Genomic DNA, 226,214 nt, shown 5'->3' with positions numbered 1-226,214 from the left:
CGACGCGAGCCTTAAAGTCTGGGCCGCCGGGATTCGCGCGCCGGAGTTCCTCAAGGACATCGACGGCCTGGAGACCAACCGGATCAATCAGTTGCAGGTGCTGCCTACACTCCAGACCACCCGCGACGAGAATATCTTCGCCTTTGGCGACTGCGCCGCCTGCCCGCAACCGGACAGCGACCGCAACGTTCCGCCCCGCGCCCAGGCCGCGCACCAGCAGGCCTCGCTGTTGGCGAAATCGCTGAAGCTGCGGATCGAAGGCAAGGCCCTGCCTGACTACAAATACACTGACTACGGCTCGCTGATCTCACTGTCGCGCTTCTCGGCGGTCGGCAACCTGATGGGCAACCTCACCGGCAGCGTGATGCTTGAGGGCTGGTTGGCGCGGATGTTCTACGTGTCGCTGTACCGCATGCACCAGATGGCGCTCTACGGCATGTTCCGCACGGCGATGCTGATGCTGGGCAGCAAGATCGGGCGCGGGACCGAGCCTCGGTTGAAGTTGCATTGAGCCCGCGGAACCGAGGTTGAATGATCCACCGCTATCGCGAGCAGGCTCGCTCCCACAGTTGATCATGGTCATCCTGTGGGAGCGAGCCTGCTCGCGAAGATGGCAGTGCAGCCAAACCCGATCCAAGCGGCGACCGATCAAACCTGAAACCGCTGCACCATCGTGCGCAGCGAGTTCGCCAACTGCGACAGTTCATGGCTGGACGCGCTGGTCTGGTCGGCCCCAGTGGCCGAGCGCACGGACAAATCACGGATATTGACCAGGTTGCGATCCACCTCGCGGGCCACTTGTGCCTGCTCTTCGGCGGCGCTGGCGATCACCAAGTTGCGCTCGTGGATCTGATGCACCGACGCAGTAATGGTTTGCAGCGCCTCCCCCGCGCGCTCGGCCATTGCCAGGGTACTGGCCGCACGGCTGGAGCTGGCCTGCATGGAATCCAGGGCCTGGGTGGCACCGCTGCGCATGCCTTGGACCATCTGCTCGATTTCCTGGGTCGATTGCTGCGTGCGATAGGCCAATGCCCGGACTTCGTCGGCGACCACGGCAAAACCACGGCCGCTCTCTCCCGCCCGCGCCGCTTCGATGGCCGCGTTGAGCGCCAACAGGTTGGTCTGCTCGGCAATGGCCCGGATCACATCCAGCACCTTGCCGATGTCCTGGGACTGGCTGGCCAGGGATTGCACCAGGCCGCCGGTGATTTGCACATCGCTGGCGAGGGCGCTGATCGCATTGACGGTATCGCTGACCCGCTCCTGGCCCAACATCGCCGACTCGCTGGATTGGCGTGTCGCATCGGAGGTGGACACCGCGTTGCGCGCGACCTCTTCCACGGCGGTGGTCATTTCGGTGACCGCAGTGGCGGCCTGCTCGATTTCGTTGTTCTGCTGTTGCAGGCTTTGAGTGCTGTCGAGCGTGACGGCGTTCAATTCATCGGCAGCGGTCGCCAGTTGCGTCGCCGAGCCGCTGATGCCCTGCAGGGTTTGCCGAAGGTTCTGCTGCATGGTGGCCAACGCCTTGAGCAGGCGACTCACTTCATCATTGCCATGGGTCTCGATCGGCCGGGTCAGGTCACCGCGGGCCACACTCTCCGCGGCAGTCAGCGCCTCACCCAGCGGCTTGACGATACTGCGGGTCAGCAACATTGCCAGGACCACCGTGGCCAGAGCCGCCAGCACCACGAACAGACTGACGATCATCCGCGAGTTGACGTAGTGCTCCTGGGATTTCTGGCTCTCGATGGACACCTGCCTGGAGAACAGTTGCGCAAGGTCGTTGAGCTGCTTGCCCGAGCCATCCACCACGGTTTTCATGTCCACCAGCAACAACTTGATCAATTCATCCCGCCGCCCCTGCTCCGCCAGGGTGAATGACTGGGCGATCCCCGCGCGGTAGGCGGTGAAGGTCTGCTTGAACTGCTCGTAGAGCGCCTTGCCTTCCGGTGTCACCACAAGCTTGTCGTAACTGGCGATTTTCTCGCTGAGTTCCTTGTCGCGGGTATCCATCTGCCCGCGATACACCGGGATGTTCTTCGGGTCTTCATCCAGGGCCATGCGCAGGGAAATGGTGCGAATGCGCAACATCAATTCGCGGATCTCGTCGCCGCCCCGGATACTCGGCAGCCATTGGGTTTCCACCGCGACCTCGCTGTCGCGAATACTCGACATCTGCCCCAGCGCAAATACGCCGAGCAGCGCCACCAGCACGGCGATCAAGGCGAAACCCAGCGCGGCGCGGGGGGCGATATTCAACTGACGAAGAAACATAACGGGCGCCTTTTCTTGTTATCGGCCTGAAGAGAGGGCGATCGTTCATGCCCCTGTCGGCGGGTTATCGGCAAGTTGTATGATGACTTGAAGGGTAGAGGCTTTCCGGCGGGCAAAAAAAAATCCCCGTATCTTTCGATACGAGGATTTTTAATATGGTCGGGGTAAGGGGATTCGAACTCCTGACATCCTGCTCCCAAAGCAGGCGCGCTACCGGACTGCGCTATACCCCGGTAAAAAAAAGGCGACCTTCGCAAGTCGCCTTCCTCGATCAGCGCTTTTGGCCTCTGATCTTAAGATTCGATTCCAGCGAACTGGTTTCAAAAATGGTGGGTCGTGTGGGATTCGAACCTACGACCAATTGGTTAAAAGCCAACTGCTCTACCAACTGAGCTAACGACCCAAATATGGTCGGGGTAAGGGGATTCGAACTCCTGACATCCTGCTCCCAAAGCAGGCGCGCTACCGGACTGCGCTATACCCCGATTGAAATGGCTCCGTGACCAGGACTCGAACCTGGGACCCAATGATTAACAGTCATTTGCTCTACCGACTGAGCTATCACGGAACTGATATTTCAAGTTACTGCTATTTACCGCTACAGCGTTGAAGCTTGCTGCAACCTCTTCGACCCGTTTGCATCGCTGCGTTCGTGTGTCTGAGGCGCGCTATTCTACAATCTTCAAAACCTCTGTCAACCCCTTAAATTGCTTTCAAGACAATGATTTGCAACTTATTTTGGATTCCTTCTCAGTGAGAAGTCGCCCTCGGGGTGACGTACTGCGGGGCGCACTTTACAAGCCTTTTCCTTTGAGTTCAACGGCCTGATGAAAAAAATGGCCTCGCCAGGCGAGGCCATTTCAATCACCGGCTGTTGCGGCTTTCAGTTGAAGACGATCTCGTCGTTTTCCACGGTGCCGGTCACGGTTTCGCCGGGCATGAAGCGGCCGGACAGAATCAACTGCGCCAACGGGTTTTCGATCCAGCGCTGGATGGCCCGTTTCAGCGGCCGTGCGCCATAGACCGGGTCGTAACCCACCGCGATCAGCTTGTCCAACGCCTCGTCGCTCAGTTGCAGCTTCAGCTCACGCTCGGTGAGACGGCTGCGCAGGCGACCCAGCTGGATCTCGGTAATACCGGCGATCTGATCACGGGCCAGCGGCTCGAAGATCACCACTTCGTCCACACGGTTGATGAACTCGGGACGGAAGTGCGTGGAAATCGCGTCCATCACCGCAGCGCGTTGCGCCTCGCGATCGCCGACCAGTTCCTGGATCTGCGTCGAGCCCAGGTTGGAGGTCATCACGATCACCGTGTTGCGAAAATCCACCGTACGGCCGTGGCTGTCAGTCAGGCGACCGTCCTCAAGCACCTGCAAGAGAATATTGAACACGTCCGGGTGGGCCTTCTCGACCTCATCGAGCAGGATCACCGAGTAGGGTTTACGCCGCACGGCCTCGGTCAGGTAACCGCCCTCTTCGTAGCCGACATAGCCTGGCGGCGCACCGATCAAGCGGGCCACGGAATGTTTCTCCATGAACTCGGACATGTCGATGCGCACCATGGCCTCTTCGGTGTCGAAGAGGAATTCGGCCAGCGCCTTGCACAGCTCGGTCTTGCCCACGCCGGTCGGGCCGAGGAACATGAACGAGCCGCTCGGACGGTTAGGGTCCGACAACCCGGCACGGGACCGACGCACGGCGTTGGAGACCGCCACCACGGCTTCTTCCTGGCCGATCACGCGCTGGTGCAACAGGCTTTCCATCTTCAGCAGCTTGTCGCGCTCGCCTTCAAGCATTTTCGACACGGGAATGCCGGTCCACTTGGAAACCACCTCGGCGATTTCCTCTTCGGTGACCTTGCTACGTAGCAGCTGGTTTTCGCTCTTGCCGTGCTGGTCGACCATCTGCAGGCTGCGCTCAAGGTCCGGAATCACCCCGTATTGCAGCTCGGCCATGCGGTTGAGATCGCCCTTGCGGCGGGCCGCTTCCAGTTCCTGGCGAGACTGCTCGATCTTCTGCTGGATCTGCGCCGAGCCCTGGACTTCGGCTTTCTCCGAATTCCAGATTTCTTCGAGATCGGAATACTCGCGCTCGTGCCGGACAATTTCTTCCTGCAATCTTTCCAGGCGTTTCTTCGCGGCCTCGTCGCTCTCTTTTTTCAGGGCCTGGGACTCGACCTTGAGCTGAATCAAGCGCCGCTCCAGACGATCCAGTACCTCAGGCTTGGAATCGATTTCCATGCGGATGCGGCTGGCGGCCTCGTCAATCAGGTCGATGGCCTTGTCCGGCAATTGCCGGTCAGTGATATAGCGGTGGCTGAGCTTCGCTGCCGCGATGATCGCGCCGTCGGTGATCGCCACCTTGTGGTGAACCTCGTAGCGCTCCTTCAGGCCGCGCAAGATCGCGATGGTGTCTTCTTCGCTCGGCTCCTCCACCAGCACCTTCTGGAAGCGCCGTTCCAGGGCCGCATCCTTCTCGATGTACTGGCGGTATTCGTTGAGCGTGGTCGCGCCAACGCAATGCAACTCGCCACGGGCCAGCGCAGGCTTGAGCATGTTGCCGGCGTCCATCGAGCCCTCGCCCTTGCCGGCCCCGACCATGGTGTGCAATTCGTCGATGAACAGGATGATCTGCCCTTCCTGCTTCGACAGTTCATTGAGCAAGGCCTTGAGCCGCTCCTCGAATTCGCCGCGGTACTTGGCGCCAGCGATCAGCGCCCCCATGTCGAGGGACAGCAAGCGCTTGCCCCGCAGGCCGTCGGGCACTTCGCCATTGATGATGCGCTGGGCCAGGCCCTCGGCGATGGCGGTCTTGCCCACGCCAGGTTCACCGATCAGCACCGGGTTGTTCTTGGTGCGACGCTGCAGGACCTGGATGGTGCGGCGAATCTCATCGTCACGGCCGATCACCGGGTCAAGTTTGCCTTCCTCTGCGCGCTTGGTCAGGTCGACGGTGTACTTGTCCAGCGCCTGGCGCGCTTCCTCGTGGTTAGGGTCGTTGACCGCATCGCCACCACGCAGGTTGTTGATGGCATTTTCCAGGGCTTTCTTGCTCACGCCCTGGCCGAGCAGCAACTTGCCCAGCTTGCTGTTCTCGTCCATCGCGGCGAGCAGCACCAGTTCGCTGGAAATGAACTGGTCGCCCTTCTGTTGGGCCAGGCGATCGGCCTGGTTGAGCAGCCGCGCCAGGTCCTGGGACATGTTCACGTCACCGGTCGGATTCTGGATCTTGGGCAGTTGGTCGAGTTCTTTGGCCAACTCTTTGCGCAGGCTGTTGACGTCAAAGCCCACCTGCATCAGTAGTGGCTTGATGGAGCCGCCTTGCTGTTCGAGCATGGCCTGCATCAAGTGCGCCGGTTCGATACCGGGATGGTCCAGGCCGACGGCCAGGGATTGGGCATCGGACAAGGCCAATTGCAGTTTGCTGGTTAAACGATCAATACGCATGGGTCACCTTCCTAATGAGCAGGCCGGACCTGGAAAAACATCCTGAATGAAGAAACCTGCCAGATACCGCTATAGATGTGGCCGATTCTGGAAGATTCAAGCAGTGCGCGGTTGATACAGATCAGCAGAGTCTAGCGTTCAAGCCAGATCAGGGAAGCGAAGCGACCGGTGCGGGCGCTGCGACGGTAGGAAAAGAAGCGCGGATCGGTCACGGTGCACAGGCCGCCACCGTACACGGCGGTGACGCCGCGAGCCGCGAGACGCAGCCGCGCCAGCGCATAGATATCCGCCAGGAACTTCCCGGCATTGTGGCTGGGCATGAAGGCTTGTTGCGACTCGGGCAGTTGCGCAACAAAAACCTCACGCACCTCCGGCCCCACTTCGAACGCTTGCGGGCCGATGGCCGGGCCGAGCCAGGCGAGGATTTCTTCGGCCGGTACTTGCAGACGATCGAGGGTGGCTTCCAGGACTCCGTTGGCCAACCCGCGCCAACCGGCATGGGCTGCCGCGACGCGGGTGCCGGCGCGGTTACAGAACAATACAGGCAGGCAATCGGCCGTCATTGCCGCGCAGGCGATGCCCGGCGTGGCGGTCCAGCTGGCATCGGCGACAGCCACCTCGGCCGGGTCAGCTTCGACCACCTCAATACCGTGGACCTGCTGCAACCAGGCCGGACGCATGGCGAAACGATCGGTGAGGCGACGACGGTTTTCGGCGACGGCCGTAGGCTCATCGCCCACATGGTCGCCGAGGTTGAGGCTGTCGAACGGCACCAGGCTGACGCCGCCCTCGCGGGTGGTGACACAGGCCTTGACCCGGACCGGCGCGGGCCAGTCGGGTATCAGCCAGTCACTCATCCGATGAACGCCTCGCGATCCTGCTTGAGCAGCGTCAGCAGCCAGACGAAGTCATCCGGCAACGGCGATTCCCAGCTCATGCGCTTACCGGTCGTCGGGTGGTCCAGCTCCAGGAAACGCGCGTGCAGCGCCTGGCGCGGGAAGTTTTTCAACGATTCGACCATGGTCTGGCTCGCGGCCGGCGGAATGCGGAAGCGACCGCCATAGGCCGGGTCGCCCACCAGCGGGAAGTTGATATGGGACATATGCACGCGAATCTGGTGGGTCCGGCCGGTTTCCAGCTTGACCCGCACATGCGTGTGCGAACGAAAACGCTCCAGCACGCGGTAATGACTGACCGCCTGCTTGCCACCTTCCATCACCGCCATGCGCTGGCGCTGCTGGCCGTGACGGCCGATCGGTGCGTTGATCTTGCCACCGGCGGTGACCACGCCGATCACGATGCATTCATAGATGCGGCTGACGCTGCGGCTTTGCAGCTGTGTGACCAGCTGTGTCTGCGCCTGGATGGTCTTGGCGACCACCATCAGGCCGGTGGTGTCCTTGTCCAGGCGGTGCACGATCCCGGCGCGGGGCACATTGATGATGTCCGGCACATGGTGCAGCAAGGCGTTGAGCAGGGTGCCATCGGCGTGACCGGCCGCCGGGTGGACCACCAGGCCCGCGGGCTTGTTGATCACCAGGATGTCGTCGTCTTCGTAGACGATGTCCAGGGCAATGTCCTGGGCGACCCATTCTCCCTGGGCCTCCTGCTCGGCGGTCAGTTCGAGGATGGCGCCGCCATGGACGATGTCGCGCGGACGGATCACCGCCCCGTCCACTGTCAGGCGACCGTCCTTGATCCAGGCGGAAAGGCGCGAGCGCGAGTGCTCGGCGAAGAGTTGGGCGGCGACTTGATCGAGGCGTTGGCCGCCCAATTCGGACGGCACCTCTGCGCGAAGTTCTATTTTATCGGACATGCTCGGACTGGGCGTCGGCACAGCCTTTGGTTTCGGCTGCGCGCTTGTGGTTAAATACGGCGTCTTTTGCCCCGAGGCTTTCAACGGGGCGCTCATCATAACAGGACGGCCCCGCCCAAGACAGCGGCCGTCATAGGGACGCAAGCCGCCATGCAAGTGAAACACCTGCTGCTGATCGCCATCCTCGCATTGACTGCTGCTTGCTCGTCGAAGGAAGTCGTAGACGAAAACCTGAGCGAAGTCGAACTGTACCAACAGGCGCAGAACGACCTGGATAACAACAGCTATACCAGCGCCACCGCCAAGCTCAAGGCGTTGGAGTCGCGGTATCCGTTCGGTCGCTACGCCGACCAGGCGCAGCTGGAGCTGATCTACGCCAACTACAAGAACGCCGAGCCGGAAGCTGCCAAGTCCGCCGCCGAGCGTTTCATTCGTCTGCACCCGCAGCACCCGAACGTCGATTACGCTTACTACCTCAAGGGCCTGACCTCCTTCGACCAGGACGTCGGCCTGCTGGCGCGCTTCCTGCCGCTGGACATGACCAAGCGTGACCCGGGCGCCGCGCGCGACTCCTACAACGAGTTCGCCCAGCTGACCAGCCGCTTTCCCAACAGCCGCTATTCGCCTGATGCCAAGCAGCGCATGATCTACCTGCGCAACCTGCTGGCGTCCTACGAAATCCACGTGGCTGACTACTACCTGACCCGCCAGGCCTACGTCGCCGCCGCCAACCGTGGCCGCTACGTGGTGGAAAACTTCCAGGAAACCCCATCGGTTGGCGACGGCCTGGCTGTCATGACCGAAGCCTACCAGCGCCTGCACCTGGATGACCTCGCGGCCACCAGCCTGGAAACGCTGAAGCTGAACTACCCCGATCACCCATCGCTGGTCGATGGCCAGTTCACCCCGCGGGTCGATGAAGCCGACAACCGTTCGTGGCTGAGCAAGGCGACCCTCGGCCTGATCGAATCCCGTCCGCCGCTGCCGCCGGGCGAAACCCGCGCCAACCAGGACGTCCAGCGCCAGTTCCAGGATGCCAAGGAAGCCATTCCGAACGAGCTCAAGCCCAAGGACGAAAATGGCGACGTGATCGAAGAAGAAGAGCCGGAAAGCGAATCCAGCGATCGCTCCTGGTTCAGCTACATGACCTTCGGCATGTTCGACTGAAAGCCAAGGCACCATAAAAAGGGAGACCCTGGGTCTCCCTTTTTCATGCCTGCATTTTATTGCGCTGTGCGCCGTTCCTGTCCTTGGCTAAACTGCCTGATCTCTAGCCAAAAAGCCGCCCATCATGCTTCGTTTACTGTTCTGGATCGCCCTGATTGCCGCCGCGATATGGTTGTGGCGCAAGTTCAAGGCAACCTCCGCCACATCGAACGCCCCGCGCGACCATGACGCGCGGCCCATGGTGCGTTGCGCCCAGTGCGGGGTGCACCTGCCGCGCGACCGGGCGCTGGCCCTCGACCAACAATGGTATTGCAGCCAGGCTCACCTCGAGCAAGGCCCGGGTACTCGTGATCGCTGAGGCCTCGCGTCCCCGCGTCAAACAGGCGCAGCGTCTGCTGCGCCTCTATCACCTGTACCGCCTGAGCATCGGCATCACGCTGGTGCTGCTGATCACCAGCAACATGGACAACCGGCTGCTGGAGTTCGCCAACGACGACCTGCTGCGCAGCGGCAGCTGGTTGTATCTGGTGCTGAACATCCTGCTGGTGGTGTTCCTTGAAAATACGCGTCGCCCAGCCCGGCTGTTCGGGCTGGCGCTCACCGACGTATTGCTGCTGTCGTGGCTGTTCTTCGTCGCGGGTGGCGCCCCCAGCGCCATCGGCAACCTGATCATTGTCTCGGTAGCCATCGGCAACACCTTGCTGAAAGGGCGCATCGGCCTGCTGATCGCTGCCGTCGCCACCCTTGGCATCGTCGGCTCGACATTTGTCCTCGGCCTCAGCGACGCAAGCCGCCCCAGCAGCTATCTACAGGCAGGCACCCTGGGCGCCTTGTGTTTTGCCGCCGCTTTGCTGGTGCAAGGCCTGACCCGACGCCTGGAAGCCAGCGAAACCCTGGCCGAGCAACGGGCCAGCGAAGTGCTCAGCCTCGAAGCCCTCAACGCCTTGATCCTGCAACGCATGCGCACCGGCATCCTGGTGCTTGATCACCAGCACCGGGTGCGACTGGCCAACGAAAGCGCCTTGAACCTGCTGGGCATGCACGACCTGATCGGCCAGCAGATAAACGATTATTCCAGCGCCCTGGTCGAACGGTTGCAATCGTGGCAGAACAACCCCAGCCTGCGCGCGCAAAGCCTGACCATCAGCGGCACCGGCCTGACGCTGCAACCCAGCTTCATCGCCCTCGGCCCTCTGGATCAGCAGCAAACCCTGGTATTTCTCGAAGACCTGGCCCAAGTGGCACAACATGCCCAGCAGCTGAAACTCGCCTCCCTCGGGCGCCTCACCGCGGGTATTTCACATGAAATCCGCAACCCTCTGGGCGCCATCAGCCACGCCGCGCAATTGCTCGGTGAATCCGAGGAACTGAACAACGCCGACAGACGTCTGACGCAGATTATTCAAGACCACTCCCTACGAATGAATCGCGTCATCGAAAACGTCCTGCAGCTGTCCCGCCGTCAGCAAACCGCGCCGCAACGCCTGGATTTACGCACATGGCTGGAGCAATTCGTCCGCCAGACCCGGGAAACCGCGGCCGAACCCCAGCGATTGCACCTGAGCATCGACCCGGGCGACTACATCACACTCATGGACCCCGACCAACTGGCCCAGGTGCTCGACAATCTGCTGCGCAACGCCTGGCGTCATAGCGCAATGGCCCATGAACAGGCCGAGGCCTGGTTGAAGCTGTTCGTCGACCCGCACAGTCAACTGGCCACGCTGGACATCATCGACAACGGCCCTGGCGTAACGCCGGAGCAGCAGGCGCATTTGTTCGAACCTTTCTTCACCACCAGCAGCCAGGGCACCGGCCTCGGGCTCTATCTGTCCCGTGAGCTGTGCGAAAGCAACCAGGCCCGCCTAGACTTCAAATCACGCCAAGGCGGCGGTTGCTTTCGCATCACCTTTGCTCACGGACGGAAACAGATTTGAATACACGCTCACGGCAACGAATCCTGATCGTCGATGACGAACCGGACATCCGCGAACTCCTGGAAATCACCCTGGGAAGGATGAAACTCGACACCCGCAGCGCCAAGAACCTCGCCGAGGCCCAAGCCCTGCTGGCAGGTGAAACCTTCGACCTGTGCCTGACCGACATGCGCCTGCCCGATGGCACCGGCCTGGAACTGGTGCAACACATCCAGCAACGCGTTCCTCAACTGCCGGTGGCGATGATTACCGCCTATGGCAGTCTGGAAGTCGCTATCGACGCGCTCAAGGCCGGCGCCTTCGACTTCCTGACCAAACCGGTCGACCTGGGGCGGCTGCGGGAGCTGATCGGCAGCGCCTTGCGCCTGTCGCCGGGTGCTGCGCCGAGTACGACCGTCGAGCGCTGCCTGTTGGGCGACTCGCCACCCATGCGCAGCGTGCGCCGACAGATTGAAAAACTCGCCCGCAGCCAGGCGCCGGTCTACATCAGCGGCGAATCAGGCTGCGGCAAGGAACTGGTGGCGCGCCTGATTCATGAACAAGGCCCTCGCTACAGCCAGGGGTTTGTGCCGGTCAATTGTGGGGCCATTCCAACGGAGTTGATGGAAAGCGAGTTTTTCGGCCATCGAAAAGGCAGCTTCACCGGCGCCATCGAAGACAAGCCCGGCCTGTTCCAGGCGGCTCACGGCGGAACTCTGTTCCTCGATGAAGTCGCCGACCTGCCACTGGCGATGCAGGTCAAGCTGTTGCGTGCCATCCAGGAAAAAGCCGTGCGCGCGGTGGGCGGGCAACAGGAAGAAGTGGTGGACGTGCGAATCCTCTGCGCCACCCACAAGGACCTCGGCGCAGAAGTCGCCGCCGGTCGCTTTCGCCAGGACTTGTATTACCGGCTGAATGTCATCGAATTGCGCGTCCCACCCTTGCGTGAACGCCGGGAAGACATCGAGCTGCTGGCCAACCACATGCTCCAGCGCCTGGCCACCTATGCCGGCAGCCCAGTGGCGACGCTCCATCCGCAAGCCCTCAAAGCGCTGCAGAACTACCGCTTCCCGGGCAACGTGCGAGAACTGGAGAACATGCTCGAACGGGCCTACACCCTGTGCGAACACCAGCAGATCGAGGCCGATGACTTGCGTCTCGCCGAACACAGCGGGGCTGGCGAGGCGGGCAATCCTGATCTGATGCAGGTCGACAATCTGGAGGACTACCTGGAAGACGTCGAACGCAAGGTAATCCTCCAGGCCCTGGAGGAAACCCGCTGGAACCGCACCGCAGCGGCGCAGAGATTGAAGTTGTCGTTTCGATCGATGCGGTATCGGTTGAAGAAGTTGGGGTTGGATTGAAGCCAGCGCTCATGAATACCAGCGAGCCATTGTGGGAGCGAGCCTGCTCGCGAAGAGGCCAGCGCTTTCAACATCTTCATCGACTGTTATAGCGCTTTCGCGAGCAGGCTCGCTCCCACAGGAAAAGCCAAACCTATAGCCGCCCTGCCGGGGCATACGGCGCAGGATCAATCACCGGCTCACGCCCCAGCATCACATCGACGAACAACCGGCACGAAGCCGGCGCCAGCACCAGGCCATTGCGGTAATGCCCGCAGTTCAGCCACAGTCCCGCAAACCCCGGCACTTCGCCAATGTAGGGAATGCCCTCCGGCGATCCTGGGCGCAACCCGGCCCAATGCCCCACCAACTCGGCGTCGGCCAACGCCGGGATCAACTCCAGAGCCGAAGCCTTGAGGCTTTCAAGCGCCGCATCGGTCGGCGTCTTGTCGAAGCCTTCATGCTCCAGCGTACTGCCGATCAAGATGTGCCCGTCACGACGCGGAATCGCATAACGGCCCTTGGCCAGGACCATGCTCGGCAAGAAATCGGACGCGCACTTGTACAGGATCATCTGGCCCTTCACCGGCTCGACCGGCAACTCCAGCCCCAGCGTTCCAAGCAACTCGCCGCTCCAGGCCCCCGCAGCGAGAACCACTTGATCACCGCGTATCTCCCCCGCTGAGCTCTTCACGCCACTGACACGCTCACCGTCGCGAATGAACCCGCTGACTTCGCAATGCTCATGAAGCGTGACATTCGGCATCGTCTGCAACGCTGCCTTGAGCGACTTCACCAGCCGCGGATTACGCACGTTCGCCACATCGGCCATATGGATCGCCCGGGAAAAGCCCGAGCCCAATACCGGAACCGCATCATGGACCGCGGAGATATCCACAGCCCGCAGCGGGCGCCCTTCCCGCTCGGCCCAGGCCAGTGCTTCGGCCTGATCGTCGAGGTCCAGCCAATACAGGCCGGTGATATGCACTTGCGGATCGATCCCGGTCGCGGCAAACAAGGACTCGCCCAGCTGTGGATAAAAATCCTGCGACCAGTGGGCCAGCGCGGTGACCGCCGGGCTATAGCGCCATGGGTACAGCGGCGAAACAATACCGCCGCCGGCCCAGGATGATTCCTGGCCAAGCCCGGAGCGGTCCAGCAGCACCACCCGCTGGCCTTCGGAGGCGAGATTGAATGCCGTCAGCAGGCCGATGACTCCGCCGCCGACTATCACCACTTGCTGTTGCCTGGTCATGTTCTGTTTCGACTCACAAGACAGAGGGCGCTCGTGTGCACCCGGATAAAAAACTCAACGACCCCAGCAATCCTTGGTGGTCACGCCGGCAGAGGAGTTGATATTGGCCCGCTTGCCCGTGTTGTCGATCGTAAAATCACCGCACTTGTCTGTCGCCATGGACGAGCCACTTCTGCGTAGTGCGGTCAGGGTAAAGCTCTGCTCCGTCGGCGTCAGGTTAATAGTGTAGAAATCGTTGCCACTGCTCAGGCCAGTCGCGTTGGTATAGACGTTGGTCTTCGAATAGTGACGCTCAAGGATTTGTGCCTGCTCCGACAGCAGCCCGGCGACTTCGGCCCGCCGCCCCTTTTTCATGTATTCGGTCAGGCTCGGATAGCCGATGGTGATCACGATACCGATGATCGCGATGACGATCATGATTTCGATCAAGGTGAAACCCCGGTTGGATTTGCGCATGCCTTACCTCACTGTATTTGCCGCCACATGATACGACGGCTGCCACCGACGGACTTGGTCAGCAGGTCGGTGATTCCACCACCGGAGTCATTCACCACCATATTGGTTGCTCCATTGGCGCTGACGACGGCACTCAAGGTCGGGATCCCCCCCGTGAACACCACGCCAGCGGAAATCGTGTCGAGGGTATTGATCGAACCATCGTTGTTGGTATCGAGCACCGCATAGTTGAGCATCTTACCGTTGAACGCATCCACTTCGATCAGCTTGCCGGTACCGAAGCTCGCGCATGGGTCAGTGGTATCAACGGCGGCGGTGGTAAAGACCACACGCCCAAGTACCAGGCTGGCCGGGTTGATCACCCGTTCACCGGTCAGCGCGTTGTTGTATATCAGCGGCAGATACCAGCCTTTTTGCGTGGGATAGGCCACGTTGTTCTGGCTGGTGGTCACGAATTGCCCGGTAGTACCGGAAAAAATGCTGGTGATCGACTGGGCCTGCAGGTTCGCCACGGTAATCTGCCCGGCGCCACCGCTAGCGTCCCAGATCGAATAGAACCCTTGCAGGTCCTTGTTGAGCTTGTCCGCCGACTCATTGAACTTGCCCGTGCCGAAAAATACCTGGATGCCGCCCTGGGGGTTCTCCGCCAGCAGCGGTTGCGCGGTGATCGGCTGTGTCGCGCCACCTGGAGCGGTGAACAACGGCTGGCCGGCAAACGCCAGGCCCCAGGTGTTCGGCGAAGTTGCGCTGAGGTCGAACTTCCACATCCGTCCTTTCAGATCCCCACCATAGGCCGCCTGCACAACGTTCTGGGCGTTGACCCGCAGCTTGACCGACGAAAGGCCGTTATTGGTGTCGGGGCTGTTGACGACTATCTTGCGAATCAGCGAGCCGTCGCGAACGTCCACCACGTACAGCGCCGCCACACCGGTATTACTGCCATAACCATTGGCGATGAACGCCGCCCAGCGACCGTCCGCGAGGCGCGCGACTTCAGGGCGCGCGTAGGCGTAGCCCAGGTCATTGAAGACATTGGCTGCGTTGGCGAGGGTCGGCGCGCTGATCTCCCACAGTGCCCGGATCGCGTTGCCTGCCGCTGCGTCGAACAGTTGCACCGCGTAAAACGCCCGGCCGCCCGCGCCGGTGCCACCCAGGGCCAGCGTTTTCCAGACGCTGCCCAGTTGCGCATCGAATACGGCAACCTGTCCGTCCACCAGGAATTTATGACTCACGCCATTGATGTAGCCGGGATCAGCGATGAGCTGCAATGAGGGAAGCACGGTCGACGGCATATACGCGTAACGGCGGGTTCCGTTGGCGCTGTTGATGACACTGAAGAAACCATCATTGCCATTCACCACCAGGCTGCTGCTCATGTTTGCCGCCTTGGTCGTCAGGTAATTGCTGTAACTGGTGTCGTTCAGCAGGTCCGAGGCGGTCTGGTCAGTGGGCGAGGCCAGGACCAGCGGCGAATTGATGATGTCCCCCAGCAGGACGCTGCGCACCTTGAGCCCGGTCCTGTTGACGCCCTTGCTCCATTCCACCAGATCGCTGCCGGTGATCCCCGTGGGCAGGCCCTGGCTCAGGCTGGTTTGCTGGGCCGGCGAAAAGTTGCCATAGGCCAGGGTCACCGGCACGTTGGTCGCGGTGTTCCAGGACTGGTAGATCGGCGGTGTGGCACCGGGAACGATAGCGGTGTCAGTGGTCCACTGCGCTGCTGCGGTGTTCACCGTTCCAGTGGAATTGAAGCCGAATGCCTTGATGGTGCCGCGCCAGTCCCTGGGGTCGTAGGTGGTCTGGTAAAAACTAGAAGTGCTGGAGAGCGTCGCGCCATTGCTGGTGCCGCCGCCTCCGGAACCGGCCTTGGAGGTGATGTCGCTCAGGGCCGATGACAGCGCCGAGTTCAGGCCTTCACTGTCGGTGGCCGGATAATATTTGCCCGCACCGTAGCGAGCGGCGTCGGAAAGCATCTGGTTGGTGACAGCAAAACCCACAGTATAAGTATTGAGGTACTGCCGGCGGAATTCGGCTCCATCCCAACTTTTCCCGGTGACGTCAGTGCCGGTGGAACGCATGTCGATGTCGAAGGCAAACTTGGCGATATCGTCCAGGTACAGCGTGTCGCCCTCTGTATCCCCAGTCGGATTGGCGCCATCGTTGGCGCTGATGCCATCCCAGTTGGGGAGACGGCTACCGCCCAGCGGATCATTGGTGGGAAACGTTCGATCGTAGGTTGGCAGGCCATCGGTAATCACCACGCCGAAATTCTTCTGGCAGCGATACTGGATCGGGCTGGTATAGGTGCTGGGCGTGCCGTTGTAATACGGTGCCATGCCGCGGAAATAGCGGGTAACCTCGTAATAACTTTCGGCCAACGGAGTGTTGGCGACGGCGCCCAAGGCGTTGATGGCATTGATCAGGGCGCTGTAGTTGGTGTTGGCCTGGGTCTGGGTGACGCTGCCGCTGACCGGCGACAAGTCGCTGATGGCTCGGGCGATATAACCACCGGGGCCGGAGTTGGTGCTGCTGGGCGGGTTGAAAGTGGCCAGGCCAATGCGCAGGGCGCGGTTATTGGCGACCAGGTCTGTGGAGACATCCCGAGCCACGTTGATTCGATAGTCGTTGGGGATTGAGCCAGTGGTAAAGTCGCGGCTCGAACCATTGGCCAAGGTCACGAGATAGGATAAATATCTAGCTGTGTAGCGGGTATTCTCGCCTCCGACAGGATCGGGTAACCGTAGGCAAACCTGACCAAAGCCAGGCCGGAAGAAGCCGTACCAGCCATTTAAGCAGCCGCCACGGAACAGACTCGCAAGCAAAACGTTTCCATCATTTGCCGCAAGCGGCGTCCTGTTGCTGCTACTGCAGCTTCTGTCGTCCGTGCATACATCGATCACCGGCCGCGCCACATTCGGATCAAACCCCGCCGCCCAGATAATGTTGTTCATGCTCCCCGAATCATCGATCAGCAGCATCACATTGGGCGTCACCGCCGCCGCACTCAACAGCGGTGATTCCGACGGTGTGAAGCCATAGGCCGGGGCCGTCAGGTAAAGGCTGAGCAACATCCCCCACAACGCCTGGCGCCAGCCCCGAAGCACTCTAATATTTCGCATAGATGCTCTCCACCACGCTGCGCTGGTTGTTGCCCACCACCGCCACCGCCGTGATCCGGTACAGCGTCGCCGAGGTATTGAGCGGCACGTTGACTGCCGTAAGGGTTGTGCCGATATTCTGCACGCCGTAAAACCCACCGGCGGCGGCCACCCACAGCACCCCGGACGAGGAATAGCGCCCCGCCACCGTCACTGTTGCCGACTCAGGCGGTGGCGCGCATTGGGCCGCGGTACAGACCGGCAGCGAATAACTTTCTGCCTGCACCGCGCTTTCCCCGATCCTCAGCGCCGCCTCGGCCATCTGGAACGACTGGTTGCGCTGCATGACGCTGCTGGTCATCTTTTCCTGGAGCGTGGCGCTCTGCATCGATGACAAACCAATCAGTGTCAGCAGCAGCAAAAAGACCAGGCTGACCAGCAAGGCCATGCCACGCTGGCGATACCCGAAACCTGTCGACCTCATCAGTCGCCCCCTCATAGCAGCCGGTTGCGCAAGGCAGCAACCACGTTGAAGGTCTGCTCGCGCACGGTATTTTTCGGGTCGTACAGCGTCAGCGTCAGGCGCACGCTGCGGATCAGCGCCGGGTCGCTCGGGTTGCCGCTGTAGCTGGTGGCTGCGATGTCCGTCGCGCTGCCGGCCACGCCGAAGGTCACGTCGAATGCCCGCACGTTATCCACCAGCACCGCCATGGTCGGGTTGCCAGCGCCGCTCCCCAGCAATAACTGATTGTTGTTGAAACCATAGATCAGCCGCCGGATCGGAAAGGCCATCTGCCCGCTCGCGGGTGCTCGCGCTCCGGTGTAGGCGGTGGCCGTATTGCGGCAATCGGAAATGATGGTCCAGGTCGGCGCACTGCCGCTATTGCCGATATCCGCCGTGACCAGGGTCAACCTGCGGGTGGCGTTGTCCCAGCGAATCGGGGTGATCTGGCTGGCGGCGAAATCATTGTTCGAAGACGCATCGGTGACCGTCGCCAGGCAGCCGAACATGCCCACCATGCGAATTTCCTGAACCATTTTGCTCAAGGCAAACCGTGCATCCTCCTGCATTACCGCGGCGGCACTCTGGCTTACGTAAGTATTTTTCGCTGCGATGAAAATCTGCACGACGCCCAGCACGACGATCAGGCTGATGACCAGCGCGATCATCAGTTCGATCAGCCCGAAACCCCGGCTATGCCGGTTCATGGCGTCGTCGCCAATGGATCGACAGCGACCCGGCTGGTCAGCACAAAGCTGCGTCGCGCCTCGGCCGCGTTGGTCGTGTTGGCAGCCCGGGCGTCGTCCCAGGAAATGGTGATGGTGTAGACCCGCTGGTTCAGCGCAACCGTACCGGTGGCCGTGGCGCCGCCGAAAGCGACGATGTTGGTCTTGAAGTCATAAAGATCCTGGTCCCGGGCCACGTTGAGGTTCGGCGAGCTCGGCGGCGTGATGGTGTAGTCGGCACCGGAATTGGCCCGGATGCGGTCCAACAGGTCGTAGGCGATGAAGCTGGCCTGGCTGGTCATGCGCGAGCTGTCGGTATATTTGAGGGCATTGAGCTGGACCATCGCCGCGCCCAGCAAACCCACGCCGAGAATCAGCATCGCCACCAGCACCTCGATGAGCGTCATGCCCTCCTGCGCCGTTTTACTGCAATCCTTCATCCGCAATTTCCACCCAATACGATTCGTCCATTGAGGCAGACATTGAGCGTCCTGCTCTGCGCCCCTCTCACGTAATTGAAGCCCACCGGCGTGGTCGGTGCCGATAACCCGCCCAGGTTGTTGAAATCAATGTTGGTCACTTCAGAGGTTAGCGTCAGAGTCACGCCGCCGCCCATTGCTGGAACAACCCGCAATACATTGGTCGGATTGGCCGGGTTGCCCGTGTTGTCATACACCATCAATTCACCGCTCCAGGCACCGCCCTGCGTGGTGGGACGAATGCGCGTGGTGATGCCACGGTTGATCGCTTCCATTCGCGCGAAATTCAAGGCTCGGCGCAGGTCGTCGATCTCGGTATCGGCCTTGGTACTTTGCAGCGAGCCGGTGAATGACGGCACCGCCATGGTGATCAGGATCAGCAGCACGCCGAGGGCCACCAACACCTCGATCAGCGTGAAACCTTTTGTACGAAGATCCATCGATGCCCTCCGTTGCCGTCGGCTATACCTGCTTCTACACGCTAGAACAAACCGTCGCCGTATGCGAAGTGCCACAACGATTCATAAGCCTTAAATCCGCTTCACGCTCTCCAGGGAGGAGACGTCATGCATCAACAGGGCTTCAGCCTGATCGAACTGCTCATGGGACTGGCGATTGCCGCAATTGTTCTGCCGTGGGCCGGTGCAAGCTACAAAGAGCTGATCGAGTCCATCGAACGCGAGGATACCGCCCGGTTGCTGATCAGCGGGTTGCGTTTTGCCCGCAGCGAAGCCATCACGCGCAACCGCCGCATCTTGATCCAGGGAATCGACAATGATTGGGGCAAGGGCTGGCGGATCACGCTGGACAACAAGGAGCAAACCTTGCTCAGGGAGCGCAGCGGTCATGCTCGGGTGGTTGGCAACTCGCCAGTGAAACGCCGCGTGAGGTTCGGCGGCCAGGGAGAAGCCCTGCACCCCGACGGCGCGTTCCAGGCAGGCACGCTGCATGTCTGCGCCAGACGCGGGCCGGTCAGCCATCACCAGGTGATCCTGGCGCCCTCCGGCCGCGTCCGCCTGGAAAGTGTCAAAGCCGAGCAGGCCCTCTGTGAAAAAGGACTCAAAGCAGGGAGCGGACCCGCAGCTCTTTCGGCATCGAGAATGTAATGTTTTCCTCGCGACCCGCCAGCTCGTCGGCGCCCGTTGCGCCCCAAGCCTGCAACTGTTCGATCACCCCGCGTACGAGGACTTCCGGTGCGGAGGCGCCGGCAGTGATGCCGATCCGCTCGACACCATCGAACCAGCTGCGCTGCATGTCCTCGGCGCCGTCGATCAGGTAGGCCGGGGTCGACATGCGTTCGGCCAGCTCGCGCAAGCGGTTGGAGTTGGAGCTGTTCGGGCTGCCGACCACCAGGACCACATCGCACTCGTTGGCCAGTTGCTTGACCGCGTCCTGACGGTTCTGGGTCGCGTAGCAGATGTCGTCCTTGCGCGGCCCGCCGATGGCCGGGAAGCGCGCGCGCAGGGCGTCGATCACCCGGCTGGTGTCGTCCATGGACAAGGTAGTCTGCGTAACGAAAGCCAGCTTTTCCGGGTTGCGAACCTGCAAGGCCGCGACGTCTTCTTCGTCTTCAACCAGGTAGATCGCCCCGCCATTGCTGGCGTCGTACTGACCCATGGTGCCTTCAACTTCCGGGTGGCCTTCATGGCCGATCAGGATGCATTCGCGACCGTCACGGCTGTAGCGAGCCACCTCGATGTGGACCTTGGTAACCAGTGGGCATGTGGCATCGAACACTTTCAGGCCACGGCCAGCCGCTTCGGTACGCACCGCCTGGGAAACGCCGTGGGCGCTGAAGATCACGATCACGTCGTCCGGTACCTGGTCCAGTTCTTCGACGAAGATGGCCCCACGGCTGCGCAGGTCCTCGACGACGAACTTGTTGTGGACCACTTCATGGCGCACATAGATCGGCGGTCCGAAGACTTCCAGGGCGCGGTTGACGATTTCGATCGCCCGGTCCACGCCAGCGCAGAAGCCACGGGGGTTGGCGAGTTTGATTTGCATGCTGTGCCTCGTGTCTGTGGGTGCGAGCCTGCTCGCGATGCGGTGGTTCAGTCAACTCGGTGGCGACTGTGACGCAGCCTTCGCGAGCAGGCTCGCTCCCACAGGTATTGTGGGTGCGGTAATTGCTGTTAAACGTTAAACCGCCTTCACTTCAAGGATTTCCACCTCGAAGCTCAAGGTCTTGCCCGCCAGTGGGTGGTTGAAGTCCACGGTCACCTCGGCATCGTCAAAAGCTTTCACCACACCCGGCAGCTCGGCGTTGGCCGCGTCGTTGAAGATCACCAGCAGCCCCTCGGACAGCTCCATGTCCTGGAACTGCGAGCGTGGCATGGTCTGCACGTTTTGCGGGTTGGGCTGACCAAAGGCATTTTCCGGAGGAACCACCACGGTGCGCTTGTCGCCGGCCTTGAAACCGAAGATCGCCGCTTCAAAACCCGGCAGCAGGTTGCCGTCGCCGACCTTGAACACCGCCGGCGCCTTGTCGAACGTGCTGTCGACGGTGTCGCCGTTTTCCAGGTGCAGGGCGAAGTGAAGCTTCACTTCGGTGTTTTGAGCGATACGCTGCTCAGTCATGGACGGCTTCTCCGGTTTTCTTGCTCTTGAACATATCCAGGGCGAGCATCACGGCGCCCACGCTGATGGCACTGTCGGCAATGTTGAATGCCGGGAAGTACCAGCGGTTCTGCCAATGCACCAGGATGAAATCGATCACATGGCCCAAGGCAATCCGGTCGTACAGGTTGCCCAGCGCGCCACCCAGGACCAGCGCCAGCGCCACGGCCAGCCAGGTCTCGTCACGCCCCAGGCGTTTGAGCCAGACCACCAGCACGGCACTGACCACGACGGCGATCAGGGCGAACAGCCAACGCTGCCAGCCCGAACTGTCGGCCAGGAAGCTGAACGCCGCGCCGGTGTTGTAGGCCAGCGTCCAGCTGAAGTAGTCGGGAATGACCACAATCTGCTGGTACATGGTCAAAGAGCTCTCGAAGTAGTACTTGCTGGCCTGGTCGATGACCAGTACCAGCACACTCAACCAGAGCCAGCCCAGCCGTCCGAAACGGCCCGCTGCGTTAGCCGCCACATCAGGCATAGTGGCGAACCTCGCCCGTACCGCTGATGTTGTCGACGCAACGCCCGCAGATTTCCGGATGCTCCGGGTTCACGCCGACGTCTTCGCGGCAGTGCCAGCAACGGGCGCACTTGACGAAGCCCGACTTGACCACCTTGAGCTTCAGGCCGCTTACCTCGGTGACCACCGCATCGGCCGGCGCCTGCACCAGCGGCGCGACGCTGGCGGTCGAGGTGATCAGCACGAAGCGCAGCTCGTTGCCCAGCTTGGCCAGATCGGCACCCAGCGCCTCTTCGGCGTAAAGGGTCACTTCAGCCTGCAGGTTGCCGCCGACAGCCTTGGCCGCCCGCTGGATTTCCATTTCCTTGTTGACCGCCGCCTTGACCGCCATGATCCGGTCCCAATACGCACGGTCCAGCTCGAAGCCCTGCGGCAGTTCGGTCAGGCCTTCGTACCAGGTGTTGAGCATCACCGATTCGTTGCGCTCGCCCGGCAGGTATTCCCACAATTCGTCGGCGGTGAACGCCAGGATCGGCGCGATCCAGCGCACCAGCGCCTCGCTGATGTGGAACAGCGCGGTCTGGCACGAACGGCGCGCCTTGCTGTTGGCGCCGGTGGTGTACTGGCGGTCCTTGATGATGTCGAGGTAGAAACCGCCAAGCTCCTGCACGCAGAAGTTGTGGATCTTCGAGTAGACGTTCCAGAAACGGTATTCACCATAGTGTTCCTGCAATTCGCGTTGCAGCAACAGGGTGCGGTCCACGGCCCAGCGGTCCAGCGCAAGCATGTCTTCGGCCGGCAGCAGGTCGGTGGCCGGGTTGAAACCGGTCAGGTTCGAGAGCAGGAAACGCGCGGTGTTGCGGATCCGCCGGTAGGCGTCCGCGCTGCGCTGCAGGATCTGCTCGGAAACGGCCATCTCGCCGGAATAATCGGTGGACGCGACCCACAGGCGCATGATGTCGGCGCCAAGGGTGTCGTTGACTTTCTGCGGCGCGATCACGTTGCCCAGGGACTTGGACATCTTGCGGCCGGCCTCATCAACGGTGAAACCGTGGGTCAGCAGCTCGCGGTACGGCGCGTGGTTGTCAATGGCGCAACCGGTCAGCAAGGACGAGTGGAACCAGCCACGGTGCTGGTCCGAACCTTCCAGGTACAGGTCGGCGCGCGGGCCGTTCTCGTGGCCCATCGGATGCGAGCCGCGCAACACGTGCCAATGAGTGGTGCCGGAATCGAACCAGACGTCGAGGGTGTCGCTGATCTTGTCGTACAGCGGCGCTTCGTCGCCGAGCAGCTCGGCGGCATCGAGCTTGAACCAGGCTTCGATGCCTTCGGCTTCAACGCGCTTGGCCACTTCTTCCATCAGTTCGACGGTGCGCGGGTGCAGCTCGCCGCTTTCCTTGTTCAGGAAGAACGGGATCGGCACGCCCCAGTTGCGCTGGCGGGAGATGCACCAGTCCGGACGGTTGGCGATCATCGAGTGCAGGCGCGCCTGGCCCCAGGCCGGAACGAATTGGGTCTCTTCGATGGCCTTGAGCGAACGCTGGCGCAGGGTGTCGCCGCTGGTTGGCTGCTTGTCCATGCCGATGAACCACTGCGCGGTCGCGCGGTAGATCAGCGGGGTCTTGTGGCGCCAGCAATGCATGTAGCTGTGTTCGATGACGGTGGTGTGCAGCAGCGCGCCGACTTCGGTCAGTTTGTCGACGATGGCCGGGTTGGCTTTCCAGATGAACTGGCCGCCAAAGAATTCCAGCGACGGCACGTAGACGCCATTGCTCTGCACCGGATTGAGGATGTCATCGTTGACCATGCCGTATTTCTTGCAGGTCACGAAGTCGTCGACGCCATAGGCCGGCGCGGAGTGAACCACGCCAGTGCCGGCGCCCAGCTCCACGTAGTCGGCCAGATACACCGGCGACAGGCGGTCATAAAACGGATGACGGAAGTTGATCAGCTCCAACGCCGAACCTGGCGCGGTGGCAATCACCGAACCTTCCAGGCTGTAGCGGGCCTGGCAGGATTCGACCAGCTCTTCGGCCAGCACCAGCAGTCTGTCGCCGACGTCGACCAGGGCGTAGTTGAATTCCGGATGGACGTTCAGCGCCTGGTTGGCCGGGATGGTCCACGGGGTGGTGGTCCAGATCACGATCGCGGCCGGCTTGGCCAGCTTGCCCAGGCCGAAAGCGGCGGCAAGCTTGTCTTCATCGGCGATCGGGAACGCGACATCGATGGTCGAGGACTTCTTGTTCTCGTACTCGACTTCCGCCTCGGCCAAGGCCGAACCACAGTCGAAGCACCAGTTGACCGGTTTCAGGCCCTTGAACACGAAGCCGCCCTCGACGATTTTCGCCAGGGCACGGATCTCGCCGGCTTCGTTCGCAAAGTCCATGGTCTTGTACGGGTTGGCGAAGTCGCCCAGCACGCCGAGACGGATGAATTCGGACTTCTGCCCTTCGATCTGCTCGGTGGCGTAGGCACGGCACAGCTCGCGGGTCTTGTCGGCGCCCAGGTTCTTGCCGTGGGTGACTTCAACCTTGTGCTCGATCGGCAGGCCGTGGCAGTCCCAGCCCGGGACATACGGCGCGTCAAAACCCGACAGGGTCTTGGAGCGGATGATCATGTCCTTGAGAATCTTGTTCAGCGCGTGACCGATGTGGATGGTGCCGTTGGCGTACGGAGGGCCGTCGTGCAGGACGAACTTCGGACGATCCTTGCCAATTTCGCGCAACTTTCCGTACAGGCCAATGCTGTCCCAACGCTGCAGAATCTGTGGTTCGCGCTGAGGCAGGCCGGCCTTCATTGGGAAGGCGGTGTCCGGAAGGTTTAGCGTGGCTTTATAGTCGGTCATTTAAGGCTCTTCATTAGCGATTGGCGCTGGTTGCGACAAGGGCACGGGCGGCGGCGATATCTGCATGGATCGCCGTCTTGAGCGCCTCCAGAGAGGCAAAACGCTGCTCTTCACGCAGCTTCTGGTGGAAAACCACCGTCAAACGCCGGTCATACAGATCGCCGGCAAAATCCAGAATGTGTACTTCGAGATGGGCCTTGCCATCCCCCTGCACCGTGGGACGTACGCCGATATTGGCGACGCCGGGCCAGGTCTTGCCGTCGATGTCGACACTCACCAGGAACACCCCGGTCAACGGCACACGACGGCGCTTGAGTTGCACGTTGGCCGTCGGTGTGCCCAATTGGCGCGCCAGTTTCTGCCCGTGCAGGATCCGCCCGGCAATCCGGTACGGCCGGCCGAGCAAGCGCTCGGCCAATTCGAAATCCGCCGCCGCCAGGGCATTGCGGACCTGGGTGCTGCTGACGCGCAGACCGTCCATTTCGACGGTCTGTGCCGCTTCGACGGTGAATCCCTGGGCGATGCCGGCCTGTTGCAGGTAATCGAAATCCCCTGCCCGGTCGCAGCCGAAACGGAAATCGTCGCCGACTTCCAGATGCTTTACGTCGAGACCGTCCACCAGGATGGTATCGACGAACTCAGCGGCGCTGAGCTGGCTCAGGCGCTGGTTGAAAGCCAGGCAGAGGACCCGATCGACGCCTTCGGCGGCCAGCAGTTGCAGTTTGTCACGCAACCGGGCCAGACGCGCCGGAGCGGTGTCCGGAGCGAAGAACTCCCGGGGCTGCGGCTCGAAGATCACCACGCAGCTGGGCAGGCCCAACTCCAGCGCACGCTCGCGCAGCCGCGCCAGGATAGCCTGGTGGCCACGGTGAACACCGTCGAAGTTGCCAATAGTGGCGACACAGCCCCGATGCCGGGGACGCAGGTTGTGGAGGCCTCGAACCAGCTGCATAACGCGCTTCTTGCTCATAAAGTGGCCGATTATAACCACACCCGGCGGTCGGCGACAGGCAACACCGTAACCCAAAGTGATCGAACCGACAAAACCGCCGTCCGGCGCGGGATTATCGAAGGTAACCGTTCAGCTCAAGGCCTTGCGATTGAAGTCGCGCAGACGGAATCCCATTAGCAGCAACATGCCGAAATAAGCCACCACGCCGGCCACGACCAGCACGCCCAGGCGCAGGAAACGCTCGAGCATCTGCCCTTCGCCCCAGGCCGGCATGAAATGCATCCCCGCCAGCAACACCGCCGACATCACCGCCACGGCGACCAGCAGCTTGAGGCCGAACCTGGCCCAGCCGGGCTGCGGCTGATACATCTCCTGTTTGCGCAGCTGGTAGAACAGCAGCCCGGCGTTGAGGCAGGCACCGGCGCTGATCGCCAGGGCCAGGCCGGCATGGGCCAGGGGTCCGATGAGCAGCAGGTTGAACAGCTGGGTCATCACCAAGGTGAAGATGGCGATCTTCACCGGCGTGCGGATGTTCTGCTGGGCGTAGAAACCCGGCGCCAAGACCTTGATTACAATGATTCCAAGCAAGCCCACCGAATAGGCGATCAGCGCGCGCTGGGTCATCAAGGCATCAAACGCATTGAACTGGCCATACTGGAACAGCGAAACCGTCAGCGGCTCGGCAAGGATCCCCAGCGCCAGCGCACAAGGCAGGACCAGCACGAAGCACAGGCGCAGGCCCCAATCGAGGATGCGCGAGTATTCATGACGGTCCTGGCTGGCGTAGGTCTTGGCCAGGGTAGGCAGCAGAATCGTGCCCAGCGCCACGCCCAGTACGCCGGAAGGCAGCTCCATCAAGCGGTCGGCGTAGTACATCCACGAGACCGAACCGGCCACCAGGAACGAGGCGAAAATAGTGTTGATGATCAGGGAAATCTGGCTCACCGATACCCCGAGAATGGCCGGCAGCATCTGCTTCATGACGCGCCACACGCCACTGTCGCGCAAGTTCAGGCGCGGCAGTACCAGCATGCCGATTTTTTTCAGGTGGGGCAGTTGATAGAGCAATTGCGCCAGGCCGCCGACCAGCACCGCCCAACCCAGGGCCATCACCGGCGGATCGAAATACGGCGTCAGGAACAGCGCGAACACGATCATGCTGACATTGAGCAGCGTCGGCACGAAGGCCGGCACCGAGAAGCGGTTCCAGGTATTGAGGATCGCCCCGGCCAGCGATGACAGGGAAATCAGCAATATATAAGGAAAGGTCACCCGCAACAGGTCGGAGGTGAGCTGGAATTTTTCCGGCGTGTCGGTGAAACCTGGCGCGGTGGCCCAGATCACCCAAGGCGCGGCGAGCATGCCGGCCGCGGTGACCAGCGCCAGCACCAGCGTGAGCAAACCGGTCACATAAGCGATGAAAGTGCGGGTCGCCTCGTCGCCCTTCTGGCTTTTGTATTCAGCCAGGATCGGCACGAAGGCCTGGGAAAAGGCCCCTTCGGCGAAGATCCGCCGCAGCAGGTTTGGCAGCTTGAAGGCGATGAAGAAGGCGTCGGTGGCCATTCCGGCACCGAATATCCGCGCGATCAGCGTATCGCGAACGAATCCCAGAATCCGGGAAAGCATCGTGATAGAGCTGACGGCAGCCAACGATTTGAGCAGATTCATGAAAAGAGTTTGTGCCTGTCGATAAACAGCAGGCGAACAACGCGCCCACTTGTGCGATACTTCGCGCCGCTAAACAGCACAGCGCCAAAGCCCGCGAGTTTACAGGTCGCACGCCGGAAAGAAATCATTCGGTGCGCCGCACCTGCCATTCAGCGGAACGTGTCACCCGCCCTTGACAACACGTCAACTCATCGGCATGATTCGCGGCCTATTTTGTTTGCTATTTCCTAAAAAGTCTTTCGAGGAGCTCGACGGTGGCCAACTCACCTTCCGCCAAAAAACGTGCAAAACAGGCTGAGAAGCGTCGCAGCCACAACGCCAGCCTGCGTTCCATGGTCCGTACCTACATCAAAAACGTAGTCAAGGCCATCGACGCAAAAGACGCTGAAAAAGCACAAGCTGCTTACGTTCTGGCTGTGCCAGTTATCGACCGCATGGCCGATAAAGGCATCATCCACAAGAACAAGGCTGCTCGCCATAAGAGCCGCCTGAATGGCCACGTAAAGGCCTTGAACGTTGCCGCTGCTGCCTAAGCGACGCGCTCGTTAAAAAACCGACCCCAGGGTCGGTTTTTTATTGCCTGGGATTTAATCAGGTGCACCACTCAATTCAGAACTGTGGGAGCGAGCCTGCTCGCGAATACGGTGTGCCAGACGGCATCAATGTCACTGGCAGACCGCATTCGCGAGCAGGCTCGCTCCCACAGTGGTTTTTGCGTGGTTATTGAGCCTTGGCCCACGGCAGGATCGGAATCGCCGTCACCGCATTCTGCGGGCTACCCTCGATCACACGGTCGCTATAGACCAGGTACACCAGCGTATTGCGCTTCTTGTCGAGAAAACGCACCACCTGCATGGTCTTGAACACCAGCGAGGTGCGCTCCCGAAAGACCTCCTCGCCATCCTTGAGCTCGCCCTTGAAGCTGATCGGCCCGACCTGGCGGCAGGCGATGGACGCCTCGGCGCGATCTTCGGCCAGCCCCAGGCCACCTTTTACGCCGCCGGTCTTGGCCCGCGACAGATAGCAGGTCACGCCATCGACCCTGGGATCATCGAACGCCTCGACCACGATCCGGTCGTTTGGCCCGACAAACTTGAACACCGTGGACACCTGCCCGATTTCCTCGGCAGAGGCCAACAGCGGCAGCGCCACCAGCAAGCCGATCAATCCTTTTGCCAAACCCATGATTTTTCCTTAGACGAGGATCAGGTTGTCACGGTGAACCAGCTCAGGCTCAGCCATGTAACCCAGCAGACCAACAATCGCATCAGACGATTGGCCGATGATTTTCTGTGCTTCCAGCGCACTGTAGTTGGCCAGGCCCCGGGCAATCTCTCGACCATCCGGCGCTACGCAAACGACCATTTCGCCGCGGCGGAAGCTGCCCTGGACCAGCTTCACGCCTACCGGCAGCAGGCTTTTGTTACCTTGAGACAGCGCCGACACGGCACCGGCGTCCAGCACCAGCGTGCCCCGGGTTTGCAGATGCCCGGCCAGCCACTGTTTGCGCGCCGCCAGCATGCCGCGCTCAGGCGACAGCAGCGTACCGATGCGCTCCCCGGCCTTGAGGCGATCCAGCACCCGCTCCAACCGACCACCGACGATGATGGTATGAGCACCGGAACGGGCCGCCAGACGCGCAGCGCGCAGCTTGGTCTGCATGCCGCCGCGCCCCAGGGCTCCGCCAGTGCCACCCGCCACCGCATCCAGCGCGGGATCGTCGGCTCGGGCTTCGTAGATCAGCTTGGCATCAGGGTTATTGCGCGGATCAGCGTCGAACATGCCGTCGCGATCCGTGAGAATCACCAGCAGGTCGGCTTCCACGAGGTTGGCTACCAGCGCCGCGAGCGTGTCGTTGTCGCCGAAACGGATCTCGTCGGTGACCACCGTGTCGTTCTCGTTGATCACCGGGATGACTTTCAGCTCCACCAACGCTCGCAGCGTGCTACGGGCATTGAGGTAACGCTTGCGGTCGGACAGGTCGTCGTGGGTCAGCAGGATCTGCGCCGTGTGGCGATCATGCTCGGCAAAGCTCGACTCCCACGCCTGCACCAGGCCCATCTGGCCAATGGCGGCAGCGGCCTGCAGTTCGTGCATCGCGCTGGGTCGCGACGTCCAGCCCAAACGGCTCATGCCGGCCGCCACGGCACCCGAGGAGACCAGTACCAGCTCGACGCCCGCCTCATGCAGGGCCACCATCTGCTCGACCCACACCGCCATCGCCTGGCGATCCAGGCCCTTGCCATCCGCCGTCAGCAGTGCGCTGCCGATCTTCACGACCCAGCGTTGCGCACCCGTCACCTTGCTCCGCATTTTCTTCAACCTTTGCCAGCGAACAGCGCGACCCAGCGCCACTCATGGGATTATTCGTATTTGCGTTTTTCAGATACCAAAACGCCGCTCGAATGAGCGGCGCCTTGAAAACCGGCCGACTGCGATGATAACACCGCGCCGAAACACTTGAACCTGCTCCCCATGCCAGCTACCCGAGAAACCTTGTGGGAGCGAGCCTGCTCGCGATGGCATAGGGTCAGCAGCATGAATGCAAACTGACACACCGCCTTCGCGAGCAGGCTCGCTCCCACAGGTTCTGATCTCAAGCGGCCTGCATCAGCACCAGATCAGTCGCGAACGTAGATGATTTCCGGACCGTCTTCGTCATCCACATCCTCTTCGTCCCAATCGTCGTCACCGATGTCATGGACCGACTTGACGCCGCTGCGGCGCAGGGCACGCTGGTCATCCAGCGCCTGCAACTGGGCGCGCGCCTCGTCTTCGATGCGCTGGTCGAGCTCGGCCAGTTCTTCCTTGTAGGCCGGATCATTGGCCAGGCGATCAGCACGATCTTCCAGGTAGCGCATGATGTCGTGGCAAAGGCGCTCGGTGCCTTCCTTGGCAATGGCCGAGATCACGTAGACCGGACCTTCCCACTCCAGGCGATCGACGATTTCCTTGACCCGCTCTTCGTGCTCTTCTTCGAGGATCTGGTCGCACTTGTTCAGCACCAGCCAACGGTCGCGCTCGGCCAGGGCCGGGCTGAATTTGGTCAGCTCGTTGACGATGACCTCGGCGGCATCGGCGGCATCGGTTTCATCCAGCGGCGCCATGTCGACGAGGTGCAGCAACAGACGGGTGCGGGACAAATGCTTGAGGAAACGAATCCCCAGGCCAGCACCTTCGGACGCACCTTCGATCAACCCCGGAATGTCGGCGATCACAAAACTTTTCCAGCGATCGACACTGACCACGCCCAGGTTCGGCACCAGGGTGGTGAACGGGTAATCGGCGACTTTCGGCTTGGCCGCCGACACCGAGCGAATGAACGTACTCTTACCTGCGTTCGGCAGGCCCAGCAGACCGACGTCGGCCAGCACTTTCATTTCCAGCTTCAGGTCACGCTGCTCGCCTGGCTTGCCCGGCGTAGTCTGGCGCGGCGCGCGGTTGGTACTGGATTTGAAGCGGGTGTTACCCAGACCGTGCCAGCCGCCATGAGCCACCAGCAGGCGCTGGCCGGCCTTGGTCAGGTCGCCGATGACTTCCTGGGTGGCGGAGTCGATCACTGTGGTACCGACCGGCACACGCAGGATCAGGTCTTCGCCCTTCTTGCCGGTGCAGTCGGTGCTGCCGCCGTTGGAACCACGCTCGGCATCGAAATGCCGGGTGTAACGGTAATCCACCAAGGTGTTGAGGTTTTCATCGGCGAGCATGTAGATCGAGCCGCCATCGCCCCCGTCACCACCGTTCGGACCACCGTTTTCAATGAATTTTTCCCGACGGAAACTCATGCAACCATTGCCGCCGTCGCCAGCCTTTACTCGAATCGATACTTCATCAACAAACTTCATGACACACGCCTCTCGCCGTACGGACGAGCCAAAAAAACAAGACATAAGACTCTTGCAAAAATGAGCGCAGCGACCTGAAAACACGCCCCAACCGCAGCGCCGACAGCCCATACAAACAGTTTTGCAAGAGACTCACCCCACAAACGAAAAAGCCCCGTCGCAAGACAGGGCTTTTCCAGCGGTCTCGCAATTAAGCTGCGATAACGCTTACGTAACGACGACCGAAGGCGCCTTTTACTTCGAACTTGATCACGCCTTCGACTTTAGCGAAGAGGGTGTGATCCTTGCCCATGCCAACGCCGTAGCCAGCGTGGAATTGGGTGCCGCGCTGACGCACGATGATGTTGCCCGCTTTGATAGCCTGGCCGCCATACATCTTCACGCCAAGGCGTTTGGCTTCTGAGTCGCGACCGTTACGGGTACTACCACCAGCTTTTTTGTGTGCCATGAGTTCAATTCTCCTAGTGAGGAATTAGGCTGGAATTAAGCCTGAATACCGGTGATTTTGATCTCGGTGTACCACTGGCGGTGGCCCATACGCTTCATGTGGTGCTTACGACGACGGAACTTGATGATGCGGACTTTATCGTGACGACCTTGGGAGATCACTTCAGCCACAACGGTAGCGCCAGCAACGACTGGAGCGCCGATATTCACGTCGTCGCCATTGGCGACCAACAGAACGCGATCAAAAGTCACGGATTCGCCGGTAGCGATTTCCAGTTTTTCGATCTTCAGGTATTCACCTGGGGCGACCTTGTATTGCTTGCCACCAGTAACAATTACTGCGTACGACATGGTATTTCTCCGATAATCCTGCTCACCCAGCGCTTTATAAGAAGAGGTATTGGCTGGCATGGCTGCATGGGCTGGAAGGCCCGGATGCAATTGCGTAAGGCAGGTGCTGCCCAGGAAGTTCAGGGTGCGCGATTGTACGCAAGCCGGCAGAGCCTTGCAAGTAGCCGTCCATCGCGCCTTGACAGGCCTGGGTGGGGGTCCTAGCATGCCGCGCAACCCTTCTGGAGCGCCTGTCGCTGATGCAACCCCAAGCTTTCTACCGCGCTGTGGCGGACGATTTTAGCGCCGTCGACGGTATCATCAAGAAGCAGCTGACTTCCCGAGTGCCGCTGGTATCTAAAATCGGCGACTACATCACTTCGGCCGGGGGCAAGCGCCTGCGTCCTTTGTTGGTGCTTTTGTGCGGCAAGGCCCTGGGTCGCGAAGGCGACGACATGCGCCTGCTGGCCGCCACCATCGAATTTTTGCACACCGCGACGCTGCTGCATGACGACGTGGTCGACATGTCCGGCATGCGCCGTGGCCGCTCGACCGCCAACGCGATGTGGGGCAACGCCCCAAGCGTACTGGTCGGCGATTTCCTGTATTCGCGCTCGTTCGAAATGATGGTCGAACTGGGCTCGATGCCGGTGATGAAGATTCTGTCCCAGGCCACGCGCATCATCGCCGAAGGCGAAGTGTTGCAGTTGTCCAAGGTCCGCGACGCCAGCACCACTGAAGAAACCTATATGGAAGTCATCCGCGGCAAGACCGCGATGCTCTTCGAAGCCTCGACTCACAGCGCCGCCGCCCTGGCCGGCGCCACCGCCGAGCAGAGCGAAGCCCTGCGCACCTTCGGCGATCACTTGGGCGTGGCGTTCCAACTGGTAGACGACCTGCTGGACTACAAGGGCGACGCCGACACCCTGGGCAAGAACGTCGGTGACGACCTGGCCGAAGGCAAGCCAACCCTGCCGCTGATCTACACCATGCGCGAAGGCACGCCGGAACAGGCCGCGCTGGTCCGCCAGGCGATCCAGAAAGGCGGGATCGAAGATCTGGAAAGCATTCGTGCGGCGGTTGAAGCCTCCGGCTCGCTGGACTACACCGCCACCCTGGCCCGGGACTACGTTGCCCGTGCGATCAAGTGCCTTGACGCCCTGCCGGCCAGCGAATACCGCGACGCGCTGGTGGAACTGAGCGAGTTTGCGGTTGCCCGCACCCATTGATTGCATGAAAACGGCGAGCTTTAGTGGCGAGGGAGCTTGCTCCCGCTCGGCGGCGCAGCCGTCGTAAAACCGGCTGACGCGATCCGCCTGAATGATCAATCGGGGCTGCTTCGCAACCCAGCGGGAGCAAGCTCCCTTGCCACAAAAGCCCCATATCACCCTCCTTGCGACAAAACCCTATACAATGTGCGCCCTTTTGACCTCCTGATACCCAAGGAACCTTAGTGAGCACGTTGCCTCCCTGCCCGAAATGCAATTCCGAATACACCTATGAAGACGGTACTCAACTGGTCTGCCCGGAGTGTGCCCACGAATGGTCCGCCAGCGGCGAAGCTGAAGCGCCGTCCGACGATACGGTGAAAAAAGATTCGGTCGGCAACGTCCTGCAGGACGGCGATACCATCACCGTGATCAAGGACCTCAAGGTCAAGGGCACTTCGCTGGTGGTCAAGGTCGGCACCAAGGTGAAGAATATCCGCCTGTGCGATGGCGACCACGACATCGACTGCAAGATCGACGGCATCGGCCCGATGAAGCTCAAATCCGAGTTCGTCCGGAAGGTCTGAACCTGTCACACGCCCATCCCGCGTCACGCGCGGGATGCTGCTTGGCCCCCTCCGTTTCGCCAGGCCCGCCAGTTGCGGATGACCTGAGCCATCCCAACCCATCGTCAGAAAAACCAGCGTTGCGCCAATAGAGACTTGCTATTTAGCGAATAAGAATTATTCTCATCGAACCCCATCAAGGAGATGAGAACCATGACTTATTTGATCGATGCCTGGCTGGACCGCCCACATCCCTACCTCAGGATCCTGCATCGGGAAACCGGCGAAGTCTGTGCGGTGCTTGAAGAAGAAGCCTTGAACGAGCTGCAGGACCAAGGCGACCTGGACCTCAACAGCCTCAATTCCAGTGAGCCGCTGGTGCTTAAGGAGCTGGTGCGTAACCTGTTCCTGTTCTGCTACGCCCGGGCGTTGCGCCCGACCGGTGATTTCAGTGGCAGGTTCCATGGATGAAGCAGCAAACCCTGTGGGAGCGAGCCGGCTCGCGAAGACGGTAGGTCAGTCGATATCAATGTTCGATGACACACCGCTTCGCGAGCAGGCTCGCTCCCACAAAAGGCAGTTGCCTTACAGAACGTCCAACAGCTCGACGTCAAACACCAGCACGCTGTGCGGTGGAATGCTGCCAACGCCCTGGGCGCCGTAGGCCAGTTCGCTCGGCACGTACAGGCGCCATTTGCTGCCGGCGTTCATCAGTTGCAGCGCTTCGGTCCAGCCCGGGATCACGCCACCTACCGGGAATTCGGCTGGCTGGCCACGATCGTAGGAGCTGTCGAACACAGTGCCGTCGATCAGGGTGCCATGGTAGTGAGTACGCACCTGGTCTTCGCGAGTCGGCTTGGCGCCTTCGCCCTGGGTCAGCACTTCGAACTGCAGGCCGGACGCCAGGGTGGTGATGCCTTCGCGCTTGGCGTTTTCGGCCAGGAATGCACGGCCTTCGCCAGCAGCGGCTTCAGCCTTGGCGGCAGCTTCGGCCTGCATGATTTCGCGGATCACCTTGAAGCTTGCGGACATCTCGTCCTGGCCCACGCGGCTCGGCTTGCCGGCGAAAGCGTCGGTCAGGCCAGCGAGGATCGCGTCCAGGCTGACGCCCGGCGGCGGGTTGTCGCGCAGTTGGTCGCCCAACTGACGGCCGATGCCGTAGCTGACGCGGGTTTCGTCGGTGAACAGGTTAACTTCGGACATGATGCTGCTCCGCTGTGCGGACGGCTCGGGAACGTGCCGTGCGTGACACAGCGCCTCCCGGAGCGCCCGGAACCAAAAGGGCGAGCAGACTAGCACAGATGCCGCCGCCCGTGACGAACCTCAATGCTTGGTCAGCTTGTCCAGATAGCCCATGGCGAATGCCGAGACCACGAACGTCATGTGGATGATCACGTACCACATCAGGTGCTCGGGATCGACGTTCTTGGCGTCCATGAAAATACGCAGCAGGTGGATGGACGAAATGGCAACGATCGACGCCGCGACTTTCATCTTCAGCGACGAGGAATCCATGGTGCCCAGCCAGTTGAGCTTTTCCTTGTCGGAGTCGATGTCCAGTTGCGAGACGAAGTTCTCGTAGCCGGAAATCATCACCATCACCAGCAGGCCGCCTACCAGCGCCATGTCGATCAGCGACAACAGCACCAGGATCAGCTCGGACTCGGCCATGGCAAATACGTTGGGAATGATATGAAAGACTTCCTGGAAGAATTTCAGTGCCAGGGCCAGCAAGCCCAGGGACAGCCCGAAGTAGATCGGCGCCAGTAGCCAACGGGAGGCATACATTGCATTTTCGATAAAGCGTTCCATTGAGTCTCACACCTGGGCTGAAAAATCGCGGCGAGTATATCAGCCACGACCCGCCCCACAAACGCCGCCCCCTTCCTGGGGCCCGACGCTTGTGTCAAGACTTTACCGCGCAGAAGGCTCAATGCAGCGGGCGATATTCGACGCCGCCGACGTTGCGACACCGGCCTCCGTTGATTTCCCGTAGCTGTGCCTGCATGTGCAGTGACCAGATCTGCGGATCATCAGCCAGCTCATAACCGTGCAATGTCAGGTTCTGGACGATGGTGTCAAGGAGGGTTTCAGCGGCAGTCGGGCCAGGGAACGGCCCCTGGGCCTTGATCGCGGTAGGTTGCTCGCCGGCCATTCCGGCGGCGAACAGTACAGTCCACATGCCGGTGTCGCCAGCGAGCGGACGAACGGCGCATTCGATACGGGTCACCAGACCCAGGCAGTGGCGAGTAAGACAAAGGTTGCGCGACATGGCGGCGCCCCTCGGTAGATCCGGTATTCAGCCCGGGAAGGCTGTTTCGATCCAATGATGGCTCTCGTTATCCTTGAACTGAGGATAGGAGAAAAGTTCCGGCCGCAAGGGATTTCGAGACCAGAATGCGCTGAGCGGTCATAGTGTGAATATTGACGCCAAACTGGTGACGCAACACCCAGATTCACCAAACAATGTGGGAGCGAGCCTGCTCGCGAAGACGGTGTGTCAGCCAACAACAATACTGGCCGACAGTCCGCTTTCGCGAGCAGGCTCGCTCCCACAAGGGTACCTGCGACAATCAGGAAAACATCAGGCCGGCTTCGCCTCCGCCAGGGCCTGCTGGGCCATTTCCTTTTCCGCTTCCTTGATGTCGTCTTCGCTGATCATTTCCGCGATCACCCGCAGCCGCTCCACCACGCGAGCGTTGACGCTGCCCTCCGGGAACTCGCCATTTTCATCCGGCTCACCGGCAGGCTCGCCCACCAGCAGGCTCAATGCCTCGTCGGCCTGGCGCACGGCATAGACGTGGAACTGCCCCGCTCGCACCGCGGCCAGCACCTTCTCGTCGAGCATCAGGGTCGCAACGTTGGCCTGGGGGATGATCGCACCCTGCTCTCCCGTCAGCCCGCGGGCTTCGCAGAGGCGGAAGAACCCTTCGATCTTCTCGTTGACCCCGCCGACCGCCTGCACTTCGCCGAACTGGTTGATCGAACCGGTGATGGCGAAGCACTGCTTCAACGGCGTCTTGGACAGGGCCGAGATCAACGTGCAAGCCTCGCCCAGGGAGGCGCTGTCACCGTCCACATAACCGTAGGATTGCTCCAGGGCGATGCTGGCCGAAATCGCCAGGGGGAACTCCTGGGCATAACGGCTGCCCAGGTACCCGGTAAGGATCATCACACCCTTGGAGTGGATCGGCTGGCCGAGGTTGACCTCACGCTCGATGTCGACGATACCGCTGCCGCCGGGGTACACCGTGGCGGAAATCCGCGCCGGCACGCCAAACGCCGAATCCCCCACTTCCAGCACGGTCAGCCCGTTGCACTTGCCCACGGCCGCGCCGTCGGTATCGATCAGGATGATCCCGGCCAGCATGTCGTCGAGGATCCGCGCCGAAACCCGTCCGGTGCGAGTCGCCTTGGCCTTGAGGGCGCGCTCGATGTGGCCGGCATCGGTCATGTCATCGCCGGCCAACTGCCGGATGAAGTCCGCTTCGCTGACCAATTGGAACAGATCACCGATCCGCGCCGACAGGCGCCCCTGGTGCTCCGCCAGGCGCGCGCTGTAAGTGGCCAGGCGCGCCACCGCATCGGCGGTCAGCGGGGCCATGCCCTCCTCCGAGGTTCGGGTCTTGAGCAACTGGGCAAACTGTTCCAGGCTCTCGTCGCCCATCGGGATGTCTTCGTCGAAGTCCACCAGCACGCGAAACATTTCCTGGAAGTCCGAATCCAGGTCCTGCAACGCGTAGTAAAGCTGGCGGGCGCCGATGATCACCACCTTGACCTGCAACGGAATATGTTGCGGCGTCAGGGTGACCGTCGCCAGCCGCCCCAGCTCACCCAACGGCGACTCCATCTTCAGCTTGCGCGATTGCAGGGCGCGCTTGAGCGCATCCCACACGAACGGCTCGCCGAGCATCTTTTCCGCCTCAAGAATCAGGAACCCGCCGTTGGCTCGGTGCAAGGCACCCGGGCGCAACTGCCGATACGTGGTGTAGAGCGCGCCCTGATCAGTGCTGTACTCGATGCGCCCGAACAGGTTGTCGTAGGTCGGGTGCGGTTCGAACACCACCGGCGCGCCACCGCTCGCCGGATGCCCGACCACCAGGCTCGGCGCGTATTGCTCCTCGAGCAATTTGCGGGCGACGGCGTCGGTCTTGCTGTCGTCGACCAATTGCTCGACCACGGTCTTGAGCAGGTAGACCTGCATGGCCTGCAGGTAGCCGCAGACGGCGGCATTCTCGGCGTATTTTTCCGAGAGCGGCGCGAGCAACGGCTGCAAGGCCAGGGTGATGGTTTCTTCGTTGAGCTGGCGCAGCTGGTTGTTGGATTCGCGTTTCCACTGCGGCAGGCTGGCGAGCTCTTCGTTCAGACGCTCCTCCAGACTGGAAATGTCCTCATGGAAGCGCTCGCGATCGGCCTCCGGCAACTGGGCGAACTCCGCTTCATCCAGGGCCTTGCCTTCGCTCATCGGCGTGAAGGCGATGTTGCTGCTGTCACGGTACAGCGCGACATCCTTTTCCAACGCCAGGCGCTCGATCACATCGAGGGCGCGGTCGTAGCGCTGATTGAAGGCGCGGTCGATCGCGCTTTTTTTCTGTTGGTAGGATGGATGCTCGAACACCGCCGGGAAAGTCGCCAGCAGGTTGTCGATCAGGCCATTGATGTCGGCGATGAAAGCCCCGGCCGTGCCCGACGGCAATTCCAGGGCACGCGGTTCGCGAGGCTCGTCGAAGTTATTGACGTAGACCCAGTCCGCCGGGGTCTGCATGCGCTTGCCCTCGGCCTTGAGGTAGCGTTTGACGAACGAGAACCGACCGGTGCCGGGCTCGCCCATGACAAAGACGTTGTAACCGGGGCGTGGCATCGCCACACCGAACTGCAAGGCTTCGACCGCGCGTTCCTGGCCAAGCACACCGCGAAAGGGCTCCAGATCATTGGTGGTAGAGAAGCTGAACTGTTCAGCGGAAAACGGACGGGTCAGCGCTTCGGGCGCTAGACGCAAGCTGGCAGCAACAGGATCAGGCATCGGGCTTCCTTACATCAGGCGGGGCAGATAGCGGCATTCTGGCGCTGCCCATGCCTGACTGGCAAGGAGCGCCTCAGGCCGAAGCATAGTCGACGGCCCCACCACGGGCAGAAGCCCGTAAACAGGTGATTTCAAATAATGTTTTTGCAAAATGTCACGGAACCCTCGGAACGTGCCTAAACTCCAAACTGCGCGGCTGGAACAATAACCGGCCCACTGGCTGCTGTAGGGGCCAGACCCTGTCCATTGGTATGCACATAAAGAGAACATAGCTATGAAACGGATTCTTCTCGGTACTCTCTTCACCGCTGTATCCATCAACGCCATGGCTCAGGCCCCGGGCGGCCCGGATTGCGGTTGGGGCAACATGCTGTTCGAAGGCCAGCGTGGCACCCCGGCGCACTTCCTCGCATCCACCACCAACGGCACCTCCGGCAACGCCACCTTCGGCATGACCTCCGGCACCAACGGCTGCTCGACCAACGCGGCACTGACCTACGGTGGCAAGTCCTGGCTGGCCATGAATGGCATGATGAACGAGCTGTCCGAAGACATGGCCAAGGGTCAGGGTGAAGCACTGACCACCTACGCCGTGGTACTGGGCGTGGCGCCGGAAGACCGCGCGCACTTCTCCGCTGTGACTCACGAGCACTTCCAGCAGATCTTCAGCAAGGCTGACGTGACCGCCGAAGACGTGCATACCAACACCCTGGCCGTGTTGAAAAACGACCCTCGCCTGGCCAAGTACGCTACTCAAGCTTAAGCTCGATATCACTCGCTCCTTTCGGGGAGCGGGTTTTTTCTTTTTGGGGCCCCTTCGGTCTTTATTTTTCGACTTTCCAAGTAGCCGACTATGCTCAAACGCCTTGCCTGGCTGGCGCTCTGTGTGTGCGCCCCGCTGTCCGCCGCGCCTCATGTCGATCCTCAACGTTTGCAGCAACTGGCCAATGACCGCTTCTGGATTTCCCTGGGTCACTACGAAACGGCCAAGCTCGGTGGCTGGCGCAGCTATGTCAGCGATCGCAAGTTTTTCCTCGCACCCGACGGCAATGAACATCCCGACCGTGAGCTGACCGCCACGTTGCAAGCCTTGTACGGCCCGGCCAGTGCCGGCCAGCAACACGCCCAGTGCGTGTACCCGGCGCGAACGCGCTGGCTCAAGGCGCAGCTCAACCTGACGGACCTGCCGGCGGTCAATTGCAGCGAATTCACTCAGTGGTTCAAGGACGTATCGCCCCACAGCGCGGTGATGATTTTCCCCGCCGCGTACCTGAACAGCCCTTCCTCGATGTTCGGCCATACCTTGCTGCGCATCGACCAGGCCGACGTGCAAAGCGACAAGACCGCCCTGCTCAGCTACGCAATCAACTTCGGCGCCTACATCGAGGGCTCCGACAACAGCCTGCTCTACGCCTGGAAGGGCTTGATGGGCGGCTATCCCGGTCTGTTCGCCCTGGTGCCGTACCAGGAAAAACTCTCCGAGTACCGTAGCCTGGAGAACCGCGACCTGTGGGAATACCGCCTCAACCTGAGCCAGGCGGAAACCGAACGCATGGTCGAGCATGTGTGGGAACTCAAGCAGATCCAGTTCGACTACTTCTTCTTTGATGAAAACTGCTCCTATCGCCTCCTCGAACTGCTGCAGGTGGCGCGTCCGAGCCTGCGCCTGACCGAGCAGTTCCCGCTGACGGCGATCCCCACCGACACTGTAAAGGCAGTGAAGGAAGCCGGACTGGTGGAAAGCATCCAGTACCGGCCGTCCCGCGAGCGAGAGCTGCTCAGCCGCGCCGAGCCGCTCAGCGACGACGAGCAGCAATGGGTACAGAAAGTCAGCGCCGACCAGCAGCAACTGCAAGCGCCGGCATTCAAGGCGCTGCCGCGTCAGCGCCAGGCCCTGATCATCGATGCGGCCTATCGCCTGGAGCGCTATCGCGCCAACGGCCAGGAACGTGACCCACAGCGGGCCCAGCGCAGCTTCGAACTGCTGCGGGCGATCAACCGCAATCCCGCGCCGGAACTGGACATCCCGCAACCCGGCCTGCCCGAGGATGGCCATGAATCGCGCACCTGGCAGGCTGGCCTGGGTACGCGAGGCGATCGTGCGTTCGGTGAATACGGCTTGCGCATGGCCTATCACGACCTCAACGACAATGCCGAGAGTTTCCCGCTCGGCGCACAGATCGAGATCCTGCAATTGAAGCTGCGCCAGTACGAAGGCAACGATTGGCAGCTACAACAACTGGACCTGGCGACCATTCGCTCACTGACCCCGCGCAATGAGTTGCTACAGCCGCTGTCCTGGCAGGTTACCGGTGGCCTGGAGCGGGTGCCTGGCAAACACGACGATGAAACCCTGGTCAGCCACGTCAACGGCGGCGCCGGTGGTACCTGGGCCTTGGGCGAGGATGTGCTGGGCTTTGCCCTGGGCACGGTGCGGGTCGAGCACAATAACGACTTCGCCCAGTTCATCGCCCCGGCCGCCGGCTTCAACAGCGGCGTACTGTGGAAAAACCCACTGGGCAACCTGAGCCTCGAAGCCAAGGGCGATTACTTCGTCAACGGCGAAGTGCGCCGTAGCCTGAGCCTGAATCAGCAGTGGGAATTGTCGCGCAACCTCGGTCTGCGCCTGAGCGCCCAGCGCGAATTCAGCCAATTGGCTTCGCCGGAAACCGAGGTGATGCTCGAAGTGAAGTGGTACCACTACTGAACGAACGGAATGATCACCGCGCTTTCACGCCTTTCTGACGAATCCGCTTCTAGACTTGCCTTACAAGTGGCTCCGGCAGGCAGGCAGAACATGAGGCGCGCGGCAGTGGTACTGGGTGTGTTGATGTTGCTCGGTGGCTGCGAAACCACCCACGAGGATCTGATCGCCCGAGGTTATCCACCGGCCTTCGCCGATGGCTTCGATGACGGTTGCAGCAGTGGCCGGCAAGCGGCCGGCGTAATTACTGGCCAATTCAGGAAAGACGTGCCGCGTTATCTCAAGGACGCCCACTACGCCGAAGGCTGGAGCGATGGCTTTCGGCAGTGCCAGGCCATGCGCGAGAGCGAAGAGCGTGACGCTTACCGCGAGCGCCATTGGGACGACCGCGAGCGGGCCTGGCAACAGGAGAAAGATCGGGACGCCGCCCGGGCTTATCGCTCGCCGTGAGTCGCGTACAGACATTCGTCGAAACCAAAACCCTGCGACCATGGCCCAAACTCCAATAGAGGAGAATGCCATGAGTCGCGCCTTCGTCAACGAAGACAACGCCGCCGCCCAGGCCGATCAACCGGTCGAGCGCCAGGTCAGCCCGCAACCCAATTACGTCACGCCCGCCGGGCTTGCCCAGCTACAGGCGCGAGTCGCCGAGTTGCAAGCACTGCACAGCCAACAGACAGCCCAAGGCGAGCAGGCGGACAAGCAGCGTATCGCCGACCTCGAACGGGACCTGCGCTATTTCAATCAGCGGCTGCAAAGCGCGCAGGTCGTCACCTTGAGCAAATGTGATCAGGTGCGAATCGGACATTGGGTGACATTCGCCGATGAGCACGACCAGGCGCAACGAGTGCGACTGGTCGGTGAAGACCAGGCCGATGCCGCCAACGGATTGATCAATTGGGGCTCGCCGCTGGGGCGGGCCTTGCTGGGGGCGAAGATCGGGGATGAGGTGGTGTGGAAGCGGCCGGTGGGGGATGTGGTGATCGAGGTGCTGGAGATAGAGCTTGGGTGATGTCGCTCCCACAGGATTCGATGTCGCCCAGATATCTTGCGGCAAACCCAAAACAATGTGGGAGCGAGCCTGCTCGCGAAAGCGGTGGGTCAGTCAATTATCTTTCAACTGATCTGACGCCTTCGCGAGCAAGCTCGCTCCCACAGGGTTCGATGTCAGCCAGGTATCTTGCGGCAAACCCAAAACCAATGTGGGAGCGAGCTTGCTCGCGAAAGCGGTGGGTCAGTCGATTATCTTTCAGCTGATCTGACGCCTTCGCGAGCAAGCTCGCTCCCACAGGGTTCGATGTCAGCCAGGTATCTTGCGGCAAACCCAAAACCAATGTGGGAGCGAGCCCGCTCGCGAAAGCGGTGGGTCAGTCAATTATCTTTCAACTGATCTGACGCCTTCGCGAGCAAGCTCGCTCCCACAGGGTTCGATGTCAGCCAGATATCTTGCGGCAAACCTAAAACCAATGTGGGAGCGAGCCTGCTCGCGAAAGCGGTGGGTCAGTCAATTATCTTTCAACTGATCTGACGCCTTCGCGAGCAAGCTCGCTCCCACAGGGTTCGATGTCAGCCAGATATCTTGCGGCAAACCCAAAACAATGTGGGAGCGAGCCCGCTCGCGATGGCGGTGGGTCAGTCAATTATCTTTCAACTGATCCGACGCCTTCGCGAGCAGGCTCGCTCCCACAGGGTTCGATGTCAGCCAGGTATCTTGCGGCAAAACCCAAAACCAATGTGGGAGCGAGCCTGCTCGCGAAAGCGGTGGGTCAGTCAATTATCTTTCAACTGATCCGACGCCTTCGCGAGCAGGCTCGCTCCCACAGGATTCGATGTCAGCCAGGTATCTTGCGGCAAACCCAAAACCAATGTGGGAGCGAGCCTGCTCGCGAAAGCGGTGGGTCAGTCGATTATCTTTCAACTGATCTGACGCCTTCGCGAGCGGGCTCGCTCCCACAGGATTCGATGTCAGCCAGATATCTTGCGGCAAACCTAAAACCAATGTGGGAGCGAGCTTGCTCGCGATGGCGGTGGGTCAGTCAATTATCTTTCAACTGATCTGACGCCTTCGCGAGCAGGCTCGCTCCCACAGGGCTACTGCTTAGCCGGGCGAATCAAGCCAGCTTCTTGTGCCGTACACGATGCGGCTGGGCAGCGGCTTCGCCGAGGCGCTTCTTGCGATCGGCTTCGTACTCGGTGTAGTTGCCTTCGAAGAACACCGCTTGCGAGTCGTCTTCGTACGCCAGGATGTGCGTCGCGACGCGGTCAAGGAACCACCGGTCGTGGGAGATCACAATGGCCGCGCCCGGGAAGTCCAGCAGGGCCTCTTCCAGGGAACGCAGGGTTTCGACGTCGAGGTCGTTGGACGGTTCGTCGAGCAGCAGGACGTTGCCACCCTCCTTCAAGGTCAACGCCAGGTGCAAGCGACCACGCTCACCACCGGACAGGTCCTTGACGAATTTCTGCTGATCGCCACCCTTGAAGTTGAAGCGCCCCACGTAGGTACGCGACGGAATTTCGTAGCTGCCGATGCGGATCTGGTCAGAGCCGTCGGAGATCTGCTGGAACACCGTCTTGCTGCCGTCCAGGTCCTCGCGGCTCTGGTCGACGCAGGCCAACTGCACGGTTTCACCGATTTCGATGGTGCCCGAATCCGGCGTTTCCTTGCCCATCAGCATGCGGAACAGCGTGGACTTACCTGCGCCGTTACCACCGATCACGCCGACGATGGCGCCCTTGGGCATGGAGAACGACAGGTTGTCGATCAACACGCGATCACCGTAGCCCTTGGTGACGTTCTTGAACTCGATGACCTTGTCACCCAGGCGTGGGCCGGCCGGGATGTAGATCTCGTTGGTTTCGCTGCGCTTCTGGAATTCCTGGGACTGCATTTCCTCGAAGCGTTGCAGACGCGCCTTGGATTTGGACTGACGAGCCTTGGCGCCTTTGCGCACCCACTCCAGTTCTTCCTTCATGGCTTTTTCATGCGCCGATTGCTGCTTCGACTCCTGGGCCAGACGATCGGATTTGGCCTCCAGCCAGCCCGAATAGTTGCCTTCGTATGGAATGCCTGCGCCACGGTCGAGCTCCAGGATCCAGCCGGCAACGTTGTCCAGGAAGTACCGGTCGTGCGTGATCGCAACCACGGTGCCGGGGAAATCGTGCAGGAAGTGTTCGAGCCAGGCGACGGAATCGGCGTCCAGGTGGTTGGTTGGTTCGTCGAGCAGCAGCATGTCCGGGGCGGACAGCAGCAGGCGGCACAGCGCCACGCGGCGCTTTTCACCGCCGGACAGGTGCTCGACCTTGGCGTCCCAGGCCGGCAGGCGCAGTGCATCGGCGGCGACTTCCAGCTGACGGTCCAGGTTGTGGCCATCACTGGCCTGCAGGATCGCTTCGAGCTTGGCCTGCTCGGCGGCCAGCTTGTCGAAATCGGCGTCCGGATCGGCGTAGGCGGCATAGACCTCGTCCAGGCGCGCCTGGGCGTCCTTGATCACGCTGACCGCTTCCTCGACCACTTCGCGGACGGTCTTGGTCGGATCCAGCTGAGGTTCCTGCGGCAGGTAGCCGATGTTCAGGTCAGGCATCGGACGGGCTTCGCCGTCGAATTCGTTGTCGACGCCAGCCATGATTTTCAGCAGCGTGGACTTACCCGAACCGTTGAGGCCCAGCACGCCGATCTTGGCGCCGGGGAAAAATGACAGCGAAATGTTTTTCAGGATTTCCCGCTTCGGCGGAACAACTTTGCTCAGCCGATGCATGGTGAAGACGTATTGAGCCATGGTGAACCTAGCGTCAGTGACAGGTGAAAAGAACGAGCCAGGCCATGCGCGGCGCGGGCACTTGATGTTGATCAATGCCTGCGGGCCGATTGAGCCTGGGAATCTGGAGCCGGAGCGCTCTTGTTTGACCGGCAAAGCTACCTCAACCGTCGGTCAAGGTCCAGCCGCCCAGGGCTGGCACTTTGCCACAAGTCAAGGCATGCTAGCCGCCCTTCGGGCGTCCGGCTTATAGTGCACGTCGCGCCAGTCCAGCAAACTGCAGGATTACAGCTTGTCCAACGTCACTCCGTCCCCGTCCCCGCGCGCCGCCCCTGCTGTGCCTGGCGTGCCCCTGCGCGGGACATTGAAGGGCGCGCTGGCCTCGCTGGTGCTGTTGCTGCTGGGCCTGCTTTTCTGGCAATTGCTCGACCAACTGCGCGAAACCCAGCAGCAACAGCGCCAATACACCATCGACTACACCGCGGACCTGGCCGCGCAAGTCAGCCTGAACATGGCGTTGAATGCGCAGATTGCACTCAATCTGCTACCGATCGTCGAACAACCGCAAAGCGCCGACGAACAACAGGCGCTGCTGCGCAAACTCCAGCAATCGTTGCCCGAATTACGCAGCCTGGCACTGCTGAGCCCTTCCGGCCGGGTGCTCAGCGACAGCGACGCTACCAGCGAGGATGCCGGCTACCTGGCCGAACTGGTACGGCGCAGTCATGCCCAGGCGCATTATTTCAGTAATGCCGAGGACGGTTCCGTGGTGCACCTGCTCTTGCATCAGGCCAGCGGCAGTACTCGCGGTTATTGGGCGTTGCGCCTGACCCCGAGTTTTTTTGCGACATTGACCAAACAGGCCGATACCGGGCTGCGCCCGCTGTGGCTGGTGGAGAACCGGCTCAACCAGCAAATCGTCAGCCGTGACGAGGCCCCGCCCGCGCTCAACCCGACCCGATTGACCGAGCAAGACCTGAGCAACACCGTGTTGACCGTGCCCCTGAGCAGCAGTGACTGGCAGCTGCGCGGGTTGTTCGATCGCAGCCAGGTGCTCGAACAGTTGCTGCCCGCGTTCATCGGCAAATGCCTGCTGGGCCTGGCGTTTTCGCTGCTGCCGGTGATCGCGCTGCTGAACATGCGTCGCCGCCAGCGTCAGTTGCATGAGGGGCGCCGCCGCTACCAGGACATTTTCGAGGGCACCGGCGTGGCCCTCTGTGTACTTGACCTGTCCGGGCTCAAGGGCTTTTTTGCCAGGGCCGGCCTGCATGATGGCGAGCAGTTGCGCGCCTGGCTGCAGGTCCCCCAGCAGCTCGAGCAGTTACAGCAGCAAGTGCACGTCACCGAAGTCAACCAGATGGCCTTGAAGCTGCTCAATGTCGACTCCTGCGAACAGGCCTGGCAACTGCTGGTGGGCAACGCGGCAAAAGACAACAACCCGGTTGGCTCGAAACTGCTCGAAGCGCTGCTTGACCAGCACAAACAACTGGAACTGGAAATCAGGCTCCAGGACGCCCATGGTCGTGACCAGCATTTGTGGCTGGTGTTGCGCCTGCCGGAAACACAGGAGGACTATAACGCTGTCATCCTGAGCATCAGCGATATCACCAGCCGCAAGCTGATCGAATTGTCGCTGCTTGAGCGCGAAGGCTTCTGGTCCGACGTGGTGCGCACCGTCCCGGATCATCTTTACGTACAGGACGTCATCAGCCAGCGGATGATCTTCAGCAACCACCACCTGGGCCAGACGCTCGGCTACGACCGTACCGAGTTGCACCAGATGGGCGAATATTTCTGGGAAATCCTGCTGCACAGTGACGATGCCGATCATTACCACCATCTGCGCCAGGAACAGCGCCGCGGCGGTTACACGCAACTGCTGCAATGCCAGTTACGCTTTCGCCATCGCAACGGCAAATGGCGACGTTTCGAGGTCCGTGAACAGGCTCTAGCCCGGGACCGCCACAATCAGGTCACGCGGATCATCGGCGTGGCCAAGGACATCACCGAGCAGATCGAGGCCAGCGAATCGTTGCGCGACAGCGAGCAGCGCTACCGGATGCTCGCCGAAAGCATCAGCGACGTGATTTTCTCCACCGACAGCAAGCTCTCGCTCAACTATGTCAGCCCGTCGGTCCAGGCAGTGCTGGGCTACACCGCCGACTGGATCTTCCAGCATGGCTGGCAGTCGACCATCGCCAATCCGCAACAACTGACCGGCATTTACAGCCTGATGGACCGGGTCAGCAAGGCCCTCGACAAGCCTGGCCAACTGGCCGAGCTGCGCAACCAGTTGCAGACCCAACTGTTCCTGTTCGACTGCCTGCGTGCCGACGGGCGCAAGATTCCCATCGAGCTGCGGCTGGTGCTGGTGTGGGACGACAACGGTGCGTTTGAAGGGGTATTGGGCGTGGGCCGCGACATCAGCCAGCAGCGCCGAGCGGAAAAAGACCTGCGCATGGCCGCGACGGTATTCGAGCATTCCACCTCGGCGATCCTGATCACCGACCCGGCCGGCTACATTGTCCAGGCCAACGAAGCCTTCAGCCGCGTCAGCGGGTATGCGGTGTCGCAGGTGCTGGACCAGTTGCCCAACATGCTGACCGTGGACGAGCAGCAGGAAGCCCACCTGCGCTACGTACTCAAGCAGCTGCAACAGCACAGCACCTGGGAAGGCGAAGTCTGGCTCAAGCGCCGCAACGGCGAGCACTACCCGGCCTGGGTCGGCATTACCGCGGTGCTCGACGACGAGGGCGACCTCGCCAGCTACGTGTGCTTCTTCAGCGACATCAGCGAGCGCAAGGCCAGCGAGCAGCGCATCCACCGCCTGGCTTACTACGACGCCCTGACCCACCTGCCCAACCGCACGCTGTTCCAGGACCGCCTGCATACCGCGCTGCAATCGGCGGAACGGCAGAAGAGCTGGGTGGTGCTGATGTTCCTCGACCTGGACCGCTTCAAGCCGATCAACGATTCCCTCGGCCACGCCGCCGGCGACCGGATGCTCAAGGAAATGGCCACGCGGCTGCTCGGCTGCGTGGCCGATGACGACACGGTGGCGCGCATGGGCGGCGACGAGTTCACCCTGTTGCTGCAACCGCGCGCAAGCCGCGAAATGGCGCTCAACCGGGCGATTACCGTGGCCGAGCAGATCCTTGCCAGCCTGGTCCGGCCGTTTGTGCTCGAAGGCCGGGAGTTCTTCGTCACCGCCAGTATCGGTATCGCCCTGAGTCCACAGGACGGCAACGAGCTGAGCCAACTGATGAAAAACGCCGACACCGCCATGTACCACGCCAAAGAGCGCGGCAAGAACAACTTCCAGTTCTACCAGGCCGACATGAACGCCAGCGCCCTGGAGCGCCTGGAGCTGGAAAGCGACCTGCGCCATGCGCTGGAACAGAACGAGTTCGTCCTGTATTACCAGCCACAGTTCAGCGGCGACGGCAAGCGCTTGACCGGGACCGAGGCCTTGCTGCGCTGGCGCCATCCGCGACGCGGGCTGGTGCCGCCAGGGGACTTCATCCCGGTGCTCGAAGAACTCGGGCTGGTGGTGGACGTCGGCGACTGGGTCATCAGCGAGGCCTGTCGCCAGCTCAAGACCTGGCACCAGGCCAAGGTCCGGGTGCCGAAGGTCTCGGTCAACATTTCCGCCCGGCAGTTCTCCGACGGCCAACTCGGCACGCGCATCGCCAATATCCTGCGCAGCACCGGCCTGCCGCCGGCTTGCCTGGAACTGGAGCTGACGGAGAGCATTCTGATGCGCGAAGTCAGCGAGGCGATGCAGATCCTGGCCGGCTTGAAGAATCTGGGCCTGAGCATCGCGGTCGATGACTTCGGCACCGGTTATTCATCCCTCAACTACCTCAAGCAATTCCCCATCGACGTGCTGAAGATCGACCGTACTTTCGTCGACGGCCTGCCGTCCGGCGAGCAGGATGCACAGATCGCCCGGGCAATCATCGCCATGGCCCATAGTCTCAACCTGGCGGTCATCGCCGAGGGTGTCGAGACGCACGAGCAACTGGATTTCCTCCGTGAACATGGCTGCGACGAGGTCCAGGGCTACCTGTTCGGCCGCCCGATGCCGGCCAACCGGTTTGAAGCGCAGTTCAGCAATGATGCGCTGTTCATGCTCGACTGAAATCTCTGTTGCCTGGACTGGCCCCATCGCGAGCAAGCTCGCTCCCACAGGGTTATGTGTACGCAGGTCCAGTGTGGGAGCGAGCTTGCTCGCGATGGGGCCAGCCAGGACGACACAGAGCCCCCATGAAACCCATTCGTCCAGGACATGACGTCCTTTCATATGCCTTCCAAAACCGGTTGGGTTAGAATGCCCCCCTTTTCTGCCCCCGATCCTTGAGGACCGCCATGTTCAGCCGTGATTTGACTATTGCCAAGTACGACGCCGATCTCTTTGCCGCCATGGAGCAAGAAGCTCAGCGCCAGGAAGAGCACATTGAGCTGATCGCTTCGGAAAACTACACCAGCCCCGCGGTGATGGAAGCTCAAGGCTCGGTACTGACCAACAAGTACGCCGAAGGCTACCCGGGCAAGCGCTACTACGGCGGTTGCGAGTACGTCGATGTGGTCGAACAACTGGCCATCGACCGCGCCAAGCAACTGTTTGGCGCCGATTACGCCAACGTCCAGCCGCACGCAGGCTCCCAAGCCAACGCCGCCGTCTACCTGGCATTGCTGTCGGCCGGCGACACCATCCTGGGCATGAGCCTGGCCCACGGCGGTCACCTGACCCACGGCGCCAGCGTTTCGTCCTCGGGCAAACTGTATAACGCCATCCAGTACGGCATCGATGGCAACGGCCTGATCGACTACGACGAAGTCGAGCGCCTGGCGGTCGAGCACAAGCCAAAAATGATCGTGGCCGGTTTCTCCGCCTACTCGCAGATCCTCGACTTCCCGCGCTTCCGCGAAATCGCCGACAAGGTCGGTGCCTACCTGTTCGTCGACATGGCTCACGTTGCAGGCCTGGTCGCCGCTGGCGTCTACCCGAACCCGGTGCCGTTCGCCGACGTGGTCACCACCACGACCCACAAGACCCTGCGTGGCCCACGTGGCGGCCTGATCCTGGCACGCGCCAACGCCGACATCGAGAAGAAGCTGAACTCGGCCGTATTCCCTGGCGCCCAGGGTGGCCCGCTTGAGCATGTGATCGCGGCCAAGGCGATCTGCTTCAAGGAAGCTCTGCAACCTGAGTTCAAGGCCTACCAGCAGCAAGTGGTGAAGAATGCCAAGGCCATGGCCGGCGTGTTCATCGAACGCGGCTTCGACGTGGTCTCCGGCGGTACTGAAAACCACCTGTTCCTGCTGTCGCTGATCAAGCAGGACATCTCCGGCAAAGACGCTGACGCCGCATTGGGCAAGGCGTTCATCACCGTGAACAAGAACTCGGTGCCGAACGACCCACGCTCCCCATTCGTCACCTCGGGCCTGCGCTTCGGCACCCCGGCCGTGACCACTCGCGGCTTCAAGGAAGCCGAGTGCAAGGAACTGGCCGGCTGGATCTGCGACATCCTGGCGGACCTGAACAACGAAGCGGTGATCGATGCCGTTCGCGAGAAGGTCAAGGCCATCTGCAAGAAGCTGCCGGTGTACGGCGCTTAACAGCAGTAGCAACAAAAAACCGGCCCCTGCGGCCGGTTTTTTTTTGGCGGTATGAAAATCCAGGCGCAGGCGCGGATGGTCAGAGGAGTGCGGCGTCGAAACCTTCGCGGATCTTCTCTTCAGGCAATTCATCGGCAATGAACACGATCACGCTTTCCCGAGCTTCACCCTCGGCCCATTCGGTGTCCCAATCAAAACCGTACAGCTTGAGTACGCCCTGGAATACCAGTCGGCGGGGTTCGCCGGCAATGTTCAGCACACCTTTGTAGCGCAGCAATTGCTTGCCGTGCTCTTCCAGCAGCTGATTCATGAACGCACTCAGCTTGTCGATATCCAGCGGCTTGTCGGTGCGCAGCACGAGGCTGCTGATGCGATCGGCCGTGGTGGCCTTGGCGACCGGGCGAAGGCTGAGCCCGCCGCCCAGGTCGGCGTTGAGATTGAAGCCGCGAATGTCGAGCAACTCGGCCAGATCAATCTTGCCGTGTTCGACCACTCGGATCGGCGCCCGTCGGTTAATCCGAGTCAGGCGCTCGGCAAGTGCCTCGACATGAGCGGCGTCCACCAGGTCGGTCTTGCTCATGAGCAGCCGATCGGCAAACCCGACCTGGGCCTGGGCAATGGCCTGGGTCAGGTGGATCTCGGCGTGAGCGGCGTCCACCAAGGTCAGGATACCGTCGAGGATGTAGCGTTCGCGCAGGTCTTCATCGATGAAGAAGGTTTGGGCCACTGGGGCTGGATCGGCCAGGCCGGTGCATTCGATCACCAGGCGGTCGAAGGCGATTTCACCGCTGTCCAGCCGCTCGAGCAACAGATACAGGGCCTTGGTCAGATCGGTGTGAATGGTGCAGCACACGCAACCGTTGGCCAGGGTCATGACTTGCACCGGATCGTCGCCCAGCAACTGGGTGTCGATGCCGGCATCGCTGAACTCGTTCTCGATCACGGCGATTTTCAGGCCGTGCTCGGCCTTGAGCAGATGACGCAACAACGTGGTCTTGCCAGCACCGAGAAAGCCGCTGAGGATCGTGACCGGGATGGGAGAGGACACACTGGATCTCCTGTTTCGAAATTAAAATAAGGCAAACAAACTCCTGTGGGAGCGAGCCTTTGTAGCGCATGCGAATCCTGAGTCTGCCCCAAAAACAACTGTGGGAGCGAGCCTGCTCGCGAAGGCGTCAGGTCAGTCGACATCGTCCTTGACTGACACTCCGCTTTCGCGAGCAGGCTCGCTCCCACAGGGGATTACTTCAGTTCAACAGCATTTGGGGCCACCCTTGCCACCGTAGCGGGCTTCCTGGCGTTCTCGGAAGAACGCCTCGTAGTCCATCAGCGGCTTGTCGGGGTGCTTGGTTTGCATGTGCTCGACGTAGTTGTCGTAGTCGGGCATGCCGACCATCAGGCGGGCGGCCTGACCGAGGTATTTACCGAGGCGACTCAAGTCATTGAACATCGTTGCAATCCCCTATCAAGCGTCCGGCAGGGCCTGGAATGGTGCTTCTTTGTCCGTGCGTTCTTTCGTGCCCCAGGCGGCGATGCCGACCTTGAGCGCATAGAACAGGATGCTGAAGACCACGAACAGGAACAACACCGTCAGCGTTGCGTTGGTGTACGCGTTGAACACCACGTGCTGCATCTGCTCGATGCTCTTGGCCGGGGCCAGGATCTGGCCGGCGGCCAGGGCATCGTTGTACTTGCGCGCCAAGGCCAGGAAGCCGATCGCCGGGTTGGCGTCGAACAGCTTGATCAGGCCCGCGGTGGTGGTGCAGATCAGCAGCCAGCTGGCCGGCAGCAACGTGACCCAGACGTAGCGCTGGCGCTTCATCTTGATCAGCACCACGGTGGCGAGCATCAGCGCGATACCGGCCAGCATCTGGTTGGAGATGCCGAACAGCGGCCACAAGGTGTTGATGCCGCCCAGCGGATCGATCACGCCCTGGTACAGCAGGTAGCCCCACAGCGCGACGCAGCCGGCGGTGGCGATCAGGTTGGCGGTCCACGATTCGGTGCGCTTGAGGGCCGGCACGAACGAGCCGAGCAGGTCCTGCAGCATGAACCGCCCGGCACGGGTGCCGGCGTCTACCGCGGTGAGGATGAACAGCGCTTCGAACAGGATCGCGAAGTGGTACCAGAACGCCATGGTGTTCTCACCCGGCAGCACCGAGTGAAGGATCTGCGCGATACCCACCGCCAGGGTCGGCGCACCGCCGGCACGGGCCAAAATGGTGGTCTCGCCGATGTCCTTGGCCACCGCTTGCAGCGCATCGGGGGTGATTGCAAAACCCCAGCTGCTGACAGTCTGGGCCACAGCCACCACGTCGGTGCCGACGATCGCCGCCGGGCTGTTCATGGCGAAGTACACGCCCGGCTCGATCACCGAGGCCGCGACCATCGCCATGATCGCCACGAACGACTCCATCAGCATGCCGCCGTAACCGATGTAGCGGGCGTTGGTTTCGTTATCCAGCAGCTTGGGCGTGGTGCCCGAGGAGATCAGCGCGTGGAAACCCGAGACCGCGCCGCAGGCGATGGTGATGAACAGGAACGGAAACAGACCGCCCTTCCACACCGGCCCGGTGCCGTCGGTGAACTGGGTCAGCGCCGGCATTTTCAGCTCGGGCATGGTCACCAGGATGCCGATCGCCAGGGCGATGATGGTGCCGATCTTGAGGAAGGTGGACAGGTAGTCCCGTGGCGCCAGGATCAGCCACACCGGCAGCACCGCGGCGACAAAACCGTAGCCGATCAGCATCCAGGTGATCTGGATCCCGGTGAAGGTGAAGGCCTTGGCCCAGACCGGGTCGGCGGCAATCTGCCCGCCCAGCCAGATCGAACCGAGCAGCAACAGCACGCCGATGAGCGAGATTTCACCGATGCGGCCCGGGCGGATGTAGCGCATGTAGATGCCCATGAACATCGCGATCGGGATGGTCGCCATCACCGTGAAGATGCCCCACGGGCTCTCGGCCAGGGCCTTGACCACGATCAGCGCCAGCACCGCGAGGATGATGATCATGATCAGGAAGCAGCCGAACAGCGCGATGGTGCCGGGGATGCGGCCCATTTCCTCGCGCACCATGTCGCCCAGCGAGCGACCGTTGCGGCGGGTCGACAGGAACAGGACCATGAAGTCCTGCACCGCACCGGCCAGCACCACGCCGGCGATCAGCCAGAGCGTGCCGGGCAGATAGCCCATCTGCGCCGCCAGCACCGGCCCGACCAGCGGCCCCGCGCCGGCAATGGCCGCGAAGTGGTGGCCGAAGAGGATGTGTTTGTTGGTCGGGACGTAGTCCAGGCCATCGTTGTTGAGCACGGCGGGCGTGGCCCGGCGCGCATCGAGTTGCATCACGTTGTTGGCGATGAAGAGGCTGTAGTAGCGGTAGGCGACCAGGTAGATGGCCACGGCTGCGACGACGATCCAGAGGGCGTTGATCGGCTCTCCGCGGCGCAGGGCCACGACGCCAAGGGCGCACGCGCCTACGACGGCCAGCAGTAGCCAGGGCAGATGGCGTAGCAGGCTATTATTGTTTTTCATTTTTTTATTCCAGCCAGGGTGGACAAGAAAGACAGCCACCCGAGTTTAGCGCTTACCGGCGTAAAGGCCATACCCGACATTCGTCTGCCAATGGCCAAACGGGCACGATGCTGCGCCAGCAGGGTCTATAGTCAGTGAATCTCCAGAGGGATTGCGTAATGAGCGAACGCCGCCGCTTCGTACGAATTGAGTTCCATGCCAAGACCGAACTGAGCCAAGGGCCGTTCATCTGGCCGGTAAAGCTGCTGGATCTATCTCTCAAGGGGCTGCTGATCGAAAAGCCCGAACCCTGGATTGGTGACCCCGAAAAGTCCTTCATGGCTGATATTCATTTGAGCCCCGAGGCTGAGGTCAAGATGGAAGTCCGGCTGACTCACGACGACCATGGTCACTTGGGCTTTGTCTGTGAACACATCGACCTGGATTCCATTGCGCATCTACGTCGGCTGGTAGAGCTGAATCTGGCCGACCATGACGAGCTGGAGCGGGAGCTGGCGGCGCTGATTCATATCTGACGGCACCGAGTTCCCCTGGCGAGGGAGCTTGCTCCCTGGCCACAGGAGGCCTGCACAAGCCGCTACTCGAACAAAGCATCCAACGCCTGTTCCAACCGCGTTACCGCAATGATCTGCAACCCCGCGGGCGCTTCCTTCGGCGCGTTCCCCTTGGGCACGATGGCGCGCTTGAAGCCATGCTTGGCAGCCTCCTTGAGCCGCTCCTGCCCGCTCGGCACTGGCCGCACTTCACCCGACAGCCCGACTTCACCGAACACCAGCAAATCATGCGGCAGCGGCCGATTGCGCAGGCTGGACATCACGGCCGCCATCAACGCCAGGTCGGAGGCGGTCTCCAATACCTTCACCCCGCCCACCACGTTGAGGAACACATCCTGATCGTGGGTAGGAATGCCGCCGTGTCGGTGCAAGACAGCCAACAGCATGGCGAGCCGGTTCTGATCCAGGCCCAGGGTGACCCGGCGCGGGTTCGCCAGGTGGCTGTCATCCACCAGCGCCTGGACTTCCACCAGCATCGGTCGAGTGCCTTCCCACGTCGCCATGACCACGCTACCCGGAACTTCTTCCTGGGCACGCGTGAGAAAAATCGCCGAAGGGTTGGAGACTTCCTTCAGGCCCCGGTCAGTCATGCCGAACACGCCCAATTCGTTGACGGCGCCAAAACGGTTCTTCACCGCTCGCAACAAACGCAGGCGACCGTCCGATTCGCCTTCGAAATACAATACCGTATCGACCATGTGTTCCAGCACCCGAGGGCCCGCCAGCGCGCCTTCCTTGGTGACGTGGCCGACCAGGAAGATCGCCGTGCCACTCTGCTTGGCATAACGCACCAGCAACGCCGCGCTTTCGCGTACCTGGGACACGCCGCCCGGTGCCGATTGCAGCTGTTCGGTGAAGATCGTCTGGATCGAGTCGATCACCATCACCTTGGGTTTTTCCAGGCGCGCCGTGGCGATGATGGTTTCGATGCAAGTCTCGGTCATGACGCGCAACTGATCCTGGGGCAACCCCAGCCGTCGTGCGCGCATCGCGACCTGTTGCTGGGACTCTTCGCCAGTGACATACAGCGCCGGCATGCGAGTGGCGAGATTGCACAGGGTCTGCAGCAGGATGGTGGATTTGCCGATGCCCGGATCTCCGCCGATCAGTACCACCGAACCATCCACCAGACCGCCGCCCAGCACGCGATCCAGTTCGCCGGACGCCGTGGAAAAGCGCGGGATTTCTTCGACGCTGACCTCGGCCAGGGTCTTGATCTGGGCTTGTTGCCCAGCCCAACCCGTGCGCCCGGTGGGTGCCGCCGCCCCGCCGCTTTCCACCATGGTTTCGGTCAGGGTATTCCAGGCCCCGCATTCACTGCATTGGCCAGCCCATTTGGGAAAGGTCGAGCCGCACTCGGTGCAGCCGTACATGCGCTTTGCCTTGGCCATCTGAACTCCGGGTAAAAACCGCGATGATAGCCTAGCCAGGCTTTACTGCGGGGCCGGCATTCTGATTTCGCCCTTCGCCAGATCCGCCGCGCTATTGCCCAGCGGATCCCTGGCCTCCAGGTCGGCGCCCCTGGCCTTCAAGGCATCGAGCAATTCGTCACGCTTGAACAGGCCCGCATACATCGCAGCAGTCTGTCCGGCGCCGTTGCGTTGGTCCGGACTGCACTCGGTGGACAATAACCGGCGGGCGATCTGGACTTCACCCTTGAAGATGGCACCCATCAACGCAGTATTGCCGCGTTTGTCCTGGGCGCAGGCATCGGCGCCAGCGGCCAACAGCCGCTCCACCGCGGGCGCGTGGCCGTGATAAGCCGCCAGGATCAGCGCCGTGTAGCCCTTTTCATCCCGGGTGTCGAGCGAGTAACCGGCCTCGATGAACGTATCGAGCATCGGCACATCACCCCGGCGTGCGGCGTCGAAATAATAGCCTTGCAGCTGTTCCCGCACCGCAGCCGGATCGACGGGTACAGCCTGCTCGGCCAATACGCCCACCGACCAGGTCATGAATACCAATAGAAGAAAATTACGCATCAGGCTTCTCCTTATGCAGCAGACCCGTGGGAGCGAGCCTGCTCGCGATCAGGCAACCCTGCCTGCCGGACACCGCATCGCGAGCAAACTTGCTCCCTACAGATCGATCAGTCGCTCAGCTTCTCGGCCAGCGCCTTGACCCGCGCCAGGTCGCCTTTGGCGACACGAGCCACGCCGGTGCCGTATTCGGGGTCAGCCTTGTAGAGATACGACAGGATGATGTGCTTGCTCTCATCGTCAGTCGTTGCCAATGACCCACCGAAGCTTTCGATCAAGTCGTTGCGCTCCTTCTGATTGAACGAGCGGTACAGATCACCCGCCTGCTTGAAGTTCTGCTCGCGCTGGATTTTCGCTTGCTGGGTGCTGCCGGTCAGCGCTGCCTGGCTATAGCGCGCCGCAGGTTGCTCTTCGCGCGGCATCAAGCGACTCGGCTGGTAGTTCACGCCAGTGCTGGTGCTGCCGAAATTCATCGCACCGTCCTGGTTGCCATTGTTTACCGCGACCTTGGGCGCGTTGATGGGCAACTGCAACGCGTTCGGCCCGACCCGGTACATTTGCGTATCGGCATAAGAGAAGACCCGACCCTGCAACAGGCGATCCTCGGAAGGCTCGATACCCGGGACCAGATTGGCCGGGGCCATCGCGACTTGTTCGGTTTCCTGGAAAACATTCGCCGGATTACGATTCAACACCATCTGTCCAACTTTTCGCTCAGGCACGTCCGGCCAGATCTTGGTGGCGTCCAGCGGATCGAAATCGAACTTCGACAAGTCTTGCGGCTTGAGCACCTGAACGTACAGATCCCACTTTGGAAAGTCACCCTTGTTGATATGACTGACCAAATCATTCGTCATATGGCTGTAATCCTGCCCTTGAACTTTCACTACTTCTTTTGGATCGAGGTTTTTCAACCCCTGCAAACTTTTCCAATGGAACTTCACGTAACTGATATCGCCCTTGGCGTTGATCAGTTTGTAAGCGTGCACGCCATTGCCGTCCATTTCGCGATAACTGGCCGGGGTGCCGGAGTTGGAATACAGCTCGGTCAGCGTGCGGGTGGCTTCCGGTACGTGGGAAAAGAAATCGAAACGACGCGAATCATCGTCCAGGTTGGTCCGAGGGTCGGGCTTGAACGCATGGACCATGTCGGGAAACTTGATCGCATCACGGATGAAGAACGTCGGGAAATTATTCCCGACCAGGTCCCAGTTACCATCGGCCGTGTAGAACTTGGTAGCGAAGCCTCGAGGATCACGCAGCGTCTCAGGCGAATGATTACCGTGCACCACGGCGGAAAAACGGACGAACACCGGCGTGACCTGTCCGGCGGCGAATACCTTGGCCTTGGTCAGGTCGCTCAGGTCATTGGATACCGTAAACTCGCCATGCGCACCGGTACCACGGGCATGCACCACACGCTCGGGGATCCGTTCACGGTCAAAACGCTGGAGCTTCTGGATCAGTTGCACATCCTGCAGCAGGGTCGGGCCGTTGGGGCCGGCGGTCTGGGAGTTCTGGTTGTCGCCCACTGCCGCGCCATTATCCCGGGTCAGGGTGGCGGCATTGACCGACAGGGAAAACAGGCTGGCGGTCAGCACAACGAGGGTATGGCGGTTGGAAAAAGCACCAAGGCCAAGGGAAGTGTTCATGTGAGTTTCCTCTGATTTTATAGAGCGCATCCATGTGCGCCTTTCAGAGGCTAGTGCTCGACAAACCGAAACCTAAATAGAAATGCCGTACCGACCTGATAGAAAAAACAATATGGGGAATCGGCCCTGAACCGCGTATCACGCGCGATTGGTGGCACTTTGTAAACTTTTTGCGAGGTGCTGGGTCGATAACTGGCAAGCTTGGTAAGCATGCATGTCAGGCAAGACCCGTTTAGCTGACTTACACTGCGGCTATAAATCTCATCTGTCACAAGGAACAACTCATGGGCGTGCTAAGCGAGTTCAAGGCCTTCGCGGTCAAAGGCAATGTCGTCGACATGGCCGTCGGGATCATCATTGGTGCTGCTTTTGGCAAAATCGTTTCGTCATTCGTTGGCGACGTGGTCATGCCACCGCTCGGGCTGCTGATCGGCGGAGTGGATTTCAGTGACTTGGCGATCACGCTCAAGGCGGCCGAGGGAAATACGCCAGCGGTGGTGCTCGCCTATGGCAAATTCATCCAGACGACAGTGGATTTCATCATCGTGGCTTTCGCCATTTTCATGGGCGTCAAAGCCATCAACCGCCTGAAGCGCGAAGAGGCCGTCGCTCCGAGCGCGCCGCCTGTTCCTACCAAGGAAGAACAATTGCTCAGCGAGATCCGCGACCTGCTCAAGGCTCAGAACGAGAGGCCTTGAGCATTCTCGCCGGCCCAAAAATGGCGTCCCACGGACGCCATTTTTTTCACCAGTAATTTTCCACCGCCACCTGGCCGGGCCGCCGCGTGAGGCTCAGTTGCAAGCCCCTGGCCTTGAGCAACTTGCGCGTGTCGTCAATCATCTGCGGGTTGCCGCACAACATGACCCGCGAATGCTCTGGCGTCAGCGCGACACCGGCGGCCTGTTCCAGCTCGCCATTTTCGATCAGTGTGGTGATGCGTCCGTTGAGGGCGCCAGGGTGTTGTTCACGGGTAACGGTCGCAATGAAGCGAAACTTATGGGCGTATTCCGTTAGATAGTCTCGCCGGGGCAACGCATCAATCAAGGCCTGATAGGCCAACTCCCGTGACTCGCGGACGCTGTAAACGAGGATGATTCGCTCGAATTTTTCCCAGACCTCGAAGTCCTGCAGGATAGAAAGAAACGGGGCGACCCCTGTCCCGGTGGACAAAAGCCACAAATCGCGACCGTCAACAAAACGGTCCAGCGTCAGGTAACCAAAGGCCTGGCGCTCGACCAACAAGCTGTCCCCCGGCCTCAACCGGCTGAGCTCGCTGGTGAATTCGCCGTCCGGGACGACGATGGAAAAAAACTCGAGAAACTCGTCGAACGGCGAAGACACCATGGAATAAGCCCGCCAGACGGCAGTGCCGTCCGCCTTCACCACCCCCAGTCGAGCAAACTGACCAGCCCGGAAACGAAAGCCGCGATCCCGGGTGGTACGCAGGGTAAACAGGTGAGGCGTCAGGGGCTGCGCATCGATCAGGGTTTGGCGGGTAAACTTTTCTGCGCTGTCGGTCATGAGCCTCTCCAATGGGACGAGGACCGTATTGTCCCGTAAACCAAGCACGTTAACCACTTACGATCAGTAATGGTATTGAACTGAACATTAAACATTGATGGAAGAATCTTTCATCAGCCTTATACAAAAACTAAACAGCGTATCGAAAAACATCGTAAAAACTCGACCCAGTCCATAAACAACTAACATCGACAAAAAAATACCTAACATTGAGGAAATCTCCTACACTAATTTTTCGCAGCTTCAATGGGATCCACGACACTCAGGAGAACGCCATGGATACATGGAAAGATTTGCAATTGCGAAAATTATCGTGCGAACAGGATTTGCAAAAAGCCTATCGCCTCGTACAAAACTTCTTTAATTATCAGGGATTTGAATACTGCGCCTTCGCTGCATACCCGACTTTTACGGACAGACACAGGCATCAGATCAATATCAACAACTACCCTTACGGATGGAACAAGCTGTACAAACAAAACGGTTATGCCGCGAACGATCCAATACTGGCACACTGCAATCATTCATCATTGCCAATTCTTTGGAGTGAAGATGTTTTTTGCGAGGCGCCCGAGTTATGGCAGGAACTGGAACACCAAGGACTCAGCCATGGCTGGACCCAAGCCGTCCATGAGGAACGGGGCACCTATTACAGTCTGTTCAGTCTCGCCAGGATGCAACGCCCCATCGACCCGGAGGAGCATTATGGCAACCTGGGCTATGCCATTTTCGCCAGCCAACGGTTGCATGCGCTGGCGGGCCGGCTAATGTCCGACGCCGGGCCTTCGTCACAGACAGTCCATTTGTCGCCAAGGGAAATTGAAGTATTGAGATGGTCCGCCGAAGGCAAGACGGCATCGGAAGTCGGCAGGATCCTCTGTCTTTCCGAGCGCACCGTGAATTTCCATGTCAATAGCTGCATGCGGAAACTGAACGTGACCAACAAAATCTCGGCGGTTGCCAAGGCGGCCCATATCCATGTGATCTGATCAGCAAGGCAGAACAGCCCGCTGAAAAACCCACGAGTATTACCCGGCAAAAAAACGTACCATTTACGGTTCCACTTGAATGATGACGTGCCAGGCACGCAACGCAGTTCATTCAGGCGGTCCCGTTGAGACACCTGCCCCCAGGCAGCGGGACATTCGTTGATTTGCCAGAGTCCCCGCCATGCCCTTGCTAGACAGTCCCTTCGCCCAACTCGACCTGATCCGCCAACCCGAACAGCAGAACGAGCCGCTGCAGGCATTCGACGCAGCCGATGAATATCTGCTTGCGTACCTGGCCGAACAGCAGCCGGGAGCGGATACCCGGGTTCTGGTACTCAATGACGGCTTCGGGGCCCTGGCGGCGAGCTTGGCCGGCAAGGTCAAGGTCACCAGCAGCGGCGACTCGTTCCTTGCCCTACAGGCATTGGAGAAAAACCTGGCGCGCAACGGTTTGCCCTTCGATGCGGTACCGATCGTGCCCGCCAGCGAACCGCTGACAGGGCTGTTCGACCGTGTCCTGATCAAAGTACCCAAGGCCCTGGCCCTGCTGGAAGAGCAATTGATCCGGCTGCAAGAGCAACTGGCTCCAGGCGCTCAGGTCATAGCTGCCGCGATGGTCAAGCATCTGCCACGGGCCGCTGGCGATCTGCTGGAGCGCTATATCGGCCCGGTACAGGCCTCGTTGGCGGTGAAGAAGGCTCGCCTGTTGATTGCCACGCCACAAACCAGGACCACCACCGCCTCTCCCTACCCCACTCGCTATTGGCTGGATGAGCCGAAAATCGAGTTAATCAATCACGCCAACGTATTCTGTCGCGAAGGGCTGGATATCGGCACGCGCGCCTTTTTGCCACACCTGCCAAAGAACCTCGGCGCGGCGCGGGTGGCGGACCTGGGGTGCGGCAATGGCGTGCTGGCTATCGCCAGCGCCCTGCACAACCCGCAGGCCCAGTACACGTTGGTGGATGAGTCGTACATGGCGGTCCAATCAGCCGCTGAAAACTGGCGAGCGGCCCTGGGCGAGCGTGAGGTGACCCTGCGGGCCGGCGATGGACTCGCCGGACAAGCGCCACAATCTTTGGATGTGGTGTTGTGCAACCCACCCTTCCATCAGCAGCAAGTGGTCGGCGACTTCCTCGCCTGGCGGATGTTCCAGCAAGCCCGCGAGGCGTTGGTGGTTGGCGGCGCGCTGTACATCGTCGGCAACCGGCACCTGGGCTACCACAGCAAGCTGGCTCGGCTGTTCCGGGGAGTCGAGCAGGTCGCCGCCACGCCAAAATTCGTGATTCTCAAGGCCCGCAAGTAGCCCTGGCATTCAGTGCGGTCCGCTCAATGAGTCGTCAGCCCGGCGGCGTTCATGAACATCCGCATCAGGCTGGCGACGATAAACAGCGCCAGCACACTCCCGGCCCAGATCATCACCAGCCAGCCGAGCCGCTGCCATAACGGTTTTTTCTCAGCGGCTTCGATGTCTTTCAAGTCAGGCTTGGCCATTCTCGGCACCTCGCAGGTCGGTCAATGGTAGCCATCGTCATGGGTGACCTTGCCGCGGAACACGTAGTAACTCCAGAAGGTGTACACCAGGATCAACGGAATGATGAACAGCGTGCCGACCAGCATGAAGCCCTGGCTCTGGGGCGGTGACGCGGCGTCCCAGATCGAAATGGATGGCGGCACGATGTTCGGCCACAAGCTGATGCCGAGGCCACTGTAGCCAAGAAAGATCAACACCAGCGTCAGGATGAACGGCGTGTAGTTGGCGTTGCGGGCCACGGCGCGGAACAAGCCGTACATGGTGACGAGCACCAGGATCGGCACCGGCAGGAACCAGAACAGGTTCGGCAGGGTGAACCAGCGTGCCGCGATGTCGGCGTGAGCCAGCGGCGTCCAGATGCTGACGATGCCGATCACGGCGAGCACCACGAATGCCAGTGGTCTGGCCAGGTCGTGCATCTGCTCTTGCAGCTTGCCTTCGGTCTTCATGATCAGCCAGGTACAGCCGAGCAAAGCGTAGGCGGCGATCAACGCCAGCCCGCAGAACACCGTAAACGGCGTGAACCAATCCAGGGAGCCGCCGGCAAACTGGCGATTGACCACCTCGAAACCGTCGATGAATGCCCCCAGCGCCACGCCCTGGAAAAAGGTCGCCGTCAGCGAACCACCGATGAACGCCTTGTCCCACAAATGCCGCTTCTCGGCCTTGGCCTTGAAGCGGAACTCGAATGCCACGCCCCGGAAGATCAGGCCGACGAGCATCAGGATCAACGGCAGGTACAGCGCCGAGAGCACCACCGAATAGGCCAGCGGAAACGCCCCGAACAGCCCGGCGCCGCCCAGCACCAGCCAGGTTTCGTTACCGTCCCAGACTGGCGCGACGGTATTCATCATCACATCACGGTCGCGCTCGCCCTTGACGAAGGGGAAAAGAATGCCGATCCCCAGGTCGAAGCCGTCCATGATCACGTACATCATGATGCCGAAGATGATGACCACGGCCCAGATCAGCGGAAGGTCAATACCCATCTCAATTCCCCTTGTGCGAGCTGTCGTTGTGGTCCACTTCGTCGTCGCCTTCGTTGGCGGCCGACAATGGACGGGCCGGGGTGCGTTTCTGGCCCGGACCGCCATCGCTCGGCTCGGCTTCGTGAGCCACCGGCCCCTTGCGCACCAGGCGCAGCATGTAGCTCAGGCCCGCACCGAACAGCGCGAAATACACCACCACGAACATGATCAGGGTAAAGCTCATTTGTGCAAAGCTGTGGCCAGAGGAGGCATCCGCCGTGCGCATCAGACCGTAGACCACCCAGGGTTGGCGGCCGATTTCAGTGGTGAACCAGCCCGCGAGAATCGCAATCAAGCCCGACGGTCCCATCCACAGCACCAGGTGCAAAAATGGCCGGGATTGGTAGAGCCGTTCACCACGCCGCAGCCAGAGGCTGCACAGGCCGGTGAAAATCATCAGCAGCCCCAGGCCCACCATGACCCGGAACGACCAGAACACGATGGTCGAATTCGGCCGGTCCTCCGGCGGAAACTCCTTCAGAGCCGGCACTTGATCGGTCAGCGAGTGCGTCAGGATCAGGCTGCCCAGGTAAGGGATCTCAACGGCAAACTTGGTTTCCTCGGCTTCCATGTCCGGCCAGCCGAACAGAATCAGGGGCGTGGGCTCGTCGCCGACGTTTTCCCAATGCCCCTCGATCGCGGCGATTTTTGCCGGCTGATGCTTGAGCGTGTTGAGCCCGTGGAAGTCGCCGATGACCGCTTGCACCGGTGCCACCAGCAGGGCCATCCACATCGCCATGGACAGCATCCGGCGAATGGCCGGATTGTCGCGACCACGGAGCAAATGCCAGGCTGCCGACGACCCGACGAAGAACGCCGTGGCAACAAATGCCGCAACCGACATGTGCAACAGTCGGTAAGGGAACGAGGGATTGAACACCACCGCCAGCCAGTCCACCGGAATGACCCGGCCATCGATGATTTCGTAGCCCTGCGGAGTCTGCATCCAGCTGTTGGAGGAAAGAATCCAGAAAGTCGAGATCAGGGTGCCGATCGCCACCATGACCGTGGAGAAAAAATGCAGTCCCCTGCCGACGCGGTTCCAGCCGAACAACATGACCCCGAGGAAACCCGCCTCCAGGAAGAATGCCGTGAGCACCTCATAGGTCAGCAATGGCCCGGTGACCGCACCGGCGAAGTCCGAAAAGCGGCTCCAGTTGGTGCCGAACTGATAGGCCATGACCAGCCCGGACACCACGCCCATGCCGAAGTTGACGGCAAATATCTTCGACCAGAAGTGGTACAGGTCGCGGTAGGTGTCGTCACGCGTCTTCAGCCACAGCCCTTCGAGCACCGCCAGGTAACTCGCCAGGCCAATGGTGATGGCCGGGAACAGGATGTGGAACGAGATGGTGAATGCGAACTGGATTCGGGCGAGATCGAGCGCCTCCAAACCGAACATAAGTCTTCCTCTGTCAGGTAAAACCGGCTGCGGGCGGGGCTTGCATCACAGCTCCCTGGGGATATGGAGTGTGATGTTTTTCAAATCGTTCTTTTTTTAGAACCGTCACAACGCAGGATTCTGGCCGGGTGGCCCCAGCGCAACGCCTTGGCAGGCATTGATCTGGATCAAGCAATGCTCAAAGAGTAGACCCATATTTGCCGATGGACGGCGTGGTCTTTTGTCGCGTGGCAGGTTGTCTCAGTGCTGTCATCCTGTTCCAAGTCTGGATTTCCCAAAACCTGCACGGCCCCCGTGGCGAGGGAGCTTGCTCCCGCTCGGTTGCGTAGCGACCGTCAAAATCGAGGGCCGCTGCGCAGCCCAGCGGGAGCAAGTTCCCTCGCCACAATAGCCCGCATCAATTTTGAATTGATGTCTGGCTAACTATTTTTCCAGCCGCCGCAACTTCCAGTTACAGCTCGGTGATAATCTCGCTCTTCACGTCACCGGACCCGTCATAGATGCCCAGCCAAGCGCCCTTGCTGCTCCGTCACCACCGACCTTTCATCGCCTTCTGGCTGGCCCGGATCTTTACGGCGAGCGGCTTCCAGATGCTCACCGTGGCCATTGGCTGGAACCTCTATCAACTGACCGGCAACGTCTTGGACCTGGGTCTCGTAGGGCTGGTCGAGTTCGCACCTCGGGTGCTGTTCATGCTGCACACCGGGCATGTCGCCGATCGGTATGACCGGCGCAAGGTCGCGGCCATCTGCCAATCCTTGCAGGCGGCGATTGCCGCGGCGCTGGTGATCGGCAGCGCCACCGATAATGTTACGCGCGAGATGATCTTCATCCTGGCGTTCCTGCTGGGCGCGGCCCGCTCCTTCGAAATGCCGACGACCCAGGCGCTGCTGCCGAGCATCGTGCCTTCCGCACTGTTTCCCCGCGCCGTGGCCGCTGCGCAGTCGGCACAGCAATCGGCGACCATCGTCGCACCCGCGCTGGGCGGTTTGCTGTACGCCTTCGGCAGCGTCTGGGTCTACGGGCCGACCGTGCTGCTCTACCTCATCGCCTGCGGCTTGATGCTCAACCTGCCCGCGCGGCAGACGCCGTTGAACAAAGGCAAGGCGACCCTGGATTCGCTGCTGGCGGGCATCCGCTTCATCCGCAGCCGGCAGGATATTCTCGGGGCGATTTCCCTGGACCTGTTCGCGGTATTGCTGGGGGGCGCGACGGCGTTGCTGCCGGTATTCGCCAAGGACATCCTGCTCACCGGCCCCTGGGGCCTGGGCCTGTTGCGCTCGGCACCGGCGGTGGGCGCCTTGCTGATGTCGTTGTGGCTGGCGCGATTTGCCGTCGAGCGCAAGGTCGGCCGGGTGATGTTCACGGCGGTGGGCGTGTTCGGCGTCGCCACGATTGCCTTCGGCCTCTCCACTTCGTTCTGGTTTTCCTTGGCGGTGCTGGTGGTGCTGGGTGCGGCGGACATGATCAGCATGGTCATCCGCGCCTCTTTCGTGCAATTGGAAACGCCGGATGAAATGCGTGGCCGGGTCAGCGCCGTGAACGGCCTGTTCATCGGCGCCTCGAACCAGTTGGGTGAATTCGAGTCCGGCCTGACCGCCCACTGGTTCGGCACGGTGCCGGCGGTGGTCATGGGCGGCGTCGGCACGCTGCTGGTGACCGGGGCCTGGATCAAACTGTTCCCGACCCTGGCCAACCGCGACCGCATGCACGAACCGGTGGACGAAGCAAAAGCCTAGAGCAACTTATCCACAGTGATCGGGAAATTCCGCACCCGTTTGCCCGTGGCATGGTAGATCGCATTCGCCACCGCCGCGGCCACGCCGACAATGCCGATTTCACCGACGCCCTTGGACCCGAGGGCGTTGACGATGTCGTCCTGTTCATCGACAAACACCACGTCGATGTCGCCAATGTCGGCGTTAACGGGCACGTGGTATTCGGCCAGATTGTGGTTCATGTGACGGCCCAGGGCGTGATCGGTCAGGGTTTCTTCGTGCAGGGCCATGCCGACGCCCCAGACCACGCCACCGAGAATCTGGCTGCGGGCGGTTTTCGGGTTGATCACCCGCCCGGCCGCGATGGCGCTGACCACGCGGTTGACCTTCACCGTGCCCAGGTCTTCGTCGACCAGCACCTCGACGAACACCGCCGAGTGCGTAGCAGTGGCATAGGCCTGGCGTTTCTCATCCGGCTGGGCCGTGACTTGTGCCTGCAACGGCGTCTCGCCGCTGTTCCGAGCGAGCTCCGCCAGGGTGACACTGGCCTCCCCCATGCGCAGTTCACCGTCGACAAACGTCACTTGCTCAAGGGTTGCGCCGCTGAAGGCCGGACAAGTTTGCCGAGCCACCGCGAGCAGTTTTTCCCGCAGCGCCTCACAGGCTTGCTGCACTGCGGTGCCGACTGACGAGACGGTAAACGAACCGCCCTGCAGCGGTGCGGTCGGCAGCGACGAATCGCCAAGCACAAAGGTGACATCCTCCAAGGAAACGCCTGACGTCTCGGCAGCAATCTGGGTCATGACGGTATAGGTGCCGGTGCCGATGTCAGTGGTCGCGCTGCTGACGGTCAGCTTGCCGTTGGGATCCAGCGACGCTCGGGCGCTGGCCTTCTGCTGCATGGCCTCCCAGACACCGCCGGCCATGCCCCAACCTACCAGTTGCCGCCCTGCGCGCATGCTGCGCGGCTCCGGATTGCGCTTGCTCCAACCGAAACGGTCGGCTCCCTGGGCGTAACATTCGCGCAACTCCTTGCTCGAATACGGCTTGCCTTCGTTCTCGTTACGTTCGGCATAGTTGATCAAGCGCAGCTGGACCGGGTCGATGGCCAGGGCGCAGGCCAACTCGTCCATGGCGCACTCCAGACCGATCAGTCCAAGGGCGGCGCCGGGGGCACGCATGTCCAGCGGCGTGTAGACGTCCAGGGGCACCAGCTTGTAGCTCAATTCGACGTTATCGCAGTGATAGAGCATGCCGCTCCACTCCACCACATGCTCGGTGAAGTCCTCGAAGCGCGACGTCTGGCCTACGGCGCTATGGGCCACCGCGAGCAAACGTCCGTTGGCCGCAGCTCCCAGTTGCACGCGCTGGAAGGTCCGGGGCCGGTAGCCGAAGGTAAACATTTGCTGACGGGTCAGGCTGACCCGCACCGAGCGCTTGAGCGTCAGCGCGGCCATTACCGCCAACGGCAACTGGTACTGCGGGCGCAGCCCGGAACCGAAAGCGCCGCCAACGTAGGCGGCAAACACCCGCACCTGTTCTTTTTCCAGCCCGAACACCTCTTGCACGTAGGCCTGGCAATTCTGAGTGCCCTGGGTTTTGTCGTGAATGTGCAAGCTGCCGTCGGGTTGGTACAGAACGGTCGAAGCGTGGGGCTCCATCGGGTTGTGATGTTCGATCGGCGTGCTGTAGGACACATCAACGCTGAGTGCCGAGCTGGCGTACTCCCCCTGAAAATTTCCGCGGGGCTTGGGCAATTCGGCCGGTGCCGGATGCGCTTCGTTTTGCAGGATCGTCAGATCGGTCTGATGGTCCTGAGTCTCGTAGTCGATATCAACGAGCGAGCCGGCATAACGCGCCAACTCGAGATTTTCCGCAACCACCAGGGCGAGCGGCTGGCCGCTGTAGAGGACCTGGTCGTTGAACAACGGCCGGAACGGCGAACCCTCCGCGGCATCGGCATCCTGGTAGGGCTCGTCGTAACTGGCGATCTTCGGGCGGTTGGTATGGTCGATCACCGCGACGACGCCCGGCAGCGCCAAGGCTCGGGAAGCATCGATGCGCACGACCCGGCCACGGGCGATACCGCTGGAGACGACGCTGCCATGCAGCAGGCCATCTTCGGGGTACTCCCCGGCGTATCGGGCCCGACCAGTGACCTTGAGCAGGCCATCGGTCCGGTCAAGCGGCTTGCCTATGGTTTTGCTCAATGCATTCATCGGGTGGTTCCCCCCACCAGCGCGGCATCGCTCAAGGCGCGGATAATTGCCCGGCGAGCCAGTTTGACTTTGAAGCCGTTGTGCTCCAGCGGCTCGGCGTTCTGCATTAACGCATCGGCAGCCGCCGTAAAGGTTTCGCGGCTGACGGCCTGGCCGACCAGCCAGTTCTCCACGGCCTTGTCGCGCCACGGTTTGTGGGCTACACCGCCGAGGGCCAGCCGAGCCTGGCGAATCACCGGCCCATCAAGCTCCAGCGCCGCCGCCACCGAAACCAGCGCAAAGGCGTAGGAGGCCCGGTCACGGATCTTCAGGTAGTGGCTATGTTCAGCAAATCCCGCTGGGGGCAACTCGATGTAGGTGATCAGCTCGTCATCGGCCAATTGGTTGTCCCGATCCGGTGCGTCACCGGGCAGACGGTGAAAATCAGCGAATTCGATGGTCCGCGCGCCGCCCCGTCCCAGCACATGAACAACCGCCTCAAGCGCCGCCAGGGCCACGCACATGTCCGACGGATGAGTCGCCACGCACTGATCACTGGCGCCGAAAATCGCATGGATCCGGTTCAGGCCGCTTCGGGCCGGGCAACCGCTGCCTGGGCGCCGCTTGTTGCAGGGCACGGAGGCGTCATAAAAGTAATAGCAGCGCGTGCGTTGCAACAGGTTGCCACCGGTGCTGGCCATATTGCGCAACTGCGGCGAGGCGCCCGCCAGGATGGCTTGGGCGAGCAGCGGATAGCGCCGTTGAATCCACGGATGCCAGGCCAGATCGGCATTACTCACCAATGCGCCAATCATCACCCCGCCCGACGGGGTCTCGCTGAGGTCCGTCAAAGGCAGACCGGTGATATCGATCAAGTGCTGGGGGCGGCTGAGGTTTTCCTTCATCAGGTCCAGCAGGTTGGTGCCGCCAGCGATGAAACGCGAGTTCGCACTGGACAACTCGACGGCCGCCTGCACGGTGTCGGGCTTGCTGTAGCTAAAGGGATTCATCGCTCGCCCTCCGTTGGCTGGCAGAGCGGAAGCGCTTCCTCGATGGCGTCGCGAATATTGTTGTAGGCGCCGCATCGGCAGAGGTTGCCGCTCATCAGTTCGCTGATTTCGGCGCTGGTCTGCGCCCGGCCCTCGTTGGCCAGCCCCACCGCCGAACAGATCTGCCCCGGCGTGCAGTAGCCGCACTGGAACGCGTCATGCTTGATGAACGCCCGCTGCATGGGGTGCAGCTCATCGCCATTGGCCAAGCCCTCGACGGTGGTCAGCTCAGCGCCGTCGCACATCACCGCCAGGGTCAGGCAGGCGTTGATGCGCTTGCCATCACGCAACACCGTGCAGGCACCACATTGGCCGTGATCGCAGCCTTTCTTGCTGCCTACCAGGTCCAGTTGCTCGCGCAGCAGGTCCAGCAGCGTGGTCCAGGGCAGCACCTGCAACTCACGCACGGCGCCATTGAGTGTCAGACGTATCGGATGACGGACGAAGGACGCCTGCGTCGCTTCGGACAAGGTCGCGCTCATGGAACACCTCACGGTTGGTCGTACTCGCGGCGTTTTGGGAAACCGCCGTCATAAGGGGTACGACTTCGAGGTGGGGTGAGCGTTCAAGGCAATTGGGCGACGAAACGCCAGCGGCCGCTGCGCAGCCGAGCGGGAGCAAGCTCCCTCGCCACAGGGCTACTCTCGATTAAAGGAAAGATCAGACCAGCAACTCCGCCGCCACCACGCCTCTCACGCCCTTGCCGGCGAGTTGCTCCACCAGCGTCAGGGCAAATATCAGGGCGGCGGCCGAGCCTTGGGCGGTGATGCAATTGCCATCCACCACCACCGGCTGGTCGACGAAGCTGCATCCGGACAGCTGCTGGCTCACGGCGGGCAGGCACGTCATGCGGCGCTGGCGTAGCACGCCGAACGCCTGGAGTACCAGCGCCGGCGCTTCGGCGATGGCGGCAAAAAATCGCCCGGCGGCGGCCTGGTCCCTGACCAACTGCTGCAACGGCTGGTGGGCGGCCAGATGCTGCGCGCCAATGATGCCGCCCGGCAGGACGATCAGGTCGAAATCCTGGACCAGCATGTCCACCAGCATGCCGTCGGCGGTCAGGCGCGTGCCGCGTGCACAGGTGAGCATGCGTCGGCCCTCGATACTCGCCACCACCACTTCGAGCTGCGCACGACGCAACACATCGATCAGCGTTACCGTCTGCAAATCATCGACGCCTTCAGCCACGGCAATCAGGGCTCGAGGGATCTTGGTTCCAGGAATCATGGGCGCTCTCCGCTGGGTGATTCCCTCAAGACTAGCCAGCTTTGCCGGGCCGTGTCAGGTGAAGGCAGTCCGTGACGTGGTCATTTGATGTAGAGCTCGGTCGCCATCCGGTTCCCCGGCGCGTTGATCGACACATTGCTGAAGCTGAAGTTGCCTTCCTGCTTGCCCTTCAGATCGAAGATGTACAGGTAACCGACCACCTTGGTGCTTGTCGAACAGTCGTTGAGATTGCCATTGCTGAACGCGCACACCGGCGAGCGGGTGCCGTCGACTTCGAAGCCGTCCAGCGTGACATGAGGCTGGCGGCCATAACCGACCTCCAGCACGTAGACCTTGATATTCGGCCCGCTATGATCGCAACGGGTCTGCGTCTGCCCTGCCGCGACATCCTCGAAACCACAGGTCGGCGATTCGACCTTGAGCACCTTGACCTCGCTCAGCGGCGGCGCGGAGGCGGCGTGCGCCGCCGGTCCGAGCAGCGCCAGGTTCAACGCGCAGGTCCATGCGAATTTTTTCATGCGATACATACCGACCTCCCCGGAATCGCGCGCAGTATGGCCCAACTTTTGCGTCTGCACACTTTGCGACGCACACCGAGGATCGCAGCCTCATCGCCGCGCTGCTATGATGCGCGGCTTTTTCCGACCCACAGAAAATCCCGGGCGCCCCTGGCGCAGTGTGCTTTGCTGTTGAGGTCGATACATTCACGGCGCCGCGCGCGCCACGGGGAGCAGACATGCTGGAAAGGCTGTTTCAACTCAAGGCACACAACACCAACGTGCGGACCGAGATCCTGGCGGGCGTCACGACCTTCCTGGCCATGGCCTACATTCTGTTCGTCAACCCGAGCATTCTCGGCGAAACCGGCATGGACAAGGGCGCCGTCTTCGTCGCCACCTGCCTGGCGGCGGCCATCGGTTCGACGGTCATGGGCCTGATCGCCAACTACCCGATCGCCCTCGCACCGGGCATGGGCCTGAACGCCTTCTTCACCTATACCGTGGTCTTGCACATGGGCCACACCTGGCAAGTGGCGCTGGGTGCGGTATTCGTTTCAGCCGTATTGTTTTTCCTGCTGTCGATCTTTCGTATTCGCGAATGGATCATCAACAGCATCCCGCTGCCACTGCGCTCGGCCATCGCCGCCGGTATCGGCCTGTTCCTGGCGCTGATCGCCTTGAATAACGCTGGCATCGTGGTGAAAAACCCGGCGACCATGGTCGGTCTGGGCGACCTGAAACAACCGGCGCCGATCCTGGCGACCCTGGGCTTCGTCCTGATCGTCGCCCTCGAAGCACTGAAAGTGCGCGGCGCCGTGCTGATCGGCATCCTGGCGGTCACCGTCGTCTCGATCGTGATGGGCTTCACGCCGTTTGGCGGGATCATTTCCGCGCCGCCCTCCCTGGCCCCGACGTTTTTACAACTGGACATCAAGGGCGCCCTGGACATCGGCCTGGTGAGCGTGATCTTCGCCTTCCTCTTCGTCGACCTGTTCGACAACTCCGGCACCCTGATCGGCGTCGCCAAGCGCGCCGGGCTGATGGGCAAGGACGGCCACATGCCGAAGATGGGCCGCGCGCTGATCGCCGACAGCACGGCCGCCATGGCTGGTTCGCTGCTGGGCACCTCGACGACCACCAGCTACATCGAGTCGGCGGCAGGCGTCAGCGCTGGCGGACGCACCGGCCTGACCGCCATCGTTGTGGCGATCCTGTTCCTGCTGGCGCTGTTCTTCTCGCCACTGGCCGCCAGCGTCCCGGCCTTCGCCACCGCGCCGGCCCTGTTGTTTGTAGCCGTGTTGATGACCTCTGGCCTGGCCGAGATCGACTGGGACGACATCACCGTCGCCGCCCCGGTGGTGATCACGGCGCTGGCAATGCCGTTCACCTACTCCATCGCCAATGGCATCGCCTTCGGCTTCATCGCCTGGACCGCCATCAAACTGGTGTCGGGCCGTGGCCGTGAGCTGAACCCGGCGCTGGTCATCCTGTCGATCCTGTTCGTTATCAAGTTGGGTTGGTTCAACGCATGACTTTTGATTCCCAGGCCTACGCCGCCCAGTTGCAGGACAAGGTCACGCGCTTGCGTGACTTGCTGGCTCCGTTCAATGCACCCGAGCCCGAGGTATTCGACTCGCCCTTGCAGAACTTCCGCCTGCGCGCCGAATTCCGCCTGTGGCGCGAAGCCGGCGAACGCCATTATGCGATGTTCTCCCAAGACGACAAGCGCACGCCGATTCTGATCGAAGAGTTCCCCATCGCCAGCCTGCGCATCAACCAATTGATGCCGCAGCTCAAGGCCGCCTGGCAGGCCAGTGCGCCCTTGAGCCACAAGCTGTTCCAGGTCGAATTTCTGACCACCCTGGCCGGCGACGCGATGATCACCCTGTGTTATCACCGCCCGCTGGATGAACACTGGCACGCCGCGGCGTCGCAACTCGCGACCGACCTTGGCGTCAGTATCATCGGGCGCTCCAAAGGCAAACGGGAAGTGATCGGCCACGATTACGTGGTGGAAAAACTTGAGGTGGGCGGCCGTGCCTTCAGCTATCGCCAGCCCGAAGGCGCCTTCACCCAGCCCAACGGCACGGTAAACCAGAAGATGCTCAGCTGGGCTTATGAAGCCTTGGGCGATCGCAGCGACGATCTGCTGGAGCTTTACTGCGGCAACGGCAACTTCACGTTGCCCCTGGCCACCCGCGTACGCAAAGTGCTCGCCACTGAAATCAGCAAGACATCGGTCAACGCCGCGCTGAGCAACCTCCGCGAAAACGCTGTGGATAACGTCACGTTGGTACGGCTCTCCGCCGAGGAACTGACCGAAGCCTTGAACGAAGTCCGCCCATTCCGCCGCTTGCAGGGTATCGATCTGAAAAGCTACGAATTCGGCAGCGTCTTCGTCGACCCACCTCGCGCCGGCATGGACCCGGACACCTGCGAACTGACCCGACGCTTCGACAATATCCTCTACATTTCCTGCAACCCGGAAACCCTCGCCGCGAACATCGCACAGTTGAGCGACACCCACCGCATCACGCGCTGCGCGTTGTTCGATCAGTTTCCGTGGACTCATCACATGGAATCCGGCGTGTTGTTGACTCGGCGCTGACCTACGCAAACCGTCGTGGCGAGGGAGCTTGCTCCCGCTCCGTTGCACAGCAACTGCAAAAACCTGGGGCTGCTGCGCAGCCCAGCGGGAGCAAGCTCCCTCGCCACAACTGCCCTCTCCTTATAACGGCAATGTTCGATCATCGAACAGTTATTGCCCGACGACCGCTGCTTTATTTGACCAAATTAACCATCTAGTACAATTTATCCCCACAGGCTGAACTACAGCCCACACCAACAATAAAAATGTGGAGAAATTGCGATGCCTCCGATCGTTCTGGTGCTCAACGGCCCGAACCTGAACCTGCTCGGCACACGCGAGCCGGCCACCTATGGCCACGAAACCCTGGCTGATATTTCCGCGCTGTGCGGCCGTGCCGCCGAGGAGTTCGGCCTGGCCGTGGAGTTCCGCCAGACCAACCAGGAAGGCGAATTGCTTGACTGGATCCACGGCGCCCGTGGCCGGTGTGCCGGGATCATCATCAACCCGGCGGCCTGGACCCACACTTCGGTTGCGATCCGCGACGCGCTGGTGGCCAGTGAAGTCCCGGTGATCGAAGTCCACCTGTCCAACGTCCACGCCCGCGAAACCTTTCGTCACCACTCCTTTGTCTCATCAGTCGCCATCGGCGTGATGTGCGGGTTCGGCAGCCATGGTTATCGCCTGGCCCTGGAGCATTTCAGTCAGCGGTTGAAGGGTTGATGAGTATGTCCAACGTCACTGTACTGGCCGGCCTGATCGGCGCGGGCATCCAGGCCTCTCGCACGCCGGCGCTCCACGAACATGAAGGCGATGCCCAAGGCATGCGTTACCTGTATCGGCTGATTGATCTCGATGCGCTAAAACTCGACAGCGGCGCCCTGGCCGATTTGCTGGTGGCTGCCGAGCGCATGAGTTTTACCGGGCTGAATATCACGTTTCCCTGTAAACAGGCGGTCATCCCGCTGCTGGACGAGTTGTCGCCCGAAGCGCGCGGCATCGGTGCGGTGAATACCGTGGTGCTCAAGAACGGCAAACGCATCGGCCACAACACCGACTGCCTCGGCTTCGCCGAGGGCTTTCGGCGTGGCCTGGGCGATGTTACCCGTCGCCATGTTGTCCAGATGGGCGCAGGGGGTGCCGGGGCCGCCGTTGCCCACGCGCTACTCGCCGAAGGCGTGGAGACGCTGAGCATCTTTGATGTCGAGACCAGCCGTGCCGAGGCGCTGGCGAATAACCTGAACCAACAGTTCGGCACCGGCCGTGCTCGCGCCGGGCATGACCTGCCCACCGCCATGGCCGAGGCCGACGGGCTGGTGAACACCACGCCCATGGGCATGGCGAAACTGCCGGGCATGCCGGTACCGGTGGAGCTGTTGCGAGGCGATCTGTGGGTCGCGGAAATCGTCTATTTCCCGTTGGAAACCGAACTGCTGCGCAACGCCCGCGCCCTCGGCTGCCGCACGCTGGATGGCGGCACCATGGCGGTGTTCCAGGCGGTGAAGGCGTTCGAACTGTTCAGCGGCGTGGCGCCCGATGCGGGGCGGATGCTGGCGCATTTTCAGCGCATGGATAATTAAAGCCGAGTGAAAATTCCTCTGTGGGAGCGAGCCTGCTCGCGAATGCGTTGTTTCAGCCGGCGAATTGTGACTGGCACAGCGCATTCGCGAGCAGGCTCGCTCCCACAAGGTATGCAGAGGTTCGGTGTCAGGCCTGCAAATACCGCAACACCGATTCACAGACCATCTGCCGATGGCGCTGCTTGACCGCTTCGTCCGACAGATCGATCTGAAAGATCTCACCGAACGTCTGGCGGTTGGACACCCGATAGAAGCAGAACGAGCTGATCAGCAGGTGCACATCCAGCGGCTCGAGGCCGGCGCGAAATACGCCCTCTTCGGCGCCTCGGCGCAATATCACGCCAAGGGAATCGAGAATGGTGTTGGTCATCGCCTTGATCGCGCCGGATTGCTTCACGTATTCGGCGTTATGGATGTTCTCGATGCAGACGATACGCACGAAGTCCACATTGCGGTCATGGTGGTCGAAGGTGAATTCCACCAGGCGCCGGATTGCGTCGACCGGCGCCAGCTCGGCCAGGTGCAGGCGGCTTTCGGTGGTGCGGATGTCGCCGTAGAGTTTTTCCAGCACCTCGACGTACAGCTGCTCCTTGCTGCCGAAGTAGTAATAGATCATCCGCTTGGAGGTGTGGATGCGCTCGGCGATAGCGTCGACCCGCGCGCCGGCCAGCCCCTGCTGGACGAACTCGACAATGGCTTCCTGAAGAATGTTTTCCCGGGTCTTTTCCGGGTTGTTCTTGCGACTCTTGCGCGGCGCGGCGACAGGTTCGTCGAGGGCTGCGGAAAGCTCTGGATTCATAGTCATTACGGGCTCACGGCCATCACTGCACAGGTTGGCGATTATGGGCCGCACCGCACAGTGAAGGAAGCCACGGCGTTGCCCTTTACCGCCGCGCTTACGATTTCCCTACAACTTGGCGTGCCGCAAGCCGCCGCTGCGGGACTTGGCCATGGCCGCCAGCCGCACCGCGACGTTGGCCGCGCCGTAGCCGGCATAACCGTTCTTGCGCTGAATGATTTCGAAGAAAAACCGCCCTTCGAACGGTTCGGTATAGACGTGAAACAACTCGCCGCCTTGGGCGTCACGGTCGTACAACACGTTGAAATAGGCCAGCTCGCTGAGAAACTCATCGTCGAAATCGAAACGTGCCGCCAGGTCATCGTAGTAGTTGAGCGGAATGTCCAGCAACGGCACCCCGGCCTCCTTCGCACGGCTGACCTGGGCGAAGATATCGTCGCAGTCAAAGGCGATATGGTGCACCCCGGAACCGCGATAACTCGACAGCGCGTGTGAGATCGCGGTGTTGCGGTTCTCGGAAATGTTCAGCGGCAAACGAATCGAACTGCAACGGCTGCGCAACGCACGGCTTTTCACCAGGCCATAGGGGTCGGGCAACACTACTTCATCGTCAGCTTCGAAATCCAGCAGGCTCTTGTAGAACAGCACCCAACTGTCGAGGCTGTCGGCCGGCAGCGCCATCGCCATGTGGTCGATGCGCTTGAGCCCGGCGCCGATGACCGCACCGGGCTGCAAGTTGAAATCGGTGCCATAGACATCGGCGTCCTGGTCCACCAGGTAGATCAGGCTGCCATCCGGCGCTCGCACCGCCGCCAGCTCCAGCTCGTTGGGCCCGACCAGGCCACGATAAGGCTGGCCCTTGTAGGCCACCGCCCGCTTGAGAGCGCTGGCGCTGTCCTTGACCCGCACGGCGATGGCGCACAACGATGGGCCATGGGCTTCAAAAAAGCTATGGGCGAAGGAATACGGCTCGCAATTGAGGATCAGGTTGATATCGCCCTGGCGCAACAGGCTGACGTTCTTGGAGCGATGCTGGCCGGCCTTGACGAACCCCAGCCGCTCCAGCCAGTGGGAGAGCTTGGCGCCGAGGTTGTCATCCACGGCGAACTCCAGGAATTCAACGCCGTTGTATTCGCTGGCCGGCGCTGTCGCGAAGAGGATATCGCTGTTCTGGGCAGGCGCTTGCGCGGCCAGGCGCTCACGGGTTTTCTCTTCCAGGTACAGCAGCGAACGCAAACCGTCGGCGGCGTTGGCCCTGGGCGGCGCGGCGCGAAACCCGTCGTTGAAGATCTCCAGCGACAGCGGCCCGGTGTAACCGCTCTGGATGATCGGCGCGAGGAAACCCGGCAGGTCGAATTCGCCCTGGCCCGGGAAACAGCGGAAATGCCGGCTCCACTCCAGGACGTCCATCGCCAGGATCGGTGCGTCGGCCATCTGCACGAAAAAAATCTTCTCCCCGGGAATCTCGGCGATGGCGCTCGGGTCGCCCTTGAGGGACAAGGTGTGGAAGCTGTCGAGCAGCACGCCCAGGCTGGGGTGATCGGCCTGGCGCACGATGTTCCAGACCTGTTGATAAGTATTCACGTGGCGGCCCCAGGCCAACGCTTCATAGCCGATGCGCAGGCCCCGCGCACCGGCACGCTCGGCCAGCAGCCTGAGGTCATCAATCAGGACCTGCTCGTCGCCGACACTGTCGGCCGAGGCATTGCTGCACACCAGCACCAGATCAGTGCCCAGCTCCTGCATCAGGTCGAATTTGCGCTCGGCGCGGTCAAGGTTGCGCGCCAGACGATCCCGGCGGCAGCCTTCGAAATCCCGAAATGGCTGGAACAAGGTGATGGCGATACCCAGGTCGGCGCACATCTGCCTGATTTCCCGAGGGCTGCCGTCGTAATACAGGAGGTCGTTCTCGAAAATTTCCACGCCGTCGAAACCAGCGGCGGCAATCGCTTCGAGTTTTTCCGGCAGGGTACCGCTCAAGGAAACAGTGGCAATGGAACGCTGCATGACTTCGGCTCCCGGGACAGGCATCGGCTACACAAGGTGCGCCGCTTTTGAAAGAGTCAGCCGATTATTGAGCGGTCGGTTTTTTTGGGCAATTTAATATGTACCATCCGGTTAGTTTTTTGGGCGATTATCGAACACAATGCCCGATCAGCGAATTGACGATTTTTTGTCCACTGCGCACCATCGATCCCACATTGACGCCGGGTTGCGGCGCGAGCCTCAATGCAGACCCAGACCACACCATAAGAATTTCAAGAACGGGTGCACCTTATGATTCCTTCCCAGAGTTCCCGCCTGGCCCCCGGCCTGCGTGCCGCCCAAGACGGCATCGGCGACAAGATCCGTGGCGCCATGGCCGTGGGCAAGACCCGTTGGGGCATGCTTGCCCTGGTGTTTTTCGCCACCACCCTGAACTACATCGACCGCGCCGCCCTTGGGGTCATGCAGCCGATCCTGGCCAAGGAGATGAGCTGGACGGCGATGGACTACGCCAATATCAACTTCTGGTTCCAGGTCGGTTATGCGGTCGGCTTCCTGCTGCAAGGTCGCCTGATCGACCGGATCGGCGTCAAGCGTGTGTTCTTCTGCGCCGTGCTGCTCTGGAGCCTGGCAACTGGCGCCCATGGCCTGGCCACTTCGGCGGTGGGCTTCATGGTCTGCCGCTTCATCCTCGGCCTGACCGAAGCCGCCAATTACCCGGCCTGCGTCAAGACCACGCGGCTGTGGTTCCCGGCCGGCGAACGGGCCGTGGCCACCGGCATCTTCAATGCCGGCACCAACGTTGGCGCGATGTTCACGCCGATGCTGCTGCCGCTGATCCTGCACGTGTGGGGCTGGCAGGCCGCGTTCCTGTGCATGGCTGCGCTGGGCGGGATCTGGTTGCTGTTCTGGGGCCTGAAATATTTCAACCCGGAAGATCACCCCTGCGTCAAACAGTCGGAACTGGACTACATCCAGGCCCAGGAAGAACCGGACCAGGTCCGCGTACCGTTCTCCCGTATCCTGCGCATGCGCGGCACCTGGGCCTTCGCCCTGGCCTACTCGATTACCGCGCCGGTGTTCTGGTTCTACCTCTACTGGCTGCCGCCGTTTCTCAACCAGCAATACAACCTGGGCATCAACGTGACCCAGATGGGCATCCCGCTGATCATCATCTACTTGACCGCCGACTTCGGCAGCGTCGGCGGCGGGATCCTGTCCTCGTTCCTGATCGGTCGCGGGGTCAACCCGATCAAGGCGCGACTGGTCTCCATGCTGCTGTTCGCCTGCTGCATCGTTGGGGTGATCATGGCCGCCGGCTCCAGCAGCCTGTGGGTGGCGGTGTTTGCCATCTCCCTGGCCATCGGCGCGCACCAGGCCTGGACGGCAAATATCTGGAGCCTGGTGATGGACTACACGCCCAAGCACATGATGAGCACCGTGTTCGGCTTCGGCGGCATGTGCGCGGCCATCGGCGGGATGTTCATGACCCAGTTGGTGGGGCACATCCTGACCGTCACCAATAACAACTACACGGTGCTGTTCACCCTGATTCCGGCGATGTATTTCATTGCGCTGATCTGGATGTACTTCATGGCGCCGCGCAAGGTTCCGACCCTGGAAAACTGACTGTCCACGGACTACGGACAGTGATTTACCCGTGGCGAGGGAGCTTGCTCCCGCTCGATTGCGCAGCAGTCGCAAAAAGCGAGGGCCGCTTCGCAGCCCAGCGGGAGCAAGCTCCCTCGCCACGAGAGGCCTGTGTAACCAGAGGAAGGGTTGTGCTGGCCACCAGGATTCAAGCCATCAGGGGTGTGTACAGCCCGTCACTTGCGCCGCTGCTGCCACGCCGCTGCCAATCCACTCAAGCAGATCAGGACGATACCCACCACCGTGGTCAGCGTCGGCGTATGGCTGAACAACAGCCAGCCGAGCAGCCCGGCAAAAATAATCTGGCAATACCCGAATGGCGCCAGCAACGCCGGCGCGGCGAAGCGGAAGGCCTGGGTCAGCATCAGGTGCGCGGTCATCCCGCAGGCACCCAATGCGAGCATCATCAAGCCGTGGGTCACGCTGGGCACTTGCCAGAAGAACGGCACCAGCGCGCTCATCACCAGGGTATTGCACAGTCCTGCAAAAAAGTTGCTGGTTGTCGGGCTGTCGATCTCACTGAGCTTGCGCGTGAGCAATTGGTAGAAGCAGAAAAACAGCGCCGAACAGAACGGCAACAGCACCGCCGGCGTGAACAGATCACCACCGGGGTGAACGATGATCAGCACCCCGATGAAACCGAAGATCACCGCGATCCACTGACCGCGCGTCACGTGTTCGCCCAGCAACGGCACTGACAGCGCGGTGACCAGCACGGGGGCGAGGAAGTTGACCGCGGTCGCCTCGGCCAAGGGGATGTACATCAGCGCCGTGGTGAAAAACAGACTGGTGCCCAACAGGCACAACGCCCGGGCCAGTTGCCACAACGGACGCTTGGTCCGCAGCACCCGCAGCCCCGAGCGCGGCAGGAAAATGCCCGCCATCAACAACGTGTGCACCACGTAACGGGCCCAGACCACCATGATGATCGGATAAAAACCCGAGAGATATTTGGACAATGCGTCGTGACTGGAGAACAGGAACGTTGCGACCAGAATAAGCACGATGCCCTTGAAAGCCTGGTTAACGCCGGAGAGCGGAGTGCTGACGGTCATGAGGGAAACCTGCGTTGCTTGATGAAAGGCCGTGATCCTTGATGCACTTGTTGGGCCAGCGAGGATTCCGATAGTTCTGATCCGAAGTGTAATGAAAATTCCACTCTCGGGCAGGACCGGCGCACCGATGAACCAAAATCCCTGTCAGTTGCCTGAAAGCTCAAGCATGCGCGCACCTTGCGCTCCTGAAAGCTAGACTCTTCGCCACAGCAGCCATTCTTCGCACGGTCATTCAGAGGATTCCCCCCATGTTATGGAAAAAAGGTCGCCGCAGTGACAACGTGGTGGACGCCCGCGGTGACGGTGGGGGCGGCGGCGGGATGCGTTTTGGTGGCGGCAAGGGCTTGAGCCTGACGGCCATTATCCTGATCGTCGGCATCGGCTGGATCACCGGCCAGGACCCCATGCAGATTCTCGGGCAACTGACCGGGCAGATGGACCAGGCTTCCGCGCCCGCTCCTTCGCAAACGCGCCAGGCGCCACCGGCCAACGACGAACAGGCTGAATTCGTGCGCTCCATCCTGGGCGATACCGAAGACACCTGGGGCCAGGTTTTCCAACAGGCCGGGCGCCAGTACCAGCAACCAAAGCTGGTGCTGTTCAGCGGTCGGGTCAACTCGGCGTGCGGCCTGGCTTCCTCGGCGACCGGCCCCTTCTACTGTCCGGCGGACCGGCAGGTTTACCTGGACATGAGTTTCTTCAAGGAAATGTCCCAGCGCTTTTCCGCCGCCGGAGACTTTGCCCAAGCCTACGTCATCGCCCATGAAGTGGGCCACCACGTGCAGACGCTGCTCGGCGTGTCCGCGAAAATCCAGGAAGCGCGCCAGCAAGGCCGGCAAATGGAAGGCGACGGTGGTTTGCTGGTGCGTCAGGAATTGCAGGCCGATTGCCTGGCGGGCGTCTGGGCCAACCATGCGCAAAAGCGCCTGAACTGGCTTGAACCGGGCGATATCGAAGAGGCCTTGACCGCCGCCAATGCCATTGGCGACGATCGCCTGCAGCAACAAGGCCAGGGCCGCGTGGTGCCGGACTCGTTTACTCACGGCACCTCGGCACAACGGGTGCGCTGGTTCAAGACCGGTTTTTCTCAAGGCCAGGTCAGCCAGTGCGACACCTTCGCGGCGAAAACCCTGTAGATGAAGTGGCGGGCATTGATCGGGCTGGTGCTGTGCTGCGCCGTAGCCCAGGCCGAGGAACACGGCGTCAAGGTGATCGCCGAGGGACGCTTGCAGATCAGGGGCGGCGCCATGGCCGTCGGTGTCAGCCCGCCACCGGCCTCGATCGAGCGGGTGCTGATCATCCTCCATGGTCGGCTACGCAATGCCGATACTTACTTGCACAGCGCTGAAAAAGCCGCGGCACAGGCCGGTCAGTCGGCGACGACGTTGATCATTGCCCCACAATTTCTCAACGAACATGACGTAGCGCGCCATCAGTTGCCTGCTGAAATCCTGCGCTGGCAGGGCAACGACTGGATGGCGGGCGGCCTGTCCACGGGGCCGAAACCGCTCAGTTCATTCCAGGTGCTGGACGACATCGTTGCGCGGGTCAGCGACCGCCAGCAGTTTCCCGCAGTGAAAGACATCGTCATCGCCGGCCACTCCGGCGGCGCCCAAGTGGTGCAGCGCTATGCCCTGCTTGCCCATGGCACTTATCGCATCAGCCCACGGTTCGTGATCGCCAACCCTTCGTCCTATGCCTACCTGGATGCACAGCGGCCCATGGCGTTCGACCCGGTCAGTTGCCCAGGCTTCAATCGTTGGAAATACGGGCTGGAAAACCTGCCCGCCTACGCCACCGGGCAAACGCCCGCCCAGCTCGAGGATCGCTACATCAAGCGCGACATCGTCTATCTGCTTGGGCAACAGGACATCGACCCGGAACATCCGGCGCTGGATAAAGGTTGTGAAGCGCAGACACAAGGGGCGTATCGGCTGCTACGGGGGCATTTCTTCTTTGACTACCTGACCCGGCGTCACCCGCAAGGGTTGAATCAGCGACTGATTGAAGTGCCCGGGGTTGGGCATGATGGGGATGGGATGTTCAATTCGCCGGAGGGGTTGAAGGTATTGTTTGGGCAGTGAGCGTTGTGTCGACTTTCAGGGCCTCATCGCGAGCAAGCTCGCTCCCACAGGGGTTTCAATGGGTCACAAAATCTACGTTCACCTTAGTCCACTGTGGGAGCGAGCTTGCTCGCGATGGCGGTCGCTCAGTTCATCAACCTCTCAAGCCGAAAGCATCCGCCGCAACTCGGCGCAATCACGCGCATGCCAGTCCGTCAGCTCCGGCCAGGGATTGTCCGGCAGATTCACCAGCACCGTCCGCGCCCCCGCCGCGCGACCGCAGTCGAGGTCAAAGCGGTAGTCGCCCACCATCACCATGGTCTCGGGCGCCACGTTCCAGGCCTCGGCCAGTTTCAACAGGCCACCGGGATGAGGTTTGGGCGGCGCTTCATCACGGCCGAGAACGTCCTCCACGGCAAAACAATCGGCCAGGCCGATCGCCTCAAGCGTCACGTGGGCGAGCTCGCGTGCGTTGCGCGTCAGGATGCCCAGGCGATAACCACGCCCGGCCAACTCGCGGACCAGCTCCACCGCCCCCGGCGCGGGCCTGGAGCCCAGCGCCAGGTCCCGCTCGTGTTCCAGCAACCAGGCATGTTTGGCCGCGGCTTCTTCAGCGGGCAATCCCGCCAGATGCGTGAGGATGTCGTCTTCAGGCGGAATCGCCAGGGCCACGCGGATCGCGGCGAAATCATGCACCGCGATGGTCAGCGTACCGTCCATGTCGAACACCCAGTGCCGCACATCGGCCAGGCTCATGCCCAGTCCTTGCGATGGCGGATCAGGCCTTCCTGGGTCACCGAGGCCACCAGCTGCCCGGCGCGATTGAACACACTGCCACGGGAGAAACCACGGGAATTGCCGGCCCAGGGGCTGTCCATGGCGTAGAGCAACCAGTCATCGGCGCGCAGGTCGGCGTGGAACCACAACGCGTGGTCGAGGCTGGCGACCTGCATGTCCTTGTGCCAGACCGATTTGCCATGAGGCAGCAACGAGGTGGTCAGCAGGCCGAAATCCGACGCATAGGCCAGCAGGTACTTATGCAGGGCCGGGGAATCCGCCAAGGCGCCATCGGCACGAAACCACACGTACTTGACCGGATCGGCCGGTTGCGGGTTGTACGGGTCCTTTTCGGTGACCGGGCGCACCTCGATCGGCTTGGGGCACAGCAGTTTTTCGCGCATGTGCTCAGGCAACAGGTGCGCGCGCTGCTGGGTCAGTTCCAGTTCCGAGGGCAGGTTTTCCGGCCCGACGACTTGCGGCATAGTGCTCTGGTGCTCGAAGCCCTGCTCGTCGTACTGGAACGACGCGCTGCAGGTGAAGATCGGGTTGCCCTTCTGGATCGCCGTGACCCGTCGGGTGCTGAAGCTGCCGCCATCACGCACGCGATCCACCTGGTAGACCACCGGCAACGCCGCATCGCCCGGACGCAGGAAGTAGCCATGCATCGAATGCACATGACGCGCCTCTTCCACGGTCTGGCTGGCCGCCGACAGCGACTGGCCCAGCACCTGGCCGCCGAACAGCTGGCGAAAGCCCAGGTCCTGGCTGCGACCGCGAAACAGGTTCTCTTCGATCGGTTCCAGGGTCAGCAGGTCGACCAGATCTTCCAACACGTGGCTCATTCAGATTTTCCTCACACAGCACAAAACCGCGCAGGCTGTGCTGCGGCGGCGGATCGATAATTGGCCCGGGCCATTTTGGCGGGCATTGTAAACGTCCGTGTCGGTTAACCGTGAAGGGTCTGCAACCATTGCTCACGATTGATGCGATAGAGCACATGGTGACGCAATGGATGACCGACCGCGAGCTTTGGGTGTTCGAAATCATCGTCCGGATCGTGCTGCATGCCGATGGCCTGCATGACCTTCTGCGAAGGCAAGTTATCCACAGCGGTAAAAGCCACCACTTCATCCAGGCCCAGGCGGTCGAAGGCGCAACGCAACGCGGTCCATGCGGCTTCGCTGGCATACCCCAGCCCCCAGTGTTCGCGCGCCAGGCGCCAGCCGATTTCCACCGCCGGGGTGAAATGCGCATCGAACCCGACCACGCCCAGCCCGGTAAAACCGATGAAGGCACCGGTGTCCTTGCGCTCCAATGCCCACAAACCAAAACCATGCTCGGCAAAATGCCCGCGCACCCGGCCGATCAACGCAGCGCTTTCCAGGCGACTCAGGGGGGCCGGAAAATAACGCATCACTTGCGGATCGGCAGACATCGCCGCAAACGCCGGCAGGTCTTCATCGCGCCACTGCCGCAGAATCAGCCGTGCGCTTTCCACTTCCAGTATCGGCTCCATCTTCACTCCCTTTCCATGCCCAGAGTCTACATCGCTGGTAGGATCCGTCACTCACCCGCCACTGAAAACACCATGCCGCTACCGCTGATCTACCACGAAGACTACAGCCCCGAATTCCCTGCGGAGCACCGTTTCCCCATGGACAAGTTCCGCCTGCTGCGCGATCACCTGGTGGACAGCGGCCTGGCCCGGGACGCGGACCTGCTGCGTCCGGCCCTATGCCCGCCGGACATCCTTGCCTTGGCCCACGATCGCGCCTATATCGAACGCTACATGGGCGGCGAGTTGTCCCGCGAAGACCAACGGCGCCTCGGCCTGCCCTGGAGCGAAGCCTTGGCTCGCCGAACGGTACGCGCCGTCGGCGGATCACTGCTGGCCGCCGAGCAGGCCCTCGAACACGGACTGGCCTGTCATCTGGCCGGCGGTACGCACCACGCCCACTACGACCACCCGGCCGGATTTTGCATCTTCAATGACCTGGCGGTGATCAGCCGCTATTTCCTCGCCAGCGGTCAGGTCTCGCGAGTGCTGATTTTCGACTGCGACGTGCACCAGGGCGACGGTACGGCTCGAATACTCCATGACACTCCCGACGCCGTGACAGTTTCCTTGCACTGCGAAAAGAATTTTCCTGCACGCAAGGCGCAAAGCGACTGGGATATTCCCCTGCCGATGGGCATGGAGGACGCCGCCTACCTGAAAGTCGTCGATGACGCGCTCAATTACCTGCTGCCGCTCTATCAGCCCGATCTGGTGCTCTATGACGCCGGCGTCGATGTACACAAGGACGATGCCCTCGGTTATCTGAAGCTGACCGACGAAGGCCTCGCCGCCCGGGACGAGAGCGTCATGCGCCATTGCCTGGGCCGGGACATTCCGGTGGTCGGGGTGATCGGCGGCGGCTACAGCAAGGACCGCAAGGCCCTGGCCCGCCGGCACGGAATCCTGCACCACAGCGCACAGAAGGTCTGGACGTCATCAGGTTGTCATTGAAGCCGGGGTGCGTTACCCACAATGCCTGTGGAGCGGCCTGTGGATAACCTGAGCGAAAGGGCCTGCAACCTATGCCGTCTATAGCTCGCAAGAGCTTGGCTGTTTTTTGATCACTCTTATTGAAAAACACCACCTTCCCTTGTGGGAGCGAGCTTGCTCGCGATGGCGGTGTTTCAGGGGCGTTGATGTAACTGGTTCACCGCAATCGCGAGCAAGCTCGCTCCCACAGGGATATCAGTGAAGCGTGCTGATAGAATGCCCCGCCTACTCCTGCCCCACAGCCCGATCATGACCTCGACCACCAAGCCTTCCACTCCAAACATCGCCATCATCGGCGGCGGCCCCGCCGGCCTCATGGCGGCCGAGGTGTTGAGCCAGGCCGGCCTCCAGGTCGACCTGTACGACGGCATGCCATCGGTGGGCAGGAAATTTCTGCTGGCCGGTGTCGGCGGCATGAATATCACTCACTCGGAAGCTTTCCCGGCGTTCCTCTCCCGCTACGGCGAACGCACGCCGAATATCGCCCCGCTGCTGCGGGCATTCGGCGCCGATGAGTTGTGCGAATGGATTCATGGCCTGGGCATCGACACCTTTGTCGGCAGCTCCGGGCGGGTATTTCCTACCGATATGAAGGCCGCCCCGCTGCTGCGCGCCTGGCTCAAGCGCCTGCGCGATGCCGGCGTGGTGATTCATACGCGCCACCGCTGGCTTGGCTGGAATGCCGACGGCAGCCTGCGTATTGCCAGCCCGGACGGGGAAAAGGCCCTGCTGCCCGACGCGACCTTATTGGCGCTGGGAGGCGGCAGTTGGTCACGCCTGGGCTCCGACGGTGCCTGGATGTTGCCGCTGGAACAGCGCGGCGTCCTCCTCGCGCCCTTGCAGCCAAGCAACTGCGGGTTCGATGTGCCGGGCTGGAGCGATCTGATGATCGCAAAATTTGCCGGCACCCCACTGAAGAACATTGCCATCGGCCTCGACGATGACGTGCCACGCCTCGGCGAATGCGTCATCACCGCCACCGGCATCGAGGGCAGCCTGATCTATGCGCTGTCGGCGCGGATTCGTGAGGCCATCAATCAACACGGCAGCGCGACCATTCACCTGGACCTGCTGCCGGGCCGGCCTGTGGACAAGATTCTCCTCGCATTAAGCAAGCCGCGCGGTTCTCGCTCGATGGCCAAGCATCTGCACAGCCAGTTGGGGCTCGACGGGGTCAAGGCAGCGTTGTTACGGGAACTGACCTCAGCCGATTGTTTTGCCGACATGGCGCGGCTGGCCCAGGCGATCAAGGCATTGCCGGTCACGCTGGTGAAAACCCGTCCGCTGGACGAAGCCATCAGCAGTGCTGGCGGCGTGACTTTCGAAGCACTCGATGAGCGACTGATGCTCAAGCAAGTGCCCGGCGTTTTCTGCGCGGGAGAGATGATCGATTGGGAAGCGCCGACCGGCGGGTACTTGCTTACGGCATGCTTTGCCAGCGGTCGTGCGGCGGGGTTGGGGATGGTGGAGTGGCTACAGCGCCAGGCTTGAAATCTTTGTTGCCGCCTTCGCGAGCGGGCTCGCTCCCACAGGGATCGGGCGCTGGACACCAGAGCGGTGAACACCACAGAGCCCTTGTGGGAGCGAGCCTGCTCGCGAAAGCAATCTATCCGACGCAGCAAATCATCAAGGCTTACGCTTGCGCGGCCCGGTATTGAACACTGGCACTTTTCGCACAGGTTTCACCGAAGGCTCCACCGGCCCCGAGTCGCCACTGTCCACCCACTTGCCAAGGTTGCGCTTGCCGCCACCGCCGGAAGCTTTCGGTTTCTTCGGCTTTTTCGGTTTCTTGATCACCTGGCCGCTGGCATCGGTTTCCGGCACGCGATGCTCAGGTTCGAAATCATGTTCCATCTGCCGGGGCAATGCCTGGCGGGTCAGGGTTTCAATGGCCGACAGCAGATTCACTTCATCGGCGCAGACCAGGGAAATCGCCTGCCCGGTGGCACCCGCACGGCCCGTACGGCCGATACGGTGGATGTAGTCCTCGGCGACGATCGGCAAATCGAAGTTCACCACCAGCGGCAAGTCCTCGATGTCCAAGCCACGGGCCGCGACGTCGGTGGCCACCAGGATCTGCACTTCGCTGGCCTTGAAACGATCCAGCGCACGCTGGCGGGTCGCCTGGGGTTTGTCGCCGTGGATGCCATCGGCGTTGACGCCCAGCCCCTGGAGTTTTTCCACCAGTGCATCGACGCCGTTGCGGGTCTTGGCAAATACCAGCACCTGCTTCCACTTGTGCTTGCGCATCAGGTGGATGAACAGTTCCGGCTTGCGCTTCTTGTCCACCGTCACCACCCATTGCTTGACGGTGTTGGCGGCCACGTTGCGCGGGCTCACTTCGATGCTCAGCGGGTCGTTGAGCATCTGCCCGGCCAGTAGGCGGATCGCATCGGAGAAGGTCGCCGAGAACAGCAAGGTCTGGCGCTTCTTCGGCAGGGCCTTATAGATGTTCGCCAGTTCCTCGGAGAAGCCCAGGTCGAGCATGCGGTCGGCCTCGTCCAGCACCAGGGTCTGCAACTGGTTGAACTTCAGCGCGTTCTGGCGGAACAGGTCGAGCAAGCGGCCCGGCGTGGCGACCAACAGATCGACGCCTTTGCGCAGCTTCATCATTTGCGGGTTGATGCTGACACCGCCGTACACGGCGTAGGTGCTCAGCGGCAGGTTCTGGGCGTACTGGCGCACGCTTTCGTGGACCTGCTCGGCCAGCTCGCGGGTCGGCACCAGGATCAGCGCGCGCACCGAGTTGGCGGCAACTTTCGGTCCTTCGGTGGTCAACAACTGCAACAGCGGCACGGCGAAACCGGCGGTCTTGCCGGTGCCGGTCTGGGCTGCGGCCATCAGGTCGCGACCGGCGAGCACCGCCGGCATGGCTTGGGCCTGGACCGGGGTCGGCGTCTGGTAGCCGAGCGTCTCGAGGGCGCGCAGCAGGGGTTCGATCAGGCCAAGAGTGGCGAAAGTCATGGATATACCGTAGGAAAAATCAGCGCAAGGTGTGCAATGCGCGGCAGTTTACCCTAAATCATGATTCGGCCGGTGCGGGCTTGGGCTTGCGCCACTGCGGCAACCCGATCAGGACCACGGCGCTGATAATCACCAGCATCGCCAAGGCCTCTTCGATACCGATGGTTTCCCCGGCGAAGACGATCCCCAGCAACACCGCTACCGCCGGGTTGACATAGGCGTAGCTGGTGGCTGCGGCCGGACGCACATGCTTGAGCAAGTACATGTAGGCGTTGAAGGCGATGATCGAACCGAAACCGATCAGATAGACCAGCGCGAACCAGCCTTCCAGCGGCGGCATGCTTTCCAGGCGCTCGCCACTGGCGAAGCTGCCGATCAACAGCACCACGCCGGCCACCAGCATCTCCACGGCGCTGGCCATCGCTCCCGCCGGCAACGGCAGGTGTTTGCTCAACACCGAGCCGAAGGCCCAGGAAGCCGCCGCAAACACCAACAAGGCCGCCCCCATCGGGCTCGATTGCAGGTTGGAACCGAGGTTGAGCATGGCGATACCGATCAGCCCCAATACAATCCCGGCCCATTCCAGACGGGTATTACGCGCGCCCCAGAAATATCCGCAGAGCAAGGTAAACAAAGGCACCGTCGCCACGGCCAGCGCCGCCACGCCCGAGGCCACGCCCATATGCTCGGCGATACTCACCGCGCCATTGCCGAACGTCAGCAACAACACCCCGATCAGCGCACCGGCCTTCCACTGCGCCCAGGTCGGCGCCGGTGCCCCGCGCCAGCGCAGGAAGCCATACATCAACGACCCGGCGATCACGAAACGAATCCCGGCCAGCAGCAAGGGCGGCCAATGCTCGACGCCGATGCGAATCACCAGATAGGTCGATCCCCAGATGACGTACAAAGCGAAGAAGGCAGCGATCAATGGCAACGGAAAACGGCGTGGGCCAGGCATGTTCAGCTCGAAGTCAGGACGATGAAACCTGTCATTCTAAAAAGGCAATCGACAGAAATTAAGTTACAAAATCTGTTTATCCGAGCCATACACTTTTCATTGTGGGAGCGAGCCTGCTCGCGAAGGCGTCCGCCCTGCCAACATCTGTGGTGGCTGACACACTGCTTTCGCGAGCAGGCTCGCTCCCACAGGAGAGTTGTGCAGTGTTCAGAACCCGCGATGGCGCTTGAGATGCTCGTTGATCTTCGCTGCCGGCACCTTCTGCAAGCTGCACAGCAGGTCATGGGACAGCTCCCGCAACCCATGCTTTTGCCGCAGCTCCGAGGCCAGGTGGGCGGTGAGGTTGGCGGCCATTTCGGCGTCGGCCATGGCCCGGTGAGCCTGGCCGGTGTGGGGCAGGCCGGCGAAAGCATTGAGCGTGCCGAGCTTGTGGTTCGGCGCCGCTGGCATCAGGCGTCGGGCCAACAGCAGTGAACAGGCAAAATTCTGCAGGCGGGTGCGCTTGATTCGTCCCAGCTCGAAGTCCCAGAACTTCTGGTCGAACGCGGCATTGTGAGCCAGCAGCGGCGTGATGCCGACGAATTCGTTGACCTCGTTCATGACCTTTTCCGCTGGCGGTGCGCTGCGCAGCATGGCATTGCTGATACCGGTCAGTTGCTCGATGAAGGCCGGCACGCGCACGCCGGCGTTCATCAGGCTCTGGTAACGGTCGACTATCCGGCCTTGCTCAAGTATCACCACGGCAATTTCGGTGGCCCGGCAACCGCTGCTCGGGGTGATGCCGGTGGTTTCAAAGTCGATGACTGCGATACGTTCCAAACCGGTGGGGCTCCTTGAAAATCAGTTCTTGAGCAGCAACGCGCCTTCGATCGGCACGTAGCGGCTGGCGGCGCGGATCAGCGAGTTGGCGGTCAACCCAGGTACCCCATAGGCCACAGCCTGCACGCCGTGCTTGCTGATGATGCGTTCGAGCAACATGTCGAAATCGCCATCACCGGAGGCCAGGACCACCTCGTCGACATGGTCGGCGGCGTCCATGATGTCCAGGGTGATGCCCACGTCCCAGTCGCCCTTGGCCGAGCCGTCGCTGCGCTGGATATAGGGCTTGAGTTTCACGGTGAACCCCAGGTTGCGCAGGATCTGCTGGAACTGCTGTTGCTTGCTGTCACCGCGATCGATCGCGTAGGCATAGGCCTCGACGATCTGCCCCTGCTTGCTCACATCGGCCCACAGCGCGGCATAGTTGAAGTGGCAACCATAGGCCTGGCGCACGGTGTAGTAGAGGTTCTGGACATCGGCGAATACTGCGATTTTTTTCACCGCGTTTCCTCTTGAATGCACACGCGCGCAGGCCACCCGGGCCGAAAAGTCGCCCAGTATGCCAGTCTCGAGGAGCGTTCCGCGAATAATCGGCCCGAGGCGCCAGGGCGCCCCGGACGAACGGCGGATCAGACGAAAGAGTCGTCGTCACCGAACAAGGACGAATCGTCGCTGTAGTCGGCGTCGCTGAAACCGCCCTGGTCGTTGCCATAGCTATTGTTGCCGTCGCTATCGCTGTCGGCCACGCGCTGATCATCGCCCCAACCGGTGTCACCGTTGTTGGCGGCGTCATTGACCGGCTGGGCCGGCTCTTCCTTGAGGACCTCGACGATCTCCTGGGGTTGATTGCTGTGGAACAGGCTACTGATGCCCTGGGCGAGCATCACACCACCGGCCACGCCCGCTGCGGTTTTCAAGGCACCGCCGAGAAAGCTGCCCGCCGCCGGGGCCTGCTGTTGCGGCGCGGCATAGTTGCCGGGCGCAGCGCCAAAGCCAGGCTGGGCCGGCGCATTGAAGGAGGGCCTGGCCGGTTCGCGCCAGCCGCCACCGCCGGATGCCGGTGCGCTTGCTGGTCGTGAACCGCGGTTGCTGCCGCCGAAGATGCTCGAAAGGAAACCACCGCCGCCGCTTGGCGCCGAAGTCTGGCTGCGGGCCTGCTGCAATTCGCCCTGCAATTGCTCGACCTGTTGGGCGAGCTGTCTGTTCTGCTCGTCCAGGCGCTTGATCGCTGCCTCTTGCACCAGGATCGCCTGGGCCATGAAATAGCCCGCCGCAGGCTGGTTGGCCAAGTGTTCCTTGATCCGCGCCTCGGCCTGGGCGTCGCGCGGGGCTGAATCCTTTTCGGCCTGCTGCAGCCGTGAAAACAGTCCATCGATCAGGGTTTGTTCTTCGCTGTTCATGGCGACCTCATCAGATTGCCGGATTAAAACCAGGCCGGTCGCAAAGACCGGTGCGATTCAGTAATGGGGTTGCGCAGGAAGCTTTCAATGGTCTTTACCTGATGTTTACGTTTGCTTGTGCGGTCGCTTGATCGGTTAAAGTGTCGGACCGCTTTTTCGAACTCGATACCGACTCATGAATCCGTTAGAAGTACTGCGTGACTCCTTGTATTTTTTCAAGCGCAACCTGGGCCGGATCGCCCAGCTGTGCCTGCCGCTGGTAATACTTGAGGCGGTCCTGCAACAAGGGGTGGACAGCGCCATCGGCGCCGACGGTTTCTCCGGCTACAGCGTGATCGTCGGTCTCCTCGTGTACCCGCTGTATACCGCGGCGTTGATCCTGTTTCTCGATGCCCGCAGTCGCGGCGAAGCCCCGCGTGCCCGTGACCTGCTCGCGGCAGCCCTGCTCCAGTGGCCGCGTTTCGCCTTGCTGACCGCCCTTAATACCTTGCTGATCCTGATAGGCATTTCCTTGTACTTCCTGCCAGGGCTGTGGCTGATGGTCGTCCTCGCCTTCGGTGAATACCTGTTGGTTTTGCGGGGCATGGCGCCCTTGGCGGCCATGAAGGAAAGCGCGCGCCTAAGTCGAGGCAATTTCTGGCGAATCCTGTTATGCATCCTCGCCGTAATGGTCCCGTTGTGGCTGCTCAAGGGCGCCAGCGTCTCGGTGTATCCGCCGCCGCAGAACCCCTTCATCAGTTTGCTGATCGACAGCGTCCACAGTTTCCTGCAACTGTTCACCACCGTGGTGCTGTTCCGAATGTTCATGTTGATTGCAGAAAAACCCGAGCCATGACCCGTCTGCTGCGATACGTCTTGTTGGGCCTGTTGTTGCTCGTCGGCATTGGAGCCTTTTCCATCTATGGCCCGACCTGGCGCCCACAGGCCCGGGAAGCGATGCCCGTCAGCTGCGCCGCGAACGCCCCGTCGCTGGTGCCCGGCCAAGCCCTGAAGGTGATGACCTGGAACGTCCAGTTCCTGGCTGGCAAGCGCTACGTGTTCTGGCACGACCTGGCCGAGGGCGACGATGAAAGCCCGACCCCGGAAGACATGGCCTTCAGCCTCGACGAAGTGGCACGGGTCATTCGCGACGAGCAGCCGGACGTGGTGCTATTGCAGGAACTCGACAACGGCGCCAAGGCCAGCGACTACCAGAACCAGCTCAAGCTCTTGCAGGAGCGGCTGGCCGACCTCTATCCCTGCGGCACCAGCGCTTTTGACTGGAAAGCCGATTTCATTCCCACCCCACATATCTTCGGCAGCGTTGGCCGCCAGTTGGCGACGCTGAGCCGCTATCGCATCGACCACGCCGAGCGGGTGCAATTGCCCGTGGCCGAGGCGAACTTCATCACCCGCCAGTTCCAGCCGAAAAATGCCTTGCTGGTGAGTTACCTGCCCCTGAGCGGCGGCGGCCAACTGGCGGTGCTCAATACACATCTGGAGCGGGCCACCCAGCCGGACGACACTGCGCGCGCGCAAGTCAGCGCGATAGCCAAGGCCCTGGACAAGCTTGAATCCGCCGGCACTCCCTGGCTGAGCGGGGGAGACTTCAACCTGTTACCCCTGGGCCAATACCGACGCCTGCCCACCGAGCAACGCTCCCCCTACTCCGCCGACAGCGAATTGCATCTGCTGTGGGACAAATATCCGATGATCCCCACCAACAACGAGGCCAGCGGCATCGACCGCGCAAACTGGCTGACCCACTACCCCAACGATCCCGGCCTCAACGGCCCCGACCGGACCGTCGATTACCTGTTCTACAGCCCCCGCCTCAAACGGGTCGAAGCCCAGGTCCGGCAGGACGATACGTTGCGCATTTCCGATCATTTGCCGGTGATCGCGCGGTTTCTGTTGCCGGCTACCCCGTAGTCAAGCTCACCGAATATCCCTGTGGGAGCGAGCTTGCTCGCGATAGCGGTGTGTCAGTTAATGTGATGCTGCTGACCTACCGCCATCGCGAGCAGGCTCGCTCCCACAGGGGCTAAGTGTCGGATCTTTTCACTTACGCGGCTTGGCCCGCGCCGTCGCCTCCGCCACCAGCGGGTCGTCCGGCCAGTAGTGCTTGGGATACCGTCCCTTGAGATCCTTCTTCACCTCGGCGTAAGTACTGCGCCAGAAGTTCGCCAGGTCCTGGGTCACTTGCACTGGTCGGCGCGCGGGCGATAGCAGGTGCAGCTTGACCACCTGCCGACCACCGGCGATACGCGGGGTGTCGGCCAGGCCGAAAAGCTCCTGCAAGCGCACCGCCAGAATAGGTGGGTGTTCGCTGTAATCCAGGCGAATCGATGAACCGGAAGGCACGCTCAAGTGCTGCGGCGCGAGTTCGTCCAGCCTTTGCGGCAGAGGCCAGGGCAACAGGTTACGGACGATGCTCGACAGATCCAGGTTGGCAAAATGACTAAGGCGCGACACCCGGCCCAGATACGGCATCAACCAGTCTTCAAGACTGAGCAGCAACGCCGCATCGCTGACGTCCGGCCACTCGCTGTCGCCCTTGGTATCCAGGTCGAGCCGACGCAACAGCGCCACCCGCGCCTGCCACTGACGCAGCTCCGGCGTCCACGGCAACAACTCCAACCCCTTGCGTCGTACCAGGTTGACCAGCGCCCGGCAGCGGGCAGATTCATCCAGGCCGGTCAATGGCTCACGGCTGAGTACCAGTTCACCGACCTTGCGCTGACGCTCGGCCCGCAGCACGCCTTCGCGCTCGTCCCAATCCAGTTGGTCTTCGGTACGTACTTGCTCTGCCAGCACCGAATCGAACAGCACCGGATCGAAATCCGTCGCCAGGTAGATCCGTTCTTCCCGCTGGCCTTGGCGACTGCCCAGTTCGGCAATCACCAACCACGGTTGCTTCATCAAGCTATCGGCCTCGGCAAACAGCGCCGCGCGCCCATTCGCCAGGCGATATTCCGCGCCGCCGGGTCGCCGCTGTTGCGCGACGCGATCCGGATAGGCCAGCGCCAACAGCGCGCCGAGCCAGCGCGGATGCTCGGGATCGGCGACAGCTTCCTCGGCCTTGCCGCGCAAGTAGCCACGATATTGCCGGGCCAATTGCCGCGCCCGCTGCACACCGCCCTGAGCGCCGCGTGCCGCTCGTTCCTCGCCGGACAGCAACGCCAGGCGACTGTGCAAATCCGCGCCGGCGCCTCGAAGAATGTCGCGCTCGCCCAACAGCGCCGCGACATTGCAGGCCATGTCCGCCAGCCCCAGCGCCTGGCCCCGCAGCAGCAAGCGCGCGATGCGCGGATGGGCCGGCAGCTCGGCCATGGCCTGGCCGTGCCGAGTCAGTTGTCCACCGTCCAGCGCACCCAGGCGCTGCAATAAATCCCGCGCCTGGGCATACGCGGCGGTTGGCGGGACGTCGAGCCACGTCAACTGCTGCGGCGTCACGCCCCAGCGGCTCAATTGCAGGGCCAGCCCGGCCAGGTCCGCCGAGAGAATCTCGGCGCTGTCGTAGGCCGCCAGCTGTTCATGCTGGTCTTCGGACCACAACCGGTAACACACCCCCGGCTCCAGTCGCCCGGCCCGGCCGGCACGCTGGGTGGCGCTGGCGCGGGAGATGCGCTGGGTGTCGAGGCGGGTCATGCCACTGCCCGGGTCGAAGCGCGGTACGCGGGCAAGCCCGGCATCGACCACTACCCGCACACCGTTGATGGTCAGGCTGGTCTCGGCGATGTTGGTAGCGAGCACCACTTTGCGCTGGCCGGGCGGCGCCGGATCGATGGCGGCGCGCTGGGCGGTCAGGTCCAGCTCGCCATGCAGCGGACACAGCAACACGTTGCCGCCCTCGCCCAAGGCTTCGGCCAATTGTTGATGAACGCGGCGAATCTCCGCCTGCCCCGGCAGGAACACCAGCACGCTGCCGGTTTCGTCGTGCAGCGCTTCGAGGAGGGTCTGCACCAGTCGCGGCTCGATGAATTCGCCGGGCTGGAATGGCCGGCCCCAGCGCACCGTCACCGGGAACATGCGTCCTTCGCTGCGCAGGATCGGCGCATCGTCCAGCAACCCGGCCAGGCGCTCGCCTTCCAGGGTCGCGGACATCAGCAGGATTTTCAGCGGTTGGTCTTCGCGAAACAGCTCACGGCCATTGAGGCTCAAGGCCAAGGCAAGGTCGGCGTCTAGGCTGCGCTCGTGGAATTCATCGAAAATCAACAGCCCCACGCCATCCAGTGCCGGGTCATCCTGTAGGCGACGGGTGAGGATGCCTTCGGTGACCACTTCAATGCGGGTTTTCGGCCCGACCTTGCTGTCGAGGCGAATCCGATAGCCCACGGTTTCGCCGACCTTTTCCCCCAGTTCGCTGGCCAGGCGCTCGGCCGCCGCCCGTGCCGCCAGGCGCCGGGGTTCGAGCATCAGAATGGTCTGCCCGGCCAGCCACGGCTCGTTCAACAGGGCCAAGGGAACACGGGTGGTCTTACCGGCACCGGGGGGCGCTTCGAGCACCGCTTCGTGGCGCGACGCCAAGGCTTGGCGCAGGGCCGGTAAAACTTCATCAATCGGCAAAGAAATCATGCTGGCTCCAAAACAGAGGGCCGAGTATAACGGCGAACTGTTTAGCGTGGTCTGGACTCCAACCAGCAACGCCCTTACCTGCTCAGGAGATTGTTATGCGTATTCCCTTTCGCGTGATCGGCGGCGTGCTGGTCGCCAGCCTGCTGACCCAGATCAGCGCCTGTGGCTCGATCTTCTACCCCGACCGTCGCGGCCAGATCGAGGGCAAGATCGACCCGGCCATCGCCGCGCTCGACGCCGTCGGCCTGCTGTTCTACATCATCCCCGGCCTGATCGCCTTTGCCGTGGATTTTGCCACCGGCGCGATCTATTTCGAGCCGGGCAGAAGCGTGCAGATCGAACCGGAGAAACTCAAGCCGGCCATCAACGCCGACGGCACGGTCAATAACCAGAAGCTGCAAGCCATCCTGGAGCGCGAGCTGGGCCGCAGCTTCCCGCTGGACGACCCGCGCCTGATCCAGCATAAGGGCAACGTGCAACAACTGGCCACGCTCGGTCTCGTACCCGCCGCGTAAGAGGCGCAGCCCAAGGAAGACCGCGCCATGACCACCAGCGCCGAACATGCTCGCCTGCTACGCCTGGCCACCCGCGCATCGGTGGCCGTGGCGTGCATTCTGATCATTGCCAAGGCGCTGGCCTGGTGGCTCAGCGGCTCGGTGAGCATGCTCGCCGGCCTGACCGACTCGGCGCTGGACGGCGTCACCTCGTTGCTCAATCTGCTGGCGGTGCATTACGCCCTGCGACCGGCGGATGATGATCATCGCTACGGGCATGGCAAGGCTGAATCGTTGGCCGGCATGGCCCAGGCACTCTTCATCGGCGGCAGTGCGGTGCTGATCGCGTTGCAGGCATACGAACGACTCAAGCAGCCGCTGCCGGTCGAGGCGCCCTGGCTCAGCGTCGGCGTGATCGTGTTTTCCCTGGCACTGACCCTGGCGCTGCTGGCGTTGCAGCATCGGGTCGTGCGCGCCACCGGCTCCAACGCCGTGCGCGCCGACTCGCTACACTACCGCTCGGACCTGTTGCTCAACGGCAGCATCCTGGTGGCCTTGGTCCTGGCAGGGTTCGGCTGGTACCAGCTCGATGCCTGGTTCGGCCTGGGCATCGCCGCGTACATCCTCTGGAGCGCAGTGCAGATTGCCCGGGAAAGCTTCGCCGTGCTGATGGATGAAGAGCTGCCGCCGGACGTCAGCCAGCACATGCTCGAACTGGCCTGCGCGGTGCCCGGCGTGGTCGGCGCCCATGACCTGCGCACACGAATCTCCGGCAACCACTGGTTCGTGCAGTTGCACCTGGAATTGCCGGGCGAGCTGACCCTGTCAGTGGCCCACGGCATCAGCGACCAGGCCGCCGATGCGATCCATCGCGCTTATCCGAAGGCCGAGGTGCTGGTGCATGCCGATCCGTTGGAGGTAGTAAAGCGCACCGACGCTTGATGCCGTCACCGTGGCGAGGGAGCTGTTTTTTCTATTTCGAGTAATCAGTACGTCACCTGATACCCACGACTGCTCAAGCAATCACCTTGGGCCCGGCGATAGGTCTGCACCACTTCCGGCGCCGGTGGGTAGGTATAGGTGCGCGGGTCGAAACCACTCTGCTGCACCGCCCAGCGATAGCAATCGTAGCCGTCCTGGTTGACCTGCTCGGGCGACTGGCCGTTGGCCGGATAAGCCACCACGTCGAAGCTGTTGCCCTGGGGCTGCGGCTGCGGATTGGCGACCGGCGCCTCGACCACGACGTAATCCCGGGTGTTGGCCTCATAAATGTAATAGGCACCGGCGGCGAGGAAAAACAGCGAGCTGCCGATCCAGACCTCACGGGCATAATCGGGCAGATAGCGGGTACGAATGCCCCGAGGCGGCTGCACCACGACATAACGCGGCCCTTGCGGGCGATACCAGTAGCCACCCGAGTAAAAATAATCCTGGCCGCGATAAGGCACGCGGTAATTCCGATCCGGGAAACGATCGATCACATACCCTGGCCGATATTGCGGCCCCTGCCCCCAACCGTTGCCATGGCCGTCCGGCCGACCGGGCCAGTGCTGATCGGGCCGGTTGTCGTGGCCTGGACGCGGCCCGCCGTTCGGATAACCGTCGTTGCGCCGTGGAATGTCGCGGTAGTAGCCCGGTCGCGGCTCCTGGGTCTGGGTCACGCTGTCGGGCCGGCCCTGGATCGGCAGATTGTTGCCCGGTTGCTGTTGCGGCGGGCGGTTGTGTACGTTGGGGTCCTGCGGTGGACGCTCGTAGTGTTGCCCACCTGGAGATTGCGGCTGGACCTCGAACTGTCGGCTGTTATCGCCACGAATGATCTCGTTGCTTTGCGGCCGGGGCTGGCCTGAATAACCCGGGCCATTACCGTTTGGGCCGCCACGGTTCTGCTGATCATCCGCCATTCCCTGCGCACTGACACTTGCCCACAACAGACCAACACCTGCCAAACGCCAGATGCGCGACTTCATGAAATTCCTCACAGCGGTTCGGGGGCCTGAAAATAAGACTGGAAAAGCCCAGGCCGGTTCTGCGACAGGTTATCAGGCGCGGGGTTTATTTCGCAGGCATAAAAAAGGGAGGCCCGTCGGCCTCCCCTTGAGAATCTAGTCCGTGCGCGACGCTTGTGGCATCGGCTCACCTCACGCCGTCTTCTGGACAGTGTGCAGCTCGGGGGTCTGCCAGTACCTATGGGTACTGCGACCGCAGCCGGCCTGATTGGGCGGGCTGCACTGGACTGTTTGTCCGAGCAGTGATCTTGGTGGTAAGCATAGGCCCGAGGCGCCGACAGATGATTGCTAATATTGCTTGAATAAACACCACTTGCGCAATTTTTACCCTTGGATGGATAATCTTCCGCAATTAACCGGATAAAGGCCCGCTCAATGAGCAAACTCGACCGTTACGACCTGAGCATCCTGGCGGAATTGCAGCGCGACGCGCGCATCTCGAACCAGGAATTGGCCGAGCGCATCGGCCTGTCGCCCTCCCCCTGCTCGCGGCGGGTCAAGCAATTGGAAGACGACGGCTACATCACCCGCCAGGTTGCCCTGCTCGATCGCAAGATGCTCGGCCTGAGCCTGACGGCCTATGTGCTGATTGGCATGGACCGCCACACCCCCGATCGCTTCGAGACCTTCGAAGCCGCGATCCGCAACCTGCCGCAAGTGCTTGAATGCAGCCTGGTGACCGGCATCGACGCGGACTACCAACTGAAGGTGGTGGTGCCGGACATGGATCATTACCAGAAGCTGCTGCTGGGCCACCTGACCCGGATCGAAGGCGTCACCAGCGTGCGTTCGAGTTTTGTGCTGAACCAGGTGCTCAACAGTACCGAGCTGCCGCTTACCCACCTGCGCAGCTGAGAGCTTCTGTGGCGAGGGAGCTTGCTCCCGCTGGGTTGCGCAGCGACCCCAAATCTCCACTGGTTTCGACTGCTGCGCAGTCGAGCGGGAGCAAGCTCCCTCGCCACAAAAAGCAGCCCATGACTATCCGGGCTGCGACACACCGCCGCAGCCCGATCCTGCGCCCCGCCGCCATGCCGTATACTCGCCCTGCCTTTTCAACCCCGCCCACGCCGGAGTGCGCCGATGGATCCTGCTGTTTTCGAAGAGTGGATGATGACCGGGCTGGTCAGCATCCTGATCATATTCATGGGGTTCATCGTCTGGGACCTGGCGAAAAAATCCAAGGCCGGGCGTTTCGGCTCGTTCATCCTGTTTTTCGTGCTTGGCCTGGGCGTGGCGGCGTTCATCATCAAGAGCGTCGTCATCGGTCTGATCGAATCCGGCTCGTTATAAACGCGCCGGTACCTCTTTCCATTGGCCCTGATCGAGCCCTTCGATCGTCCAGTCACCGATCCTGACCCGCACCAGACGCAGGGTCGGCAGGCCCACCGCGGCGGTCATCCGCCGCACCTGGCGGTTGCGCCCTTCACGTATCACCAGTTCCAGCCAACTCGTCGGCACGCTTTTGCGAAAGCGCACCGGTGGATTGCGCGGCCATAATTGCGGTTCGTCCAGCTGACGGGCCTCGGCCGGCAGCGTCATACCGTCGTTCAACTCGACCCCATCACGCAAACGCTGCAGTTGCTCGTCGCTCGGCTCACCCTCGACTTGTACCCAGTACGTCTTGGCCAGTTTGTGCTTGGGATCGGCGATGCGCGCCTGCAACTGGCCGTCATTGGTCAGCAACAGCAATCCTTCGCTGTCGCGGTCCAGCCGACCGGCCGGGTAGATGCCCGGTACGTCGATGAAATCCTTGAGCGTGGCGCGCCCTTCGCCGTCGCTGAATTGCGTCAGCACGTCAAAAGGCTTGTTGAACAGGATCAGTTTCGCTTCGGCCGGCGGCGCCTTGGCCACACGGCGCGGGGTGGAAGCGGGAGGCTTCGCGCCAGGGCGGCGCGAAGCGGGGCGTGGAGCACGGGGCATGGCGGCAACAATATCCAACGGTCGAGGCCGACATGCTAGTGGCCCGACCGTTAAATAACCACCGTTCAGGACGGTATCAGCGGAACGGCGGCTCGTCGAAGCTGCGCAGTTTGCGCGAGTGCAACGAGTTGAGTTCGTTGCGCAACAGGTCCAGTGCCGCGATCCCGATCTTGAGGTGCTGGTTGACCGCCCGCTCATAAAACGCGTTGGCCGAGCCCGGCAGCTTGATCTCGCTGTGCAGCGGCTTGTCCGAGACGCACAGCAACGTGCCGTATGGAACCCGCAAGCGGTAACCCTGGGCAGCGATGGTGCCGCTTTCCATGTCCACCGCCACGGCGCGGGACAGGTTGATCAATGGACGCTCCTGGGCCCAGCGCAATTCCCAGTTGCGGTCGTCGTAAGTCAGCACGGTGCCGGTGCGCAGGCGTTTTTTCAGCTCGTCGCCTTTTTCGCCAGTAATGTTCGCCGCCGCCTGCTGAAGCGCCAGCTGCACTTCGGCCAGGGCCGGGATCGGGATGTTCGGCGGCACCACGCGGTCGAGGATTCCATCGCGGCGCATGTAGGCGTGGGCCAGGACGTAATCGCCGATCGTCTGGGACTGACGCAGGCCGCCGCAGTGGCCGATCATCAGCCAGCAATGCGGACGCAGCACGGCCAGGTGATCGGTGATGTTCTTGGCATTGGACGGACCAACGCCGATGTTCACCAGGGTCACGCCGTGGCCATCGCTGGCTTGCAAGTGATAGGCCGGCATCTGGTAGCGATGCCAGACCACGCCAGCGGCGATGGCCGAGGCTTCACCGTGATCCATGTTCTTGTCGATGATCACGTTGCCCGGCAGCACCATGCGCACGAAACGCGGATCGCTGCGCAACTGCTCCAGCCCGTGGACGATGAACTGGTCGACATAGCGGTGATAGTTGGTCAGCAGAATCCAGGGCTGCACATGGCGCCAATCGCTGCCGGTGTAATGCACGAGCCGGCGCAGGGAGAAATCCACCCGCGCGGCGTCGAACAGCGCCAGGGGCAGCGGGTCGGTGTTTTCCCAATCGTAGAGGCCATCGGCGATGCCATCGGTGGCGGCCGAGAGATCGGTGCTGGGGAACACCCTCGCCAGCACCGCCGCCGTCACACCGGAACCGGCCAGTTCATCGCCCTGCTCCACCACATACGGGTACGGAATGTTCTGCTCACTGACGCCCACCTCGACGGTGACGGTGAAGTCGTGCATCAGCGGGACAAGCTGCTCGAGCAGGTATTTTCGAAATGCCGCCGGGTGGGTGACGGTGACGCTGTAGGTGCCCGGCAGCTGGACCTTGGCGTAGGCGCGGGTGGTCTGCGGGACTTCGCCATGGCAATGGTAGGTCAGGCGCAGGGCCGGATAGCGGAACAATGCGCGTTGCTCGGCATCCGGCTCGATGCGGTCCTTGAGATAACGCTTGAGCGCCTGGTTCAGCGCGGTGGTCGCACGCTCGTGCAGGGCCGCCAGCCGGTCCACGGCTTGCTCGGCGGTTTGAATGACAATAAACGCTTCGGTCACGATCAGCTTCCTGTGTTCTGACTTGCAGGCCTTCATCTTGCCTGCATCGTGGGCCGACGGGAACAGTGGCGTATTGGCGCGCGCGATCATTCACCGACAATCCCTGTGGGAGCGAGCTTGCTCGCGATAGCGGTGTAACAGCCACCACAGCGGTTGGCTATGACTATGCCATCGCGAGCAAGCTCGCTCCCACAAGGGTTTCGCGGTACCCCTAGAAGCCGTGCGGGGTCGAGCGGGCGACAATGGCTTCGACATTCAGGCCGCGGGGCAACGCGCCGTAGACCCGGCCGGTGGAACCCAGCCGGCTGGCGATGAAGGCATCGCTGACGTCGCTGTTCCCCGCTTCCAGCAACAGCCTGGCTTGCAGGCCGACGGCGACGTCTTCGGTCAATTGCCGGGCACGATACTGGATGTCATCGGTGTCCTTGAACGCTGCGTGCAACCGGTCGATATGGGCCGCCAGGCGATTGTCCCCATGGCCGTCGCCCAGTTCGTCGAACAGCACTTCCAACACGCCCGGCTCTTTGGACAGAGCGCGCAAGATGTCAAGGCATTGCACATTGCCGGAGCCTTCCCAGGTCGAATTGACCGGTGCCTCGCGGTACAGGCGCGGCAGGATGCTGTCCTCGACATAGCCGGCACCGCCCATGCACTCGGCCGCCTCGTTGATCATTGCCGGGGCGCGCTTGCAGATCCAGTATTTGCCTACCGCCGTCACCAGCCGGGCGAACTTGGCTTCATGCTCATCGTTCAGATGATCCAGCGCCCGGCCCATGCGCAAGCTCAGCGCCAACGCAGCTTCGCTTTCCAGCGCCAGGTCGGCGAGTACGTTCTGCATCAGGGGCTGCTCACTCAGCAACTTGCCGCCGACCTTGCGGTGCGCGCAATGGTGACTGGCCTGGGTCAGGGCCTGGCGCATAAGGGCACTGGAGCCGACCATGCAATCGAAGCGGGTCATGGCGACCATCTCGATGATCGTCGGCACGCCTCGGCCCTCTTCGCCGACCATCCAGGCCAGCGCACCACGGAACTCCACCTCGCTGGAGGCGTTGGAGCAATTGCCGAGTTTGTTTTTCAAACGCTGGATGTAGAACTGGTTGCGGGTGTCGTCCGGGCGGTGGCGCGGCAGCAAAAAGCAGGTCAGGCCCTTGTCGGTCTGGGCCAGGGTCAGGAAGGCATCGCACATCGGCGCCGAACAGAACCACTTGTGGCCCACCAGCTCATAGGCCTGGCCCGGGCCGCTGGCGCCTACCGGATACGCCTTGGTGGTGTTGGCGCGCACATCGGTGCCGCCCTGCTTCTCGGTCATCGCCATACCGAGAGTGACCCCGGCCTTGTGGGCCATACCGACGTTACGTGGATCGTATTCGGTGGCGAGCACTTTCGGCACCCAGCGCTCGGCCAGGTCCGGTTGCAGGCGCAGGGCCGGCACACTGGCAAAGGTCATGGTCAACGGACAACCGGTGCCTGCTTCGGCCTGGCTGTGCAGGTACGTCATCGAGGCGCGGGCGACATGGGCGCCAGGTTGCGGGTGGGCCCACGGCAGGCTGGGCAGGCCATGTTCGATCGCGGTGCGCATCAGCTCGTGATAGGCAGGATGAAATTCCACCAGGTCGATACGATGGCCGTAACGGTCGTGGCTGGAAAATATCGGCTTGTTCTGGTTGGCCAGGAACCCCGCCTCCATCAACGGTCCGCCGGCCAGGGCACCGTAGGCGTCGATCCGCGCCTGTGCCCACCCTGCGCCGAAACGCCGCGACCATTCTTGCAGCGGCAGGTCGATACGGTACAGGTTGGCGCCATCCAGGGACGGCGGCTGATTGGTGACGTCGTGGGTTTCGGCGAACTGGTGCAGGTTCATGACGGGGCTCCTTGGTCGGCCAGCAGAGGTCAGTTAAGCACCGCCTCCTGGCCGATCAAAGTGGCATATCCGCCTAAATACCGGCGCTTTCACCCTGTTTCGGACAAAGTACCCGTCGTTGCAGAATCGCCTGCAGTGCTTCGAATTTCACCGGCTTGCTCAGGTAATCGATCAGGCTACCCGCAGGGCAATGCGCCTGGTCCACGTTCGGGCTGACCACCAGCACGGGTAAGTCCTCGCAACCTGACATCGCGCGGATCTGACAGCAGACCGACACCCCATCCGATGGTGTCGACTGGCAATCGAGCAGCACCGCGTCAAAACTGTCGCCCTGCAGCAGCTCCAGCGCCGCGCGGCCACTGTCGGCGGTACGTACTCGGTAGCCAAGCTTGAGCAACATGCCGCGCATCACCAGTTGGTCGATGTTGTTGTCGTCGGCCAGCAGCACCGTGCAATCCTGGGGCAAGCGCGCAGCCCGGCGTGCGCCGCCAGGAAACGTTGCCGGGACGGCCACAGGCAATGCGATGTGAAATTCCACGTCCAGCTGGAAACGACTGCCGCGCCCCGGCTCCGAGGTATGGGTCAGGCGCCCGCCGAGCAATTCGACCAGTTGCCGACAAATCGCCAGGCCGACGCCGAGGCCGCCGTATTCGCGGGTCATCGAGCCGTCGAGCTGGAAGAAACGCTGGTACAGGGTCGCCTCCCCCAGATCGGTAAAGCCGATGCCGGTATCGATCACGGCGAAAGACAGCACCAGGCGATCGAGCTCCGACGTCCGGCCACTGACCCGCAGCGCGATGCCACCGACGCGGGTGAACTTGATGGCATTGTCCAGCAGGCATTCCAGGCACTGGGCCAATTTACCGCTGTCACCCAACAAACGGTCCGCCAGGCCGGGCGCTACGTCGACCTTGAAATCCAGGCCCTTGCCCGCCGCGTTGGCGCCAAACTGCACCTGCAGAGCCTCTATCACGCTGCGCAGGCTGAACGGCGCCGGATAGACCTTGAGCTTGCCGGCCTGCAACTCGGTGAGGGTGAGCATGCCGTTGACCATGCGCATCATGTCCCGCGCCGAACCGGCTGCGGTCTGCTGATACTGGCTGAGTTCCTCGTCCATCTCGACGGTTTCCATCAGTTCCAGGCAACCGATCACACCATTCATCGGCGTGCGCAGCTCATGGGTCAACGTGGCGAGGAATTCGTCCTTGAGCTTGTTGCCCTGGGCCAACTGCTGGTTCAGCACTTCGAGTTTCTGCCCGGCGTCGAACAGCGTCTGCGCCTGCTGTTCGCGCATGGCGTTGATGCGGTCCGCAAGGGCCAGGGACAACAGCGCCACCTCGATGGCAGAGCCGATCTGGCTGGCATACATGGTCAGGAAGATGTTCGGCAGGTAACCCAACACCATCATCGTATTGACGACGCCCCCCAGCAGAAACGCCGACCAGGCAATAATGAAATAACGCGCCACCCGTAGCCCTCGCCACCAGGCGAACAAGCCGGCGGCGAAAATCACCACGGTGAACACCAGGGCCAGCGCCGTCGCCAGGCGCAGCGCCAGCGCATAGCTGGTCATCAACGACAGGCCCACCACCACCGCGCCGTAGGCAATCAGCGCGAGCAGCAATCGGTCGAGCCAGCGGCTGTGCTGGGCGGTTTGCAGGAAGCTGCGGGCGAACTGACTGCCAAACACCCCCGCGCAACCAATGAAAAACGGCGTCGCGGCGTTGGCCCACCAGGGGTTGTCCGGCCAGAAATACTCAACCGCCGCGCCGTTGACCGACAATTGATAGAGGCCGAACGAGGCGATATAGAAAATGTAATAGAGGTAGCTGGTGTCGCGCACGCTCAGGTAGATGAACAGGTTGTAGACCAGCATCCCCAGCAGTACGCCGTAGATGATGCCCAGCACATACAGGCGCACCGGCTGCTGTTCCAGGTACGCGGTGCTTGACCAGAGCGTCAACGGAGCCTGGATCGAGCCCTGGCTTTGCAGGCGCAGATACACGGTCTGGCGTTGATCGGGTTGGAAATCCAGGCTGAACAGGTAGTTGTTCTGGCGCACCTCGCGACTGGCGAACGGCAAGGCATCGCCGGTCTGGCGAACCAGGCGATAGGCACCTTGCGCATCGGCCAGATACAGGTCCAGGCGGTCCAGCGGCGGATACGCCAACTCCAACAGCCAGGTGCGCTGGGCGCCGGGATTGCCCGGGCGGTAGTGCAAGTCGATCTTCAGCCAGAACGCCGAGCGCGAATACCCTGCGTTCAGCGTGGCCTGGTCGTGGGGTTTGAAGCGCCCAGCCGCGGCCTGGGCCAGGACATCCTCGAGGGTGGCCGTGCCGCTGGCGTCTTCAAACACCTGCAAGGCATGGCCCAAAGGCAGGCTTCGGGTAGATTCATCGAATTCAAGGGCGCTTGCCAAGGGGGACAAGCACAGCAGCAACATCAGCAAATAGCGCATTAAAGCCCCAGCGTGGCCTGTCCGGTTGAGTCAGGAAGCCCCCCATTCCCTGAGTAGACGTAAAACCGGCATTACCTGTTATTGGTTGGATCCATCCGTAGCATAGCCGTTGATGGCCAATTTGCACCATTGAAATTTTTCCGACAAAAGGCTCTAGCACGGGCGTCTCAGCGCCAAGCGTTGAGATAGAGCTGTTGCTTTGGTCAGGTTGGTACTGGCGGGCCATTCGTGGCGAGGGAGCTTGCTCCCGCTCGGTTGCGTAGCGACCGCAATATCTCGGGGTCGCTTCGCGCCCCAGCGGGAGCAAGCTCCCTCGCCACAAAAATAGTCGCCAGCAGGAAACGTCGCGTAAAACCCTCAGAGCCCGATCACCGATAAATGGGGTTTGGTGATAAGCTCGCGCACCATGAATATCTACAACTCCCGCCCCGTTGTCCTCTGTCTCTCCGGCCACGACCCCAGTGGTGGCGCCGGCTTGCAGGCAGATATCGAAGCCCTGCTCGCCCAGGGTTGTCATGCCGCCCCGGCCGTTACCGCGTTGACCGTGCAAGACACGGTCAATGTCAGCGATTTCCGCGTACTCGATCGCGAGTGGGTGCTGGCCCAGGCCAATGCCGTGCTCAACGATTCGCCCGTCGCGGCGGTCAAGCTGGGGATGCTCGGTTCGCTGGAGATGGTCGACACAGTGGTCGAGCTGCTCCAGGCGCATCCACATCTGCCGATGGTCTGCGACCCGGTGCTGCGCGCCGGTGGTGGCGGACGGCTGGGCAAGGATGAAGTCGGCTACGCCATGCGCGAGCGCCTGCTGCCGCTGGCGATCATCGCCACGCCCAACCTTCCTGAAGCACGCATTCTCGCCGAACTGCCGGAAGGCAGCGCCGATGAATGCGCCGAAAAACTGCTGCCCTTCGTCAAGCACCTGCTGATCACCGGCGGTCACGGCGATGAACATGAAGTCCACAATCGCCTGTACAGCCGCGACGGACGCCGCGAGACCTTCACCTGCCAGCGCTTGCCCGGCAGCTATCACGGTTCCGGCTGCACCCTGGCCAGCGCCCTGGCCGGCCGGCTGGCCCAGGGTGAACAGCTCGCCAGCGCGGTGAAGACCGCGCTGGATTACACCTGGCGAACCCTGCGCGATGCCGAACAACTGGGCAAAGGCCAGTTCGTCCCGCGTCGCCTGCCGCTGGATTTCTGCTCGTAGCAAAGGAGCCGTGGAATGAAATTACGTGGCCTTTATGCCGTCACCGACAGCCAGTTGCTGGCCGGCAAGTTCCTCGCCTATGTGGAAGCCGCGCTGGAAGGTGGCGTGACCCTGCTGCAATACCGCGACAAAAGCAGCGACGAGGCCCGGCGCTTGCGCGAGGCCGAGGCGCTGCGCAACCTGTGCGAGCGCTACAAGACCCAATTGATCATCAACGATGACGCCGAACTGGCCGCACGCCTCGGCGTCGGCGTCCACCTGGGCCAGACCGATGGCCCGCTGGCGCCGGTGCGGGCGTTGCTGGGGCACAAGGCAATCGTCGGCGCCACTTGCCACGCCAGCCTGGAACTGGCCGAACAGGCCGTCCGGGAAGGCGCCAGCTACGTCGCGTTCGGGCGCTTCTTCAATTCCAATACCAAGCCCGGGGCGCCCGCCGCAAACCTTGAACTGCTCGAACAGACCCGTATCAAACTGCATATACCGGTGTGCGCCATCGGCGGCATCACTCTGGAAAACGCCGCCCCGCTGGTGGCCCATGGCGTCGACCTGCTCGCGGTGGTCCATGGCCTGTTCGGCGCCGACAGCACGGCTGAGGTGACGCGCCGCGCCCGCGCCTTCAACGACCTGCTGCAAACCAAATAGTCATTTCCCGATTTCGAGAGCCCTACCATGTCCCGTTCCGAAACCCTGTTTGCCAACGCTCAGAAACACATCCCCGGCGGCGTGAATTCACCTGTTCGTGCGTTCAAGAGCGTCGGCGGCACCCCGCTGTTCTTCAAGCACGCCGAGGGCGCGTATGTCACCGACGAAGACGACAAGCGCTACGTCGACTACGTGGGTTCGTGGGGCCCGATGATCCTCGGCCACAGCCATCCGGACGTGCTGGACGCGGTGCGCAAGCAACTGGAGCACGGCTTGTCCTATGGCGCGCCGACCGCGATGGAAACCGAAATGGCCGATCTGGTCTGCTCCATCGTGCCATCGATGGAAATGGTGCGCATGGTCAGTTCCGGCACCGAGGCGACCATGAGCGCGATCCGCCTGGCGCGCGGCTACACCGGGCGCGACAGCATCATCAAATTCGAAGGCTGCTACCACGGTCACTCGGACAGCCTGCTGGTCAAGGCCGGCTCAGGCGCGCTGACCCAAGGCGTGCCCAGCTCGGCGGGCGTACCGGCGGCATTTGCCAAACACACGCTGACCCTGCCGTTCAACGACCTCGAAGAAGTCGAGAAAATGCTCGGGGAAGTCGGCCAGGAAGTGGCCTGCATCATCGTCGAGCCGGTGGCCGGCAACATGAACTGCGTGCCGCCAGCGCCAGGTTTCCTCGAAGGCCTGCGCAGCCTGTGCGACCAGCACGGCGTGGTGCTGATTTTCGACGAAGTGATGACCGGCTTCCGCGTCGCCCTCGGCGGTGCCCAGGCTCATTACGGCGTAACGCCGGACCTGAGCACCTTCGGCAAGATCATCGGCGGCGGCATGCCGGTAGGCTGCTTCGGCGGCAAGCGCGCGATCATGGAATGCATCGCCCCGCTGGGCCCGGTCTACCAGGCCGGGACCTTGTCGGGCAATCCGCTGGCCATGGCCGCCGGCCTGACCACCCTGCGCCTGATCAGCCGTCCGGGTTTCCACGCCGAGCTGAGCGACTTCACCACTCGCCTGCTCGACGGCTTGCAAGTACGCGCCGATGCGGCAGGCATCCCGTTCGTGACCACCCAGGCCGGCGGCATGTTCGGCCTGTACTTCAGTGGCGCCGATGACATCGTGACCTTCGACGACGTGATGGCCAGCGACGCCGACCGCTTCAAGCGCTTCTTCCACCTGATGCTCGAGGGTGGCGTCTACCTGGCGCCAAGCGCGTTCGAAGCCGGCTTCACCTCCATCGCCCATGGCGAGGCCGAGTTGAAGATCACCCTCGACGCTGCCGAGCGGGCCTTTGCTGCGCTGAAGTAAACGTGTGGACGACTGACGCTGGCTGACACCAGCGTCAGTGATTGCCCATTGCCTCGGGATGCCTTTTTCCAGGTATTTGCCCAACAAGCGGCCGCTATCGTTCCCTCGCAGCAGAAAAACGAGTAAAGACTTTGTAAGGATGGCCCTGCTTATTTCATAATGCGCGCTTATTGGATCCCCCGGAGGGTCCACGCGCCCCTCAGAGGTAAGTCGATTCCCATGAACCGCACCGGCCGCACCCTTGCCTTGGGCTGCCTGTTGCTCCTTCAGCCCCTGCTCGCCAACGCACAGGCAGGCGGCAACTCGTTGTTGATCCCGGCGGTGGGCCGTTGCACGCTCAACACCCAGCCACAAGATCTGGCACCGGCACTCGACGCCTGTCGAAAAGCCGCCGACGAGGGCGATGCCCAAGCGCAATATGAGCTGGGCGAGTTCTACTATGACGGCAAGGCCGCGCCCCGCGACCTCAAGCAAGCCCTCGACTATTTCGAAAAAGCCTCGCTGCAAGGCCACGCCCAGGCGCAATTCAAGCTTGGCGGCATGTTCTTCCATGGCGAAGGTGTGCAGGCCAACAACGTCCAGGCTTACATCGTCTTGAAGATGGCGGCGGTCAACGGCGCCGAAGAAGCACTGGACACCGCCGACGAAGTCGCCGAGCAGATGCCCCGCGACGAGCTGGAAGTGGCGACCCAGGTGCTGGGACAGATCTTTCGCAAATACCTGATGGAATTGCAGAACGCCGATGGGCGTACGCCATTCTCGCCGCTGCCTTGATTATCGCCTTGGCCTTTCGGGCCTCATCGCGAGCAAGCTCGCTCCCACACTGGATCGCTGGTGTACACAAATCTTGTGTTCACAGAGACCCTGTGTGGGAGCGAGCTTGCTCGCGATTGAGGGCAACTCGGTTCTAAGGTCTACTTCTCAGGCATCGGCATCGGAAACGGCATGACATTGCCGACCGCGCCACGGGCTTCGCTGATTTTCGGCGTGCCCAGGCGCTCGACCTCGTCGATGCGCACGATCGAGTGCATCGGCACGAAACTGCGCACCACGCCTTCGAACTGCGCCTTGAGCTTTTCTTCGCTCGGGTCGACGACCACTTGCGTGCGCTCGCCAAAGACGAATTCCTCGACCTCCAGGAAGCCCCACAGATCACTCTGATAGATCTGTTTGGCGTACATTTCGAACACCTGGCCCTGGTTGAGGAAAATCACCTTGTAGATTGGAGCTTCACGTTTGGTCATGGCTGGCGAAACACATCGGCGGGTAAAAATGAGGGCGCGAACTATAGCATAGCCACTGCTCGCGCGAATTAGCCACACAGGCCACTATTTCCCTATAATGCGCGGTTCTTTGAATCACGTGATGAACCCGTCCATGGCCAAGAAGCTTTACATCGAAACCCACGGTTGCCAGATGAACGAGTACGACAGCTCGCGCATGGTCGATCTGCTGGGTGAACACCAGGCCCTGGAAGTCACCGCCCGCGCGGAAGACGCGGACGTGATCCTGCTCAACACCTGCTCGATCCGCGAACGCGCCCAGGACCGGGTGTATTCCCAGTTGGGCCGCTGGCGTGAACTGAAGCTGGCCAACCCGGACATGGTCATTGCCGTGGGCGGCTGTGTCGCCAGCCAGGAAGGCGCGGCCATTCGTGACCGGGCGCCCTACGTGGACGTGGTCTTTGGCCCACAGACCCTGCACCGCCTGCCGGAGATGATCGACGCAGCACGCATTACCAGGCTGCCGCAAGTAGACGTCTCGTTCCCGGAAATCGAAAAATTCGACCACCTGCCCGAACCGCGTATCGACGGCCCAAGTGCCTACGTATCGGTGATGGAAGGCTGCAGCAAGTACTGCACCTTCTGCGTGGTGCCGTATACCCGCGGCGAAGAAGTCAGCCGCCCCTTCGACGACGTGATTGCCGAGATCATCCACCTGGCGGAAAACGGCGTGCGCGAAGTGACCCTGCTGGGGCAGAACGTCAACGGCTACCGCGGGCTGACCCATGACGGTCGCCTGGCGGACCTCGCCGAACTGATCCGCGTCGTGGCGGCGGTGGACGGCATTGACCGCATCCGTTACACCACGTCACACCCGCTGGAGTTTTCCGACAGCCTGATCCAGGCCCACGCCGAGGTCCCCGAACTGGTCAAGCACCTGCACCTGCCAGTGCAATCGGGTTCCGACCGGATCCTCGCGGCCATGAAGCGCAACCACACGGCGCTCGAATACAAATCCAAGCTGCGCAAACTGCGCGCAGCGGTCCCGGGGATCTGCATCAGTTCGGATTTCATCGTCGGTTTCCCCGGCGAAACCGAGAAGGATTTCCAACAGACCATGAAGCTGATCGAGGATGTGGGCTTCGATTTCTCCTATTCCTTTGTCTACAGCCAGCGCCCCGGCACGCCGGCGGCGGACCTGGTGGACGAGACGCCCGAGGAAGTGAAGAAGGAGCGACTCAACGCGTTGCAACACCGCCTGAACCAGCAAGGTTTCGAGATCAGCCGACAAATGGTCGGCTCCATCCAGCGGATCCTGGTGACCGATTACTCGAAAAAAGACCCGGGCGAATTGCAGGGGCGCACCGAGAATAACCGTATCGTCAACTTCCGCTGCGACACTCCGGCATTGATCGGCCAGTTCGCCGACGTGCACATCGACGCCGCGCAACCGCACTCCCTGCGCGGCTCGCTGGTCCAGTAACAACACCACGCCATGTGGGAGCGAGCCTGCTCGCGAAAGCGCTATTACGGTCAATATCGAGGTTGGATGTGACAGCGCTTTCGCGAGCAGGCTCGCTCTCACAGCGGCGGTGCCAGGCCCTGTTGTCAGATTGCACCGCTTAAGAGCTTTCGCACCCAGCCTACTGGCGTTATCCTTGATTTCATCTTAATTGCCCCTGGGCGGCTAAAAACGACCTTGAACGCACCCATCGAACCACATCGTTTCATTCTCGAGCCCTTCGAGGCTCGCCGCTTCGCCAATCTGTGCGGGCAATTCGACGAGCATCTGCGCTTGATCGAACAGCGCCTGGCCATCGAGATCCGCAACCGCGGAAACCAGTTCGAACTGATCGGCGAACCCAAGCACACCTCCTCCGCGGAAAACCTGCTGCGCCGCCTCTATCGGGAAACCAAGGCAAGCGAGCTGTCGCCGGATCTGGTCCATCTGTTCCTGCAGGAATCGGCTGTCGAGGAACTCGACAACCCAGCCCCTGCGGAAGCTGCGGTGGCCCTGCGCACGAAAAAAGGCATGATTCGCCCGCGCGGCCTGAATCAGCAGCGCTACGTGAAGGAAATCCTCGCCAACGATATCAATTTCGGTATCGGCCCGGCCGGCACCGGCAAGACGTACCTGGCCGTGGCCTGTGCGGTCGATGCGCTGGAGCGCGAACAGGTGCGACGCATCCTGCTGGTGCGCCCGGCGGTCGAAGCCGGGGAAAAGCTCGGCTTCCTGCCCGGCGACCTTTCCCAGAAAATCGACCCATACTTGCGCCCGCTCTACGATGCACTGTACGAAATGCTCGGTTTCGAATACGTCGCCAAGCTGATCGAACGCCAGGTCATCGAGGTTGCGCCACTGGCCTACATGCGTGGCCGCACCCTGAACAACAGCTTCATCATCCTCGACGAAAGCCAGAACACCACCGTCGAACAGATGAAGATGTTCCTGACCCGGATCGGCTTCGGCTCCACCGCCGTCATCACCGGGGACATCACCCAGGTCGACCTGCCCCGTGGCACCAAGTCCGGGCTGAACCATGTGATCCAGGTGCTCAAGGATGTCCCGGGCATCAGCTTCACGCATTTCATGCCCAAGGACGTCGTGCGCCATCCGCTGGTGCAGCGCATCGTCGAAGCCTATGAACGCTTCGAGAATCGCCAGGAAGACGCGCCCGCCGCCAAGGGCAACAGCCACGATGCTTGAACTCGACCTGCAACTGGCCAGCGAACATGCAGCCCCCGGCGAGGCCCAGTTCCGTCAATGGTGCGAACTGGCCCTGCGTCAGCGTAGCGCCGACTCGGAACTGACCATCCGCCTGGTGGACGAAGCCGAAGGTCGCGAGTTGAACCACACCTGGCGGCAGAAGGACTACGCCACCAACGTGCTGTCCTTCCCCGCCGACGTGCCCGACGAGCTGCTCGATATCCCGCTATTGGGCGACCTGGTGATTTGCGTCCCCGTGGTCGAGCGTGAAGCGGCGGAACAACACAAGACCCCTGAGGCCCACTGGGCTCACCTGGTGATTCACGGCTGCTTGCATTTGCTCGGTTACGACCATATGGAAGATGACGAAGCCGAGGAAATGGAAGCACTGGAACGAACGTTGCTTGCCGAGCTGGGTCATCCCGACCCTTATGCCGGCGACGAACACTGATACATCAACCTGTAACGACAAAGGATTCAGAGTAATCGCTATGAGCGAAGATCGATCGACCAACGGGCAGAAGTCATGGCTGGGCAAGCTCACCCAGGCTTTTGCCCATGAGCCGAAAAACCGCCAGGAGCTGCTGGAGCTGCTGCGCGATGCACACCAGAACAAACTGTTGGACAGCGAAGCGCTGGCCATCGTCGAAGGCGCCATCCAGGTCGCTGACCTGCAAGTGCGGGACATCATGGTCCCGCGCTCGCAGATGGTCAGCATCAAGGCGACCCAGACTCCCCGCGAATTCCTCCCGGCCGTGGTCGATTCCGCTCACTCGCGCTACCCGGTCGTCGGCGAGAGCCATGACGACGTCATGGGCGTGCTGCTGGCCAAGGACCTGCTGCCGCTGATCCTCCAGGAGAACGGCGACAGCTTCAACATCAAGGACTTGCTGCGTCCGGCCACCTTCGTGCCCGAGTCCAAGCGCCTTAACGTGCTGCTGCGCGAGTTCCGCGCCAATCACAATCATATGGCCATCGTCATCGACGAATACGGTGGCGTGGCCGGGCTGGTCACCATCGAAGACGTGCTTGAGCAGATCGTCGGCGACATCGAGGACGAACACGATGTCGAGGAAGACAGCTACATCAAGCCACTGCCCAGCGGTGACTTCCTGATCAAGGCCCTGACGCCCATCGAGAACTTCAACGAGTTCTTCGACAGCGAATTTTCCGACGATGAGTTCGATACCGTCGGCGGCCTGGTCATGAGCGCTTTCGGGCACCTGCCCAAGCGTAACGAAACCACCGAGATCGGCTCCTGGCGCTTCCGCATCCTGAATGCCGACAGTCGCCGGATCCATCTGCTGCGCCTGTCACCCATTGCCCGTTAACCCCTGCGAGACCCGCTAAGGAAATACATGCGCTGGATAACCCGCCCCGGCTGGCCCGGTAACCTGCTGGCCGTGGCGGCCGGCGCGATCACCACCCTGGCGTTGGCACCCTTCGACATCTGGCCGCTGGCATTGCTCGCGGTCGGGTTGTTCTACGCCGGCTTGCGCGAACTCTCGCCCCGCCAGGCCCTGGGCCGTGGCTGGTGTTTCGGCTTCGGCCTGTTTGGCGCCGGCACGAGTTGGATCTACGTCAGCATCCATAACTTCGGTGGCGCCTCGGTGTTGCTCGCCGGGTTGCTGATGCTGTTGTTCATCGCCGCCATCGCCTGGTTCTTCGCCCTGCCCGCCTGGCTCTGGGCGCGTTGGCTGCGGCGCAACGAAGCGCCCCTGGCCGACGCACTGGCCTTCGCCGCGCTGTGGTTGGGCCAGGAAGCTTTCCGCGGCTGGTTCCTGACCGGTTTCCCGTGGCTTTATTCCGGCTATAGCCAGCTCGACGGCCCGCTGGCGGGGCTCGCGCCGCTGGGCGGGATGTGGCTGATATCCTTCACCCTCGCCCTGACCGCCGCGCTGCTGTACAACGTGCCCCGGCTGCTGCGCGCCGGGCGCAAGGGCTTCATCGCTGCGGGCCTGGTGCTGCTGGTCGGTCCGTGGGTCGCCGGCATGGCGCTCAAGGGCCACGCCTGGACCAGTCCTTCGGGCGACCCGCTGAGCGTGGCGGCGATCCAGGGCAATATCGAACAAAGCATGAAGTGGGACCCCGAACAGCTCAACGCGCAGTTGGCGCTGTACCGCGACATGAGCCTCAGCTCCAAGCGCGTCGACCTGCTGGTCTGGCCGGAAACCGCGGTGCCGGTGCTCAAGGAGTCCGCCCAGGGTTACCTGGACATGATGGGCAGCTTCGCCGCCGAGCGGCATTCGGCGCTGATCACCGGCGTGCCGATTCGCCAACTGGTGCGCCACGAGAGACGCTACTTCAACGGCATCACCGTGACCGGAGAAGGCGATGGCACCTACCTCAAGCAGAAACTCGTGCCCTTCGGCGAGTACGTGCCGTTGCAGGACCTGCTGCGCGGGCTGATCGCATTCTTCGACTTGCCCATGTCGGATTTCGCCCGGGGCCCGGCCGACCAGCCGCTGCTGCAAGCCAAGGGTTACCAGATCGCTCCATTCATTTGTTACGAAGTGGTCTACCCGGAATTCGCCGCCAGCCTTTCGGCGCGCAGCGACCTGCTGCTGACCATCAGCAACGACACCTGGTTCGGCACTTCGATCGGCCCGTTGCAGCATTTGCAAATGGCGCAGATGCGCGCGCTGGAAGCCGGCCGCTGGATGATTCGTGCCACCAACAATGGCGTGACCGGCCTGATCAACCCCTTCGGCCAGATCACCGTCAGCATCCCGCAGTTCGAGCGCGGCATCCTCTACGGCGAAGTGGTGCCGATGCACGACCTGACGCCCTACCTGCAATGGCGTTCGTGGCCGTTGATCATCCTGTGCGTGTTGCTGCTGGGCTGGGCGTTGATGGCCGGACGGATGGCCAAGACCGTTTGACACACCTCTTGTAGGGCTGGATATCTCTGTGGCGAGGGAGCTTGCTCCCGCTCGGCTGCGCAGCAGTCGCAAAACCGGACAGTGCGGTTTACCTGGAGCACTGCTGGGGCCTGCTTCGCAGGCCAGCGGGAGCAAGCTCCCTCGCCACAATAGCGTTCACCTTGATAAGTCAGCGGTAGAACAACCAATACCCTACCAACCCCACCGCTTCATTCATCAACTGTCCCGACTGCCAGATCGACTTGAACTCCGGCATCCAGCCGCCCAATGGCCGGGCGTTATCCTGGCCGAGAAACCCCATCGGCGCCGGTATCACCTCGAAGCCCGCACGCTGGAAGCTCCAGACCGCGCGCGGCATATGCCAGGCCTGGGTCACGACGACCACGCGCTTGACGCCTTCAGGCAACAGGATCTGCGCGCTCATCTGGGCATTTTCCCAGGTCGTGCGGCTGCGCTCTTCCAGCCAGCGTACGGTCACCCCGTGATCATCGAGCATCGCGTCGGCCATCAGCTTCGCTTCGCTGGGCGGAGTACCATAGTGCAAGCCACCAGTAGTCAGCACAGGCAGGCCGGACGCCTTGGCCAGGCGCGCCGCATAGCGCTGGCGCTCCAGACCGATACCGGTGGGCTGGTCAGTGCCCCAGGCCAGGTCGCCACGCTCACGACCGGACCCCAGCACCACGATGGCGTCGGCACGCTGAGCCAGGGTCGCCCATTCACTGCGCGGCAGTGGCGGCTCACGCTCCAATGCCCCGGCGCTCCACTGCACCACCACCGGCAGGCTCATCAGCCAGAAACCACCGAGGCCCGCCGCAAAACACAGGCGAGCCAGGCGCGGCCGGGAGTCGCGCCACCACCAGGCAAGCGCCAGCAGCAGTAAAAGAATGCCGGGCGGCAATAGAAGTTGTTTGATGAAATAACGAAACGGCATCGGGCATCTCCAAAGATGCCCGAAGCCTAGGTGGGTTGACGCAATGCGGCAACAGATTCGAAAAAAGCCGAATCAAAAAAAGCGACACGCGTGGATCCGGCTTCACTTGAACTGCAGCGACCGGACCTTTACAGCATCCTTGTCGGGCGTCCGGTCCTTGAGCCAGACAACCTTGGCCGGACGGGGCGCATCGAGACGCTTGTTTGCCTGGACACCACTGGAGGAGGCCTGGTGCCCGACTTGCTCAAGGTAAGCCTTGACGACTTCGAACTCTGCGGGGCTCAAGCCGCGTAGTTCCAGCTCTGCCGGGCGTTCATCACGCAAGCGACCGGCGGTTCTTGCCGCGTCCAGGGCCACCCCGAGACGATCGATCAGTTTTTCGTACAGCTCAGGTGTAGCGACTTTTCGTTGTGATTCAACCATCCCTCACCTCATTGAAGATAAGACTCACTCCCCATTGAGAAGCTTAGCTTCGCTGGGCAAACCGGCAGGACGCCGCGACCAACGGCCCTGAACGCCGGCCGTCGGCAATGGTCGGCAACGCCTGGACACGCAATCAAGGTTTCCCTCGGCAGAGCGCGGTCATGTATGCTACGGCGCTTCCTGTAACTCCACTTCCAGCCTGGCTGGGCATCGAAAACGCCGCATCCGGCGTCGTCTGCGTCCAGCATGGCAATGAAGAGGATTGGGCCACCCCATTCAGTACAAAAGTAGCCATGCACGAACACTACCAGCCCCGTGAAATCGAAGCCGCCGCCCAATCGTTCTGGGACGAGCAAAAGTCCTTTGAAGTCAGTGAACAGCCAGGCAAGGAGACGTACTACTGCCTGTCGATGTTCCCTTACCCCAGCGGCAAGCTGCACATGGGGCACGTGCGCAACTACACCATCGGCGACGTGATCTCCCGCTACCAACGCATGCAGGGCAAGAATGTCCTGCAACCGATGGGTTGGGACGCCTTCGGCATGCCGGCGGAAAACGCCGCGATGAAAAACAACGTGGCCCCTGCCAAGTGGACCTACGAAAACATCGCCTACATGAAGACCCAGCTGCGCAGCCTGGGCCTTGCGGTGGACTGGTCTCGCGAGGTCACCACCTGCAAGCCCGAGTACTACCGCTGGGAGCAGTGGCTGTTCACCCGCCTCTTCGAAAAAGGCGTGATCTACCGCAAGAACGGCACCGTGAACTGGGACCCGGTGGACCAGACCGTACTGGCCAACGAGCAGGTCATCGACGGTCGCGGCTGGCGCTCCGGCGCGCTGATCGAAAAGCGCGAGATCCCGATGTACTACTTCAAGATCACCGCCTACGCGGATGAACTCCTGGAGAGTCTCGACGAGCTGACCGGCTGGCCCGAGCAGGTCAAGACCATGCAGCGCAACTGGATCGGCAAGTCCCGGGGCATGGAAGTGCAGTTCCCGTACGACGTCGCCTCCATTGGCGAGGCCGGCACGCTGAAAGTCTTCACCACCCGTCCGGATACCCTGATGGGCGCCACCTACGTAGCCGTGGCCGCCGAACATCCGCTGGCGACCCTCGCAGCGCAGAACAACCCCGAGCTGCAGGCGTTCATCGCCGAATGCAAGGGCGGCAGCGTCGCCGAAGCCGATGTCGCCACCCAGGAAAAGAAAGGCCTGCCGACCTCGCTGTTCGTCGAACACCCGCTCACCGGCGAGAAACTGCCGGTGTGGGTCGCCAACTACGTGCTGATGCACTATGGCGACGGCGCCGTGATGGCCGTTCCGGCTCACGACGAACGCGACTTCGAGTTCGCCCACAAGTACAACCTGCCAGTCAAACCGGTCGTGCGCACCAGCGCCGGTGACCAGACCCCGGCGCCATGGCAGGATGCCTATGGCGAGCACGGTGAGCTGATCAATTCCGGCGAGTACAACGGCCTGGATTTCGCCGGCGCATTCGATGCCATCGAAGTCGCGCTGATCAAGAAAAACCTCGGCGCCTCGCGCACCCAGTTCCGCCTGCGTGACTGGGGCATCAGCCGCCAGCGCTACTGGGGCTGCCCGATTCCGATCGTGCATTGCGACGCCTGCGGCGATGTACCGGTACCGGAAGACCAGTTGCCAGTGGTCCTGCCGGAAGACGTCGTACCCGACGGCGCCGGCTCGCCTTTGGCACGCATGCCCGAGTTCTACGAATGCAGTTGCCCGAAATGCGGCGCACCGGCCAAGCGTGAAACCGACACCATGGACACCTTCGTCGAGTCCTCGTGGTATTACGCCCGCTACGCCTCGCCGCATTATGAAGGCGGCCTGGTGGAAAAATCCGCGGCCGACCACTGGTTGCCGGTGGACCAGTACATCGGCGGCATCGAACACGCCATCCTGCACCTGCTCTACGCGCGCTTCTTCCACAAGCTGATGCGCGACGAAGGCCTGGTGAGCTCCAACGAGCCGTTCAAGAACCTGCTGACCCAAGGCATGGTGATCGCCGAGACTTACTATCGTCGCGAAGCCAATGGTGCCTATACCTGGTTCAACCCGAGCGACGTCGAGCTCGAACGCGACAGCAAAGCCAAGGTCATCAGCGCCAAGCTGATCGCCGACGGCCTGCCGGTGGAAATCGGCGGTACCGAAAAAATGGCCAAGTCGAAGAACAACGGCGTCGACCCACAATCGATGATCGACCAGTTCGGCGCAGACACCTGCCGCCTGTTCATGATGTTCGCGTCGCCACCCGACATGAGCGCCGAATGGTCCGACTCCGGCGTCGAAGGCTCGCACCGCTTCCTCAAGCGCGTCTGGCGCCTGGCCCAGGCTCACGTCAACCAGGGTCTGCCGGGGAAACTGGACCTCGCCGGCCTGAACGACGAGCAGAAAACCATTCGTCGCTCGATTCACCTGGCGATCAAGCAGGCCAGCCATGACGTCGGCCAGAACCACAAATTCAACACGGCCATCGCCCAAGTAATGACGCTGATGAACGTGCTGGAAAAAGCCGCGCAAGACACCGAACAGGATCGCGCGCTGGTTCAGGAAGGCCTGGAAGCCGTGACGCTGCTGCTCGCGCCAATCACCCCGCACATCAGCCATGAACTGTGGAATCAATTGGGTCACGCCGACCCGGTGATCGACGCCGGTTGGCCGGTGGTGGACGAAACAGCGCTGGTACAAGACAGCCTGACCCTGGTCATCCAGGTCAACGGCAAGCTGCGCGGCCAGATCGACATGCCGGCCGCCGCCACTCGCGAAGAAGTCGAAGCCGCCGCACGCGCCAACGAAAACGTACTGCGCTTCGTCGATGGCCTGACGATCCGCAAAGTGATCGTCGTGCCCGGCAAACTGGTCAATATCGTCGCAAGCTAATTGGATCGGGCGTCCAGGCCATCGGCCGGACGCCGAATATGACCTGCGGGGCCGCACAGTCGGCCCCTGGGTTTCAAGGGGAGCAACAAGATGATCAAACGTAATCTGCTGGTTATGGGCCTGGCGGTCCTGTTGAGCGCCTGCGGCTTCCAGCTGCGCGGCACTGGCACCACCGAGCTGGCCATCAGGGAACTGGACCTCAGCGCGCGGGACGCTTATGGCGATACCGTGAAAATGCTGCGTCAGACCCTGGAAAACAGCGGTGTGAAAGTCTACAGCGGCGCACCGTACAAGCTGGTATTGGCAAGCGAACAGCAAAGCCAGCGCAGCCTCAGCTATGCCGGCGCCGGTCGTTCGGCCGAGTACGAGCTGACCAACGTGTTGAACTACGAAATCCGCGGCCAGAATGGTCTGTCGCTGCTGGATGACAAGCTGCAGGTGCAGAAGGTCTACCTGCACGACGGCAACAACATCACCGGTTCCGATCAGGAGTCCGTCGAAGTACGCGGCGAAATGCGCCGTGAACTGGTCCAGCGCATGATGCTGCGCCTGCAACAGCTGAGCCCGGCTCAACTGGACCAGTTGCAACAGACCGCCAATGCCCGTGCCAAGGCCGAAGCCGAAGCGCTGGAAGCGGCACGCAAGGCTGAGGCGGAAACCCCGCAACAGTCGCCGTTGCAGATCCCGGCTCAATAAGCCTTGCGGGGCGCTCCGGCGCCCCGCTCGCCTGCGCCTATGAAGCTCGCTCCCGCTCAACTCGGCAAACACCTGCAAGGCGCGCTCGCGCCCGTCTATATCATCAGCGGCGATGACCCGCTGCTGTGCCAGGAAGCCGCCGACGCCATCCGCTCTGCCGCCCGCCAGCAAGGTTTCGACGAACGCCAGGTGTTCGCCGCCGACGCCAGCTTCGATTGGGGTACGTTACTGCAGGCCGGGGCAAGCATGTCGCTGTTCGCCGAGAAACGCCTGCTGGAACTACGCTTGCCCTCCGGTAAACCCGGTGACAAGGGCGCCGCCGCGCTGATCGAATATTGCTCGCGGCCCGCCGAGGACACGGTATTGCTGATCAGCTTGCCGAAACTCGATGGCAGCGCGCAGAAAACCAAGTGGGGAAAGGCACTGGTCGAAGGCCAGCAGACTCAGTTCGTGCAAATCTGGCCGGTGGATGTCAGCCAGTTGCCCAGTTGGATCCGCCAGCGCCTGTCCCAGGCCGGCCTGTCGGCCAGCCAGGACGCGGTCGAGCTGATTGCTGCCCGGGTCGAAGGCAACCTGTTGGCCGCCGCCCAGGAAATCGAAAAGCTCAAGCTGATGGCCGAGGGTGGCCAGATTACGGTGGAAACGGTCCAGGCGGCCGTGGCCGACAGCGCACGCTTTGATGTCTTCGGGCTGACCGACGCGATCCTCAACGGTGAAGCCGCCCACGCCTTGCGCATGCTTGAAGGCCTGCGGGGCGAAGGCGTCGAACCGCCAGTGATTCTCTGGGCGCTGGCCCGGGAGTTGCGCCTGCTCGCGAACCTGTCGTTGCAATACAGTCAGGGCGTGCCGCTGGACAAAGCCTTCAGCCAGGCCCGGCCGCCGGTATGGGACAAACGCAAACCGTTGATGAGCAAGGCGCTGCAACGTTACTCGGCATCACGCTGGGCGCAATTGCTGCTCGAAGCCCAGCGCATCGACGCACAGATCAAGGGCCAGGCCGCAGGCTCGCCGTGGATGAGCCTGAGCCGGTTGTCGCTGTTGATGGCCGGCCAACGGCTGTCATTACCCGCTGAATAAACCGGTACCTGTGGCGAGGGAGCTTGCCCCCTCGCCACAAAAGCCGTTCACTCAGGTGACATATCGTGCACAGCACAGGGACTGGACAAAACCCCAGCCCTGACCCATCATCTGCCCCGCTAAACCCAACCTGTGAGAGATCCCGTCATGAGCAAAAAGCCATCCAGGCATGGCCCCAACAAGGCCAAGTCCATCGTCGCCCAGCCCCTGTTCCGCAGCCGCCAGGAACGACCCGCCAAGGGCAAAGGCAGCTACCGCCGCGAAGCCTTCCAGTCTGACAACTGGGAGGCTTCTTGCTTTCTGGCAGCTTGAAACACTCGAACAAGCTCTACAGCCCCTGCCCATGTTAAGGTCAGCACTTGATTCGTTTATCTGGACCCGTGCATGCCCCTTTGCCTTTCCCGTCGTTGGCCACTGCGCCAATTGATAGCTGCCGCAAGCGTTGCGTTATTGGTCGCCTGCGCTGAAAAACCCACCGCCGCCGACGCCCAACCGCTCAAGACCCTGCCTGCCGTGACCGCACCGGCCATCGTGCCGCCCGTAGTGCCGACCGGGGAGAACCTGGATATTGCGCCGACCCAGACCTTCGCCGAATGGCAAGCCGGGTTTCGCAAGGAAGCACTGGCCGCCGGGATCCGGGCCGACCTGTTCGACCGTGCCTTTATCGGCGTCAGCCCGGACATGAGCGTGATCAAGGCGGATCGCAGCCAACCTGAATTCAGCCGCCCTGTATGGGAATACCTCGATGGCGCCTTGTCACCTTTGCGGGTGCGCAAAGGCCAGGCCTTGCTCCAGCAGCACGCCGACATCCTGCAAAGCATCGAACAGCGCTACGGCGTTGATCGCCAGGCGCTGGTAGCGGTGTGGGGTATGGAGAGCAATTTCGGCCAGTTCCAGGGGACCAAGTCAGTGATCAATTCCCTGGCCACCCTCGCCTACGAAGGACGGCGCCCGGGCTTTGCCCACGCACAACTGATTGCCGCGCTGCAAATTCTGCAACAGGGCGATATCACCCCGGAAAAAATGCTCGGCTCCTGGGCCGGCGCCATGGGCCAGACCCAGTTCATTCCCACCACCTACAACACCCATGCGGTGGATTTCGATGGCGATGGGCGTCGTGATATCTGGGGCAGCGCCACCGACGCCCTGGCCTCGACCGCGCATTACCTGCAGAGCTCCGGCTGGCAGCGCGGCCAACCGTGGGGGTTCGAGGTGTCGCTCGGTGAAGGCTTCGACTACACCCTGGCCGACGGCACGATTCGCAAGCCCGTCTCCGAATGGGAGCGCCTGGGCGTTTCCGAATATGGCGGCTTGCCGATTGCCCCGGATGAGAAACAGCTCTCGGCTTCCCTTCTCCTGCCGGCAGGCCATCGCGGCCCGGCATTCCTGATATTCGATAACTTCCGAGCCATCCTCAAGTACAACAACTCATCGTCCTACGCCTTGGCGGTTGGGCTGTTGTCGCAGCGCTTCGCTGGCGCAGGCCTGGTCTACGGCCAGTGGCCAAAGGAGGACCTGCCGCTGAGCCGCAGCGAACGTATCGAACTGCAGACCCTGCTGGGCAAGCACAACTACGATGCGGGCACGCCTGATGGCATTATCGGCGCCAACACCCGCAAGGCGATCCGCGGTGCCCAGCAGTCGTTTGGCTGGCCGGCGGATGGGTATCCGACACACAAGTTGCTGGAGGCGTTGCGTAGTCGCTGAATTGCCGTATGGCGGCTGACGCTTTCGCGAGCAGGCTCGCTCCCACAGGTGCTCATGTATTCCCTGTGGGAGCGAGCCTGCTCGCGAAGACTGGCTATCAGGCAACAGAAAATTAGCGGCTGACTACCACATCCTGCTCCAGCACCAACCTCTTCTCCCCCGCATCCAGCGTCACCAGCGCGCCCATCGGCAACGTCAGGTTCGGATCGCAATGCCCGCTGCGCCAGCCGGACAACAACGGAATACGCAGTGGTTCGAAGGTCTGCTTGAACAAGCGGTTCAGCGCATCGCCATCCACACCGGCGACATCCCCCAATAGCACGCCTCGCAGCTTCGCAAGGGTGCCTGCCAGCCGCAATTGGGTCAGCAGACGGTCGATGCGATAGAGCGGCTCATTGACGTCCTCGACCAGCAGGATTACACCTTCGGCATCAATTTCGTAGGGCGTGCCCATGGTTGCGGCGATCATCGACAGATTGCCGCCCAGCAGGCGCCCTCGGGCAACGCCGGGTTCCACGGTGGTCAATGGATAGGCTGCGGGATGGCTCAGTACGTCGCCCGCTTTCAATTGGCCGCGCAGCAGGCTGAAAAAGGACGTGACGGTTGGGGGCTCCTTGTCGCTCAGCAGGTCGGCGTTGAGCAAAGGTCCGTGAAAGGTCACGAAGCCGGCGTAACGGCTGATTGCCAAGTGCAGTGCGGTGATGTCGCTGTAGCCGACGAAGGGCTTGGGGTTGCGTTTTATGAGGTCGAAGTCGATGCGATCGAGCAGGCGTGGGGTGCCGTAGCCTCCGCGCAGGCAGATGATCGCGTTTACCTCTGGGTCGGTGAAGGCGGCGTGCAGGTCGTTCAGTCGTGTATCGTCGCTGCCGGCCAGGTAGCCGTCTTTTTCGTAGACGCCGGGGAAGATTCGCAGATCATGGCCTCTGGCGCGCATCCATTGGATGGCTTTTTCCGTGTCCAATGGGGCCGGGCCGGCGGGGGCGATCACGGCGACCAGGCCTTCGGGCGGGAGGGCTGGGACGGGGTGATGGGGGGTTAGGGTCTGGACCATGGAGCTCCCGGCTTTGAGACTTAGATATGTGTGTATATCCGTTGCTGCGGTAACGGCTGCTTATGGTTCCGCTCTTACAGCGGCTCACTTTTGGAGAAGCGCCAAAAGTAAGCAAAAACGCTTTGCCCCACCACTCGGCACCTCGCCCAGGCTCGGTGTGCCCTCACTCCGGCATTGCTCCGTGGGCCCGCCGCGAAGGGCCATCCATGGCCCAGCGCGGCTATCCCGGCATCCATGCCGGGATGCCCACTGCGCAATGCCTGCGTTCGGCCAGCGTGGTTTAACGGGGCGCTCAGATCAAGATCAAGATCAAGAGCAGAAGCAAAAGCAAAAGCAAAAGCAAAAGCAAAAGCAAAAAGCAAAAAGCAAAAAGCAAAAAGCAAAAAGCGGTTGGGGCTGGTATTTATGGGGCTGAACCACCGCTTTCGCGAGCAAGCTCGCTCCCACATTGGATTTTCAATACACCGCAAAACCCTGTGGGAGCGAGCCTGCTCGCGAAGAGGCCAGTACACCCAACATCACCGTAAAACTGACACACCGCCTTCGCGAGCAGGCTCGCTCCCACAGGAGAAACGCGATGCATCAGAAACCAGCTCGGCCCCAAAGGCCGCCTCGCTTGGCTTTGGCTTTGGCTTTGGCTTCGGCTTCGGCTTTTGATCTGAACCGCCCCGTTAACCACGATGGCTGAATGAAGGCATTGCGCAGTGGGTAACCCGGCATGGATGCCGGGTTAGCCGCGCTGGGCCATGGATGGCCCTTCGCGGCGGCCCACGGAGCGATGCCTTCGTTCAGGCATGCCGAGCCTTGGCGAGGCACCGAGTGGTGGGGCGAAGCCTTTTTGGTTACTTTTTTGGCGTCTGAAAAAAGTGACCCGCCGTAAGGGCGGAACCATAAGTAGCCGTTACCGCAGGAACGGATATACACCCCACTCCGAAAACCAAAGCAAAAAAATCAGGACCCGAGCAACTCAGCCTTGACCAACTTAGCCTGCTCATCCGCATGATACGAAGACCGCACCAACGGCCCCGAAGCAACGTTCTTGAAGCCCATCTTGTACCCCTCTTCCGCAAACCAGGCAAAGGTATCCGGATGCACAAAGCGCTGCACCGGCAAATGGCTACGGGAAGGCTGCAAATATTGGCCCAAGGTCAGCATGTCGATGTCGTGCTCACGCATGCGCTTCATGACCTCGATGACCTCCTCATCAGTCTCACCCAGGCCCAGCATCAAGCCAGACTTGGTCGGAATATGCGGCATCATCTGCTTGAAACGCTGCAGCAGGGTCAGCGACCACTGGTAGTCCGAACCCGGGCGCGCAGCCTTGTACAGGCGTGGCACGGTTTCCAGGTTGTGGTTGAACACATCCGGCGGCTCGGCGGCGGTGATTTCCAGGGCAATGTCCATGCGGCCGCGATAGTCCGGCACCAGGGTTTCCAGTTGCACGTTCGGCGACAGCTTGCGAATCTCGCGGATGCAGTCGGCGAAGTGCTGGGCACCGCCGTCACGCAGGTCGTCACGGTCCACCGAGGTGATGACCACGTATTTCAGCTTCAGGTCGGCGATGGCGATGGCCAGGCTTTCCGGCTCGTTGGTGTCCAATGGCTTCGGACGGCCATGGCCGACGTCGCAGAACGGGCAACGACGGGTGCAGATGTCGCCCATGATCATGAACGTCGCGGTGCCGCCGGAGAAGCACTCGCCCAGGTTCGGGCAGGAGGCTTCTTCGCAGACGCTGTGCAGCTTGTGCTTGCGCAGCAGGGCCTTGATCCGGTCGACTTCCGGAGAGACCGGGATGCGCACGCGGATCCAGTCGGGTTTCTTCGGCAGTTCGGTGGTCGGGATGATCTTGACCGGAATGCGTGCAACCTTCTCGGCGCCGCGCAGCTTGACGCCGGCCTCTACCTTGGCACGCGGGGCCGGACGTTCGGTGACGTCCAGCGTCGGGATCATGGTTTGCACTGCATCAGTAGTCATATCAGTCGATTCCGCCCGTGAGGGTCGTCTGCTCAGCATAGTCGAGGTGTTTGACGAGCTGCGCGCGCAGCCGGGCACTTACCTCGGCAAATTCAATCGATCCTGTGTGATCGCGCAGCTGGGTCATTGCCAGCCCTGCATAGCCACAGGGATTAATCCGTCTAAACGGTTCAAGATTCATGTCCACGTTCAGCGCCAGGCCATGGAACGAACAGCCATGGCGGATGCGCAAGCCGAGCGAGGCGATCTTCGCCCCGTCGACGTAGACGCCCGGTGCATCCGGCTTGGCCGCCGCGGTCACACCGTAGCTGGCGAGCAGCTCGATCAGGCATGTTTCCATGCGAGTGACCAGCTCGCGCACGCCGAACCCCAGCTTGCGCACATCCAGCAACAGGTAGGCAACCAGTTGGCCGGGGCCATGGTAAGTCACCTGCCCGCCCCGGTCGACCTTCACCACCGGGATATCGCCCGGTAGCAGCAAGTGCTCGGCCTTGCCGGCCTGGCCCTGGGTGAACACCGGCGGGTGTTCCACCAGCCAGACTTCGTCGTCGGCGCTGGTGCCACGTTCGTTCGTGAAGCGCTGCATGGCATGCCAGACCGGCTCGTAAGCCATGCTGCCCAGCTCGCGAAAGCCCAGCGTGCCCGGCATCACAACACCATATGCACGAAACCGGTCGCTCGCAGCTCGCTGTTGATGTCGTAGAGCTGTTCCTGGCCGGTGGCAATGATGTGCAACTGGATGGTCGTGTATTTGCCGTTGGTACTCTGGCGCTCGGCCAGGGTCTTGTGATCAACGGTGGCGTGTTTTTCAAGGATCGCGATGATCTTGTCCTTGAAGCCCACACCGGTATCGCCGATTACCTTGATCGGATAATCCGCGCAGGGAAATTCGATCTTTGGCGCTTTTACTTCGGAGTCTGTCATGGCGTAACGGCCTCGCAAGCCGTGATAACGAACATGGCCCCGCACCGGAAAGGAACGGGGCCATGCAGGTCAACACTCGAAATCAGTTGAACAAGCCGTAGAAGAATAGACGGATGCTATCCCACATGCGGCGGAAAATACCACCTTCCTCGACCGCGTCCAGCGCGATCAGGTCGGCGCTGTGCACCACCTTGTCGTCCAGTTTGACTTCGACCTTGCCGATCACGTCACCCTTGGCGATAGGCGCGGTCAGCTGAGGGTTCATGGTCATGCTGGCGGCAAGCTTCTTGAGCTGGCCTTTAGGCAAGGTCATGGTCAGGTCCTGCGCCAGGCCGGCTTTCACCTGGTTGCTGGTGCCTTTCCACACCTGGGCCTGGGCCAGTTCGGTGCCCTTCTGGTAGAAGGTCTGGGTTTCGAAGAAACGGAAACCGTAGGTCAAAAGCTTCTGGGTCTCGGCGGCGCGGGCCACTTCGCTGTTGGTGCCGAACACCACGGCGATCAGGCGCATGCCGTCACGAACCGCCGAAGACACCATGCAGTAGCCAGCCTCCTCGGTGTGGCCGGTCTTCAGGCCATCGACGGTCTTGTCGCGCCATAGCAACAGGTTGCGGTTAGGCTGCTTGATGCCGTTCCAGAAGAATTCCTTCTGGGAGTAGATGGCGTAATGCGCAGGGTCTTCGTGGATGATTGCCCGGGCCAGGATCGCCATGTCGTGAGCCGAGGAATAATGCTCGGGGTTCGGCAGGCCGGTCGGGTTCATGAAGTGGCTGTTGGTCATGCCCAGGTCGGCGACCGTCTTGTTCATCATGTCGGCGAACGCGTCTTCGCTGCCGGCGATGTGCTCGGCGAGGGCGACGCTGGCGTCGTTGCCGGACTGGATGATGATGCCGTGCAGCAGGTCGCTGACGGTCACTTGCGAACCGACCTTGATGAACATCCGCGAACCGCCGGTGCGCCAGGCGTTTTCGCTGACGGTCACCGGATCGTTTTCACCGATCTGGCCGCGACGGATCTCCAGCGTGGCGATGTACGCAGTCATCAGCTTGGTCAGGCTGGCCGGTGGCAGGCGCTGGTCACCATTGTTCTCTACCAGCACATTGCCGCTGCTGGCATCCATGAGGACATAGGCTTTGGCCGCCAGTTGCGGAGGCGAAGGCATCATCTCGACCGCGAACGCGGCCGGAGAGAGAAGCAGCGGGACTAGCAGGCAAAGGCGTTTGGCAAAGGTGGTGATGTTCATCCGTCTCTCGAAATCGCTAATGGGACTGCCCGAAGGCAAAAACTGAACTGGCAATTCTACAAGGATCTGCCGCGTATTTAAGTTGCTCACTCACAACCCCTGCCGGGCTTTTGTTATTCGTGGGCCAACAACCTGACCCGCCCAAACCACGAGCGGGCCCTCAATCAATCATTCGGACGTGACCAGGCTCGGCGAACCGAGATTGGCCAGGCGCACGCTATTCTGTACCTGCTGGACCTCACCCGGAGAACCGATCGGCCCCAGGCGCACCCGATGCAGGGTCTGCTGGTTGCGCACGATCGAGCTGATGAACACCGGCGCGCTGACCATCGAGCTCAGCTTCGACCTCAACAGTTCTGCAGCGTCCGGGTTGGCGAATGCGCCCACTTGCAGATACTGGCCAGACGCTGTTGCAGAAGCGTTTTTTTTTTGCATCGATCTGCACCGGCACCACGGCCGCGGCGTGTTGCTGCGGCGGCGGGGTCCATTGCTCGACCGTGCCGGTGGAGGCCGTCACGGTCGGCGCGGCATTTTGCGCCACTTTCGGCTCGTTGAGCATCAAAGGCGCCGGACGGCCACGCTGGGCCCACCATTCCTGCGGATCGATGCCTTCGACCTTGACCCGGGCGGTGCCGGTTTCAGCGTAACCGAGCTTCTTCGCCGCCGCGTACGACAAATCGATGATGCGATCGGAATAAAACGGCCCACGGTCGTTGACCCGCAGGATCACCGTCTTGTTGTTGTCCAGGTTGGTTACCCGTACATAACTGGGCAGCGGCAAGGTTTTATGGGCCGCGCTCATGCCGTACAGGTCGTACACCTCGCCATTGGCAGTGTTCTGGCCGTGGAACTTGGTGCCGTACCAGGACGCCGTGCCCGAAGCGACGTAGCGCTTGGATTCGGCGATCGGAAAATAGGTCTTGCCCAGCACCGTATATGGGTTGGCCTTGTAGGGGCCGGTGTGCAGGGTCGGTGTCGCGTCGGGAATGCGCGAGACATCGACATCCCACCACGGCGCGCCATCCTTGTGGGCCCGGTTGATGTCCAGGCCCGGTGTGGCCCGCACGACGTTGGGACTTTTCTGGGTCGGTGCGCGACTGGTCGAACAGCTCACGACCAGCAAAGACAGCGCCGCCAATGCCACCAGCTTGAGGGGCCTGGCTTTCAGGGGTTTATAGGTAGGCATTGCCCGCATTATTTGACGCCCCGTGCTTTGACCAGCTCTTCAGACAGTTGATATACGGCCATGGCGTACATCACGCTGCGGTTATAACGCGTAATCGCGTAGAAATTCTTCAGGCCCATCCAGTATTCGGGGCCCTGCTCGCCTTCCAGGCGCATCGCGGTGACCGGCATGTCGTCACGCAGCGCATCATGACTCGACCAGCCCAGCGCTCGCAACTCCCCGACGGTTTTTGTCGGCTCGATGCCCGTGGTCAGGCCCTGATCCACCTGGTCGCCACGCACGTCCGCAAGGCTGACCACAGGCTCGCCGGCCTCCCAGCCATGCCGTTTGAAATAACTGGCAACACTGCCGATGGCATCGGTCGGGTTGGTCCAGATATTGATGTGGCCGTCGCCGTCGAAGTCCACCGCATAGGCGCGGAAACTGCTGGGCATAAATTGTGGCAAGCCCATGGCCCCGGCGTAGGAGCCCTTGAGGGTCAGCGGATCGACCTGCTCTTCACGGGCCAGCAGGAGGAATTCGCGTAGCTCCTTGCGGAAGAACTCGGCGCGCGGCGGGTAATCGAAGCCCAGGGTCGACAAGGCGTCGATCACTCGGAAATTCCCGGTGTTGCGGCCGAAGAAGGTCTCGACGCCGATGATCGATACGATCACCTGGGCCGGTACGCCATATTCCTGCTCGGCGCGGGCCAGGGCGGCTTCGTGCTGGCGCCAGAAGTCCACACCCCGGGCGATACGCGCCTCGGTGATGAACATCGGCCGGTACTCGCTCCACTGCTTGACCCGCTCGGCGGGCCGGGAAATCGCGTCGAGGATCGACTGCTTGCGCTCGGCCTCGCGAAACACGCCCATCAGCTGTTCGCCGGCAAAACCGTAGTCGCGAGTCATCTCACCGACGAATTCGGCCACCTGCGGCGAGCCTTCGTATTCACCGGCCAGGGCCTGCGGCGCACAGCCCAGGAAGCCGACCAGGCCGACCCACGGCGCATATCGCGTCGACCAGCCACGCATTGCTTGCATTGAACTCTTCACCTTATTCAAACCTGCGCGATCCACTTGCGATGCGTATGGATCGACATCAAAACCCCAAACGCTGACAGTAGCGTCACCAGCGAAGTTCCTCCGTAGCTAATGAACGGCAACGGCACCCCCACCACCGGCAGCAGGCCACTGACCATACCGATGTTGACGAAAACATAAACAAAAAACGTCATGGTCAGGCTGCCCGCCAACAACTTGCCGAACAGCGTCTGGGCCTGGGCGGTAATCACCAGCCCGCGCCCGATCAACAGCAGATAGATCAGCAACAGCACGCAAATGCCCACCAGGCCGAACTCCTCGCCCATCACGGCGATGATGAAGTCGGTGTGGCTTTCCGGTAAAAAATCCAGGTGCGACTGGGTGCCCATCAGCCAGCCCTTGCCGAATACCCCGCCGGAACCGATGGCGGCCTTGGACTGGATAATGTTCCAGCCGGTGCCCAGCGGATCGCTTTCCGGGTCGAGGAAGGTCAGTACCCGCTGCTTCTGGTAGTCGTGCATCACGAAATACCACATGGCCACCGACACCGGCACGGCTGCAGCGATCACGCTGAGGATCCAGCGCCAGCGCAACCCGCCCATGAACAGCACGAACGCACCCCCGGCGAGGATCAGCAGCGAGGTGCCGAGGTCCGGCTGGCGGACGATGAGAATGAACGGAATGCCGATCAGCAACAGACTGATACACACATGCTTGAGCTGCGGCGGCAAGGACCGCTTGGACAGGTACCAGGCAATGGTCGCCGGCATGATGATCTTGAGAAATTCCGAAGGCTGGAAGCGGATCACCCCGGGGATGTTGATCCAGCGGGTGGCACCCATGGCGTTGTGGCCCATGATGTCGACCACTACCAGCAAACCCACGCCGACCACGTAGGCCAGCGGCACCCAACGCGCCATGAACCGTGGTTCGAGCTGGGCAATGACGATCATTGAAACCAGGCCGATGCCGAACGAGGTGGCCTGCTTGGCCAGCAGGTCCCAGCTCTTGCCACTGGCCGAATACAGCACGAACAGGCTGCCGGCGGCCAGCGTCAACAACAGGATCAGCAATGGACCGTCGATGTGCATGCGCTGCAGCAAGGTGGCGCGACGGCGCATCACATCTTCGCTGGAGAGGATACGGTCGAAATTATTCTTCACGGGCCGTAGCCTCCGCGCTGATGGGGCTTGCGAATTCGGGCTTGAGCTGGCCGTGCTCATCCAGCAGCCAGGCGTCCATGATCTGGCGCACCACCGGCGCGGCGACGCCGGAGCCGGATTCACCGTTCTCGACCATCACCGACACGACGATCTTCGGGTTCTCGGCGGGCGCGAAGCCAACGAACAAGGCGTGGTCGCGATGGCGTTCCTGGACCTTGGAGCGGTCGTACTTCTCGCCCTGCTTGATCGCTACCACCTGGGCGGTACCGCTCTTGCCGGCAATGCGGTATTGCGCACCGATGGCCGCCTTGCGCGCGGTACCCCGGGCGCCGTGCATGACCTGCTGCATGCCGTTGTTGACCTTCTGCCAGTCCGACGGGTTGCGCAGGATGATGTCCGGCATCGGGTCCGGGTCCACCGGTTTCTGGCCTTCGATGGTCTTCGCCAGGTGTGGCCGATACCATTTGCCCTTGCTCGCCACCAGCGCCGTGGCCTGGGCCAGTTGCAGGGGCGTGGCCTGCATGTAGCCCTGGCCGATCCCCAGGATCAGGGTTTCGCCGGGGAACCAGGCCTGGCGGCGAGTCGCTCGCTTCCATTCCCGGGACGGCATCAGGCCCGGGGATTCTTCGAACATGTCCAGGGAGACTTTCTGACCAAGGCCGAACTTGTTCATGTAGGACGACAACCGATCGATCCCCAGCTTGTGGGCCAAGTCATAGAAGTAGGTGTCGTTGGACCGCATGATCGCCGCTTCCAGGTCCACGTAGCCGTCACCGGTGCGGTTCCAGTTACGGTACTTGTGGTCGTAGTTGGGCAATTGGTAATAACCCGGGTCATAGACCCGGCTCGACGCGGTCACCACTCCGGCATCCAGCCCGGCAATCGCCACGGCCGGCTTGATGGTCGAACCTGGCGGATAAAGGCCACGCAGCACGCGGTTGAACAACGGCCGGTCGATGGAATCGCGCAGCTCGGCGTAGGCCTTGAAGCTGATGCCGGTGACGAACAGGTTCGGGTCGAAACTCGGCTGGCTGACCATCGCCAGGACTTCGCCGGTGTTCGGGTCCAGCGCAACCACCGCGCCACGTCGTCCACCCAGCGCCGCTTCGGCGGCTTCCTGCAACTTGATGTCGAGGCTCAGGACGATGTCCTTGCCTGGAATCGGGTCGGTACGCTTGAGCACGCGCAGCACGCGGCCGCGAGCGTTGGTCTCGACCTCCTCGTAGCCGACCTGGCCGTGCAGCTCGGCCTCGTAGAAGCGCTCGATGCCGGTCTTGCCGATATGGTGGGTGCCGCTGTAGTTGACCGGGTCGAGGGTCTTGAGCTCTTTTTCGTTGATTCGCCCCATGTAACCGACCGAGTGGGCGAAGTGCGGTCCCTGGGGATAATGCCGCACCAGCTGCGCCACCACCTCGACGCCGGGCAGGCGGAACTGGTTAACCGCGATCAGGGCGATCTGTTCTTCGGTCAGCTCGAACATGATCGGCACCGGCTCGAAGGGGCGCCGGCCCTGGCGCATGCGCTTCTCGAAGATCGCCCGGTCCTCGGGGGTCAGTTGCAGCACTTCGACGATCACGTCGAGGACTTTCTGCCAGTCACCGGACCGCTCGCGGGTCATGCTCAGGCTGAAGCTCGGCCGGTTATCGGCCACCACCACGCCATTGCGGTCGAAAATCAGCCCGCGGGTCGGCGGGATCGGCTGCACATGCACGCGGTTACTTTCCGACAGGGTCGAGTGGTACTCGTACTGGATCACCTGGAGGAAATACAGCCGCGCGATCAGCACGCCGATCAGCGTGACCACCGTAATGGCGCCGAACACGACGCGGCCCCGCACCAGGCGGGCGTCTTTTTCGTGGTCCTTGATGCGGATCGGCTGAGGCATGAGGGCAGGATTACTTGTGATAAGGGTGCCCGGACAGGACTGTCCAGGCACGATACAACTGTTCACCGATCAGGATCCGCACCAGCGGATGCGGCAACGTCAGGGGCGACAACGACCAGCGTTGATCGGCACGGGCGCAGACTTCCGGCGCCAGCCCCTCCGGACCGCCGACCATGAAATTGACCGTGCGCGAATCCAGCCGCCAGCGATCGAGCTCCACCGCCAGTTGCTCGGTACTCCAGGGCTTGCCATGAACTTCGAGTGTGACGATGCGCTCGTTCGGCCCGACCTTGGCCAGCATGGCTTCACCTTCCTGGCGGATAAAGCGCGCCACGTCGGCGTTCTTGCCGCGGGTATTGAGCGGAATTTCCACCAGTTCCAAAGCCAGCTCGGACGGAAGACGCTTGGCATATTCATGCCAGCCTTCTTCCACCCACTTGGGCATGCGAGAACCGACGGCGATCAGGCGCAGTCGCACAGCGATCCCTTATTGCTGGTCTTTGTTGAGCTTGGTGAAGTGCTCATGGGTGTTTTCCGGGCTGTGGTGCGCGGCGCTGGCCGAACGGCTCTGCTCGGCACCGGCCCACAGGCGCTCCAGGTCATAGAACTGGCGCGCCGAGGCGGTCATCATGTGCACGATGACGTCGTCCATGTCCAGCAGGACCCAGTCGCTGTCGCCCTTGCCTTCTTCGCCCAACGGCTTGACGCCCTGGGCCTTCACCGCTTCGCGGACCTTGTCGAGCATCGCGCCGATCTGGCGGTTCGAAGTACCGGTGGCGATGATCATGTAGTCGGTGATGCTCTGCTTTTCGCGAACGTCGATCACCTGGATGTCCTGGGCCTTGACGTCTTCCAGGGCCGCCACGGCCACCTTCACCAGTTCTTCACCGACCAGCGCCACGCCGGTTGGCGCTTCTACCGGCAGCGGGGCGCTCTTGAAAGTGCCCTTGCGCTTTACTTTGTTCAGGTCTTTGTCAGTCATATAAAACTCGTTTTGCTCGTATGTTCGGGCGCTTCGGTACACGTTGATTCGTGTCGGCGGAGCACGCCTTGTTCAGTTCGACGCACGGTACAGACCGTGCGCATCGATGTAGGCCAGGACCGCGTCGGGCACCAGGAAACGTACCGACTTACCGCTGGCCAGCAGTTGACGGATCTGGGTGGCGGATACCGCGAGCGGCGTCTGCCAGACGAATGCAATCTGTCCGCTCGGCCCCTTGAGGGCCAGCGGGTCGCTCACCGAGCGCGCCGCCAGCAGGTTGCGCAAGGCATCCGGCGGTTCGCTGTCGGCATCCGGGCGTTGCAGCACCAGGATGTGGCAATGCTGGAGCAACTCTTCCCAGCGGTGCCAAGTGGGCAGGCCGCAAAATGCGTCCCAGCCCAGAAGCAGGAAAACCTGGGCATCGGCGGCCAACTCGGCGCGCATCAGCTCCAGGGTATCAATGGTGTAGGACGGTTTGTCCCGCTGCAATTCGCGGGCGTCCACCACCAACGGCGCCACACCGGCCACCGCGCACTCGACCATCGCCAGGCGATCCTGCGCCGACACCTGCGGCGTATCCCGATGAGGTGGCCGGGCGCTGGGCGTCAGGCGCAGCTCATCGAGGGCCAGGGCATCGGCGACTTCCAGCGCACCGCGCAAATGGCCGATGTGCACCGGGTCGAACGTACCGCCCAGGATACCGATGCGCTTTGGCGCGGTCGCCGTCACAGCGGGCGTAGTCATGGAGGCCAGTGGGTCGAGGTCGCCCAAGTCAGGCTGGCTCCTGTCCGCGCAACTGGCCGTCGCCGACCACGATGTACTTCTCGCAGGTCAGGCCTTCCAGGCCCACCGGGCCACGGGCATGCAGCTTATCAGTAGAAATGCCGATCTCGGCACCCAATCCGTATTCGAAGCCGTCGGCAAAACAGGTCGGGGTGTTGATCATCACCGACGCCGAATCCACTTCAGCCACGAAGCGCCGGGTTTCGCCCTGGTGCTCGCTGACGATGGAATCGGTGTGGTGGGATCCGTGGCGATTGATGTGCTCGATGGCCTGGTCCAGCCCGTCCACCACGCGGATCGACAGGATTGGCGCGAGGTATTCGGTGTCCCAGTCCTCTGGCGTGGCGACTGCGGCCTCGATGATCGCCCGGGTGCGCTCGCAGCCACGCAGCTCGACGCCTTTTTCGTGGAACTGGGCCGCCATCGATGGCAGGAAATCCCCGGCGACGGCCTGGTCCACCAGCAGGGTCTCCATCGCGCCGCAGATGCCATAACGGTAGGTCTTGGCATTGAAGGCGATGCGCTGGGCCTTGGGCAATTCGGCGTGGGCGCTGACGTAGACATGGCAGATGCCGTCCAGGTGCTTGATCACCGGTACGCGGGCGTCGCGGCTGACTCGTTCGATCAGGCCCTTGCCGCCACGCGGAACGATGACGTCGACGAACTCGGGCATGGTGATCAACGCGCCGACCGCGGCGCGGTCGGTGGTTTCCACCACTTGCACGACCGCCGCCGGCAGGTTGGCTTCGGCCAGCCCGCGCTGGATGCAGGCGGCAATCGCACGGTTCGAATGGATCGCCTCGGAACCGCCGCGCAGGATGGTCGCGTTACCCGACTTCAGGCACAGGCTCGCGGCGTCGATGGTCACGTTCGGCCGCGACTCGTAGATGATCCCGACCACACCCAGGGGCACGCGCATCTTGCCGACCTGGATACCCGATGGCCGATAGCTCATGTCGCGAATCGCCCCGACCGGGTCCGGCAGAGCCGCCACCTGACGCAGACCGACGATCATGCCGTCGATGCGTGCCGGAGTCAGCGCCAGGCGCTCGAGCATGGCCGGCTCGAGCCCATTGGCCCGGCCGGCGGCCAGGTCCAGCTCGTTGGCGGCGGACAGCTCGGCGCGCGCAGCGTCCAGCGCATTGGCGGCGGCCTGCAGGGCGCGGTTTTTCTGCGCGGTGCTGGCACGACCGATGATGCGCGACGCTTCGCGGGCGGCGCGACCCAGGCGGGTCATGTAGTCAAGAACGGACTCAGTCATGGTCTGTGTGGTCTTGGCAAAGAGGAAAGCGGCAGATTATAGCTGTCGTAACCCGCGACTAACAGCATGGACTGACAGCGGTGACCGGCGGAGAAGCAAAACCGGCATGAATCGCTAGTGTTTCCGTGAATGTTCAGCGGTAATTAAGCTTTCCATTGTTATCATCTCGCTACTTTTGGCCCTGTTCCGTCCATGACCATGACCGACTCGCCTCCGATGCCCACTGCTTTGCCACACGCTTTTTTTGACCGCGACGCCCAGGAGCTTGCCAAGGATCTGCTGGGCAAGGTGATTCGCCACAAGGTTGGCGACCTGTGGCTGAGCGCGAGGATCATCGAGACCGAAGCGTATTACTTCGCCGAAAAGGGCAGCCACGCCTCGTTGGGCTACACGGAAAAGCGTAAGGCTTTGTTTCTGGATGGCGGCCACATCTATATGTACTACGCGCGGGGCGGCGATTCGCTGAATTTCAGCGCCCAAGGCCCCGGCAATGCCGTATTGATCAAATCGGCGTATCCCTGGGTGGACGCCATCAGCGGCCCGGCAAGCCTGGCGCAGATGTTGTTGAACAACCCCGATACCCAAGGCCGGCCACGTACGCCGCAGAAACTTTGTGCCGGACAGACCTTGCTGTGCAAGGCGCTGGGCCTGAAAGTGCCGGACTGGGACGCCAGACGCTTCGACCCTGAACGGCTGCTGGTGGAGGATGTGGGTGTGCCAACGGTCAATGTGATCCAGACCACTCGCCTGGGCATCCCGCTGGGACGAGATGAGCACCTGCTTTACCGCTTCGTCGACGCCGCCTATGCGCCATGGTGCACCCGCAACCCGTTGCGACGGGGGCAGGTCGAGGGGCGGGATTATTTTCTGCTTTCCTGAATCGAAAATTTGCCCTGGGGAAGCGAGCCTGCTCGCGAAGAGGACAGTCCTGCACCATTGATGTTGACTGATACACCGCTTTCGCGAGCAGGCTCGCTCCCACATTGGATCTTCGGTGGACGCGGATTTTGGCTACACCCGGAATTACCTTGTGGGAGCGAGCTGGCTCGCTCCCACAGAAAAAACATGCGGTTTGAACAATAAATGGAGTTGTCCTTATGGGCCCTTGGCTCGATAGCATTACCGGCTGGCTGACCGTCAACCCGCAATGGCTGGCGGTGGCGGTGTTTGTCGTTGCTTGTATTGAATGCCTGGCCATCGCCGGGTTGATCGTGCCGGGCACTGTTTTGCTATTTGCGATCGCGGTGCTGGCCGGCAGCGGCGCTTTGTCCCTGGGCGAGACGTTGTTGCTGGGCCTTCTGGGTGGGCTGCTGGGGGATCTGGTGTCCTATTTCCTCGGCCGGCATTTCCACCAGAACATCCGGCGCCTGCCGGGGCTGCGGCAACATCCGGAATGGATGAGCGCGGCCGAGAGCTACTTCCAGCGCTATGGCATCGCCAGCCTGCTGGTGGGGCGGTTTATCGGGCCGCTGAGGCCGATGCTGCCGATGGTAGCCGGGATGTGCGACATGCCGTTCCCACGCTTCGCCGCCGTCAGCGTGCTCGCCGCGGCGGGCTGGACCGTGGCCTACCTGCTGCCGGGCTGGGCCACCGGCGCAGCGTTCCGCCTGCCGTTGCCCGAAGGTTTCTGGCCGCAGGCCGGCGTGGTCATCGGCAGCATCGCCGTGATGCTCGGGCTGAGTGTCAACAGCAGCCTGCGTCGTCATCGCCATGCCTCAGCGATCATCGCAAGTGTCGGTCTGGCGATCCTGATCGGCCTGTTTGTCGGCTTTCGTTACCTCACAGCCTTCGACCAGGGCCTGATCGCCCTGGTGCAGGAGCATCGCAGCGCGACCCTGGACGAGATCGCCGTGACGTTCACGCTGATCGGTGAATTCCGCTACATGCTGATCGTCTGCAGCCTGGTGACCGTGTTGCTGCTGTTTGCACGACAATGGCGGCAGGCAATCTTTGCCGGCGGCACGATGCTGCTCACGGCCCTGGCCAACACTGGATTGAAACTGTTTTTCGCCCGCGTGCGCCCTGAGATCCTCAGCGAACCCTTGACCAGCTACAGCATGCCCAGCGGCCACGCCTCCGGCGCTTTCGCCCTGTTCCTGAGCCTGGCGATACTGGCCGGTCGCGGCCAACCACCGCGCCTGCGCCTGACCTGGCTACTGCTCGGCTCGTTACCTGCGCTGGCGATTGCGTTGTCGCGGGTGTACCTCGGCGCCCACTGGCCGAGCGACATCGTCGCCGGTGCCGTGCTCGCCGCCACGGTCTGCGCCACTGTCCTGTGGCTGAGCCAGCGCCAGGAACCGTTGCGCGCCATGTCGCCGAAAGTCTGGTGGCTGGTCCTGCCGGCGCTGGCGGCGGCGTTCAGCTTCTTCGCCCTGCGGCACCTTCCGCATGCGATGTTGCGGTATGCCTATTGATGCCGAGACACTGTAAGCCATCCTGTGGGAGCGAGCTTGCTCGCGATGACGGCTGCACATTCGATATTGATGCAAGCTGATCCACCGCTATCGCGAGCAAGCTCGCTCCCACAGGGTCCAGCGGTGTTCGGTAGAAATGAGGTCAGGCAAACAGCTCACCCTGCAACTCATCCAGCAAGGCCTGGATCGCATCCAGGCGCTGCTGCGGGTCGTCGAGCTGCAGCAGGTCGATCTTGTCCAGTTCATTGAATGGCAGCAGATAGGCCAGTTGATTGGCCAGTGACTGCTGACCGGTAGCCTCGGTGCCCATGTTCAGCGCCTCGACCATCGGGTGTTCCGCCAGGGCCCTGAGCAGCGCCACCAGGTCGGCATCCTCGTCCTGCAGCGGTTGCTCCGGCTCGTCTTCCAGCCACTCGATTTCAGCGACAGTCAGTTGATCCGGCTGGACACTGCTGGCATGCACGATGAAGCGCCGGCCGCCCTGCACACGAATGCCCAGCAGGCCGTTGTCCTGCTGGGAGAAGTCGGTAATCAGCGCCTCGCAGCCCACCCGGGCATAACCGTCGGGCGCGATACCGACCTCTTCGCCGTCAAGGATGCAGACCACCCCGAAGCCTTCGCCTTTTTTCATGCAGCGCCCGATCATATCGAGGTAACGCGCCTCGAATATCTGCAGGTCGAGGATGCAACCGGGAAACAGCACGGTGTTCAATGGGAAAAGCGGCAAGCTCATAACCTGTTCCTTAGACCGTCATTGACACCACCAGCGGCAGCAGCACCGCCGTGGCCACGCCCATCAGACTCATCGCCAGCGCCGCGAAGGCACCGGACTCCTCGCTTTCCTGCAAGGCCACCGACGTACCCACCGCATGGGCAGTCAGCCCCAGGGCGATGCCCCGGGCCTCAGGGCTATGGACACCGAGCCGGGTCAGAATGCTCGGGCCGAGGATCGCGCCAAGCACCCCGGTGATCAGCACGAACACCGCCGCCATCGCCGCCACGCCACCGATCTGCTCGGCCACCAACATGGCGATCGGCGAAGTGACCGACTTGGGCGCCATGGTCATCAGAATCATGTGTTCGGCGCCAAAAGCCCAGCCCAGCACCACCGCAGAGCCGGTGGCAAACACCCCGCCTATCACCAGCGTAGTAAAAATCGGCCAGAACAATTGGCGGATCCGGCGCAGGTTCAGGTACAACGGCACCGCCAGCGCCACGGTCGCGGGGCCCAGCAAAATGCTTAGAATCTCGGTGCTTTTGCGGTACTCCGCGTAGCTGATGCCGCAGCCGACCAGCACGACGATCAACAGCACCATCGACATCAATACCGGCTGCAGGAACACCCAACGGGTCTTTTCGTACGCCGCCAGCACCAACTGGTAGGCGCCCAGGGTAATGCCGATGCCGAACAGTGGATGGTGAATCACCGACGTCCAGGCCCCCTGCCAATCGAACATCATCGGGCATCCTCCGGCTCGACGATATGACGCCGGGCCAAACGTTGCATCAGCACGCCCGTCAGCGCCACGGAGAGCACCAGCGACAACACCAGCGCGCCAACGATGGCCCAGAAGTCGGCAGCGATCGCCCGCGCATAGACCATCACCCCCACCGCCGGCGGCACCAGCAGCAACGGCAGATAACGCAGCAGGCTGCTGGCGGCAAGGTTCAACGGCTCGCTGACTTCGCCACGGGCGATCAGATAGCCCAGCAACAGCAGCAGCCCGATGATCGGTCCCGGCAGGATCGGCAGGAACAAATGATTGATGGCGGTGCCCAGCAATTGGAACAGCACCAGCCAGGTCAGGCCCCGTAGCAACATCCGTTCTCTCCCCTGTAACACGTGTTCAAGCATGCGCGCGCATTATAAACACGCCCGCGCTATGGGTCGGCATTCGTAAAAAGCATGGTCGATGACCTGCCCCGCCGGTCATGTTGATCTACAGTGGTTTGCGGGGACACAGATCCCCGTTCCAGAAAAATAGAACAGATGACCCCAGGAGAGTCTCAATGCCCTACGTTCCCGTTGCAGAGCTCAAGGATTATGTCGGCAAGGAACTTGGATACTCCGACTGGCTGACCATCGACCAGGAGCGTATCAACCTGTTCGCCGAAGCCACCGGCGACTTCCAGTTCATCCACGTCGATCCGGTCAAGGCCGCGCAGACCCCGTTCGGCAGCACGATTGCCCACGGGTTCCTGTCGCTGTCGCTGATGCCCAAGTTGATGGAAGACATCCTGCTCCTTCCTGAGGGGGCGAAGATGGTGATCAACTACGGGCTGGACAGCGTGCGCTTCATCCAGCCAGTGAAAGTCGATTCCAAGGTCCGGCTCAAGGTCGACCTGGTGGACGTTACCGAGAAGAAACCTGGCCAATGGCTGCTCAAGGCCACCGCCACCCTGGAAATCGAAGGCTCGGAAAAACCGGCCTACATCGCCGAGCCGCTGTCACTCTGCTTCGTATAGGCCCTCGCGGTCGCGAAACCGCTCATGCAGTTTCGCATCGCTTCAACGCGCATAGCTGCGGCATACTCGTCGCCTGATTACCTGGATCCCGTTATGCGCGCACTTGTACCCCTGACCCTGACCCTCCTGCTCACCGCCTGCGGAAACGGCGAATCACCGCTGCCCCCAGACGCACGCCTGCCCGATGGCGGACGCTATCGCGGCGATCTGGTAGACGGGCTGTTGCAGGGCCAGGGACGCATCGACTATCCCAACGGCAGCTGGTACGCCGGGCAGTTCGACAAGGGCCAGTGGCACGGCACCGGGGAATGGCATGGCAGCAATGGCGAGGTCTATCGCGGCCAGTTCCAGCATGGCCTGTTCCACGGCCAGGGCAGCCTGACCACACCGACCAGCAGCTACACCGGCGGTTTCAAGTTGGGCCGGCGGGACGGTGAAGGCACGCTCAAGGAAAACGGCGTGACCTACCGGGGCGAGTTCAAGGCCGACCGCTACTCCGGTCTCGGCCGCCTGGAACTCGACGACGGCAGCCAGTACCAGGGCCCGTTCGTCAACGGCAAGCCCAACGGCGAAGGCCAGCGCTTCGACGCCAGCGGCAACCAGTTCACCGGCCATTTCGTCGACGGCCAGCTCCAGGGCAAGGGCACGTTCAACAGCGCCGAAGGCGACGTCTACATCGGCGGCTTCAGGAATAACCAGCTCAACGGCCGCGGTCGCTACGAAAACGCCGATGGCGATGTCTGGATCGGCCAGTTCAAGGACGGTGCGCTGACCGGCAAGGGTGAACTGATCGGTGCCGATGGCAGCCACTACCGCGGGCGCTTCAATGACTGGCGCTTCACCGGCGAAGGTCGCCTGAACCTGCCCGACGGCAGCTTCTACATCGGCCAGTTCGAAGGCGACAGCTACCACGGGCGCGGCACGCTGGTGCTGACCGACGGCACCGTACAGAGCGGCACCTGGGCCAACGGCCAACGAATACGTGACGCCGACGGCAGGCTGTTGCCCGATGTGCTCGAACTCGGCCTGCTGGCCCAGGGTCGCCTGCTGGACGAGGCCCTCGCCAACATCCCGGCCTCGACGTCGGCGGTGGAACTGTACAGCCTGACCCTGGGCGGCGATGGCAAGCAAAGCGTGTTCCTGCGTGAGTCCGACTACGTCGCCAACATGCTCGCCAGCCGTTTTGGCGCATTCGGCCAGATTCGCCTGGTGAACCATCGCGATCACCTCGGCGACCGGCCCATGGCCACTCGCGAAAACCTGCGCCGTGCCGCCGCCACGCTGGCCGAACGCAGCGGCCCGGAAGACCTGGTGTTCATCTACCTGACCAGCCACGGCAGCAGCGAACATGAACTGGTACTCGACCAGCCGCGCATGGAGCTGGCCGACCTGCCGGCTGACGAATTGGCCGCAGTGCTGGCGCCGCTGAAGAATCGCGACAAGATCATCGTGATCTCGGCCTGTTATTCCGGCGGTTTCATCCCCGCGCTCAAGGACGAACGGACCCTGATCATGACCGCCTCCCGGGCCGACCGGGTGTCTTTCGGCTGCTCCGAGGAGGCCAACTTCACCTACTTCGGCGATGCCTTGTTCGCCCAGGCGCTGAACCAGACCGACGATCTGGAACAAGCTTTCAAGCGGGCCAAGGGCATCGTTGCCGAACGGGAGCAGGCGGACAATTTCGAAGCGTCCGAACCACAGATGTGGGTGCCCCGGACCGTGCTTTCTCACTGGCAGCTGTTGCGCAAGCAACAGGCGCGAAAAGCATTACAAAGTGCTGCGTTGAACGACGAGGCTAAAAAGAGCAACTAAGCTGAACCGTATCAAGGGGGAAACACTATGTACTTGACGCCTCAGCATGTTTTGCTCGCCGGCGCGACCGGATTGACCGGGGAACATCTACTGGACCGGCTGCTGAACGAGCCGACCATCACGCGGGTACTGGCGCCTTCCCGCCGGCCATTGGCCGAACACCCGCACCTGGAAAACCCGGTTGGGGAACCGGCCGAACTGCTGCCACTGCTTGGCGGTCAGGTCGACATCGCCTTCTGCTGCCTCGGCACGACCATCAAGAAAGCCGGCTCTGAATCGGCCTTTCGCGCGGTCGACCTGCACCTGGTGGTGGCCTTCGCCAAACGCGCGCGTGAACTGGGCGCACGGCACCTGGTGGTGATCAGCGCCCTCGGGGCCGACCCGAAATCTTCGATTTTCTACAACCGGGTCAAGGGTGAAATGGAAGCTGCGCTCCGCGCGCAGGACTGGCCGCAACTGACCATCTGCCGGCCTTCGTTGCTGTTGGGCGACCGGGTTGAACCACGCCTGGCCGAGCAACTGGCCGGCCCGTTGTCCAAGCTGATCCCCGGCAAATACCACGGCATCGAAGCCTGCCAACTGGCCAGGGCCATGTGGCGACTTGCGCTGGAGGAGCAGGATGGGGTGCGGGTAGTGGAGTCGGATGAGTTGCGCAAGCTGGGCAAATGATCATGTGGTGCCTGGCCGGGCGCCTTCGCGAGCAGGCTCGCTCCCACAAGGATCGCATTCAACGAGGCCCTGTGGGAGCGAGCCTGCTCGCGAAGGGCGCACCACCGATCCAAAGCCAGGCACTCATCGTGGTGTCTATTACATCCCACCGGTTGCTTGAAACCCCACGCCAATCACTGTCAGCAACGACAACGGCAACAACAACGTATCCAGCAGCGCACTCCCCGGCAGATCGAGACCCGGATAGCTCGGCGCCTCGGCGCCAAAACGGTCCTTGGCGCAGCAACCGCCGTTGAGCGCGTACATGTCCAGCCGCGTCCCCGCATACACCACCGGCGCTCCCGGCTTGGCGGCGTCGAGGGTGCGGGCAGTGGCGCAGCCGGTCAGTTGCAACACCAGCAACACCGCCAGCAGCTTATTCATCGCTGCCCGGATGATGCTCGCCCCAACGTGGCAGCATGTCTTGCGGGAGGTTCAGCAAGTTGAGGATCCGCGCGACCACAAAATCGATCAGGTCGTCGATGGTCTGCGGCTGATGGTAGAAGCCCGGCGAGGCCGGCAGGATGGTCACGCCCATGTTCGACAGCTTGAGCATGTGCTCCAGGTGAATGCTCGAATATGGCGCTTCCCGCGGCACCAGGATCAACTGACGGCGTTCCTTGAGCGTGACGTCCGCCGCCCGCTCGATCAGGTTGTTGCAGGCCCCGGTGGCGATCGCCGACAGCGTACCGGTGGAACACGGCACCACGACCATCGCCGCCGGCGCGCCGGAGCCCGAAGCCACCGGTGACATCCAGTCTTCCTTGCCATACACACGAATCTGCCCTGCCGCCGCACCGGTGTACTCGGTGAGAAAGGCCTGCATCATCTGCGTCTTGGGTGGCAACGTCACGTCAGTCTCGGTGGCCATCACCAACTGCGCGGCCTTGGAGATGAGGAAGTGCACCTCGCGATCCTCACGCACCAGGCAATCGAGCAGGCGCAAGCCGTACTGGGCGCCGGAAGCGCCGGTCATTGCCAGCGTGATGCGTTCGGGGCCGTTGCTCTCCAAGCGAGTATTCATTTCAGTGCCTCGGCGAGTTTGCCGTGCAGGCCGCCGAAGCCGCCATTGCTCATGATCACCACATGGGTGCCGGGCTGGGCCTGGCTCTTCACGCGCTCGATGATGCCCTCCAGGGAATCGCTGACAATCGACGGCACCGTGCACAGCGCAGCCGTGGCGCCGAGGTCCCAACCGAGGTTGGCCGGCGCGTACCAGATCACCTGGTCGGCATCGACCACGCTTTCCGGCAGGCCGTCGCGGTGAGCGCCGAGTTTCATGGAATTGGAGCGCGGCTCGATGATCGCAATCAGCGGCGCATCGCCGATGCGCTTGCGCAGACCGTCGAGGGTGGTGGCAATAGCGGTCGGATGGTGGGCGAAGTCGTCATAAATGGTGATGCCGTTCACCTCGGCGACTTTCTCCATCCGCCGTTTCACACTCTTGAACGCGCTCAACGCGGCGATGCCCATGGACGGGACCACCCCGACGTGCCGGGCCGCCGCCAGCGTCGCCAAGGCGTTGGCGACGTTGTGCTGGCCGGTCATGTCCCATTCGACCACGCCTTGGGACTGACCTTCGAACATGATTTCAAACGCCGAACCGTCATCCTTGAGCAGCTTGACCTGCCACTGACCGCCCGCCCCGGTGGTCTGCACCGGGGTCCAGCAGCCCATTTCAATGACCCGCTGCAAGGCCGGCTCGGTGGTCGGGTGGATGACCAGGCCTTCACTTGGGATGGTCCGCACCAAATGGTGGAATTGGCGCTCGATAGCCGGCAGATCGGGGAAGATGTCAGCGTGGTCGAACTCAAGATTGTTGAGGATCGCCGTGCGCGGACGGTAGTGGACGAATTTCGAGCGTTTGTCGAAGAACGCGCTGTCGTATTCATCGGCCTCGATCACGAAGAACGGCGTGCCACCGAGGCGCGCCGACACCGCAAAGTTCTGCGGCACGCCACCGATCAGGAAACCCGGGCTCATGCCCGCGTGCTCTAGCACCCAGGCGAGCATGCTGCTGGTGGTGGTCTTGCCGTGAGTACCGGCGACGGCCAGGACCCAACGGCCCTGCAACACATGATCGGCCAGCCACTGCGGCCCCGACACGTACGGCAAGCCTTTGTTGAGCACGTATTCCACCGCCGGGTTGCCACGGGACATGGCATTGCCGATGACCACCAGGTCAGGCGCCGGGTCCAGTTGCGCCGGGTCGTAACCTTGGGTCAGCTCAATGCCCTGAGCCTCCAGCTGTGTGCTCATCGGCGGGTAGACGTTCGCGTCGGAGCCGGTTACATGATGGCCCAGTTCCTTGGCCAGGACCGCCATCGAACCCATGAAAGTGCCGCAAATACCGAGAATATGGATGTGCATAGTCGACCTCGTAAACATGGCCGCAGGTTAGCGTAGGGAGGGGGAAATCGCACCTTGTGTTTCGAACTTATCCGCGCCAGAACACCGCAGACTCCTGCTGGAGCACAGGTTTTTGTGGCGAGGGAGCTTGCTCCCGCTGGGCTGCAAAGCAGCCCCAAGCTTCCTTCACTCTGAAACCAAAGGCGACTGCTGCGCAGCCGAGCGGGAGCAAGCTCCCTCGCCACAAAGGCAGTCAGTGGTTTATCGGGCGATGGCGTGCTTGCGCAGCTTGCGGTAGAGGGTATTGCGGCTAATCCCCAGCTGTTCGGCGGTGTGGGTCATGTGCCAACGCTGACGTTCCAGCGCATCGAGCAACGCCAGGCGCTCGGCATCTTCCAACGGATGCTCGGTCGGGGTTTCGACCACCGCAACCGGGCGTTGGCGAATCATCGCCGGCAAATCCTCCAGCCCAATCCGCCCGCCGTCGCACAACGCCGCAAGAGTCCGCAGCACATTGCGCAACTGCCGCACGTTGCCCGGCCAGTCGAACGCCAGCAGCGCCTGGCGCGCCGGTTCATCGATGGACACCGTCTCGGCACCGCTCTCCTCGGCCAGAAGGAAATCCAGCAACTGGGATTTGTCGCTGCGCTCGCGCAATGCCGGAAGCGGGATTTCCAGGCCGTTGAGGCGGTAGTACAAATCCTCGCGAAAACTGCCGTCGGCCACGCGGTCGAGTAATTGCCGGTGAGTGGCGCTGATGATGCGCACGTTCACCGCCTCGGGTTCGCCGCCGATGGGTACTACCTGACGATCCTCCAGCACCCGTAGCAAACGGGTCTGCAAGGCCAGGGGCATATCGCCGATCTCATCGAGAAACAGCGTGCCGCCGTCGGCCTGTTGCAGCTTGCCGCGCATGCCTTCCTTGCGCGCGCCGGTGAAGCTGCCGCCGCGATAACCAAACAACTCGCTCTCGATCAGACTTTCCGGAATCGCGGCGCAATTGAGCGCGACAAAGTTTTTCCCGGCGCGCTGGCTGGCGTGGTGCACGGCCTTGGCAAACGCCTCCTTGCCGGAACCGGTTTCGCCCTGGATCAGCAGGGGCACATCGCGCTCGAACACCCGCAAAGCCTTGCGAAAATGTTCCTGCAACGCCGCGTCCCCCAGGCAGATGCCCGGCAGACGGGCGGGCTCGACAGCCTTGAGCGCAGGCGCGACCGCAGCCGGCACGCTACGAGCTTGCCCACGCAGGACCGCGAACAAGTGCCGACCGTCACGGGTGCGCAGCGGCCAACTGGCACTGGCCTGGGCGCTGGCCCGGCCCAGCAACTCATCCAGCGAACAGTCGAAGAAGTCCTCGACCCGCTGGCCGAGCAAGCCACCGCGAAGGTGCCCGAGCAGGTTCAGCGCGCTCTGGTTGACTGCACAGATGCGTCCTTCGCCGTCGAACGCCATAAGCCCTTCGCTGAACAACCCCACGGACTCGGCCTGCAGATGAAAGCGCAGCAGCCATTGATTGTCGAAACAACGAAGGAAATAACAGCTCTCGATCATCTTCGCCGAGAGATTGACCAGGGCCATGGTGTGGAACTGACTCTGGCGCGATACGTCCGGCCGCGCCGAGGACACGTCGAGCACCGCCAGCAGCTCGCCATGAGGGTCGAACACCGGGCTCGCCGAGCAGGTCAGGCCGGTGTGGCGGCCGCGAAAATGTTCTTCCTGGTGGATGGTCAGGGCCTGGCGTTCCACCAGGCAGGTACCGATGCCGTTGGTGCCTTCACAGGCTTCGCTCCAGTCGGCGCCGAGCCAGAGGCCGGCCCGTTCGAAAATCTTCCGTTCGCTAGGGGCGGTGACGCAGTTGAGGATCACGCCCCGGGCATCGGTCAACAGCACGGCATGGCCGGCGCCGGACAATTGTTGATGCAGGCTGGTCATCTCGGTACCGGCGATATGCAGAACCTGCTGCAAGCGCTCGCGGCTTTCCAGCAACCGGCCATGCTCAAGCACGGTCGGCGCCAGGTTCTGCGCCGGGTCGAGGTGATAGTCCTCAAGGCAGCGCAGCCAGGAACGGGCAATCGAAGGATCGCTGCCAGGCCCCTGCAAATGGGCCTTGCCCTGAGTGACCGTGAGGACTTGCCGGGCATGGCGACTCAAATGGTTGCTGTGCATTTCTTATTGTTCTCCCGAAGGATCCTCTGGACCTGCCGACACATTTCCCGTGGCGAGGGAGCTTGCTCCCGCTGGGCTGCGTAGCAGACCCGAAACCTGAGCACGCGGTGCATCAGGCTGACCGAGTTGGCTTTGGGGGGGGACCGCTTCGCGGTCCAGCGGGAGCAAGCTCCCTCGCCACGAAAAGCGGTCCGTCCATAGACTTGGCTTCGACGCCAGCATCCTCCAGCCCACCGACCTTTGCAATGCTGGCGCGACCTGCCAGTCACAGACTGTCTCGCCGATGGCACAAACTGTCACACCCGCCGTATCGCAACCGTGACACAGCTCCTCCGTTTGTCCGACCAGCTCCTCCCAAAGTCTTGATTTCCGGGCGCCACAAGGCAATGGCCCGACCTTTGCTCTAGGCTTGAGTACCAGCGCGTTTTTTTGCGCGGCTCCCTAATAAGCACAAAAGCCAAGGAGAACTCATCATGCGTTACGCTCACCCCGGTACTGAAGGCGCTATCGTTTCGTTCAAGGCCAAATACGGTAACTACATCGGCGGCGAGTTCGTCGCGCCTGTCAAAGGTCAGTACTTCACCAACACTTCCCCGGTCAATGGCCAGCCCATTGCAGAATTTCCACGTTCCACCGCCGAAGACATCGACAAAGCCCTCGACGCTGCCCACGCGGCCGCTGATGCCTGGGGCGCCACATCGGTCCAGGCGCGTTCGCTGATCCTGCTGAAAATCGCCGACCGCATCGAACAGAACCTCGAAACCCTGGCGATCACCGAATCCTGGGACAACGGCAAGGCCGTGCGTGAAACCCTCAACGCCGACATCCCCCTGGCCGCCGACCACTTCCGCTACTTCGCCGGTTGCCTGCGGGCCCAGGAAGGCGCCGCCGCCGAGATCGACGGCAACACCGTGGCCTATCACATCCATGAACCGCTGGGCGTGGTCGGGCAGATCATCCCGTGGAACTTCCCGCTGCTGATGGCCGCCTGGAAGCTCGCGCCGGCCCTGGCCGCCGGCAACTGCGTGGTGCTCAAGCCCGCCGAACAAACCCCGCTGGGCATCTGCGTGCTGATGGAGTTGATCGGCGACCTGCTGCCGCCGGGCGTGCTGAACGTGGTGCAAGGTTTCGGCAAGGAAGCCGGCGAAGCCCTCGCCACCAGCAAGCGCATCGCCAAGATCGCCTTCACCGGCTCGACCCCGGTCGGCTCGCACATCATGAAATGCGCCGCCGAAAACATCATCCCGTCCACCGTGGAACTGGGCGGCAAGTCGCCGAACATCTTCTTCGAAGACATCATGCAGGCCGAGCCGAGCTTCATCGAAAAAGCCGCCGAAGGCCTGGTGCTGGCGTTCTTCAACCAGGGTGAAGTCTGCACCTGCCCATCCCGGGCGCTGGTGCAAGAGTCGATCTACGACGAATTCATGCAAGTGGTGATGAAGAAGATCCAGCAGATCAAGCGCGGCGACCCGCTGGACACCGACACCATGGTCGGCGCCCAGGCGTCCGAGCAGCAATTCGACAAGATCCTGTCTTATCTGGAAATCGCCCGGGGCGAAGGCGCCGAGCTGCTGACCGGCGGCAAGGTGGAAAAACTCGAAGGCAACCTCGCCAGCGGTTATTACATCCAGCCGACCCTGCTCAAGGGCACCAACAAGATGCGCGTGTTCCAGGAAGAAATCTTCGGCCCGGTGGTGAGCATCACCACCTTCAAGGATGAAGCCGAAGCCCTGGCGATCGCCAACGACACCGAGTTCGGCCTCGGCGCCGGCCTCTGGACCCGCGACATCAACCGCGCCTACCGAATGGGCCGGGCGATCAAGGCGGGGCGCGTCTGGACCAACTGCTACCACCTGTACCCGGCGCATGCCGCGTTTGGCGGCTACAAGAAGTCTGGCGTGGGGCGTGAGACGCACAAGATGATGCTCGATCATTACCAGCAGACCAAGAATCTGCTGGTGAGCTACGACATCAATCCGTTGGGGTTCTTCTAAGCCCTTGGGGCCGGGCAGGTCATTCTGCCTGGCCCTTTAGATCGCTATCGCGAGCAAGCTCGCTCCCACAGGGATTTGTGGATAACTCGTTTCCAGGGTTGAGACAGATCCATTGTGGGAGCGAGCTTGCTCGCGATGGCGTCCTCACAGACAACATCAAACTACGTCCCACCGCTCTGGCATGAGCCTTGCGTGCCCGCTCCACAGCAAACCCGAAAGTCCAATAGATCAAACAATAAAAAAGACAGAGAGGACTTATGACTTCTACCACCCAACTCAAACCCACACTCGGCACCCTGCATTTATGGGGCATTGCCGTCGGCCTGGTGATTTCCGGCGAATACTTCGGATGGAGCTACGGCTGGGGCACCGCAGGGACCCTGGGGTTTCTCGTCACCGCCCTCATGGTGGCGTTGATGTACACCTGCTTCATCTTCAGTTTCACCGAACTGACCACCGCAATTCCCCACGCCGGCGGGCCTTTTGCCTACAGCCGACGGGCGTTTGGTGAGAAAGGCGGATTGATCGCCGGGATCGCCACCCTGATCGAATTCGTCTTTGCGCCGCCAGCCATCGCCATGGCCATCGGTGCCTACCTCAACGTGCAATTTCCCGAGCTCGATCCCAAGCTCGCAGCGGTTGGCGCGTACATCATATTCATGACCCTAAACATCCTCGGCGTCAGCATCGCCGCCGCCTTCGAGCTGGTGGTCACCGTGCTGGCAGTCGCCGAGTTGCTGGTGTTCATGGGCGTGGTCGCGCCGGGCTTCAGCTTCAGCAATTTCGTGCTCAACGGCTGGTCGGGCTCCAATGAGTTCACCCTCGCCTCGATCCCGGGCATCTTCGCGGCGATTCCCTTCGCGATCTGGTTCTTCCTCGCCATCGAAGGCGCGGCCATGGCCGCCGAAGAAGCCAAGGACCCGAAACGCACCATCCCGCGCGCCTATGTCAGCGGCATCCTGACCTTGGTGTTCCTGGCCATCGGCGTGATGATCATGGCCGGCGGCGTCGGCGATTGGCGCCAACTGTCGAACATCAACGACCCGCTGCCCCAGGCCATGAAGGCTGTGGTCGGCAACGACTCAACGTGGATGCACATGCTGGTGTGGATTGGTCTGTTCGGCCTGGTGGCGAGTTTCCACGGGATCATCCTCGGCTACTCGCGGCAATTCTTCGCCCTCGCCCGGGCCGGCTACCTGCCTCGCGGCCTGGCGAAACTGTCGCGCTTCCAGACCCCGCACCGGGCGATCCTGGCCGGCGGCGTCATCGGCATCGCGGCGATCTATAGCGATGGCCTGGTCAACCTGCAGGGCATGAGCCTGACGGCGGCGATGATCACCATGTCGGTGTTCGGCGCCATCGTGATGTACATCATCAGCATGCTCAGCCTGTTCCGGCTGCGTAAGACGGAGCCGAACCTGGAACGCACCTTCCGCGCGCCGGGCTACCCGCTCGTGCCGGGCATCGCGCTGTTCCTGGCAGTGGTGTGCCTGGTGGCGATGGCCTGGTTCAACACAGTGATCGGCCTGGTGTTCCTCGGCTTCATGATCGTCGGCTACCTGTATTTCCAACTGACCGCCAAGCAACGCTCCGACGCGCCGGCGGACGCTATGCTCACAGGTATCTGAAGTTGCACCGGCACCGGGCCCGAGGTCCGGTGCCTGCCATATAGAAGTGCACACGGTTTCACCCTCCCCTGTGGGAGCGAGCCTGCTCGCGATAGCGGTGGGTCAGCAGAGTAGTTGTCGACTGATACTCCGCTATCGCGAGCAAGCTCGCTCCCACAGGGTTTACCGGATGTATTTGAGTTATATAGAAAACCAGGAGGACACCGCCCATGGCCGCATTCGCCCATTCCGTCGGCGCCCAGACCTACCGCTTCGACAGCCTCAAAGACCTGATGGCCAAGGCCAGCCCGGCGCGTTCCGGGGATTTTCTCGCCGAGATCGCCGCGCTCAACGATGGCGAACGCGTGGCCGCGCAAATGGCCTTGGCCGACTTGCCACTCAGCCATTTCCTGCAGGAAATGCTGATTCCCTACGAGGCCGACGAGGTCACCCGGCTGATCGTCGACACCCATGACAAACAAGCCTTCGCCGCCGTCAGCCACCTCACGGTCGGCGGCTTTCGCGACTGGCTGCTCAGCGACGCCGCCGACGAACACAGCCTGCGGGCGCTGGCTCCCGGGCTGACCCCGGAAATGGTCGCCGCCGTCTCGAAGATCATGCGCGTGCAGGACCTGGTACTGGTTGCACAGAAAATCCGCGTGGTCACCAAGTTCCGCGGCACCCTTGGCCTGCGCGGGCGCCTGTCCACTCGCCTGCAACCGAACCATCCGACCGACGAACCCGCCGGCATCGCCGCGAGCATCCTCGACGGCCTGCTCTTCGGCAATGGCGACGCCATGATCGGCATCAACCCGGCCACCGACAGCACGGCCTCGATCTGCGCGATGCTGGAAATGCTCGACGCCATCATCCAGCGCTACGACATCCCGACCCAGGGCTGCGTGCTGACCCACGTCACCACCTCCATCGAGGCGGCAAACCGCGGCGTGCCGCTGGATCTGGTGTTCCAGTCCATCGCCGGCACCGAAGCGGCCAACGCCAGTTTCGGCATCAGCCTGAGCCTGTTAAAAGAAGGCTACGACGCCGGGCTCAGCCTGAAGCGCGGCACCCTCGGCAACAACCTGATGTATTTCGAAACCGGCCAGGGCAGCGCGCTGTCGGCCAACGCCCACCACGGCGTCGATCAACAGACCTGCGAGACCCGAGCCTACGCCGTGGCGCGCCATTTCAACCCGTTCCTGGTGAACACGGTGGTCGGCTTCATCGGCCCGGAATACCTGTACAACGGCAAACAGATCATCCGCGCCGGCCTTGAAGACCATTTCTGCGGCAAGCTGCTGGGCGTGCCGATGGGTTGCGACATCTGCTACACCAACCACGCCGAAGCCGACCAGGACGACATGGACACCCTGCTGACCCTGCTGGGCGTGGCCGGGATCAACTTCATCATGGGCATCCCCGGCTCCGACGACATCATGCTCAACTACCAGACCACCTCGTTCCACGACGCCCTCTACGCCCGCCAGACCCTGGGCCTGAAACCGGCGCCGGAATTCGAGCAATGGCTGGCGAACATGGGCATCTTCACCCAGGCCGATGGTCGGGTGCGGTTCGGTGACAACCTGCCACCGGCGTTTCGTCATGCCTTGGCGCATTTGGGATGAGCTGCATTTATGAGTGAGTTGCCCATGGATAAAAAACCTGTCGAGCCACAAAACCCCTGGCTGAATCTGCGCAACCTGACCCCGGCACGCATCGCCTTGGGCCGCACCGGCACCAGCCTGCCGACCTCGGCGCAACTGGACTTCCAGTTCGCCCACGCCCAGGCCCGCGACGCCGTGCACCTGGCGTTCGATCACCAGGGCATCCGTGCACAACTCACGGAGCGCGGCCACGAAAGCCTGCTGCTTCACAGCGCGGCGGCAGATCGAAACAGCTATCTGCAGCGTCCGGACCTGGGCCGACGGCTCGACGATGCTTCCGTACAGATCCTGCAGGACTACGCGGCGGCCCATCCGGGCGGCGTGGATTTGGCTATCGTGGTGGCTGACGGCCTGTCGGCGCTGGCGGTGCATCGCCATACGCTGCCGTTCCTGGCGCGACTGGAAGAACAAATCACTGCTGAAGGCTGGTCTGTGTCGCCAATCGTTTTGGTGGAACAAGGCCGGGTGGCCGTGGCCGATGAAGTGGCCGAACGGCTCGGCGCCAAGATGTCGGTGATCCTGATCGGCGAACGCCCCGGCCTCAGCTCCCCCGACAGCCTGGGACTTTATTTCACCTACGCCCCCAAGGTTGGCCTGAACGATGCCTATCGCAACTGCATTTCCAATGTCCGCCTCGAAGGCCTGAGCTACGGCATGGCGGCCCATCGCCTGATCTACCTGATGCGCGAGGCCTGCCGCCGGCAGCTTTCGGGGGTCAATCTGAAGGACGAAGCCCAGGTTCACACTCTAGAGGCGGAAAACGGTGCCGATATGAAAGGTAATTTCCTACTGGCGCCGCCCCCAAGCTGATCCGTTTGGCCAATTGCGTTTTTGATCCGCTTTCAGGCAGCATCTTGGCACGGTAGTCCGCCGTTGTTGTCGGACGCCATGTCGACCCTTGCAGACGAGACCTACCATGCGGATTATCCAAGCGACGCTGGAACACCTGGACCTGCTGACCCCATTGTTCGTCAAATACCGGGAGTTCTATGGCTCGCTGCCCTATCCGGACTCGTCCCGGGCGTTCCTCGAAAAACGCCTGCGCCGCAAGGAATCGGTGATCTACCTGGCCCTGCCGGATGACGACGACAGCCGGTTGCTGGGGTTCTGCCAGCTCTACCCAAGCTATTCGTCGCTGTCGCTCAAGCGCGTATGGATCCTCAACGACATCTATGTCGCCGAAGACGCCCGCCGCCAGCTCGTTGCCGACAACCTGATCCGCACCGCAAAAAAAATGGCCAAGGAAACCAACGCCGTGCGCATGCGCGTCTCCACCAGCAGCAACAACGACGTGGCGCAGAAAACCTACGAATCGATTGGCTTCAAGGAAGACACCGAGTTCAAGAACTACGTGTTGCCGATCAGCGAAGGGCTTTGATCCCTCTGGGCTGCCCGCAACAGCCCTGGCCTGAGGCCTGACTCAGCCCCCCGTGGCGAGGGAGCTTGCTCCCGCTGGGCTGCGCAGCAGCCCCAAAACCTGAGCATGTGATGTATCAGGCCGACCGAGCAGGCTGCTTTGGGACCGCTTCGCGGTCCAGCGGGAGCAAGCTCCCTCGCCACAAAAGCGGCGGACATCTTACCCAGCCATTCCCCAGACATCCCCAGCTACAAACTCCCCCCGCTCATCACCCTCCACCCCGTATAATTCCGATCTTCCCGGCTTGTAAGAAAAAGCTGCACACGCTGTAGTCTTACTCCAAGCCAGACCCACTAGCCCGCCGAGCCGGGCCGCCACCAAGGTGTCATTCATGGATTTCAACCCCCTCGACCTCATTCTGCATCTCGACGTCTACCTCGACATGCTCGTGACCAACTACGGGACGTGGATCTACGCCATCCTGTTCCTGGTGATCTTCTGTGAAACCGGCCTGGTGGTAATGCCGTTCCTGCCAGGCGATTCCCTGCTGTTCATCGCCGGCGCGGTGGCAGCCGGTGGCGCCATGGACCCGCTGCTGCTAGGAGGACTGTTGATGCTTGCGGCCATCCTCGGCGACAGCACCAACTACCTCATTGGTCGCACCGCCGGCGAGAAGCTGTTCAGCAACCCGAACTCGAAAATCTTCCGCCGCGACTATTTGCAACAGACCCATGACTTCTACGACAAACACGGCGGCAAGACCGTAACGCTAGCGCGCTTCCTGCCAATCATCCGCACCTTCGCGCCCTTCGTCGCCGGCGTCGGCAGAATGCCCTACCCGCGTTTCTTCGGCTTCAGCGTCCTCGGCACTGTGCTCTGGGTCGGTGGCCTGGTGACCCTCGGCTACTTCTTCGGCAACGTGCCCTTCATCAAGCAGAACCTGTCGCTGCTGGTAGTGGGCATCATCCTGCTGTCGCTGCTGCCGATGATCATCGGCCTGGTACGCAGCAAAATGAGCCAGCGCGGCTCGAAAGCCGAGACGCGCTGATCGGCCATGTGGTCTCTCAGCACCTGGCGTCGCCGCCGCACCCTGGCCAAACACCCCGTTGCCGACGAAACCTGGCAGCGGGTGCGCCATCAACTGAGCTTTCTCGACGGTATCAGTGCCGAGGAAGACCGATGGCTGCGTGACGCCAGCGTGCTGTTCCTGCACGACAAACACCTCACCGCCCTGCCCGGCGTCGAACTGCACCAGGAACAACGCCTGTTGCTTGCCGCCCAGGCGCAATTGCCGCTAATGCACCTCGGCGAGTTGAACTGGTACCAGGGCTTCCACGAAATCGTCCTCTACCCGGACGACTTCCTCAGCCCCCAGCGCTACCGCGACGCCAGCGGCATCGAGCACGAATGGGACGGCGAACACAGCGGCGAAGCCTGGCCTCAGGGCCCGATCATCCTGGCCTGGGACGGCGTGATGGCGAGCGGCGGCTGGGAAGGCTACAACCTGGTGATCCACGAACTGGCGCACAAACTCGACATGCTCAACGGCGACGCCAACGGCCTGCCGCCGCTGCACGCCGACATGCGCGTCAGCGACTGGGCGCAAGCCATGCAAGAGGCCTTCGACGACCTCAACCGCCAACTCGACCTGAACCCCGACGCAGAAACCGCCATCGATCCCTACGCGGCGGAAAACCCGGCGGAGTTCTTCGCCGTCACCAGCGAATACTTCTTCAGCGCCCCGGACCTGCTGCATCAGGCCTACCCAAAGGTGTACGAACAGCTCAAGGCGTTCTACCGCCAGGACCCGTTGGCCCGGCTGCGGCAACTTCAGGCCGAAGATCCGGTCTATCAGGCGTCATACTAAGGTCTCTACGACCCTGGTAACGTGGCATCAGCGGCCGAATATGCCTATAATCGCCGCCACTTTTTGGTCAATCCGACCAGTCATCTGGTCAACTAACGGGGGCACCGCCCAATGAGCTACAGCAAGATTCCGGCTGGCAAAGACCTGCCGAACGACATCTACGTCGCGATCGAAATCCCGGCCAACCACGCCCCGATCAAATACGAAATCGACAAAGACAGCGATTGCCTGTTCGTTGACCGTTTCATGGCCACCCCGATGTTCTACCCGGCCAACTACGGTTACATCCCCAACACCCTGGCCGACGACGGCGACCCCCTCGACGTACTGGTCGTGACCCCTTACCCGGTTGCGCCAGGCTCGGTCATCCGCGCCCGTCCTGTCGGCATCCTGAACATGACCGACGACGGCGGCGGCGATGCCAAAGTCATCGCAGTACCACACGACAAACTGTCGCAACTGTATGTCGACGTGAAGGAATACACCGACCTGCCAGCCCTGCTGATCCAGCAGATCGAACACTTCTTCGAGAACTACAAAGACCTCGAAAAAGGCAAGTGGGTCAAGATCGAAGGCTGGGCCGGCGCCGACGCCGCCCGCGAAGCGATCACCAAGTCGGTTGCCGCCTACAAGGGCTGAAACTGCAAGTAAAAGAACCCCGGTATGCACCGGGGTTTTTTTATGCCTTAATGCCGCTTAATACGTGAAAGTATTAACATGACCGCCCAACTGTTTAATTATGTTTAACTTGCCTAGTTCCATTCCCGCAAACGGAAAGATCATCTTATAAATCGGAACGACATGTTTATTGCTGAAAACACTGTCGGCCCTAAACTTTCCGTTTATGAAAATCATATCCAGCGGCGATCGCTTCAGAGCCCTTCTCAAAGAAGCCAACATCCGATCTGTCGACTTCGCCAGGCTTTACGGCGTGAAGTCGCAGCACGTAAACAACTGGTTCAACCGCGGCATCCCGCCGGGGCGCATCCACAACATTGCCCGCATGCTGACCGTCAGCCCTGAATGGCTCGCCAGCGGTGAAGGCCCGCAAACCCCCTTGGGGCTCGGCCCGGGCATTACCTACGACGCCGCGGAAACCCAGGGCGTCTACAGCGTGCCGGAAACCCTCGACATTGAGCTGCCCTTCCACAAGGAAGCACCCATCGCCCCCGGCGAAACCACAACGCACATCATCGAAGACCCCGACCAGTCCATCCGTCTGCCCCGCAGCCACCTCGAATCCCTCGACATCAACCCCAACGACGTCATTTGCATCACCATGGTCGGCGACAGCATGGCCGAACGCATCGAAGACGGTTCCACCGTCGCCATCGACCGCGGCCTGACCCAAGTCGTCGACGGCCAGATCTACGCCCTCGAACACGACGGCATGCTCCGCATCAAATACCTGCACCGCATCCCCGGCAACCGACTGCGCCTGCGCAGCCACAACAGCGCCGCCTACCCCGACGAAGTCTTCAGCGCCGAACAGATCGAAGCCCAGCACATCCGCGTGATCGGCTGGGTCTTCTGGTGGTCCACCCTCTCGAAAAAACGACCGCAGGTGTTCGATTGACCCACGCGGCTCCTACCAACACAGCTCCCCCGTGGCGAGGGAGCTTGCTCCCGCTGGGCTGCGCAGCTGCCCCTGCTTTTTACCTGCATTCCGCTAACCCAATGATTCCACACCGCTTACCACTGGGATTCCGAAGAAAACCCGCGTATCCTGCGCCCCACATTTGCGAGCCCACGCCTCGCACCGACAAGGCAGATCACTTTCTGACCAAGTCCCACAGCCGGCCGCAAGAGCCGGATGTACGTTTTGAAGGCTGGTAAGGTTTGTCAAAAACGAACTGAATCAGTCAACGAGAAGCCGGCCATAAGCCGGCTTTTTAATGCCTGAATCTTTATTTATCTTCGCGGCGACAGCGTTAAACGTATGCGTCTGGGCGTCCCGTCTGCGCGATTAAGCCGGATGCCAACGATACGGTAACAACTTCCCCAATCTCGCTCGCCCGCAGCGTGGGCCACCGCGCCCCTTGCTGAAACAGCGGACAACGCCCTACCCGAACCTACCCATTCGCGGCGCTGAGTGTTCTGTTGGGACCTGCATGGAGTGCATGGCTGACATGGTCGGTGTGGCCTGCGCCATGGCCGCGCAATCCGCTCTGGCAACGGCAGCCCTGGCGATCAGGCTCGCGGTAATGTCCACCCCTGCAGGCTGTTGCACAATCTCAGCATTCGTCGCCTCGATGACGTCCGTAATTGTGCAAGTACCTCCTGCACAATTAGAGCTTACCGCTTCGGGGACTCTCGGAGACAAAAAAAGGTCTTGCCAAGCAAGACCTTTTTTATGCCTGGGGCAGCCAACTCCCCGCCCTACCTCATCTCAACGACATCCAAAGCCCGATTCGCCAACAATTCACTCAGCTCAATCAACTGCAAAATCCCCAACGCGACATGCCGTCGCGAGCCTTCCAGATCGAATGCCAGATCATTGATCATCGCATTGGCCGAAGCCAGGCTTTCGCTCAGGTTCGCGAGCAGGCACTCCATGTCCACATCTGGCGCGACGGTGAATAGGGCGTCGGGCTTGTTGGACGTTTCGTTCTCAGGGGTAGGCTTTAGATCGGAATCGAAAGCTCGATTGGTAGCATCATCGACTTTTTTGTTGCGAGCAGACTGAGCGCGAGACTCATGTCCATCTGTAGCTGGGGAGTTCGGTGTAATTTTGGCCATTGACTTAGGTTCCTGTAAGTGACGCTGCAACCACCTCGCGACTAAACGAGAGGGCGGCAGCTGTGCGCAGGTTAGTCGACCGGTGAACCTAAGAATCCCGGCGCGCCCGGGGGCGCCCTGCGCACAGCCACCATCATTACAGGAACAGCAAAGCCTGTCCGACGGGGACTTGGTACGCCTTAGGTTGAGACGGGCGACTAAACCCGATCACTGATGAGCAGTGACAGGACCCAAGCTACCGACCAACCCCAAGCCGCACAAGCCGGCCGATTCTGGCGTAGTCGTAGGCAAAGGCGCAAGGCTGCGTCGGCCCCCTTCCAGATCCCACGAGCCTGATAAACATCCTCGGCTGAGTCGCCTCCATTTCAGCGCTTCGGCTTGCCCACTGACGACGTAGTGCCAATTAAAGAAACGCCCTACACGCGCTGCTTCTTTTCCTGACTTATTTCCTTCGCCGCCCCCGGCAAAGTCTCGCGCCTACCCTGCGCCGCGAGATGCCTGCATGCCCTTCTACGAGAAAATCCTTGCCCAGGGCAACGTCATTGGCTCGCTGGTAATGGCGGCCATGGACTCGGACCAACCCGATGTCGAGCGGGTGCTGAAGGATTTCCGCCAGTGCCTGAACGACTGCGACACCTGGGCGGAAGATTTCTGGGCCGGCTGGACGCTGGACATCAAGCAGGCGTTCAAGGTGGGCGGCGAGGTCGCGCTGGCGCCTGCAAGAACCGGCGGCAAGCAGGTCAGCTCTATGGTGGCGCGGTGTCCGGCGCAGGGCCCTTTGACGCTGGTGCATATGTTCCAGGCCTCGCGTTTCGTGCCGATCGGCGACACGCCGGTGATGCTGGAGCCAATCCTTGGCGGCGAGCCGGGGAAGGAAACGTTTGGCGAGGCAGTCCGTCACGACATCGGCCCCAGCGGCATCCTGGAAATACCTGAATGCGACCGCGGTCGGCGTTATCGCATCACCTTTTTTCCTGATCTGACGACCGATCACGTCACGGCACTGTACGCGTCCTACCAGCAGGTGATCGTCGAGCTCGAAGGCTGGCTGAAAGCCGAGTGGAACGAGTTTCAACCACTGTGGAAGGCGTTTTCCGAAAGCAGTTTCCTCAAGCGCGTCGACGTATTGCAGCAGGCTCAGTTGCGCGGCTTTGAAGACGCGCTGCATGGGCTATGGGACGACATCAAGCAGGTCTTCGATCTGTTGGCGGACCTGCAGGCCAACAGCGAAAAGTTGCTGGAGTACCTCACCGAGGTCGAACTTGAGCAACTGCTGAAAGCCCCGGCAGAGGCGATAGCCAAAGCCTTGATGATCTTGAGCGACGAGCCGTTGCTCTTGGTCTACACGGCGGCCTTCACCAGTTGGCTGCGGATGTTGCCGCCGCAGTACATGGCTGAAGTCATGGGCGAAATACGCGCCGCCATTCTGATCAACTTTCTGTTGGCGCGTTTTACTGGCGGCCTGGGTCTGGGTCTACGCCTGACCGGCAAAGTGTTGCGCCATGTCCGCTCGGAACGCGCCCGCGAGTGGTTGCAGGCATCCAGCCAGCGATTGGGCCAACTCGGCGGCGGCAGCCTCGACAAACATGCCGATGTACTGAAACCGCTGGTGATCGGTGGCCGAGGGCCGTCGGTGGGGCCGGCGCCCGTCACGCCGTTGCAGATCACCACTGGGGATGCCGCGCCGCTGTCGGTCAGACATCCGGCTCCGATCGTGCGGGAAAAGTCCCAGGCAGCTGCACGGCTGAGCAAGTACGAACCCCACGACGACGCCCCGACCCCATCGAAAAACCCCAACGGCGACCCCGCCGACAGCGCCGCCCAGACCCGCACCGACGGCTGCCCGGTGTCGATGGTCACCGGTGAAGAACTGCTGACCCTGGAGGACGGCACCCTCGACGGGCGCTTGCCGTTCGTCTTCACCCGCCTCTACCGCACCAGCGCCGCCGAGCTGGACATCGGCCTCGGCCGTGGCTGGAGCCATGGCCTGGCCCATCGCCTGGTGATCGAGGGTGAGCAGGTGATCTGGATCGACCAGGAAAACCGCCGCACCAGCTTTCCTCGCCCCAGCCTTCAGCGCCCGGCGATCCACAACAGCCTGGCCCGCGCGGCGATCTACCTGAGCCGCGAGCCGGACGAACTGATCATCGCCCAACCCGGCGAAGACGCCCCTTTCCTGCACTTTCGCGACGGTCATCTGACGGCGCTGAGTGATCGGTACGACAACCGCCTGACCGTCCAGCGCAACATCTACGGCGACATCAGCCGCCTGGACAACGGCGCCCGGCGCGGCCTGCGGTTGCGCTACGAGCATCGCCACCTGGTCGCCATCGACTATCAGAGCTTTGACCCGCAACAGCATCCGGACGAAGCCTGGCGCACCGAACAGACGCTGGTGACCTTCCGCTACGACGGCCGTTTCCGACTGATCGAGGCGACCAATGCCGCCGGCGAAAGCGAGCGCTACGACTACGACGACCAGCACGTCATCCTCCAGCGGCAACTGGCCGGCGGCGCGAGTTTCTACTGGGAATGGCAAGGCCTCGGCCCGGCGGCGCGCTGCGTGCGGCACTGGGCGTCCTTCGCGCAGATGGACAGCCACTACAGCTGGGGCGAAGACGGCAGCGTCACGGTCCGGCATCTGGACGGCAGCCAGGAGGTGTACGTCCACGACGACCGCGCACGGTTGGTGCGCCAGGTCGATCCCGACGGCGGCGAACAGCTCAAGGCCTATGACCAGCAGGGCCGGCTGACCGCCGAGCAGGATCCTTTGGGCGCGGTGACCGAATACCGCTACGACGAAGCTGGACGGCTGGTGGCGTTGATTCCGCCTGAAGGCGAGCCGACGTCCTACGAATACCGCAACGGCTTCCTGCACGCCCGACAGCGCGGCAAAGCCGTGTGGACCTACCGGCGTAATGCCCAGGGTGATGTGATCGAGGCCATCGACCCGGATCGTCACAGCACCCGGTACGCCTATGACGCCCAGGGGCAACTGCTCTCGATCCGCTATCCGGACGGCGGCACCCATCATTTTGTCCGCAATAGCCAGGGCCAGCTGACCGAAGAAACCCTGCCCGACGACAGCCAGCGGAGTTTTTCCTACGACACGTTGGGGCGGCTGCTGACCCGCAAGGACGAACATGGCGCTATTACCCACTACCAGTGGGATGCCGTGGGCCGCCTGCTGCAAACCACCCTGCCCACCGGCGCCACCCGCGCCTGGAGCTACAACGCCTACGGCAAGGTCACCGCCGAACGCGACGAACTACCGCTACGACGCCTTCGGCCGACGCATTGAAAAGACCGTGGACGGCCAGACCACCGAATTCATCTGGCAAGGCGACCAGCTCATCGCCGAAAGCAGCGACCATCATTACCAAAGCTACGTCTACGAGCCCGGCACCTTCCGCCCCCTCGCCCTGCTCGAAGGCCAAGGCCCGAAAAACGCCACGCCGTTCTACTACCACAACGACCACCTCGGGACACCGCAGGAGCTGACCAGCCACCAGGGCGAAATCGTCTGGGCGGCGCGCTACACCGGCTACGGCAAGCTCACCAAACTCGCCCACGGCGCCGACAAACAACTGACCCAACCGCTGCGTTTCCAAGGCCAATACCACGACCTGGAAAGCGGCCTGCATTACAACCGGCATCGCTACTACAATCCGGACACGGGGCGGTACCTCACGCCTGACCCGAGCAAGCTGGCGGGTGGGCTCAATGGGTACCGGTACACCCTGAACCCGACGGGGTGGGTGGATCCGTTGGGGTTGGAAGGTTGCCCGGGAGCGGATAAATGCTCACCCGTCGAAGGTGCTGACACACCAAAGAAGAAGGGACGAGTAGATGAGGGCGATGTACTCCCGCCAACGGCAGGATCCGTAAATTGGAAAGGGTTCGCATCAGGGAAGCTCCAACCTCACTACCAGAAGCACGTAATTGATCAGAGAGAATTCGGCGATATATCGCAAACGGAGTATCTGAAACAAGCCAAAGAGTTTTCAAAGGAAACGGGGGATTTTAATGAAGTCAACGCCGCCAACTTTATTATCAAACATGACCCTAAAACAGGAAGAGTTTTCGTCGGACATTTAAAATCGAGAGAGATTCGGACATTCTACAAAGACGACAAAAGAAGTAACGATGCATTTCAGTCAGCCATAGATTTAGCAAAAGGCTTTAGAAAGTGAAAAAAGATATAGAAAAATCTTGGACGCAGAGTAGCTAGGACAGCAAGCTAGTGCGTACTTCATGCAGGCAACCCTACAACATGACCATCCGAAAAATAACCATTGAGCTTCACGGCAGGCTTAAAAAAGCAACCTTCGAATACGACAGAGGAGATATCGCCCTAACCGTAAAAGTACCGGGCGAGCCAGAGAAAACATTCACTGACGTTGATTACTACAGTTGCCTAGGCAAGGTAAGACAAGATTTCCCCGACGTTAAATTTCTGTGCAAGGGTTCAAAAATCAACGTATATCCTTCGCGCATGTGCTCGCAAATGGCCATGGGATTAGTAGCTTACGAAGTCTGTTGGGGGAAAGCCGCAGACAGCGAGAACATAGTCCAAATTTTTGATTATGAGGACAAAAATTTAGCCACCGATATTAAAGCTCAGTTTGATTATCACAGAGGCTGGATGCTATCTCTACGCAGCGGTTCGTGACACCAGTAACTGATATTTAAGTATTGAAAGCAAACGCTCTGAATTGTTCAACACAGAAATGGTACCAACCTTGCCATGGGGTCAGATCAGTTGAATTGACTCCAGCTCATACACCGCCATCGCGAGCAAGCTCGCTCCCACAAGGGATCGCCTAAAGGCCGGGGCCGTGTCTCGGGCCGGTTATCGCGTTGTGCTGTGCAAAAACGGAACCCAATCCCAACGCGCCCCTCAATCCCAAAGAGACCACGTATCAATCGGAGCGCCCAGCCATGAACCACCCCACCCTAACCTTCGCCCAACTCCACCCCGGCGATCGCTTCACCCAACCCGCCGATCACCGCCTGTTCACCAAACTCACCGACCACACCGCCCGTGAGCACAGCGTGCATTCGATCAATCTGAAGGAGGAAGGCTTTGGCTACACCGAAGACCCCATCGAAACGTTGTCCGGGGATGCCCCGGTCGAGTACGTCCCGGTCGGCGGGCCGCTGCGTGCTGGAGGCTAGCGTTTATAAAAAATCATAAACACCGTGCCATGAGCCATTGCTCTTTGCCCCAAGCCTCGAAGCGCTCCAGCACTTCCCAGCCCTGCCTGGCGTAATAGTCCCGTTGGCTGTGGGTGTGTAGGAACAAGGTGGTATAGCCTGCCTCTTTCGCATGGCTACAGATGCCGTCGATCAACTGCGCCGCAAGCCCTCTGCGGCGGGCATTCGGGCTGGTGAATACGCAAGCAAGCCAAGGGCCGAGGTCGGGGCGCTCAGGTAGATCGTCTCCCGCCAGCGAGGCGCCGCCCAACAACTGGTCGTGTTCCAGGGCGATCAGGCATTTCCAGCGGCCATCGCGTTGCCCCGCTGCAAACTCTTCCTGCCAACTGGCAAGCGACTGCTGCGCAAATTCATAGCTGAACTCTCGATAAAGCCACTCGGCCATCAGGTTGCACTTATCCATGTGGTTGATGAGCCAATCCACTCGCAGCATTTCAGCAGTCCTTTTGTAGTCGGTTTTCCAGCGCAAACACCCGCGCAGATGCCTACCCGCGCGCATTCCCAGTAAATACCCACCTGTAAGGCCTCAACCTATCGTAATCTCGCATCTGCACAAGCCCTGCCCCGAATCCGGCCGAGATCCCATTTCAAATGCCTTCCATTTATCAACTCAAACCCGCCTTCCAGAATTTGCTTCGCCCCACCGTCCAACGTCTTTACAACAAGGGTGTCACCGCCAACCAGGTCACGCTTCTGGCGGGTGCTGTGTCGGTGTTGGTGGGGGCGGTAATTGCGTGGTTCGCCAGTCATCCGTGGGTTTTTATCCTGGTACCTGTGTGGATGTTCCTGCGCATGGCCTTGAACGCGGTGGATGGCATGCTGGCGCGGGAGTTTGGTCAGCAATCGAATCTGGGCGCGTACCTCAATGAGCTATGCGATATCATCGCCGACGCTGCCTTGATCCTGCCTTTTGCCTTGTTTGCCGATACCAGCCTGTTGCTCGTGTTGTTGGTCACGCTGTTGGCGTTGTTCAGCGAATACGCCGGCGTGCTGGGGGCGATGGTCGGGGCTTCGCGGCGTTATGACGGGCCGATGGGCAAGAGTGATCGCGCCTTTGTGTTCGGCGTGCTCGCGACCGGTATTGCCCTGGGTTGGCTTGGGGCGCTGTGGGTTGATGGTGTGATGGCGGTGGTTGCCGCCCTGCTGGTTTATACCTTGGTCAATCGGGTCCGTCACGGCCTGAGTCAGGTGTCGGAAAACGCTCCCTCAGCATAAGGAAGTTGCAATGCGCGAAGCCCAGGAACTGACGTTCACCACCCACGATGGCGTGGAGTTGTTCTACCGGCACTGGCCGGCTATCGAGGCAGCGACGGGTGAACCCCGTCAGGCTGTGTTGTTGTTTCACCGCGGCCATGAACACTCCGGGCGCATCGCGCATCTGGTGGATGAGCTGGATCTGCCTGGGTTCGAGTTTTTCGCCTGGGACGCACGCGGCCACGGCCAGTCGCCTGGCGAACGCGGCGACAGCCCGAGTTTTGCCACCAGCGCGCGGGATGTGCAGACCTTTTGTGACCACATCGGCGCAACGCACCAGATTGACGAACAGAACATCGCCGTGGTGGCGCAAAGCGTCGGTGCGGTGATCGCATCCACCTGGGTCCACGATTACGCACCGCGCATTCGTTCGCTGGTGTTGGCGTCGCCGGCCTTCAAGGTCAAGCTCTACGTGCCGTTTGCCCGTCCGGGCCTGGCATTGATGCGCAAGTTCCGTGGCAACTTTTTCGTCAACAGCTACGTCAAGGCGAAGTTCCTCAGTCATGACCCGGAGCGGGTGGCGTCCTACGACAGCGATCCGCTGATCACCAAGGCCATTTCGGTGAATGTGCTACTGGGCCTGTACGAAGCCGCCGATCGGGTTGTCGCCGACGCGCAGGCAATCCAGGTGCCTACGCAGCTGTTGATCTCCGGTTCCGACTTCGTGGTGCATCGCAAACCCCAGGAGCAGTTCTTCGAGCGGCTGGGCAGCCTGCACAAGGAAAAACACATCCTGCCGGGTTTCTTCCACGACACCCTCGGCGAGAAAAATCGCGCACCGGCGATTGCCAGTGCCCGACGTTTTATCCTGCAAAACTTCGCCCGACCGCTGGAGCGCCCTTCCCTGCTGGACGCCGATCGCCTGGGCGTGACCTGCGCCGAAGCCGAAACCCTGGCCACGCCGCTGCCCCACAACTCGTTGCGCGACCTTTACTGGCGCATGACCCGCGCCAGCATGCGTTTTGGCAGCAAGTTGTCCGCCGGGGTGAAGCTGGGCTTCGACACCGGATTCGACTCCGGCAGTACCCTGGATTACGTCTATCGCAACCGGCCCACCGGCACGTCTGCGCTGGGCAAGATGATCGACCAGAACTACCTGAACTCCATCGGCTGGCGTGGCATTCGCCAACGCAAGTTGCACGTCGAAGAATTGCTGCGCCTGGCGATGGGCAAATTGCGCGAGCAGGACCGCGAAGTGCGCATCGTCGACATCGCCGCCGGACACGGCCGTTACATTCTCGAGGCGCTGCAAGGCGTCAGCCCGTTGCCGGAGTCGATCCTGCTGCGCGACTACAGCGACATCAACGTGCGCGACGGCAGTGCGCTGATCGTTGAAAAAGGTTTGGGCGATATCGCTCGATTCGTCAAAGGCGATGCCTTCGACCGTCAGGATCTCGCAGCCCTGGAACCCAAGCCGACCCTCGCCGTGGTGTCGGGCCTGTATGAGTTGTTCGCCGATAACCAGATGGTCGCGGGCTCTCTGGCCGGCCTGGCCGAAGCGGTCGAGCCCGGTGGTTTCCTGGTCTACACCGGCCAGCCGTGGCACCCGCAGCTGGAATTGATCGCCCGCGCCCTGACCAGCCACCGCGCGGGCCAAGCCTGGGTGATGCGTCGGCGCACTCAAGCGGAAATGGACCAACTGGTTGAGGCGGCGGGTTTCCGCAAGATCACCCTGCGGGTCGATGAGTGGGGCATCTTCAGCGTTTCGCTGGCTCAGCGAGTCCAGTAATGAGCGCGGTCATTGCTCCGGTCCGCGAACCCGCGCTGCTGAAACCGGCGGTGCTCTGGCTGCTGTTGCTGGCACCGCTGTTCTTCAGCACCTACGGCTTCGCCACCTGGGTCACGTCCCAGCGCGACGACGTCGGCACGCTGGTGTTCGCTTGGGAAAGCCACATGCCGTTCCTGGCCTGGACCATCGTGCCGTACTGGTCGATTGACCTGCTGTACGGCCTGTCCCTGCTGCTGCCCAACAGCCGCGACGAACTCAAGCGCCACGCCCTGCGCCTGCTCACGGCCCAGGTGATTGCCGTCAGTTGCTTCCTGCTCTGGCCGCTGACGTTCACCTTTCCCCGGCCGGAAATGGACGGGGTGTTCGGCTGGATGTTTGACGTGCTGGCCGGCTTCGACAAGCCGTTCAACCAGGCGCCGTCCCTGCACATCGCGCTGCTGGTGGTGCTCTGGGTCTGCTACCAACGTCACCTGCAAGGCTTCTGGCGCTGGTTGATGCACGGCTGGTTCGCCTTGATTGGCGTGTCGGTGCTGACCACTTACCAACACCATTTTGTCGACGTCCCCACCGGTGCGTTGGCCGGTTGGTTGTGCGTCTGGCTGTGGCCGCTGGACCGACCGAGTCCACTGCGAAGTGCACGCCTGACGCGGGACCCGGCGCGCCTGCGACTGGCCTTGCTTTATGGCGTGGGCGCCGCAGTGTTCTTCACGTTGGCGTTCGCCTTCGGCGGCGCGTGGCTCTGGCTGATCTGGCCGGCGGTCGCGGTGCTCATGGTGGCGTTGAATTACCTGGCGTTTGGCGCCAGTGGCTTCCAGAAGCGTGAAGATGGCCGGCTGAGCCCGGCGGTGCGCTGGTTGCTGGCGCCCTATCTGGCCGCGGCGTGGATCAATTCCCGCGTGTGGACGCGCAAACATCCGCAGCCGGACCAGGTGGAGGATGACGTCTGGCTCGGGCGGATTCCTACGTCGGCAGAACTGTGGGACCACTCGTTCAACGCCGTGCTCGACCTTTGCGCCGAACTGTCCATGGACAGCTCAGCCATCGCCTATCGCACCTTGCCGGTGCTCGACCTCAGCGCACCGACCGCCGAACAATGCCTGAGCGCCGCGCAAACCCTCGAACACCTGCGCCAGTACGGGCCGGTACTGGTCTGCTGCGCCTTGGGTTATTCGCGTAGCGCCACCGTCGTGGCGGCGTGGTTGCTGCACAGCGGTCGGGCCGACAGTGTCGAGGCGGCCATCGCCCGGATCCGCCGTGCGCGCCCGGGTGTCGTATTGCACCCGGCCCATCGCCAGGCGCTGGAACAGATGTCCACAGGTTCGGGGAGTCGTCATGAGCAGTGACATGGAACTGCACACCGTGGCGAGCCTGCTGCGCCGCGGTCATTCGCTGGACCAGCTCTCCACCGGGCTGACCTTGCTGGCGGCGCTGATCGGCCTGGGTCAATGGCTGGTGGGCAGCATCGATCCATGGCTGCTGTTGCTGAGCTTTGGCGTGTTCGTCCTCGGCCTGCAGGAAAAATATCTGGCGTTTCGCGTGGCCTTTGATGCCGATCTGTTTCAGATCGTCGCGGATGCTGGCAAGCCGCTGACCGAACGCACCCAGGCGCTGGACGCCGCCCTCGCCAATCTCGGCCTGCAACCGGTCGAGCGCGGCGGGCGGTCATGGCCCGAGCGCAGCCACGGTTCCATGCGCCTGCTTCGCCGCCAAGCCTGGCTGGTGGCGACGCAAGCGCTGTTGACGGTGAGCTTCGTACTGGCGAGCCCCTGGTTGGTTTACTCGGGTCTGGGTGTTTAAAAACAGCAAGTGAATGGCCTTTGTGGCGAGGGGATTTATCCCCTCGCCACAGTGATGTATTCCGGCCAGTAAGCGTTGTGCAGATATTTATGTTTCTCAGGACAAGGAATCCTCATGTTCGAACCCGTGGTCGCCAACCTCATCACCTCCGCCGCGCGGATGGTCACCGGTGCTCGCAGCCTGTGGCTCGGCTGCGCGCCCACGCCGGTGCAGCGGATCTATTTCGCCAACCACAGCAGCCACGGCGACTTCGTGCTGCTCTGGGCCTCGCTACCGCCGGCGCTGCGCAAACTGACTCGGCCCGTCGCTGGCGCCGACTATTGGCAAACCAGCCCGATGCGCCGCTACATCATCAACCGGGTGTTCAACGGCGTGCTGGTGGATCGCGAGCGCAAGGACCCTTCCTACAGCCCATTGCAGCCAATGCTCGATGCGCTGGAGAACGGCGACTCGCTGATCATCTTCCCCGAGGGCACGCGTAACCCGGATGAAGGCCTGCTGCCGTTCAAGAGCGGGATCTACCACCTGATGAAAAGCCACCCCGAGGTCGAGGTGATCCCGGTGTGGATCGCCAACCTCAACCGCGTCATGCCCAAGGGCCGCGTATTGCCCTTACCGCTGCTGTGCACCACCAGTTTCGGCGCGCCGCTGTGCATCGAAGAAGGCGAAAGCAAAGAGCAGTTCCTTGAACGCAGCCGCGCCGCACTGCTGGCGCTGGCCCCGGAGCACGTCTGACATGGATCGATATACCCTGATGTTGTTTGGCGGGATCGGCGCGATTCTGCTGCTGGCTTCGCTGGTCGGTTTCATACTCAAGCTGCGGACCAAAGGCGCACCGAACTCGGTCATCGAGAACCTCAATGCGCGGATAAATGCCTGGTGGATCATGGTGCTGGTGATCGGCATCGCGTTCTGGCTGGGCAACGCGGCGGTGATCCTGTTGTTCTACGCCGTGTCGTTCTACGCGCTGCGGGAATTTCTCACGCTGACGCCCACCCGGCGCAGCGATTACCCAGCCTTGGTGGCGGCGTTCTACCTGGCGCTGCCGCTGCAATACTTGCTGATCTATTACGACTGGTACGGGCTGTTTTCGATCTTCATTCCGGTGTACGTGTTCCTGCTGCTGCCGATCCTCGCGTCCCTTGGCGGCGACAGCACGCACTTCCTGGAACGCGCCTCCAAAGTCCAGTGGGGCTTGATGATCGCGGTGTTCTGCATCTCCTTTGTACCGGCGTTGCTGACCTTGGACATTGCCGGTTTCGAAGGGCGCAACCTGCTCTTGATCGCCTATCTGGTAATCGTGGTGCAACTGTCGGATGTGTTGCAGTACGTGTGCGGCAAGTTGTTCGGCAAGCACAAGATCGCACCGAACCTGTCACCGTCGAAAACCGTCGAGGGCTTTGTCGGTGGCATTTTCCTGGCCTCGCTGATTGGCGGCGCGTTGTGGTGGATCACCCCGTTCAACCCATGGCAGTCGTTCCTCATTGCCTTACTGATCAACCTGCTGGGGTTTGCTGGCGGCATCGTCATGTCGGCGATCAAGCGCGACCGAGGCGTCAAGGATTGGGGGCACATGATCGAAGGCCACGGCGGCATGCTCGACCGCTTGGATTCGGTGTGCTTCGCCGCACCAATCTTCTTTCATCTGGTTCGGTACTGGTGGACTTGAGATAACTGACATACCGCACACCCCTGTGGCAGCTCGCTCCCATAGGGGTGCAACGCTTGGCCCAAAGCTGTGTGCAGGTAATCAGTCGAGAATCAGATGCGGCAGGAACCGGCTGGAATCCTTGGTGATCAGGCTGTTGTCTTCGCGCACGCCGATGCCGGCCGCCTGGTCGCCGATGACCCAGGAGCCGATCAGGGTGTAGCTGTCGCCAAAGCGTGGCAATGGCGCGAATTCCTGGAGGATGAACGGTGCGTCGGTATAAGGGCCGTCTTCCTTGACGATCAAACCGTCAGCAGTCTGCAGCTCGATGTTGGCGCCTTCCCGGGAAAAGAACGGCTTGCGCACCCAGCCCTTGGGCACGGCTTTGCTCGTGTCGGTATCCAGGTGGGCCGCGAGCAGGTTCGGGTGGCCCTTGTTGAATTCCCACAGCAGCGGCAGGATGCCCTTGTTGGAGATGATCGACTTCCAGGCCGGCTCGAAAAACTGCGTATCGCATTGGGCGATCGCAGCGCCAAACGGCTCGTGGAAGATGAACTCCCAGGCGTGCAGCTTGAACAGGTGTGGAATCCAGCGCTCCTCCAGGTCGACGAAACGCCCGTCACTGTTGAGGCCGATGTCTTCGATATCGATGTGCCGCGATTCGATGCCGACTTTTTCCGCAATCAGGCGCAAGTAGTCCGTGGTGCCCTTGTCTTCCACCGAACCTTTCATCGAGGCGAAATAAAACGGTTCCTTGAGCTGCAACTGGGCAAAGGCCTGGTGCAGCTTGGTATCGATGCTGTTGAACTGGTCGGCATGGGCCGGCAGCACGCCGCGCTCGATGCATTGCTCCAGCCAGCCCCACTGGAACGCCGCCGCTTCGTAGAGGCTGGTCGGCGTGTCGTAGTTGAGCTCCAGCAGCTTGGCGGGGCCGCTGCCGTTGTAGGAGAAATCCATACGCCCGTACAGGTGCGGGTGGCCTTCAAGCCATGAAGTGCGAACCAGGTCGAAGAACGGCGCGGGAATGCTCAGGCGCTCCAGCAATTCTTCGCTCTGGACCACGCGGGCCACGAGGTCCATGCACATCTCATGGATCTCGGTCGTCGGGTCTTCCAGGTCATCCTCGATCTGCTTGAGGGTGAACTGGTAGTACGCGCTTTCGTCCCAATAGGGCTCGTCGTCGATGGTGTGGAACAGAAAGCCGAGCTGCTCGGCCGTCTGTTTCCAGTCAGGACGTTCTGCGCACTGGATCTTCTTCATGGTGCTGGTTCCTCAACCGCCGGAGCTGCTCGATCCGCCCCAACCGCTGCGGGCGCTGGAACTGCTGCCGAAACCACCGCGAGACGTGGAGGAAGCAACGGACATCGGCTTGCTGGTCTTGATGGTGTCGGTGTAGCTGCCGTACCGCGCCTGGTTGGACTTGGTAAAAGTCGAGCCCCTGGAGACACGCTGGCTGAGGGTCGAGGACCCGAAGCTGCCGCGATCATCGCGGTAACGGTAGACCGGCTCGGAGTAATAGCTGTTGCGGTTGCTGCTCAACATGTTGCCGATCAGCATGCCCGTCAGCAGGTTGCCGAAGCCTGAACCACCGACGTTCGCTTCCGAAGCGGGCAATTGGGCCCTGGCGGCGTCCACCTGGGATTGGGTGACTTCGCCATCGGCGCTCAGCTCGAAACCGCCCAGCTTGGGAATGAACTGGCCGGACGAGTCCTGCTGGCACCAATCGGGCACGAAGTCGGCATCGCAATCGGCCTGGCTGGCGTACGTCGGCGCGATGCGACGATGCTCGGCCATGGCGGTCATGTAGGCGTCGGCACAAATGTCCACCGGCAGCTTTTCATCGACACATTGCTGGACGGACTGGAAGTTGTACTTCTTTTGCAACTTGTAGGTTTTTTCCGTTGGCCCGCAACCGGATATCGCCAGGGCGACCGACGCAGCCAGCGAAAGCTGGACGTACTTGCTTCGTTTCATCGGGATCTCCGTGGCGCAATCAGTTCGTGGAAGGCGTCATGCACGCGGCGTTCAGCATGCCGACGCTGATGGCCACGGCGGCGATGTAAATACCGGCGGCGATCTCACCATTCTTGATCCGCGCGGAGGCGCCCTTGAGCACCAGGCTAGTCACCAGGAAGGCCAGCAACTGGACGGCTGCGGCGATCACCGCCCAGACAACGAAATCCAGCAGGCTGATCGAGTAGGCGATCACGTTACTCGCAGGAATGGCGAAACCAACCAGGGCACCGCTCAGGGCGATCGCCGCGGCCACGTTGCCCGAGCGGATCAGCTCGAACTCTTTGTGCGGCGTGACATGGATGTAGATGAACTGAAACAGCGCGAACAGCACGGCCGCGCCGAGGATATACAGGACGAAGCCGAACACGGCAGCCTTGTTCAGGGAAATGGAGAGCGCTTCAAGCATGGAATTCTTCCTTATTCAAAGAGTGTTCAGGTCAGTGGTGTACAGCGAAATACCCAGCGAAGTGCTCAGGCTGACGGTGCCTTCGGCGTCCTCTTCAACAGAGAACAGCAGGAATTCCCGGCGATCGGTCAGGCCGGTGTCGCGGGCGTACAGCATCGAGCGGTGCTCGACGCTGTAGGACTCTTGCGGATTGCTCACGCGCTCGCTCAACGCCACCAGTTCTGTCTGGCCAGCTTCGGAGCCCCATTCACGGGTGTATTCGACACCGTCGTGGGTGTAGGTCGGCAGGCCGATCAGGCTTTCCGGGCCGGCGAGGCGACGCAGCTCTGCTTCGCTGTTGATCGTGACGTAGCTGAGGTAATTGAACAGGATCACCGACTCGACCTGCCCGGCGACGTCGCCGCTGGTGTGAACTTGCAGCCAGTAGTCTTCGTCGTTCATGTAGCAGCGCGACAGCCAGTTCGACTGTCCGAGGTCGACGACGCCCAGGCTCCAGATCTGTTGGGAGCTGGGGATGACCACGGTGCTGTTGCCGTCGAGCAACAACTTGAGCGTGGCATCGAACATGACCTGCTTGCCGGAGGCCAGGCCCAGCGGACCGCCGACGGGCGAGTCATGGCTGGCTGTCTTGTTCGCGTTCGGGGCCTCAAGCCCCATCAACTGTTTAAACCACCCCATGGGCAATTTCCTTGAGCCGCGCGGACGCGATGTAGAAGAGTTCGCCACCCGCGATGCGCGTGGTGCCAGGCGGATTGATCGATGGGTGTCGGGCACCCTTGGCGCGGTAGCCGATCAGCGTAGCGTTGTGCTGCTCTTTCATTCGGCCGTAGAGGTCGCCGAACGTCGCTTCAAACGCATCGGGCAGTTTCATCAGGTATTGGGTGGCGCCTTCGCCGACACAGAGCAATTCATTGATGACCACTGACGAGCCCGGGTCCTGGGAGGCCCGTACGAGCATTTCGATGGCCATGCTGGAGGTGCATTCCAGGCTCGGCGCATAGGCGCTGGCGAGGGCGGCAATTTCGCTGTCATTGAAGTGGGCGACCACATGCCCGACGGGCCCCAGCCGATTGACCGCCAGCACCGTGGCCAGGGTCAGGTCGTCGGAATGGGTCCGCACCAGCACGCGCTCGGCGCCGGGTACGCCGGCGCGCTGCAACAGGGCGACCGAGGACAGGCTGTCGCCCTTGATGAACGAGGCCTTGCCGGGCATGGGGTTTTCTTCGAGGTCGCAATCGCAGATGACGATCAGGTTGTCATTGGACGTTTCGTCCTGCAGCAATAATTCAATGACCCGCTCGCTGGAGGCGCCCTCCCACCCGATGAGAACCGTATGGCCGACCTGGCCAGTGAAATCGCCTTTGCCTTTCATGCCTTTTCTCCATACATCGATGACGCTGCTGGTGGTTTTGCCGATGGCTGCCGTCAGCAGCGCAATGCCCCCGAGCATCACCCAGGTAGCCACGAACACCCGTCCCGCCGCAGTCTGCGGCGCGAGATCGCCATAGCCGACGGTGAGCGTGGTGGTGAGATAGAAGTAGGTGAACGTGGCGGCGGCGATAAGGTGCTGCTCGCCCAGCAACACCAGGCCGATCCAGGCCGTGGACAGGTGCACGCCCAGCGCAATGGCCAGGCCGGCCCAGCCGAATCGATGGAAGAACGACGAAGCGTACGCGCGCAACAGAAGGAAAATCGACATTTCGTCCCTGACTCCGTGGGGCTTCGTTCCTGGCGGGATAATCGCTCGGGCAGCTGGGTGCTCGAGCGTAGTGGCCGGACAGCATTAAACCTGTTGTGCGGCCTGGATAGAAGTACCTTGGTGACAATAAATCCGACGAGCAGGTAAGCCGAGCACAGTCCTTGTGGCGAGGGAGCTTGCTCCCGCTGGGGCGCGAAGCGGCCCCCAAAGAATGGGACTGCTGCGCAGTCCAGCGGGAGCAAGCTCCCTCGCCACGGGTTCACTCAGGACAACGTGTACCGATCACTCAGCCGATTTTTTCTTCAGACGCTCCAGGATCGCGTTGGCGCTGCCTTCGTTCGGCGTGATGCCGGCGTCACGCAGCTTGCGCTCCAGGTCGGAGCCGGTGGAAGCCTCGGCCAGTTCGTCCTGGGCTTGCAGTTCAGCGGCACGTTGCTGCTGCTTGGCTTGCAGGCGGTTGAGCGTACCGACGGCGGTTTCCAGCTTGCCATTGGCGCCGCCACTGGCGATCGAGGCGCTGACCTGGGCCTTCTGCACGCTTTCACGGGCCTTGGCCATGTCCACTTGCTGGCGCAGGCTTTTGATGCGGCTTTCGGCCTTGGTGATGTCCTTGCGCATGTTTTCCGCGTAACCGCCAAATTCCGTTGCGTGCTTTTGCTCGGCGTCCAGTTCGTTGGTCAGGGTCGAAATGGCTTCGGCCACCTCCAATGCCAGATCCTCGCGGTTGGCCTGGATCGCGGCCAGGGCCTTGGCTTCGAGGTCCTTGATCTTGGCGTTGTATTCGCCGACGCGATCGGTGGCCAGCTTGTGCTTGGCCATGATCGTGACCAGCTCGCGCTTGGCGTTGGCCAGCGCGGTGTCGGCGTCGCGAATTTCCTGGTCGAGGATGCGCAGGGCCTGTTGATCGACGATCGATTCGCCGACTTCATTGGCACCGCCACGCAGCGCGGTGAACAACTTGTTCCAGATGGACTGAGTCATTGGATAGTTCCTGTTGGCGAATTAATTGAAGAAGCGGTCGAAGGCTTCGCTGGCACGCTGCACATTGTCAACGAGGGTTTTGACCTCGGTGACGATGTTGGTCAGGCTGGAGTCGGAACTCAGCGCACCGAACATGTTGTAGACGACCTGGCCGTTGGGCATGGTCTCGATGCCGATGGACGACAGCGGAAACATCTCCCGGCTGCGCAACACGGCGTCGTTGAAGGCCGCTACATCCTTGATCGACTCGACATCCACCAGGACGGTGTCGACGATGATCTGGTCGCCGACCACGGCGATGTAGATCGGCAAACCGCCGAAGTCATTCATTTCCAGCTTGATGCTGGATTCGGAGCCTTGGACGAGGCTCAGGGTGATGTCGTTCGCGACCACTTCGTCCAGGGCCTGAAGGGCGCTGTAGAGACGGTCGATGTTCCAGTTATTACCTGCGCTCATGTAATTCTCCGACATGAATGAGCCAGCCAGAATCGGTTGGCGTAGCTGTTTCTCCATTTGCTTGAGCAGGCCTCGATTTTCGGGAAGCACCCAAGTCTCGTGTTTTACATAGCCTGCGGCACTCAGGCCCGCGCGCATCTGCTTCATGTAGAAGCTCGACGGTTTTTTCGCCGAGGGCTTGGCGCGATCTTCCGTGCGGCTCACTGACTCGTTCACAGAGCCGTCAGGTGGATCTGCTGGAGAGCTGGTTGGCATGGCATTGACCCCACTGTGAAAAACTCACGCGTGAGAGACACTACAGGTACTTTCCAAACCCCACAATAGCTCACGCGTGAGATTTTTTTGTCACAAACACACTGATGCCACCTGTGGGAGCGAGCCTGCTCGCGAATCGGTGGGTCAGCTTGCATTGATGTTGAATGTGCCGCCGTCTTCGCGAGCAGGCTCGCTCCCACAGGATTTCCCAGGGTCCACAAATCAGGCGTCAACCCCAGGCTCCCTTGTGGCGAGGGAGCTTGCTCCCGCTGGGCTGCGCAGCAGCCCGCCTCCTTCTCACGGATAGCTGAAGCTCTTGATCAATGTCAGCTCCCCGACCGCCCGCATCGGCACCACGAACGTTTCCATCTTCTCGCTCGGTGTGCCCTCTTCAGTAATCACCGTCACCTGCGCCGTGGTCAGGGCCTGCTGCGCCTGCTCCACCTGCTCGCCGTCGCCCTCCTCATCCTCGTCACTGCGGTAGCCGCCGCCGTAATAATTTACGTAAACCAGGTACTGGCCTTTGATCGGCGCGGGCATGGCGAAGATTTCCGGGCCGTAGCCGGTGGTGACGTCGACGTCGAGCGCGGCGCCGTTGGCGACGGCGCGGTCGCCGTACCAGATGTGCGCGCCATCGGGCGTCACCAGGTGCAGGTCGAGGTCGGTGCCGTCGCTATCCCAAGTCAGCAGGACCCGCAGCTTGGCCGGGGTGGCGCCGCCGGTGGTGTTGAGGAACTGCGTGCGGTGGCGCTGCTGGCCATCGGCGCTGCGCACTTCAACGCTGTTGCTGCCATTGGGGAATGAGAACGGTCGGTCGAAACGGCCTTCTTCATCTGTTTTCAGCGGCAGGCTTACGCCGTTGACGATCAATTGTCCTGGTGCGTTGTTGTCCTTGGGCGCGCCTTTGATCTGGCCGCTGATGCGTGCGGTGTCGGCCTGGCCCGGGGGCGTATTGACCGACGAGGCCGGGTAGTTGACGGTCTGGCTGAAGCTTTCGCCCTCGCCCCCCGGCGCACCGCTGCGCCAGCCGCCGACGGGTGTGTCGAGCTTGATGGGGTCGGCAGCCATGGCCGGTGGCAACGCGGTCAAGGCACAGAGCAACAACAAGACCTGTGGATAACGGAGTGTCATGGTCTATTCCAGCAAGAGGTGACGGGCAAGCCCTTCGATATAGGTTTCGTCCTGGCCGTTGGGGTGAGCTTCAAAGGCCAGGTGCAGGTATTCGTGTGTGAGGTCGAGGCGGTCTTGCAGCGACAGCACGCCACGTACGTAGATGCGCTGGCGCTCGCGGTCGACATATGGCCGGCCGAAGGCGACGCGGCAGACCGCGAAAGCGCTGATTTCGTTGTAGCCCACTTCGCTTTCCAGGCGCTGACGCCAGCCACGGCGCTGCTTCAGCAACCAGTCCTGGGCCGCGGGCAACGCTTCGCAGGACGCCACTGGATTGTCCCAGCGGCTGAGGCTGGCACGCGGATACGCATGCAGCAGGATGGCGTCGTAGCGTTGGCCGCCGTTGGCTTGCTCAACGGCTTGGGCCCAGGACAATTTGTCCGGGCCCGGTTGATCGGAGTGGTAAGTGACGTCAGTGCCGGCCAGGACCAGATCAGTGGCCCACGCGGCAATCGCGCGGGTTTCAGGCGCCGCCGGACGCGGGGCGACGCGCTGACGGTGACTGCTGTCATCGATGCTCAGGCAATCACCATTGCGCCCGGCGTTTTGCAGCAGGTAGGTGCGAATCGCCACGGCCAATGCCTTGGCCGCTTCGACCGGTTCGGCCTTGGCTTCGCGTTGCAGGACCCGGGCGACGTATTCTTCCCGATCCAGTCGCGCGACCAGCTTGCCAGGCAGCAGGAACAGCTCGCCGTCGCTGTGGATATCCAATTGGTTGCCATTGGTGAACTCGACACGGTAATCGCCGCGCAGCTGACCCGGCGTGGCAGGACGGTCGCCAGCCATGACCCGCTGCAACGGATAACGGGCAAACAGGCCTACTTCCACGCAACGCCCGGTTTCCGCCGGCCAGCGCGACGGCAATGCCATGGCCAAGCCATCGCCATACTTCTTCAGCACCTGCTGGCTGGTACCGCGCCCACCGGCCCAGACGGGCGTGCCATCGGCCAGCCAACCGGCGAAACCGCCCTGGCGCGACGCTGGGCCCCGGTCACCCAGCCAGCTCCAGGTCTTGACCCGCAGGCGACCGCCCAATTGACCGACCAATCGCCCATCCGCAGCTCCGAGCACCACGTCGAGTAAGACCCGCCGGGCCTGATCCTGGGCCGGCAACGTGGCCAGCGCCTTGAGCAGTTCTGCAACGGGTACCTGGGTTTGCGGCTGCAAGGTCGGCAAGTCCAGCAACCAGTTCGGTGCCCGGCGCGCTTGCCAGTAATCTCGCCAGTCCGGCGCCGAAAGCCCGAGCCGTTGCGGTTCGAAGTACAAGCCGCAGGACTTCACCAGCGCCTGATCACGGCCGATGCTCTGCCCGGCAGTGCAGCAATAGACTTCTTCTTTCGATTCGCCGCGACACTCGTAGACCGGCTCGCGGGCATCGGTGTCCACCAGCCAGGCGTAGACGAAGAGCTTCCACAGGCTGCCCAACGGTGCCGTCAACGCGTCCGGCAACGGCTGGCGGTCCAGCACCTGGGTCTGGCTCACTCGCAACAGCTGACCGTCGAAAGCCAGGCGCAAGGGCTCCTCCTGCGCTGTCGCCAGCGCAGGAATCAAGCACAACAGCCACCAGCCCCAAGGCTTGCGCATGTCAGTTGACCGTCACCTGACCGAGCGCCGGTTTCTGTTCGCGAGCCTGGTTTTGCGGCGCATACACCTGGGTGAAACGCACCGGCGGCAGGGTGAACTGGCCCTTCTGGGAGAAACGCACCAGGTGCCGCAGGCGCAGTTCGCCACTAAGGGCATCCACCGGGACCGCGTAAGCCATCTGGCCCGGCTCGAAACGGGCTTTTTCCAGGGACGTCGGTTCGCTGTCGGCCTTGCCCAGCAACTGGATGCCCCACGTGGTGCGCTCCACATCAGCGCCCGGCGGCAGCGGCACTTCGAGCATGCCGTAGCGCAGCGGCGTTGAGGCCTTGCTGTTGATGATCACTTCATCCAGATAGAGGCTGTCGCTGGACAACGGCTTGTTGCCGACGGCTTCGAGCTTGAAGGTGAACGCTTCGTCGCCCGGCACGAGGCGCGACAAGCGGCGGGTGATGGACACGGCCATCGGCGCAATTGGCGCTTGCTGGCTCTGGAAGCTCAATGACGCCTGCACCGGACGCGCCTGGGCACTGGTCAGGGTCAGCATCGTTGGTAGCTGCGCGCCCTGCCACTGCCAGTAGGTTTCACCGGTCGCGCCCTGCTTGGCTGCCCAGCCTTCGGCCGGTTCCAGGGTTGTGGCCGCCGGTGCCTGTTCGATACTGCGCTGCAACCAAGTCAGGGCCAGGGCACGTTCCAGCGTGGATTGCTGTGGCAACACGCGCTGCAGCAACGCGGCGGCGCGCGTCTGATCGAAGCTCTGCATCGACAACAGCAAGGCCTCGACGAACGGCTGGGAGCTGAGTTCCAACTGCTGTTGCGCGGCGTCTGCCTGGCGACTGAATGCCGCCGGCATTGGCACTTTTACCTGCTTAGCCAGCGATGCCGCCAGGACACGGGCGCTGGCCAGGCCGAGGGCTGAATCCGGCGCGTACATGACGAGGCTGTCCTCGCCACTGTCCAGCACGCTCTCGGTGCTGTCTTCGCTGGCCTTCGCCAGGTCGTCCATCAGACCGCTGACCAAGGTATTCACCGGCAGCTGCATCTGTTTGGCAAACGACAGGATCAGGGCACGTTGCAGCAATGGCGTATCACCGGCCTGCTTGGCATAGACCTCCAGCAATCGCTGCCAGTGTTCCGGCGGCAGGTTCAGGTCCAGCGCCTTGCTGGCGTGCCAGTCGGCGTAATAGGCGTAGGCGGTGAGGAATGCATCCGGCTCGCCATCCTGGCCCCACCAGGTGAAGCTCGCCGACGGGCCGGCCATCTGCACCAGGCGCAAGCGACTGTTCTGCATGATCAAACGCAAGCGGTCACGGATCTGCGAGTTCGACGCCAGGGACGGGTAGGCAATGCTCAACGGCAACAAGCGGCTAGCGGTCTGTTCGACGCCGCCGTACGGGTAGCTCAGCAGGTCGTCCAGGGCCGAACGGAACAGCGCTTGCGGGCTGTCATCCAGACGCAGGCGAATGTCACTGGCGTCGGCCGGCAGGCTCAGTGGCGTGGCGTCACTCATGACGTCGAGGCGCTGGCTCTGGGTGACTTGCCAACCGTTGCCGCTGGCATTGAGGTGCATGGCCAGGGCGTCCTGGGTTTCGCCATTGAGTTGCAACTGCACGGTCAAGTCGCCGTTGCTCAGTTCCATGGTCGGCAGCGCGACGTAGTTGATGCCATTTTTCAGGTCCGCGACCACACGCTGTTCGGCGCCGGCGTAGCGGATCAACAGTTCGGCCTTGAGCGGTTTTTCCGACTGGCTGAAGACGAACAGGCCCAGTTGCGGCTTGTCGCCCACGCGGAAGCGGGTCGGGCCGCTCCACTTCAGGTACAGCGGTTTTTCCGAGGCGATGAACTGCTTCTTCTGCCCCACCTGGCCGTCGTCAGCGATTGCCTTGGCGGTGATGCGCCAGCGGGTCAGGGAGTCCGGCATCTTGAAGGTAAAGCGGGCCTTGCCGTTGGCGTCGGTGACCAGCTCCGGTTGCCATGCGGCGGTGTCGACGTCTTCGCGACGCGGCCGTTCCAGCACCTTGACGCCGCGCTCGCTGCGGTTGGCCTTGCCCGGCGCGCCAGGGCTGCCCGGCAGCGCCACGTCGTAGCTGATGAACGACAGGCTGGCGCTGGTGCGCACGTTGTTGCGGCGGGGGTGATAGAAGAACTGGTCGATAGTGGGCGCCACTTCCGGTTGCAGGGCATAGACCATTTCATCGACGACGCTGACGGTCAGGTGCGCCGGGATCGCCTTGCCGGCGAACTGGGTGCCCAGGTCCACGGTTACGGTGTCGCCCGGGCGATACGTGGCTTTATCGGTGGTGATGGCCACGTCGATCTGCGGCGCAACCACCTTGATCCCGGCGTTCTGGAAGCTGTACTGGCCGCCCTTGGTGTACAGCACCGAGAAGGTCAGGTTCGGCGCAAAGTTGTCTTTCACGGCAATGCGCGCGCGGTATTGGGTGTCGCTGAGCTTTTCCATCTTCAGCCAGTCGGCGCCCTTGGTCAGCAGCGCGGTAGCCTCGACCTTGTCCCGCTCCAGGGACAGCAGCGCGTCGCTGACCGGTTCCGGGAAAGTGATCAAGGCCAGGGCTTCGTCACCGGTCTTGTATTCAGGCTTGTCGAAGACGATCTCGACCGTGCCCGGCACGGCCTTGATACCTTCACCGGTTACCGCATGCGCGGCGGCGCCAATGACCCGGCCGTGGTCGTCCTTGAGCGTCAGGTTGTAGGTGCCAGGACGCTCGAAGGTCAGGCTGAAACCCTTGTCCTTGGCCGCCAGCTTGCCTTCACCGGTGCTCTGGTCTTCCAGGCGTACCCAGGCGTAGCTGCCCGGTGTCACGGCCTTGGCCTGCTCGTTGCCGCCTTCGTTGGCGTAGCTGAACGACACTTTCTGGCCGACGGTGCTGAACCGCTGGGGAGCGCCCAGGCGGAAATTCGCCGCGCCACGGTCGATGAGGATTTCCTTGCTGGTCTTGACCCGATAGGCCGCGCCATCGCTGGCGAATACGGTAAGTGTGTAACGGCTTGGCTTGTCGGCGGCCGGCAGGTCGAGGGCGGCGTTGCCCTTGGCGTCGGTGGTTACTTCGCTGCTGGTCAGCTCCACCGGGAATTGCCCCAGGTATTGCAGCTCGTTATCCACCATCGACAGTTGCTGGGCGCGCAGACTCAGGCTGACCTTGGCGTCCGCCACGGGCTTGCCGTCCGGGTACAGCAACACCAGATTGCCCTTGACCGGCTCGCCGGTGCGGTAATCCTGCTTCGCGAGGTTCAGGGCGATTTCGAAATGCGGCTTGACGTATTCAGCCACGCGAAAGGCGCTGCTGTAGAGCTGATCCTTGTAGCTGAAGCGCAACTCATAACCACCGGCCACGGCATTTTCCGGCAATTGGAAACGGCCCTGGGTGCCGGCCTTGGAGTCTAGCTTCAGGGCCAGGGTTTGCAGCGCGGTGCCGGTCGCGTCCAGCACTGTGACGTTGACGTCGGCGGCGGTCGGTTGCACCGAGTCACGGGCGTTCTTGAACTCCCGGCCAACGATCTTCAGCGATACCCAATCCCCCGGCCGGTACAGCGGCCGGTCGGTGAAGGCGTAGAGCTTGGTGTCGTAGATTTCGCTGTCGTAGTAGAAGTTTTCCGAGACGAACACCCCGCCCTCTTCGTCCTCGCCAATGACGAACGAACGCTCCGGGCTGACGTGCTTTAGGCGCAGCAGGCCGTCTTCATCGGTGGCACCGCTGCTCATCACGCCCAGGCCGTCGGTCCACAGCACGTTGACCTTGGGCACCGAGCGCCCTTCATGCTTGCGTGCGGCCCAGACCAGCAATTCGTCACCGGCAATCTTGCTCACGGCCACGGTGTTGGAGACAAAGACCATCGTCGTCGCCCGGTACTTGCCGATCAGCGCTTCCACCAGGTACAGGCCCGGCTTCAACTGGCCCAGCGGCACGTAGACATTGCCCGGCGCGACGCTGACAAAGTCGCTGGACGAACCGGCCAGGTCGACGCCGGCCGGTGGCTGGATCGGTTTGGCCTGCCACAGCGGATAACGGAACTGGCTGACCACCGGCAAGCCGGGGATCAAGGCGAATTGCGCTGGAGCGTCGTACGGGGTCGGCGCGATCAGGGCATTGCCGACCTTCAGCTCCGGCACTTCTTCAGTGACCTGCTGGCGGGACTCGTAGGAGAACGCCCGCTGCATCACCCGGCGGGACTTGCGATACCAGTTGTCCCACAGGTACGCGAGGGTATTGGACAAGCCTTCGCCCTTGAACTGGCCGTCGCTGACCACGCGATGCAGGTTCTTCTGGCGCTTGAGGAATTCCAGTGGCTTTTCGATGCGATAGACGCGGATATCGGCGCCGCCGTAGGGCTCCATGCGGAACCGGCGGTAGTCGCGACCCGGCGCTTCGAGACGGACCATCGCCTGCTCGTCGCTGGCGAAACTGCTGTCGGCCAGCAGGAAGAAGCTTTCACCGGACACCGGCGTGTAGCCGCTGGGCTCCACGGTGTCTTCGGCATTCACGAGAGGTGCCAGCAACAGAGCAAACAGCAGGGGCAGTTTTGAACACAAGCGCAGCATGCGGGCACCGGTCATTGGGTGAGAAAGTTGAGTCGATAGACGCCGATGAAGTTGGGGTTGGCTGCGTCGGGTATCCATCGGGTGTCCTTCCAGTTCATGAGTTGTTGCAGGCTTGCGGAACGCATGCCGTTGTCAGTGGGGGTGGTAGTGCCGGTGTGATAGGCGATGTAGCGGCCCATCCAGATCATCAGGTGCTGGTCGTCGCCCTGATCGAAGAACATCAGGTCGCCGGGCCGGGCCTGGGTGACATCGCGGCCCACCAGACGGCTGTTGAACTGGATCAGCTTGATCGCATTGACATAGGGCCCGACCTTGCCGCCGCCCTGTTGCCATTGCTGGGCGAGGCGCCGTTGCGCATCGCTCAGCGGCAGCTCCGGCGGCAGGTAGCGGTTGGACAGGCCATTGCTGCGCAACCATTTCTGGTCATGGACTTTCAGCGCTTCGTTGGCAGCGAAACGCACCAGTCCGGCGCAGTCCTGCTGGTACCAACGCGGGCTCGGGCCTTTGCTCAGTTGCTCCTGGGCGATGCGCACGAACCAGGCCCGAAAGACCTGGGATTGTTGCGCATCCAGCGGCGGCGCCTCGTCGGCGAACGCCCGCGCGCCGAGCAGCAATGCCAGCAGCAGCGCCAATCCGGGAATGCGGATCAGTCCTGTCACAGCGCTTTCCATTCCAGCGGCAACCATTGCCAATGGCCGTCCGGCTCGCTGCCTGCAGGCAAGGTCAGCGCGTATTTGCCGTAGCCGCCGAGGGTGCGCAGTTTCGGAATCAGGTAGGTTTGCGCGGCGTTATAGAACACCGGTTCCATGTCCTGTGGCAGGCTGTCGAGGGTTTCGCGCTGCATCAGTTGCGCCATGGAGTCGGGGCCAAAGTAGACCGGCATCAATTGGTCCTTGGGCACTACATCGGCCATGGGCGGGAAGCGTTTGTCGAGGGTGCCGAGGGCCTTGTCGACCAGTTTGTCGTCAAGGGAGAACAGCAGGGTCGAACCGTGGCGCGCCAGGCTGACCCGCATGAACGCCTTGCCGGTGATCGACTCGGGCTGATCAGCGTCCTTGGCCAGGTAGGGGCCGAAGTTGGAGCTGACCTGGCGTTGCCATTGGTGCATCGCACCTTGCTGCTTCTCTACAACCGGGAACGCATGTTCGGCGACATTGTTTTCATAGGCGCCCACCATCGAACCGAACAGCTTGCCCAGGTCGGCGTCGAGCTTGCCGTCGTCTTCGTTCAGGCTTGCCACCAGCAGCGGGGTGTACAGGCGCGACTCGGCGTACCAGCACAGGCCCGCCGCGCCAGCCACGTGATCAACCATGGCCTGGGCGGCTTTTTCGTCGGCGCCGAGTTTCACCAGCAGGGGCTTCTGCTGCTCGGCGGCCAGGGGCAAGGCTACGCAAGCACTGGCGCCCATCGGCATGGCTTGCCAGATTGGCTTGAAATCGAAGTCCGGCTGGTTCTCCAATTCGTCCATGGCCAGGAAGCTGTGCCAGCCCTTGTCGTCCATGTCGAAACGCAAGCCGGCGAAGTTCGGAATGAAACGCTGGTAACCCATGGCGAGCACGCTGGCGTTGACCGAGATGCGCTGCTTGATCTGCGGCGCCTTGGGCGGCAGGCCGAAGGCTTCCGGGAAGAGTTTCTCACCGGCCAGCAACGCTTCGAGGGCCTGGGTCGAGATCATGCCCGGTTCGTCGGTAGGGCCACTGCCCCGGTCGTAGAGCTTGGTCGGGTTGGACAGCACCACCAGCTTGTCGCCATGGGACGCGAAGACCAGGGATTTGCTGGCGTTATAACTCAGTTGATAGAGCGCGACTTCATCGCCGCCCACCTTCAGGTCGCCGAGCTTGCTCAACTGGGTGTCGTCCAGGGCGACTTTCGCCAACGGCTCCAGCACCTTCGCCAATCCGCCACGGTCCATCACCAGCAGGAAATCCTTGAGTCGGCCGTCCGCACCGCGCCACAGCGCGACGTCGGCTGGCTGGTCGAAAAGCTGCTCGATCAGGCTGTCCTGCAGCTTGAGATCATGCTCGTAAATGATCCGGCGCAGGCTGCCAATCAGGCCGAGGCGGTCGGCGTGAGCTTCGTAATAGAAGACGAAATCCTCGGTGAGCGTGGCCTTGAGGAACGGCACGGCCAGCAGGTCCTTGGGCAATTGGCTCAAGGAGTGCGCCTCGAGCAGACCGTCGGGACGGCTCACGCCGAGCTTTTCCAACGCCAGCTCCGTGGGCGGCGCCTTGGGCTTGGTCATGAACCAGCCCAACCCGGCGGCCACGCCGGTCACCAGGCATAGCCCGATCAGTATCGCCGGCCAGCGGCGCACTGGTTTGGCGACAGGGGTCGGCGTGGTCGGGGAAGCAGTGTTGTCGCTCATATTCACAAGGGCCTGTTCATCCGTGGAGCGGATTTAGTAATTGAAAGTCTTGACCAGCAACAGATCGCCAATGGCGCGCAGGGGCACGACAAAGGTCTCGCGTTTTTCATCGACGGTGTTTTCGTTGAGCACCAGGTTGATCTGCGAGGTGATCACCTCGTTCTGGTTGCTCGTTTCATCGAAGTTGTAGCCGCCGCTGCCGTAGTTGCCCCAATAGTTCACGTAGACCAGGTAGGTACCGTGCATCGGCGCGGTCATGGTGAACATCTCGGGGCCGGGGCCATCGACGCCGTCCGGATCGAGCCCGCCGCCATTGCTCAGCGCCGGCTGGCCGAAGAATGCATGTTGGCCATCGGGTGTGACGATATGCAGGTCGAGTTCCGCCTTGGGATCGTCCCAGCCCAGCACCACGCGAATTTGCGCCGGGGTGCGCAGGTTGTTGGCTTCATAAAATTGCACGCGCTTGAGGGACTGGCCTTCGGAGCTGCGCACCTCGACGCTGTTGGAGCCGGCGCCAAAGGCATACGGCCGGGCAAAACGCCCCTCGTCGTCGGTATAGAGATTCAACGGGTTGCCGTTGACTGCCAGGCTGTGAGGCTGGCGCGCCGTGCCCATGTCCTTGATCCGACCTTCGATCATCGTGCGATTGCGCTGGATGCCTCGGTCAATGGGCGGTGTCGGATAGGCGACCTGAGGGTTTTCCGTGCGATCGAGCAAGCCGCTATAACGCCAGCCACCGACCGGCTCCGACAACTCGGCCGAAGGCCCGGCCCACGCCAACGGCGCACCGAGCAGCACGATCGATAAAAAAAGAAAACGCACGTATGCCTCCTGCCATGCACAACGCAACCCGGCGCCCTTCCCCGGGCGCTGTTTGTCATTATTCGGGTTACGTCTGAAGGCCCCGTTACAAGGGGCCGTAGATGGCGCGAAGAGTAGCCATTTGACGGATTTTTCACAATCGGGGAACGCGCGATTCTGTGTGCGAAATCACGGACTGAGAATAGCGTGAGCCGAATAGGAATTTTATTCGGCTCACTAAATGAGCCGAATAGCGCTATTATTCGGCTCACTCACTTTCGGACAGACTCATGGCAGCTTATTGGATCTGGCAGCAGGCCGAATGGCCCGACTTTCACTGGCAAGCTGAAGCATTGGCGCCGGCGCTAAGGGAATGCGTGCAGGCCCAAGGCCAACTGCTTGGCATGACGGGCGCGGTCACGGCTTCGCTCAGCGCTCAAAACGAGTTGGACGCCTTGCTGCAGAACATCGTGACCTCCTCGGCTATCGAAGGAGAACAACTGAATGTCGGCTCGGTGCGCTCGTCCTTGGCTCGCCGACTGGGCCTGGAGCCCGCCGACGATAATCCCGCCAGCCCACGCAGCGAGGGCTTGGCGAATCTGTTGCTGGACGCAACCCGGCATTTCAACCAGCCGCTGACCGTCGAGCGCTTGCTGGATTGGCACGAGTGGCTGTTTCCTGATCAAACCAGCGACCTTGCCCATCGGCGGATCCGCGTAGGTGCACTGCGCGGTGACGAACCGATGCAAGTGGTTTCGGGCCGGTTGGACCGCCCTACCGTTCACTTCGAGGCACCGCCTCGCCAAGGCCTTGAACAGCAATTGCAAAGGTTTGTCGATTGGTTCGAGGCAAGTCGTCAACAGATCGATCTCGACCCATTGCTGCGAGCCGGCATCGCTCATTTCTGGATTGTCACTCTGCACCCATTCGACGATGGCAATGGTCGCTTGACCCGCACCTTGACCGACCTGGCACTGGCCCAGGGCGAGGCCCAGGCGATCCGTTTCTACGCGATGTCCGTAAGCATCCTGGACGACCACGCCGGCTATTACCGAATCCTGGAAAACAGCCAGAAAGCCACGCTGGATATCACCGACTGGTTGACCTGGTTCCTGCAAACGCTTTTGCGCAGCCTGCAGAAGGCAATGACCAATATCGAAAGTGTTCTGGGCAAGACGCGTTTCTGGCAAGTCCATCGCGATTCGGCGCTCTCACCGGAACAGGTCAAAGTGCTGAACCGATTGCTCGACGGTGGTGAAAAGGGGTTCGAGCAGGGCATCAGCGCAGCTCAGTACCAAGCCGTGGCCAAGGTCTCCAAGGCAACGGCCACGCGACATCTGACGGAGCTGTTGGAGAAGGGCTGCCTGGAGCGGATGCCAGGCGGGGGGCGCAGTACCCGTTATCGCATCAATTATCCCGCTGACTGAATACCCCGTGGCGAGGGAGCTTGCTCCCGCTCGACTGCGCAGCAGTCGCAATCTGGGTAAGCCTGCGCAGCGTTGGGTCTGCTTCGCAGCCCAGCGGGAGCAAGCTCCCTCGCCACAAAAGCCGTCTGTCTCAGCTCACCCGTTGCGCCGCGATAAACCCGACCCTGATTTGCCCCAAACCCCCATGTCTGCTAGTGTCGCGCCGGTTTAACAGTCAACCGGAATAGCCGCCATGGCCCGCAAGAAAGCTGCACTGGATTTCGAACAATCTCTGGCCGACCTGCAAGCGCTGGTCGAACGCCTGGAGAACGGCGAACTGTCGCTGGAAGACTCGCTGACCGCTTTCGAGCAGGGTATCGGCTTGACTCGCGACTGCCAGGCGGCGCTGGCCCAGGCCGAGCAGAAAGTGCAACTGCTGCTGGAACGCGACGGCGAGCTGACCGAAGAACCGTTCGACGCGGAACAGCCTGAATGATCGGCGCGTATCAGGCCAGCAGTCAGGCCCGGGTCAATGCCGCGCTGGACAGCTTGTTCGCCGCCCCGAGCCCTGAACTGGCGCGGCTCTACGAAGCCATGCGCTATAGCGTGATGAACGGCGGCAAGCGCGTGCGTCCGTTGCTCGCCTATGCCGCGTGCGAAGCCCTTGGTGGCGCTGCCGAGCAGGCCAACGGCGCGGCCTGCGCGGTGGAACTGATCCACGCCTATTCGCTGGTGCACGACGACTTGCCGGCCATGGACGATGACGACCTGCGTCGCGGCCAGCCGACCACGCACAAGAAATTCGACGAAGCCTGCGCGATCCTCGCGGGCGACGGTTTGCAAAGCCTGGCTTTCAGCGCCCTGCTGGACCCGGCCCTGAGCAATTGCCCGGCAGAGGTTCGCCTGGACATGGTCAGCGCCCTGGCACAAGCGGCAGGCCCGGCTGGCATGGTCGGCGGCCAGGCCATCGACCTCGGTTCGGTGGGCTTGAAACTCGACCAGGACGCCCTGGAATACATGCATCGGCACAAGACCGGCGCGCTGATCGAAGCCAGCGTCCGGCTCGGCGCCCTGGCCAGCGGCCGGGCCACGCCTGAACAGCTGCAGGCCTTGCAGACCTACGCGCGGGCCATCGGCCTGGCCTTCCAGGTGCAGGACGACATCCTCGACGTCGAAAGCGATACCCAGACCCTCGGCAAACGCCAGGGCGCCGACATCGCCCGTGACAAGCCGACCTACCCGGCCCTGCTCGGACTCGAGGCCGCCAAGGCCTACGCGCTGGAGCTGCGCGACCTGGCCCTGGACGCGCTGCGACCCTTTGACGCGGCCGCCGAACCGTTGCGCGAGCTGGCGCGTTATATCGTCGAACGACGCAGCTGATACACGGTCAACCCAATTACATGTGCGTATCGGCCAAGTTCCGGCCAACGCGTGGGCAGCTTGCGATGCATAAGGTAAACTGCCGCCTCTTTTATACCTATAACGATTCGCCTGATGCCCACGACGTTCCAAGAGATTCCCCGCACACGCCCGTCCACGCCCTTGCTGGACCGCGCCAACACGCCGGACGGCCTGCGTCGGCTGGGTGAAGCCGAGCTGGAAACCCTGGCCGATGAGTTGCGCCTGGAATTGCTCTACACGGTCGGCCAGACCGGTGGGCATTTCGGCGCTGGCCTGGGCGTCATCGAGCTGACCATCGCCCTGCATTACGTCTTCGACACTCCGGACGATCGCCTGGTGTGGGACGTTGGCCATCAGGCCTACCCGCATAAAATCCTCACCGGCCGCCGCGACCGCATGGGCACGCTGCGCCAGAAGGACGGCATCGCGGCTTTTCCGCGCCGTTCCGAGAGCGAGTACGACACCTTTGGCGTCGGTCATTCCAGCACCTCCATCAGCGCTGCCCTTGGCATGGCCATTGCCGCCCGCCTGCAGAACAGCGAACGCAAGGCGATCGCCGTGATCGGCGATGGTGCGTTGACGGCGGGCATGGCCTTCGAGGCGCTGAACCACGCCCCTGAAGTCGACGCCAACATGCTGGTGATCCTCAACGACAACGACATGTCGATCTCGCGCAATGTCGGCGGCTTGTCCAACTACCTGGCGAAGATCCTCTCCAGCCGCACCTATGCGAGCATGCGTGAAGGCAGCAAGAAGGTCTTGTCGCGCCTGCCCGGCGCCTGGGAAATCGCCCGCCGTACCGAAGAATATGCCAAGGGCATGCTGGTCCCCGGCACGCTGTTCGAAGAGCTGGGCTGGAACTACATCGGCCCCATCGACGGCCACGATCTGCCGACGCTGATCGCCACCCTGCGCAACATGCGCGATCTCAAGGGCCCGCAGTTCCTGCACGTGGTCACCAAGAAAGGCAAAGGCTTCGCTCCGGCGGAAGTCGACCCGATCGGCTATCACGCGATCACCAAGCTCGAACCCCTGGATGCCCCCGCCGCCGCGCCGAAAAAGGCCGGCGGACCGAAGTATTCCGGCGTGTTCGGCCAATGGCTGTGCGACATGGCCGACGCCGACCCGCGCCTGGTGGGCATTACCCCGGCGATGAAGGAAGGTTCGGACCTGGTGGCGTTCAGCGAGCGTTACCCGCAGCGTTATTTCGACGTGGCAATTGCCGAACAGCATGCCGTTACTCTAGCCGCCGGCATGGCCTGCGAAGGCGCCAAACCGGTGGTGGCGATCTATTCGACGTTCCTGCAACGCGGCTATGACCAACTGGTGCATGACGTCGCCGTGCAGAACCTCGACGTGCTGTTCGCCATTGACCGCGCGGGCCTGGTGGGCGAAGACGGTCCGACCCATGCCGGCAGCTTCGACCTGTCCTACCTGCGCTGTATCCCCGGCATGCTGGTGATGACGCCGAGCGATGAGAATGAATTGCGCAAGATGCTCACCACCGGCCACCTGTTCAACGGTCCGGCGGCGGTGCGCTACCCGCGTGGCACCGGCCCGAATGCAACGATCGAAAGCGACCTGGAGCCGATCGAGATCGGCAAGGGCGTGATCCGCCGCCACGGCAAGCAAACCGCCCTGCTGGTGTTTGGTGTACAGCTGGCGGAAGCCTTGAAGGTCGCCGAAAAACTCGACGCCACCGTGGTGGACATGCGTTTCGTCAAACCGTTGGACGAAGCCCTGGTGCGCGAGATGGCCGGCAGCCACGAACTGCTGGTGACCGTCGAGGAAAACGCCATCATGGGCGGCGCTGGCGCGGCGGTCAGCGAGTTCCTGGCCCGGGAAAACATCCTCAGGTCGGTGCTGCACCTGGGGTTGCCGGACATCTACGTCGAGCACGCCAAGCCGGCGCAGATGCTCGCCGAATGCGGGCTGGACGAGGTGGGGATCGAAGCGGCGGTGCGGCTGCGGTTGCAGTTGCTGGGGCTGTAAGTACAGCCAACACAAGCCCCTGTGGGAGCGAGCTTGCTCGCGATAGCGGTGTATCAGCCGAGCATAGTTGACTGACACTCCGCTATCGCGAGCAAGCTCGCTCCCACATTGGTTTTATGTGGACCCAGTCATAACGGAACACCCATGAAACTCCGCCTCGCCCTCACCCTCTCTCTGCTTCCCGCCGCCGACCTGCTCGCCGAGACCTTCGAACGCGACCAGGCCCTCAAGCTGCCTGACATCCTGATCAGCACCAATCGCCAGGTCGAGGCGCGCAATGACAGCAGCGCCGCCAACACAATCTTCACCCGCGACGACATCGAACGCCTGCAACCGGCCACTGTCACCGACCTGCTCAGCCGCGTGCCCGGCGTACAGGTGGCACCGTTGGGCGGGCGCGGCAGCCTGCCGGGAATCTACATTCGCGGCACCAAGTCGGCCCAGAGCCTGGTGCTGGTGGACGGCCAGCGCATCGGCAACGCGACCTCCGGCGACAGCAATCTGCAACGCTTGAACATCAACCAGATCGAACGGGTGGAAGTGCTGCGCGGTTCGCGCTCGGTGATCTACGGCGCCGATGCGGTGGGCGGGGTCATTCAGATTTTCACCCGTCGCGGCACCGAACAAGGCCTACAGCCACGCCTGCATATGGGCGTCGGCAATCATCAGACCTGGGAGCGCAGCCTCGGCCTGTCCGGTGGCGACGAGCAGACCCGTTTCAACCTGGGCGCCAGCCTCGACGAAAGCGAGGGGAGCAATCGGACCCACGAGTCCTACACCAGCGACCGCGACGCCGATGCCAACCGCAACCAGTCCTTCAGTCTCAGCCTGAGCCATGCAGCCAGCGACGACCTGGAAGTTGGCCTGAACCTGCTGGATAACCGTGGCAAAAGCGAATACGACAACCCGTTCGGCCGCTTCGACCCCAACACCTTCGAATCGCTGCCCCAGCAGCCCTACAGTGAATTTGCGGTCAGCAGTTTCAGCGGTTATGTCGATGGGCGGATCAACGACGCGTGGAAATCCCGCCTCGAGCTGGGCCACAGCGAGAACCGGGAAAAAACGTTCGACAAGCTCAGCGATGTCCGGGAGGTGTTCAACACTTATCGCGACTCGCTGACCTGGCAGAACGACGTGACCCTGGACGAACGCAACAGCCTGATCCTCGGCGGCGACTGGTACCAGGACCGCGTCAACAGCAGCACGCCGTTCGACGAAGACAGCCGCTGGAATCGTGCGGCATTCATCCAGCACCGCTTCCAGGCCGAAACGTTCTCGACCGAGCTGGGCCTGCGCCGCGACCAGAACCAGCAGTTTGGCGGCCAGAACAGCTGGAGCGGCACCCTTACCCTGCCGGTCAACCCGACCAACGACGTGTTGCTGACCTACAGCGAAAGCTTCCGCGCGCCGACCTTCAACGATCTTTACTACCCGGACTTCAGCAACCCGGACTTGAAACCCGAGACGGCCAGAAGCTACGAATTACAATGGCGCAGCCAACTGAGCGACAGCGCTCGCCTGGAAGCGTCCCTGTACCGCACGAACCTGGAAGACGCGATCATCTTCGGCAGCAATTCACGGCCGCAAAACGTCGCTTCGGCGCGGATCAACGGTTTCGAAATGGCCTACCGGCAGGAACTGTTCGGCTGGCAGGGCAACCTCGGCCTGGCGATGATCGACCCGCGCGACCGCGACAGCGGCCACACCCTGGCACGCCGCGCCCGCCGCACGTTGAGCCTCGACCTGGACCGGCAATTCGACCGCCTCGGCCTCGGCGCGAGCTGGCAAGCGGTGAGCAGCAGTTACGACGATGAAAACAACCGCAACGCCCTGGGCGGCTATGCGCTGCTCGGAGTGCGCGGCAGTTGGGCGTTGAGCCGGGAAGTGAAGCTTGAGATGAAGGTCGATAACCTGCTGGACCAGAATTACAGCCGGGCGCTGTATAGCCATGACGGGGGACAGTATGGTTATCGGGAGGAAGGGCGGGCGTGGTTGTTTGGGGTGACCTGGACGCCTTCCCTCTAATCCAGGATTTATGGTGCCCGGCCTGGCCTCATCGCGAGCAAGCTCGCTCCCACAGGTGATCTGTGGCGGATATGAAATCAGCGTTCGCCACGAATCCCTGTGGGAGCGAGCTTGCTCGCGAAAGGCGCACCGCGGTCTAACGGTCTGGCGCAATCAACTCACACAACCGCGCCGTCGCCTCGATCATCTGCCCGCTGGCCCGCTCCAGTCCTTTATCCTTGACCAGCAACAGCCGCCCCTGCGCCACCGGCCAGGCTTTCCAGGCGTCAAGCTGCGCCTGCTCCGTAGCCAGGATCATCTGCGGTTGGCGCTGCAATACCGACTCCACGCTCACCTGCGGCGCCGGCAGGTCCAGGTCGGCAAAGACGTTGCGCGCGCCGCACACCGCCAGCGCATCACTGATGATCTGTCGGCCGCCCACGGTGTACAGCGGCCGATCCCAGACCTGATAGAACACCGGCAACGGCGCGTCCCGTCGATAGCGCTGGCGTAACGCCTGAAGACGCTCGCGCAATTGCGCCGCTCGCTGCACGCCCCGCTCCGGGCGGCCGAGCTGGGCGGCGATGTCTTCAATCTGGCGCAGGAGCTGGTCGAGGCTGTGGGGCTCGGCGATATGGATCGGGATGCCCAGGCCCTTGAGCTGCTCGCGCTGGGCCGGGCCAATACTACCGGGCCAGAGCAGGAGCAGGTCAGGCTTGAGGCTGAGCAAGCGCTCCATGTCCAGCTGGCCGTAACGCCCCACCGACGGCAGGTCCTTCAGGACCGGTGGACGATCGCCACCGTCCAGCACACCCACCAGCAGGTCGGCGGAGTCCAGTTCAACGACGATTTCAGAGAGCGACGGTGCCAGGCTGACGACACGATTGGCCGCCGTCGTCGAAGCGCTGGCGGCCAGCAACAGAACCGCCAGCCAGAGACGCATCAGCCGAGCTGGCGTGGGATGCGATACAAATAGAACAGCACCGCAGTGGATAACGCCAGCAGCATCAGCGGTACCGCTTCCAACCCGACAAACACCGCCAGCGCGCCAATCCACGCCGGTAGGCCTGCCGCCAGAAACGCTGCGCGACGCCGAGCCGCGAGAGTGATCCAGGCTTGGGGTTCTTCCGGTGTATCGAGGAATTTCTGCGTGGCGATCAGTGCGTTTTTATAACCGCCGAAAAATCGCAGGCTGACAAACATCGACGCCACGCCGGCGATAAACAACGGCATCGCCAATACCGGCAGAATCGCTTCGCCCTGACCAAACACCGCGTTGATCACGAACAGCGGCAGCAACGCCAGCGCCAGGTATTGCCACCAACTGACGGCCAGCCGCCGCCGAACCTGACCACGCGTCACGCCCGGTCGACCTCGCCCTGGTGCTCGTTGCCCATCATGTGGTCGAGCTTGCTGGCCTTGGTTGCCAGGTAAAGCTTGTTGTGCGGGTTGTGCCCGGTATGCAGCGGCACGCGCTCCGCAACCACTACGCCCATGTCGGTCAATGCCTTGACCTTGCGCGGGTTGTTGGTCATCAGTCGCAAGGACTTGATGCCCAGGTGTTCGAGCATCGGCTGGCAAATGCTGTAGTCACGCAAGTCGGCGGCAAACCCGAGGCGCTCGTTGGCTTCGACAGTATCGGCGCCGCCGTCTTGCAGCTCGTAGGCACGGATCTTGTTCAACAGGCCGATGCCGCGGCCTTCCTGGCGCAGGTACAGCAGTACGCCACGGCCCTCGCGAGCAATGGCCTGCAGGGCCGCTTCGAGTTGCGAGCCGCAGTCGCAGCGCTGGCTGAACAAGGCATCGCCCGTCAGGCATTCGGAGTGCAGGCGACCGAGTACCGGAGCGCCGTCGGCGAAATCACCCAGGCTGAGCACGACGTGCTCGCGGCCGGTGGCTTCATCGAGAAAACCATGCATGGTGAATTGCGCAAAGGGTGTTGGCAGCTTGGAAGCGGCAACAAAAACGACAGGCACCGGTGTGCTCCTGATCTAGTACTGGAGATTCGCAGAGGCGGGCATTGTAACAGCACGATCCGACAGACGCTTAGGCTGAATTATCAACCATTACCATCGAAAAGTTTGATCACGGCTTTGGTGGCTTGCCACTCTCGTCGAAGGGATAGGGCTGCTTCCAACGTTCGAAAATCGGCTTCAATTGGCCGCTTTTCACCAGCACGTCCATGCGCCGGTCGAACAGTGCACGCAAGGCACGTCCGTTTTCGGTGTTGGCAAAGCCCAGGTACAGCGGCAGGTTGATCAGCGCAGAGAGCTTGAACTGCTGGGGGTCGTCGGCCTTGGCGAGTACATCCTGGATTTCCATCAACGCATCGATATAAAAATCGGCACGGTCGTGGATCAGCATCGGCAGGATCCCCACGGAGCGGTGGATTTCATTGAAACGCCGGATGTTCGGCAGGTAGTTGTTGTATTCGTACCCGCGCATCCACACCAGCCGGTAATTACCCACCGTGGCCAATGTGGGAGAGGGCTTTGACGCCAGGCCCAACGCATAGATGTGATCGACGTCGTAGTGCCAGCTGGGGTAAAGCACCCCCTCGGATTCGTCGCGATAGGCACCGACCTGCACGTCGACCTCGCCACGCTGCACCAGGCCGATCGAACGGGTGTAAGGCACGCTGCGGGTTTCCAGCTTGACGCCTTCGGGTTCGAACACCTCGCGCAGGATATCCCAGGCCATGCCCTGGCCATCCGCCTGGGTGTAGTCGGCCCACTCCTCGCTGGCCGCGCGGATCTTGCCGGGCAACGGCGCCGACTCGGCCACGCGAACACCGAGCAACGCCCCGAGACATAACAACAGTAACAGTGTGCGGCTTACGCCCATGCCTGGTTCCCTCAGGTAAAACACCACACCAGCCCTTGCATTGCCAGCCAGGCGAACACGCCGGCCAATACGTCGTCGAGCATGATGCCTACCCCGCCGTGTACATGCCGATCGATCCAGCGGATCGGCCACGGCTTGAGGATATCGAAGAAGCGGAACACCAGGAAACCCGTCAACAACCAATACCAGCCTTCCGGTACCAGCCACAGGGTAATCCACATGCCGACCATCTCGTCCCAGACGATGCCCTCATGGTCGTGCACCCGCAAATCATCCGCCACTTTGCCGCACAGCCAGAAGCCGAACAGCATGGTGATGCCGAGCATCAGCCAGTAGCCCCAATCCGGCAACATCTGCCACAACGGTATGAAGGGTAGCGCAACCAGCGAGCCCCATGTGCCTGGCGCTTTGGGCAATGTGCCCGAACCGAAGCCAAACGCCATGAAATGCCAGGGATTGCGCCAGACCGAGGGCGGAACGAATTCTGCCGGAACCTGGTTGGGATGATCTGTCACGGTGTCTCCCGAAAATGTTGATAGCCCCGGATTGGCGGGGTGATGTCCTGTCCAAGACTGTCGACCAGCATGACGCCCTGCCCCGCCGTGACACTGCCGACCACATGAATCGGCCAGCCTTCGGCGAGAAGTGCCGACAATCGGACCGGCGGCAGGGTGAACAGCAACACATAGTCGTCGCCGCCACTCAGGGCGGCGTGTTGTGCCTGCTTTAGGCCAAACGCCAACAGAGCGTTGGACAACGGCAACCGGTCCCGTTCAACCCGTAACGCCACGCCGGATGCCAGCGCGATATGCCCGCAATCCGCCAACAGCCCATCGGAAATGTCCAACGCCGCGCTGGCCTTGCCCCGTAGCGCCAGGCCAAGGCCGATCTGCGGTTGTGGCGACCAGTAATGCGCCAGCAGCGGCTCGGCGATAGCAGGCTCAGCGCTGCGCTCGTCGAGAACCAGCGGCAACGCGCCAGCGGCGTTGCCCAGGTCACCGCCGACGCAAAGCAGATCGCCGGGTTGCGCGCCGCTGCGGGTCAGCGCCTGGCCGGACGGCACGCAGCCGAACACGGTCATGGTCAGGCTCAACGGCCCGCGGGTGGTATCGCCCCCCACCAGTGCTACACCACAGGCCTGGGCCATCTGGTTCAAGCCACGGGCATACGCCTGCAGCCAATCGGCGGTCACCGTCGGCAAGGTCAGGGCAAGGGTAAAAGCGAGAGGACTGGCGCCCATGGCGGCCAGGTCGCTGACCGCCACGGCCAGCGAGCGCTGGCCGAGCAGGAACGGGTCGCAAGGGTCTGGAAAATGCACACCGGCCACGAGCGTGTCGGTGGATACCGCGAGCTGTTCCCCGGGAGGAACGGCCAGCAGGGCGCAATCGTCGCCGATTCCGAGCGCAACGCCCTCGCCGCCCTGCGCACAGGCAGCGGCGGCAAAGTAGTGACGGATCAGCTCAAATTCGCCCATTAAGTGTCCTGTCTCACCAATGCTGTTCATATTTGTCGGCGTCTATTGGCCCCATACTGCGTTGCCGCTCCTCGCCATAGCGGGCTATGACTCGTCGCGGCGCCTTGTCTGGCACCAACAGCCACTCGACAAAAAATGAACGCATTGGCGAGACAGGACACGTTCAAGCGCCAATCAGCGCTTGAACGCCTTCACTTCGGCTTCACGCAGACGCGGGGCGAGCTTGTCGAGTACGCCGTTGACGAACTTGTGGCCATCGGTGGAACCGAAGACTTTCGCCAGCTCGATCCCTTCGTTGATCACCACGCGGTAAGGTACGTCGACACGCTGCATCAGCTCCCAGGTGGACAGGCGCAACACGGCCAGCTCGACCGGGTCCAGTTCATCGATCGTCAGGTCCAGGCAAGGTGCCAGGGCCGTATCGATTTCGGTCTTGTGGGCCGGGACGCCATGCAGGATCTCGCGGAAATACGCGCCATCGACATCGCTGAAGTCGTTATCAACGCGAAACTGCGCTTCGATCTCGTTCAGCGACTGCTTCGCCATGTGCCACTGGTACAGGGCCTGGGTTGCGAGCTGACGGGCTTCGCGGCGCTTGACGCTCTTCGAAGGCTTGCCGGCGTCGGCCGGTTTTGGCTCGCGCGGATTGAAACGATCGCTTTCGTCGCTAATCACTTGGCCTCCAACTGCGCCAGCAGGCTGACCATTTCCAGGGCGGACAGGGCAGCTTCGGCACCTTTGTTGCCGGCCTTGGTGCCGGAACGTTCGATGGCTTGTTCGATGGAATCAACGGTCAGCACGCCGAAGGCAACCGGTACGCCGAATTCCATGGACACCTGGGCCAGGCCCTTGGTGCATTCGCCAGCCACGTATTCGAAGTGTGGAGTACCGCCACGAATGACCGCGCCGAGGGCGATGATCGCCGCAAATTCGCCCTTTTGAGCGACTTTCTGCGCTACCAGCGGAATTTCGAAGGCGCCAGGGGCACGGATAATGGTGATGTCGCCTTCGCTCACGCCATGGCGAACCAGGGCATCGACCGCACCGTCGACCAGGCTCTCAACCACAAAGCTGTTGAAACGGCCGACTACCAGCGCGTAGCGGCCCTTGGGGGCGATGAAGGTACCTTCGATGGTCTTCAGGGTCATTCGTCAGTTCTCTTAAAGAGCCGGAGCACGTTCTATACGTGCTCCTCAGTGATATTAGTCTCGAATACAGCGCCGTGGATCCGTCATCTCGTTCACTTGCACGTCTTCTGTGGCGAGGGAGCTTGCTCCCGCTTGGGTGCGCAGCGCCCATAACAGGGCCGCTACGCAGCCCAGCGGGAGCAAGCTCCCTCGCCACAGATGAATCTAACAAGCCTTAAGTGAACAATAATGCCGGAATCCGCAGGCCATTATTCGGAGGGCACGTATTCTACAACTTCCAGATCGAAACCGGATATCGCATTAAATTTCATCGGTGCGCTCATCAGGCGCATTTTGCGTACGCCCAGGTCGCGCAGGATCTGCGAACCGGCACCGACGATGCTGTAGGTGGTCGGTTTTTTCACCGGTTGATGTTCGGTGGTTTCGCGAATGTGCGCCAGCAGCACGTCGCCATCGAGCGGATGCCCGAGCAACAGCACCACGCCGCTGCCGGCCTCGGCCACCGCGGCCATGGCCGCGCGCAGGCTCCAGCGGCCCGGCTGCTTGACCATCAGCAGGTCACGCAGTGGGTCCATGTTGTGCACGCGAACCAGAGTCGGTTCTTCGGCGCACACGGTCCCCAGGGTCAGCGCCATGTGCACGTCGCCTTCCACCGAATCGCGGTAGGTCACGAGGTTGAACTGGCCCAGTTCGCTGTCCAGCGGCTGCTCGGCAATCCGCTGAACGGTACGCTCGTGGATCATCCGGTAGTGGATCAGATCGGCAATGGTGCCGATCTTGATGTCGTGCTCGGCAGCGAAAGCCTCAAGCTCGGCGCGACGGGACATGGTGCCATCGTCGTTCATCACTTCGCAGATGACGCCGGCGGGCTCGAAACCGGCCATACGCGCAAGGTCGCACGCCGCTTCGGTGTGGCCGGCGCGGGCCAGGGTGCCGCCGGCCTGGGCCATCAGCGGGAAGATGTGACCGGGGCTGACGATGTCTTCGGCCCTGGCGTCGGCGGCCGCAGCGGCCTGCACGGTACGCGCCCGGTCCGCGGCGGAGATACCGGTGGTCACGCCCTCGGCGGCCTCGATGGACACGGTGAACTTGGTGCCGAACCCGGAACCGTTGCGTGGCGCCATCAACGGCAGCTTCAGCAGCTCGCAGCGCTCGCGGGTCATCGGCATGCAGATCAGGCCACGGGCGTGCTTGGCCATGAAGTTGATGTGTTCGGCCTTGCAGCATTCGGCGGCCATGATCAGGTCGCCTTCGTTCTCGCGGTCTTCGTCATCCATGAGGATGACCATCTTGCCTTGGCGGATGTCTTCAACCAGTTCTTCGATGCTATTGAGCGCCACGCGGCACCCCCTTGGGTCAGGATTTGAGGTAGCCGTTGGCGGCCAGAAAGCTTTCAGTGATGTTACCGGCCGCAGGTTCGGCAGCCTTGTCGCCCAGCAGCAGGCGCTCCAGGTAACGGGCCAGCAGGTCGACCTCAAGGTTGACCCGGCGACCAGGCCGGTACGAGGCCATGATGGTTTCGCTCAGCGTGTGCGGGATGATCGTCAGCAGGAATTCGGCACCATCCACCGCGTTGACGGTCAGGCTGGTGCCGTCGACCGTGATCGAGCCCTTGTGGGCGATGTACTTGGCGAGTTCTTTCGGAGCGCGGATACGAAACTCCACGGCCCGGGCGTTATCGCTGCGCGACACCACTTCACCGACGCCATCGACATGACCGCTGACCAGGTGCCCGCCCAGGCGGGTAGTCGGGGTCAGGGCTTTTTCCAGGTTGACCGGGCTACCGCTCTTGAGGTCGTTCATCGCGGTGCAGTCGAGGGTTTCCCGGCTGACGTCCGCCAGGAAACCATTGCCCGGCAGTTCCACGGCGGTCAGGCAGACGCCGTTCACGGCGATGCTGTCGCCCAGCTTGACGTCGCTCAGGTCGAGCTTGCCGGTTTCGACGTGGACCCGTACATCGCCGCCCTTGGGAGTGAGTGCACGGATGCTGCCGATGGATTCGATGATGCCGGTAAACATGGAGTCCTCCTCGAGAACGGACCGTCGCTTGCGCGAAAGCCGGGAATTATACGCTGGCCTGCGGAGCGGGGACGGCGATGACTCGCCAGTCATCGCCCACGGCGCGAATGTCGGTGATTTGAAGCTGCGGCGCGTCTTTCATCTGCGCCAGCGGCCAATCGAGCAATGGCCGCGCCGTGGATCCGAGGAACTTGCCGGCGATGAAAATCTGGAATTCGTCGACCAACCCCTGCCGGGCGAAAGCACCCGCCAGGCGCGGGCCGGCTTCCACCAGCACTTCATTGACGCCACGGGCCGCCAGCTCCAGCAGCAGGCGATGCAGATCGACCTGGCCGTCTTCCCCGGCGACGATCATGCATTCAGGGCCGTTGGCGTACTGTTCCTCAACCGCCATGCAGGTAGCGACAAGCGCCGGGCCGGCCCTGAAGAACGGCGCATCCAGCGGCACCCGCAGACGACCGTCCACCAGCACCCGCAGCGCCGGACGGCTCATGACCAACGCGGTCTGCTCGGCGTCCAGCCCAAGCTCATCGGCACGCACGGTCAGCCGGGCGTTGTCCGCCAGCACCGTATCGGCGCCGGTCAGCACCACGCTGGCCTGGGCGCGCAGGCGTTGCACCGCCGAGCGAGCGGCCGGGCCGGTGATCCATTGGCTCTCGCCGCTTTCCATGGCGGTGCGGCCATCCAGGCTCATGGCAAGCTTGACCCGCACGAACGGCAGGCCGTGCTCCATGCGCTTGAGAAAACCTTCGTTGAGCTTGCGCGCTTCGCCTTCGAGCACGCCGCTTTGTGTGGCGATGCCGGCCTGGGCGAGACGTTGGAGGCCGCGCCCGGCGACTTCCGGATTGGGGTCTTGCATTGCCGCGACCACCCGCGCCACGCCGGCATTGACCAGCGCATCGGCGCAGGGCGGCGTGCGCCCATGGTGGCTGCAAGGTTCGAGGGTCACGTAGGCCGTCGCGCCCCGGGCTTTGTCAGCGGCGGCGCGCAGGGCATGGACTTCGGCATGGGGTTCGCCCGCGCGGATGTGCCAGCCTTCGCCGACCACCAGCCCGTCGCGCACGATCACGCAACCGACCCGGGGGTTGGGGTGGGTGCTGTAGTGACCGCGCCGCGCCAGTTCCAGGGCGCGGGCCATGTACTGGGCGTCGAGGACGGCCTGCTGCGCCGCGCCGGTCATTCTTTCACCGGTTCGCGGGCCAGGCGGTCGATTTCCTCGCGGAACTCGTTGAGGTCCTGGAAACGCCGGTACACCGAGGCGAAGCGGATATAGGCCACTTCATCGAGCTTTTGCAGTTCGGCCATGACCAACTCGCCGACGACGAGGGACTTGACCTCACGCTCGCCGGTCGCGCGCAGCTTGTGCTTGATGTGCACCAGCGCCGCTTCCAGGCGCTCGACGCTCACCGGGCGTTTTTCCAGGGCGCGCTGCATGCCGGCGCGCAGTTTTTCTTCATCGAACGGCTGGCGGCTGCCGTCGGTCTTGATCAGGCGCGGCAACACCAGTTCAGCGGTCTCGAACGTCGTGAAACGCTCGCCGCAGGCCAGGCATTCGCGGCGGCGGCGGACCTGTTCGCCCTCGGCGACCAGTCGCGAGTCGATGACTTTGGTGTCGTTGGCACCGCAGAAGGGACAGTGCATGGTGGCAGGCAACAAAAAAAGGGAGGGCCATGGTAGCGCATCCCACTGGCAAGACAAGCCATAGGGTTTACGGTATACAGACGGGCCTATTGTAAGACCCACGGAATTCACCTTGCTGGAGCCACCCATGCCGCTACGATCGCTCGTTTTGCTCAGTCTCTTCAGCCTGCTGATGGCGTGCAGCAGCGACGCCCCCAAGCCCGCTGCCCCCGCCCCGGCCCCAGCGCCGAAACAGGCCCAGGAAAAGGCCCGGCAGGCCACCGAGCTTGGCCCGCTGCCGGCTCATCAGCGCGAATTGAGCGGCACCCTGCAAGGCGTGCCGGCCGGCGCCGAGGTCGAACTGGCGCTACTGGTGATCGATGACAAGGACCGCCCGCAACAACTGCTCGCCAGCTCCAGCCTGATCGGCACCAACCAGGCGCTGCCGTTCCGCCTGCGCTTCAATCCGGAAGCATTCCCGGTCGGCGCCCGTGTTGAGTTGCGCGGCCGCGCCAGCCAGTCCGGCCAACTGATCCTGCATCTGCCGGAACAACGCATCACGCAACCGACCACCCAGGCGCTGGGCGTCCTGCAATTCGTCAAAGCTCCATGAAGGCACCGCAACAGCTGCAAGATGCCTTGGTCGAGCTGCTGGGCGATGCGCGCCTGGCGTCCTGTGCGCTACCCGGCACCGACCTGGCGTTGTGGCTGATCGACGGCGAGAACATGGACCGCGCCTTCAGCCCGGAGGAAACCCGCCGCATCCTCCACGAACCGCCTTACTGGAGTTTCTGCTGGGCCAGCGGCCTGGCGCTGGCCCGCTACCTGGCCGAACACCCGCAGTGGGTCGAGGGCAAGCGGGTACTGGATTTTGGCGCCGGCTCCGGCGTGGCGGGTATCGCGGCGATCAAGGCCGGGGCGCGCGAAGTGGTGGCCTGCGACCTGGATCCGTTGGCGCTTGCCGCGTCACGGGCCAACGCCTTGCTCAACGGCGTAGAGCTGAAGTATTCAGCGGACTTTTTCGCCGAAGCCGATCGCTTCGACCTGATCCTGGTCGCCGATGTGCTTTATGACCGGGCCAACCTGCCGTTGCTCGACCAGTTCCTCAGCCGTGGCCGCGAGGCGCTGGTGGCGGACTCCCGGGTGCGCGATTTCCAGCATCCGCTGTATCGCCGTATTGAGATGCTCGAAGCCATGACCTTGCCGGACCTGGCCGAGCCGGAGGAGTTTCGGCATGTGAGCCTGTACCACGCGCGGCGCCGGCCCTAAAAGCATCGCGAGCAAGCTCGCTCCCACAGAGGTCGCATGATCGCTTGAGATCCCTTGTGGGAGCGAGCTTGCTCGCGATGGGGCCCGGCCAATCAATACACCTCTCAAAGCCACCCCGCTTTCAGCCATCCCCCACCAAGCCGTATAGTTGCCCCATTCAAGCGTTCTACGAGACTTCCCATGACCCAGGACACGCCCTACATCTTCGACGCCACCACTGCCGATTTCGACCAGTCGGTAATCGCCAACTCCTTCCACAAACCGGTGCTGGTGGATTTCTGGGCCGAGTGGTGTGCGCCGTGCAAGGCGCTGATGCCGATGCTGCAAGACATCGCCGAGAGCTACCAGGGTGAACTGCTGCTGGCCAAGGTCAACTGCGACATCGAGCAGGACATCGTCGCCCGCTTCGGCATTCGCAGCCTGCCCACCGTTGTGCTGTTCAAGGACGGCCAGCCGGTCGACGGCTTTGCCGGTGCCCAGCCGGAATCGGCGGTGCGGGCGATGCTCGAACCCCATGTGCAGATGCCGCCGCCAGCCGCCGCCGATCCGCTGGAACAAGCCCAGGCGCTGTTCGACGACGGTCGTTTCGCCGACGCCGAAGCCCTGCTCAAGGCACTGCTGGTGGAAGACAACAACAACGCCAAGGCGCTGATCCTCTATGCCCGCTGCCTGACCGAGCGCGGCGAGCTGGACGAAGCGCAGACAGTTCTGGATGCCGTGAAAAGTGACGAACACAAGGCCGCCCTGGCCGGTGCCAAGGCGCAGATCCAGTTCCTCGGCCTGGCCAAGGACCTGCCGGACGCCGCCGACCTGAAGGCGCGCCTGGCGAAAGACCCACAAGATGATGAAGCGGTGTATCAACTGGCGATCCAGCAACTGGCGCGCCAGCAGTACGAACCCGCCCTCGATGCGCTGCTCAAGCTGTTCATCCGCAATCGCAGCTACAGCGAAGGCCTGCCACACAAGACCTTGCTCCAAGTGTTCGAGCTGCTGGGCAATGATCACCCGCTGGTGACGACCTATCGCCGCAAGCTGTTCGCCGCGCTTTACTGACCGACCCAGCTGTAGAGCGGCGTATCCCCGCCGCTCAGGACCTTGACCTCGGCGCTGTGGCGCAGACGCACCAACAGCCGCTTGCCGGACGAAGCGCTGCCGGTCAGGCCTTCCAACTGCTCCAGCAAGTCCGGGCCGGTCAATTGCCCGGCCTTGCGCAGCAACTCCTTGGCGATCTGCCATTGGGCATCGTCCTGACTCGCCGGCCTGGCCGGCGGTGTCGTCGCAACCTCGGACTTGGCCACCTGCAACTGCGCGCCGAGCTGCGCCCAGTCGCCTTCATCCATCTCGATCGTCAAGTCCACCGGCCACTCGCCGACGGTTCCGCGTATCCGCAACATCACCGTGCTCCTGAAGATTTCATCTACGCATGCTCCCATGGGCCTTGCGCGACGCCAAGCAGACGGTCAAACTCTGCGCACTTTCGTTATAAGATTACATAACCTTTTCGGAGACTCGTCATGCGTCGTCTGCTTCTCGCTTTGCCGTTCGCCCTGCTGCCGTTGGCTGTCGCTCACGCGGCCGTCGAGCATGATCACGACCATGAGCACGGTAGCCTCGGCGCCCATGAACACGGCGTCGCTCGGCTGAACGCCGCGCTGGACGGCCAGACCCTGGAACTGGAGCTGGAGAGCCCGGCGATGAACCTGGTCGGCTTCGAACACGCCGCCACCAGCGATGCCGACAAGGCCAAGGTCGCCGCCGTGCGGGCGCAGCTGGAAAAACCCCTGGCGCTGTTCAACCTGCCGGCCGCGGCCAAGTGCACCGTGGCCCAGCAGGAGCTGGAGAGCCCGCTTTTCGGCGATGAGCCGGACCATGAAGACCACGATGAAGACGGCGACGAGCATCACGACGAGCACAGCGAGATCCATGCCCACTACCAGTTCACCTGCGCGGTTCCGGGCAACTTGAAGAACCTGGACCTGGCGACCCTGTTCAAAACCTTCCCGGCCACCCAGAAAATTCAGGTACAACTGATCAGCCCGAGCGGTCAGCAAGGTGTTGAAGTGACGGCAAAGGCGCCGGCACTGAAATTCTAAGCACACCGAAAACCTACTGTGGGAGCGAGCTTGCTCGCGATGAGGCCAGCACATCCAACAAAGATGTTGCCTGACATATCGCTATCGCGAGCAAGCTCGCTCCCACAGGTGCCTCCATAACCCTTGAAATCGGCAACATGACCCAAGCACTCATCGAACTGTCCGACCTGGGCTTCAGCTGGCCCGGGCATCCGCTCTTGCTGGATATCCCGGCGTTTCGCCTGGAGGCCGGTGAAACCCTGTTCCTCAAGGGCCCCAGCGGCAGCGGCAAGACCACCTTGCTGGGGCTGCTGGGCGGTGTGCAGACACCGGATCGCGGCAGCATCCGCCTGCTCGGCCAGGAGCTCAGCGAACTGGGCGCCGGCCGCCGCGACCGCTTTCGCGTGGACCATACCGGCTACATTTTCCAGCAGTTCAACCTGCTGCCATTTCTCTCGGTGCGCGAAAACGTCGAGCTGCCCTGCCATTTCTCGACATTGCGCGCGCAACGGGCGAAGCAACGCCATGGCAGCGTCGATCAAGCCGCCGCCACGCTGCTGGCTCACCTCGGGCTGAGCGATTCGAGCCTGCTGGATCGCCGCGCCGACTCATTGTCCATCGGCCAGCAACAACGGGTCGCCGCCGCCCGCGCGCTGATCGGCCAACCGGAACTGGTGATTGCCGACGAGCCGACCTCGGCGCTGGATTACGACGCCCGGGAAAACTTCCTGCGGCTGCTTTTCGCCGAATGCCGCGAAGCCGGTTCGAGCCTGCTGTTTGTCAGTCACGACCAGAGCCTGGCGCCGCTGTTCGATCGCCACCTCTCGCTGGCCGATCTCAATCGCGCCGCCACGCCACTCGAGGTCTGAGATGTATTTGTTCCGTCTAGCCATGGCCAGCCTGGCGAACCGCCGCTTCACGGCGATCCTCACCGCTTTTGCCATTGCCCTCTCCGTCTGCCTGCTGCTGGCCGTGGAGCGCGTGCGTACCGAGGCGCGGGCCAGTTTCGCCAGCACCATCAGCGGCACCGACCTGATTGTCGGCGCTCGCTCCGGTTCGGTGAACCTGCTGTTGTACTCGGTGTTTCGCATCGGCAACGCCACCAATAACATTCGCTGGGACAGCTTCGAGCAGTTCGCCAGCAATCCGAAAGTGAAATGGGCGATCCCCATGTCCCTTGGCGATTCCCATCGCGGTTATCGAGTGATGGGCACCACCGAGGCCTACTTCGAGCATTACCAGTACGGTCGCCGGCAGCATCTGGAATTGGCGGACGGCCGGGCATTCGCCAGCGATCCGTTCGAAGTGGTGCTCGGCGCGGAAGTGGCCGAGGCGCTGCATTACAAACTCGGGGAAAAGCTGGTGTTGGCCCACGGCGTGGCGGCCATCAGCCTGGTCAAGCACGACGATAAACCGTTCACCGTGGTCGGGATTCTCAAGCGCACCGGCACGCCGGTAGACCGTACGCTGCACATCAGCCTGGGCGGCATGGAGGCGATCCATGTCGATTGGAAAAATGGCGTACCGGCCCAGGGCAACGGCCGCATCAGCGCTGACCAGGCCCGCAACATGGACCTTACGCCCAAGGCGATCACCGCGTTCATGCTTGGCCTCAACAGCAAGATTTCCACCTTTGCGTTGCAACGGGAAATCAACGAATTCCGTGGCGAGCCGCTGCTGGCGATCCTGCCCGGTGTGGCGCTGCAAGAGTTGTGGAGCCTGATGGGCACGGCGGAAAAGGCCTTGTTCGTGATTTCACTGTTTGTGGTGCTGACCGGCTTGATCGGCATGCTCACGGCGATCCTCACCAGCCTCAACGAGCGCCGCCGGGAAATGGCAATCCTGCGCTCGGTGGGCGCGCGGCCGTGGCACATCGCGACGCTGCTGGTGCTCGAAGCCTTTGCGCTGGCCTTGGCCGGAGTCACCTCCGGGCTGGCCTTGCTGTACATCGGCATCGCCGTCGCCCAGGGTTACGTGCAGTCGGCCTACGGCCTGTATCTGCCCCTGGGCTGGCCGAGCGAGTATGAATGGACGCTGCTGGCTGGCATTCTGGTCGCCGCCCTGCTGATGGGCAGCGTGCCGGCCTGGCGCGCCTATCGCCAGTCGCTGGCCGATGGCCTGTCGATCCGTTTATGAGGACGTTGAAAATGCCCCGCGCCCTGCTTGCGCTGTTGATGCTGGTCAGCCTGCCATTGTGGGCGGCCGAGCCGAGAGACCTGGCCTGGTCGGAAATGATCCCGCCGGACGCGCCGCCGGAAGTGCCGAACATGACGCCCTTGCATGACCTGTCGAAAATGAGCGACGCCCTGGCCGCCGAGTCCGCTCCGGCGGCCCGGCAGGACATGCCCAACGCCCCGGTGGTCAAGGCTCTGGACGGCCAGCAGATTCGCTTGCCGGGTTATATCGTGCCGCTGGAAGTCAGCGAGGAGGGCCGCACGACCGACTTCCTGCTGGTGCCGTACTTCGGCGCCTGCATCCACGTGCCGCCTCCGCCGTCGAACCAGATCGTGCACGTGAAAAGCGAAGTCGGGGTCAAGCTCGACGAGCTTTATCAACCGTACTGGGTGGAAGGGCCGATGCAGGTCAAGCCATCCACCAGTGAACTGGCCGATGCCGGGTATCAGATGGAGGCGCAGAAGATTTATGTGTATGAGCTGCCGGAGTGAGTCTGGTAGCCGATGGTTGCCAGTGAAATAGCATTCGCGAGCAGGCTCGCTCCCACAGGGTTCAGCGTCGGCCACAAGATTCGTGTTCACAGCCGATCCACTGTGGGAGCGAGCCTGCTCGCGAAGCCTCAAGACCCACTCATCACACTTTCATTGAGCTGAGTCAAAAGACCGCTCCAGACGGCTTCGTAACATGGGACATCCTTTTTGAATGTTCTCCGGAGCCCCCATGCAAAAGTCTCTGCTCAGCGCTTCCCTCGTCGCCCTCGCGCTCGCGGCACCACTCGCCCAGGCCCATACCGCCGGCGATATCATCGTTCGCGCCGGCGCCATCACCGTCAATCCGGATGCCGACAGTTCCAGCGTCAAGGTCGACCGTGGCCCGCTGGCCGGTGCCGACCTGGGCGGCAAGGCGACCATGAGCAGCGACACTCAGTTGGGCCTGAACTTCGCCTACATGCTCACCGACAATTGGGGGATCGAGCTGTTGGCGGCCTCGCCATTCGAGCACGACGTGAAAATCAAAGGCACCGCCCTGGGCGCGGCCAATGGCAAGCTCGGCACACTCAAGCACTTGCCGCCGACCCTGAGCCTGGTCTACTACCCGCTCGACGCCAAGTCGGCCTTCCAGCCTTACGTCGGCGCCGGCATCAACTACACCTGGATCTATGACGAACACGTCGGCAGCGACGCCAGCGCCAACGGTTTCAGCAACTTCCGGGCGAGCAACAGCTGGGGCATGGCGTGGCAAGTCGGCGCCGACTACATGCTGACGGACAACATCATGATCAACGGCCAGGTCCGCTACATCGACATCGACACCACCGCCTATGTCGACAACAACGCGGTGGCCGGCGGAACGCGGGCCAAGGTTGACGTGGACGTGGATCCATTCGTCTACATGGTGGGGTTGGGTTACAAGTTCTGAGCCGAACCTGAAGGTATGAAAGCCCCTGTGGGAGCGAGCTTGCTCGCGATGACGGTGGATCAGTCGGTGATGGATGTTGACTGAACCGCCGCTTTCGCGAGCAGGCTCGCTCCCACAGTGTTTGGGCTGGTGAAAACTCAGCGCCCGAGCAGCCGCGCCAGACCCACGCTCATCGGCGTTTGCACCGGCAAGTCGAAACGCTCCAGCAACCGCCGGTTATCAGCCCGCGAATGGCGAATGTCGCCGGAGCGCGCCGGGCCGTAGCTGATCGCGGGCAAATCCCCGACCACGTCGGCCAAGGCCTGGAGCATCTGCTTGAGCGTGGTGGCCTGGTTCCAGCCGACATTCACCGCGCCCGCTTGCACTTCAGGTTTCTCGATGGCCTGCACCAGCACCTGTACCAGGTCTTCCACGTAGACGAAATCCCGGGTCTGCTCGCCGTCGCCGAACACGCTGATCGGCAAGCCTTTCTGGGCCCGCTCGCTGAAAATGCTGATGACCCCCGAGTACGGCGAGGACGGATCCTGGCGTGGACCGTAGATGTTGAAGAAGCGGAACACCACCGGCTCGAGATCGTGCTGGCGCCGGTAGAAGTCGAGGTAGAACTCGCTCGCCAGCTTGTCCGAAGCGTAGGGCGTAAGCGGAGCCTTGGAGGTGTCTTCGTCGATGGACTGGCCTTCGCCATTGTTGCCATAGACTGCGGCGCTGGAGGCGAACAGCACCCGTTTCACGCCCGCCTGGCGCATGGCCTCGCAGACATTCAGGGTGCCGATGAAATTGCTCTGGTGGGTGCGTACCGGGTCGTCCACCGAGGCTTGCACCGAGGCCACCGCCGCCAGGTGCGCCACCGCGCTGCACCCGGCCATGGCCCGGGCGACCAGCGCCGCATCGGCGACGTCGCCTTCGATCAGTTCGACTGCCGGGTTGTCCAGCGGCAGGTTGCTGCGCTTGCCGGTGGACAAGTCATCGAGAATGCGGACCGAATGGCCGTTGGCGAGCAACGCGTCGGTCAAGTGCGAACCGATGAAACCGGCGCCGCCGGTGATTAAAACAGGGCCTTTAGCCATGGCGATAAAACCTATCCAGTAAGCCCGGGAGTGCGGCGCGCCAGGCGCGTGGCTTGATCCCGAAAGTGTGCAGAATTTTCTTGCAGGCCAGCACCGCGTGCTGCGGTTCTTCGGCGGCGTCCGGCCGCGCGGCATGGGCCTGCGGCGTGGGCGACTCGATGGCCAGCGGGTGCAGGGCGCGGGCTTCGGTAAGAATTGCCTGGCCCAGCGCCAGCGGCGTAGTCGCCTCGTGTCCGGCGTAATGGTACGTGCCCCACAGCGGCGCCGCGCAATCGAGTTGCTTGAGCACCGAAATGATCACCCGCGCCGCATCGTCAACCGGTGTCGGATTACCCCGGCGGTCGTCGGCCAGCAGCAGCTCTTCGGGCTGCTCGGCCCGGGCCAGGAAGCGTCCGAGGATGCCATCGGCGCTGTCGTCCAGCAGCCAGCCAAACCGCAGCAGCACATGCTGCGGACAGGTGGCGCGCACGCTTTGCTCGATGCGCCACAGTGCCTGGCCACGCAAGCCCAGGGGCACCGGCTCGTCTTTTTCGCTGTAGGCGGTGGCGCGCGAGCCGTCGAATACACGGTAACTCGACGGTTGCACCAGGACGATGTTGTGATGCTGGCACAACTCGGCCAGGCGCTCGACCGCCCGCTCCTGGCTCGCCAGGCGCTGCTCGCTGACGGTCTCGGCCTGGAACCAGTCGAAGTAGTACGCCAGGTTGATCAAGGCGTCCGGCCGGGTGTCGTCGAGCAACTGCGTCAGGCTCGCGGCATCCCAGCCATCTTCGGGTGGGCGGGGGGCAAGAAAACCGATGTCTTCTTCTGCACCGAGGCGAATCAGCGCCTGCCCAAGGGCATTTCCGCCGCCCAGTAACATAAGGCGCATTCGCATAAAGTCAGCAGGCCCAGTCTGTTGGCACAAGAATTTTGGTCGACAACGCCCGTGGGCGTGGTCGGAATCGTTGCATTTTGCGGGTTTAGTGCGCAACCGTCATCCGTAATGTGCAGATCGTGGGTCTGGTGGACTTCAAGGACCCCTTCGCGAGCAGGCTCGCTCCCACAGGGGATCTCAAGTGCGCATGCAATCCTTGTGGGAGCGAGCCTGCTCGCGAAGGGGCCCTGGCAGGCAATAGAGATCCCGGACGGTACTTGCATCCTACCCACCCCACCCGCCTAAACTGCCCCTCATGAATCTGCCCCTTGCAGCCGACCACGCCATGGCAGGCTTTCACCCCGCCGTTCGCGCCTGGTTCAGCCAGACATTCCCGGCGGTCACCGCCGCCCAGGCCCGGGCGTGGCCGTTGATCAGCCAACGGCGTTCGGTGCTGGTCGCGGCGCCCACCGGCTCGGGCAAGACCTTGACGGCGTTTCTCGCGGTGCTCGATGACCTGGTGCATCGCGGCCTGGAGCAAGGCGGTCTGCCGGACCAGACCCTGGTGGTCTACGTCTCGCCGCTCAAGGCGTTGAGCAACGATATCCGCATCAATCTGCAAAATCCCCTGGCCGGCATCACCGAGCAGTTGCAACGAATGGGCTTGCCGCCGTTGCCCATCACCACGGCGGTGCGCACCGGCGACACACCGCAAAAAGATCGCACGGCGATGCGCAAGACCGCGCCGCACATTCTGGTGACCACGCCCGAATCGCTCTACGTGCTGCTCGGTTCCGATTCCGGCCGGCAGATGCTCGCCAGCACGCGCACGGTAATCATTGATGAAATCCACGCCATCGCCGCGAGCAAACGCGGCAGCCACCTGGCCTTGAGCCTGGAGCGACTGCAAGCGCTGTGCGCCGAACCGCTGGCGCGCATCGGACTGTCCGCCACGCAAAAACCCATCGAAGCGGTGTCGCGCTTTCTAGTCGGCCAGGGACGCACCTGTGAAATCGTCGACATCGGCCACGCCCGCCCACGGGACCTGGACATCGAAGTGCCGCCCGTGCCGCTTTCGGCGGTGATGGCCAACGATGTCTGGGAATTGGTCTACAACCGGCTCGCCGAACTGGCCCGGCAACATCGGACCACGCTGGTGTTCGTCAATACCCGGCGCCTGGCCGAGCGCCTTAGCCGGCATTTGAGCGAGCGCCTGGGCAAGGAGGCGGTGGCGGCCCATCACGGCAGCCTGGCCAAGGAGTTTCGCCTCGACGCCGAACAACGCCTCAAGCGCGGCGAACTGCAGGTATTGATCGCCACCGCGTCCCTGGAGCTGGGCATCGATATCGGCGATGTCGACCTGGTCTGCCAGATCGCCTCGCCCCGTTCGATCTCGGCGTTCCTGCAAAGGGTCGGACGCTCCGGCCACCAGGTCGGCGGCACGCCAAAGGGGCGTCTGTTTGCCACCACTCGCGATGACCTGATCGAGTGCGTCGCCCTGCTCGACTGCGTGCGCCGTGGCGAGCTGGACATCCTGCACATCCCCGAGGCGCCGCTGGATGTACTGGCGCAGCAGATCGTCGCCGAGGTCAGTTGCCAGGAATGGCACGAACAGGCATTGCTGGAGATGTTCCGCCGTGCCTCGCCCTACGCCGAACTCGACGAAGGCCATTACCAGGCGCTGTTGCAGATGCTCGCCGAGGGCGTCAATGGCCGCCAGGGTGTGCGCAGCGCGTACCTGCATCGCGACGCGGTCAGTCGGACCTTGCGCGGGCGCCGAGGCAGCAAGCTCACCGCCGTGACCAGCGGCGGCACGATTCCGGACAACGCCGACTACAGCGTGCTGCTCGAACCCCAGGGCCTTAACATCGGCAGCGTCAACGAAGACTTCGCGGTCGAGAGCATTGCCGGCGACGTGTTCCAGTTGGGCAATACCTCGTACCGGATCATCCGCGTCGAAAGTGGCCGCGTGCGGGTCGAGGACGCCCAGGGCCAACCGCCGACCATCCCGTTCTGGCTCGGCGAAGCCCCGGGGCGCAGCGCCGAGTTGTCCGAGGCCGTGGCCCGCCTGCAAGCCCGCCTGGATGAATTGCTCGGCGCCACACCGGGCAATCTGCAACCGGCCCTCGACTGGCTGACCGGGACCCTGCAACTGAACCTCGCCAGCGCCGAGCAACTGCTCGATTACCTCGCCCCGGCGCGCCTGGCCTTCGGCGCCCTGCCGTCCCAGGACACGCTGCTGATGGAGCGCTTTTTCGACGAATCCGGCGGTACGCAACTGATCATCCACACGCCGTTCGGCAGCCGCATCAACCGTGCCTGGGGCCTGGCCCTGCGCAAGCGTTTTTGCCGCACGTTCAATTTCGAATTGCAGGCCGCCGCCAGCGAAGACGCCATCGTGCTCTCGTTATCCACCAGCCACAGCTTCGAGCTGGACGAGGTCTGGCGTTACCTCAACAGCCACAGCGCCGAACAGATCCTGATCCAGGCGGTGCTGGATGCGCCGTTGTTCGGGGTGCGCTGGCGCTGGAACGCCGGCGTGGCCCTGGCGTTGCCGCGTTACGCCGGTGGGCGCAAGGTCGCGCCGCAGATCCAGCGCATGAAGAGCGAAGACCTGATCGCCAGCGTTTTTCCCGATCAGATCGCGTGCCTGGAAAATCTGGCCGGCGAGCGAGAGATTCCCGACCACCCGCTGGTGGAACAGACTCTCGACGATTGCCTGCACGAAGCCATGGACAGCGAAGGCTGGCTGGCCCTGTTGCGACGCATGGAAGCGGGCGAGATCCGCCTGGTCAGCCGCGACCTGCCGGCGCCCTCGCCCCTGGCGGCGGAAATTCTCAGTGCCCGGCCCTATACCTTTCTCGACGACGCGCCCCTGGAAGAACGCCGCACCCAAGCGGTTATCAATCGCCGCTGGAGCGATCCGCAATCCACCGATGACCTCGGCGCGCTGGACGCCGATGCTATTCAGGCGGTGCGGGAAGAGGCCTGGCCGACGCCGAGCAATATCGATGAAATCCATGAAGCGCTGATGAGCCTGGCGTGCATCGCCGACAGCGAAGCCGACGCCGAGCCGTCGTGGCTGGAGGGCTTGCGGACCCTGGCCGAGCACGGTCGCGCCAGCCATGTGCGGATCAGCGAGGAACGTGGTTTGTGGGTACCGCTGGAACGGCTGACGTGCCTGCAAGCAATTTATCCACAGGCCCGATGGCAGCCGCCGCTGACGCCACTGCCGGGGTTTGATGAGCAGTGGGACAGCGACGACGCCGTGGTCGAGGTCCTGCGGGCGCGACTCAGCGCCTTCGGCCCGCAGCCGCTGACGGCGATCGCCTATCCGCTGGGGTTGTCACCCGCGCAAGCGACCCAGGCCCTGGCCCAACTGGAGCAACAAGGGTATGTGCTGCGCGGTCGGTTCACGCCGGGCACCGGGCAGGAAGAATGGTGCGAGCGGCACCTGCTGGCACGGATCCACCGCTACACCGTCAAGCGCCTGCGCCGGGAAATCGAGCCGGTGACGCTGCAGGATTTCATGCGGTTTCTCTTCGACTGGCAGCACCTGTCGCCATCCACCCAAGGCCGGGGCAGCGCCGTGCTGCCGTCGATCGTCAGCCAGTTCGAAGGTTATCCGGCGGCCGCCTCGGCCTGGGACAGCGACCTGCTGCCGGCGCGGATCAAGGATTATTCAGCGAGCTGGCTCGACGAACTGTGTCGCAGCGGCAAGTTTGTCTGGACGCGCCTGAGCGCCCGCCAGAAGCTGTCCGCCAGCGCCTTGCGCAGCACGCCGATCGTCTTGCTGCCGCGCCGCCAGGTCGGGCTCTGGAGCAGCCTGGCCGAGCAGACGCCGCTCGACGAGTTGTCGCCGAGGACGCAAAAAGTCCACCAGGCCCTCAGCGAGCACGGCGCATTGTTTTTCGATGAGTTGCTGCACGAAGCCCATCTGCTGCGCAGCGAACTGGAAAGCGCCTTGCAGGAATTGGTGGGCGCCGGGCTGGTGAACGCCGACAGCTTCGCCGGGCTGCGAGCCTTGATCACTCCCGCCAGCAAACGCCAGGCCCGCAGCAGCCGGCGCGGACGTGGAGCATTTGTCGGCGGCATGGACGACGCCGGGCGCTGGGCCTTGTTGCGCCGCAGTTCGCCTGCTGCGCAACCGGGTAAGCGGCCAGCGCCGACTGCGCCCGAGACCTTGGAACACATCGCCATGACCCTGCTGCGCCGTTACGGCGTGGTGTTCTGGCGTCTGCTGGAGCGCGAGGCCGATTGGCTGCCGAGCTGGCGCGAGTTGCTGCGCACCTTCCATCGCCTGGAGGCACGCGGCGAGATTCGCGGCGGGCGGTTTGTCAGCGGGCTGGCCGGCGAGCAATTTGCCTTGCCCGAAGCCATTCCCCTGCTGCGCGAAACGCGGCGCCGTCCCAGCGATGGCAGCCTGATCGCGGTGTGCGGGGTGGATCCGCTGAACCTCGCCGGGACCTTGCTGCCGGGGGCGAAAGTGCCGGCGCTGGCGAGTAATCGACTGGTGTATCGCGATGGGTTGCCGGTGGCGGCGCTGATTGCCGGCAAGCCGCAGTTCTGGGTGGAGCTGGATGCTCAAGGGATGGCTGAGGCCAGGAGCAAGCTCATCCAGAAAAGTTGAGGGTGTCTGGGCGGGCCCCTTCGCGAGCAGGCTCGCTCCCACAGGTTTACCATTCACCGCAAATCCAATGTGGGAGCGAGCCTGCTCGCGAAGAGGCACTCCGCTTTACCACATCATTGAGCTTGATCAGGCTGTTCATTCCCTGCCTTCGGCTCCTCGGCCAACCGCTTCGGCATCACCACCTGCTGTGGATAAGTCTGCGCAAAATGCACCGACGGTTCGTTATCCACAAGCTTCTTGAGCCGCTGGTTGAACGCCCGGCTCACCGCATACTGCCCGCCTGACACAGTGCGGAACTGGGCAGTGAGCACCAGCCCGTTGAGGTCCATCTTGTCCACGCCGAACACATCCAGCGGCCCTTGCAGGTTGAACTTGAGGAACGGGTCTTCGGAAATCGAATCGCCGGCCTCGCGGATCAATTCAATGGCACGGTCCACATCGGTGTCGTAGGTGAACTGCACCGAGAAAAACGCAAAGGCGAATTGCCGGGACTGGTTGGTCACGGCCTTGATCTGCCCGAACGGCACCGAATGCACAAACCCCTTGCCGTCGCGCAGGCGCAGGGTGCGGATGGTCAGGCCTTCGACGGTGCCGGCGTGGCCGGAGCTGAGTACCACCCAGTCACCGATGGACAGCGTGTCTTCGATGATGATGAACAACCCGGTGATCACGTCCTGTACCAGTTGCTGCGAACCAAAACCGATCGCCAGCCCCACCACCCCGGCACCAGCCAGCAACGGCGCAACGTTGATGCCCAGGTTGGCCATGGTGGTGATCGCGCAGATCACCACCAGGATGATTTTGGCGGCGTTGCGCAGCAGCGGCAGGATGGTCTTGACCCGCGTGCTGGGCTGACGCGCGCCACGCTTGTTGAGCGGCGGCTTGAGAGCCTCCTGGATCGCCGTGTCGAGCACCACCCAGGTCAGCCAGGTCATCAGGAAGATCAGGCCGATGCGGCTCAAGGAATCACTGATCGCCCGGCCCACGGCGTTGCGCGAAGCGAATTCGAACAGGGAAATCCCCCAGATCCGCCCGAGGATTTCAATGAACGCCACCGCCATGACGATGCGCACCAAGGCGTGCAGCAAGCTCAACAGTCGTCCCTTGTAGGCGCTGTTACGCTGGATGGCTTCGGCCTTGGGCGACTTGAAGACATGTTGGAATATGGTGCTGAGGAACACCATCGCGATCAACAGGATGGTGGTGAACAGGGCGCAACGCAGGGCTTTCTGGTTGTCTTCGCCGACGCCGATCAGGCTCACCGCCGACACCAGCACCATCAGCAGGATCGGCCAGTACCAGAGACCGGAAAAAATCCGCAAGGACTCCTGCAACGCCGGCTGTTTCAAGCGCTGGGCCAACGGTCGGTTGCGGATCAGGTGGGCCACCGGCCGGCGCATATGGATCACCAGCCAGCCAAAGATCATAGACGCCGACAGCCCGGTGAACACCGCAACGCTGCTGGTGATATTGCCGCCCAGTTGCCGGGCGATCTGCGGGCTGGTCAGTGCATCGCTGAGGGCGGCCAGGAAGCCGATCAGGAACAACGGCCGCGGGGTGAAACGACGAAGCATCGCCACCGCTCGCCGTTTGTGCCCGGCGTTGAACATCACGATCACGCAGAGCAGCACCGACGTGGAAAAAATACCGCTGCTGGTGGCGTAGGCGAAACACAGCGCCAGGGCGCGGCCGACCGAGACTTGCAGGAAGTGGCTGACGTAGAGGGTCAGCGGCAGGCAGGCCACGGCCGGCAAGGTATAGGGCAGCACATAGCCGAGCACGTCCAGCACCCGCTGGCGGGTGCGTAGCCAGCGACGCCGGCGCAAGCGGCGCACCAGCAATCGCGCAGCGGTCCATATCAGCGCAAACGTCCCCAGCCATACGCCCGAGAGCAGCAGGAAATCCCCCGCCACGCGCCATGTGGAACGGGACGTCTGGTCCACCAGGCGATCGACTTCGTCCGCCGCGCGGTCCGCCCGCAGGCGCCAGGCGTCCACCAGGCTCTGGTTAAGGTCGAGCTTGTCCTGGACGTCATCGATGCTCGAACTGATCGCGCCCAGCAAACCGCCCTGCACCAGCGGTTCGGGCTCGGCGGGGGCCTCACTGGGATTGGAGGCGCCAGGGACAGCGGCGGTCCCGTAGGCGCTGGTGCCGGTCAGCGTCAGCAGGACCAACAGCAATACGGTGCTCAATCGAGACAAAACGCGGGGCTCCTTTGCACGGGGTCGGTAAGGAACTGATCAACATCGGGCCGGCAAGTTCGCTCGCAAGGCCAATACAAAACTTGGTGGCGAGGGAGCTTGCTCCCGCTGGGGCGCGTAGCGGCCCTGAAACCTGGGTACCTCGTCACGTCAGGATGAATGCATGGGCCTGCTGCGCAGGCCAGCGGGAGCAAGCTCCCTCGCCACAGAACCCGCTCAGCCCCTTCCGTCGGTAAGGCCGGCGAAACTTTCCAGCCCGCGCGGCGGTCATCAAAAGACACAGGCGGTACGAGGTCATTGGCACGGGAGGGATACATGACGGCGATCCACATTGGCATTTCCGGTTGGCGCTACACGCCTTGGCGGGGGGATTTCTACCCCAAGGGGCTGGCTCAGAAGCGGGAACTGCAATTCGCCTCTCGCGCGGTCAACAGCATCGAAATCAATGGATCGTTCTACGCCCTGCAACGTCCCGAACGTTATGCCCAGTGGCACGCCGAGACGCCGGACGACTTCGTCTTCAGCGTCAAGGCGCCAAGGTTCATCACCCACATCAAGCGCCTGCGGGACATCCACAAGCCGCTGGCGAACTTCTTCGCCTCCGGGGTGCTGGAGCTCAAGGAAAAACTCGGGGCCATCCTCTGGCAGTTTCCGCCGAGCTTCAAATTCGACCCCGAGCTGTTCGAAGACTTCCTCAAGCAACTGCCCCACGACACCGAAGCCGCCGCCGCGCTGGCGCGCGAGCACGAACCGCGTCTGGACGGCCATGCCAGCACAACGACCGACAAGAAGCGTGCGCTGCGCCATGCCGTCGAAATCCGTCATGAGAGCTTTATCGATCCACGCTTCGTCGCCCTGCTCAAACGTTACGACGTCGCCTTGGTGGTGGCGGATACCGCCGGAAAATGGCCGTATCGCGAGGACGTCACCAGCGATTTCGTCTATCTGCGCCTGCACGGCGCCGAAGAGCTGTACGCCAGCGGCTATACCGACGAGGCGCTGAAGCGCTGGGGCGACCGGATCGAAGCCTGGAGCCACGGCACTCAGCCGAGTGACGCCCACCTGATCGATCCGAAAAAGAAACCCCGGTCGCGCAAGAGCCGGGAAGTGTTCTGTTATTTCGACAACGACATCAAAGTCCGCGCGCCGTATGACGCGCGCCACCTGCTGGAGCGCTTCGACCTGGACAAGCATCTCGCCACCGCTCCCGGCGTGCGCCCGGCCGAAGGGGTATTGCCATGACTACGCCAGAATCCAGCGAAGCCACCCGTGACCCGACCCAGCAATCGTTGCGGGATTTCGAACGGGTCAGCCGCTTCACCGTCCTGACGGTCAATACACACAAGGGGTTCACCGCCCTGAACCGGCGTTTCATCCTGCCGGAACTGCGCGAAGCCGTGCGCAGCGTTTCTGCCGACGTGGTGTTCCTGCAAGAAGTGCATGGCACCCACGAGCACCACCCCCAGCGCTACAGCAATTGGCCAAGCATCCCGCAATACGAGTTCCTCGCCGATACCCTCTGGCCGCAGTTCGCCTACGGGCGCAATGCGGTATACCCGGCGGGGGACCATGGCAACGCGTTGCTGTCGAAATTCCAGATCATTCGCCACGAGAACCTCGACGTCTCCATCAGCGGCCATGAAAGCCGCGGCATGCTCCACAGCGTGCTGCGTCTGCCGGGTGGCGAAGGCCAGGACGTGCATGCGATCTGTGTGCATCTGGGGTTGCGCGAAGGTCATCGCGTCGAGCAACTGAAACTGCTTTGCCAGCGCCTGAGTGAGCTGCCGCCTGAAGCGCCAGTGATTGTCGCCGGTGACTTCAACGATTGGCGCGGCAAGGCCAATGACCTGCTCGCCCCCTGCGGCCTGCGGGAAGTGTTCGCCGAACAATGGGGCAAGCCGGCCCGCAGTTTTCCGGCACGCCTGCCGATCCTGCGCCTGGACCGCATCTACGTGCGCAACCTCAAGGCCCATCACGCCAAAGTATTGAATGTACGTCCCTGGTCGCACCTTTCCGACCACGCACCGCTGTCGGTGGAGATCGAATTATGAGCGCGACGATGAACAAGGCAACGGTGGAAAAGATCGAGGTCCCGCCGACCGAGAGCAACCCGGCGCTGAACGATATCGAATACGGCTGGCACGGCAACAACCGTGTCACGCTGCTGGAAAATGGCGAGGAATATTTCCCACGGGTTTTCGAGGCAATTCGCCGTGCCCAGGAAGAAATTCTCCTGGAGACTTTCATTCTGTTCGAGGACAAGGTCGGCTTTGAACTGCGCGACCTGCTGGTGGATGCGGCCAAGCGTGGAGTGCGTATTACCGTCAATCTCGACGGTTTCGGTTGCGGCGAACTGACCACCGGGTTTCTCGCGTCGTTGAGCGAGGCCGGGGTGCGCCTGCAGATGTTCGACCCGGCTCCGAGGCACCTGGGCATACGCACCAACTGGTTCCGCCGCCTGCACCGCAAGATCGTCGTGGTGGACGGTGTGATCGCATTTATCGGCGGGATCAATTTCTCCGCCGACCACCTGGGCGACTTCGGCCCCGAGGCCAAGCAGGATTACTCCGTGGAGATCAAGGGCCCGGCGGTGGTGGATATCCACCATTTTGCGCTGCTCCAGACCGGGCGGCCGGCTCGGGCCAAATACTGGTGGCAACGTCGCCGCAGCCGTCGCACCGAATTGGCGTTCAATGATCATGACGGCCAGGTGCGCCTGGTCTATCGCGACAACCACGAGCACCAGACCGACATCGAGGAGGTCTACCTGCAAGTGCTGCGCAGCGCCCAGCGGCGGGTAGTGATCGCCAATGCCTATTTCTTCCCCGGCTACCGGTTGCTGCGCGAGATCCGCAACGCCGCCCGGCGTGGCGTGGAGGTGCGGCTGATCCTGCAGGGGCAACCGGACATGATGATCGCCAAGCTTGCCGCGCGGATGCTCTACGACTATCTGCTCAAGGCCGGCGTGACGATCTATGAATATTGCGAGCGGCCGCTGCACGGCAAGGTCGCCCTGGTGGATGAGGACTGGAGTACCGTCGGCTCGAGCAACCTCGACCCGTTGAGCCTGTCCCTGAACCTGGAAGCCAACGTGCTGATCCGCGACCGTGCGTTCAACCGCGAGCTGTTCGACCGCCTCGATCACTTGAGCCGCACCCATTGCACCATCATGCCCGAGAACCACGCGCCGCGCGGGCTGCTCTGGCGCATGACCATCGGTTTCATGGTGTTCCACTTCCTGCGTCACTTCCCGGCCTGGGCCGGATGGCTGCCGGCCCATAAACCGCGTCTGAAACCTTTTTCACCGCCGACGGCGGTCCGGAGCGAACCCCATGAACCACTCTGAAGCGCACACCGCGCCGAGAGACGCCCAGGCGCCGGAACAGGCCAAGCCGAAGTCGCGCTGGAGCCGCTGGAAACGCCCGCTGACGCTGGCTTTTTTCCTGCTGCTGATTGTGCTGTTCACCGCGTTGGCGCGCCGCATCGACTGGTCCGAAGTATTCGCCACCCTGGCGGATTTCAAGCTGCGCACGCTGCTGATCGCCGCCGCGCTGACGATCACCAGTTTCATCACCTACGCCTGCTTCGACTTGATCGGTCGCACCTACATCCGGCAGAAACTCGGCTGGCGGCAGATCCTGCCGGTGGGAGTGATCAGTTACGCCTTCAACCTGAATCTCAGTGCCTGGGTCGGCGGCATCGCCATGCGCTATCGGCTGTATTCGCGGCTCGGCGTCAGCACTGGCAACATCGCCAAGATCCTCGGCCTGAGCCTGGCCACCAACTGGTTCGGCTATATGACCCTGGCCGGCGTAGTGTTCAGCAGCGGCTTGGTGACCATGCCGCCGGGTTGGAAACTGAGTAGCGATGCGCTGCAAGGCGTCGGGGTGCTGCTGTTGCTGGCCAGTGCCGGTTACCTGGCGGCCTGCCGTTTCTCCAGGCGCCGGGCCTGGACGATTCGCGGTATGGAAATCAATCTGCCGTCCCTGCGCATGGCGGTCCTGCAATTGGCACTGGGCGCGCTGAACTGGTCGCTGATGGCGGCGGTGATCTTTACCTTGCTACCGAGCAAACTGGACTATCCCGTGGTGCTGGGGGTGTTGTTGATCAGCAGCATCGCCGGGGTGATTACCCATATCCCCGCCGGGCTCGGAGTGCTGGAAGCGGTGTTCGTCGCGCTGCTGCAGCATGAAGTGTCGCGAGGCAGCCTGATCGCGGGACTGATTGCGTACCGGGCGATCTACTTCATCCTGCCATTGCTGATTACCGTGGTGATGTATCTGGTGATCGAGGCGAAGGCCAAGGCGTTACGGGTCAAGCCTGGGCTCAAGTGATGCGGCTGCACTGGCCTCATCGCGAGCAAGCTCGCTCCCACAGGAATTTTGTGGTGGACATGAGCTTAGGTTCACTCAGTTCCATTGTGGGAGCGAGCTTGCTCGCGATGAGGTCTCGCCAGCCCCCACGATTACCGCTCCTGAATGATGCTCAACCGCTCGCCCACCACCATCTCCGTGATCCAGCTCACCAGGATCGAGGTGTAGGCCTGTTGTGACACGGGGTCACTCAGGGAATGGTCGGCGCCATCGATGATCCGATGAGTCAACGAGTGAGTCTGCTGGCAGGCGGCCCGATAGCTCATGATCGTGGCGTGGGGCACATGGTCGTCCGTCTCCGACTCCACCAGCAACACATCGCCGGTGAATTGCGCGCAGGCGTGCAAGGCCCGGTTGGTATCGGCGTGCACCAGGGTGCTGCGGTAATCGAGCAAGTCAGCCTTGTCGAGGTCGCGCTTGGGTGTGTGCCACTGCTCGTCGCGGTACAGCGCCGGCACCCGCAGGGCCAGCCAGCGCACCGGTCGCAGTGAGGTAAGGATCGAGGCCAGGTAACCACCGTAGCTGGTACCGACCACCGCAATCGCCGAGGTGTCCAGGGCCGGGTGGGC

The 226,214-nt window shown here is 62.1% G+C and carries 204 protein-coding genes, 4 tRNA genes and 2 pseudogenes (2 of these 210 only partly in view); 92 read left to right on the top strand and 118 right to left on the bottom strand.

All coding sequences use genetic code 11. The features are described 5' to 3' along the window. Positions 1–511, top strand: the final stretch of a protein-coding gene (locus tag J3P94_RS04915) for an NAD(P)/FAD-dependent oxidoreductase (RefSeq protein ID WP_434571751.1). The gene continues 788 nt to the left of window position 1, outside the view; the window shows 511 of its 1,299 coding nt (coding positions 789–1,299); its start codon lies beyond the left edge, outside the window; the stop codon is at positions 509–511. Between the two features lie 137 nt (positions 512–648). Here J3P94_RS04915 and J3P94_RS04910 read toward each other — a convergent pair whose 3' ends face one another. The 8 genes from J3P94_RS04910 to rluD form a co-directional block, all read right to left on the bottom strand. Next, positions 649–2,274, bottom strand: a complete 1,626-nt coding sequence (locus J3P94_RS04910; protein ID WP_434571750.1) for a methyl-accepting chemotaxis protein — start codon at positions 2,272–2,274, stop codon at positions 649–651. 156 nt (positions 2,275–2,430) lie between these two features. Next, positions 2,431–2,507 (bottom strand) — tRNA-Pro (locus tag J3P94_RS04905). Between the two features lie 94 nt (positions 2,508–2,601). After that, positions 2,602–2,677: transfer RNA gene (locus J3P94_RS04900), tRNA-Lys, on the bottom strand. A gap of 5 nt (positions 2,678–2,682) precedes the next feature. Continuing rightward, positions 2,683–2,759, bottom strand: a tRNA-Pro gene (locus tag J3P94_RS04895). 7 nt (positions 2,760–2,766) lie between these two features. Next, a tRNA-Asn gene (locus J3P94_RS04890) sits at positions 2,767–2,842 on the bottom strand. A gap of 315 nt (positions 2,843–3,157) precedes the next feature. Then, complete coding sequence (clpB, locus tag J3P94_RS04885; RefSeq protein WP_181290028.1) at positions 3,158–5,722, bottom strand: ATP-dependent chaperone ClpB; 2,565 nt, start codon at positions 5,720–5,722, stop codon at positions 3,158–3,160. 131 nt (positions 5,723–5,853) lie between these two features. After that, a complete protein-coding gene (gene pgeF / locus J3P94_RS04880) occupies positions 5,854–6,579 on the bottom strand; it encodes a peptidoglycan editing factor PgeF (RefSeq protein ID WP_434571748.1) in 726 nt (241 codons plus the stop codon). Further along, complete coding sequence (gene rluD, locus J3P94_RS04875) at positions 6,576–7,538, bottom strand: 23S rRNA pseudouridine(1911/1915/1917) synthase RluD (protein WP_434571746.1); 963 nt, start codon at positions 7,536–7,538, stop codon at positions 6,576–6,578. Before rluD ends, pgeF begins: the two co-directional genes overlap by 4 nt. Before the next feature lie 150 nt (positions 7,539–7,688). Between rluD and J3P94_RS04870 the strand changes: the two genes are divergently transcribed. The 4 genes from J3P94_RS04870 (at position 7,689) to J3P94_RS04855 (ending at position 11,985) form a co-directional block, all read left to right on the top strand. Further along, positions 7,689–8,705 carry an outer membrane protein assembly factor BamD gene (locus tag J3P94_RS04870; RefSeq protein ID WP_305498735.1) on the top strand — a complete coding sequence of 339 codons (1,017 nt, stop codon included), beginning with the start codon at positions 7,689–7,691 and terminating at the stop codon, positions 8,703–8,705. Positions 8,706–8,829: 124 nt separating this feature from the next. After that, positions 8,830–9,063, top strand: coding sequence for a PP0621 family protein (locus J3P94_RS04865; RefSeq protein ID WP_305498734.1), 234 nt, complete (start codon positions 8,830–8,832; stop codon positions 9,061–9,063). After that, entirely contained in the window at positions 9,053–10,642 is a 1,590-nt protein-coding gene (locus J3P94_RS04860; RefSeq protein ID WP_434571743.1) for a two-component system sensor histidine kinase NtrB, read from the top strand. Before J3P94_RS04865 ends, J3P94_RS04860 begins: the two co-directional genes overlap by 11 nt. Then, entirely contained in the window at positions 10,639–11,985 is a 1,347-nt protein-coding gene (locus J3P94_RS04855) for a sigma-54-dependent transcriptional regulator (RefSeq protein WP_434571741.1), read from the top strand. Before J3P94_RS04860 ends, J3P94_RS04855 begins: the two co-directional genes overlap by 4 nt. Positions 11,986–12,118: 133 nt before the next feature. Here J3P94_RS04855 and thiO read toward each other — a convergent pair whose 3' ends face one another. The 7 genes from thiO to J3P94_RS04820 are packed head-to-tail and all read right to left on the bottom strand — an operon-like array spanning position 12,119 to position 18,916. After that, the gene (gene thiO, locus J3P94_RS04850) at positions 12,119–13,219 is read right to left on the bottom strand and encodes a glycine oxidase ThiO (RefSeq protein WP_434571739.1); all 1,101 of its coding nucleotides are present in this window, start codon (positions 13,217–13,219) and stop codon (positions 12,119–12,121) included. 54 nt (positions 13,220–13,273) lie between these two features. Continuing rightward, complete coding sequence (locus tag J3P94_RS04845) at positions 13,274–13,675, bottom strand: type IV pilin protein (RefSeq protein WP_434571737.1); 402 nt, start codon at positions 13,673–13,675, stop codon at positions 13,274–13,276. Between the two features lie 8 nt (positions 13,676–13,683). Continuing rightward, complete coding sequence (locus J3P94_RS04840; RefSeq protein ID WP_434571735.1) at positions 13,684–16,791, bottom strand: pilus assembly protein; 3,108 nt, start codon at positions 16,789–16,791, stop codon at positions 13,684–13,686. Continuing rightward, the gene (locus J3P94_RS04835) at positions 16,778–17,254 is read right to left on the bottom strand and encodes a pilus assembly PilX family protein (protein ID WP_434571733.1); all 477 of its coding nucleotides are present in this window, start codon (positions 17,252–17,254) and stop codon (positions 16,778–16,780) included. Before J3P94_RS04835 ends, J3P94_RS04840 begins: the two co-directional genes overlap by 14 nt. Positions 17,255–17,265: 11 nt before the next feature. Then, positions 17,266–17,979: a PilW family protein gene (locus tag J3P94_RS04830; protein WP_434571731.1), complete on the bottom strand. Its 714-nt coding sequence runs from the start codon at positions 17,977–17,979 to the stop codon at positions 17,266–17,268. After that, positions 17,976–18,437, bottom strand: a complete 462-nt coding sequence (gene pilV, locus J3P94_RS04825) for a type IV pilus modification protein PilV (RefSeq protein ID WP_305498723.1) — start codon at positions 18,435–18,437, stop codon at positions 17,976–17,978. Before pilV ends, J3P94_RS04830 begins: the two co-directional genes overlap by 4 nt. Further along, a complete protein-coding gene (locus J3P94_RS04820) occupies positions 18,434–18,916 on the bottom strand; it encodes a GspH/FimT family pseudopilin (RefSeq protein ID WP_434571729.1) in 483 nt (160 codons plus the stop codon). The genes pilV and J3P94_RS04820 overlap by 4 nt, the downstream gene beginning before the upstream one ends. A gap of 126 nt (positions 18,917–19,042) precedes the next feature. Here J3P94_RS04820 and J3P94_RS04815 point away from each other — a divergent pair, with 126 nt between their 5' ends. Then, complete coding sequence (locus J3P94_RS04815; protein ID WP_434571727.1) at positions 19,043–19,582, top strand: GspH/FimT family pseudopilin; 540 nt, start codon at positions 19,043–19,045, stop codon at positions 19,580–19,582. Here J3P94_RS04815 and ispH read toward each other — a convergent pair. The 6 genes from ispH to murJ all read right to left on the bottom strand — a co-directional run bounded on the left by ispH (position 19,536) and on the right by murJ (position 27,017). Next, positions 19,536–20,483, bottom strand: a complete 948-nt coding sequence (gene ispH, locus J3P94_RS04810; protein ID WP_305498716.1) for a 4-hydroxy-3-methylbut-2-enyl diphosphate reductase — start codon at positions 20,481–20,483, stop codon at positions 19,536–19,538. The genes J3P94_RS04815 and ispH overlap by 47 nt on opposite strands. A 135-nt stretch (positions 20,484–20,618) precedes the next feature. Then, positions 20,619–21,056, bottom strand: a complete 438-nt coding sequence (gene fkpB / locus J3P94_RS04805; protein WP_434571725.1) for an FKBP-type peptidyl-prolyl cis-trans isomerase — start codon at positions 21,054–21,056, stop codon at positions 20,619–20,621. Further along, positions 21,049–21,573, bottom strand: a complete 525-nt coding sequence (lspA, locus tag J3P94_RS04800; RefSeq protein ID WP_434571723.1) for a signal peptidase II — start codon at positions 21,571–21,573, stop codon at positions 21,049–21,051. Before lspA ends, fkpB begins: the two co-directional genes overlap by 8 nt. Further along, a complete protein-coding gene (ileS, locus tag J3P94_RS04795) occupies positions 21,566–24,397 on the bottom strand; it encodes an isoleucine--tRNA ligase (protein ID WP_434571721.1) in 2,832 nt (943 codons plus the stop codon). The genes lspA and ileS overlap by 8 nt, the downstream gene beginning before the upstream one ends. 13 nt (positions 24,398–24,410) lie before the next feature. Further along, positions 24,411–25,349, bottom strand: coding sequence for a bifunctional riboflavin kinase/FAD synthetase (ribF, locus tag J3P94_RS04790; protein WP_039593898.1), 939 nt, complete (start codon positions 25,347–25,349; stop codon positions 24,411–24,413). A gap of 129 nt (positions 25,350–25,478) precedes the next feature. Further along, the gene (gene murJ / locus J3P94_RS04785; RefSeq protein ID WP_434571719.1) at positions 25,479–27,017 is read right to left on the bottom strand and encodes a murein biosynthesis integral membrane protein MurJ; all 1,539 of its coding nucleotides are present in this window, start codon (positions 27,015–27,017) and stop codon (positions 25,479–25,481) included. A gap of 254 nt (positions 27,018–27,271) precedes the next feature. On the opposite strand from murJ, the gene rpsT reads away from it, so the two are divergent. Beyond that, positions 27,272–27,550: a 30S ribosomal protein S20 gene (gene rpsT / locus J3P94_RS04780; protein WP_020798646.1), complete on the top strand. Its 279-nt coding sequence runs from the start codon at positions 27,272–27,274 to the stop codon at positions 27,548–27,550. Between the two features lie 187 nt (positions 27,551–27,737). Here the strand turns inward: rpsT and J3P94_RS04775 are convergent, their stop codons facing one another. From J3P94_RS04775 to rplU, 5 genes are all read right to left on the bottom strand, one after another. After that, positions 27,738–28,202: a CreA family protein gene (locus tag J3P94_RS04775; RefSeq protein ID WP_305498707.1), complete on the bottom strand. Its 465-nt coding sequence runs from the start codon at positions 28,200–28,202 to the stop codon at positions 27,738–27,740. Between the two features lie 9 nt (positions 28,203–28,211). Continuing rightward, a complete protein-coding gene (gene proB, locus J3P94_RS04770) occupies positions 28,212–29,330 on the bottom strand; it encodes a glutamate 5-kinase (RefSeq protein WP_305498706.1) in 1,119 nt (372 codons plus the stop codon). A 308-nt stretch (positions 29,331–29,638) separates the two neighbouring features. Further along, on the bottom strand, positions 29,639–30,862 hold the full coding sequence (gene cgtA / locus J3P94_RS04765) for an Obg family GTPase CgtA (RefSeq protein WP_060740551.1): 1,224 nt from the start codon (positions 30,860–30,862) through the stop codon (positions 29,639–29,641). 190 nt (positions 30,863–31,052) lie between these two features. Next, on the bottom strand, positions 31,053–31,310 hold the full coding sequence (rpmA, locus tag J3P94_RS04760; protein WP_003205738.1) for a 50S ribosomal protein L27: 258 nt from the start codon (positions 31,308–31,310) through the stop codon (positions 31,053–31,055). A gap of 35 nt (positions 31,311–31,345) precedes the next feature. Continuing rightward, positions 31,346–31,660, bottom strand: a complete 315-nt coding sequence (gene rplU / locus J3P94_RS04755) for a 50S ribosomal protein L21 (protein WP_003176051.1) — start codon at positions 31,658–31,660, stop codon at positions 31,346–31,348. Between the two features lie 239 nt (positions 31,661–31,899). On the opposite strand from rplU, the gene J3P94_RS04750 reads away from it, so the two are divergent. The 3 genes from J3P94_RS04750 to J3P94_RS04740 all read left to right on the top strand — a co-directional run bounded on the left by J3P94_RS04750 (position 31,900) and on the right by J3P94_RS04740 (position 33,884). Then, entirely contained in the window at positions 31,900–32,868 is a 969-nt protein-coding gene (locus J3P94_RS04750) for a polyprenyl synthetase family protein (protein ID WP_305498703.1), read from the top strand. A 224-nt stretch (positions 32,869–33,092) separates the two neighbouring features. Continuing rightward, positions 33,093–33,434 (top strand): zinc ribbon domain-containing protein YjdM, encoded by a 342-nt coding sequence (locus J3P94_RS04745; protein ID WP_030140290.1) that lies wholly within the window; start codon positions 33,093–33,095, stop codon positions 33,432–33,434. Between the two features lie 192 nt (positions 33,435–33,626). Continuing rightward, complete coding sequence (locus tag J3P94_RS04740; RefSeq protein WP_003205743.1) at positions 33,627–33,884, top strand: PA4570 family protein; 258 nt, start codon at positions 33,627–33,629, stop codon at positions 33,882–33,884. Between the two features lie 114 nt (positions 33,885–33,998). Here J3P94_RS04740 and J3P94_RS04735 read toward each other — a convergent pair whose 3' ends face one another. From J3P94_RS04735 to J3P94_RS04720, 4 genes are all read right to left on the bottom strand, one after another. Then, positions 33,999–34,616: an FKBP-type peptidyl-prolyl cis-trans isomerase gene (locus tag J3P94_RS04735; RefSeq protein WP_434571714.1), complete on the bottom strand. Its 618-nt coding sequence runs from the start codon at positions 34,614–34,616 to the stop codon at positions 33,999–34,001. A 120-nt stretch (positions 34,617–34,736) separates the two neighbouring features. Next, entirely contained in the window at positions 34,737–35,225 is a 489-nt protein-coding gene (locus tag J3P94_RS04730) for a TIGR00645 family protein (RefSeq protein WP_047230159.1), read from the bottom strand. A 118-nt stretch (positions 35,226–35,343) separates the two neighbouring features. Next, positions 35,344–35,685, bottom strand: coding sequence for a hypothetical protein (locus J3P94_RS04725; RefSeq protein WP_305498700.1), 342 nt, complete (start codon positions 35,683–35,685; stop codon positions 35,344–35,346). Between the two features lie 312 nt (positions 35,686–35,997). Beyond that, positions 35,998–38,436: a Lon protease family protein gene (locus J3P94_RS04720; RefSeq protein WP_434571712.1), complete on the bottom strand. Its 2,439-nt coding sequence runs from the start codon at positions 38,434–38,436 to the stop codon at positions 35,998–36,000. A 274-nt stretch (positions 38,437–38,710) separates the two neighbouring features. Here J3P94_RS04720 and J3P94_RS04715 point away from each other — a divergent pair, with 274 nt between their 5' ends. The 4 genes from J3P94_RS04715 to J3P94_RS04700 all read left to right on the top strand — a co-directional run bounded on the left by J3P94_RS04715 (position 38,711) and on the right by J3P94_RS04700 (position 42,152). Continuing rightward, positions 38,711–39,199: a DUF3015 domain-containing protein gene (locus tag J3P94_RS04715; RefSeq protein WP_030140293.1), complete on the top strand. Its 489-nt coding sequence runs from the start codon at positions 38,711–38,713 to the stop codon at positions 39,197–39,199. A 90-nt stretch (positions 39,200–39,289) separates the two neighbouring features. Beyond that, positions 39,290–41,143: an Lnb N-terminal periplasmic domain-containing protein gene (locus J3P94_RS04710; protein WP_434571710.1), complete on the top strand. Its 1,854-nt coding sequence runs from the start codon at positions 39,290–39,292 to the stop codon at positions 41,141–41,143. 90 nt (positions 41,144–41,233) lie between these two features. After that, a complete protein-coding gene (locus J3P94_RS04705) occupies positions 41,234–41,590 on the top strand; it encodes a hypothetical protein (RefSeq protein ID WP_434571709.1) in 357 nt (118 codons plus the stop codon). Between the two features lie 70 nt (positions 41,591–41,660). Then, positions 41,661–42,152 carry a GreA/GreB family elongation factor gene (locus J3P94_RS04700; protein WP_434571707.1) on the top strand — a complete coding sequence of 164 codons (492 nt, stop codon included), beginning with the start codon at positions 41,661–41,663 and terminating at the stop codon, positions 42,150–42,152. Positions 42,153–43,251: 1,099 nt separating this feature from the next. Here J3P94_RS04700 and ettA read toward each other — a convergent pair. After that, positions 43,252–44,916, bottom strand: coding sequence for an energy-dependent translational throttle protein EttA (ettA, locus tag J3P94_RS04695; RefSeq protein ID WP_434571705.1), 1,665 nt, complete (start codon positions 44,914–44,916; stop codon positions 43,252–43,254). Positions 44,917–45,187: 271 nt separating this feature from the next. Here ettA and J3P94_RS04690 point away from each other — a divergent pair, with 271 nt between their 5' ends. Together J3P94_RS04690 and glyA are read left to right on the top strand one after the other, a co-directional pair. Further along, complete coding sequence (locus J3P94_RS04690) at positions 45,188–49,036, top strand: bifunctional diguanylate cyclase/phosphodiesterase (RefSeq protein WP_434571703.1); 3,849 nt, start codon at positions 45,188–45,190, stop codon at positions 49,034–49,036. Between the two features lie 227 nt (positions 49,037–49,263). Beyond that, positions 49,264–50,517 (top strand): serine hydroxymethyltransferase, encoded by a 1,254-nt coding sequence (glyA, locus tag J3P94_RS04685; protein ID WP_305498691.1) that lies wholly within the window; start codon positions 49,264–49,266, stop codon positions 50,515–50,517. 79 nt (positions 50,518–50,596) lie between these two features. On the opposite strand, the gene yjiA is transcribed toward glyA, so the two are convergent. The 3 genes from yjiA to J3P94_RS04670 all read right to left on the bottom strand — a co-directional run bounded on the left by yjiA (position 50,597) and on the right by J3P94_RS04670 (position 54,049). After that, positions 50,597–51,565 (bottom strand): GTPase, encoded by a 969-nt coding sequence (yjiA, locus tag J3P94_RS04680; RefSeq protein ID WP_434571701.1) that lies wholly within the window; start codon positions 51,563–51,565, stop codon positions 50,597–50,599. 204 nt (positions 51,566–51,769) lie between these two features. Next, complete coding sequence (locus J3P94_RS04675; RefSeq protein ID WP_003201656.1) at positions 51,770–51,967, bottom strand: YbdD/YjiX family protein; 198 nt, start codon at positions 51,965–51,967, stop codon at positions 51,770–51,772. 15 nt (positions 51,968–51,982) lie between these two features. Continuing rightward, positions 51,983–54,049 carry a carbon starvation CstA family protein gene (locus J3P94_RS04670; protein WP_434571699.1) on the bottom strand — a complete coding sequence of 689 codons (2,067 nt, stop codon included), beginning with the start codon at positions 54,047–54,049 and terminating at the stop codon, positions 51,983–51,985. Positions 54,050–54,207: 158 nt separating this feature from the next. Between J3P94_RS04670 and J3P94_RS04665 the strand changes: the two genes are divergently transcribed. Beyond that, positions 54,208–54,564, top strand: coding sequence for a PilZ domain-containing protein (locus J3P94_RS04665; protein WP_434571697.1), 357 nt, complete (start codon positions 54,208–54,210; stop codon positions 54,562–54,564). A gap of 62 nt (positions 54,565–54,626) precedes the next feature. On the opposite strand, the gene radA is transcribed toward J3P94_RS04665, so the two are convergent. The 3 genes from radA to katB all read right to left on the bottom strand — a co-directional run bounded on the left by radA (position 54,627) and on the right by katB (position 58,234). Beyond that, on the bottom strand, positions 54,627–55,994 hold the full coding sequence (gene radA, locus J3P94_RS04660) for a DNA repair protein RadA (RefSeq protein ID WP_030140305.1): 1,368 nt from the start codon (positions 55,992–55,994) through the stop codon (positions 54,627–54,629). A gap of 42 nt (positions 55,995–56,036) precedes the next feature. After that, positions 56,037–56,585, bottom strand: coding sequence for an ankyrin repeat domain-containing protein (locus J3P94_RS04655; RefSeq protein ID WP_434571694.1), 549 nt, complete (start codon positions 56,583–56,585; stop codon positions 56,037–56,039). Between the two features lie 107 nt (positions 56,586–56,692). Then, positions 56,693–58,234 (bottom strand): catalase KatB, encoded by a 1,542-nt coding sequence (gene katB / locus J3P94_RS04650; protein WP_434571692.1) that lies wholly within the window; start codon positions 58,232–58,234, stop codon positions 56,693–56,695. 284 nt (positions 58,235–58,518) lie between these two features. Between katB and mscL the strand changes: the two genes are divergently transcribed. Continuing rightward, a complete protein-coding gene (gene mscL, locus J3P94_RS04645; protein WP_434571690.1) occupies positions 58,519–58,932 on the top strand; it encodes a large-conductance mechanosensitive channel protein MscL in 414 nt (137 codons plus the stop codon). 46 nt (positions 58,933–58,978) lie between these two features. Here mscL and J3P94_RS04640 read toward each other — a convergent pair whose 3' ends face one another. Next, entirely contained in the window at positions 58,979–59,755 is a 777-nt protein-coding gene (locus tag J3P94_RS04640) for a ferredoxin--NADP reductase (RefSeq protein WP_434571689.1), read from the bottom strand. Between the two features lie 275 nt (positions 59,756–60,030). Here J3P94_RS04640 and J3P94_RS04635 point away from each other — a divergent pair, with 275 nt between their 5' ends. Both J3P94_RS04635 and J3P94_RS04630 read left to right on the top strand, forming a co-directional pair. Continuing rightward, on the top strand, positions 60,031–60,744 hold the full coding sequence (locus J3P94_RS04635; protein WP_434571687.1) for an autoinducer binding domain-containing protein: 714 nt from the start codon (positions 60,031–60,033) through the stop codon (positions 60,742–60,744). A 181-nt stretch (positions 60,745–60,925) separates the two neighbouring features. Continuing rightward, positions 60,926–62,050 (top strand): methyltransferase, encoded by a 1,125-nt coding sequence (locus J3P94_RS04630; RefSeq protein ID WP_434571685.1) that lies wholly within the window; start codon positions 60,926–60,928, stop codon positions 62,048–62,050. 23 nt (positions 62,051–62,073) lie between these two features. Here J3P94_RS04630 and J3P94_RS04625 read toward each other — a convergent pair whose 3' ends face one another. The 3 genes from J3P94_RS04625 to J3P94_RS04615 are packed head-to-tail and all read right to left on the bottom strand — an operon-like array spanning position 62,074 to position 64,708. Beyond that, positions 62,074–62,238: a DUF2474 domain-containing protein gene (locus J3P94_RS04625; RefSeq protein WP_305498675.1), complete on the bottom strand. Its 165-nt coding sequence runs from the start codon at positions 62,236–62,238 to the stop codon at positions 62,074–62,076. A gap of 21 nt (positions 62,239–62,259) precedes the next feature. After that, positions 62,260–63,267, bottom strand: coding sequence for a cytochrome d ubiquinol oxidase subunit II (gene cydB, locus J3P94_RS04620; RefSeq protein WP_434571683.1), 1,008 nt, complete (start codon positions 63,265–63,267; stop codon positions 62,260–62,262). A gap of 1 nt (position 63,268) precedes the next feature. Further along, a complete protein-coding gene (locus tag J3P94_RS04615; protein WP_434571681.1) occupies positions 63,269–64,708 on the bottom strand; it encodes a cytochrome ubiquinol oxidase subunit I in 1,440 nt (479 codons plus the stop codon). Between the two features lie 500 nt (positions 64,709–65,208). Between J3P94_RS04615 and J3P94_RS04610 the strand changes: the two genes are divergently transcribed. Next, a complete protein-coding gene (locus J3P94_RS04610; RefSeq protein WP_434571679.1) occupies positions 65,209–66,447 on the top strand; it encodes an MFS transporter in 1,239 nt (412 codons plus the stop codon). Here the strand turns inward: J3P94_RS04610 and J3P94_RS04605 are convergent. The 5 genes from J3P94_RS04605 to J3P94_RS04585 form a co-directional block, all read right to left on the bottom strand. Continuing rightward, a complete protein-coding gene (locus J3P94_RS04605) occupies positions 66,444–68,645 on the bottom strand; it encodes a xanthine dehydrogenase family protein molybdopterin-binding subunit (RefSeq protein WP_434571677.1) in 2,202 nt (733 codons plus the stop codon). The two genes, J3P94_RS04610 and J3P94_RS04605, sit on opposite strands and share 4 nt — an antisense overlap. Further along, positions 68,642–69,634 carry an FAD binding domain-containing protein gene (locus J3P94_RS04600; protein WP_434571676.1) on the bottom strand — a complete coding sequence of 331 codons (993 nt, stop codon included), beginning with the start codon at positions 69,632–69,634 and terminating at the stop codon, positions 68,642–68,644. The genes J3P94_RS04605 and J3P94_RS04600 overlap by 4 nt, the downstream gene beginning before the upstream one ends. Continuing rightward, positions 69,631–70,155 (bottom strand): (2Fe-2S)-binding protein, encoded by a 525-nt coding sequence (locus tag J3P94_RS04595; protein ID WP_434571674.1) that lies wholly within the window; start codon positions 70,153–70,155, stop codon positions 69,631–69,633. Before J3P94_RS04595 ends, J3P94_RS04600 begins: the two co-directional genes overlap by 4 nt. 178 nt (positions 70,156–70,333) lie before the next feature. After that, positions 70,334–70,900 carry a DJ-1 family glyoxalase III gene (locus J3P94_RS04590; RefSeq protein WP_434571672.1) on the bottom strand — a complete coding sequence of 189 codons (567 nt, stop codon included), beginning with the start codon at positions 70,898–70,900 and terminating at the stop codon, positions 70,334–70,336. 80 nt (positions 70,901–70,980) lie between these two features. Then, positions 70,981–71,418, bottom strand: coding sequence for a DUF4879 domain-containing protein (locus tag J3P94_RS04585; RefSeq protein WP_434571671.1), 438 nt, complete (start codon positions 71,416–71,418; stop codon positions 70,981–70,983). Positions 71,419–71,636: 218 nt separating this feature from the next. Between J3P94_RS04585 and J3P94_RS04580 the strand changes: the two genes are divergently transcribed. From J3P94_RS04580 to J3P94_RS04565, 4 genes are all read left to right on the top strand, one after another. Beyond that, on the top strand, positions 71,637–72,932 hold the full coding sequence (locus tag J3P94_RS04580) for an NCS2 family permease (RefSeq protein WP_305498657.1): 1,296 nt from the start codon (positions 71,637–71,639) through the stop codon (positions 72,930–72,932). Then, positions 72,929–74,008 (top strand): tRNA (uridine(54)-C5)-methyltransferase TrmA, encoded by a 1,080-nt coding sequence (trmA, locus tag J3P94_RS04575; RefSeq protein ID WP_434571669.1) that lies wholly within the window; start codon positions 72,929–72,931, stop codon positions 74,006–74,008. Before J3P94_RS04580 ends, trmA begins: the two co-directional genes overlap by 4 nt. A 261-nt stretch (positions 74,009–74,269) precedes the next feature. After that, on the top strand, positions 74,270–74,710 hold the full coding sequence (aroQ, locus tag J3P94_RS04570; RefSeq protein WP_305498655.1) for a type II 3-dehydroquinate dehydratase: 441 nt from the start codon (positions 74,270–74,272) through the stop codon (positions 74,708–74,710). A gap of 5 nt (positions 74,711–74,715) precedes the next feature. Continuing rightward, positions 74,716–75,567: a shikimate dehydrogenase gene (locus J3P94_RS04565; protein WP_434571668.1), complete on the top strand. Its 852-nt coding sequence runs from the start codon at positions 74,716–74,718 to the stop codon at positions 75,565–75,567. 127 nt (positions 75,568–75,694) lie between these two features. Here J3P94_RS04565 and J3P94_RS04560 read toward each other — a convergent pair whose 3' ends face one another. Both J3P94_RS04560 and quiC read right to left on the bottom strand, forming a co-directional pair. After that, positions 75,695–76,372 (bottom strand): TetR/AcrR family transcriptional regulator, encoded by a 678-nt coding sequence (locus J3P94_RS04560; RefSeq protein WP_320389482.1) that lies wholly within the window; start codon positions 76,370–76,372, stop codon positions 75,695–75,697. A 102-nt stretch (positions 76,373–76,474) separates the two neighbouring features. Continuing rightward, positions 76,475–78,373, bottom strand: coding sequence for a 3-dehydroshikimate dehydratase QuiC (gene quiC, locus J3P94_RS04555; RefSeq protein WP_434571667.1), 1,899 nt, complete (start codon positions 78,371–78,373; stop codon positions 76,475–76,477). A gap of 270 nt (positions 78,374–78,643) precedes the next feature. On the opposite strand from quiC, the gene J3P94_RS04550 reads away from it, so the two are divergent. Further along, a complete protein-coding gene (locus J3P94_RS04550) occupies positions 78,644–79,981 on the top strand; it encodes an MFS transporter (RefSeq protein WP_434571665.1) in 1,338 nt (445 codons plus the stop codon). Positions 79,982–80,178: 197 nt separating this feature from the next. Here the strand turns inward: J3P94_RS04550 and J3P94_RS04545 are convergent, their stop codons facing one another. Next, a complete protein-coding gene (locus J3P94_RS04545) occupies positions 80,179–81,057 on the bottom strand; it encodes a DMT family transporter (RefSeq protein WP_434571664.1) in 879 nt (292 codons plus the stop codon). 248 nt (positions 81,058–81,305) lie between these two features. Here J3P94_RS04545 and ypfJ point away from each other — a divergent pair, with 248 nt between their 5' ends. Then, the gene (ypfJ, locus tag J3P94_RS04540; RefSeq protein ID WP_434571663.1) at positions 81,306–82,193 is read left to right on the top strand and encodes a KPN_02809 family neutral zinc metallopeptidase; all 888 of its coding nucleotides are present in this window, start codon (positions 81,306–81,308) and stop codon (positions 82,191–82,193) included. After that, positions 82,194–83,141, top strand: a complete 948-nt coding sequence (locus tag J3P94_RS04535; protein WP_434571661.1) for an alpha/beta hydrolase — start codon at positions 82,194–82,196, stop codon at positions 83,139–83,141. It abuts the gene before it with no gap. A 141-nt stretch (positions 83,142–83,282) separates the two neighbouring features. On the opposite strand, the gene J3P94_RS04530 is transcribed toward J3P94_RS04535, so the two are convergent. From J3P94_RS04530 to J3P94_RS04520, 3 genes are all read right to left on the bottom strand, one after another. Continuing rightward, positions 83,283–83,876 (bottom strand): HAD family hydrolase, encoded by a 594-nt coding sequence (locus tag J3P94_RS04530; RefSeq protein ID WP_434571659.1) that lies wholly within the window; start codon positions 83,874–83,876, stop codon positions 83,283–83,285. Continuing rightward, positions 83,873–84,742: an acyl-CoA thioesterase II gene (tesB, locus tag J3P94_RS04525; protein WP_072411434.1), complete on the bottom strand. Its 870-nt coding sequence runs from the start codon at positions 84,740–84,742 to the stop codon at positions 83,873–83,875. Before tesB ends, J3P94_RS04530 begins: the two co-directional genes overlap by 4 nt. Positions 84,743–84,846: 104 nt before the next feature. Continuing rightward, the gene (locus J3P94_RS04520; protein WP_434571658.1) at positions 84,847–85,416 is read right to left on the bottom strand and encodes a GNAT family N-acetyltransferase; all 570 of its coding nucleotides are present in this window, start codon (positions 85,414–85,416) and stop codon (positions 84,847–84,849) included. 72 nt (positions 85,417–85,488) lie between these two features. Between J3P94_RS04520 and J3P94_RS04515 the strand changes: the two genes are divergently transcribed. Both J3P94_RS04515 and J3P94_RS04510 read left to right on the top strand, forming a co-directional pair. After that, a complete protein-coding gene (locus tag J3P94_RS04515; protein ID WP_434571656.1) occupies positions 85,489–86,409 on the top strand; it encodes a histone deacetylase family protein in 921 nt (306 codons plus the stop codon). Positions 86,410–86,697: 288 nt separating this feature from the next. Next, entirely contained in the window at positions 86,698–87,939 is a 1,242-nt protein-coding gene (locus tag J3P94_RS04510) for a TIGR03862 family flavoprotein (RefSeq protein ID WP_434574093.1), read from the top strand. 135 nt (positions 87,940–88,074) lie between these two features. Here J3P94_RS04510 and J3P94_RS04505 read toward each other — a convergent pair whose 3' ends face one another. The 5 genes from J3P94_RS04505 to J3P94_RS04485 form a co-directional block, all read right to left on the bottom strand. Beyond that, positions 88,075–89,412, bottom strand: a complete 1,338-nt coding sequence (locus J3P94_RS04505) for a DEAD/DEAH box helicase (RefSeq protein ID WP_434571654.1) — start codon at positions 89,410–89,412, stop codon at positions 88,075–88,077. 58 nt (positions 89,413–89,470) lie between these two features. Beyond that, positions 89,471–90,373, bottom strand: coding sequence for a drug/metabolite exporter YedA (yedA, locus tag J3P94_RS04500; RefSeq protein ID WP_434571653.1), 903 nt, complete (start codon positions 90,371–90,373; stop codon positions 89,471–89,473). Between the two features lie 207 nt (positions 90,374–90,580). Then, positions 90,581–91,192, bottom strand: a complete 612-nt coding sequence (locus J3P94_RS04495) for a 3'-5' exonuclease (RefSeq protein WP_434571652.1) — start codon at positions 91,190–91,192, stop codon at positions 90,581–90,583. A gap of 21 nt (positions 91,193–91,213) precedes the next feature. Further along, positions 91,214–91,693: an NYN domain-containing protein gene (locus J3P94_RS04490; protein ID WP_030140338.1), complete on the bottom strand. Its 480-nt coding sequence runs from the start codon at positions 91,691–91,693 to the stop codon at positions 91,214–91,216. Between the two features lie 128 nt (positions 91,694–91,821). Continuing rightward, positions 91,822–92,592, bottom strand: a complete 771-nt coding sequence (locus J3P94_RS04485) for a DUF2076 domain-containing protein (RefSeq protein WP_434571651.1) — start codon at positions 92,590–92,592, stop codon at positions 91,822–91,824. Between the two features lie 175 nt (positions 92,593–92,767). Between J3P94_RS04485 and J3P94_RS04480 the strand changes: the two genes are divergently transcribed. Continuing rightward, positions 92,768–93,427: a YciC family protein gene (locus J3P94_RS04480; RefSeq protein WP_434571649.1), complete on the top strand. Its 660-nt coding sequence runs from the start codon at positions 92,768–92,770 to the stop codon at positions 93,425–93,427. Continuing rightward, positions 93,424–94,503: an endonuclease/exonuclease/phosphatase family protein gene (locus tag J3P94_RS04475; RefSeq protein WP_434571648.1), complete on the top strand. Its 1,080-nt coding sequence runs from the start codon at positions 93,424–93,426 to the stop codon at positions 94,501–94,503. Before J3P94_RS04480 ends, J3P94_RS04475 begins: the two co-directional genes overlap by 4 nt. A gap of 129 nt (positions 94,504–94,632) precedes the next feature. Here J3P94_RS04475 and hrpB read toward each other — a convergent pair whose 3' ends face one another. Continuing rightward, a complete protein-coding gene (gene hrpB, locus J3P94_RS04470) occupies positions 94,633–97,149 on the bottom strand; it encodes an ATP-dependent helicase HrpB (RefSeq protein ID WP_434571646.1) in 2,517 nt (838 codons plus the stop codon). A 95-nt stretch (positions 97,150–97,244) separates the two neighbouring features. Between hrpB and J3P94_RS04465 the strand changes: the two genes are divergently transcribed. After that, the gene (locus tag J3P94_RS04465; RefSeq protein ID WP_434571645.1) at positions 97,245–97,664 is read left to right on the top strand and encodes a polyribonucleotide nucleotidyltransferase; all 420 of its coding nucleotides are present in this window, start codon (positions 97,245–97,247) and stop codon (positions 97,662–97,664) included. A 27-nt stretch (positions 97,665–97,691) separates the two neighbouring features. Beyond that, the gene (locus J3P94_RS04460) at positions 97,692–98,585 is read left to right on the top strand and encodes a cation diffusion facilitator family transporter (protein ID WP_434571644.1); all 894 of its coding nucleotides are present in this window, start codon (positions 97,692–97,694) and stop codon (positions 98,583–98,585) included. 44 nt (positions 98,586–98,629) lie between these two features. Here J3P94_RS04460 and J3P94_RS04455 read toward each other — a convergent pair whose 3' ends face one another. After that, complete coding sequence (locus tag J3P94_RS04455) at positions 98,630–99,610, bottom strand: DUF6515 family protein (RefSeq protein WP_434571643.1); 981 nt, start codon at positions 99,608–99,610, stop codon at positions 98,630–98,632. Between the two features lie 414 nt (positions 99,611–100,024). On the opposite strand from J3P94_RS04455, the gene J3P94_RS04450 reads away from it, so the two are divergent. Both J3P94_RS04450 and J3P94_RS04445 read left to right on the top strand, forming a co-directional pair. After that, positions 100,025–100,504 carry an Lrp/AsnC family transcriptional regulator gene (locus J3P94_RS04450; protein ID WP_305498616.1) on the top strand — a complete coding sequence of 160 codons (480 nt, stop codon included), beginning with the start codon at positions 100,025–100,027 and terminating at the stop codon, positions 100,502–100,504. 225 nt (positions 100,505–100,729) lie between these two features. Then, a complete protein-coding gene (locus J3P94_RS04445) occupies positions 100,730–100,939 on the top strand; it encodes a DUF2788 domain-containing protein (RefSeq protein ID WP_305498615.1) in 210 nt (69 codons plus the stop codon). Here the strand turns inward: J3P94_RS04445 and J3P94_RS04440 are convergent. From J3P94_RS04440 to J3P94_RS04425, 4 genes are all read right to left on the bottom strand, one after another. Further along, positions 100,934–101,500, bottom strand: coding sequence for a pseudouridine synthase (locus J3P94_RS04440; RefSeq protein WP_434574092.1), 567 nt, complete (start codon positions 101,498–101,500; stop codon positions 100,934–100,936). The two genes, J3P94_RS04445 and J3P94_RS04440, sit on opposite strands and share 6 nt — an antisense overlap. A 145-nt stretch (positions 101,501–101,645) precedes the next feature. Next, entirely contained in the window at positions 101,646–103,145 is a 1,500-nt protein-coding gene (gene amn, locus J3P94_RS04435) for an AMP nucleosidase (RefSeq protein WP_434574090.1), read from the bottom strand. Positions 103,146–103,320: 175 nt separating this feature from the next. After that, the gene (locus J3P94_RS04430) at positions 103,321–104,970 is read right to left on the bottom strand and encodes an acyl-CoA dehydrogenase family protein (RefSeq protein ID WP_434571640.1); all 1,650 of its coding nucleotides are present in this window, start codon (positions 104,968–104,970) and stop codon (positions 103,321–103,323) included. 73 nt (positions 104,971–105,043) lie between these two features. After that, positions 105,044–107,428, bottom strand: a complete 2,385-nt coding sequence (locus J3P94_RS04425) for a hybrid sensor histidine kinase/response regulator (RefSeq protein WP_434571638.1) — start codon at positions 107,426–107,428, stop codon at positions 105,044–105,046. A 406-nt stretch (positions 107,429–107,834) separates the two neighbouring features. Here J3P94_RS04425 and J3P94_RS04420 point away from each other — a divergent pair, with 406 nt between their 5' ends. From J3P94_RS04420 to J3P94_RS04405, 4 genes are all read left to right on the top strand, one after another. Further along, positions 107,835–108,632, top strand: coding sequence for a hydroxymethylpyrimidine/phosphomethylpyrimidine kinase (locus J3P94_RS04420; protein WP_434571636.1), 798 nt, complete (start codon positions 107,835–107,837; stop codon positions 108,630–108,632). 15 nt (positions 108,633–108,647) lie between these two features. After that, a complete protein-coding gene (gene thiE / locus J3P94_RS04415; RefSeq protein WP_434571635.1) occupies positions 108,648–109,274 on the top strand; it encodes a thiamine phosphate synthase in 627 nt (208 codons plus the stop codon). A gap of 27 nt (positions 109,275–109,301) precedes the next feature. Further along, positions 109,302–110,585, top strand: coding sequence for a glutamate-1-semialdehyde 2,1-aminomutase (gene hemL, locus J3P94_RS04410; protein WP_434571634.1), 1,284 nt, complete (start codon positions 109,302–109,304; stop codon positions 110,583–110,585). A 219-nt stretch (positions 110,586–110,804) separates the two neighbouring features. Next, positions 110,805–111,359, top strand: coding sequence for a tetratricopeptide repeat protein (locus J3P94_RS04405; RefSeq protein WP_434571633.1), 555 nt, complete (start codon positions 110,805–110,807; stop codon positions 111,357–111,359). Positions 111,360–111,499: 140 nt separating this feature from the next. Here the strand turns inward: J3P94_RS04405 and J3P94_RS04400 are convergent, their stop codons facing one another. Beyond that, complete coding sequence (locus J3P94_RS04400) at positions 111,500–111,829, bottom strand: DUF1820 family protein (protein WP_003185742.1); 330 nt, start codon at positions 111,827–111,829, stop codon at positions 111,500–111,502. A gap of 133 nt (positions 111,830–111,962) precedes the next feature. Between J3P94_RS04400 and miaB the strand changes: the two genes are divergently transcribed. The 5 genes from miaB (at position 111,963) to lnt (ending at position 117,397) form a co-directional block, all read left to right on the top strand. After that, positions 111,963–113,291: a tRNA (N6-isopentenyl adenosine(37)-C2)-methylthiotransferase MiaB gene (gene miaB / locus J3P94_RS04395; protein ID WP_434571631.1), complete on the top strand. Its 1,329-nt coding sequence runs from the start codon at positions 111,963–111,965 to the stop codon at positions 113,289–113,291. A 216-nt stretch (positions 113,292–113,507) separates the two neighbouring features. Beyond that, entirely contained in the window at positions 113,508–114,515 is a 1,008-nt protein-coding gene (locus tag J3P94_RS04390) for a PhoH family protein (RefSeq protein ID WP_434571629.1), read from the top strand. Beyond that, positions 114,508–114,966 carry an rRNA maturation RNase YbeY gene (gene ybeY / locus J3P94_RS04385; RefSeq protein WP_434571627.1) on the top strand — a complete coding sequence of 153 codons (459 nt, stop codon included), beginning with the start codon at positions 114,508–114,510 and terminating at the stop codon, positions 114,964–114,966. The genes J3P94_RS04390 and ybeY overlap by 8 nt, the downstream gene beginning before the upstream one ends. Before the next feature lie 40 nt (positions 114,967–115,006). Beyond that, positions 115,007–115,846, top strand: a complete 840-nt coding sequence (locus J3P94_RS04380; RefSeq protein WP_186610826.1) for an HlyC/CorC family transporter — start codon at positions 115,007–115,009, stop codon at positions 115,844–115,846. A gap of 27 nt (positions 115,847–115,873) precedes the next feature. Continuing rightward, positions 115,874–117,397, top strand: a complete 1,524-nt coding sequence (lnt, locus tag J3P94_RS04375) for an apolipoprotein N-acyltransferase (protein ID WP_434571625.1) — start codon at positions 115,874–115,876, stop codon at positions 117,395–117,397. 169 nt (positions 117,398–117,566) lie between these two features. Here lnt and J3P94_RS04370 read toward each other — a convergent pair whose 3' ends face one another. Continuing rightward, positions 117,567–118,328 (bottom strand): YdcF family protein, encoded by a 762-nt coding sequence (locus J3P94_RS04370; protein WP_434571624.1) that lies wholly within the window; start codon positions 118,326–118,328, stop codon positions 117,567–117,569. A gap of 102 nt (positions 118,329–118,430) precedes the next feature. Next, positions 118,431–118,751 carry a hypothetical protein gene (locus J3P94_RS04365; protein ID WP_434571622.1) on the bottom strand — a complete coding sequence of 107 codons (321 nt, stop codon included), beginning with the start codon at positions 118,749–118,751 and terminating at the stop codon, positions 118,431–118,433. A 293-nt stretch (positions 118,752–119,044) separates the two neighbouring features. Between J3P94_RS04365 and leuS the strand changes: the two genes are divergently transcribed. The 5 genes from leuS (at position 119,045) to J3P94_RS04340 (ending at position 125,131) form a co-directional block, all read left to right on the top strand. After that, positions 119,045–121,651, top strand: a complete 2,607-nt coding sequence (gene leuS / locus J3P94_RS04360) for a leucine--tRNA ligase (protein WP_434571621.1) — start codon at positions 119,045–119,047, stop codon at positions 121,649–121,651. A gap of 90 nt (positions 121,652–121,741) precedes the next feature. Further along, positions 121,742–122,347 carry an LPS assembly lipoprotein LptE gene (gene lptE / locus J3P94_RS04355; protein ID WP_434571619.1) on the top strand — a complete coding sequence of 202 codons (606 nt, stop codon included), beginning with the start codon at positions 121,742–121,744 and terminating at the stop codon, positions 122,345–122,347. 39 nt (positions 122,348–122,386) lie between these two features. Beyond that, positions 122,387–123,424, top strand: coding sequence for a DNA polymerase III subunit delta (gene holA / locus J3P94_RS04350; protein WP_434571617.1), 1,038 nt, complete (start codon positions 122,387–122,389; stop codon positions 123,422–123,424). A 147-nt stretch (positions 123,425–123,571) separates the two neighbouring features. After that, the gene (gene arfA, locus J3P94_RS04345) at positions 123,572–123,736 is read left to right on the top strand and encodes an alternative ribosome rescue factor ArfA (RefSeq protein WP_030140368.1); all 165 of its coding nucleotides are present in this window, start codon (positions 123,572–123,574) and stop codon (positions 123,734–123,736) included. A gap of 72 nt (positions 123,737–123,808) precedes the next feature. Next, positions 123,809–125,131, top strand: a complete 1,323-nt coding sequence (locus J3P94_RS04340; protein WP_434571615.1) for a lytic murein transglycosylase — start codon at positions 123,809–123,811, stop codon at positions 125,129–125,131. Positions 125,132–125,243: 112 nt separating this feature from the next. On the opposite strand, the gene J3P94_RS04335 is transcribed toward J3P94_RS04340, so the two are convergent. Then, positions 125,244–126,182: a S66 peptidase family protein gene (locus J3P94_RS04335; RefSeq protein WP_434571613.1), complete on the bottom strand. Its 939-nt coding sequence runs from the start codon at positions 126,180–126,182 to the stop codon at positions 125,244–125,246. 256 nt (positions 126,183–126,438) lie between these two features. On the opposite strand from J3P94_RS04335, the gene J3P94_RS04330 reads away from it, so the two are divergent. Continuing rightward, positions 126,439–126,597 (top strand): hypothetical protein, encoded by a 159-nt coding sequence (locus J3P94_RS04330; protein WP_434571611.1) that lies wholly within the window; start codon positions 126,439–126,441, stop codon positions 126,595–126,597. A gap of 536 nt (positions 126,598–127,133) precedes the next feature. Here the strand turns inward: J3P94_RS04330 and lipA are convergent. The 12 genes and pseudogenes from lipA to J3P94_RS04270 all read right to left on the bottom strand — a co-directional run bounded on the left by lipA (position 127,134) and on the right by J3P94_RS04270 (position 138,599). Next, on the bottom strand, positions 127,134–128,156 hold the full coding sequence (gene lipA / locus J3P94_RS04325; RefSeq protein WP_014340371.1) for a lipoyl synthase: 1,023 nt from the start codon (positions 128,154–128,156) through the stop codon (positions 127,134–127,136). Between the two features lies 1 nt (position 128,157). After that, positions 128,158–128,805, bottom strand: coding sequence for a lipoyl(octanoyl) transferase LipB (lipB, locus tag J3P94_RS04320; protein WP_305498585.1), 648 nt, complete (start codon positions 128,803–128,805; stop codon positions 128,158–128,160). Then, positions 128,805–129,080: a DUF493 domain-containing protein gene (locus J3P94_RS04315; RefSeq protein WP_053125656.1), complete on the bottom strand. Its 276-nt coding sequence runs from the start codon at positions 129,078–129,080 to the stop codon at positions 128,805–128,807. Before J3P94_RS04315 ends, lipB begins: the two co-directional genes overlap by 1 nt. Before the next feature lie 82 nt (positions 129,081–129,162). Beyond that, a complete protein-coding gene (locus J3P94_RS04310) occupies positions 129,163–130,320 on the bottom strand; it encodes a D-alanyl-D-alanine carboxypeptidase family protein (RefSeq protein WP_434571608.1) in 1,158 nt (385 codons plus the stop codon). Positions 130,321–130,488: 168 nt separating this feature from the next. Next, a pseudogene (locus J3P94_RS04305) lies at positions 130,489–131,515 on the bottom strand (septal ring lytic transglycosylase RlpA family protein). Continuing rightward, on the bottom strand, positions 131,515–132,525 hold the full coding sequence (gene mltB / locus J3P94_RS04300) for a lytic murein transglycosylase B (RefSeq protein WP_305498581.1): 1,011 nt from the start codon (positions 132,523–132,525) through the stop codon (positions 131,515–131,517). The pseudogene J3P94_RS04305 and the gene mltB overlap by 1 nt, the downstream one beginning before the upstream one ends. Positions 132,526–132,542: 17 nt before the next feature. Next, positions 132,543–133,646: a rod shape-determining protein RodA gene (gene rodA, locus J3P94_RS04295; protein WP_305501174.1), complete on the bottom strand. Its 1,104-nt coding sequence runs from the start codon at positions 133,644–133,646 to the stop codon at positions 132,543–132,545. A 31-nt stretch (positions 133,647–133,677) separates the two neighbouring features. After that, entirely contained in the window at positions 133,678–135,573 is a 1,896-nt protein-coding gene (gene mrdA, locus J3P94_RS04290) for a penicillin-binding protein 2 (RefSeq protein WP_305498579.1), read from the bottom strand. 10 nt (positions 135,574–135,583) lie between these two features. Beyond that, on the bottom strand, positions 135,584–136,051 hold the full coding sequence (gene rlmH / locus J3P94_RS04285) for a 23S rRNA (pseudouridine(1915)-N(3))-methyltransferase RlmH (protein ID WP_003185785.1): 468 nt from the start codon (positions 136,049–136,051) through the stop codon (positions 135,584–135,586). Between the two features lie 9 nt (positions 136,052–136,060). Beyond that, positions 136,061–136,555: a ribosome silencing factor gene (gene rsfS / locus J3P94_RS04280; protein WP_434571605.1), complete on the bottom strand. Its 495-nt coding sequence runs from the start codon at positions 136,553–136,555 to the stop codon at positions 136,061–136,063. Positions 136,556–136,627: 72 nt separating this feature from the next. Next, the gene (nadD, locus tag J3P94_RS04275) at positions 136,628–137,299 is read right to left on the bottom strand and encodes a nicotinate-nucleotide adenylyltransferase (RefSeq protein ID WP_434574088.1); all 672 of its coding nucleotides are present in this window, start codon (positions 137,297–137,299) and stop codon (positions 136,628–136,630) included. 28 nt (positions 137,300–137,327) lie between these two features. Beyond that, positions 137,328–138,599 carry a glutamate-5-semialdehyde dehydrogenase gene (locus J3P94_RS04270; RefSeq protein ID WP_434571603.1) on the bottom strand — a complete coding sequence of 424 codons (1,272 nt, stop codon included), beginning with the start codon at positions 138,597–138,599 and terminating at the stop codon, positions 137,328–137,330. A gap of 198 nt (positions 138,600–138,797) precedes the next feature. On the opposite strand from J3P94_RS04270, the gene J3P94_RS04265 reads away from it, so the two are divergent. Together J3P94_RS04265 and J3P94_RS04260 are read left to right on the top strand one after the other, a co-directional pair. Further along, complete coding sequence (locus tag J3P94_RS04265) at positions 138,798–139,478, top strand: DNA-3-methyladenine glycosylase (protein WP_434571601.1); 681 nt, start codon at positions 138,798–138,800, stop codon at positions 139,476–139,478. 218 nt (positions 139,479–139,696) lie between these two features. Next, on the top strand, positions 139,697–141,013 hold the full coding sequence (locus J3P94_RS04260; protein ID WP_434571599.1) for a bifunctional DedA family/phosphatase PAP2 family protein: 1,317 nt from the start codon (positions 139,697–139,699) through the stop codon (positions 141,011–141,013). Between the two features lie 142 nt (positions 141,014–141,155). Here the strand turns inward: J3P94_RS04260 and J3P94_RS04255 are convergent, their stop codons facing one another. Genes J3P94_RS04255 through J3P94_RS04245 form a run of 3 tightly spaced genes read right to left on the bottom strand, consistent with a single transcriptional unit; the run spans position 141,156 to position 142,835 of the window. Then, the gene (locus J3P94_RS04255) at positions 141,156–141,746 is read right to left on the bottom strand and encodes an LON peptidase substrate-binding domain-containing protein (protein WP_434571597.1); all 591 of its coding nucleotides are present in this window, start codon (positions 141,744–141,746) and stop codon (positions 141,156–141,158) included. A gap of 10 nt (positions 141,747–141,756) precedes the next feature. Next, complete coding sequence (locus J3P94_RS04250; protein WP_305498569.1) at positions 141,757–142,473, bottom strand: LrgB family protein; 717 nt, start codon at positions 142,471–142,473, stop codon at positions 141,757–141,759. Then, positions 142,470–142,835, bottom strand: coding sequence for a CidA/LrgA family protein (locus J3P94_RS04245; protein ID WP_434571594.1), 366 nt, complete (start codon positions 142,833–142,835; stop codon positions 142,470–142,472). Before J3P94_RS04245 ends, J3P94_RS04250 begins: the two co-directional genes overlap by 4 nt. A gap of 188 nt (positions 142,836–143,023) precedes the next feature. Between J3P94_RS04245 and J3P94_RS04240 the strand changes: the two genes are divergently transcribed. From J3P94_RS04240 to J3P94_RS04230, 3 genes are all read left to right on the top strand, one after another. Beyond that, a complete protein-coding gene (locus J3P94_RS04240) occupies positions 143,024–143,479 on the top strand; it encodes a MaoC family dehydratase (RefSeq protein ID WP_434571592.1) in 456 nt (151 codons plus the stop codon). Positions 143,480–143,572: 93 nt separating this feature from the next. After that, complete coding sequence (locus tag J3P94_RS04235) at positions 143,573–145,291, top strand: C13 family peptidase (RefSeq protein ID WP_434571590.1); 1,719 nt, start codon at positions 143,573–143,575, stop codon at positions 145,289–145,291. A 27-nt stretch (positions 145,292–145,318) separates the two neighbouring features. Further along, a complete protein-coding gene (locus J3P94_RS04230) occupies positions 145,319–145,960 on the top strand; it encodes an oxidoreductase (RefSeq protein ID WP_434571588.1) in 642 nt (213 codons plus the stop codon). A 138-nt stretch (positions 145,961–146,098) separates the two neighbouring features. Here J3P94_RS04230 and J3P94_RS04225 read toward each other — a convergent pair whose 3' ends face one another. The 4 genes from J3P94_RS04225 to J3P94_RS04210 form a co-directional block, all read right to left on the bottom strand. After that, the gene (locus J3P94_RS04225) at positions 146,099–146,383 is read right to left on the bottom strand and encodes a YceK/YidQ family lipoprotein (protein ID WP_434571586.1); all 285 of its coding nucleotides are present in this window, start codon (positions 146,381–146,383) and stop codon (positions 146,099–146,101) included. Further along, a complete protein-coding gene (gene ubiX / locus J3P94_RS04220) occupies positions 146,376–147,023 on the bottom strand; it encodes a flavin prenyltransferase UbiX (protein ID WP_305498563.1) in 648 nt (215 codons plus the stop codon). The genes J3P94_RS04225 and ubiX overlap by 8 nt, the downstream gene beginning before the upstream one ends. Further along, entirely contained in the window at positions 147,020–148,369 is a 1,350-nt protein-coding gene (gene mpl / locus J3P94_RS04215; protein ID WP_434571584.1) for a UDP-N-acetylmuramate:L-alanyl-gamma-D-glutamyl-meso-diaminopimelate ligase, read from the bottom strand. The genes ubiX and mpl overlap by 4 nt, the downstream gene beginning before the upstream one ends. A gap of 240 nt (positions 148,370–148,609) precedes the next feature. Beyond that, positions 148,610–150,514, bottom strand: coding sequence for a sigma-54-dependent Fis family transcriptional regulator (locus tag J3P94_RS04210; protein WP_434571582.1), 1,905 nt, complete (start codon positions 150,512–150,514; stop codon positions 148,610–148,612). Between the two features lie 473 nt (positions 150,515–150,987). On the opposite strand from J3P94_RS04210, the gene exaC reads away from it, so the two are divergent. The 9 genes from exaC to J3P94_RS04165 all read left to right on the top strand — a co-directional run bounded on the left by exaC (position 150,988) and on the right by J3P94_RS04165 (position 160,579). Continuing rightward, positions 150,988–152,508, top strand: coding sequence for an acetaldehyde dehydrogenase ExaC (gene exaC / locus J3P94_RS04205; RefSeq protein ID WP_305498559.1), 1,521 nt, complete (start codon positions 150,988–150,990; stop codon positions 152,506–152,508). 257 nt (positions 152,509–152,765) lie between these two features. Further along, the gene (gene eat / locus J3P94_RS04200) at positions 152,766–154,136 is read left to right on the top strand and encodes an ethanolamine permease (protein ID WP_434571579.1); all 1,371 of its coding nucleotides are present in this window, start codon (positions 152,766–152,768) and stop codon (positions 154,134–154,136) included. Positions 154,137–154,345: 209 nt separating this feature from the next. After that, entirely contained in the window at positions 154,346–155,740 is a 1,395-nt protein-coding gene (locus tag J3P94_RS04195; RefSeq protein WP_434571577.1) for an ethanolamine ammonia-lyase subunit EutB, read from the top strand. A gap of 24 nt (positions 155,741–155,764) precedes the next feature. After that, complete coding sequence (eutC, locus tag J3P94_RS04190; protein WP_434574086.1) at positions 155,765–156,589, top strand: ethanolamine ammonia-lyase subunit EutC; 825 nt, start codon at positions 155,765–155,767, stop codon at positions 156,587–156,589. A 106-nt stretch (positions 156,590–156,695) separates the two neighbouring features. After that, positions 156,696–157,157, top strand: coding sequence for a GNAT family N-acetyltransferase (locus tag J3P94_RS04185; RefSeq protein ID WP_186641436.1), 462 nt, complete (start codon positions 156,696–156,698; stop codon positions 157,155–157,157). A gap of 370 nt (positions 157,158–157,527) precedes the next feature. Beyond that, complete coding sequence (locus tag J3P94_RS04180) at positions 157,528–158,184, top strand: DedA family protein (RefSeq protein WP_305498554.1); 657 nt, start codon at positions 157,528–157,530, stop codon at positions 158,182–158,184. A gap of 6 nt (positions 158,185–158,190) precedes the next feature. Beyond that, complete coding sequence (locus J3P94_RS04175; protein ID WP_434571575.1) at positions 158,191–159,003, top strand: zinc-dependent peptidase; 813 nt, start codon at positions 158,191–158,193, stop codon at positions 159,001–159,003. A gap of 111 nt (positions 159,004–159,114) precedes the next feature. Beyond that, positions 159,115–159,642, top strand: a complete 528-nt coding sequence (ppa, locus tag J3P94_RS04170; protein WP_024780093.1) for an inorganic diphosphatase — start codon at positions 159,115–159,117, stop codon at positions 159,640–159,642. 205 nt (positions 159,643–159,847) lie between these two features. Next, a complete protein-coding gene (locus J3P94_RS04165) occupies positions 159,848–160,579 on the top strand; it encodes a LexA family transcriptional regulator (protein ID WP_434571574.1) in 732 nt (243 codons plus the stop codon). Positions 160,580–161,382: 803 nt separating this feature from the next. Here J3P94_RS04165 and J3P94_RS04160 read toward each other — a convergent pair. Then, complete coding sequence (locus J3P94_RS04160) at positions 161,383–161,742, bottom strand: DUF6124 family protein (RefSeq protein ID WP_434571572.1); 360 nt, start codon at positions 161,740–161,742, stop codon at positions 161,383–161,385. A 502-nt stretch (positions 161,743–162,244) separates the two neighbouring features. Between J3P94_RS04160 and J3P94_RS04155 the strand changes: the two are divergent. The 3 genes and pseudogenes from J3P94_RS04155 to J3P94_RS04145 all read left to right on the top strand — a co-directional run. Then, positions 162,245–165,512: pseudogene (locus J3P94_RS04155) on the top strand (RHS repeat domain-containing protein); the annotation flags it as partial. 503 nt (positions 165,513–166,015) lie between these two features. After that, entirely contained in the window at positions 166,016–166,414 is a 399-nt protein-coding gene (locus J3P94_RS04150; RefSeq protein WP_434571570.1) for a hypothetical protein, read from the top strand. 269 nt (positions 166,415–166,683) lie between these two features. Then, entirely contained in the window at positions 166,684–166,920 is a 237-nt protein-coding gene (locus J3P94_RS04145; RefSeq protein WP_434571568.1) for a hypothetical protein, read from the top strand. 13 nt (positions 166,921–166,933) lie between these two features. Here J3P94_RS04145 and J3P94_RS04140 read toward each other — a convergent pair whose 3' ends face one another. After that, on the bottom strand, positions 166,934–167,392 hold the full coding sequence (locus J3P94_RS04140; RefSeq protein WP_434574084.1) for a GNAT family N-acetyltransferase: 459 nt from the start codon (positions 167,390–167,392) through the stop codon (positions 166,934–166,936). 158 nt (positions 167,393–167,550) lie between these two features. Between J3P94_RS04140 and J3P94_RS04135 the strand changes: the two genes are divergently transcribed. The 6 genes from J3P94_RS04135 to J3P94_RS04110 all read left to right on the top strand — a co-directional run bounded on the left by J3P94_RS04135 (position 167,551) and on the right by J3P94_RS04110 (position 173,408). Beyond that, a complete protein-coding gene (locus J3P94_RS04135; RefSeq protein WP_434571567.1) occupies positions 167,551–168,174 on the top strand; it encodes a CDP-alcohol phosphatidyltransferase family protein in 624 nt (207 codons plus the stop codon). 10 nt (positions 168,175–168,184) lie between these two features. Continuing rightward, positions 168,185–169,942, top strand: a complete 1,758-nt coding sequence (locus tag J3P94_RS04130; protein ID WP_434571565.1) for a bifunctional alpha/beta hydrolase/class I SAM-dependent methyltransferase — start codon at positions 168,185–168,187, stop codon at positions 169,940–169,942. Further along, positions 169,942–171,285 carry a phosphatase PAP2/dual specificity phosphatase family protein gene (locus tag J3P94_RS04125; protein ID WP_434571563.1) on the top strand — a complete coding sequence of 448 codons (1,344 nt, stop codon included), beginning with the start codon at positions 169,942–169,944 and terminating at the stop codon, positions 171,283–171,285. The genes J3P94_RS04130 and J3P94_RS04125 overlap by 1 nt, the downstream gene beginning before the upstream one ends. Beyond that, entirely contained in the window at positions 171,275–171,739 is a 465-nt protein-coding gene (locus J3P94_RS04120; RefSeq protein ID WP_434571561.1) for a hypothetical protein, read from the top strand. Before J3P94_RS04125 ends, J3P94_RS04120 begins: the two co-directional genes overlap by 11 nt. A 114-nt stretch (positions 171,740–171,853) precedes the next feature. Beyond that, a complete protein-coding gene (locus tag J3P94_RS04115) occupies positions 171,854–172,474 on the top strand; it encodes a lysophospholipid acyltransferase family protein (RefSeq protein ID WP_434571559.1) in 621 nt (206 codons plus the stop codon). 1 nt (position 172,475) lies between these two features. After that, positions 172,476–173,408, top strand: a complete 933-nt coding sequence (locus J3P94_RS04110) for a phosphatidate cytidylyltransferase (RefSeq protein WP_135847378.1) — start codon at positions 172,476–172,478, stop codon at positions 173,406–173,408. 81 nt (positions 173,409–173,489) lie between these two features. Here J3P94_RS04110 and J3P94_RS04105 read toward each other — a convergent pair whose 3' ends face one another. The 13 genes from J3P94_RS04105 to J3P94_RS04045 form a co-directional block, all read right to left on the bottom strand. Next, a complete protein-coding gene (locus J3P94_RS04105; protein ID WP_434571558.1) occupies positions 173,490–174,647 on the bottom strand; it encodes a glutathionylspermidine synthase family protein in 1,158 nt (385 codons plus the stop codon). A 12-nt stretch (positions 174,648–174,659) separates the two neighbouring features. Next, a complete protein-coding gene (locus J3P94_RS04100; RefSeq protein WP_434571557.1) occupies positions 174,660–175,361 on the bottom strand; it encodes a DUF1190 domain-containing protein in 702 nt (233 codons plus the stop codon). A 19-nt stretch (positions 175,362–175,380) separates the two neighbouring features. Further along, entirely contained in the window at positions 175,381–175,809 is a 429-nt protein-coding gene (locus tag J3P94_RS04095) for a DUF350 domain-containing protein (protein ID WP_434571556.1), read from the bottom strand. A 15-nt stretch (positions 175,810–175,824) separates the two neighbouring features. Beyond that, complete coding sequence (locus J3P94_RS04090; RefSeq protein ID WP_434571555.1) at positions 175,825–176,487, bottom strand: DUF2491 family protein; 663 nt, start codon at positions 176,485–176,487, stop codon at positions 175,825–175,827. Further along, positions 176,474–177,508 (bottom strand): ion channel, encoded by a 1,035-nt coding sequence (locus J3P94_RS04085; protein WP_434571554.1) that lies wholly within the window; start codon positions 177,506–177,508, stop codon positions 176,474–176,476. The genes J3P94_RS04090 and J3P94_RS04085 overlap by 14 nt, the downstream gene beginning before the upstream one ends. Before the next feature lie 282 nt (positions 177,509–177,790). Beyond that, positions 177,791–178,489, bottom strand: a complete 699-nt coding sequence (locus tag J3P94_RS04080) for a PspA/IM30 family protein (RefSeq protein ID WP_434571552.1) — start codon at positions 178,487–178,489, stop codon at positions 177,791–177,793. Between the two features lie 21 nt (positions 178,490–178,510). After that, positions 178,511–179,092, bottom strand: coding sequence for a YjfI family protein (locus tag J3P94_RS04075; RefSeq protein WP_434571551.1), 582 nt, complete (start codon positions 179,090–179,092; stop codon positions 178,511–178,513). Positions 179,093–179,497: 405 nt separating this feature from the next. Beyond that, positions 179,498–180,331: a YfaP family protein gene (locus J3P94_RS04070; RefSeq protein ID WP_434571550.1), complete on the bottom strand. Its 834-nt coding sequence runs from the start codon at positions 180,329–180,331 to the stop codon at positions 179,498–179,500. 3 nt (positions 180,332–180,334) lie between these two features. Beyond that, complete coding sequence (locus tag J3P94_RS04065; protein WP_434571548.1) at positions 180,335–181,954, bottom strand: DUF2300 domain-containing protein; 1,620 nt, start codon at positions 181,952–181,954, stop codon at positions 180,335–180,337. 1 nt (position 181,955) lies between these two features. Continuing rightward, complete coding sequence (locus tag J3P94_RS04060) at positions 181,956–186,524, bottom strand: alpha-2-macroglobulin family protein (protein ID WP_434574082.1); 4,569 nt, start codon at positions 186,522–186,524, stop codon at positions 181,956–181,958. Continuing rightward, positions 186,521–187,180: a DUF1175 domain-containing protein gene (locus J3P94_RS04055; RefSeq protein ID WP_434571546.1), complete on the bottom strand. Its 660-nt coding sequence runs from the start codon at positions 187,178–187,180 to the stop codon at positions 186,521–186,523. The genes J3P94_RS04060 and J3P94_RS04055 overlap by 4 nt, the downstream gene beginning before the upstream one ends. Further along, complete coding sequence (locus tag J3P94_RS04050; RefSeq protein ID WP_434571545.1) at positions 187,165–188,874, bottom strand: DUF2138 domain-containing protein; 1,710 nt, start codon at positions 188,872–188,874, stop codon at positions 187,165–187,167. Before J3P94_RS04050 ends, J3P94_RS04055 begins: the two co-directional genes overlap by 16 nt. A 33-nt stretch (positions 188,875–188,907) precedes the next feature. Beyond that, on the bottom strand, positions 188,908–189,696 hold the full coding sequence (locus tag J3P94_RS04045) for a YfaP family protein (RefSeq protein ID WP_434571543.1): 789 nt from the start codon (positions 189,694–189,696) through the stop codon (positions 188,908–188,910). Positions 189,697–189,965: 269 nt separating this feature from the next. On the opposite strand from J3P94_RS04045, the gene J3P94_RS04040 reads away from it, so the two are divergent. From J3P94_RS04040 to J3P94_RS04020, 5 genes are all read left to right on the top strand, one after another. After that, entirely contained in the window at positions 189,966–191,102 is a 1,137-nt protein-coding gene (locus J3P94_RS04040; protein ID WP_434571542.1) for a Fic family protein, read from the top strand. A 232-nt stretch (positions 191,103–191,334) separates the two neighbouring features. Beyond that, positions 191,335–191,577 carry an exodeoxyribonuclease VII small subunit gene (locus J3P94_RS04035; protein ID WP_305498501.1) on the top strand — a complete coding sequence of 81 codons (243 nt, stop codon included), beginning with the start codon at positions 191,335–191,337 and terminating at the stop codon, positions 191,575–191,577. After that, positions 191,574–192,461: a (2E,6E)-farnesyl diphosphate synthase gene (gene ispA, locus J3P94_RS04030; RefSeq protein WP_434571540.1), complete on the top strand. Its 888-nt coding sequence runs from the start codon at positions 191,574–191,576 to the stop codon at positions 192,459–192,461. Before J3P94_RS04035 ends, ispA begins: the two co-directional genes overlap by 4 nt. A 114-nt stretch (positions 192,462–192,575) precedes the next feature. Beyond that, positions 192,576–194,474 (top strand): 1-deoxy-D-xylulose-5-phosphate synthase, encoded by a 1,899-nt coding sequence (gene dxs / locus J3P94_RS04025; protein ID WP_434571538.1) that lies wholly within the window; start codon positions 192,576–192,578, stop codon positions 194,472–194,474. Between the two features lie 144 nt (positions 194,475–194,618). Then, the gene (locus J3P94_RS04020) at positions 194,619–196,499 is read left to right on the top strand and encodes a TonB-dependent receptor domain-containing protein (RefSeq protein WP_434571537.1); all 1,881 of its coding nucleotides are present in this window, start codon (positions 194,619–194,621) and stop codon (positions 196,497–196,499) included. 136 nt (positions 196,500–196,635) lie between these two features. Here J3P94_RS04020 and J3P94_RS04015 read toward each other — a convergent pair whose 3' ends face one another. The 12 genes from J3P94_RS04015 to nrdR all read right to left on the bottom strand — a co-directional run bounded on the left by J3P94_RS04015 (position 196,636) and on the right by nrdR (position 205,604). Beyond that, a complete protein-coding gene (locus tag J3P94_RS04015) occupies positions 196,636–197,421 on the bottom strand; it encodes a cobalamin-binding protein (RefSeq protein ID WP_434571535.1) in 786 nt (261 codons plus the stop codon). Further along, entirely contained in the window at positions 197,421–197,840 is a 420-nt protein-coding gene (locus J3P94_RS04010; protein WP_434571534.1) for an MFS transporter, read from the bottom strand. The genes J3P94_RS04015 and J3P94_RS04010 overlap by 1 nt, the downstream gene beginning before the upstream one ends. After that, the gene (ribA, locus tag J3P94_RS04005; RefSeq protein WP_305498489.1) at positions 197,837–198,454 is read right to left on the bottom strand and encodes a GTP cyclohydrolase II; all 618 of its coding nucleotides are present in this window, start codon (positions 198,452–198,454) and stop codon (positions 197,837–197,839) included. The genes J3P94_RS04010 and ribA overlap by 4 nt, the downstream gene beginning before the upstream one ends. Positions 198,455–198,563: 109 nt before the next feature. Beyond that, positions 198,564–199,322, bottom strand: coding sequence for a substrate-binding periplasmic protein (locus J3P94_RS04000; RefSeq protein ID WP_434571532.1), 759 nt, complete (start codon positions 199,320–199,322; stop codon positions 198,564–198,566). Positions 199,323–199,333: 11 nt separating this feature from the next. Then, positions 199,334–199,837: a phosphatidylglycerophosphatase A family protein gene (locus J3P94_RS03995; RefSeq protein WP_030140455.1), complete on the bottom strand. Its 504-nt coding sequence runs from the start codon at positions 199,835–199,837 to the stop codon at positions 199,334–199,336. Beyond that, a complete protein-coding gene (gene thiL / locus J3P94_RS03990) occupies positions 199,834–200,796 on the bottom strand; it encodes a thiamine-phosphate kinase (RefSeq protein ID WP_434571530.1) in 963 nt (320 codons plus the stop codon). Before thiL ends, J3P94_RS03995 begins: the two co-directional genes overlap by 4 nt. Positions 200,797–200,970: 174 nt before the next feature. Continuing rightward, positions 200,971–201,471 (bottom strand): transcription antitermination factor NusB, encoded by a 501-nt coding sequence (gene nusB, locus J3P94_RS03985; RefSeq protein WP_305498485.1) that lies wholly within the window; start codon positions 201,469–201,471, stop codon positions 200,971–200,973. After that, complete coding sequence (gene ribH / locus J3P94_RS03980; RefSeq protein ID WP_039594266.1) at positions 201,468–201,944, bottom strand: 6,7-dimethyl-8-ribityllumazine synthase; 477 nt, start codon at positions 201,942–201,944, stop codon at positions 201,468–201,470. Before ribH ends, nusB begins: the two co-directional genes overlap by 4 nt. A 248-nt stretch (positions 201,945–202,192) precedes the next feature. Then, positions 202,193–203,284: a bifunctional 3,4-dihydroxy-2-butanone-4-phosphate synthase/GTP cyclohydrolase II gene (gene ribBA / locus J3P94_RS03975; RefSeq protein WP_305498480.1), complete on the bottom strand. Its 1,092-nt coding sequence runs from the start codon at positions 203,282–203,284 to the stop codon at positions 202,193–202,195. Between the two features lie 16 nt (positions 203,285–203,300). Next, positions 203,301–203,963 carry a riboflavin synthase gene (locus J3P94_RS03970; protein WP_123343996.1) on the bottom strand — a complete coding sequence of 221 codons (663 nt, stop codon included), beginning with the start codon at positions 203,961–203,963 and terminating at the stop codon, positions 203,301–203,303. A 46-nt stretch (positions 203,964–204,009) separates the two neighbouring features. Continuing rightward, complete coding sequence (gene ribD, locus J3P94_RS03965) at positions 204,010–205,143, bottom strand: bifunctional diaminohydroxyphosphoribosylaminopyrimidine deaminase/5-amino-6-(5-phosphoribosylamino)uracil reductase RibD (RefSeq protein WP_434571526.1); 1,134 nt, start codon at positions 205,141–205,143, stop codon at positions 204,010–204,012. Then, complete coding sequence (nrdR, locus tag J3P94_RS03960; RefSeq protein WP_013694316.1) at positions 205,140–205,604, bottom strand: transcriptional regulator NrdR; 465 nt, start codon at positions 205,602–205,604, stop codon at positions 205,140–205,142. The genes ribD and nrdR overlap by 4 nt, the downstream gene beginning before the upstream one ends. Before the next feature lie 127 nt (positions 205,605–205,731). Between nrdR and J3P94_RS03955 the strand changes: the two genes are divergently transcribed. The 3 genes from J3P94_RS03955 (at position 205,732) to trxA (ending at position 207,905) form a co-directional block, all read left to right on the top strand. Next, entirely contained in the window at positions 205,732–206,196 is a 465-nt protein-coding gene (locus J3P94_RS03955) for a YbaY family lipoprotein (RefSeq protein ID WP_305498477.1), read from the top strand. Then, positions 206,193–206,852, top strand: coding sequence for a class I SAM-dependent methyltransferase (locus J3P94_RS03950; RefSeq protein ID WP_434571524.1), 660 nt, complete (start codon positions 206,193–206,195; stop codon positions 206,850–206,852). Before J3P94_RS03955 ends, J3P94_RS03950 begins: the two co-directional genes overlap by 4 nt. Before the next feature lie 180 nt (positions 206,853–207,032). Then, on the top strand, positions 207,033–207,905 hold the full coding sequence (gene trxA, locus J3P94_RS03945; RefSeq protein WP_434571523.1) for a thioredoxin: 873 nt from the start codon (positions 207,033–207,035) through the stop codon (positions 207,903–207,905). On the opposite strand, the gene J3P94_RS03940 is transcribed toward trxA, so the two are convergent. Further along, positions 207,899–208,246 (bottom strand): hypothetical protein, encoded by a 348-nt coding sequence (locus tag J3P94_RS03940; protein ID WP_434571522.1) that lies wholly within the window; start codon positions 208,244–208,246, stop codon positions 207,899–207,901. The genes trxA and J3P94_RS03940 overlap by 7 nt on opposite strands. A gap of 120 nt (positions 208,247–208,366) precedes the next feature. Between J3P94_RS03940 and J3P94_RS03935 the strand changes: the two genes are divergently transcribed. The 5 genes from J3P94_RS03935 to J3P94_RS03915 all read left to right on the top strand — a co-directional run bounded on the left by J3P94_RS03935 (position 208,367) and on the right by J3P94_RS03915 (position 212,518). Continuing rightward, positions 208,367–208,945 carry a DUF2796 domain-containing protein gene (locus J3P94_RS03935; protein WP_434571521.1) on the top strand — a complete coding sequence of 193 codons (579 nt, stop codon included), beginning with the start codon at positions 208,367–208,369 and terminating at the stop codon, positions 208,943–208,945. 137 nt (positions 208,946–209,082) lie between these two features. Next, a complete protein-coding gene (locus J3P94_RS03930) occupies positions 209,083–209,793 on the top strand; it encodes an ABC transporter ATP-binding protein (protein ID WP_434571519.1) in 711 nt (236 codons plus the stop codon). A 1-nt stretch (position 209,794) separates the two neighbouring features. After that, the gene (locus tag J3P94_RS03925; protein ID WP_434571517.1) at positions 209,795–211,060 is read left to right on the top strand and encodes an ABC transporter permease; all 1,266 of its coding nucleotides are present in this window, start codon (positions 209,795–209,797) and stop codon (positions 211,058–211,060) included. Positions 211,061–211,071: 11 nt separating this feature from the next. Continuing rightward, positions 211,072–211,590 (top strand): DUF3299 domain-containing protein, encoded by a 519-nt coding sequence (locus tag J3P94_RS03920; RefSeq protein WP_434571515.1) that lies wholly within the window; start codon positions 211,072–211,074, stop codon positions 211,588–211,590. A gap of 229 nt (positions 211,591–211,819) precedes the next feature. Beyond that, positions 211,820–212,518: an OmpW/AlkL family protein gene (locus J3P94_RS03915; RefSeq protein ID WP_434571514.1), complete on the top strand. Its 699-nt coding sequence runs from the start codon at positions 211,820–211,822 to the stop codon at positions 212,516–212,518. A 137-nt stretch (positions 212,519–212,655) separates the two neighbouring features. On the opposite strand, the gene J3P94_RS03910 is transcribed toward J3P94_RS03915, so the two are convergent. Together J3P94_RS03910 and J3P94_RS03905 are read right to left on the bottom strand one after the other, a co-directional pair. After that, on the bottom strand, positions 212,656–213,585 hold the full coding sequence (locus J3P94_RS03910) for an NAD-dependent epimerase/dehydratase family protein (protein WP_434571512.1): 930 nt from the start codon (positions 213,583–213,585) through the stop codon (positions 212,656–212,658). Continuing rightward, a complete protein-coding gene (locus J3P94_RS03905) occupies positions 213,578–214,462 on the bottom strand; it encodes a sugar nucleotide-binding protein (RefSeq protein ID WP_434571510.1) in 885 nt (294 codons plus the stop codon). Before J3P94_RS03905 ends, J3P94_RS03910 begins: the two co-directional genes overlap by 8 nt. 295 nt (positions 214,463–214,757) lie before the next feature. Between J3P94_RS03905 and J3P94_RS03900 the strand changes: the two genes are divergently transcribed. Further along, entirely contained in the window at positions 214,758–219,071 is a 4,314-nt protein-coding gene (locus tag J3P94_RS03900) for a DEAD/DEAH box helicase (protein WP_434571508.1), read from the top strand. A gap of 113 nt (positions 219,072–219,184) precedes the next feature. Here J3P94_RS03900 and J3P94_RS03895 read toward each other — a convergent pair whose 3' ends face one another. Continuing rightward, positions 219,185–221,272: a mechanosensitive ion channel family protein gene (locus J3P94_RS03895; protein WP_434571507.1), complete on the bottom strand. Its 2,088-nt coding sequence runs from the start codon at positions 221,270–221,272 to the stop codon at positions 219,185–219,187. Positions 221,273–221,587: 315 nt separating this feature from the next. Here J3P94_RS03895 and J3P94_RS03890 point away from each other — a divergent pair, with 315 nt between their 5' ends. Genes J3P94_RS03890 through J3P94_RS03875 form a run of 4 tightly spaced genes read left to right on the top strand, consistent with a single transcriptional unit; the run spans position 221,588 to position 225,606 of the window. Then, positions 221,588–222,514 (top strand): DUF72 domain-containing protein, encoded by a 927-nt coding sequence (locus J3P94_RS03890; RefSeq protein WP_434571505.1) that lies wholly within the window; start codon positions 221,588–221,590, stop codon positions 222,512–222,514. Then, positions 222,511–223,323, top strand: a complete 813-nt coding sequence (locus tag J3P94_RS03885; RefSeq protein ID WP_305498461.1) for an endonuclease/exonuclease/phosphatase family protein — start codon at positions 222,511–222,513, stop codon at positions 223,321–223,323. Before J3P94_RS03890 ends, J3P94_RS03885 begins: the two co-directional genes overlap by 4 nt. Next, on the top strand, positions 223,320–224,618 hold the full coding sequence (clsB, locus tag J3P94_RS03880) for a cardiolipin synthase ClsB (protein ID WP_434571504.1): 1,299 nt from the start codon (positions 223,320–223,322) through the stop codon (positions 224,616–224,618). The genes J3P94_RS03885 and clsB overlap by 4 nt, the downstream gene beginning before the upstream one ends. Further along, the gene (locus J3P94_RS03875; protein WP_434571502.1) at positions 224,605–225,606 is read left to right on the top strand and encodes a lysylphosphatidylglycerol synthase domain-containing protein; all 1,002 of its coding nucleotides are present in this window, start codon (positions 224,605–224,607) and stop codon (positions 225,604–225,606) included. Before clsB ends, J3P94_RS03875 begins: the two co-directional genes overlap by 14 nt. Before the next feature lie 131 nt (positions 225,607–225,737). Here J3P94_RS03875 and J3P94_RS03870 read toward each other — a convergent pair whose 3' ends face one another. After that, positions 225,738–226,214, bottom strand: the 3' portion of a protein-coding gene (locus J3P94_RS03870; protein ID WP_434571500.1) for an alpha/beta hydrolase family protein. The gene runs 282 nt beyond the window's last position; 477 of the gene's 759 nt are visible here — the last part of the coding sequence; its start codon lies off the right edge, out of view; its stop codon occupies positions 225,738–225,740.

Source organism: Pseudomonas sp. Z3-8 (genome assembly GCF_051131975.1).
Taxonomy (GTDB): Bacteria; Pseudomonadota; Gammaproteobacteria; order Pseudomonadales; family Pseudomonadaceae; genus Aquipseudomonas.
This window is presented reverse-complemented; position numbering and strand designations above follow the sequence as displayed.

What these genes read in the sequence shown, in the direction of transcription:
- J3P94_RS04910 (WP_434571750.1), bottom strand. Translation starts at nt 2,274, where the DNA reads ATGTTTCTTCGTCAGTTGAATATCGCCCCCCGCGCCGCGCTGGGTTTC.
- clpB (WP_181290028.1), bottom strand. Translation starts at nt 5,722, where the DNA reads ATGCGTATTGATCGTTTAACCAGCAAACTGCAATTGGCCTTGTCCGAT.
- pgeF (WP_434571748.1), bottom strand. Translation starts at nt 6,579, where the DNA reads ATGAGTGACTGGCTGATACCCGACTGGCCCGCGCCGGTCCGGGTCAAG.
- rluD (WP_434571746.1), bottom strand. Translation starts at nt 7,538, where the DNA reads ATGTCCGATAAAATAGAACTTCGCGCAGAGGTGCCGTCCGAATTGGGC.
- J3P94_RS04870 (WP_305498735.1), top strand. Translation starts at nt 7,689, where the DNA reads ATGCAAGTGAAACACCTGCTGCTGATCGCCATCCTCGCATTGACTGCT.
- J3P94_RS04865 (WP_305498734.1), top strand. Translation starts at nt 8,830, where the DNA reads ATGCTTCGTTTACTGTTCTGGATCGCCCTGATTGCCGCCGCGATATGG.
- thiO (WP_434571739.1), bottom strand. Translation starts at nt 13,219, where the DNA reads ATGACCAGGCAACAGCAAGTGGTGATAGTCGGCGGCGGAGTCATCGGC.
- J3P94_RS04845 (WP_434571737.1), bottom strand. Translation starts at nt 13,675, where the DNA reads ATGCGCAAATCCAACCGGGGTTTCACCTTGATCGAAATCATGATCGTC.
- J3P94_RS04840 (WP_434571735.1), bottom strand. Translation starts at nt 16,791, where the DNA reads ATGCGAAATATTAGAGTGCTTCGGGGCTGGCGCCAGGCGTTGTGGGGG.
- J3P94_RS04835 (WP_434571733.1), bottom strand. Translation starts at nt 17,254, where the DNA reads ATGAGGTCGACAGGTTTCGGGTATCGCCAGCGTGGCATGGCCTTGCTG.
- J3P94_RS04830 (WP_434571731.1), bottom strand. Translation starts at nt 17,979, where the DNA reads ATGAACCGGCATAGCCGGGGTTTCGGGCTGATCGAACTGATGATCGCG.
- pilV (WP_305498723.1), bottom strand. Translation starts at nt 18,437, where the DNA reads ATGAAGGATTGCAGTAAAACGGCGCAGGAGGGCATGACGCTCATCGAG.
- J3P94_RS04820 (WP_434571729.1), bottom strand. Translation starts at nt 18,916, where the DNA reads ATGGATCTTCGTACAAAAGGTTTCACGCTGATCGAGGTGTTGGTGGCC.
- J3P94_RS04815 (WP_434571727.1), top strand. Translation starts at nt 19,043, where the DNA reads ATGCATCAACAGGGCTTCAGCCTGATCGAACTGCTCATGGGACTGGCG.
- ispH (WP_305498716.1), bottom strand. Translation starts at nt 20,483, where the DNA reads ATGCAAATCAAACTCGCCAACCCCCGTGGCTTCTGCGCTGGCGTGGAC.
- fkpB (WP_434571725.1), bottom strand. Translation starts at nt 21,056, where the DNA reads ATGACTGAGCAGCGTATCGCTCAAAACACCGAAGTGAAGCTTCACTTC.
- lspA (WP_434571723.1), bottom strand. Translation starts at nt 21,573, where the DNA reads ATGCCTGATGTGGCGGCTAACGCAGCGGGCCGTTTCGGACGGCTGGGC.
- ileS (WP_434571721.1), bottom strand. Translation starts at nt 24,397, where the DNA reads ATGACCGACTATAAAGCCACGCTAAACCTTCCGGACACCGCCTTCCCA.
- ribF (WP_039593898.1), bottom strand. Translation starts at nt 25,349, where the DNA reads ATGCAGCTGGTTCGAGGCCTCCACAACCTGCGTCCCCGGCATCGGGGC.
- murJ (WP_434571719.1), bottom strand. Translation starts at nt 27,017, where the DNA reads ATGAATCTGCTCAAATCGTTGGCTGCCGTCAGCTCTATCACGATGCTT.
- J3P94_RS04775 (WP_305498707.1), bottom strand. Translation starts at nt 28,202, where the DNA reads ATGGGTTTGGCAAAAGGATTGATCGGCTTGCTGGTGGCGCTGCCGCTG.
- proB (WP_305498706.1), bottom strand. Translation starts at nt 29,330, where the DNA reads ATGCGGAGCAAGGTGACGGGTGCGCAACGCTGGGTCGTGAAGATCGGC.
- cgtA (WP_060740551.1), bottom strand. Translation starts at nt 30,862, where the DNA reads ATGAAGTTTGTTGATGAAGTATCGATTCGAGTAAAGGCTGGCGACGGC.
- rpmA (WP_003205738.1), bottom strand. Translation starts at nt 31,310, where the DNA reads ATGGCACACAAAAAAGCTGGTGGTAGTACCCGTAACGGTCGCGACTCA.
- rplU (WP_003176051.1), bottom strand. Translation starts at nt 31,660, where the DNA reads ATGTCGTACGCAGTAATTGTTACTGGTGGCAAGCAATACAAGGTCGCC.
- J3P94_RS04750 (WP_305498703.1), top strand. Translation starts at nt 31,900, where the DNA reads ATGCAACCCCAAGCTTTCTACCGCGCTGTGGCGGACGATTTTAGCGCC.
- J3P94_RS04740 (WP_003205743.1), top strand. Translation starts at nt 33,627, where the DNA reads ATGACTTATTTGATCGATGCCTGGCTGGACCGCCCACATCCCTACCTC.
- J3P94_RS04735 (WP_434571714.1), bottom strand. Translation starts at nt 34,616, where the DNA reads ATGTCCGAAGTTAACCTGTTCACCGACGAAACCCGCGTCAGCTACGGC.
- J3P94_RS04730 (WP_047230159.1), bottom strand. Translation starts at nt 35,225, where the DNA reads ATGGAACGCTTTATCGAAAATGCAATGTATGCCTCCCGTTGGCTACTG.
- J3P94_RS04725 (WP_305498700.1), bottom strand. Translation starts at nt 35,685, where the DNA reads ATGTCGCGCAACCTTTGTCTTACTCGCCACTGCCTGGGTCTGGTGACC.
- J3P94_RS04720 (WP_434571712.1), bottom strand. Translation starts at nt 38,436, where the DNA reads ATGCCTGATCCTGTTGCTGCCAGCTTGCGTCTAGCGCCCGAAGCGCTG.
- J3P94_RS04715 (WP_030140293.1), top strand. Translation starts at nt 38,711, where the DNA reads ATGAAACGGATTCTTCTCGGTACTCTCTTCACCGCTGTATCCATCAAC.
- J3P94_RS04710 (WP_434571710.1), top strand. Translation starts at nt 39,290, where the DNA reads ATGCTCAAACGCCTTGCCTGGCTGGCGCTCTGTGTGTGCGCCCCGCTG.
- J3P94_RS04705 (WP_434571709.1), top strand. Translation starts at nt 41,234, where the DNA reads ATGAGGCGCGCGGCAGTGGTACTGGGTGTGTTGATGTTGCTCGGTGGC.
- J3P94_RS04700 (WP_434571707.1), top strand. Translation starts at nt 41,661, where the DNA reads ATGAGTCGCGCCTTCGTCAACGAAGACAACGCCGCCGCCCAGGCCGAT.
- ettA (WP_434571705.1), bottom strand. Translation starts at nt 44,916, where the DNA reads ATGGCTCAATACGTCTTCACCATGCATCGGCTGAGCAAAGTTGTTCCG.
- glyA (WP_305498691.1), top strand. Translation starts at nt 49,264, where the DNA reads ATGTTCAGCCGTGATTTGACTATTGCCAAGTACGACGCCGATCTCTTT.
- J3P94_RS04675 (WP_003201656.1), bottom strand. Translation starts at nt 51,967, where the DNA reads ATGTTCAATGACTTGAGTCGCCTCGGTAAATACCTCGGTCAGGCCGCC.
- J3P94_RS04670 (WP_434571699.1), bottom strand. Translation starts at nt 54,049, where the DNA reads ATGAAAAACAATAATAGCCTGCTACGCCATCTGCCCTGGCTACTGCTG.
- J3P94_RS04665 (WP_434571697.1), top strand. Translation starts at nt 54,208, where the DNA reads ATGAGCGAACGCCGCCGCTTCGTACGAATTGAGTTCCATGCCAAGACC.
- radA (WP_030140305.1), bottom strand. Translation starts at nt 55,994, where the DNA reads ATGGCCAAGGCAAAGCGCATGTACGGCTGCACCGAGTGCGGCTCGACC.
- J3P94_RS04655 (WP_434571694.1), bottom strand. Translation starts at nt 56,585, where the DNA reads ATGCGTAATTTTCTTCTATTGGTATTCATGACCTGGTCGGTGGGCGTA.
- katB (WP_434571692.1), bottom strand. Translation starts at nt 58,234, where the DNA reads ATGAACACTTCCCTTGGCCTTGGTGCTTTTTCCAACCGCCATACCCTC.
- mscL (WP_434571690.1), top strand. Translation starts at nt 58,519, where the DNA reads ATGGGCGTGCTAAGCGAGTTCAAGGCCTTCGCGGTCAAAGGCAATGTC.
- J3P94_RS04640 (WP_434571689.1), bottom strand. Translation starts at nt 59,755, where the DNA reads ATGACCGACAGCGCAGAAAAGTTTACCCGCCAAACCCTGATCGATGCG.
- J3P94_RS04635 (WP_434571687.1), top strand. Translation starts at nt 60,031, where the DNA reads ATGGATACATGGAAAGATTTGCAATTGCGAAAATTATCGTGCGAACAG.
- J3P94_RS04630 (WP_434571685.1), top strand. Translation starts at nt 60,926, where the DNA reads ATGCCCTTGCTAGACAGTCCCTTCGCCCAACTCGACCTGATCCGCCAA.
- J3P94_RS04625 (WP_305498675.1), bottom strand. Translation starts at nt 62,238, where the DNA reads ATGGCCAAGCCTGACTTGAAAGACATCGAAGCCGCTGAGAAAAAACCG.
- cydB (WP_434571683.1), bottom strand. Translation starts at nt 63,267, where the DNA reads ATGGGTATTGACCTTCCGCTGATCTGGGCCGTGGTCATCATCTTCGGC.
- J3P94_RS04615 (WP_434571681.1), bottom strand. Translation starts at nt 64,708, where the DNA reads ATGTTCGGTTTGGAGGCGCTCGATCTCGCCCGAATCCAGTTCGCATTC.
- J3P94_RS04610 (WP_434571679.1), top strand. Translation starts at nt 65,209, where the DNA reads ATGCCCAGCCAAGCGCCCTTGCTGCTCCGTCACCACCGACCTTTCATC.
- J3P94_RS04605 (WP_434571677.1), bottom strand. Translation starts at nt 68,645, where the DNA reads ATGAATGCATTGAGCAAAACCATAGGCAAGCCGCTTGACCGGACCGAT.
- J3P94_RS04600 (WP_434571676.1), bottom strand. Translation starts at nt 69,634, where the DNA reads ATGAATCCCTTTAGCTACAGCAAGCCCGACACCGTGCAGGCGGCCGTC.
- J3P94_RS04595 (WP_434571674.1), bottom strand. Translation starts at nt 70,155, where the DNA reads ATGAGCGCGACCTTGTCCGAAGCGACGCAGGCGTCCTTCGTCCGTCAT.
- J3P94_RS04590 (WP_434571672.1), bottom strand. Translation starts at nt 70,900, where the DNA reads ATGATTCCTGGAACCAAGATCCCTCGAGCCCTGATTGCCGTGGCTGAA.
- J3P94_RS04585 (WP_434571671.1), bottom strand. Translation starts at nt 71,418, where the DNA reads ATGAAAAAATTCGCATGGACCTGCGCGTTGAACCTGGCGCTGCTCGGA.
- J3P94_RS04580 (WP_305498657.1), top strand. Translation starts at nt 71,637, where the DNA reads ATGCTGGAAAGGCTGTTTCAACTCAAGGCACACAACACCAACGTGCGG.
- trmA (WP_434571669.1), top strand. Translation starts at nt 72,929, where the DNA reads ATGACTTTTGATTCCCAGGCCTACGCCGCCCAGTTGCAGGACAAGGTC.
- aroQ (WP_305498655.1), top strand. Translation starts at nt 74,270, where the DNA reads ATGCCTCCGATCGTTCTGGTGCTCAACGGCCCGAACCTGAACCTGCTC.
- J3P94_RS04565 (WP_434571668.1), top strand. Translation starts at nt 74,716, where the DNA reads ATGTCCAACGTCACTGTACTGGCCGGCCTGATCGGCGCGGGCATCCAG.
- J3P94_RS04560 (WP_320389482.1), bottom strand. Translation starts at nt 76,372, where the DNA reads ATGACTATGAATCCAGAGCTTTCCGCAGCCCTCGACGAACCTGTCGCC.
- quiC (WP_434571667.1), bottom strand. Translation starts at nt 78,373, where the DNA reads ATGCAGCGTTCCATTGCCACTGTTTCCTTGAGCGGTACCCTGCCGGAA.
- J3P94_RS04550 (WP_434571665.1), top strand. Translation starts at nt 78,644, where the DNA reads ATGATTCCTTCCCAGAGTTCCCGCCTGGCCCCCGGCCTGCGTGCCGCC.
- J3P94_RS04545 (WP_434571664.1), bottom strand. Translation starts at nt 81,057, where the DNA reads ATGACCGTCAGCACTCCGCTCTCCGGCGTTAACCAGGCTTTCAAGGGC.
- ypfJ (WP_434571663.1), top strand. Translation starts at nt 81,306, where the DNA reads ATGTTATGGAAAAAAGGTCGCCGCAGTGACAACGTGGTGGACGCCCGC.
- J3P94_RS04535 (WP_434571661.1), top strand. Translation starts at nt 82,194, where the DNA reads ATGAAGTGGCGGGCATTGATCGGGCTGGTGCTGTGCTGCGCCGTAGCC.
- J3P94_RS04530 (WP_434571659.1), bottom strand. Translation starts at nt 83,876, where the DNA reads ATGAGCCTGGCCGATGTGCGGCACTGGGTGTTCGACATGGACGGTACG.
- tesB (WP_072411434.1), bottom strand. Translation starts at nt 84,742, where the DNA reads ATGAGCCACGTGTTGGAAGATCTGGTCGACCTGCTGACCCTGGAACCG.
- J3P94_RS04520 (WP_434571658.1), bottom strand. Translation starts at nt 85,416, where the DNA reads ATGGAGCCGATACTGGAAGTGGAAAGCGCACGGCTGATTCTGCGGCAG.
- J3P94_RS04515 (WP_434571656.1), top strand. Translation starts at nt 85,489, where the DNA reads ATGCCGCTACCGCTGATCTACCACGAAGACTACAGCCCCGAATTCCCT.
- J3P94_RS04510 (WP_434574093.1), top strand. Translation starts at nt 86,698, where the DNA reads ATGACCTCGACCACCAAGCCTTCCACTCCAAACATCGCCATCATCGGC.
- J3P94_RS04505 (WP_434571654.1), bottom strand. Translation starts at nt 89,412, where the DNA reads ATGACTTTCGCCACTCTTGGCCTGATCGAACCCCTGCTGCGCGCCCTC.
- yedA (WP_434571653.1), bottom strand. Translation starts at nt 90,373, where the DNA reads ATGCCTGGCCCACGCCGTTTTCCGTTGCCATTGATCGCTGCCTTCTTC.
- J3P94_RS04485 (WP_434571651.1), bottom strand. Translation starts at nt 92,592, where the DNA reads ATGAACAGCGAAGAACAAACCCTGATCGATGGACTGTTTTCACGGCTG.
- J3P94_RS04480 (WP_434571649.1), top strand. Translation starts at nt 92,768, where the DNA reads ATGAATCCGTTAGAAGTACTGCGTGACTCCTTGTATTTTTTCAAGCGC.
- J3P94_RS04475 (WP_434571648.1), top strand. Translation starts at nt 93,424, where the DNA reads ATGACCCGTCTGCTGCGATACGTCTTGTTGGGCCTGTTGTTGCTCGTC.
- hrpB (WP_434571646.1), bottom strand. Translation starts at nt 97,149, where the DNA reads ATGATTTCTTTGCCGATTGATGAAGTTTTACCGGCCCTGCGCCAAGCC.
- J3P94_RS04465 (WP_434571645.1), top strand. Translation starts at nt 97,245, where the DNA reads ATGCGTATTCCCTTTCGCGTGATCGGCGGCGTGCTGGTCGCCAGCCTG.
- J3P94_RS04460 (WP_434571644.1), top strand. Translation starts at nt 97,692, where the DNA reads ATGACCACCAGCGCCGAACATGCTCGCCTGCTACGCCTGGCCACCCGC.
- J3P94_RS04455 (WP_434571643.1), bottom strand. Translation starts at nt 99,610, where the DNA reads ATGAAGTCGCGCATCTGGCGTTTGGCAGGTGTTGGTCTGTTGTGGGCA.
- J3P94_RS04450 (WP_305498616.1), top strand. Translation starts at nt 100,025, where the DNA reads ATGAGCAAACTCGACCGTTACGACCTGAGCATCCTGGCGGAATTGCAG.
- J3P94_RS04445 (WP_305498615.1), top strand. Translation starts at nt 100,730, where the DNA reads ATGGATCCTGCTGTTTTCGAAGAGTGGATGATGACCGGGCTGGTCAGC.
- amn (WP_434574090.1), bottom strand. Translation starts at nt 103,145, where the DNA reads ATGAAGGCCTGCAAGTCAGAACACAGGAAGCTGATCGTGACCGAAGCG.
- J3P94_RS04430 (WP_434571640.1), bottom strand. Translation starts at nt 104,970, where the DNA reads ATGAACCTGCACCAGTTCGCCGAAACCCACGACGTCACCAATCAGCCG.
- J3P94_RS04425 (WP_434571638.1), bottom strand. Translation starts at nt 107,428, where the DNA reads ATGCGCTATTTGCTGATGTTGCTGCTGTGCTTGTCCCCCTTGGCAAGC.
- J3P94_RS04420 (WP_434571636.1), top strand. Translation starts at nt 107,835, where the DNA reads ATGAATATCTACAACTCCCGCCCCGTTGTCCTCTGTCTCTCCGGCCAC.
- thiE (WP_434571635.1), top strand. Translation starts at nt 108,648, where the DNA reads ATGAAATTACGTGGCCTTTATGCCGTCACCGACAGCCAGTTGCTGGCC.
- hemL (WP_434571634.1), top strand. Translation starts at nt 109,302, where the DNA reads ATGTCCCGTTCCGAAACCCTGTTTGCCAACGCTCAGAAACACATCCCC.
- J3P94_RS04405 (WP_434571633.1), top strand. Translation starts at nt 110,805, where the DNA reads ATGAACCGCACCGGCCGCACCCTTGCCTTGGGCTGCCTGTTGCTCCTT.
- J3P94_RS04400 (WP_003185742.1), bottom strand. Translation starts at nt 111,829, where the DNA reads ATGACCAAACGTGAAGCTCCAATCTACAAGGTGATTTTCCTCAACCAG.
- miaB (WP_434571631.1), top strand. Translation starts at nt 111,963, where the DNA reads ATGGCCAAGAAGCTTTACATCGAAACCCACGGTTGCCAGATGAACGAG.
- ybeY (WP_434571627.1), top strand. Translation starts at nt 114,508, where the DNA reads ATGCTTGAACTCGACCTGCAACTGGCCAGCGAACATGCAGCCCCCGGC.
- J3P94_RS04380 (WP_186610826.1), top strand. Translation starts at nt 115,007, where the DNA reads ATGAGCGAAGATCGATCGACCAACGGGCAGAAGTCATGGCTGGGCAAG.
- lnt (WP_434571625.1), top strand. Translation starts at nt 115,874, where the DNA reads ATGCGCTGGATAACCCGCCCCGGCTGGCCCGGTAACCTGCTGGCCGTG.
- J3P94_RS04370 (WP_434571624.1), bottom strand. Translation starts at nt 118,328, where the DNA reads ATGCCGTTTCGTTATTTCATCAAACAACTTCTATTGCCGCCCGGCATT.
- J3P94_RS04365 (WP_434571622.1), bottom strand. Translation starts at nt 118,751, where the DNA reads ATGGTTGAATCACAACGAAAAGTCGCTACACCTGAGCTGTACGAAAAA.
- leuS (WP_434571621.1), top strand. Translation starts at nt 119,045, where the DNA reads ATGCACGAACACTACCAGCCCCGTGAAATCGAAGCCGCCGCCCAATCG.
- lptE (WP_434571619.1), top strand. Translation starts at nt 121,742, where the DNA reads ATGATCAAACGTAATCTGCTGGTTATGGGCCTGGCGGTCCTGTTGAGC.
- holA (WP_434571617.1), top strand. Translation starts at nt 122,387, where the DNA reads ATGAAGCTCGCTCCCGCTCAACTCGGCAAACACCTGCAAGGCGCGCTC.
- arfA (WP_030140368.1), top strand. Translation starts at nt 123,572, where the DNA reads ATGAGCAAAAAGCCATCCAGGCATGGCCCCAACAAGGCCAAGTCCATC.
- J3P94_RS04340 (WP_434571615.1), top strand. Translation starts at nt 123,809, where the DNA reads ATGCCCCTTTGCCTTTCCCGTCGTTGGCCACTGCGCCAATTGATAGCT.
- J3P94_RS04335 (WP_434571613.1), bottom strand. Translation starts at nt 126,182, where the DNA reads ATGGTCCAGACCCTAACCCCCCATCACCCCGTCCCAGCCCTCCCGCCC.
- J3P94_RS04330 (WP_434571611.1), top strand. Translation starts at nt 126,439, where the DNA reads ATGCCTGCGTTCGGCCAGCGTGGTTTAACGGGGCGCTCAGATCAAGAT.
- lipA (WP_014340371.1), bottom strand. Translation starts at nt 128,156, where the DNA reads ATGACTACTGATGCAGTGCAAACCATGATCCCGACGCTGGACGTCACC.
- lipB (WP_305498585.1), bottom strand. Translation starts at nt 128,805, where the DNA reads ATGCCGGGCACGCTGGGCTTTCGCGAGCTGGGCAGCATGGCTTACGAG.
- J3P94_RS04315 (WP_053125656.1), bottom strand. Translation starts at nt 129,080, where the DNA reads ATGACAGACTCCGAAGTAAAAGCGCCAAAGATCGAATTTCCCTGCGCG.
- J3P94_RS04310 (WP_434571608.1), bottom strand. Translation starts at nt 130,320, where the DNA reads ATGAACATCACCACCTTTGCCAAACGCCTTTGCCTGCTAGTCCCGCTG.
- mltB (WP_305498581.1), bottom strand. Translation starts at nt 132,525, where the DNA reads ATGCAAGCAATGCGTGGCTGGTCGACGCGATATGCGCCGTGGGTCGGC.
- rodA (WP_305501174.1), bottom strand. Translation starts at nt 133,646, where the DNA reads ATGCGCCGTCGCGCCACCTTGCTGCAGCGCATGCACATCGACGGTCCA.
- mrdA (WP_305498579.1), bottom strand. Translation starts at nt 135,573, where the DNA reads ATGCCTCAGCCGATCCGCATCAAGGACCACGAAAAAGACGCCCGCCTG.
- rsfS (WP_434571605.1), bottom strand. Translation starts at nt 136,555, where the DNA reads ATGACTGACAAAGACCTGAACAAAGTAAAGCGCAAGGGCACTTTCAAG.
- nadD (WP_434574088.1), bottom strand. Translation starts at nt 137,299, where the DNA reads ATGACTACGCCCGCTGTGACGGCGACCGCGCCAAAGCGCATCGGTATC.
- J3P94_RS04270 (WP_434571603.1), bottom strand. Translation starts at nt 138,599, where the DNA reads ATGACTGAGTCCGTTCTTGACTACATGACCCGCCTGGGTCGCGCCGCC.
- J3P94_RS04265 (WP_434571601.1), top strand. Translation starts at nt 138,798, where the DNA reads ATGACCGACTCGCCTCCGATGCCCACTGCTTTGCCACACGCTTTTTTT.
- J3P94_RS04260 (WP_434571599.1), top strand. Translation starts at nt 139,697, where the DNA reads ATGGGCCCTTGGCTCGATAGCATTACCGGCTGGCTGACCGTCAACCCG.
- J3P94_RS04255 (WP_434571597.1), bottom strand. Translation starts at nt 141,746, where the DNA reads ATGAGCTTGCCGCTTTTCCCATTGAACACCGTGCTGTTTCCCGGTTGC.
- J3P94_RS04250 (WP_305498569.1), bottom strand. Translation starts at nt 142,473, where the DNA reads ATGATGTTCGATTGGCAGGGGGCCTGGACGTCGGTGATTCACCATCCA.
- J3P94_RS04245 (WP_434571594.1), bottom strand. Translation starts at nt 142,835, where the DNA reads ATGTTGCTACGGGGCCTGACCTGGCTGGTGCTGTTCCAATTGCTGGGC.
- J3P94_RS04240 (WP_434571592.1), top strand. Translation starts at nt 143,024, where the DNA reads ATGCCCTACGTTCCCGTTGCAGAGCTCAAGGATTATGTCGGCAAGGAA.
- J3P94_RS04235 (WP_434571590.1), top strand. Translation starts at nt 143,573, where the DNA reads ATGCGCGCACTTGTACCCCTGACCCTGACCCTCCTGCTCACCGCCTGC.
- J3P94_RS04230 (WP_434571588.1), top strand. Translation starts at nt 145,319, where the DNA reads ATGTACTTGACGCCTCAGCATGTTTTGCTCGCCGGCGCGACCGGATTG.
- J3P94_RS04225 (WP_434571586.1), bottom strand. Translation starts at nt 146,383, where the DNA reads ATGAATAAGCTGCTGGCGGTGTTGCTGGTGTTGCAACTGACCGGCTGC.
- ubiX (WP_305498563.1), bottom strand. Translation starts at nt 147,023, where the DNA reads ATGAATACTCGCTTGGAGAGCAACGGCCCCGAACGCATCACGCTGGCA.
- mpl (WP_434571584.1), bottom strand. Translation starts at nt 148,369, where the DNA reads ATGCACATCCATATTCTCGGTATTTGCGGCACTTTCATGGGTTCGATG.
- J3P94_RS04210 (WP_434571582.1), bottom strand. Translation starts at nt 150,514, where the DNA reads ATGCACAGCAACCATTTGAGTCGCCATGCCCGGCAAGTCCTCACGGTC.
- exaC (WP_305498559.1), top strand. Translation starts at nt 150,988, where the DNA reads ATGCGTTACGCTCACCCCGGTACTGAAGGCGCTATCGTTTCGTTCAAG.
- eat (WP_434571579.1), top strand. Translation starts at nt 152,766, where the DNA reads ATGACTTCTACCACCCAACTCAAACCCACACTCGGCACCCTGCATTTA.
- J3P94_RS04195 (WP_434571577.1), top strand. Translation starts at nt 154,346, where the DNA reads ATGGCCGCATTCGCCCATTCCGTCGGCGCCCAGACCTACCGCTTCGAC.
- eutC (WP_434574086.1), top strand. Translation starts at nt 155,765, where the DNA reads ATGGATAAAAAACCTGTCGAGCCACAAAACCCCTGGCTGAATCTGCGC.
- J3P94_RS04185 (WP_186641436.1), top strand. Translation starts at nt 156,696, where the DNA reads ATGCGGATTATCCAAGCGACGCTGGAACACCTGGACCTGCTGACCCCA.
- J3P94_RS04180 (WP_305498554.1), top strand. Translation starts at nt 157,528, where the DNA reads ATGGATTTCAACCCCCTCGACCTCATTCTGCATCTCGACGTCTACCTC.
- J3P94_RS04175 (WP_434571575.1), top strand. Translation starts at nt 158,191, where the DNA reads ATGTGGTCTCTCAGCACCTGGCGTCGCCGCCGCACCCTGGCCAAACAC.
- ppa (WP_024780093.1), top strand. Translation starts at nt 159,115, where the DNA reads ATGAGCTACAGCAAGATTCCGGCTGGCAAAGACCTGCCGAACGACATC.
- J3P94_RS04165 (WP_434571574.1), top strand. Translation starts at nt 159,848, where the DNA reads ATGAAAATCATATCCAGCGGCGATCGCTTCAGAGCCCTTCTCAAAGAA.
- J3P94_RS04160 (WP_434571572.1), bottom strand. Translation starts at nt 161,742, where the DNA reads ATGGCCAAAATTACACCGAACTCCCCAGCTACAGATGGACATGAGTCT.
- J3P94_RS04150 (WP_434571570.1), top strand. Translation starts at nt 166,016, where the DNA reads ATGACCATCCGAAAAATAACCATTGAGCTTCACGGCAGGCTTAAAAAA.
- J3P94_RS04145 (WP_434571568.1), top strand. Translation starts at nt 166,684, where the DNA reads ATGAACCACCCCACCCTAACCTTCGCCCAACTCCACCCCGGCGATCGC.
- J3P94_RS04140 (WP_434574084.1), bottom strand. Translation starts at nt 167,392, where the DNA reads ATGCTGCGAGTGGATTGGCTCATCAACCACATGGATAAGTGCAACCTG.
- J3P94_RS04135 (WP_434571567.1), top strand. Translation starts at nt 167,551, where the DNA reads ATGCCTTCCATTTATCAACTCAAACCCGCCTTCCAGAATTTGCTTCGC.
- J3P94_RS04130 (WP_434571565.1), top strand. Translation starts at nt 168,185, where the DNA reads ATGCGCGAAGCCCAGGAACTGACGTTCACCACCCACGATGGCGTGGAG.
- J3P94_RS04125 (WP_434571563.1), top strand. Translation starts at nt 169,942, where the DNA reads ATGAGCGCGGTCATTGCTCCGGTCCGCGAACCCGCGCTGCTGAAACCG.
- J3P94_RS04120 (WP_434571561.1), top strand. Translation starts at nt 171,275, where the DNA reads ATGAGCAGTGACATGGAACTGCACACCGTGGCGAGCCTGCTGCGCCGC.
- J3P94_RS04115 (WP_434571559.1), top strand. Translation starts at nt 171,854, where the DNA reads ATGTTCGAACCCGTGGTCGCCAACCTCATCACCTCCGCCGCGCGGATG.
- J3P94_RS04110 (WP_135847378.1), top strand. Translation starts at nt 172,476, where the DNA reads ATGGATCGATATACCCTGATGTTGTTTGGCGGGATCGGCGCGATTCTG.
- J3P94_RS04105 (WP_434571558.1), bottom strand. Translation starts at nt 174,647, where the DNA reads ATGAAGAAGATCCAGTGCGCAGAACGTCCTGACTGGAAACAGACGGCC.
- J3P94_RS04100 (WP_434571557.1), bottom strand. Translation starts at nt 175,361, where the DNA reads ATGAAACGAAGCAAGTACGTCCAGCTTTCGCTGGCTGCGTCGGTCGCC.
- J3P94_RS04095 (WP_434571556.1), bottom strand. Translation starts at nt 175,809, where the DNA reads ATGCTTGAAGCGCTCTCCATTTCCCTGAACAAGGCTGCCGTGTTCGGC.
- J3P94_RS04090 (WP_434571555.1), bottom strand. Translation starts at nt 176,487, where the DNA reads ATGGGGTGGTTTAAACAGTTGATGGGGCTTGAGGCCCCGAACGCGAAC.
- J3P94_RS04085 (WP_434571554.1), bottom strand. Translation starts at nt 177,508, where the DNA reads ATGTCGATTTTCCTTCTGTTGCGCGCGTACGCTTCGTCGTTCTTCCAT.
- J3P94_RS04080 (WP_434571552.1), bottom strand. Translation starts at nt 178,489, where the DNA reads ATGACTCAGTCCATCTGGAACAAGTTGTTCACCGCGCTGCGTGGCGGT.
- J3P94_RS04075 (WP_434571551.1), bottom strand. Translation starts at nt 179,092, where the DNA reads ATGAAGCAGATGCGCGCGGGCCTGAGTGCCGCAGGCTATGTAAAACAC.
- J3P94_RS04070 (WP_434571550.1), bottom strand. Translation starts at nt 180,331, where the DNA reads ATGACACTCCGTTATCCACAGGTCTTGTTGTTGCTCTGTGCCTTGACC.
- J3P94_RS04065 (WP_434571548.1), bottom strand. Translation starts at nt 181,954, where the DNA reads ATGCGCAAGCCTTGGGGCTGGTGGCTGTTGTGCTTGATTCCTGCGCTG.
- J3P94_RS04060 (WP_434574082.1), bottom strand. Translation starts at nt 186,524, where the DNA reads ATGACCGGTGCCCGCATGCTGCGCTTGTGTTCAAAACTGCCCCTGCTG.
- J3P94_RS04055 (WP_434571546.1), bottom strand. Translation starts at nt 187,180, where the DNA reads ATGGAAAGCGCTGTGACAGGACTGATCCGCATTCCCGGATTGGCGCTG.
- J3P94_RS04050 (WP_434571545.1), bottom strand. Translation starts at nt 188,874, where the DNA reads ATGAGCGACAACACTGCTTCCCCGACCACGCCGACCCCTGTCGCCAAA.
- J3P94_RS04040 (WP_434571542.1), top strand. Translation starts at nt 189,966, where the DNA reads ATGGCAGCTTATTGGATCTGGCAGCAGGCCGAATGGCCCGACTTTCAC.
- J3P94_RS04035 (WP_305498501.1), top strand. Translation starts at nt 191,335, where the DNA reads ATGGCCCGCAAGAAAGCTGCACTGGATTTCGAACAATCTCTGGCCGAC.
- ispA (WP_434571540.1), top strand. Translation starts at nt 191,574, where the DNA reads ATGATCGGCGCGTATCAGGCCAGCAGTCAGGCCCGGGTCAATGCCGCG.
- dxs (WP_434571538.1), top strand. Translation starts at nt 192,576, where the DNA reads ATGCCCACGACGTTCCAAGAGATTCCCCGCACACGCCCGTCCACGCCC.
- J3P94_RS04020 (WP_434571537.1), top strand. Translation starts at nt 194,619, where the DNA reads ATGAAACTCCGCCTCGCCCTCACCCTCTCTCTGCTTCCCGCCGCCGAC.
- J3P94_RS04015 (WP_434571535.1), bottom strand. Translation starts at nt 197,421, where the DNA reads ATGCGTCTCTGGCTGGCGGTTCTGTTGCTGGCCGCCAGCGCTTCGACG.
- J3P94_RS04000 (WP_434571532.1), bottom strand. Translation starts at nt 199,322, where the DNA reads ATGGGCGTAAGCCGCACACTGTTACTGTTGTTATGTCTCGGGGCGTTG.
- thiL (WP_434571530.1), bottom strand. Translation starts at nt 200,796, where the DNA reads ATGGGCGAATTTGAGCTGATCCGTCACTACTTTGCCGCCGCTGCCTGT.
- ribH (WP_039594266.1), bottom strand. Translation starts at nt 201,944, where the DNA reads ATGACCCTGAAGACCATCGAAGGTACCTTCATCGCCCCCAAGGGCCGC.
- J3P94_RS03970 (WP_123343996.1), bottom strand. Translation starts at nt 203,963, where the DNA reads ATGTTTACCGGCATCATCGAATCCATCGGCAGCATCCGTGCACTCACT.
- ribD (WP_434571526.1), bottom strand. Translation starts at nt 205,143, where the DNA reads ATGACCGGCGCGGCGCAGCAGGCCGTCCTCGACGCCCAGTACATGGCC.
- nrdR (WP_013694316.1), bottom strand. Translation starts at nt 205,604, where the DNA reads ATGCACTGTCCCTTCTGCGGTGCCAACGACACCAAAGTCATCGACTCG.
- J3P94_RS03955 (WP_305498477.1), top strand. Translation starts at nt 205,732, where the DNA reads ATGCCGCTACGATCGCTCGTTTTGCTCAGTCTCTTCAGCCTGCTGATG.
- J3P94_RS03950 (WP_434571524.1), top strand. Translation starts at nt 206,193, where the DNA reads ATGAAGGCACCGCAACAGCTGCAAGATGCCTTGGTCGAGCTGCTGGGC.
- trxA (WP_434571523.1), top strand. Translation starts at nt 207,033, where the DNA reads ATGACCCAGGACACGCCCTACATCTTCGACGCCACCACTGCCGATTTC.
- J3P94_RS03940 (WP_434571522.1), bottom strand. Translation starts at nt 208,246, where the DNA reads ATGTTGCGGATACGCGGAACCGTCGGCGAGTGGCCGGTGGACTTGACG.
- J3P94_RS03935 (WP_434571521.1), top strand. Translation starts at nt 208,367, where the DNA reads ATGCGTCGTCTGCTTCTCGCTTTGCCGTTCGCCCTGCTGCCGTTGGCT.
- J3P94_RS03930 (WP_434571519.1), top strand. Translation starts at nt 209,083, where the DNA reads ATGACCCAAGCACTCATCGAACTGTCCGACCTGGGCTTCAGCTGGCCC.
- J3P94_RS03925 (WP_434571517.1), top strand. Translation starts at nt 209,795, where the DNA reads ATGTATTTGTTCCGTCTAGCCATGGCCAGCCTGGCGAACCGCCGCTTC.
- J3P94_RS03920 (WP_434571515.1), top strand. Translation starts at nt 211,072, where the DNA reads ATGCCCCGCGCCCTGCTTGCGCTGTTGATGCTGGTCAGCCTGCCATTG.
- J3P94_RS03915 (WP_434571514.1), top strand. Translation starts at nt 211,820, where the DNA reads ATGCAAAAGTCTCTGCTCAGCGCTTCCCTCGTCGCCCTCGCGCTCGCG.
- J3P94_RS03910 (WP_434571512.1), bottom strand. Translation starts at nt 213,585, where the DNA reads ATGGCTAAAGGCCCTGTTTTAATCACCGGCGGCGCCGGTTTCATCGGT.
- J3P94_RS03905 (WP_434571510.1), bottom strand. Translation starts at nt 214,462, where the DNA reads ATGCGAATGCGCCTTATGTTACTGGGCGGCGGAAATGCCCTTGGGCAG.
- J3P94_RS03900 (WP_434571508.1), top strand. Translation starts at nt 214,758, where the DNA reads ATGAATCTGCCCCTTGCAGCCGACCACGCCATGGCAGGCTTTCACCCC.
- J3P94_RS03890 (WP_434571505.1), top strand. Translation starts at nt 221,588, where the DNA reads ATGACGGCGATCCACATTGGCATTTCCGGTTGGCGCTACACGCCTTGG.
- J3P94_RS03885 (WP_305498461.1), top strand. Translation starts at nt 222,511, where the DNA reads ATGACTACGCCAGAATCCAGCGAAGCCACCCGTGACCCGACCCAGCAA.
- clsB (WP_434571504.1), top strand. Translation starts at nt 223,320, where the DNA reads ATGAGCGCGACGATGAACAAGGCAACGGTGGAAAAGATCGAGGTCCCG.
- J3P94_RS03875 (WP_434571502.1), top strand. Translation starts at nt 224,605, where the DNA reads ATGAACCACTCTGAAGCGCACACCGCGCCGAGAGACGCCCAGGCGCCG.